Genomic DNA, 225447 nt, shown 5'->3' with positions numbered 1-225447 from the left:
TGCTCAAGAGCCTGCAGAGCGTCGAGGGCGTGGCGGTCGAGGGCATCTGGACCACGCGCGAGGCGCCGGGCACCTACCCCGAGCTCGAGATACTCAAGTACATCACCACCGCCGGCGACCGGGCGCTGACCACGCTCATCGACTCGCTGCCCGTCCTGTTCAGCGCCGACTGGGCCGCCACCGCGGCCGAGCGCCGCGTCGTCTACGCGAGCTGGCGCGCCCCGCAGGACCTGGTCGTCCCGGAGGAAGTGCCGTCCCGCCCCACGGCGCTCTCCCAGGACGGCCTGCACCTCATCCACGCCCCGCTCCCGCCGCTGGCGCTGTCGCTCCTGCTGGCCCGCTCGGAGGGCCCCGCCTTCCACCGCATCGAGGTCCACCGCCTCACGAGGATCCTGGAGATCTTCCTCAGCCTTCCCGCGACCGAGCGCAGCGTGGCCCGCCAGCTGCGCAAGGAGGGCCGCCAGGCGCCGGGCGGGGCGCACGAGTAAGCATCCGGTCGAGAAACGCGCTATTGTTAACCACGCAGCAACTGAAACGCAGCGCGGAAGTGGCTCAGTGGTAGAGCATCACCTTGCCAAGGTGAGGGTCGCGGGTTCGAATCCCGTCTTCCGCTCGGAGATGGTTTGACTCGGTGGCGTGGCCGAGAGGCGAGGCAGCGGCCTGCAAAGCCGTCCACACGGGTTCAAATCCCGTCGCCACCTCCAAGGACGATTAGCTCAGCGGGAGAGCGCTTCCCTGACACGGAAGAGGTCACTGGTTCAATCCCAGTATCGTCCACCATCCGGTGCGAAGCCCCAGCCCAGGCTGGGGCTTTCCGCTGTTCGCCACCTCCCCGGCCCAGGCGGCCACCTCCTCCTCCCGCGGCGCCGGCTTCCGGGCTCCCGAGCCGAACCAGTACAACGGCCGGCGCGGCCGGCGCACCCACGTGCTGGAGAGCGCGGGCGGCGACCCGCGCGTTATGATCGCGCGCTCGCCCCTTCCGCCTGTTAGCGTTACCGCTGAGGGGGTGAGCCGCGGTGAAATCCAAACCGGGCAGGCCTGCGGTGCTGATGGACGTCGCCGTGCTCGCCGGAGTCTCCACCATGACCGTCTCACGGGTGCTGAACACGCCCGATCTCGTCCGCGCCGAGACCAGGGCCCGCGTCCTGGCCGCCGTGCGGGAGCTTGACTACCGGCCCAACCAGGCCGCCCGCCAGCTCGTCACCGGCCGCTCCGGCGTGCTCGGCGTGGTCAGCATCGACACCACCCTGTACGGCCCGGCCTCCACGCTCTACTGCATCGAGCAGGCCGCCAGGCACGCCGGCTACAACGTCAGCATCGCCAGCCTCAGCTCGCTCAACCGCCGGTCGATGGAGGAGGGCGTGCAGCGGCTGCGCACCCAGGCCGTGGACGGCGTGATCATCGTCGCGCCGCACGAGTCGGCCGCCGACGGGCTGCGGCACCTGCCGCCGGAGATGCCGGTGGTCGCGGTGGACGCGGGCGACGACATCCCCGTACCGGTGACCAAGGTGGACCAGCAGGCGGGCGCCGCCCGCGTCACCCGCCACCTGCTCAGCCTCGGCCACCACAGCGTGTGGCACGTCGCAGGGCCCGCCGACTGGCTCGACGCCAACGGCCGCATCGTGGGCTGGCGCGGCGTGCTGGAGTCCGCGGACCGGCCGGTGCCCGAGGTGCTGCGCGGCGACTGGAGCGCCCGCTCCGGCTACCAGCTCGGCCGCCTCCTCGCCGCCGATCCCGAGGTCACCGCCGTGTTCGTGGCCAACGACCAGATGGCGCTCGGCGTGCTGCGCGCGCTGCGCGAGGCGGGGCGGCGGGTGCCCGAGGACGTGAGCGTGGCGGGGTTCGACGACATCCCGGAGTCCGCGTACTTCTGGCCGCCGCTGACGACCGTACGGCAGGACTTCGGCGAGGTCGGGCGGCACGCGTTCCACATGCTGCTGGACCGGATGGCGGGGGCCGAGCCGGAGGCGCGGCGGCTGGTCGAGCCCGAGCTCGTCGTCCGCGAGAGCACCGGCCCCGCGCCCGCGCCCTAGGCCAGGCGGATCACGTTCCACGAGACCGGGGGCACCAGGACCCGCAGCGGCCCGGCCTCGACGTCCGGGTTCGCGCGCGGCGTGATCCGGGTGGGGTCGTCGGCCGTGTTACGGGCGTAGACGTCCGGGTCGGTCAGCGTGGTGGCCTCGACGATGCGGACGCCGCCGAGCGCCCGGGCGTCGATCTCCAGCGAGAGCGGCTCGTCCGCCGACCGGTTGACGGCGAACAGCGTCGTGCCCTCCGTGGCGGAGTGCGTGGCCACCGCGTGCAGCAGCGGCACCTCGCCGTACGCCTTCGTCTCGTACGCCGGCGAGTCCGGCTCCACGCGCAGCACGTCGCCGGCGGCGTGGCGGGAGGCCTGGGCGAAGGGGTGGAAGGTGGTCTGCCGCCACGCCCGCCCGCCGGGCTCGGTCATGATGGGCGCGATCACGTTCACGAGCTGGGCCAGGGAGGCGGCGGTGACGCGGTCGCTGTTGCGCAGCAGGGTGATCAGCAGGCCGCCGAACGTGACCGCGTCGGCGAGGTTGTAGTGGTCCTCCAGCAGGGGCGGGGCGACCGGCCAGTCCTGCGGGGCGCCGGTGTCGTGGAAGCGCGAGAGGTACCAGACGTTCCACTCGTCGAAGGAGATGTCGATCCTCTTGCGGGACTTGAGCCGGGCTCCGACGTGGTCGGCGGTGGCCACGACGGAGGAGATGAAGTACTCCATGTCGGTCGAGCTGGCCAGGAAGCTGCCGAGGTCGCCGTCCTTCTCCTCGTAGTAGGCGTGGCAGGAGATGTAGTCGACCAGGTCGTAGGTCTCCTCCAGCACCTCGGCCTCCCACGAGCCGAACGTGGGCATGCTGGAGCCGGAGCTGCCGCACGCGACCAGTTCCAGCTTCGGGTCCACCATGCGCATGGCGCGGGCGGTCTCGGCGGCCAGGCGGCCGTACTCGCGGGCGGTCTTGTGGCCGGTCTGCCAGGGGCCGTCCATCTCGTTGCCCAGGCACCACATCCTGATGCCGTGCGGCTCCTTGGCGCCGTTGGCGATGCGCAGGTCGGACAGCGTGGTGCCCGAGGGGTGGTTGGCGTACTCGAGCAGGTCGAGGGCCTCGGCGATGCCTCGGGTGCCGAGGTTGACGGCCATCATGGGCTCCACGCCCGCCTTGCGGCACCAGCGCACGAACTCGTCGACGCCGACCTCGTTCGTCTCGGTGCTGTGCCAGGCCAGGTCGAGCCGGCGGGGGCGCCGGTCGACTGGGCCGATGCCGTCCTCCCAGCGGTAGCCGGAGACGAAGTTGCCGCCGGGGTAGCGGACGGTGGAGACGCCCAGCTCCCTGGTCAGGTCGAGCACGTCGCGGCGGAAGCCGTCCTCGTCGGCCGTGGGGTGGCCGGGCTCGTAGATGCCGGTGTAGACGCAGCGCCCGAGGTGCTCCACGAACGTGCCGAAGGTGCGCCGGCGCACCGGGGCGACCTTGAAGGCGGGGTCCAGGGTGAGTCTGGCCTGATGCACGGAGGAGGCTCCCTGTTTCTCGGGCGTTACGTGATCCCGATTGTTAGCGTTATCACTGGACCCGGTCAAGGGGGTACGGATCACCGCAACCGGTTGCGAGGTGCCCCTTGACATGCTGCTTGTTACCGCTAACACTCGGGTAACCCCGCAGAAACAACGGGGTCCACGCGGCAGCCTCCGCGACCCGGACGGCTCGCCCCACCGCCTTCGCGCCCCGCGCGAGAGGCCGAATCACGGCTGCCCTGAACCTCCCGGATGTTAGCGAGAACATGGCCAAGCGATAGCTCGGTGAAGGAAGAGGCCCCCCAGTGCACGGTCCCCCCGATATCACCCGCCGGCACCTTCTCGGCGGCAGCCTCGCACTGCTCGGCGCCGCCGCCACGGGATGCGCGATCCCCGTGGGGCTCGGCTCGTCCCAGACCCGCGTGCAGTACTGGCACTTCCTCGGCGCCAGCGACGGCATCATCATGAACCAGATGGTCCAGGCGTTCGCCAAGGACACCCCCGACATCTTCGTCGAGGAGAACGTGCTCGCCTGGGGCGAGCCGTACTACACCAAGATCGCGATGGCCGGCTCGGGCGGGCGCTCGCCCGACCTGGCCACGTTCCACCTGGCCAGGCTGGCGGGCATCGGGGCGGGCGCCATCCTCGACCCGATCGACGTCAAGCTGCTGGAGGAGGCCGGTCTGCGGGCCGCCGATTTCAGCCCGCCGATCTGGGAGCGCGCCCACCTCGACGGCGTGCTATACGCGATCCCGTTCGACGCCCACCCGATGGTGCAGTACTACAACACCGACATCTGCGGCAAGGCCGGGCTGCTCGGCCCCGACGGCAAGCTGCTGCCCACCAAGGGGGTGGACGAGCTCGTCGCCCAGCTCACCAAGGCCAAGGAGGTGATGGGCGGCAAGCCGCCGCTGGCCTTCGACGCGCTCGGGCTCGGCACCGTCGGCCCGTGGCGCGTGTGGTGGTCGCTCTACCCGCAGAGCGGCGGCACCCTGCTGTCGGAGGACGGCACGAAGATCACCATCGACGACGCCAAGGCGCTGGAGGCGCTGCGGCTCATGCAGCGGCTCGGCCAGGAGGGGCTGTGCGACTGGCGTACGGACTACGGCGCCTCCGTCGCCAAGTTCACCAACGGCGAGGCCGCGTTCCTGTGGAACGGCGACTGGGAGACCACCGGGCTCAAGGAGCGCAAGACGCCGTTCAGCATGACGCGCTTCCCCGCCGTCTTCGGCACCGGCTCCGCGCAGGCCGACTGCCACGCGTTCGTGCTGCCGCACCAGCGCAACCGGGATCCCGAGGTGGAGCGGGCGACGTACCGGTTCATCGCCTACCTCGTCAAGAACAGCGCCGACTGGGCGGTGGCCGGGCACGTGCCCGCGTACCTGCCCGCGCTGGAGCAGCCCGAATACCTCGCGTTGCAGCCGCAGTCGGAGTACCGCTCGGTCATCACCGAGGTCGCCCTCGACCCGCAGGTCTGGTACACCGGCTCGGCCTCGCGGCTGTGGATCGAGTTCGGTGAGGCATTCTCCCCCGTCATCGGCGGCACGCGCACGCCGGAGGAGGGCCTGGCCGCCGCCAAGGCCGCGCTGGCCCGCCTGATGGCCGCCCCGAACCCGTTCCCCGCGGAGGAGCGCTCATGACTACGACCGTCGCGGCTCCGCCGACCGCCGCCCCCGTCGCCACGCCCAAGGTCCGGCGCGGCTGGACCCAGCACGGGATGGTGTTCGTGGCGCCGTTCCTGCTGATCTACGTGGCCTTCCTCGTCTGGCCGACCCTGCTCGGCTTCCAGATGAGCCTGTCGAGCGTGAACATCGCCGGCCGCAACAACAACTTCGTCGGCTTCGACAACTACCTGGAGGCGTTCGGCGACCCGCGCATGTGGCGCTCGCTGTGGAACACGGTGGTCTTCACCGTGCTCAGCACGATCCCGCTGGTGTTCCTCGGGCTGGTGTTCGCGCTGCTGGTGCACAACCTGCGCTTCATGCAGTGGTTGTGGCGGCTGTCGTTCTTCGGGCCGTTCCTGCTGCCGTCGGCGGTCGTGTCGATCCTGTGGCTGCAGATGATCTACCCGCCCGACTACGGCCTGATCAACGGCACGCTCGGCACCGACGTGCTGTGGCTGGGCGACCCGTCCGTGGCGATGTGGTCGATGGTGCTGACCACCGTCTGGTGGACGGTCGGCTTCAACTTCCTGCTCTACCTGGCCGCCCTGCAGTCGATCCCGCATCACCTGTACGAGGCGGCCGCCATCGACGGCGCCTCCGCCTGGGACAAGCTCCGCTCCATCACCCTGCCGCTGCTCGGCCGTACCACGATGCTGATCGTGGTGCTGCAGCTGGTGGCCTCGCTGAAGGTGTTCGACCAGATCTACCTGATGACCGGCGGCGGGCCGCAGGACTCCACCAGGCCGATCATCGAGTACGCCTACGACGTCGGCTTCACCGGCTACCGCACCGGCTACGCCTCGGCCGTGTCGTACATCCTGTTCGCCCTGATCGTCATCGTCTCCCTGGCGCAGCTCCGGCTGTTCCGCAAGCGCGAGGAGGTCGCGTCGTGACCAAGCGGTTCAGCTGGAGCCAGCTCATCCTGCTCGTCGTCGCCCTGGTCCTGGCGGCCATCTGGCTCGCCCCCGTCCTGTGGGCGGTGGCCACCTCGCTCAAGCCCGAGGAGGAGACCACCCAGCTGCCGCTGCAGTGGTTCGGCAGCGAGATCACCTTCGACTCGTACGCGCTGGTCCTGGGGACCGGCGGCATCGTCAAGTGGGCGATCAACTCGACCGTCACCGCGGTGATCGTCACGTTCCTGACCGTGCTGTTCTCGGCGATGGCGGCGTACGGGTTCGCCCGCACCCAGTTCAGGGGCCAGCGGGTGCTGCTGGCGCTGATCCTGGCCGGGATCATGGTGCCGCCGCAGGTGCTGATCGCGCCGCTGTTCGCGGAGATGGTCACGCTGGGGCTGGTGGACACCTGGTGGGCCATCATCCTGCCGCAGGTGGCGGCCCCGCTGATCGTCTACATCTTGGTCAAGTTCTTCCAGGACGTGCCGCCGGAGCTGGAGCAGGCCGCGTTCGTGGACGGGGCCGGGCGGTGGCGGGTCTTCTTCACCATCGTGCTGCCGCTGTCGAGGCCGGTGCTCGCCGCCGTGTCGATCTTCACGTTCATCAACACCTGGAACAACTTCCTGTGGCCCTTCCTGGTCTCCACCGACCCGAACACGATGACGCTGCCGGTCGGGCTGGCGAACGTGGTGCAGGGGACGTTCGGGCTGCGGTACGCGCAGATCATGGCCTCGGTGGTGCTGGCCGGGCTGCCGCTGCTGGTCGTGTTCGTGATGTTCCAGCGGCAGATCGTACGGGGGGTGGCGCACACCGGCCTGGCCGGTCAGTGAGAGGCGGTCAGGCGCTCGTAGCAGTCGTAGTTGCGCTGGGCCACGATGCGGCCGTCGCGGAACTCCAGGAAGACCCCGACGTGGGCGCGGAGCACGTGGCCCACCGGGAGGTCGCGCAGGGGGACGGCGAGGGTGCCGGTCCACAGGACCTCCAGGGCGACCTGGTCGCCTGACGCGACCGCGTTTCGCACCTCGAAGTGCTGCTCGCTGACCACCTCGGCGCCGCGTTCCGCCGCCGCGCGCAGGCCGTCGAGGTCGCGGACCACGCCGTCGGGGAAGAGCAGGTTGGGCAGCTCGTGGTGGACGACGTCGGGGTGGAGGTAGGGCTCGGGGCTCGCGCCGTCGGAGACCGCCTGGTGGTAGCGGAGGGCGAGGTCGAGGTTGGGATGCATGTATACAACCGTAGTTGTGCAACCGTGGTTGTCAAGGGCAGGATGTCTCCATGCCAGTGGAACCGCGCGACCTCGACCTCGGCACCCTCGCCCTCTTCGTCGGCTCCGCCGCCGCCTCGGCCGTGCAGGAGGAGCTGGCGGCCCAGGGGTTCACCGGGCTGCGGGTCTCGCACGGGTACGTCTTCCAGCACCTCGTCGAGGAGCCCAGGACGATCGGGGAGCTGGCCGTGCGGATGGAGGTCACGCAGCAGGCCGCGTCCAAGGTGGTGGCCGAGCTGGAAGGGCTCGAGTACGTCGAGCGGGTGCCGGATCCGCGTGACGCCCGGATCAGGAGGGTACGGCTGACCGGGCGCGGGCGCGAGGCCGTGGCGGCGGCGCGGCGGGCCCGGGCCGCACAGGAGGATCGGCTGGCGGAGCGGGGCGGGCGGGAGCGGGTCGAGGCATGCCGGGCACTGCTCGCCGAGCTGCTCGCCGAGCTGGGCGGAGCCGGGGCCGTCAGGCGGCGCGAGGTCCGGCCACCCCGCTAAGGGGTCACTCTTGGTGCACGAGCAGCACGAACGTGCGGGCGTACGAGACGCCGCCGGCCGGGCGCGGCCAGCCGAGCTCCGCCAGCGCCCGCGAGCCCGCCTCGTGCCGGGCGCCGTTCACCCTGATCTCGGCGGTCTCCGTGCCGTCACCGCCGCCGAAGAACGCCTTGACCCCCACCAGGTGCCCCCGTTCGAGCGTGCCCTTGAGCGCCGGCGCCAGGTGCGGCAGCAGGACGTGCTGGACCGCCCACCGCTGGACGGCGTCGTGCTCGTCGCCCGTGCCCCAGCCGACGATGCCGCCGTGGATGGCGTGCCAGCCGGGGAGACCGTCGGGGTCGTCGGGGGCGAAGTGGGCGGCGTGGGAGCCGTCCTGGACGAGGAGCTCCAGCAGGGCGCCGCCGGTCGTGCCGAGCCACATCCGGATCGCGCGGTCCACGGACTCCTCGACGGTGGCGCCGTACCCGGTCACGCAGTCGGAGACCGTGGTGTCCTCCGGGCGGCCGACGTTGAGCACGAAGTCGAGGTCGAGGTGGGCGGGGCTGCCGGTGTGGTCGGCGCCGAGCCGGACGGCGAGCGTGCCCGGCCCCCTGGCCATGCCGTCGCGGACCTCCCATGGCTGCTGCGTGGCCGCGCTCAGCCGCTCGGCGACCATGCCCAGAACCGCCTCGTCCGCCGGCCGTACGCCGTCCATGCCCAACCCCTCGCCTCGCGCCCGCCTCGTCACCAGCCAGGCTAGTTGATCATCGCCCGTCGCCTCCCAGGGAACTGCCAGGAACGCCGGGTAGTCTGCCTGCGCATGAACCGGCGGGAGTACCTCACGTGAAGATCCGCTACCTCATGCTGCACGCCTTCGGCATGGGCGGCACCATCCGCACGGTGGTCAACCAGGCGAACGCGATGGCCGCCGCCGGCCACGACGTCGAGCTGGTCAGCCTGGTACGGCGGCGCGACACCCCGCAGTTCGCTCTCGACCCCCGGATCACCGTCAGCACCCTGGTGGACCAGCGCGGCGGCCGGCAGCCGGACTCGATGGCGCGCAAGGCGTGGCGCAGGATGCGCGGGAAGATCGTGCCGCGCGGCGAGTTCGCGGCCGACTACTTCACCGAGCGCGTGGAGTGGGCCGCCATGGAGTACGTCTCCGGGCTGCGTGACGGCGTCCTGGTCACCACGCGTCCGGCGCTGAACCTGATCTCCGCCCGGCGTACCCCGAAGACCGTCATCCGCGTCGCCCAGGAGCACATGAACCTGTCGGCCTACCCCGACACCATCCGCCGGGAGATCGCCCGCCACTACGGCCGCTTCGACGCGATCGCCGTGCTGACCCGCACGAACCGGCTGGAGTACCAGCGGCTGCTGCCGGGCACCCCGATCGTCCAGATCCCGAACGCGGTGCACAAGGTCGAGCAGGAGCGTTCCCGGCAGGTCAGCCCGGTCGTCGTCGCGGCCGGGCGGCTGGTGCCGCAGAAGGGGTTCGACCTGCTGGTCAAGGCGTTCGCGCAGGTGGTGCCCGAGCATCCGGAGTGGCGGCTGCGCATCTTCGGCACCGGGCCGCGCAAGGGGCAGCTCACCGGGCTGGTCGAGCAGTTCGGGCTGGGCGATCACGTGGCGCTGCCCGGGCGTACCGACCGGCTGGAGCGGGAGCTGACCGACGCCTCCGTGTACGCGCTGAGCTCCCGGTTCGAGGGGCTGCCCATGGTGATGATCGAGGCGATGACGCACGCGCTGCCCGTGGTCGCCTTCGACTGCCCGACCGGACCGAAGGACGTGCTGACCGACGGGGTGGACGGCCTGCTGGTGCCGCCGAGGGACGTGGACGCGCTGGCCGCCGCCCTCAACCGGGTCATCGCCGACCGGGACCTGCGGCTGCGCATGGGGCGGGCGGCCCTGAGGACGTCGCGGGCGTACGGGCCCGAGCAGGTGATGCCGTTGTGGGAGGACCTGTTCGCGGAGCTGGCGGCGGGCGAGCGGGTCACCGACAACTTCTGGCACGGCCGCTGAGCCATCTCCGGAAAAGATTTACCTTTTCCAGGGTTGCCCGCTGTTTCAGGGATTTCCGGAAGGGCGGGTCACGCTCTTTCCCTCTTTTCGTCAAGAGCACCTCAAGACGGGCGGCATTCTGTGCCATATGCGTAATCGGAAGGCTTTTCTGGCCGCCATGGCAGGCGCACTTGCCCTGGTCACAGGGCTGACCGCGCCCGCGCAGGCCGGCGTGACCCCCGCCCCGGCCGTCGTTTCCACGGAGAACGGCGCGCACGTTTCCGCCGCGAACGGCGCACCCGTTTCGGTGGCGACCGACGCGCCCGCCGTGTACGGCCGTGCCGCCTACTTGATGGACGCCGCGTCCGGTGAGGTCCTGTTCGACAAGGACGGCACCGAACGGATGCCGGTCGCCAGCCTGACCAAGACCATGACCGCGTACCTCGTGCTGCGGACCGCCAAGCCCACCGACGTGGTGCGGATCCGGCCGGAGGACGTCGCGTACGCGGAGGACGGCGGCGGCACCACCGCCGACCTGCGCCCCGGCGACCGTCTCACGGTCGGCGAGCTGCTGTACGGCCTCATGCTGCCCTCCGGCGCCGACGCCGCCCACGCGCTGGCCCGCACGTACGGGCCCGGCGTCGAGGGCTTCGTGACCAAGATGAACGCCACGGCGCGCTCGCTCGGCATGAACGACACCCACTACGTCAACGCCGACGGCCTGCCCACCCCGGGCGGCGACGGCTACTCCACCGCCAGGGACCAGGCCGTACTCGCGGCCAAGGCCATGCAGGTGCCGCTCATCAAGGAGGTGGCCGGCACTCGCCGGCACGACCTCGACGCCACCGACGAGCACCGCTCCTACGGCTGGCGCAACACCAACCGCCTGCTCGGCACGCCGGGGGCGATCGGGCTGAAGACGGGGTTCACGCGGGCCGCGGGGTACTGCCTGGCGTTCGCGGGCGAGTCGGACGGGCGGGTGCTGGTCGGCGTCCTGCTGGACGAGTCGGTCTCCAGCCGCCGCTTCAGCACGGCCGAGGCGCTGCTCTCGTGGGGCTCCGCCCGCCAGTCCGCCTGACCACCCGGAGGCCCGCCTGACTGCGGGAAGCCCGCCCTGACCACCGGGAGATCGGCGGGCCATGGACCGGGTTGATCCTTTGGGCTAGTTTGCCCGACATGAAGCTTCGAATCGCGTTAGGTGCGCTGTCAGCGGCCCTCGTGCTCGCCGCCCCGCTCCCCGCCCAGGCCGCCGGCACGCCCCGGCTCGGGTGGGAGCTCAAGGAGACGGGAGTGACCGCGCGCCTGCGCGGCCTGTCCCCCGTCAGCCGGAACGTGGTGTGGGCCTCCGGCTCGGGCGGCACCGTGCTGCGAACCGTCGACGGCGGACGTACCTGGCAGAACGTCTCACCGCCCGACACGGCAGCGCTCCAGTTCCGCGACATCGAGGCGTTCGACGCGAACCGGGCCGTGGCCCTGTCCATCGGCGCGGGCACCGACTCCCGCGTCTACCGTACGGAGGACGGCGGCCGCACCTGGGCGGAGACGTTCAGGAACGACGAGCCGCAGGCGTTCTACGACTGCATGGCCTTCTTCGACCGCCGCCACGGGCTGGCCATGAGCGACCCCGTGGACGGCCGGTTCCGGATCCTGGCCACGGAGGACGGCGGGCGCAGCTGGCAGGTGCTGCCGCCGGACGGGATGCCCGAGGCGCTGCCGGGCGAGGCGGGGTTCGCAGCGAGCGGGCAGTGCCTGGTCGCGTCGGGCGGCCGGGACGTCTGGCTGGCCAGCGGCGGGGCAGAGCGGGCCCGCGTGTTCCACTCCCGCGACCGCGGCCGCACCTGGACGGTCGCCGACGCGCCGATCCCCGCCGGCGACCCGGCGCGCGGCGTCTTCGGCCTCGCCTTCCGCGACCGTCACCGCGGGATCGCGGTCGGCGGCGACTACCGTCCGGAACAGCAGTCGCCCAGCGCCGGCGCGACCACGCGTGACGGCGGCACCTCCTGGCACCCCTCCTCCGCTCCCCCGCCCGCCTACCGGTCGGGCGTCACCTGGCTTCCCCACCTTCCGTTCGCCGCCGTCGCGGTGGGGCCGTCGGGGAGCGATGTGACGTACTCGGGCGGGCGGACGTGGCAGACCTTCGACAGCGGCTCCTTCGACACGGTCGCCTGCACCCGGGACCTCTCGTGCTGGTCGGCGGGCGAACAGGGCCGCATCGCCCGCCTCACCCTCCAGTAACCACCCACCACCCCGCTCCCCGGCCCCACCCGGCCCTGGCGCGGTGACGTGGGGGGCGGGGTGCGTCATGTGGGCCGACAGTCACGGCGCCGACGCCCGGTGTGGCGTCGCGGTGATGTGGCCCGCTCCTGGCATGGCGTGGCGTGTCACGTGGGCATGGGTGCGAGCAGCGGGGCACGAACGCCGGCGGGGAAGCGTCACAGACGCGCAAGCGGCGCACGCGGCAACGACCCGGCGCGGGCGAGTGGCTGAGCGGCGCGGCGACATGGGCGATGCCCTGGGACGCCAGACGCGGTGCCGACACGCAGTGCGGTGGCCCTGTGATGCGGTGATGCGCCAGTGGTGACGCCGGGGCGATGGGCGGTGCGGCGATGGGGCGGTGCGGCGATGGGGCGGTGCGGCGATGGGGCGGTGGGCGGGATTAGCGGACGCCCGCCGGGCGGAACTGGATGCTGATGCGCGGGCCTGACGGGCGGGTGGTCTTCGGGATGGCGTGTTCCCAGGTGCGCTGGCAGCTTCCGCCCATCACGATCAGATCCCCGTGACCCAGGTCGTGGCGGAGCGAGGGGCCGCCGCCGCGGGGACGGAGCAGGAGTGAGCGCGGGCTGCCGACCGAGATGATGGCGACCATGGTGTCCTCCGTGCTGCCGCGCCCGATCGTGTCGCCGTGCCAGGCCACGCTGTCGCGGCCGTCGCGGTAGAAGCACAGGCCGGCTGTACGGAACGGCTCGCCCAGCTCCTGGCCGTAGTGGTCGTCGAGGGCGCGCCGGGCGTCGTCGAGGAGCGGGTCGGGCAGGGGTTCGTCCTCGTCGTAGAACTTCAGCAGCCGCGGCACGTCCACGACCCTGTCGTACATGCGCCGCCGCTCGGCCCGCCACGGCACGTGCTCCGCGAGGCGCTCGAAGAGCGTGTCGGCGCCCGTCAGCCAGCCGGGGCGCAGGTCGATCCAGGCGCCGCGGTCGAGGTGCGTGCGGTGGACGGTGTCGCCGAGAGGCCCGATGCCGAGCTCCTCGTCGAGGGAGAGCAGAGATGCTTGGAACGCGGCTGTCATAGTGCCGAGTGTATGCCATACTTCAAACACGTATTCGATTTCGGGGAAGAGACTTATTCGATCGACGGGTCGTGCCAGGCTGGTGGGCACCGGATATGAGTGGCGTCGCCCCTCGGCCCGCACCGGAGGTGCAGAGGCCACCCATCGCTTCGTCACGCGAAGGAGCAGGCCATGCTCACCACGCACTACCTCCCCGGCTCCCCCTGCTGGGTCGACGTCAGCAGCCCCGACCCGGAGACGTCGGTCTCGTTCTACACCGGGCTGTTCGGCTGGGATGCCGTCTCGCTGGGGGCCGAGCACAGGAACTATCGCTTCTGCCAGGTCGGCGGCCGGACTGTCGCCGGCATCAGCCCGGAGGCCCAGGCGAGAGAGGGCTCCGCTTGGCTGATCTACTTCCAGGCGCCCGACGCCGACACCATCACGAAGACGATCGAGCAGGCAGGCGGCACGGTCCTGGCCGCGCCGTTCGACATCGAGGGGCAGGGCCGGATGGCGGCGTTCGCCGATCCGGCCGGGGCGTCGTTCGCCGTCTGGCAGCCCGGCGCGACCAAGGGGCTCGGGCTGGTGACGGACGCGGGCTCACTCGGGTGGGTCGAGCTGTACACGCCCGATCCTGCCGGGATCCGCGGTTTCTACCAGTCGGTGTTCGGCTGGCGGATCGAGGACCTGCCGATGGGCGACGCGTCGTACCCGGTCATCTCGCCCGCGGAGGGTGACGAGTCGTCGTCGGCGGCCGGCATCGCCCAGCTCGAGGCCGGTGATCGGCCGCACTGGCTGCCGTACTTCGAGGTGCCCGACTGCGATGCCACGGTGGCGCTGGGGCAGCGGCTCGGGGCGACGGTGCAGGCTCCGGCCATGACCGTTGAGGGGGTCGGGCGGATGGCGTTCCTGGCCGATCCCTTCGGCGCACGGTTCGCGGTGATCACCAGCTCTGTCTGAGCGGTGCTGCCGAGCCTGTCCGAGAGCGGATGGGCGGTTCCGGCTGGGGCCGCTCGACAGGTGATGGGCAGTCCGGCTGAGGCCTGGGGCAGCCGGCTCGGTCTCAGGGCCGTTGCCGCGGTCCGGACCGCGCTCCAGGCCGAGGTCGTGGGCGGAGTCGTGGGCGGAGTCGTGGGCGGAGTCGGGGGCGGAGTCGGGGGCGGAGTCGGGGGCGGAGTCGGAAGCGGGGTCGCGGCCGGCCTGCGCGCACGCAGTTCGCGCAGGCCGGCCGACCCTCCCCAGCGTGGGCAAATTCGCAGCTCAGGGGGCTGGTTCCGGATACTCATTCCCTCCGGGACGCCGGGCTAACGTACGGGGCGGAGCATGGACGTGTAACGTCTTGCGTGTGTTGACCCGTTACATGGCAGGTGCCGTGCTGGCCCGCACCGGTGATGAGATGTCCGGGCCCGCCCTGCTCGTCACCGGCCTGGCCGTCACCGGCTCGCCCCTGCTGGCCTCCTCGGTACTGGCGGGGCTGACCATCTCGGCCGCCGTCGGAGGGCCGCTGCTGGGGGTGCTGCTCGATCGTGCCCGCCGGCCGGGCAAGGTGCTGGGGTGGTGCCTCGCCGGGTACGCGGGCGGGCTCCTGATGGTGGTCGGCGGGATGGCGGGGCGGGTGCCCGGGGCTGTTCTGGCCGGGGTCGCGGTGGTGACCGGGCTGCTGGGGCCCGCGCTCACGGGCGGCTGGACGGCGCAGCTTCCCCTGGTGGCGGGGGCCGGGAGGCTGGGGAGGGCGACGGCGTTCGACTCGATGAGTTACAACGTGGCGGGACTGGCAGGGCCCGCGCTCGTCGGGGTGATCGCGTCGGCAGGCGGTGGGGTCATGGCGGCTCTGGTGAGCGTCGGGATGCTGGTCGCCGCGCTGCCCGCCGCCCACGGGCTGCCCTCGCCCGACCCGCGCCCGGCGGACGGTGACGGAGGCGCGCGCCCGGCAGGCGGTGAGGGCGGCTCCCGTCCGGCGGGTGGTGACGGCGGGGTGGCCGGGTGGAGGGTTGTTCGGGAGGAGGTGCGGGCCGGGTTCAGGGCGATCGTGTCGAACGGGACGTTGCGGCGGGCGACCGTGGCGTCCATGGTGTCGTGTTGCGGGCTGGCCATGGTGGTCGTGTCGGCCCCGGTGCTCGGTGCCCGGCTGAGCGGGGAGAGCGGGCCCGGAGCGTTGCTGCTGGCCGTCATCGCCGCCGGTGGGCTGGTGGCCAACGCGGTCCTGAGCCGTACCTCGCGATGGGCGGCCGGGGTGCAGGCGGCGGGGACGGCGGTGCTGGGGGCCGGGGTGGTGGTGATGGCCTGCGCGGAGACGTACTGGATGGCCGTGGTGGGGGCGGCCGTGGCGGGGGCGGGCGAGGGGCCGCAGCTCACCGCGCTCTTCGCGGTACGCCATCGCGAGGCGCCCGCCCGGCTGCGTGGCCAGGTGTTCACCACGGGCGCCAGCTTGAAGATCACCTCGTTCGCGATCGGGTCGGCGGCGGCAGGGCCGCTGGCCGCGTACGACGTGAGCCTCGCCCTGCTGGCCGGTGCGGCGCTGCAGGCGGCGGCCGTCGCGGTCCTCGTCGCCAGGCGGCGGGCCGCCCGGGACGGATGAGTGCCCCCAACGCGGCAGGGACGCCGGCGGCGAATGAGCGTCGCGACGGCAGGGACGCCGGCGGTCAGGTGCGGGAGCGGTGGGCGGCGACGCGTTCCCGGGTGGCGCAGCGGCTGCTGCAGTAGCGGCGCGGGCTGCCGCCCCCCACGTCCAGGTACGGGCGCCCGCAACTCCCCGAAGCGCACAACCCCCCGGGAACCCGCTGATGATCGGCGAGCAGCACCGCCAGGGCCATCGCCGACGACGTCAGGAACCACTCCCCCCAAGGCGCGTCATCCCCGCTGTCCACGTGCACGTGCCAGCTGGTCGTCCCTTCATGGCTGGTCAGCCGCGGCGCCCGGGCCGACTCGGCGAGGATCCGGTTGAGCAGCGCCGCCGCCTCCCCGGCGGTGGCCGCCCCCAGCACCTCCCGCAGGCGCGAGGCCGCGGCGCGCATCGCGGCGAGGTCGTCCTCGCCCAGGTCGAGCTCCCCGATCTCGCCGTGCGCACGCAGGACGCCGGCCACCGACGCGACCGACGCCCGCTCGTACAGCAACTCCACGCACAGCTCCACGGCCCGCACGGCCATCGCCTTCGTCGAGTGCACCTTCACCCATGCAGGGTATGCCGAAGCCCGCCGGTCACCGGAGCAGGGCGGCGAGCCGGTCCATCGACTCCCGGCCGCCGCGGGGCCCGTCGGCGCGGATGATCGCGTCGCGGGCCTCCACGGTCGGGTGCACGGACCGGGCGGTGTAGCGGGTGCGGCCGTCCACCTGCGTCAGGGTGACCGTCTCCAGCGCCACCTCCTCGGGCGTGCCTTCGAACTCCCACGTCCGTACGAACCGCTCCGGCGGGACGACGGCGTGGTAGAAGCCGCTGAAGCCCCATTCTCTGCCCCGCGCGTCGACGTTGACGAACCGCCACCGCCCGCCCGGCGCGACCTCCATCCGATCGACGCGGGTGGTCAGGAAACCGGGCCCCCACCAGCGCGGGATCAGCTCCGGGTCCGTGACCACCCGGAACACCAGGTCGGGCGGCGCGTCGAAGTGCCGGATCATGACGATGTCCTGCCGTCCCGGCTCGATGACGAACTCAGTCATGCTCGGATCCTTTCTGGATGCGCCGGATCTCCCGCTCCAGGCGGTCGAACCGGCCGCTCCAGCGCTCGCGGTAGCGGTCGATCCATTCGGAGGCCGTCTCCAGCGGCGCGGTCTCCAGGCGGCACGGCCGCCACTGCGCGTCGCGGCCCCTGCTGATCAGGCCGGCCCGTTCCAGCACCTTGAGGTGCTTGGAGACCGCCTGGAGGCTCATGTCGAACGGCTCGGCCAGCTCGTTCACCGTCGCCTCCCCCTCGGCCAGCCGCGCCAGGATCGCCCGCCGGGTCGGGTCGGCGAGCGCGGCGAAGGTGAGGCTGAGCTGGTCGTCGGGCATGCTGGGCGGGCTTCCTGTCAGGGAGACGGTGCGATCACCCTAGTGGTCGACGATCGCGCCGCAGGAGATGTTCAGCGTCGCCGAGGTCATGCTCGCGGCCAGGTCGGAGGCGGCGAACGCGGCCACGTTGCCCACGTCGGCCAGCGTGGCGGCGCGCTTGAGCAGGCTGCCCCCGGCGATGGCCGCGGCGATCCGGTCCTTCGCGCCGACGCTGTCGGGCAGGCTCTCCGGGATGCCGCCGGTGACCAGGGTGAGGACGCGGATGCCGTACGGGCCGTACTCGGCGGCCCACTGCCGACGCATGCTCTCCATCGCGTCGAGCGCCACCTTGAGCCCGCCGAGCCCGGGCTGCGTCTGCGGCCCGCCGCCGCCGAACATGAGGATGACCCCGCCGCCGCGCGGCGCCATGTGCCGTACGGCGGCCCTGGTCGTGAGGAACTGCGTGCGCGTGGCCACCTCGATCGGCCGCAGGAACTCCGCGGCCGAGATCTCCCCGAGCGGGCGCTGCACGTCCTGGATCCCGATGGCGTTGAAGCAGACGTCGATGCGGCCGGCACGCTCGGCCACGGAGCCGGTGAAGGCGTCGACCGCGGCCTCGTCGAGCGCGTCGACCACGGCGGTCTCGGCTGCGGGGAGGCCGGCGGCGAGTTCGTCGAGCTTGTCGCGGGTGCGTCCGGCGAGGAAGACGCGGGCGCCCTCGCGGGCGAACGCCCTGGCCGCCGCCCCGCCGATGGATCCGCCGGCGCCGTGCACGACGGCGACCTTGTTCTCTAGGAGCATCGTAATCAACCTCCTGGTTTATCAACCTATAAGTTGAATACAGGCCGTGACAGGGCCGCGTCAAGGGCGCACGACGGCGGATCAGAGCGGGCGGCGGCCCGCGAAGCCCAGCTCCGTACGGTGGTACCAGCCCAGCTCCGGCTCCCCCTCGATCCAGCACAGCCGCACCGAGGCCCCGTCGATCAGCGAGGGGAAGTCGACGAGCACCGGCGCGATGCCCTTGACCTCGATGCCCTGCTCGGTCCACCCGCTCAGGATCTCCTCGATCCTGGCCTGCAGCCCCTTCAGCTCGGGCAGGCCGCCCAGCTCGGACCGGCCGCCGGCGCGCCGCTGGAAGTCGATCTCCGCCAGGTCGGCGCGGGCCGCGATCAGCTCCGCGGCCTCCACGATGACGGCGGGAAGCAGCGCGCGGGCCTCGTCGAGGGTGAAGATCCGCTCCATGGGGCCACGTTAGCGGTTCGGCTCGTAGGCGTGGATGAGCAGCCGCTCGGCATGGTCGAGGTAGTCGTCGAGATAGGCGGCCGCCTCCTCGGGCCGCCCCGACTCGATCAGCCCGATCAGCGTGAGGTTGCGCTCGATGAACGGCTCGTGGAAGGCCCGCGGGTTCTCCATGACGTGGAAGACCAGGCGCAGCTCCGCCAGGAGCTGGCGCATGGCCTCGTCGATGCGCGGGCTCTCGTTCAGCGAGACGAGCGTCTGGTGGAAGCGGATGTTGGCGGTGCCGACGCGCTGCCAGTCGTCCTGGGCGGCGGCCCGCCGGGCCTCGGCCACCGCCTCCTTGATCACGGTCAGCGCCTCCTCGGACGGCTTGCGCCGCACGGCCGCGCCCTCCAGCACGCGGCGTACGCGGTAGAGGTCGAGCACGTCCTCCACCGACGGCAGCCGGACGAACACCCCCCTGTTGAGCCGGTGGTCGAGCAGCCGCTCGTGGCCGAGCAGCCGGAACGCCTCCCGCAGCGTGTTGCGCGAGACGCCGAGCGCCTCCGAGATGGACTCCTCCGACAGCCGCTGCCCCGGCTGGAAGAAGCCCTCGCTGATGCGGTCGCGCAGGATGTCGGCCACCCGCTCCGCCGTGCTGCTGCGTCCCAGCCGGGGGCGGTCCTGGGAGAGATCGGCGACCACGTTATCCACAATTAGCAGCGAATCATGGAGCAAACCTCTTGTCGAATTGTTCAACGATCCTTACGTTGATGAGTATCCCCCCTCAACTACAAGGAGCGATCGGATGTCAGGCTCCACCCAACAGACCCGGCGGGTGATCCTCGCCAGCCTGATAGGCACCTCGCTGGAGTGGTACGACTTCTTCCTCTACACCACTGCGGCGACCCTGGTCTTCCCCGCGCTGTTCTTCCCGTCGCTCGACCCGTTCACCGCGACCCTGGCGTCGCTGACCACCAACGCCGTGGCGTTCGTGGCCAGGCCGCTCGGCGGCGTGGTGTTCGGGCACTTCGGCGACCGGGTGGGCCGCAAGACCGTGCTGGTGGTGACCCTGCTGGTGATGGGCATCTCGACGTTCCTCATCGGGGTGCTGCCCGGCTACGCCGCCGTGGGCGTGATGGCCCCGATCCTGCTCGCGGTGCTGCGGTTCGTGCAGGGCCTGGGGCTCGGCGGCGAGTGGGGCGGCGCGGTGATCATGTCGCTGGAGCACGGCGACGGCCGCCGGCGCGGCTTCAACGCGAGCTGGCCGCAGGTCGGCGTGCCCGCCGGGTACGTGCTGGCCACCGGCCTGCTGACGATCCTGTCCTTCACGCTGTCGGACGCGGCGTTCCTGTCCTGGGGCTGGCGGGTGCCGTTCCTGCTGTCCGGGGCGCTGGTGTTCGTGGGCCTGTGGGTGCGGCTGCGGATCACCGAGTCGCCGCTGTTCGCCGAGGTCGAGCAGCGTGGCGCCAAGGCGAAAATGCCGCTGGTCGAGGTGCTGCGCACGCATCCGCGCGCGCTGCTGTCGGCCTTCACCGCGCGCATCGGGGTGGACGTGGCCTTCTACACCTTCACCGCGTACATCATCGTCTACATCACCGGCGAGCTGGACCTGCCGCGCTCGTACGCGCTGAACGCCGTGCTCATCGGCTCGGCGCTGCAGCTCGCGCTGATCCCGCTGGCCGGCGCGCTGTCCGACCGGTACGGCCGCCGCCCGGTCTACTTCGCCGGCGTGGTCGCGGCGGCGGTGTGGGTGTTCGCGTTCTTCCCGCTGCTGGACACGAAGTCGTTCCCGCTCATCGCGCTGGCCGCCGTGGTGGCGCTGATCACCCATGCCGCCATGTACGGCCCGCAGGCCGCGTTCATCGCCGAGCTGTTCAGCACGCGGCTGCGCTACAGCGGCGCGTCCATGGGCTACCAGGTCGCCGGCATCGTCGGCGGCGCGGTCGCCCCGATCATCGCGCTGCAGCTCTTCCAGACGTACCAGTCCACGATCGCGGTCTCGATCTACGTGGTCATCGCCCTGGCCGTCACCGCCCTGGGCCTGGCCATCGCACCCGAGACCCGCGACCTCGACCTGGCCGAGCCGCCCAGGGCCAGGACTCCTCAGGTGGGACCGTTCGCCTGAGCCTGATCGCCGCGAAAGGCGCGCGGGCGGCGGCTGCCAACGCCGCCCGCGGACAGAACCGCGGCGCCGGAGCCGGGAGCATCACGGCGTACGCGCCCGGCGACCCTCAGTCGGTCGTCATCCCTTCCAGGTAGGGGTTGTGACGGAATCGCCATCGATTCACAGAACAAGCAGCCGCGAAACGGCATAAACTGCGCGCCTGTGAGCCTGCCTGTACGAGAACGTTCCCCTCGGCCGGGCGGCGGTCGCCACCGTCGTCCCGTGCCCACGTCCTTGCCGCCCGACGCCCCCGTGCTCGTGCTCGCCACCCCCGGCGGCACCGCCGGCGTGGCCGAGGAGATCGCATCCGTGGTCCGCGTCGACAACCCCCAGATCGAGGTGCGGCTGACGAGCATCGCCGACCTGGCGGACTCGCTGCCGGCAGGCCGCGACGCCGTCGTCGTGCCCCTGCTCACCTGGGACGACCCCGTCGTCATGGCGGAGATCGGCAAGGCCGTGGCGGCCAGCGGCTCCGGCGCCGTCGTGACCGAGGCGCTCGGGCCGCACCCGCTGCTGGCCGAGGCGCTGCACATCCGGCTGGCCGAGCGCGGCCTGGCCAGGGCCGACCGCGTCCGCCTGCTGAACGTCTCCAGCCCCGTCGACGCCGTCATCCTCGCCACCGTGGGCGGAAGCCGCGCGCTGCACGCCGTGCAGGCCACCGCGGTACTCCTGGCCTCGCGGCTCACGCTGCCGGTGGTCGCCGCCTCGCTGGACAGCGAGCCCGGCGTGGACGTCGCGGCCCAGCGGCTGCGCGCCGCGGGCGCCGGGCGGCTGGCCATCGCGCCCTGCCTGATCGGCCACGAGGCTCCCGACGGGATCGTCGAGCAGGCCGCCGCGTCGATCGACGCCGGCCACGCCGCGCCGCTCGGCGCGCACAGCGCCGTCGCCGAACTTGTCGCCCGGGCTTACGGGAGTCAACTCGCCACTTGACCAGGGCTTGTAAAGATCACAGGACTGGGGTTACCTTCTCCGCATGCGCCGTGTGGTCTGCAATGGCGAGCGACTCGGCCTCCGTGACGTCACGGAGGCCGACGTGTCCGCGTTGCACACCCTCTACAGCCATCCGGCCGCCGTCCAGCACGCCCCCTTCGCCCCGCGCAGCCCGCGGGAGGTCGCCGCTCTCGTCGAGGAGGCCGTGGAGGCCGCCGCCGCCGAGCCGCGCCACCTGTACGTCCTGGCCGTCGTGGACGCCGACCGCCGCGACGTGATCGGCGTGGCCAGGCTGCGGATCGAGGCCGAGCTGCCGCACAGCGCGGAGATCGGGTTCGGGCTGCATCCCGACCAGTGGGGCCGGGGCATCGGCACGGACCTCGTACGGCTGCTGCTGGCCTTCGGGTTCAAGCAGCTCGGGCTGCACCGCATCTGGGGCGCCCGCTCACCCGCCAACCTGCCCGCCCAGCTCGCGATGCTGACGGCGGGCATGGTCGAGGAGGGCCGCATCCGGCACCACCTGCACACGCCGAACGGCTGGCGGGACTCGATCGTGCACTCCGCGATCGAGGACGAATGGACCGAACGCTAGCCCCGTGCGACTCTCCCGCGCGTGATCTCAGCGGCGTCACGGGAGTTTGTCGGTGCCGCACCCTACGATGAGGCTCCTCACGGAGGGATAGTCACCATGCTCGACTCGCTGATCGTGCCCTTGTTCGTCACCACGGACCTGCCGCCCGAGGCGGAGCTGGCCGAGTTCGGGGAGTTGCTCACCGAGACGGCCCGCGTGCTGGGCCGCGAGGGCGCCGGCTACGAGGCGTTCCTGGCGGGCAAGGTGTTCTGGCTGGACCGGCCCGTGCTGCCCGAGCAGCGTCCCGCGGCGGAGGGCGAGCTGCGCTTCGCCGGGATGCTCGGCCACCTCGCCGCCTCCGGCTCCGGGCACACCACGCGCGAGGTGGTCGGCGACGTGCGCCGCGCGATCGGGGCCGCCCTGACCGGCCGCTACGGCGACGTGGGGGCGGCGCCCGCCGTGTTCGCCATCCGCGACCAGGACGTGCGCGAGCGCACCCCCGAGACCGCCCTCTACGTGGACACGCGGGACGCGGCGGCCGAGCTGGTGAGCGCGGCCAAGTCCTACCTCTAGCCCCTCTGGCCCCGGATCCTAGCCAGCGGGGGCTCTCGCGTGCGATCGTGAACGACGATCCTTCCGGCGGCCGACGAGCGGGTGGCCCGATGGACTTGGAGGTTCTGGCGATGGCGGTGATCGGGGCGATCTGCTTCGGGCTGGTGATCGGCTGGATCACGTACGGGACGCTGCGCCACCGGGGGCCGGGCGCCGGGCTGGCGGAGCTGGCGGCCGTGCTGGCCGCGGTGGGCGGCGGGCTGGTGACGGCGATGCTGGGGCTGCCCGAGGTGTTCGGGGGGTATGCCGTGGGGCTGGCCGTGGGGTTCTTCGGCTATCTGGTGCTGGTGACGCTGGTGCCCGGCTCTCCGTGGGCGGGCGGCGAGCCGGTCAAGAGGCCGACCGGTGCGTACGACGCCCAGAGGTCCGGCTCGGCGGAGCCGTAGAGGTCGCGCAGGGCCAGCACGGCGGCGCGGAAGGCGGTCGCCGAGGTGGAGCCGGAGCTGAGGCGGGTGTGGATGTCCCTGGCCAGGGCGGCGGTGATCTCGGGTGAGACCGGCCAGAGGGTGAGCAGCGCGGAGCGGACTCCCGCGTGCAGCAGCGCGGCGGAGAGCGCGGCCACGCCGTCCCCGGCGGGCGCGCCGGGCTGAGCGGGTGCCCCTGGTTCGGCGGGTGCGCCCGGCTGGGCGGGCATGCAGGGAGCGGGCGAGGCGGGGGAGGAGGACGCGGCGGGCTCGGCCGGGGGCTCGTGGCCGGTCAGGAGGGCCACGTCCGCGGTGACGTTCATGGACATGAGGCGGCGGGCCGTGAGGAGGCCGTCCGCGAGGCGGAGGCCCGAGCCGAACGGGTCGGCGTGGTCGTACACGGCCGGGCAGGCGAGGTGGAGCACGTTCCAGGAGCCGGGGAGGAGGGCCGAGGTGGCCTCGCGGGCCAGGTGGGGCCGGGTGCCGAGCCGGGCGGCCGCCTCCCGCGCCTCCGCCTCGGCGGCCGGGCCTGAACCGAAGCCGAGCACCAGCGAGCCGTCGGCCGGGGTGCGGGGGCGGCGCGTCAGGCGGGTCAGGGCGGTGGCGGACGGGGCGTAGGCCACGGGGAAACGCTCGATGAGCAGGCGGCCCGACGGGGACAGGGCGTGCAGCGGGATCTGGCGCAGCGCGGGGTGCGGGATCAGGTGGAGCAGGCCGATGCCGTTGCCGAGGGCGTCCAGCGCGTCGGAGAGCAGCAGGTCGGCCAGGCGGCGCCAGAGGTCCGCGCGGTGGCGGCGGGCCTCGATGTCGAGCAGGCCGGGTCTGCCGCCGTCCACGGTGCGGCGGAACTCGGTCAGCAGGTCGTGGCCGACCGAGGTGGGGAACGCGCGGGGCTCGGGCCAGCCGGTGCGGTGGGCCAGGACCGTCACCGTGCCCTCGCCCAGGTGGAACCCGAGCAGCCCCCTCGCCCCCTCCGCGTGTTCCGGGACGCTGACGAGGGTGTCGAGCTGGGCTCTCGTGGGTGGCTTGCCCCTGTGCAGGGCCAGGTGGCCGGGGGTCGTCGGCCGCCACGAGGCCTCCAGCTCCGTCTGGGCGGCCCGGGCTCGGCGGAGGATGGAGGCGGCTCGCTCGGGATCGCGGGTGTTGCGGGCGATCGTCGTGAGGGTCCGGACGGCTTCCAGGTGGGCGGAGGGTTCGGGGGTGAGGGTGTTGAGTTTGGCCTGTTCGGCATGGGTCCAGGCCGTCATGCCGAGGTTCAGGCGGGCCGCCAGCCGGATGGCGCGGTCGCGGGAGGGCTCGTGGCCCAGGGCGCAGGCGCGTTCGGCGTCGGCGAGGGCGGCGGGGAGGTCCTCAAGCCCTTCCTCGGCGATCGAGCGGTGGTGGTAGGCGGTGGCGAGCGCCTGGTCGTGGCCGAGGTCGGTCAGGAGGTCGATGGCCGTGGAGAGGTGGTGGTGGGCGCGGTCGTGGGAGGCGGTGGCGAGGTTCGGGCCCACGAGGCCCGTGGCGGGGCCGGTGGCGGAGTCGGTGGCGGAGCCGGTGGCGGGGCCGGTGGTGGTGAGGGTGAAGGCGCCCAGGTGGAGGTGGGCGATGGCCTCTCCCGGGAGGTAACCCAGGTCCTGGGCGAGAGCGAGCGCCTCCGCGAGCCGCTCCGGTGCTCCCAGGCGGGCGAGGGCGAGCAGGGCCAGGACCGTTCCCCGGCCGGGGGCGGGTTCGAGGTCGAGGGCGCGTTCGAGGAGCGGCACGGCCTCGGTGGGCTCGCCGCGAAGCTCGTGGACCAGGGCGAGGTCGGCGTAGGCGGTGGCGAGGCCGGCGCGGCGGCCCAGCTCCTCGCCGATCGCGATGGCCTCGCGGAAGCGGGTTGCGGCCTCGTCCAGGTGGCCGAGCCTGAGGTGGAGGTCGGCCAGGCCGGACAGGAGCGGCGCCCGGAGCGCCCGCCAGATCGGGGCCTCTATGTGGGCCAGCCCTTCCGCGTACACCCGTTCGGCCTCCTGGGCGCGGCCCAGGTCCGTGAGCGCGGCTCCCAGCAGGACCAGCGACTGGACGAGCTGGGCGGGCAGCGCGGAGTCCGCGTCCCTGGCCAGCTCCACCGCCTTGGTCAGGTGGCCGGCCGCCTCCTCCGCACGTCCCATGGCCGTGGCCGCCGCGCCGAGGTTGCACAGGTGCTCGATCACCCGCTCGTCGCGCAGCTCGTACCCGCGTGCCGCGTACTCGTGGGCGGCGGCCAGGTCGCCCAGCTCGCGGCAGCAGCCTGAGAGCTTGGCCAGGAGGTAGGACCGGTCACGGGCCTCCACGCCGACGTCCTCCACGCCAACGTGCTCCGCGCCGACGTCCTCCACGCCGACGTCCTCCACGCCGACGTCCTCCACGCCGACGTCCTCCACGCCGACGTCCTCCACGCCGACGTCCTCCGCGCCGGAGCCCTTCGCGCCGAGGTCCCCCACGCCGGGTGCCTCCACGCCGAGGGCCTCCTCGGCGAGGGTGCGGGCCGTTGTGAGGTCACCGGCCGCCTCGGCCTCCTCCAGGCGTAGCCGGAGCTCCAGGTGTGCCAGGAACTCTCCCCCGCGTCCCTCGGCATCGAGGGTGGCGACCGCCTGGGCGAGGGTGGCGCGGCCGCGGGTGAGGTCGCCGAGGGTGAGCTGGAGTGCGGCCAGGCGGGACAGGAGCTCGGCGTCCAGGCCGCCCGCCATGGCCGCGACGACCTCGAACGGCGCCTCGGAAGGGCGGAGGTCGAGGGCCGCGGCGAGCCCCGCCAGCCCCTCCTCCAGGCGCGCCCGCGCCCGGCGGAACTCCCCGCGCGCCTCCAGGACGAGGCCGAGCTTGAGCGAGGCGAGGGCCGTCAGCCGGTCCCGGCCGCTCGCGCGGAAGCCGTCGAGCGCCGCCTCCAGCGCCTCCGCCTGCGCCCGCAGGTCCCCGTCACGGGCGGCGAGCGCGGCGAGGCGGTCGCGTACGACGGCCTCCTTGAGCGCGTCGCCGGCGGCCAGGCCGAGCGCCGAGTACAGGCGCTCCTCCGCCTCCCGCGGCTCCCCCAGCCGGACGTCCGCCGCGGCCCGGCCCAGGGTGGCGGTGAACAGGGCGTCCAGGTCACCCTCGGCGGCGGCCAGGTCCGACGCCCGGTCGAGGTCGGCCAGCGCGTCCTCGACGCGGTCCAGCGCGGTCAGGCAGGAGGCGCGCATCACCAGCGCGACCGCCTCCTTGGCCGGCGCCCGCAGCCTCTCGAACGCCTTCGCCGCCGCCCCGAACGCCTCCAGCGCCGCTTCCTGCTCGCCCTCCGCGTACGCCAGCACGCCCAGGTTGTAGCGCACCGACGCGGCCCCGTCGTGGTGGCCGATCGCCTCGTACTCGCGGCCGGCCAGCTCGAACGCCATCCCGGCGCCGCCGGTGTCACCGCGGGACCGGCGGCGGCGGCCGATGCGGTACCACTCGTCGGCGGGCTCGCGCCGCTGCCCCCTGCGGCGGACGATCTCCACCAGCCGGGTCTCGCAGGCGGCGGCGTGGCCGCGGTGGCCGCGTTCCGCCAGGGTCACGGCGTGTGCGTCGAGCGCCCCGCACGCCTGCTCCCACTCCCCCGCCGCCTCCAGCTCGATGGCGCACGCGGCCATGCGCTCGTTCGCGGCGGTGAGGTCGTCCTGGTCGACGGCTGCCCTGGCGGCCGGTACGAGGGCGAGCGCCGCGGCCCGCCGGTCACCGGCCTGCTGGTGCAGCTCGCGGGCGCGGGCCGCGCAGGCGACGGCCGAGTCCGGGTCGCGCAGTGCCAGGTACGCCTCCGCCGAGTGCCCCTGCTGCGCCGCCTCCTCGGCCGGCAGCCCCGCGGCCTCGCACAGCGCCGCCGCGCGCAGGTGGTGCTCGGCGGCGCGGGCCGGGTCGCCGGCGCGCAGGTGGACGCGGCCCAGGTTGCCGAGCTGGAGCGCCTCCGATCGGGGGTCGGGCAGCGAGCGGTAGAGGGCGGCCGAGCGGCCGTACGCCGCGAGCGCCTGCGCATATCCCTCCGCGGCCGGACGCCCGGACCCGGGGGCGGTGTGATCTGCGGCGAGGTCCTCGTGGACCGCTCCCAGGGCGGACAGCGCGTGTGCGGCCCGGGCCGGCGACCCGGCCGATTCGAAGGCCCGTACCGCTCGCTCCAGCACGCGTGCGGCGGTGCGGTGACGGCCGGAGCCGGTCAGCCGCTGCGCCACCTCCAGCAGGAACTCGCCGGGCTCCGCCGCGCCCCGTTCGGCCACCACGAGCAGCCTGAGCGCCACCTCCTCGTCCGGCAGCCGCAGCGCCAGCTCGGTCGCGGCCCGCGCGAGCTGCTCGTCCACGCCGTGCGGGACCTCCGGCCGGAGTGGCGGGGCGGGCTCGTCGCCGCCGGCCACGGCCGGCGCCTCCGAGAACAGGGCGGCGTCGCCTACGCCGGCCAGTGTCAGCGCCTCCGAGAGCAGGGCGGCGTCCCCTTCGCCGGCCAGCGTCAGTGCCTCGGTCAGGTCGCGGGCGTCGCGGTGTGCCGTGTAGCGGGCCAGCAGTGCCTTGCAGAGCGTCCGCTGCGCCCCCGCCTGCCCGTGCGCGGCCTTCTGCGCCAGCTCGACCCCCTGCCGCGCGGACAGCACGGCCTCGCGCAGGTCCTCGGCCCGCCGATCGCCCTCCACGCGGGTGGCGCGCCAGCACAGCACCTCCGACACCAGCCCGTACGCCTCGGCCCGGAACCCCGCCGCCTCCCCCACCGACAGGGCCTCGCGTAACGCGGCGACGGCCTCGTCGGCGGTCTCCTGGGTGAGGCCCAGCCTGAGGGCCCGGCCGAGCAGGAGCAGCGTGCCCGCCCTGGCCGGGTCCTGGGCGCCGAGTGCGGCCAGGGCGGCGCGGGCGGCCGCGACCGGCTCGGCGGGGTCGCCGCCGGTGGCGACGGCCCGTCGGAGCAGGGCGTTGGCCAGGGTGGTCAGGTGCCTGGCCCGGTCCGGATGGCCGGCGGGGGCGTGCCGGGCCGCCTGGCGCAGGACGCTCACGGCGTCGTCCAGGTCGGCGAGGTCGCCGGTGACGAGGTAGCGGCGCCAGCGGCGCTTGCCGAGCAGCGCGAGCCGGGCGAGCGGGTCGGCGCCGAGCCCGCGGGCGCTCTCGTCGGGCGCCACGCGCAGGGCTTCGAGCATCTCGGTGGCGGCTTCGAGCGAGCGTTCGTCGCCGGTGACGACGTACCACTCGATGAGCCCGGACGCGTACGGCGCCACCACCCCGGGATGCGCCCACTGCTCGTGCCAGAAGTCCAGCGCGCACTGCCCCGCCCTGATGAACGCCAGCAGGTCGCCGTCCGCGTACGAGGCCGCCGCCCGCGCGTGGGTGACATCGACGAGCGCCAGCAGCGCCTGCGACCTGCTCCGGCTCCTCGGCGGGGCCTCCGCCGCGGCCACGTAGGCCCTGACCAGCTCCTCGTCGTCGGGCGCCGCCGAGCCGAGCGCCGCCGCCAGGTCCGGTACGTGGGCCGCGTCGCCGAGCGCCGCCCGCAGCAGCACGTGAACGGCGTCGCCGATGACGCCCTTCTCGCCGGTCATCGCGTACAGGCGCACCAGCCCGGCCCCGACCAGCCCGAGCGCGCCGGGCGCCCAGGAGGGGTCGGCGGAGCGCATGGACTCCTGGAGCAGCAGCCGCATCAGCCGCTCGCTCACCTCGAGGCCGGGGTGTGCCATGGCGCGGCGGACCAGCGCGTGGATGAGCAGCCCGACGTGCGGGTACGTGGCCGGGTCGACGTGGCCGAGCATCTCCTCCACCAGCCCGGCCCAGGTGCCGGCCGACTCGCCGGGCGGGACGTTGGAGCCGCGCAGCTTCTCCGGCAGCCGGCCGGGGTCCGCCACGGCCACGGCGGCGAAGAAGGCGCCCGCCACCGCGGCGTCCTGGGTGGTCTGCTGGTCGAGCCGGTAGCGGGCCAGGTGCAGCATCCCGATGAGCCGCCAGGTCGCCGCGTCGGACCGGTCGCCGGTGCACGCCCGCATCGCCTGCTCGGCCTCGGACAGCGCCGCGGGTTCCCAGATCAGCGCGGGATCCGCGGCCTGTTCGAACCGCTCGATGCGGGCGGCCAGCGCTCCGGCCGGTTCGGTCATGGGCACAGGCTCTCACCGGCGTGCGCCCGCGTACAGGACCGTCAATCAGGGTGTCAGCTCCAGGAACGACACCCCCGGCATGGGCAGGTCGAACGCCAGGCTGAGCGACGGTCCCGTGACGGTGGCGGGCGGGGCGAGCTCGTCGAGGCCGTCGGCCCGCCGGAGCGCCTCCCACTGCTCGCCGGCCGGCCAGTCGCCGCCGCCCATCGCCTGCCAGGCCGCCTCCACGTTGGTGTGGCGGGCGTCGATGCGGTGGTGGGTCAGCCTGTACGCGCCGCCCTCCAGCCCCTCGACGGCCAGGGTGACCGTGCGGGCCAGCTCGGGCGCCCCGGTGGACTGGGCGCTGTTGAGCGTGCCGTTCCAGACGAGCACGCCGACCCGGCCGTCGGGGTGCCTGGCCGCCCACGCCTCGACGCCCGCCACGTCGCCGTCCACCTCGGCGGCCAGCTCCGCGTCGCCCAGCCGGTCGGCGAGCGCGAGGGCGTGGAAGCGGGGTTTGCGCAGGTTGCCGACGGTCAGCAGGCCGAACCCGCCGTGGAACAGCCGGGGCGGCCTGCCCAGCTCCTCGAAGTGGTCGGAGGCCACCCAGTGCGACAGCGCGGCGACCCGGCCGGCCGCGGACTTCATGCCGTGCAGCACGAACGCCGCCCCGAAGGGCCCGTCACCGATCCCGTGGAAGTGGGTGGGCGTGGGCCCCCATTCGGTCCACCAGATCGGCACGTCCCGCCCGTACGCCTCCAGGACGGGACGCCAGTCGAGCGGGGCGTTGCCGTAGGTGTGGGTGGAGACGAAGTCGAGCGCCGCGCCCGACTCGGCGACGTGCGCGAGCAGCTCCGCCACCCAGCCGTTCGCGGCCGAGGCGGGGCCGCCGACGCGCAGGTCCGGGTGCACGGCGCGGACGGCGGCCGCGGTGACGTCGTAGAGCAGGAAGTACTCCTCGCGGGTGCCGGACCAGAAGACGTCCAGGTTGGGCTCGTTCCAGACCTCGAACGCCCAGCGGTCGACCAGGTCGCGCAGGCCGTACCGGCCGGCCAGGTGCTCGACCAGCGCTCGGACCAGGTCGCCCCACGCCTCGAAGTCCTTCGGCGGCGAGATGACGGCCTCGTACTGGAAGACGGTCTTCGACGGGTCGGCGGCCAGGTCGCGAGGCATGAAGCCGAGCTCCACGACGGGCCGCAGGCCGAGCGCGACGACCCGGTCGTAGACGGCGTCCACGCGGGAGAAGTCGTAAGGCTCGCCCTGCCGGTAGGCGCCGAGGTCGTCGCCGAGGATCGCGTGCGCGCGGACGGCCGCCACGCCGAGCTGCTCGTGCACGAGGCGCAGCGCCGCCGCCAGCTCCTCGCCGATGGGCCTGCCGCCGGTCTCGTCGGTGCTGAGCAGGTGGGACAGGTGCTCGGAGCCCACCATGGCCGCCCACGGCCGCGGCAGCTCGCGGGTCACCCGGCGGGCGTCCACCCGGACCGTGACCGCGGCCCCGTCCCCGGCGGGCAGCGGCGCGGCCTCGACGGGGGCGCAGAACGGGCCCTGGGCGGGCGAGACGGCGGCCACCGTGTACGCGGCGGGCCCGTGACCGGTGTCGACGAACCGGCAGGCGGGCACGGCGGGCACGTCCACCTCGGACGGGACGGCCGGCACGCCGTCCCGGTACACGAGGTAGCCGATGGCGCCGGGAACGGGGTCCCAGGTCAGCGTGACGTGCCCGGCCCCGGGAAGGGCGCGCAGGCCCGTGGGCGCCTCGGTCATCCGACCTCCCAGTTCTCGAGCCGCATCACCGGCCGCAGCCGTTCTTCCACGCCGGAGCCGGCGAAGTAGCGGTGCAGGTTGCCGCCCGTGAGCAGGTTGCCCAGCGCGGCCATGGCCATGCCCTGGTCGAGCGCCAGGTACCACCGGGACACGACGCCGGAGCGGACGGCGATCGCGTCGTAGAAGCCGCCGGGGCCGTAGGCGTCGAAGTCGCGGCGCAGCCTGGCCAGGTTGTCCAGCGCGGCCTGCCTGGCGTACGGCAGGGCCAGGAAGCTGGCGTGCGGGGTGACGACGCCGTCCCCGTACGCCTCGGGCAGCGGCTTGGCGGGGCGGCAGCCCTCGTAGCCGGGGTCGACGCTGGTGCGCTCGCGGTCGGAGGAGTAACCGGGCTCGTCCATGCCGAGCTGGTCCACGCCGTAGACGTTGTAGCCGCCGTGAGGGTCGTTGGACGGGGAGAAGCCCCAGTAGCCGTACTCCGCCTCGTTCAGGCCGTGCTCGATCTGGCCGCGGACGAACACGGGGTGGTTGCGGCCCCAGCTCCTGGGCGCCCACCTGGACTCGGGGACGACCAGGTCGGGCATGAGGGCCTCGAACATGGAGCCGCCCCAGTTGGGGACGTACCGCATGCCGCGGTACTCGTAGGTGCCCTCCCAGACGTTGATCCCGAGGTACTGCTTCCAGGAGCCGACCGGCTTCTGCTCCTGCCAGCCGTAGTCGCAGGCGTTGTCGGGGAAGGTGCGGTAAGGGCCGAAGTAGCTCTGGGGCGGGAGCTGGCCGAGCGCGATGCCGACGTACTGGCCGATGCGGGTCTCGGCGGGGGCGCCGTAGTGGTGGCAGGTGGAGTAGACGGTCACGCCGGTGCCCGCGTAGTCGGTCGGGGTGTTGCAGTCCCTGGGCGGCGGCTCGGGCCAGAAGCCGCCGCGCAGCAGGCCGGTGCCGGCGTCGGGGCGGGCGGCCGGGTCGTAGTAGGCGGTGAAGTCCATCGAGTTCGCCAGGGCGTCGGCCGCCTTGGCGTGGGCGGGGACGGCGTTGCGGACCATCATGAGCGCGGCGGCCAGCCAGCCGTTGTCCACGCTGGAGGCGAAGGGGTGGATGGGGTCGCCCGAGTCGGGGAAGCTGCGGGCGAGCTGGAGGGTGGCGGGGTCGTACCAGTTGTAGTACTGGCCGGTGGGCGCGTTGCGCTCCATGCGGGCCAGGGCGTCCAGCACCCTGCCGATCCTGGCCGAGGCGTCGCGGGCGGTGATCAGGCGCAGGTCGCGGGCGACGAGGGTGCTCCACACGTACGTGGCGATGTTGGTGGGCGAGGTGATCCGGGCCCTCGTCTTGAGGTCGCCGGTCACCTTGTCGGCGGGCAGGCCGGTGGCGGGTTCGACCATGGCGGCCATCGACCGCCACGTGTCCCTGGCGTAGCGGTGCAGGGTGTTGTCGGAGGCCTCGGCGGGGATGGCGGGCGCCGAGAGGGACAGCACGAGTAAGCAGGACAGGACCGTCTTGCGCATGGGGTGCTCCTCTACTTGAGGCCGGTGGTGGCGATGCCCTGGATGAAGAAGCGCTGCAGGAAGACGAACAGGAACAGGATCGGCGCGATCACCACGACCGATCCGGCCACCAGCAGGTTGTAGTGGGTGCCCTCGTAGCCGTTGAGGATGTTGAGGGCGACGGGCAGGGTGTACAGGTCCTCGCTCTGGGCGACCACGGCGGGCCAGAGGAAGTTGTTCCACGAGCCGAGGAACGTGATGAGGCCGAGCGTGGCCAGCGCGGGCCCGCACAGCGGCAGGATGATCGTGAAGAAGACCCGGAACTCCCTGGCGCCGTCCACGCGGGCCGCGTCGATCAGCTCGTCGGGCAGGTCGGAGATGAACTGCCGCATCATGAACACGCCGAGCGGCGTCACCACGGTGGGCAGGATGATCCCGAGGAACGTGTTGACCATGCCGAACCTGGCGATCAGCACGAACTGCGGCATCATCACGACGATGGCGGGGATCGCGAGCTGCACGAGCACCAGGCCGAAGGCGAGGTTCTTGCCGCGGAAGGAGAGCTTGGCGAAGGCGTAGCCGACCATGGAGCAGAACAGCAGGTTCGTGGCGACCAGGACGAGCGCGATGATCAGGCTGTTGGCGAACGCGGTGCCGAGGTCCACCCGCCCGAACAGTTCGGCGAAGTTGTCCAGCGTCCACGTCTCGGGCCAGAAGGTCGGCGGGTCGCGCCTGATCTCCCTCTCGGGCTTGAACGAGCTGAGCGCGGTCCACAGGAACGGCCCGGCGACCAGCGCCAGCCCGACGGTGAGCCCGAGGTAGACGATCGCCCGCTGGCGGCGGGTGGTCCTGGTCATCGGTTCCTCCCCAGCCTGAGCTGCAGCACGGCCAGCGCCACGATCACGGTGAACAGCACGGTCGAGGCGGCGCCCGCGTAGCCGTAGTTGCCGACGCCGAACTGGTTGAAGATGGCCAGCGAGGCCGACAGCGTGGCGTCCAGCGGCCCGCCCCTGGTCATGACCAGCGGCTCCTCCAGGAACTGCATGAAGCCGACCGAGCTGTAGACCGTGCAGAACAGCAGCACGGGCCGCAGCGAGGGCAGGGTGACCGCGTGGAAGCGGGCCCAGCGGCCGGCGCCGTCGACCGCCGCGGCCTCGTACAGCTCCCTGGGGATGGTCTGCAGCGCGGCCAGCAGCACGACCATGTTGAAGCCGAAGCTGCGCCAGGCCGTCATGACGACGATCGAGGGCAACGCGGTGGCCTCGTTCTCCAGCCAGTTGGGGCCCTCGGCGCCGGCCAGGCCGAGCAGCCGGTTGACCAGCCCGGCCTCGGGCTCCAGCAGGAACTTCCAGGCCACCGCGATGCCGATGATGCTGGTGATGTTGGGCAGGTAGTAGCCGAGCCGGAAGAACGCGGCGGGCAGGCGGGCGATGCCCGTGTTGAGCAGCACGGCCGAGGCCAGCCCGAGCCCGATGGTCAGCGGCAGCGCGGTGACCACGAAGACCACGGTGTTGAGTGCCGCCCTGCGCATGGCGCCGTCGTTCATCAGCCGCAGGTAGTTGTCGAGGCCGACCAGGTCGACGCCGAGCGGGTCGGCCACGTCGGTGCTGCGGATGTCGGTGAAGCTCATCCCGATGCCGACCAGCAGCGGCCCCAGGTAGAACACCGCGAACAGCACCACGAACGGCAGGATGAAGATCCAGCCGATGCCCGACCGGCGTAACGCGCCCCTGACCTTGACCGGTGCGGGGGCGGGCGGCGCCTGTCTCGTGACGACGGCCATGGCTACAGGCCGGTGCCGATCGCGTCGGCTCGCGACTGGATCGCCTTGGCCGTCTGCTCAGGGGTGGACCGGCCGCGGGCCAGCTTCTCCAGCTCCGCCTCCAGCACCCTGGCCACCTGCTCCCAGGTGGGGAACGGCGGCGGTGTCCTGGCGTCCTTGAGCTGCTCGCCGAAGACGGCGAGCTGCTCGTCGGCCTTCAGCTCGGGCTCCTGCCAGGCAGCCTGTACGGCGGGCAGCGCCTTGACCGTGGTGTACCACTTGGCCTGCACCTTCGGCTCGCTCAGCCACTGGATGAACTTCCAGGCGGCGTCGCGGTTCTTCGCCTGCTTGAACACCGCCATGTCCGCCCCGCCGACGAAGCTCGTCGCCGAGACCGGGCCCTTGGGGTAGGGCGCGACGTCGAACTTCTCCGCGAAGCCGGGGCCGCCGTCGTTGTTGAGCACGCCGATCATCCACGGCCCCGAGTAGAACGCGCCGACCTCGCCCTTGATGAAGGTCTGCGGGAAGGCGTTCGCGGGGGTGTCGGTCGGGGCGAGCTTCTGCTCGAACAGCGACGCGTACTGCTTGAGCGCGGTGACGGCCTCGGGGGTGTCGAAGGTGTACTTGCCGTCCTTGACGATCTCGCCGCCCGCCTGCCAGATCAGCGGCAGCACCTCCTGCCAGGAGGCGCCCAGCGTGTAGCTCTGGTTGAAGCCGCGGGCGGCGCCGCCCTTGTCCTTGAGCGCGCGGACGAACGCGGTGAACTCCTGCCAGGTCTCCGGAGGCCGCACGCCGGCCTTCTCGGCCTGGTCGGTGCGGTAGTACAGGACGCGGGTCTCGACGTACCAGGGCACGCCGTACGCGGTGCCGTTGATGTCCACGGTCTGCCAGGCGCCGGGGAAGAACGCCGACTTGTCGACCAGGTTGCCGGGCGTCGGCTCCAGCGCGCCGGTCTTGGCCAGCTCGCCGGACCAGGTGGAGCCGATCATGCTCACGTCGGGGGTGGCGCCGCCCGCGATGGCCGAGGTGATCTTGTCGTGGGCCACGTCCCAGCCGATGGCCGTCACGTTGATCTTGACGCCGGGGTTGGCGCTCTCGAAGTCCTTGACGAACGTGCCGAGCGCCTTGCCCTCCTCGCCCATCGCCCAGACGGTGACCTCCCCGGCGACCTTGCCGCTCGTGACGTCCCGCGCCTGCTCGGGCGCCGTGTCCGTGCCGCGGCCGCAGCCCGCGGCCACGATCGTGATGGCCAGCACGCCCGCGGCGCGCCGGGTGGCGGTGTTCACGTCGGTACCTCCTGGGGGTGGTGACCGCAGCTGGAGCGGATGACCAGCTCGGTGGTCAGGACGATGTGGCTCGGGGTGTCGCGGGCCCCCGTGATGAGCTCGTCGAGAGCGCGGGCCGCCCGGGCGCCGAGCTCGCGCATCGGCTGCCGTACGGTGGTCAGCGCCGGGCGGGCGTGGCGGGCGGCCATGATGTCGTCCCAGCCGGTCACGGCCACGTCGCCGGGCACGCGGAGGCCTAGCTCCTCGGCGGCGAGCAGCGCCCCCAGCGCCACCTCGTCGTCGGAGCAGATGATCGCCTGCGGCCTGTCCCTGCCCTTGAGCAGCTTCGTGGCGGCCTCGTGGCCGCAGTCCACGGTGTAGTGGCCGGTGCCGACGGCCTCGATCGCCCCGCCGAGCACGCCGCGGACGCCCTGCCAGCGCTCGTCCACGTCGTCGCGGCTGGTGAGCGGGGCGCCGAGGAAGGCGAAGCGTTCGTAGCCGTGGCCGCGCAGGTGCCCGGCCAGTGCCCGGGCCGAGGCGGTGTTCTCGCTGCGCAGGGTGTCGGCGCCGGGCAGCGGGTCGCGGGAGACGAACACCAGCCGCACGCCGAGCCGTACGAGCTCGGCGACGAGCGGCTCGGGCACGGTGTGGCCGAAGATCAGCATGCCGTCCACCCGGCCGGCCAGGTCCTTGATCAGGTCGCCGACCCTGGTGCGGCCCTTGGTCGACAGGATCATCACCGAGCGGCCCAGCTCGGAGGCCACCTCCTCGTAGCCGAGCAGGACCTCGGCGTAGTACGGGCCCGCCAGGTCGGGGAAGACGACGCCGTTGGCGGCGTGGCGGCCCTCGGCGAGACTCACGCCCAGGCGGCTGGGCGTGAAGTTGAGCTCCTCGACGGCCTTGAGCACCTTCTCCCGCGTCTTCGCGGCGACGGGGCCGGTGCCGCGAAGCGCCCTGGACACGGTGGCGATCGACACGCCCGCCCGCCTGGCCACTTCGTAGATGGTCACGTCCATGGTGGTTCTCTTCCTGTGTAAGCGCTTTCACCCGCCGGATGGGTGGAAGCGCTTACAGAAAGGGTGTGCCAACCACGTTAACTTCTCGCCCAGACCGCGTCGAGTAACGGTGAGGTCACGGCCGGCGTGGGTAGGTCCGCCTGCATGCTCTACGGCGAAGAACATGTCCGGCGCTATCAGGAGACCGACGGCGCGGAGGGACACGACTGGAACGACACCACCGTCCTGCTGCTGACCACCAAGGGGCGCAAGTCCGGCCGCCCCTACACCACTCCCCTCATCTACCAGCCGTTCGGCGACTACTACCTCGTGGTGGCGTCCAAGGGCGGGGACCCCGACCATCCGGGCTGGTACAAGAACCTGCAGGCCAGCCCGGACGTCGAGGTGCAGGTGAAGGGCGACAGGTTCAAGGCGCGCGCCCGCACCGCCACTCCCGGGGAGAAGCCCGAGATGTGGAAGGTGATGACGCGCACCTGGCCGGACTACGACGAGTACCAGAAGAAGACCGACCGGGAGATCCCGGTCGTCGTGCTGGAACGCGCCGCCTGACAGGAGGTCCCGCCGGAGCGGGACCTCCCCGGCTCACTTGATCCCGTACGCCCTGACGACGGTCTGGCTGAAGGCGTTGCCGCCGGTGTCCACGGCCTTGACCCGCAGGGAGACGAACTTCCCGCGCGCCCAGGCCGGGTGCCAGGTCTGGGCCGACCAGCCGTCCTTGCCCGACGGGTGCACCAGGGCGGGCAGCCACGTGCGGCCGTCGTCGTAGGAGACCTCGGCGGTCAGCGTGCGCAGCTTCAGGCCGGGCGAGCCGTCCTGGCGCTGGACGCGGAGCGGGATGCGCATGGGGCCCACACCGGCCCGGTTCTGCTCGTCCAGCTCAGGGTCGATCTTGACGGCCAGCAGCGGCAGGATCTGCCGCTCGCCCGCCGCGGGGGTCTTCGACCGGAACCGCCACTCGGCGCTGACCCGGGTGGACAGCTTGGTCATGGACGCGTCGCGGTCGGCGCTCATGGTGAGGCGGTACTCGCTCTCCTTCCGCTCGGCGGGCACGTCGATCCAGCCGGGCAGGTAGTCGCTCGTGCCGTAGATCTCCTTGCCGTCACGGTAGAGCTTGGCCTGCGGGGCCTTGTAGTTGCCGATGGAGTAGCGGTCGGCCTTGCCGTCGTCGAACAGCGAGACGGCGAACTGCATCATGTTCTCCTCGCGCCAGGTGAGGTCGCCGCCGGGGTCGAGCGCGGCCCCGAAGACGGCGCCGTTCCAGCGTTGCGTGCTCTTCTGACCGGCGCGGTAGACGGTGGTCCGGCCGAAGAAGAACTGGTCGAGGTCGTCGATGCCCTCCGGCGGCAGCTTGTACTGGGCGAACGACGGGTACCAGCCGGTGTCGCCGGGCGTGTAGTACTCGGTCCTGCTGAACGGCAGCGGCACGTGGGCCACGTGCACGTACGGCATCCAGGCCAGCTCGGTCCCGTACAGCACGGGCAGCGCCATGTGCTCGCCCGTCTTGCCGTCCTGCTGGGCGGCGTAGGTGGAGGTGACCTCGGCGAGGTCGCGGCGGCGCGGGCGGTAGCCGGGGTCGGCGGGGATGCGCGGCTCGGCCTTCATCAGGTGGTAGAAGTACGGGCTGGCGTCGTAGGTGCCCTCGGCCGTGGGCTTGGCCCACTGCGTCCACCGGTAGTAGGCGAACTTCTTGCTGGCGGTGCCGGCCGTCGGGATGGCCTTGACGCCCTCGACGCGCTCGGCGCCCCACAGGCCGGCCAGGTCCACGTCCACGCCCAGGGGCTGCTTGCCGTCGACGAGCTGGAGCATGCCCAGCATGCCGATGGCCAGCCGCGCGGTCGGCTCCTCCGTGCGCACGTCCACCGGCTTGGCGTGGCGGGCGTCGGCGGTGACGGTGCGGTCGCCGTCCAGGGTGAACTCCGGCTCGGCCGCCATCACGATGGTGCCGTCGTGGTCGGCCATCAGCGTGACCACCGTGTAGCGGCGGTCCTTGAGCAACCGCAGGTCCAGGCTGCCGCCCGAGACGTCGTAGTTGGTCTGCTCGCCTGCCTCGACGTCGATCACGCCGGCGAAGGCGACCTGGGCGGGCTGCCCGTCGCTGCCGGTGAAGCGCAGGCCGAGCCCCTGCTTCTCCGGCTCGACCCGCATGCCGATGCCCGTGCGCACGGAGACGTCCGCGCCCCTGGCGATGACCGTCCCGCTGAACGTGCCGGTCTCGCCGGGCCTGGCCGTCACGGTGACCTGGGCGGTGCCGCGCGCGGGCACCTCCACCGCGTCGGCGCCGAGGGTGAACGGGGCCGCGCTCTCGCCGTGGCCGTCCTTGGCGACCACGCTCAGCTCCAGCCGGACGGGCGCGTCGCCGTCGTTGCGGTAGGTGAGCGTGCGCTCCTTGGGAGCGGTGTCGGGCAGCTCGATGTCGCCCATGCTCAGCGAGGCGGGCTCGGCCGTGACCTGCTGGGCGACGGCGCGGGCGACGTCCACGCGGCCGGAGCCCTGGATGTAGGCGCCCAGCTCGCCGCCCGGCACGGTGGAGGCCATCAGCGACGCCTTGATGCGCTCGGCCGTCCAGCCGGGGTGCAGGCCCGCCACGATCGCCGCCGCGCCCGCCACGTGCGGCGTGGCCATGGACGTGCCGCTCATCTCCGCGTACAGGTCGTCGCCCGAGCTTCCCTCGGGGGCGCCCGCCCTGGCGGCGACGATGCCGACGCCGGGGGCGATCAGGTCGGGCTTGACCGCGGCGTCGCCGGGACGCGGGCCGGTGCTGCTGAACTGGACGACCGAGTCGGCGTCGCGGAAGGAGGCGCCGACCGACAGGGCGTGGTCGGCGGAGCCCGGCGAGCCGAGCCGCTGCGGGCCGTCGTTGCCCGCGGCGATCACGAAGAGCGTGCCGTGCTTGGCGGACAGGCTGTTGACGGCCTGCTCCAGAGGGTCGACGCCGGGGCTGTCGGGGCTGCCGAGGCTGAGGTTGGCGACGCGGGCGCCGTTCTCCGCGGCCCAGGTCATGGCCTCGATGATGCCCGAGTCGGGGCAGTTCCCGTCCTGCCCGCAGACCTTGGCGATCATGAGCCGGGCGCCGGGGGCGACGCCCTTGCGCCTGCCGTCGGAGGCGGCGCCGGTGCCGGCGATCGTGGACGCGACGTGCGTGCCATGGCCGTTCAGGTCGCGCACGTCCGGCTCGGCGGTGAAGTTCTGGGTCTTGACGACCTGGCCCCGCAGGTCGGGGTGGTCGGGGTCGTAGCCGGTGTCGAGCACCGCGACGGGGACGTCCTGGCCGGTGTGGCCGGCCGCCCAGGCGGCGGGCGCGCCGATGTGCGGCACGCTGACGTCGAGGGAGACCTTGGCCTTGCCGTCGAGCCAGATCTTCGCGGGGGCGGCGGCGGTCCGCGCCTGGCCCGTCAGGGTCTGCCAGAGGGCGCCGGTGCGGGGCTCCTTCCTGGCGACGCCGTTGATGGCGGGCAGCGGTCGCCCGCCGGCGGCGCGCAGCGTGGCGGCGTCGGTGCCGCCGGCGTACGTCATGATCAGCGGGAGCTGCGGGCTGGTGGCGTCGTCGTAGCCGAGCGCGGCCAGCCGGGTGACGTTGAAGAGCCGTGGGTCGAGGGTGCCCGCGGCCAGGAGGGGCATCGCGTCCACGGGCACGATGCTGAGCCCGTCCGCGGACCTGCGGTGCACGAAGTTGATCTTCTCTCGGCCGGGGCCGGCGGCCACGTCGAGCTGGGTCTGCTTGTTGGGGAGCTCGCGGAAGGTGACCTTGTCCCCGGTGATGAGCGTGATCGTCTTCGCGGGTTGCGGCTTGGTGGCGGGCTGGGCGGGCTGGGTGGGTGCCGCGTGGGCCGGTGCGGCGATCGCCGTGGCGGCCAGTAACACGACGCCCAGAAGGGCCGTTCTCTGTTGCACATCCCGCTTTCTAATTGTCAGTGAAATTTGGTGACAAGGTGGTGTCTGTGGCCTATTGCGGCAACTGCCGGAAACGGCCAAGATCTAGCGCGTGCAGGAAGACGGCCGGGCGCTGGAGATCGTCGGCATCAGCGCGTTCGACGAGCGGATCTACCGCAGTGTGCTGGCGTGCCCGGGTATCACGGTGCAGGAGCTGGTCATGCGCAGCGGCGAGAGCGCCGGGCGCATCCAGTCGTCGCTGAGCAGGCTCCGCGTCAAGGGCCTGGTGAGCCGCCTGTGGGGGCGCTCCCCCCGCTGGACGGCGACGAACCCGGGCACCGCGATCCGCTCGCTCGTCCGCGACATGCAGAGCGAGCTGGACCGGCTCACCGACACGGCCGACGAGCTGGAGGCGGCCTTCCGCGACGTCGGCACCGACCCCGCGGGAGGCGACCAGTTCGAGGTGCTGGCCGGGCCCGAGGAGCAGGCCCGCTGGTACGTCAGGCTGCAGCAGGAGGCCAAGGAGGAGGTGCTGACCTTCGACCGGCCCCCGTACGTGCTGGACTACCACAACCCGCTGCAGACCGAGCTGCTGCGCAACGGCGTGCGTTACCGCACGCTCTACGTGCCCGAGGCGTTCGAGCACGCGGGAGCGCTCGACGAGGTGGGCAGCCTGATCAGGGCCGGCGAGGAGGCGCGGATCCTGCCGTGGCTGCCGTTCAAGATGGCGCTGGTCGACCGGTCGCGGGCGGTCATGCCGCTGCACATGGACCCGCCGCTGACGCGGGGCGTGCTCATCAGGGGCTCCACCATGGTCGTGGCCCTGGTGGAGCTGTTCGAGCGGCTGTGGCGGGAGGCGCTGCCGGTGCTGCCCGAGCTGTGGTCGCAGGGGTCGCCCGAGCTGGCCCCCGAGGGCGATCCGGAGGCGGGGCTGGGGCTGGAGGACCGCAGGGTGCTGGCGCTGCTGGCGGCCGGGCTCAAGGACGACGCCATCGCCCGGCAGCTCGGCACCAGCCCGCGCAGCCTGCGCCGCCGCCTGCGGCACCTGCTCGACGAGCTCAACGCCGAGACCCGCTTCCAGGCGGGCGCCCAGGCCAGCCGCCGGGGCCTCGTCTAGGCCCCGTCCGAACCCGCCCAGCCCGTCCGGACCCGTCCGAACCGTCCAGGACCCGCTTTCAGGGCTCCGTCACGTGCCCAGGGAGGCGTAGAGCTCCATCGTGCGCTCGGCGATGCGGGTCCAGGAGAAGTGCTCGATCGCGCGGGCCCGGCCCGCCTCGCCCATGGCGCGCGCCCGCGCCGGGTCCGCCAGCAGGGCGTTGACCCGCTCGGCGAAGTCCGCGGCGAAGCGCCCGGGGTCGTGCGGCGTGCCGTCGGGAGCCTGCGAGATGGGCACCAGCAGCCCCGTCGCCCCGTCGGCGACCACCTCGGGGATGCCGCCGGTCGCCGTCGCCACCACCGCGGTCTCGCAGGCCATCGCCTCCAGGTTGACGATGCCCATCGGCTCGTAGACCGACGGGCACACGAACACCGTGGCGTGCGTGAGCAGCTGGATCACCTCGGGCTTGGGCAGCATCTCCTGGATCCAGACGACCCCGTCGCGGTCGAGCCCGCGCACCAGCCCGGTCACCTCGGCGGCGATCTCCGGCGTGTCGGGGGCGCCCGCGCACAGCACGAGCTGCGCCGCCGGGTCGAAGGAGCGCGCCGCGTGCAGGAGGTGCACCAGGCCCTTCTGGCGGGTGATGCGGCCGACGAAGACGACGTACGGCCTGGCCGGGTCGACGCCGTGCTTCTCCAGCACGTCGGTGCCCCGGTCGGGGACGTACTGGGCGGTGTCGATGCCGTTGTGGATGACGGTGACCTTCTCCGGCGGGATCTCCGGGTAGGCGGCCAGCACGTCGCGGCGCATGCCCGCCGAGACCGCGACGACCGCGTCGGCGGAGGCCAGGGCCGTGCGCTCGGCCCACGACGAGATCGTGTAGCCGCCGCCCAGCTGCTCGGCCTTCCACGGGCGCAGCGGCTCCAGGCTGTGCGTGGTGATCACGTGGGGCATGCCGTGCAGCAGCTTCGCGACGTGGCCGGCGAAGTTGGCGTACCACGTGTGGGAGTGCACGACGTCGGCGCCCTCGCAGGCGGCGGCCATCTCCAGGTCCACGCCGAGCACCTGCAGCGCGGCGTTGGCGCCCGCCAGCCCGCCCGGCACCCGGTAGGCCGAGACGCCCGGCTCGCCGCGGTCGGCCCCGAAGCAGCGCACGCGTACGTCGGCGAGCTTCCTCAGCTCCCTGGCCAGGTACTCCAGGTGCACCCCGGCCCCGCCGTACACCTCGGGTGGATACTCCCGGCTGAGCAGATCAACACGCATGAGACGACCTTAGGGGGGTCCAGGCAAGAAAAACACATCGACAAGCCCAAGGTCGGCAAGCCCGGTTCGTACATCCAACCCCAAAACCGGACAAGAAAGGAGCTCACGGTGCGGGGTTTCGTCGATAGATCGGCCATTTGAGGGTAGCGTCCTGGGCATGAGGTCCCGGAGGGTGCTTGCGGTCGTGCTGGCAGGTGGAGAGGGCAAGAGGCTCATGCCGCTCACGGCGGATCGGGCGAAACCGGCGGTGCCGTTCGGCGGGATGTACCGGCTCATCGATTTCGTGCTGTCCAACCTCGCCAACGGCGGCTTCCTGAAGATCGTCGTGCTGACGCAGTACAAGAACCACAGCCTCGACCGGCATGTCTCGCGGACCTGGCGGCTGTCGGCGATGCTGGGCAACTACGTCACGCCGGTGCCCGCGCAGCAGCGGCTCGGGCCGCGCTGGTTCTCCGGCTCCGCGGACGCGCTGTTCCAGAACCTGAACCTGATCTACGACGAGATGCCCGAGCACGTGATCGTGTTCGGCGCCGACCACATCTACCGCATGGATCCGCGGCAGATGGTCGAGCAGCACGAGGACTCCGGCGCCGACGTGACGGTGGCGGCCATCAGGCAGCCGCTGTCGCTGGCCGACCAGTTCGGCGTGATCGAGACCGACCCCGAGGGCCGCAGGATCGTGGCGTTCAGGGAGAAGCCCAAGGACGCGGTGGGGCTGGCCGACTCGCCCGACGAGGTGTTCGCCTCGATGGGCAACTACGTGTTCAAGACCCAGTCGATGATCGACGCGCTGCGGGAGGACGCGCTCGACCCGACCAGCAAGCACGACCTGGGCGGCAACATCATCCCCATGCTGGTCAAGTCCGGCGGAGCCGACGTGTACGACTTCGCCAACAACATCGTGCCCGGCTCCAGCGAGCGCGACCGCGGCTACTGGCGTGACGTGGGAACCCTGGACGCGTACTACGAGGCCCACATGGACCTCATCTCGGCGCACCCGATCTTCAACCTCTACAACGACAAGTGGCCGATCTTCACGGGGCACGACCCGCTGCCTCCGGCCAAGTTCGTGCACAACGACGGCGACCGGGTGGGGCGGGCGATCGACTCGCTGGTGTCGCCCGGCGTGATCGTCTCCGGCGGCACGGCGATCAGGTCGATCCTGTCGCCCAAGGTGGTGCTCCACTCGCACTCGCTGGTGGAGGACTCCGTGCTGATGGAGAACGTCAAGGTCGGGCGGGGCGCGATCGTGCGCAAGGCGATCATCGACAAGAACGTGGTGATCCCCGACGGGGCGCGGATCGGGTTCGACCTCGACTACGACCGCACGCGGTTCGCGCTGACCAGGGGCGGGGTCGTGGTGATCGGGAAGAACGAGATCGTCGATCGGTGAGCGGGCGGCCCGCCGTCCGGGCCCGCCGTCCGGGCCCGCCGTCCGGGCCCGCCGTCCGGGCCCGCCGTCCGGGGGAATGACAAGGTCCCGGGCCACGCGAAGTGCCCCGGGACCACGCCGGATCAAGTCCGGGGAGCCGGCTTGGCCGGCCTCCGCTCAGAAGCGGTAAGGCGACGCGGGCAAGCCGTAGCCGCGCGAGCCCCAGCCTCCGCGCATGCCCCAGCCTCGGTTGCCCCAGGTGTTCGGCGAGGCCCAGTTGGTGGTGTAGCCATGGCCCGGGTTGCCCCAGCTGCCGTTGTTCCAGTTGTTGCCGTTGCCCCAGTTGTTGCCGTTGTTCCAGGTGTTTCCGTTGTCCCACTGGTTGTAGTCGTCGTACTTGTTGTGGTCGTCGTACTTGTTGTGGTCGTCCGTCTCCCACGTGTGGTGGGTCGGAGCGTGGTCGCTCTCGCACGCGTCGGCGTCGCGCTTGCCCGCCCAGACGCCCCAGGCGTCGATGCCCAGCGTGCGCGTGGCGTCGGCCAGGGTCAGGTTGCAGTAGGCCGGAACGGCGTTGGCCGGCGTGGCCAGCACGACGAGTGCGGCGGCGGTGGCAAGCGCGCCACCTGCCGCTATGAGCGTATGTTTCATGATCTCCCCCTGTAGTCACGGTCGTGACATCGATTCCGACTGTACGTAGCGCTCCCCGTTAGATCGTGTAACGCCACGCCCGGAACATCTCGTCGCTTTGTCACGACCCGCGCGCCATAGCCATCGGTTATGACGGCAGGTCTTGGACATGCCAGGCACTGCGGCCGGATGATCGGAGCCATGCGGAAGCACTCACCTCGGCCGGCTCTGGCCGCGCTCCTCCCGTTCCTGGCGGCCGCCTGTGGTACACCTCCCCCGCCGGGCTCGTCCTCCCCGTCACCGCCGCCCGCGACGACCTCCTCACCGGCCGCGACGGCCTCCGGTCCGGTCGCCGGCGTGGACCGGGCGGCGCAGGGGTACGTGGACGCGGTCAACGCCGGCGACCTGGACGCCCTGGTCGCCTCCTTCGCCCCGGACGCCGAGATCATCGACGTCAGCAGGAGCATCCAGGGACACGACGCCATCAGGCAGTGGGCAGGCAACGAGGTGATCGGCGGGACGTTGCGGGTCCTGTCCATCGCCGAGCGGCGGGCGGACGGGCAGAAGCTGCTCGTCCACTGGGCGCCCGGCGGATCCGGCGGCTGGCGGGCGCACTACGACTTCACGGTCGGCGGCGGGCGCATCGTCAAGGCCGATCTCCAGTACGCCTGACGCTTTTGGGTCTTGATGCCTTCGCCCTTCGGGATCACCCTGGGGGCCACAGGAGGCAGTGACATGTCGCATCCACTCGGAGTCAGCCGTCCCGATCTCGAAGTCACCGACCTGCCCACCCCTGAAGAGGTCTTCAAGGTCTCCAGGATCGGCCCCAAGGAACTGTTCAAGTACGCCGTCGGTCCGAGCCTGATCGCCCTGGGCATCTCGATCGGCAGCGGCGAGTGGCTGCTGGGCCCCCTCAGCGTGGGGCAGTACGGATTCGTCGGCGTCGGCTGGGTCATCCTGGTGTCGGCGCTGCTGCAGACGTTCTACAACGTCGAATGCTCCCGCTACGTGCTCGCGACCGGCGAGACGCCCGTCGTCGGCTGGGGGCGGGTGCCGCCCGGCTGGATGTTGTGGGTGCCGCTGTCGGTCCTCATCGTGATCTTCGCGTTCATCGCGGGCGGCTGGGCCGCGTCCGCCGGGCAGGGCGTGTACGCGCTGGTGCACGGCGCGCCCCCGGCCGCCGACGCCGCCGAGCCGCGCTTCTGGGCCATCGGCCTGCTCGTGCTGGTGTTCCTCATCACCGCCGCCGCCCGCCGCGTCAGCCGCGCGCTGGAGCTGGCCAACTGGGTGATGGTCGGCACGATCCTGCTCGCCCTGCTGGCCGTGGACCTGCTCGTGGTGCCGTTCAGCCAGTGGTGGGAGGGCATCCGCGGCTTCGTCACCCCGGCCGCACCGCCCGCCGGGATCACCGCCACCCAGCTCGGCGGCCTGGCCGGGTTCACCGCGCTGGCCTCCGGCCTGAACTGGTACGTCATGGGGCACTACCGCGACAAGGGCTACGGCATGGGGCACCGCGTCGGCTACATCTCCGGGCTGCGCGGCGAGCGGCGCGCGATCCTGGCCAGCGGCGTCACGTTCCCCGACGACGAGCGCAACCGCGGCCTGTGGCGGCGCTGGTACCGGCTGCTCATGGTGGACATGTGGGGCGTGTTCTTCGTCGGCGCCATCCTCGGCATGCTGCTGCCCACCCTCCTCATGTCGCAGGCCGTCGCGATGTCGGGCGAGCGGCCCACGCGCGCGAACGTGCCCACGTTCGTGGCCGGCGCGCTCGGCGACGAGTACGGGCAGGTGGCCTTCTACGTGGCGCTCGTGGTGGGAGTGCTGATCCTGTTCTCGACGCAGCTCGGCATCTTCGAGGCCATGGTGCGGGTGACGACCGACGCCGCCAACGCCACCAGCCCCCGGCTGCGCAGGCTGATCGAGGGCGACCCGCGGCGCTTCTACTACCCGTTCATGCTGCTCCTGCTCGTGATCATCTCGATCGTCATCTTCCAGTCGCTGCCGGTGGGGCTCGTCGAGTGGTCGGCGAACATGTCGAACCTGGGGGCGCTGATCTATCCGTTCCTGCTGATGTACCTCAACAGCAAGCTGCCGCGGCCGGCCCGGCCGCGTCCCTGGCACTACGTCATCCTGGTGCTCAACTTCCTGTTCTTCGGGTTCTTCTTCGTCAACTTCATCGCCGACTTCGTGGGGGACCCGCTCGTCACGTTCTAGCCGGTGGGCCAGATGGTGACCGCGGCCTTCACCGCTCCGCCGGCGGGCTCGGCGAGGACGACGTACGCGAGGTGGGAGGCGTGGGTCAGGATGCACAGGCGCTGGTGCGGCCTGACCCGCCTCTCGCCCTCGGGACCGTCCTCGGTGGGCGGGGTGCGGCGGCACTGCTCGCGTGAGGTGACGACGCGGGTGCGGTTCTCGTCCACGTAGATCGCGTCGCGGGTGAGCACGAGGTCCGCGTCGCCGGGGCCCGCGGTGGTGGCGCCCTGTGGGGTGAGCCGCCATCGGCTCGGCTCGCCCGCCGTCGCGGGGAGGGGCAGGGTGACCACCTCGTCGAAGAGGGCGGGCGTCGTCGAGCCCGGGTCTTCTGTACGTGGGTCGCCTGAAACCTGCGTGGCCGAGCCGCTGGGGCTTCCGGCGATGGGGCCCGGGGTGGTGAACGGCCGGATCACGACCAGGCCGAAGGCGATCGCCATCCCTGTCGCTGCCAGGGGGAGCAGCATCCGGGCCAGCGGCATCCGCCGTGTCCGGCGCTCTCGGGGGTGCGCGGCGGGGTGCTCGGCGACGGGTGGGCTTTCGGTGGCGAGCGGCTCGGGCGCGGCGGACCGTTCGGTGAGCGGCTGCTCGGGTGCGGTGGACGGTTCGGTGGCGAGAGGCTGTTCGGGCGCGGACTGTTCCGAGGCGGGGGACGGTTCGGGCGTGGGGGCGGGGGGCAGGCCGAGGAGCGCGGTCCAGTAGCGCTGCCACAGGCTGAGGTCCCGGCGGACGCGCACGTCGCCCAGCTCGTACGGGCGGCTGTCGATGAGGGCGTGCCAGTAGCGTCGCGCCAGCGTGCGGTCCCTGTGCCCGGCGGCGTTCACGGCGTCGTTTCCCGTGCCTGCTCGGCGGGCGCGTCCGGGACCCCGCGTAGCGAGCGCAGGGTGCCGACCTGGCGCAGCAGCGCGGGAGCCGAGGCGCCGACCGCGATGGCGGCCATGGTGCCGGTGATCTGGTCCCTGAACAGCAGGCATGCCGCCGCGCCCAGGGCCAGCCGGGTCGCGGCCACGAGCGAGTCCGCGACCGGGTCCAGGTACTCGTCCAGGCGTGGCAGCCTGCCGCCCTTCCGCTTCGCCCTGGCCTTCCTGCGAGCCTGCTGCCAGGCCGTCAGCGAGCTCCACACGTAGAGGATCTCGATGACCGCTCCTCCGACGGCCCCCAGACCCGCGGCCGTCATCGCCTCCATGACTCCGCCCCCCGGTACTGGCTATGGGTGCCAGCATGCGCGGGCGGGTCGCGGGCGGGCGAGCACCCGATGGTCAGGTAGTGCTCACCCGCGAGGTGGACGATTGTGTCCGTGCCGTCGCCCCCGCCACGGTGAACGTCGCCTCGAACCGGGCCGTGGTGGCGCGGCCTCGGACGAGGAGCAGGCCGAGGGGGCGGCCGTTGGGGTTGCCGGGGGCGGTGGCGGTGCGGGCGGTGAAGCCGTCCGGGATGGTGAGGGTGAGGTGGGGTGCGCCGGGGGCGGTCCAGGTTCCGTGGAGGTGGCGGTCGGCGGGGACGGTGAGGGTCTGTACGGCGCTGAGCCAGGCATGCCCCGAGGCGACGGCCGCATCGCCGGTCGCGTCGCCGGTGACCGGCTCGGCGGCACCGCCGGTGGACGGCCCGCCGGCACCGCCCGTGACCGGCTCGGTGGCGCTTGCCCGGGTGAACGTGCCGTCGCCGTGGAAGGTCCACTCGATCTCGTCGGGGTGGGCGAGGGTGACCGTGAGGACGTCCGTCCAGCCGTGGTCGTGGACGGTGATCGTGCGGTGCAGGACGTGGCCGTCCCACGCCGACTCGGCCGTGACGTGTCCGGGCGACCAGTCCAGGATGCGGCCGGTATGGGCGGGTTGCGGGCGGGAGCCGACGGTGACGACGTTGTGGGCCGCCGGTGAGCGCATCCAGGCCGTGAAGTCCGAGCCGTAGCCGCTCGTGCCGAGGTCGAGGCTGGACCAGCCGGTGGCGGTCTGCACGTCCACGGCCAGCTTGTCGCGGTGGTCGTGCCAGCCGGCGTCGGGGCCCGCGCGCAGGGCCAGCCGCACGGCCGGCGATCGCAGCAGGGCGATGCCCGGCCCGCGCCAGAGGAAGGAGCCCGAGGGGGCGGCCGTGCCGGAGGGGAGGTCGTCCGGGCCGAAGACCAGGGCCGCCACCGAGGGGCGGTGCGGCAGTGGGGTGGTGTGCTCGGGGAGCTGGGCGCCGTACCAGAGCCGCAGCGGCGCCGGGCGGGGGTCGCGGTAGTACGGGGCCAGGTCGGGGCGGGCGTTGGGCAGGAGGGTCCAGGCGGCCTCGGCCTGCGGGGCGAAGTCGCCGGTGAAGCAGTCGGGCCAGCCGTCCCCGTACGCGGGGAGCCGGCCGTCCGCGTACGCCAGGAGCGGGGGCGCGGCGATGGCCCTGGACAGGTGGGCGGCCGACTCCTCCGACAGGCCGGCCGGGCCCGTGGCCTCCACGTAGGACAGGAGGGCGGCCAGCGCGTAGTAGTGGTAGTGGGGGTTGATCTCGTACCAGAGGCCCTCGGGGTGGAAGCCCTGGCGGACCTGGGCCTCCGCGCCGTACTCGCCGTCGCGGCACCAGGCCAGCAGGTCCGCGTCGCCGAGCCGTGCCGCGCACTCGGCCAGGGCGGCCAGGAGCCAGCAGTGGATGTTGTGGACAGCGCCGACCTGCGGCCTGAGCAGGTCCGCGACGGCGCCCGCCAGCCCGTCCACGGCCCGTGCCGTCTCCGGGGCGAGCGCGTCGCCGGCCCAGCGGGCGGCGCGCAGCAGGCCGACGGCCCAGACGGCCTCGTCGAGCGACTGCGGCTGGACCCGGCCGGTGCCCGCCGCCTGCCCGTGCGGGGCGTAGGCGAGGTAGTCGCGGGCGTAGGCGGACAGGATCCGGTCGAGCTCGGCAGCGGCTACCTCAGGCAGCGAAGCCCCCGAACCGCCCCCGAACGCACCACTCCCAGACGAGCCGGGGCCGGGCGCGCCGCTCCCGGACGAGCCAGGATCGGACAGGCCGCTCCCCGACGGGCCAGGATCGGACAGGCCGCTCCCCGACGGGGCGGGGCCGGACGGGCCGCTGCCGGACAAGGCGGGGTTGACGTGCAGGAGGAGGGCGGCGCGCTGGGCCTGGGCGGCGAGGGCGTCGTGGGTCCTGGCGCGCCAGGCACCGTCCCACGGCTCCCCCGCGTACACCTTCCCGCACCCCGTGCACACGTGCCGCCCAGCCTCCCCCCGCTCGTACCGGAGCGCGGCTCCGTCGGCGTCGCAGAAGTAGTGGTGCGTCCACGCCGACTCTCGCTCAGGCCCCGGGACGGGCGTCCCGTGCCACGTCGCGAAGCCGTCGCGGAGCGCCGCCACGATCGCGGCGGCCCAGGGCCGGGTCGCGGCGCGGCGGCGTACGGAAGGCCAGTCGGGATCGTGGCTCACAGCATCAGCCCTCAGCACACGTCGCGGGGAGGTCGAGCCGGCACCCGACCCACACTACGGCCGCGGAACCCCGCTTGTGGGATGCGGCCCCGGCATGTTTCCGTGGCGGAATGATCTCTCCCTACACGGGCTGGACCAGGGAGCACTGGGCCGACCTGGCCGACCGCCTGCTCCTGTCGGCCCGCCGCCACGCCTCCCCCTCCCACGCGCGCGTCAGCTTCCCCGGCGAGCCCGGCGGCTACGGCCCCGACGTGGACGCGCTGGAGGGCTTCGCGCGCACGTTCCTCGCGGCCGGGTTCCGGGTCGCGGGCGAGGGCGGGCGCGACCCGCTGGGACTGATGGAGTGGTACGCGGACGGCCTGGCCGCCGGCACCGACCCGCACCACCCCGACCGCTGGGTACGCCTGGACGAGCACGGCCAGGCCAAGGTGGAGGCCGCCTCCATCGCGCTGGTCCTGCACCTGACCAGGCCGTGGCTGTGGGACCGGCTGCCGCCGCGCGTGCGGGAGCAGGTGGTCGACTACCTCGCCCCGGCCGTCGGCTCCGGCTACCCGCCGATCAACTGGGTGTGGTTCCAGATCGTCGTGGAGCAGTTCCTGGCCTCGGTCGGCGGCCCGTACGCGCAGGAGGACATCGACGCCGGGCTGGCCCTGGCGGAGAGCTTCGAACGCGAGGACGGCTGGTACGCCGACGGCGCCGAGCGCGCCTACGACCACTACGCCGGCTGGGCGCTGCACTTCTACCCGGTGTTGTGGAGGGAGATGGCGGGCCTCCCGCCGGACCCGCGGCACCTGGCGCGGCTCGAACGGTTCCTGGACGACGCCGTGCACCTGGTCGGCGCCGACGGTTCGCCGCTGGTCCAGGGCCGTAGCCTGGCCTACCGGTTCGCCGCAGCGGCGCCGTTCTGGGTGGGGGCGAGGGCCGGGGCAGGCTCGCCCGGGCTGCTGCGCAGGGCCGCCTCGGGCATCGTGCGGCACTTCGCCGAGCGCGGCGCGCCGGACGAGAACGGGATACTCAGCCTCGGGTGGCACGGGCCCTACCGGGCGATCGCGCAGGACTACTCGGGGCCCGGCTCGCCGTACTGGGCCGCGAAGGGCCTGTTCGGGCTGGCACTGCCGGCCGATCACCCGGTGTGGACGGCCGTGGAGGAGCCGCTGCCGGTGGAGCGGGGCGACTTCGCGCGCGTCGTGCGGGCCCCCGGCTGGCTGGTGAGCGGCACCCGGGCGGACGGCGTGGTCCGCGTGGTCAACCACGGCACCGACCACTCGCACCCGGGCTCAGGGCTGGCCGACGCGCCGCTGTACGCGCGGCTGGGCTACTCGACGGCCACGTTCCCGCTCCTGGCGGGTGACCCGCTGGACCAGTCCGTGGTGGTGCTGGACGAGGAGGGGCGGGCCAGTCACAGGACCGGGTTCGACGCCGGTCCCGTGCGGGTGCTGCCGTCCGGCACGCTGGTCGGGTCGTCGCGCTGGCGGGCGCGCTGGGGCGAGCAGGGCCCCGGCCCCGACCACGGTTATTCCAGGGCGGGCGCGCCGATGCGGGACGGGCCCGAGGTGGAGGTCGTGTCGGTCGTACGCGGGGCGTGGGAGGTGCGGCTGGCCCGGCTGACCGGGCAGGCGCGCAGGCTGCGGATGGGCGGCTGGCCCGCGCCCGAGGGCGGCCCCGCCACGCGGGTGGCCGGAGGCCCCGGGCTGGGCGAGTCGGGCACGGAGGTGGCGGCCACCCCGCTGGGCGAGCGCACGCTGGTCCCGTGGTGCGCGACGCCGGGCGAGGCGGAGCCCGGCCGCTGGTACGCCGCCGCGCTCCTGCTCGGCGACGGCGGGCGGCCTCCGGTGATCGGCGAGGGGAAGATCACCTGGCCGGACGGGACGATCGACGACGTCCCCGAACCGGAGACGGCGACGTTTCCAGGTCTGTCGAAGTGATCTCCCGGCCCGATCGGGCGTTGCTAGCTTGACGGCGTCCTGATCGGCACATCGGAGGGAAACGAACTCATGGCCTTGTCGTTCGGCCGCATGACCCGCCCCGTCGGACTCGGGCTGGCGGTGGCCCTGGGCGCCACCCTGTCCCTCGGCGTCGCCACGGCACAGGGCGCCTCCGCGGAGGCGTCGGCCACGGCCGTCGCCGCCCAGCGGGTGAAGGTCTACGAGCTGGTGACGAAGGACGGCGGGTTCTTCTACACCGCCAGCGAGTCGGAGAAGCAGAGCGCGATCACCAAGCACGGCTGGTCGACCACGAAGACGCCGCTGTACTACGTCTCGCGGGCCCCGTTCTCCGGCGGCAAGCCGCTCTTCCGGCTGCGCTGGGCCAAGAAGGCCTCCTACCTCGTCACCGCGTCGGTGGCCGAGCGGGAGCGCCTGGTGACCTCGGGCGACTTCCGCTACGACGGCATCCTCGGCTACGCGCCCAGCACGGCCGGCGCCGGTGGTGACGTGAAGGTGTTCCGCCTGTCGAACAACAACAAGTGGCGGCTGGCGATCGAGTCGCACACCGAGAAGATCCTCGCGAACGAGCCCGGCTGGAAGCTCGACGGCCCCCTCCTGCGGCAGTTCAGCACGGGGAGCTGAGGAAGGGGGCTTCCACCGCGCCTGTGGAAGCCCCCCTCCCGTCAGCGCCGGTGGAACAGCTCCAGCAGCTCCTCCGCGCGGTGGGTGCGGCCCACCCACACCTCCCTGCCGCGGCGTTCCCTGGTGATGAGCCGCGCGGCCCGCAGCCGGTCGCAGTGGTAGGTGATGCTGCTCGGCGCGATCTTCATGTCGGCCGCCAGCATGCTCATGGTCTTGGGCCTGGCCACCGCGCAGAGCAGGTCGGCGCGTACCGGGCCCACCAGCGCCGACAGCTCGTCGTACGCCGGAGCGGCGGGCCGGCGCCACAGCGTCGCCGCACCCGGCACCGGGTAGGCGATCCAGACGGCGTCCCCGCCGTCCAGGCCGAGGATGAGCGCGTCCTGGCCGGCCAGCATCGGGACCAGGACGATCCGGCGCTCCCCCAGCTCCTGCGTGCCGGCCTCGGGGCCGGGGACGAGCAGGCCGCCTCCGCCGTACGAGAGGTGCGGGCTGAGCGCCCCGAGCAGCAGCTCGGGGCCGCCGCGGACGGTGGCCACGCCGACCCTCCTGACCTCCCTGTCCAGCAGGGCGCGGGCACGCTGCCACAGCGGCTCGGCGATGCTCCACACCTCGGACAGCGCGCTCGCGTAGCCGTGCAGCCAGGCGGCGGGGCGCTCGGCGGCCGAGCGCCAGTGCACGGGCAGCGGCCCGGGGCCGAACGCCTGCTCCAGGTCCGCGACCAGCCGGTCGGGCGGCAGCTCGCGCAGCGCGGCGAGCTGCTCCTGTACGGAGACGTCGCCGCCGTCGGGGACGCGGGGAACCAGGCAGTCGGGGGCCAGTGAGCAGCTAGGGACGGACAGCGGGCGGACCGCCTGGTGTCCCGCCCTGCCCACGCGCGCGGCGATGGCGTCGCGCCACAGGCCGGGCAGGCCGCGGCGGCGGCCGCCCACGGCGTCGGCGAGCAGGGCCAGGGCCGTCAGGTGCGGGGAGATCGAGAGGGACAACCGAGGAGTGGAGGTCACGCGCAGTTCGCTCCACACAGTCGTGCTGGTTACGTCGGCTCCTTGAGGTCGGCTCGCTCGGGCAGTGAGTCAACCTATTCCTGACGCTTTCTCCTGACTTAACGGCTGATTGCAGGGTTGCGGCAGGCCTTGACGTCCAGCTCTGGCCGGAACGGCACGAAGGGGGTGCGGCGTTCCGAGTGCGGCTGCCACGCTCCTCCTGACCCGATCTTCGCCGGTTGTAAGCGTGCTCGGCGCGAGCTTCGCGATCGCCCCGCTGCTGCTGGCGCTGCCCGCCGGGCACGCCGCCGACCGGTACGGCGAGCGGCGCGCCCCACCGCAGGCGGCTTGGCGCCGGTGTGTGCGGCGCAAGGGCGTGGCGCAGGGGCGTGCCGACGCAAGTGCGCGGCGCAGGGGCGTACCGGGGCGCGGGAGCGTGCCGACGTGCAGGGGCGGGCCGACGCAGCGGCGTGCGGCGCAGGGGTGGGACGGCGCTGGGGGCGTGCCCGGCCACGGGCTGGCCGTGGCCGGGGTGCCGGGTCGGGGTGGGTGTTACCAGTCGCCGCCCTCGTCGCCCTCGAAGAACTCCTCCACGACCTCCTCGACCACTTCACCGGCCACGAGGCCGCCCACCACACCGGCCGCGCCGGCGGCGACGACCATGCCCATCCCGGCTCCGCCGTGATGCCCGTGGTGCTCGTCGTGGTGCCCGTAGTGGCCGTGGTCACCGTGGTGGTGGCCGCCGTACGGGGAGCCGTGCCGGGAGAGGCTGTCGAGCCACCGCCCCAGCTCCCCCGCCCAGTCCGTACGCAGCGCGTCCTCATGGCTGACCTGGAAGCGGCCGATGGCGTCGCCGGAGGAGTAGCGGCCGGTGCGCTTGTCGGCCTCCAGCACCACCTCCAGCCCCGCCGGGTCGGCGACGAAGGTGACCTCCACCTCGCCCACCCGCCCCGCGTACTGACCGGTCGGGTAAAACTCGATCTCCTGGTAGAACGGCAGCTCCTGCCGCACCCCGCGCAGGTACCCGGCCTCCAGGTCGGCCGACTTGAAGGCGAAGCCGAGCTGCAGGAACGACTCCAGGATCCGCAGCTGCGAGGGCAGCGGCTCCACGGACACCATGTCGAGGTCGCCCTTGTCGACGGCCTTGGCGATGGCCAGCTCGGTGCGCACGCCGACGGCCATGCCCCGGAGCGGCTGGCCGGCGATCTCGCTGATCGGGGCCTCCCACGGGACGGGGATGCGGAAGCCGATGGTGCGCTCCTCGCCCTTGCGCAGGGTGAAGGGGCCGGAGACGCGCGTGCTGCCGAACTCGCTGAGCCCGCCGCTCTCGCCGTCGCCGTGCTCGATCTCGACCCGCGCCACGAGGCCGAGGGTGACGTGCTCGATCTCGGCGTCGAAGTCGCCGCCCTTGAGCCGCACCTCCCCCTCCAGCGTGCCGCCCGGCCGGGTACGCGGTGTGGACAGGACGGTGTCCACCGATGGCGCGCCGACCCCGAACGCACCCAGCATCCTCTTGAAGACCACGGCTCTTGTTCTCCTGTCGAGCGAAGATCGAAACGTGTGACGCCCGCGTCAACGATCGGCCGCGGGGCGGAGTTCCTCCTGGCGCTCACGCATGAGGAGCTGGTCCAGTTTGGCGTTCACGGCGGCGAGCTCCTGTTGGACGGCCTCGAGCTCCGGCGGGGTGTCGCTCTCCTCGTTCATGGCGTTGACGACGACCGCGATGAACAGGTTCAGCGCCACGAACGTGGACATGAGGATGTAGACGATGAAGAAGATCCACGCCCACGGCTTCTGCTCCATGACCTCCTGTGCGACGTTCCCCCAGTCGTCGCCGGTCATGATCTGGAACAGCGTGAACAGCGAGCGCGGCAGCTCGTCGAAGCGTTCGGGGACGATGTCGCCGAAGAGCTTGGTGGCGATGACCGCCGCGATGTAGATCATCAGGACCAGCAGCCCGATGATGGAGGCCATGCCGGGCACGGCGGCCAGCAGCGCGCCGACCACGCGGCGCATGCTGGGCACGGCCGAGACCAGCCGCAGCGCCCGCAGGATGCGCAGGGCGCGCAGCACGGACGTGGGGCCGGAGGCGGGGATGAGCGCGACGGCGACGATGATCGCGTCGAACCAGTTCCAGGGGTCCTTGAAGAACGCCCTGCGGTAGGCGTACAGGCGGGCGGCCAGTTCCACGGTGAAGACGGCCAGCGCGACGCGGTCGATGGCGTGCAGCAGGCCGCCGGCCCGCTGCATCAGATACGCGCTGGTCTCGCAGCCGATGGTGATCGCGTTGACGACGATGACCAGGACGACCGCCCGCTGCACGAGGCGGCTCTCCAGGATGGCCCGAACGCGTTCTTGCCCAGACAAGGGACTCCCTCCGAATGATCGTTGATCATCGTAGGGACGCGCGGTGCCGCGGCTCCCGGCAAAGATCAGGCTGAGAGATGGATCACAGGCCGCCGCTCCGCCTGACCCGCTCGACGAACCCGCACACGTGCGCGCGCAGCAGCCGCGCGGCCTCGGCGGCGGAGCCGGACTCGGCGGCCCGCAGGATCTCGCGGTGCTCGCCGGCCTCCGCCTCCCAGGTCGGGACGCGCTCCCAGGCCGCGGCGGAGATCAGCGCGGTCTGGTCGCGCAGCGAGTCGAGGGTGCTGACGAGCAGCGGGTTGCCGCAGCCCGCGTAGAGGGCGCGGTGGAAGTCGCGGTTGGCGAGGCTGCGGTCGGCGCGGTCGGCGGCGGTGTCGGCGCGGCGCAGGGCCTCGGCCGCCGCGGTCAGGTCGGCCCCGCGCTCGACCGTACGGGTGACGGCCTCGGGCTCCAGCAGCAGGCGCAGGTCGTAGACCCACTCCATGAGCGCGTCGTCCACCGTGCGCACGGTGGCGCCCTTGTACTCGCTCATCGTCACCAGGCCCGCGCCCGCCAGTGTCTTGAGCGCCTCGCGTACGGGCGTCTTGGACACGCCGAGCTGCTGGGCGAGCTCGGTCTCGACGAGCTGGCGGCCGGGCGGGAGCGCGCCGGTCAGGATCGCGTGCTTGATCGCCTCCAGGACGGCCGTGCCCCGTGACGACAGCGAGCCGGGCCGGCCGGAGAAGACGGGGGACGCCATGACCTCACTCATGGGATGAAAGATATCGTACATCGCATCTCGTATATGACCGCTCTCTTGCGTTACAGTCGCGTGAATTAGGACTTGAAGAAATCTGACCCGAGGAGGCCCGTAACCCGAGCCGTCCGGTGTGGCCCGCGGCCACGGACCACACCGGCGAAGACGGCTCCGTTCATCGCACACCCGGACCGGACGGATCCCCGTCAGGACGCCGTTGGCGCGGCGACCGGCGGGCTCGCGAGCCGGCGGTCCGGCGTGGCCACTGCACTGACCTGCAGCCTGGAGCTCGAATGCAGTCTAACTCCGCAACACCCGCCCCGGCGGTGCCCGCGACGGCGCGACGCGCCCGGTCCCGGCTCCGCTGGACGATCATCACCCTGTCGGGCCTCGGCCTGGCCATCGCCTACCTCGACCGCTCCGCCCTCAGCGTCGCCAGCACCTACATGCAGGACGACCTGGGCTTCGACCAGACCACGAAAGGGATCCTGCTCAGCTCGTTCTTCTGGACGTACGCGATCTTCCAGCTGCCCTCCGGGTGGCTGCTCGACCGCTTCGGCCCGCGCCTCATCTACCCGATCGCCGTCGTGTGGTGGTCGTTGTGGACGGCCGCGACGGCCCTGGCCCACGGCGTCGGCACGCTGCTGCTGACCCGGCTCGGCCTCGGCATCGGCGAGGCCCCCGTGCAGCCGGCCAACATCAAGGTGGTCGCCACCTGGTTCCCGCGCAGGGAGCGGGCACTGGCCTCCAGCCTGTTCGACACCGGGCAGCAGGTCGGCGTGGCCCTGTCCGTGCCGGTCGTCACCGCGCTGATCGCCGCCTTCGGGTGGCGCGCGGCGTTCGTGGTGATCGGCCTGGCCGGCATGGTGTGGGTCATCGGCTGGTGGATGATCTATCGCTCGCCGCGGGAGCATCCGCGCATCTCCCAGGCCGAGCTCGACTACATCGAGGGCGGCGACGCCGCCGTGCCCGAGACCGGGCCGCGGGTGCGCTGGGTGGAGCTGCTGCGCTACCCCACCGTCTGGGGGCTGGTGCTCGGCTACATCTGCCGCTCGGCGACCGGCGCGTTCTTCCTCACGTGGTACCCGAGCTACCTGGTCGAGGACCGCGGCTTCACGATCCTGGAGCTGGGCGTGTTCGGCTCGATCCCGTCGCTGCTCGCGGTGGGCGCCACGATCGCGGGCGGCGCGTTCTCCGACTGGCTGGTACGCCGCGGCGTCCCCATCTCCCGCGCCCGCAAGCTGCCCATCATCACCGGCATGCTGCTGGCCTCGACGATCGCGCTGACCACGTTCGTGGACGGGAACGTGGCCGTGCTGGTGCTGCTGTCCATCAGCAACTGCGCCCACTCCTTCGCCGGCGCCGCCATCCTCAGCCTGCCCGCCGAGGTCGCCCCCGCCCCCTCGGTGGTCGGTTCGGTCGCCGGCTTCCAGAACTTCGGCTCGCAGATCGGCAACATCATCAGCCCGATCCTCATCGGGTTCTTCCTGACGATGAGCGGCAACTCGTACACGGGCCCGATGCTGTTCGCCGGGGTGATGGCCATCCTGGGAACGCTGATCTACGGCTTCGTGGTGAAGGTCCGGCCGCTGAACGAGCACATCCCCGCAGAGAGCAGAGGTTGAGCGCAGGTGCAGTCCCTGATCGAGATGCTGAACGACGTCGCGGCCGTCACCGTGACGCCCTTCGACGCGGGCGGCGCCGTCGACCTCGGCGCGAACGCCGAGCTGGTCCGCCGGCTGGTCGGCGCGGGCGTGAAGGTGATCACGCCCAACGGCAACACCGGTGAGTTCTACGCGCTGACGCCGGACGAGCGGCGCCGCGTGCTGGAGTCCACGGCCGCGGCGGCCGGTGACGGCGCGATCGTGCTGGCCGGGGTCGGGCTGGACGCGCTCTCGGCCGCCGAGGCAGCCCGGCACGCCCGCGACCACGGCGCCCGCGCGGTGATGGTGCACCAGCCGGTGCACCCGTACGTGGCGGCCGAGGGCTGGGTGGACTACCACCGGCAGATCGCCGAGGCCGTGCCCGAGCTGGGCGTGGTGCCGTACGTCCGCAGCCCGCGGATCACCGGCGAGGAGGTGGCGCGGCTGGGCGAGGCGTGCCCGAACGTGGTCGGCGTGAAGTACGCGGTGCCCGATCCGGTGAGGTTCGCGTCGGTGGCGCGGGATGCCGGGCTGGAGCGGTTCGCGTGGTTGTGCGGGCTGGCGGAGCCGTACACGCCGGCGTACTGGGCGGTCGGCGCCCGCGGCTTCACCTCCGGGCTGGTCACCGCGGCGCCGGAGCTGACGCTGCGCATGCGCGACGCGCTGCGGGCCGGCGACTTCGCCGCCGCGATGCGGGTGTGGGAGCTGATCAGGAGGTTCGAGGAGCTGCGCGGCGCGGACTCCTCGGCCGACAACGTGGCGGTGGTCAAGGAGGCCCTGGCGCAGCTCGGGCTCTGCCGCCGCGACGTGCGCCCGCCGAGCCGGGCGCTGCCGGCCGCCGTACGGGAGGAGGTGGCCGCGATCCTGGCCACCTGGCAGGAGGGAGCAGCATGAAGATCACCGCGTTGCGGACGTACATGCAGCGGGTGGACGTCCGCCCGCGCCTGCTGGTGAAGGTGGAGACCGACGAGGGGGTGTCCGGCTGGGGCGAGGCGTACAACCACGGGCCCGACCACGCGCTGATCCCCGTCCTGGAGTACATGTTCCAGCAGATCGAGGGCGTGGACCCGCGGCGGGTGGAGTACGTCGTGCGGCGGCTGCTGCAGGAGGCGCGCTTCCCGCCGGGCGCGATCGGGCTGGCCGCCATCGCGGCCATCGACCAGGCGCTGTGGGACATCTCGGGCAAGGCGGCGGGGCTGCCGGTCTACATGCTGCTCGGCGGCAACGTACGCGACCGGGTGCCCGTCTACTGCGGCGTCTACACCGCGCCGGACCCGCCCGCCTGCCGCGACCTCACCCAGGAGCTGAACGAACGGTACGGCTTCACCGCCTTCAAGCTCAGCCCGTACCGCCGCGACCTGTACGCGGGCCGCTGGGGCAACGTGGTGAAGGAGGCGGCCGAGTACTTCGCCGAGATCCGCTCGATCCACCCGGTGGAGTGGGAGTTCGCCTTCGAGGCGCACGCCCGCATCTTCGAGCCGCGCCAGGCGATCCAGCTCGGCAACGCGCTGGCCCCGTACGACCCGCTGTGGTTCGAGGAGCCGATCAGGCCCGAGTACCTCCCCGCCTGGGGGCACCTGCGCTCGCGGCTCGACGTGCCGCTGGCCACCGGCGAGTCGCTGTTCCTGCCGCAGGACTTCCTGGCCCTGCTGACGGCCGGCGGCGCCGACATCGTGCAGCCGGACGTGTGCGTGGTCGGCGGGCTTGCGCAGATGCGCAGGATCGCCACGATCGCCGAGACGCACTACGCGAGCGTGGCCCCGCACAACCCGATGGGGCCGCTGGCGACGGCCGTGAACGTGCACTTCGCCGCCGCGCACCACGGGCTCAAGCTGGTCGAGTACAAGCCGTGCGAGACCACCTGGTGCCCCGACCCGTACCTGCCCGTGGACGGATACCTGGAGCTACGGCCAGACCGGCCCGGCTGGGGAGTGGAGATCGACGAGTCGGTGCTGGGCAGCGACGACTACGTGCGCTGGGAGCGCGTGCTGCCGATCCGGCCGGACGGCTCGACCGGTTACGTCTGACCTCACCACTCGAAGCGCTCGCTGAACAGGCGGTCCGCGGGCACCCCATGCGCCCGCAGCTCAGCGACCATGCCCGCGACGAAGCCGGGGCCGCCGCAGACGAAGTACGCGGCGTCCCCGGGGGCGTCGCGGGTGATGCGGGCGGCGGTGAGCCGTTCGCCGCCGGGGTGCGCGGGCCGGTAGCGGGGACCCAGGTGCCGGTGAAGGTCCATCGGGTGGCGGGTGGCGTGGAAGAGCACGGCGTCCTGGCGGCGTACGGCCAGCTCCACGAACGGGGTGACCCCGATCCCGCCCGCCACCAGCACCGGCGGCCGCCCGCCGAGCTGGGCCTCGCGGGTGAACGTGCCGTACGGGCCGTCCACCAGCACCGTCGCCCCCACGGGCAGGGCGCGCAGGCGGGCGGTGAACGGGCCCGCGTCCTTCACCGCGAACACCAGCTCGCCGTCCCGCGCCCGCACCACGCTGAAGGGGTGCGAGCGCTCCATGGCGGCGGTGCGCAGGTGGCAGAACTGGCCGGGCAGCGGCCGGACCCCGCTCCCCCGCAGGCTGTACACGGTCACGCCGCCGGCGACCCGCTCGGCGCCCGCCAGCCGGTACCGCCTGGCCCGCAGCGGGGCGGCCAGCCGCCACCCGGCCACCCCGGCGAAGGCCGCCGCCAGCGCCAGCCAGTACGCCCGCAGCCACGGCAGCTCCGCCAGGAACGTGCCGATCCCGTACGCGTGCAGGAACACCAGGCCGACGAGGGGATACGACAGGTAGTGGACGCGCTGCCAGAGCCGGTGGCGGGTGACGGCGCGCAGCAGCGTGCTGCTCAGCCAGAGCAGCACGAACATCAGCAGCGCCAGGCGGCCCAGCGAGGTGTAGGTGGACTCGACCCAGGTGAAGTCGAGCAGCACGAGGTAGGCGGGGCCGTGCCGGTCGGCGATCAGCTCCAGGAGCGGGTGGAGCAGGACGAGGAAGGCACCGCTCGCGCCCAGCCATGCGTGGGCCGTCACGATCCTGCCCCGGTCGGCGCTGAACCATCCGGACACCTGGCGGGCGCCGAGCAGCACCTGCCACCACATGGCGAGCGCGCCCAGCAGGCCGACCACGCCCGCCGTGCCGGGCAGCGGGCCGCCGACCAGGTCGAGGTGGAAGAGCGGGTAGGCGAACGGCAGCGCGCTGAGCACGATCGCCGCCACCAGCCTGCGCAGCCGCAACGGCCGCGCCCCGCGCGAGCGCCGTCGGCCATCCCGCCTCGCCCCGCGCAGGAGCCGCCCGCCCGCCCTCTGTGAGGGCCGCCCGCCCGGCGGGTGCATCACGAGCCCCGGGTGTAGGTCGTCACCGCCGACGGGTCCAGCGGCTCGCCGGGCAGGAACGCGGCCCGCACGTCCGCGACCATCTCGCCTTCCGCCCTGGCCGCCTCGGGCAGGTACTCGGCGCGGGCCACCGAGGAGTCGGCCGCCTCCCCCAGCGTGATCGTGCCGGTGAACAGCACGCGGTTCTCCCACAGGAGGTTGCCCTCGACCCGGTAGACGTAGGTCCCGGCGGGCACGGGACGGCCGTTCCTGTCGGTGCCGTCCCAGTAGAGGGAGTGCGGGCCGCTCTCCTGCGCGGGCCGGCTCGCGCTCTGGACCTCCGCCTCCGTGGCGGTCTCCCAGCTCGCCTTCTCGCGCCACAGCGGCAGCGACATCGGCCGCCGCACGTAGCCGCCGTTGGCGGTGTAGCTGGTGGCGAAGAGCGTGCGGACGTACCCGCCGTCCTCGTCCTCGATCCAGACCGCGAGCTGGTTGCTGGCGTGCTGCGGCAGCCGGGTCAGGCGGTAGTCGACGCGGACGAGACCGAGCGTCCGCGCCGCCCGCTCCTCAGCGGCGGCGGGCTCGCCGGGCGCCGGCGCGGCCGCCGCCGGGGGCGTGGCCGGCCGGCCGTACAGGAGCTCGGCCCCTGTCGCGGCGGCCGCCACGCCGCTGATCACGACGATCGGCACCACGAGCCGGATGGACCTGTCGGGCATGACCGCATGCTTCCTTCCCCCGAAGCCGGACTTCCGGGGACGAGCCTAGGAAGATCACCCGAAAAATCGTGTGAAGGAGCGCGGTTCCGATCAGGCGACGGTCAGCGGGCACTCCACTTGATCTCGTACGCCTTGAGCGTGTACTCCTTGCCGTCCACGGTCGTGGTGACGTTCCCGTCGGTGGTGTTGACCAGCAGGAGCTGCTCCGGCTGGGCCAGCACCTTCACCGAGGGCTCGGAGGAGGAGACGTCCTCGATCGGCGCGCCGGCGGGGAACCACTTCACGAAGTTGTCCAGGAGCTGCGCCGTCTTCGTCTCCGACCCGCTCTTGGGATCCCACAGGCAGCCCCGGCAGGCGCCCTCCTTGGCCTGCGGGTTCCAGTAGAGCGCGGTGGCGGCGCCGCTGGACGCGAAGGCGATCATGGAGGCGGCCTGCACGGCCAGGCGCTTGGGCTCCGCCCAGTTCGTGCTGCCGTCCTCGGGCTCGTAGTACCACTCCGACCACCAGATCGGCATGTCGCCGGTCTTCTCCCGCAGCCACTTGGTGACGTCGGCGAACTTGGCCACCGCGCCGAACTCGTCCGGCAGCAGCTCGTGCGCGTCGGTGACCGAGGCGCCGTCCACGACGATGAAGTCGGCGCCCTTCTTGTTCTCGAACCAGTAGTTGAAGGCGTCGAGCACGTTCTGGTTGACGACCCCCCAGTCACCGCGCAGCTCCGTGTCGCCGCCGGCGTTGCTGTCGAAGCCGAGGTACGGGCCGCCGATCTGGGCGTCGGGCCGGACCGCCTTCACCGCGTCGTAGACCTTGTTGTACATCTCGGTGTAGCCCTTGTAGTCCGCGGGCTTGGAGTGGTCCTTCCAGAAGCCCTTGAACTCGTTCCACACCATGAAGTACTTGACGTCCTTGTACCGCTGGGCGACCGTCGCCGACAGCTTGGCGAACTCGTCGAAGAACTCGGGGTACGGCGCGTCCTCCAGGTGCTCGGCCCAGGCGGAGTCCGCCGTGGGGCCCTCGGGGCCGCCCTTCATCCAGTCGGGCGCGCAGCAGAGCGTGATCACCGGGGTGGCCTTGGACTGCCGCATGACGTTCATCCGGCTGTCGAGGTCCTCCCAGAAGTACTGCCCCGGGTACGGCTCGGGGTTCAGCGCGCCGAAGCCCATGATGTGCTGGTTCTGCAGCATCGGCGTGCGGGCGAGCCGGCCGGCCACGACCTGCTCGAACTCGCGGGTGACGTTGTTGGCGCTGACGCCCGTGTGCGTGAAGCCCCAGCGCGGCCAGCCCTCGTCCACCTTCGGCGGGGCCGCCGCCGGGCTCGCGGCCTGGGTCTGAGGCGCGGCGCTGGACTGCTGCGGCGCCGGCGGTGCCTGCTGTGTCCCCCCGCCCATGGTGCCGCAACCGGCCATGATCACGGCCGTCGCGGTGACCCCCATCACCCGGCCGAGCCTGTGCCAGAACGATCCCCCGCTAGTCGTCGCCACCCGATTCTCACCCGATCCCAACTCTGTGCATGCCGCTCGTAGCGTTCCATGCGTTGGCGAAGAGGGGCATATCGGGGAACGACTTTCACAGGTAATCGTTATCGTTCGGTGTTCAGGGGTGGATCAGAGGCCAGCGCCGTGGCGGTGTTGACGACGGCCAGGTGGCTGTAGGCCTGGGGGAAGTTGCCGACCTGGCGGCCGCGCTCGGTGTCGTACTCCTCCGACAGCAGCCCGACGTCGTTGCGCAGGCCCAGCAGCCGGTCGAACAGCTCGCACGCCTCCTCCCTCCTGCCGAGCAGCGCCAGCGCGTCGGCCAGCCAGAACGAGCAGGCCAGGAACGTGCCCTCGCCACCGGTGAGCTCGTCGAGGTTGTCCAGGTCGTGGCGGTGGCGCAGCACCAGCCCGTCCCTGCCCAGCTCGCGCCGCACGGCCTCGACGGTGCCCGCCACGCGCCGGTCGGACGGCGGCAGGAACCCGAGCCTGGGGATGAGCAGCAGCGCCGCGTCCACCCCGCGCGAGCCGTAGAACTGGGTGAACGTGTTGCGCTCCGCGTCGTAGCCCTGCTCGCACACCTCGCGGTGGATCTCCTCGCGCAGCGCCTTCCACCGGCCGGCGGGGCCCGCGTGGTCGCCGGACTCGGCGGTGCGGACCATGCGGTCGGCGGCGACCCAGGCGAGCACCTTGGAGTGGGTGAAGTGGCGGCGCGGGCCGCGGATCTCCCACAGGCCGTGGTCGGGGTCGCGCCAGTGGCCCTCCAGGTAGTCCATGAGGGAGCACTGCAGGTCCCACGCGGCGGCGTCGTGGTGGAGGCCGGCCTGCCTGCCCTGGTAGAGGCAGTCCAGCACCTCGCCGTAGACGTCGAGCTGGACCTGGGCGTACGCGGCGTTGCCGATGCGTACGGGACGGGAGCCCTCGTACCCGCGCAACCACTCCGCCCGCCACTCGGGGATGCGGCGGGTGCCGTCGAGCGTGTACATGATCTGCAGGTCGGCCGGGTCCCCCGCGACCGCGCGCAGCAGCCAGTCGCGCCAGGCCCTGGCCTCGTCCTCGAACCCGGCCCGCAGCAGGGCGCGCAGCGTGAACGACGCGTCGCGCAGCCAGCTGTAGCGGTAGTCCCAGTTGCGGGTGCCGCCGATCTCCTCGGGCAGCGACGTGGTGGGCGCGGCGACCAGGCCGCCGGTGGGGGCGTAGGTGAGCGCCTTGAGGGTGAGCAGGCTGCGCCGCACGGCCTCGCCGTACCTGGTGTCCGGCCGGTACGGGCAGTCGCGCAGCCAGCCGGTCCACGTACGGACGGTGTCGTCCAGCGCGGTGAAGGCGTCCACCCTGGCGGGGCGGGGCAGCCACGACTGCTGCCAGGTCAGCACGAACGGCAGCCGCTCGCCGGCCGAGACGGCGAAGCTCGCCGTGGTGGTGCCCGCGTTCTCGTCGAGAGGCACGGGCGCGTCCAGCCAGGCCGAGTCGGGGCCCGCCACGGCCGCCAGCTCCCCGCCGTCCTGGTGGGTCCAGGGCACGATGCTGCCGTAGTCGAAGCGCAGCGCCAGCTCCGTACGCATCTCGACGCGGCCGCGCACGCCCTCGACGATGCGGACGACGTCGGGCGCCTCGACGCGCGGCGGCATGAAGTCGAGCACCCGCACGCACCCGCCGTCCGCCTCCCACGTGGTCTCCAGGACGAGCGTGTCCTCCCGGTAGCGGCGCGCGGCCGTGGCGCGCTCGTCGGCGGGGGCCAGCAGCCAGCGGCCCGCGCCCGGCTCGTCGAGCAGCGCCGCGAAGCAGGCCGCCGAGTCGAACCGGGGCAGGCACAACCAGTCGATGGAGCCGTTCCTGCCCACGAGGGCGGCGGTCTGCATGTCGCCGATCAGCGCGTAGTCCTCGATCCGCATCGGTCCACCCCCTGGTCCGTCTAGTGCCCCGGGTCCACGCGATGGAACGCAGGGGTTGAGCCGGAGTCGCTCCCGCCGCCCTGCCCGGGCAAGGTCACGCCCACGTCTGGGCGGGCGGGGAGGTGGACTCCTCGCTCGCCCAGGCGACGTGGCCGTCCGGGCGTACGAGCGCCGCCCGCACCCCCGCCCACGCGCCGGCCGGATCGGCGAGCCGGACGCGGTGCCGGTCGGCGTGCGGCAGCCCGGGGTCCCGGTCGGCGTACGGCAGCCCGGGGTCCCGGTCGGCGTACGGCAGCCCGGGGCCTTCCGCACCCGAGGCGTCCTCGGCGGTCAGGTCCAGCAGGACGTGCCGGCCGGCGTGCATGAGCCCGTACAGCGTGCCGCCGCCGGCGAGGGGGAGGTCGGGTGCGCGGGTCCCGGCCAGCGAGTGAGCGGGGCCGGCCGGGGCGTAGCGCACGTCGAGCGCGGCCAGCCGCTCGGCCAGCGTGCGCGACAGCTCGGGCACCTCGTCGAGGAGCGAGCCGAGCAGCGAGCGCAACGCCTGCCCGTCATCGGAGATCGCCGTCATCAGCGCGGTCTGGGCCCTGGTGTGGCGCAGCAGCTCGGCGCCGACGGGGTGCCGCTCGGCGTGGTAGGTGCCGAGCAACCCGTCAGGCGCGGCGCCGCGTACGGTGGCCGCGAGCTTCCAGCCGAGGTTGGCCGCGTCCTGCACGCCGACGTTCAGCCCGACGCCGCCGGCGGGGAAGTGCATGTGCGCCGCGTCCCCCGCGAGCACGATCCGGCCCCGCCGGTACTGCTCCGCCTGCCGGGCGGCGTTCCCGAAGCGGGAGAGCCAGCGCGGGTCGTGCATGCCGAAGTCCGTGCCGAGCACGCGGGCGACCTTGGCCCGCAGCTCCTCCATCGTCAGCTCCCCGGGACGGCCGGGACGCAGGTCGTCGGCGGTCACGCCGACGAACCGGTGCACCCCGCCCGGCAGCGGCACCACCATGACGCCGCCGTCCCCGCCCGACACGCTGAGCGGCCCGGCGGGCGGGTCGTCCAGGACGACGTCGCCCAGCCAGCCCCAGACGGTGGGATCGGTCCCGGGGAAGCCGATTCCGGCCGCCTGCCTGACCGTGCTGCGGGTGCCGTCGCAGCCGGCGACGTAGCAGGCACGCAGCCGGTACGGCCCGTCCGGCCCGGCCACGAGCACGGACACCGCGTCCGCGTGCTCCTCCAGCCCGGTGACGCGGTGGCCGCGCAGCACGGTCGCGCCCAGCTCCCTGGCGTGCTCCTCCAGCAGCCTCTCCGTGTCGGCCTGCGGCAGGAACAGCGTGAACGGGTACGCCGTCTCCAGCACGCCGAAGTCCAGGCGGCGGGGCAACGAGCCGAAGTGCCCGGTCGGGATCGGCATGCCCGCCGCGAGGAAGCGGCCCGCCACCCCGCGCATGGCCAGCACCTCGAGCGTCCTGGGGTGGACGGTGACCGCCTTGGAGTGCGGGTCCCGCTCCTCGCGGGTCTCCAGCACGATCACCGGCACGTCGTGCAGCCGCAGCTCGGCGGCCAGCCACAGTCCCGTCGGCCCGGCGCCGACGACGATGACGGGGTCCATCACACCACCTTCTTGGTCGCTGACCAATTACGGAGCCCGAGTAAACTAGGTCAGTGACCAAAAGGCAACCCCGGGCCGACCGCCTGGACCCCGGCACCGTCGTGGCGGCGGCCCTGCGACTGCTGGACGGCCAGGGGCTGGAGGCCGTCTCCACGCGGGCCGTGGCGAGCCTGCTCGACGTGCGGATGAACACCGTGCTCTGGCACGTCAAGACCAAGTCCAGGCTGCTGGAGCTGATGGCCGACGCGATCGTCGGCGAGATCTCCCTGGACGGCCTGCCGGAGGCCGCGCCGGAGCGGGCCAGGGAGCTGATGCGGCGCTATCGCGGCGCGCTGCTGCGGCACCGCGACGGCGCCGCGCTGGTGGCGGGCACCTACGCCGCCGAGCCGGCCACCCTGCGCTTCTCGGACGCGGTCCTCGCGGCCCTGATGTCCGGCGGCGCGTCCGCGCGGGAGGCGGCCTGGACGCTGACCGCGATGGTGTACTTCACGCTCGGCCTCACGCAGGAGGAGCAGGGCATGGCGGAGGCGGACGAGGCCCGGCTGCGCGCCGCCGTGGCCGCCGGCTCCTATCCCGCCCTCAGCGAGGCCGCCGGCCACCTCACGGAGGGCACGTTCGACGAACGGTTCGAGGACGGGCTCGACCGCGTCCTCGCCTGACGCGACCGCGAGAGGCGCGGCTCACCTGACGCGGCCGCGTCGGGCGCGGCTCAGCGGAACAGCGTCAGCGGAACAGCGTGAGCGGGACGGCCTCGGCCAGCGCGCGGTAACCCGCCGGGCTCAGGTGGAGGTGGTCGCCCTCGTCGTACGCCGCCGCCAGCCGGCGGGGCTCGGCCGGATCGCGCACCGCCCGATCGAAGTCGATCACCGCGTCGTACGGCCCCCCGCCGCGGATCCACGCGTTGACCGCCTGCCTGGCCTCCTCCCGGTGCCCCTCGGGGTCGTCGTACGGGTCGCTGCCCCCGAACGGCGTCAGCGTGGCCCCGTACACGAGCAGGTCGCGAGCGTGGGCGCGGACGGCGATCTGCTCGTAGGCGGCGAGCAGGTCCGCCACCACCTCCCGCTGGGCCGCCCGGGTGGCCGGCGCGGTGCCGAGGTCGTTGACGCCCTCGAAGACGACGAGCCAGCGGGCGGCGCTCTGGGCGAGGACGTCCCGGTCCAGCCGGGCCAGGGCACTGGGCCCGAGGCCGTCGTTCAGCACCCGGTTGCCCCCGGCGCCCTGGTTGGCGACGGCGACGCCGGGCGGGAGCCGGTCGAAGAGCAGGTCGGGCCAGCGGTCGTTGCCGTTGGTGGTGGAGCCGCGGCCGTCGGTCAGCGAGTCGCCCAGCAGGACGAGCGTCGCCGCGCCCGGCTCGGACCAGACCTCGGCGCCGCTGAGCAGGTACCAGTGGTCGACGGGGGTGGCGGCGGGCAGGTCGGCGGCGTCCACGTGGTCGCCGGTGGCCAGGTGGGAGGTGGTCCTGGAGCCGGGGTGCGAGGTGAGGGCGGAGGAGGCCAGGCCGCGGTCGAGGTGGACGGTCACGGTCAGCACCGCGCCGGGGCGCACGTCGAGCTCCACCGGATCGGACACGACGTGCGCCCCGGCCGGGACGGTGGTGGAGGCACGGCCGGAGAACGTGACAGGCCGGGACGTCTCCGCCCGGATGCCGCTCACCCCCGCCGAACCGTTCAGCGGCAGCGCCACGGCCACGCGGGTGATCGGGAGCGGCGCGCCCCCGAACGTGTTGGACAGCCGCAGCCGCACCCGTCGCCCGCCCAGGGACACGCGCAGCGTCTGCCGCAGCGTGGTGTCCGCCAGGGTCAGCCCCTCCTTGGCGTACGGCGGGGGCGGCATGTTGTCCGGCTCGGTGAGCTGGGGCATCGCCGTCCACGTGGTGACCCAGCGGCCGGTCGGCGGGCTGAACGGGGGCGACAGGGACATGAGGGGCGGCTCCACTCGGTAGGCGAAACTTTCGGCACGATAGCGAACGTTTCGCCGCCTCCTCTCCCCGGGTCACGGTTTTTACCGGCACTTGTCGATCAAGTCATAGGTACGGCGGCCCTTCACGCCTAGGGTCGCCACCATGGACTCTGCAGACGGCGACGGGCGGGAGCTGATTCTGCGGACCGCCACCAGGCTGTTCTCCGCGCTCGGCTACGACAGCTCCTCCGTCGCGCAGGTCGCCGAGGCGGCCGGGGTGAGCCAGGAGGAGCTCGGCGCCCACTTCACCGGCAAGCGCGAGCTCTACCTGGCGGTCATGGAGCAGGTTCGCAACCTGTTCGCGGAGGCCGTCACGCCGCATGTCGACGCGCTGATGGCGGCCCCGCCCGAGCGCTGGGCGCCGGCGCTGCACGACTTCATCGACGGCTACATCGACTTCTGCGTGGCCCATCCCGAGCTGCCCGCGCTGTGGATGCACCGCTGGCTGTCCGACGCCAGCGACATCATCGACCTGGAGGCGGAGAACGCCCAGCCGCTGACGCAGTACATCGTGGAGGGCGTCGACACGCTGGCCGAGGCGGCGGGCGCGGACCCGCTGCACACCACGTACACGCTGGTCTGGTGCATCCACGGCTTCGTGCTCAGCGGGGTGCTGAACGGCAGCGGCTACCGGCGCGGCAGCGAGGACGAGCACCAGCTGCGGCGCTTCCGCGACCACATGCACCTGATGCTCGGCCGCGCGCTGGGCCTGCCCGACCACCGGGCCGGCGAGCGCGCGCCCAGCCCATAGGCTGAGGTTCATGGGGGTTCTGGGCCGGTTACGCGGCATCCGGGTGCCTGACTCGCCGGGCACCGGGCGGCCGGTCGCGCGGCGCGGGACGTTCGTCGCGGCGGCCGGCGCGGTCCTCGTCGTGGACGCGCTGATGCTGGTGACGGGCCCGGACTTCGGCGCGCTGGCCGTGGTGGCCGCCGTCCTGCTCGCCGGGCCGGTGTTGCTGGCGTGGTACCGGCCGATGGCCGGCTGGGCCGCGATGGTGGTGGTGCAGGTGCTGCTCGGCGGCATGGGGATCGTGCTGGGGAGCCCCCTGATGGTCCAGCCGTGGCTGATCCACCAGCTGCTGGCGCAGTTCGCGGTGATGTACGTGGTGGCGCTGTCGTCGCCCCTGTGGGTGACCGCGGGCGCGTTCGCCGTGACCACGGCGGCGGTGGGCGCCGTGGCGGCGCTGCTCGGCGTGGACGGCCAGCGGCTGGCCATGGGCATGCTGAGCTGGGTGCTGGCCCTCCTGGTCGCCGTCGTCCTGGGGCACGCCAGGCGGGCCATGCGGCTGAGCACCCTGCGGGTGGCCGAGGAGCTGGGGCGGCGGCGGCTGCTGGAGGAGCGCTCGCGCATCGCCAGGGAGCTGCACGACGTGGTGGCCCACCACATGTCGGTGATCGCGGTGCAGGCGGCCAGCGCGCCGTACCGGATCGAGGGCGGGGTGGGCGAGGCGGCCGCGCGGGAGTTCGCGGCCATCAACGCCGCCGCCCGCGAGTCGCTGCGCGACATGCGGCACCTGCTCGGCGCGCTGCGCGGCTCCGGCGAGGCGGCCCGCACCGAGCCGCAGCCGAGCCTGGCCGACCTCGGCAGGCTCGTGGAGTCGGTACGGCGGGCCGGTGTGCCCGTCGAGACCGCGATCGGCGACCCGGTGCCGTCGCCGTCGCCGGTGGCGTCGCTGACGGCGTACCGGATCGTGCAGGAGGCGCTGAGCAACGTCGTACGGCACGCGCCCGGCGCCAGGACCACCGTCACCGTCGGCGACGGCGCCGGCGGCCTGACCGTGATCGTCGAGAACGAGCCGCCCGCGCGGCCAGGCACGGCGGCGGACGGCTCCGGGCTCGGGCTGATCGGCATGCGGGAGCGGGTGGCGGCGCTGGGCGGCGGCTTCACCGCGGGAGCGACGGAAGGGGGCGGCTTCGCCGTGCGCGCGGAGCTGCCGTGGGAGTCGGTGGCGGCGCCGCCGGGAGGAGACGCTTGATGATCACGGTGCTCGTCGCCGACGACCAGGCGATGATCAGGGCCGGGTTCGCCTCGCTGCTGGCCGCGCAGCCGGACGTGCGGGTGGTCGGGCAGGCCGCGGACGGCCTGGAGGCGGTGGCGGCGGCCCGCGACCTGCGGCCCGACGTCGTGCTCATGGACGTCCGCATGCCGAACCTCGACGGCCTGGAGGCCACCCGGCGCATCACGGACGCGGGCCGGGAGACGAAGGTGCTGATCCTGACCACGTTCGACATCGACGACTACGTCTACGCGGCCCTGCGCGGCGGGGCCAGCGGCTTCCTGCTGAAGGACGCGCCCCCGGAAGACCTGATCACCGCCGTCCGCGTCGTCGCCGGCGGCGAGGCGCTGCTCGCCCCTTCGGTCACGCGCAGGCTCATCGAGGAGTTCGCGGCCAGGCGGCCCATCGACGAGCGGGAGGCGCTGCGGCTGAACGCGCTGACCGCCCGGGAGCGGGAGGTGCTCAGGCTGGTGGCGTCCGGGCTGGCCAACGCGGAGATCGCGGCGGAGCTGACCATCGCGGCGGAGACGGTGAAGTCGCACGTGGGCCGCATCTTCACCAAGCTGGGGCTGCGGGACCGGGCGCAGGCGGTGGTGCTCGCCTACGAGAGTGGCCTCGTGGTGCCGGGCGCTCCCCCCGCGGAGGCACGGCGAGGCCGGCGGCTGCGCTCCTGAGGGGGATCCGGCCCGCCCCTTCCCGTTCCTAGTCTCGGCGCATGATCAGATTGGGTGCCGCGGCAGGGCTGCTGCGGGCAGGGGCGCGGGTCTCGCTGAGCGAGCCGGAGTTGCTGGGGCTGGCCGGGTTCGTCCGGCCGGGCGCGGTCTGCTTCGACATCGGGGCCGCGTACGGGATGTACACCTATCCGCTGGCCAGGCTGGCGGGCCCGGCGGGGCAGGTGCACAGCTTCGAGCCGCTGCCGGTGCCGTACCGGCTGCTGGAGATGGGGGTGCGGGCCTCGGGGGCGCGCAACGTGCGGGTCACCAACGCGGCGATGGGCGCGTCCACCGGGTGGACCCGGCTGCGGCTGCCGTACCGCTTCGGCCTGCCCATCCACGGCTGGGCCCACCTCGACGAGGGGCTCAAGACCCCCTTCCGGCTCGCCGCCGGCAGGACGCTGGAGGTGGCCGTGCACACCGTGGACCGGGTGTGCGAGCTGCGGGAGCTCTCCCGGGTGGACTTCATGAAGGTGGACGTCGAGGGGTTCGAGCCGGTCGTGCTGGAGGGGGCGGCGTGGACCATCGAGCAGCACCGCCCTGCCCTGCTGCTGGAGATCGAGGAGCGGCACCTGGGCAAGTACGGCGGGACGGCCGCCGAGGTGGCGGCGTCGCTGACCGGGCGCGGCTACCGGATGCGCGTCTGGAGCGGCGGACGGTGGAGCCGCACGGACACGGTGAGCAGGCGGTGGCGCAACTACCTCTTCACCACCTGATCACGAATATGGGCGGAACGTAACCAAACCACTACACATTCACGTGTAACCTGCCCGTATGGGTGATTTCGTGCGGATAGCGCACTCACGGTACGTGAGCAGGGCTAGCTGAGGCGGTGCGGGAGGAGGACGTCCCGGCTCCTGGCGCGGCGAACGGTTCGTCCCGCCTGGACGAGCTGCTGATCGAGGCCGTCGTCAGCTGCGGCGCGCACATCGGCGCCGCCTACCTGCTGGACGACACCGGCCAGATCCTGCAGATGGCCTCCGAGGTCGGCCTGCCCGCGCCGATCGCCAGGGCGTGGTCCAGGGTCAGGACGAGGGACCCGGTGCCGATCGCCGTGGCGGTCCACGAGCTGCGGCTGATCTGGATCAGCGGGCGCGAGCACCTGGCCCGCGAGTTCCCCGCGGCGGCGCTGGCGCTGCCGTATCCGTTCGCCGCCGTCCTGTCGCCCATCTGCGCCGGGGGTGAGGTGCAGGGCGGGTTCATGCTGCTGTGGCCGGCCGGCCAGTCGTCGGAGCTCGGCCGCCGCCAGCGCGACATCGTCGACAGGGCCTGCGCCACGATCGGCGAGCTGGTGCGGGAGGCGGGCCTGCGAGGACGGCCGATCAAGGCCGGGTCCCAGCCGCGGCTCCTCGGCCCGCGGCCCGTGCGCCCGACGGACCCGCGCGCCGACCTCGTCGCCCTGGAGTGCCTCAACCGGCTGCCCGAGGGCTACTGCATGCTCGACGTGGAGGGCCGCGCGACGCTGGTCAGCGCCCCGGCCGCCGACCTGCTCGGGGTTACCCCGTCCGCGCTGCTCGGCAGGCGCCTGTGGGAGGTGCTGCCGTGGCTGGCCGACCCCGCGTACGAGGACCGTTACCGCGCCGCGATCATCGCCCGGCAGACCACCCGGTTCGCCACCCGCGGCCCCGCCGGCAGGCAGCTGTCGTTCTGCCTGTTCCCCGGCCTGACCGGCATCACCCTGCGCATCACCCCGGGCGCGGTGTCCCCCGGCTCCTCGCCCGACCCCGTCACGGGCGGCGACCCCACGCTGCAGGTCATCGCGGTGCACGACGTCCTGCTGCTCGCCACCGCGCTGGCCAGGGCGGTGACCGCCCAGGAGGTGCTCGACCTGGTCGCCGACCACGTCATGCCCGTCTACAACGTGCAGGCGCTGGCCATCCTCACCTCCAAGGGCGGGCGGCTGCGGGTGGCCGCCTCTCGCGGCTACAGCCGGCGGGCGATCGACGAGTTCGACGGCCGGCCGGTCATCCCCGTCGCGCCCACCGGCCGGCCGTTCAACCCGGGCAAGCCGGCGTTCTTCTCCAACTGGGACCAGTTGCGCGCCGCCTACCCGGACGCCATCCGCTCCGACGACATGTGCGCCTGGGCGTTCCTGCCGCTGGTCACCTCCGGCCGGCCGATCGGCACGTGCATCCTCGCCTACGACCGGCCGCACCGGTTCAGCACCCAGGAGCGGGCCACGCTCACCGCGCTCACCGGGCTGATCGCCCAGGCCTTCGAGCGCGCCCGGCTCTACGACGTCAAGCACCAGGTCGCCCAGTGCCTGCAGTCGAGCCTGCTGCCCCATGAGCTGCCGCGGATCCCCGGCCTCGACGTGGCCGCCAGGTACGTGCCCGCCACCCCCGGCATGGACATCGGCGGCGACTTCTACGACCTGATCCGCCTCAGCGACACCATGGCCGCGGCCGTCATCGGCGACGTGCAGGGGCACGACGTGACCGCCGCCGCGCTCATGGGCCAGGTACGCACCGCCATCCGCGCCCACGCCACGGCCGGCGGCAGCGCCGGCGACGTGCTCGCGCACACCAACCGGCTGCTGGTCGAGCTGGCGCCCGACCGCTTCACCAGTTGCCTGTACGTCTGCTTCGACCTGCGCAGGCACACCGCGTGCCTGTCCAGCGCCGGCCACCTGCCGCCGGTGCTGGGCCGGCCCGGCGCCCCGGCCCGGGTCATCGACACCGCCCCCGGCCTGCTGCTCGGCATCGACCCCGAGGCCGAGTACGCGACCACGACCCTGCCCATGGAGCCCGGCGCGGTCTTGACCCTCTACACCGACGGCCTCATCGAGGAGCCGGGGCTCGACCTGGGCGACGCCATCGCCGCCCTGGCCGGCCGCTTCGCTCCCGCGCCCGGCCAGCCCCTGCACGACCTGGCGGAGACGCTCATCGAGCCGGCCACGATCGAGCGGCGCACGGACGACATCGCCGTCCTGCTCCTGCGCGACACGTTCACCGAGCCGTGACCCGTTCCTGGAGCGGCGAGTCGTGACCCGCTCCGGGATCGGCCGGCCGTGACCTCGCGGCCGGCCGATCCCGGGGCCGCGATCAGCGCCGGGCGGTGAGTCGCAGCACCGCCTTTCCTGACGACAGCGAGACCACGCGCACGCCGATGTGGTTGACCGACCCCGTCGAGCCCTCGCCGAGGAACGCCTGCGACATCACGCCCGGCCCGGTGCCCTTCACCCGGACGGTGGTGGAGTTGAAGGTGATGGCCAGCCTGGACAGGCCGAAGCGGGAGCTGACCCGGAACGAGACGCCCTTGGTGAGGGTGAGCTTGCACGTGCCGTCGTAGCAGGCCCGCAGGTTGGGCTTGGCGGCGGCGGACGCCGTGGGGGCGGCGAGCGGGACGAGGGCGACGGACGCCGCCGCCGCCAGGGCGGCGAACCTGATCGTGGGGGGCATGATCCTCCTTTGGTTCTCGACGCGCCCAGTATGTGGCGTTCGCACCGGGACCGGTCCCGGTGAAACGCTGCGTGTTCGCGATCTCACTCGATAGATTCTGGACGTGCGCTTCCTGCAACGGTCTCCCCGGCCAGAGGGAGTACGCCCGGGTACGACCGTGGACGGCCGGTACCGGCTGGTACGCGGCCTCTCCCGGGGGCCGGCCGGCGAGGTCTGGCTCGCCCGCGACCTGGAGCTGGGCCGGGACGTCGTACTCAAACGGCTTTCCGTGGACGGAGCTGCGGGCTCCGACCGGCCGCTGGCCGAGGCGCGGGCCCTGGCCAGGTTCAGCCACCCGCACGTCGTCACCCTCTACCACGCGGTGCGGGGCCGGACGGCCTCGTGGCTGGTGATGGAGCACGTGCCCGGCGGGAGCCTGGAGGGGCGGCCGGGGCTGGCGCCGGGGGTGGCGGCGCGGATCGGGGCCCAGATCGCCGACGCCCTGGCGGCCCTGCACGCCGAGGGCATCGTGCACTGCGACATCAAGCCCGGGAACGTGGTCGTCACCGGCGACGGGACGGCCAAGCTGGCCGACTTCGGGGCGGCGTACCGGGTGGGCGGGGCCGAGACCGTCACCCCGAACAGCGCGGTCAGCTACACGCCCGACTACGCGGCGCCGGAGGTGGTGCGCGGGCAGCCGCAACCCGAGTCGGACGTGTTCTCGCTCGCGGCCACGGTGTACGCGCTGGTGACCGGCGACCCACCCCGCCGGGGCTCGCGCAGACCCCGCCGCGCCGACGAGCGCGCGGCTGGGCACTCGGATCGGCGGGGATCAGAGCACGAACCCGGACGCTCAGACGGGAGCCATCCGAAGCGCGAGCCCCGCCGCTCAGACGGAAGCGAAGCGGAGCACGCCCCACAGCGGGCGGACGAGGGCGACCCGGAGCGCGACCTCTGGCGTTCGGAGGAACGCGATTCGGAGCGCGGGCCCCGGCACGCAGGCGAGCGCCCGGTGGATCCCGTGGAGGCGTTCATCTCCGCGCGGGAGGCGGCCCGGGGGGTCGTGACGATGGACGTCGACGTGGGGCCGCTGGCCGACGTCCTGGCGGCGATGATGCGGCGCGATCCCGGGGAGCGGCCGGACGCGGCCGAGGCGCGGCGGCGGCTGGAGGAGGTCGCGGACCCGGCGGGCGCCGTACCCGCGCTCGCCCAGGCCCCCGGCGACGAGCCGGAGCCCGGCGGGTTACCGGCGCGAGGAAGGTTCGCGGCGGGTGCGCTCCCGGCCGTGCTGGCGGCCGTGCTGGCAGCCGTGCTGGCGGCCGTGCTGGCGGCCGTGCTCGCCATCGCGCTGTGGGCCTGGAGCGGCGGCCTGAGCTCGCAACCGGCGGGCACGGGAACCGAGAGCGGCGGCCTGACCTCGCCGCCCGCCCGCGACGTGATCGGCGACCGGCGCACCGCCGACCCCTGCGCGCTGCTGCGCCCCGCCACCCTCGGCCGGTTCGGCCGTACCGAGCTGGACCCCGACTACGGCAACTTCGACCGCTGCGACGTCCTCGTCACTCCCCCGTCCGACACGGTCGTGGACGTCAGGGTGGACCTCAACCTCGACCCGCCGCCGGAGCAGGCGCAAGCGGCCAGGACCACGGGCCTCGTCACGGTCGTCGCGGACCCGGGCGAGAGCCACGCGTGCAACCGCACGCTGGTGCTGGACGGCGTCACCGACATGACGATCACGGTCACGGCCAAGCGCGACGACGACGGCGAGGCCGCGCTGTGCGACATCGCCGACGCGGCCACGGACGACGCCGTGCGCACGCTCAACCAGGGCCCGCTCGCCCGCCGCTCCCCCGGCTTCCCCACCGGGTCCCTGGCCCGGCAGGACGCCTGCACACTCCTCCACGCGCGGGCCCTGGAGATCGTCCCCGGGATCGACGCCGCCGACCCGGATCGCGGCTACGGCGGCTGGGACTGCGAGTGGGAGAGCACCACCAGCGACATCTGGCTCGACCTGACGTTCGACCGGGGCCGCCCGCCGGACGCGGCGGGCGGCACCTCCACGCGGCTCAACGGGCTGCCCGCCTACATCCGCCCGGCGGCCGAGGGTGAGGAGACCTGCCTGGTACAGGTCGTCTACCGGACCTACGCCGACGTACGCGGCCAGACCGCCGCCGAGACCCTGCTCCTCCTGGTCGGCGGGTCCCGCCCGACGGAGCGGCTGTGCCGGATGGCCACCCACCTGGCCGGCGCGGCGACCGCCCGCCTGCCACGCGCATGAAGCCGTACGGGGGCGGGCGGGCACCCAGCGCGCCCGCAGGGCTCCGGACGCGGAGCGAGCCCGCAAGGAGCCTGGAGCGAGACGAGCGCGTCGCGTCCGGGAAGGGTCCCGGAGGGGGCCGGGCACGCTGGGGTGGGAAGCGCCGGAGCCCCGGGCTCCGGGCAGCCAGGAGAGGGAGGAGTGCGATGGACGTCCCTGACAGCCTCGCCCGAGGGGTCGCGCCCGCCCCGCCGGGCACGCTGCACGCCCGCAGCGTCAACGGCGGCGTCGAGATGCCGCCCAGGCCGGGCCTGACCGTGCGGTTCGGCCGGGGGGAGCGGCCCGACGTGGATCTGTGCGTCGGGGAGGACGACCTGTGGGTGAGCCGCCGCCACGGCGAGCTGACCTTCAGCAAGCAGCGCTGGTGGCTGCGGAACACCGGCCAGCAGCTCCTGCGCCTCCCCCGGGGCCGCCTGATGCACGCGGCGACCAAGGCGTTCCCGCTGGCGCCCGGCTACACGCCGGTGTTCGTGCGCGGCTCCGGCTTCCGCGAGCACCTGGTGGAGCTGTACGTCACGGGTCACGACGAGGAGCGGGCCCCGCGCCGCCGGGCGGCGACGCTGCCGCCCCGGAGGTGGCCGCTGGACGACGACGAGCGGCTGCTGCTGGTGGTGCTGGGCCAGCGTTACCTGCTGTACGAGGAGGGCCCCCGCCCCCTCTCGTACCGGCAGGCGGCCGAGCAGCTCGCCTACCTGCGCCCCGGCGGCGACTGGCGGGAGCGCAGGATCGAGAACCGGATCGAGACCGTGCGCCGCCGCCTGGACGCGGGCGGATTCCCGTACCCGCTGACGCACGACAAGGCGGCGGGCGGCCCGTCGGACAACCTGCTGCACAACCTGCTGCGCGGGCTGGTGGAGTCGACGACGCTGGTGCCGCCGGACCTCGACCTGCTGGAGGACGACCTCGAATCGCTGCCGGGCGAGGAAGGCCCTGCGGGCTGACGTCCCGCTCGAACAGCTAGGGCTCGCGCAGCATGAAGCCCGACCCGCGTACGGTGTGCAGCATGCGCGGGGCGCCGCCCGACTCCAGCTTGCGGCGCAGGTGGGCGGCGAGGGTGTTCAGCGGGCTGTCGCCGACCTCGAAGTCGTACCCCCAGACGCGCTCCAGGAGCAGGGCGCGGGACATGGGGATGCCGGCGTTGCGGGCCAGCACCTCCAGCAGGTCGAACTCGCGCCGCGTCAGCTCGATCTCGCGGCCGTCGAGGGTGACCCGGCGGGCGGCCGGGTCGAGGAGCAGGGGGCCGGCCCTGACCGTGGTGCGGGAGGCGGGGGCGGTGTGGCGCAGGAGGGCGCGCAGGCGCAGGGCCAGCTCGTACAGGTCGAACGGTTTGAGCACGCAGTCGTCCGCGCCCGCCGCGAGCCCGGCCGCGCGGTCGTCCACCTCGTCCCGCTCCGACAGCATCAGTACGGGCATCCGGGTGCCCGTCGCGCGCAGCCGGGTGCAGACCTCGACGCCGGACATGCCGGGCATGGAGACGTCCAGCACGATCGCGTCCGGTGGGGACTTGTCGACGCGGTCGAGCGCGAGCGGCCCGGAGTCGACGATGTCCACGGCGAAGCCCTCCATGCGCAGGCCGCGCCAGAGGGCGCGCAGGATCGCCCAGTCGTCGTCCACGGCGAGGATGCGGTATGCGCTCATGGGCGGGCTCCGGTCAGCGGGGATCGCGGCGCAGGGGGTGGTCGGCCGGGACCTGGACCAGGACGATATGGTGGCCGTCGGGGTCGGCGATCCACGCCTCGATCAGCCCCCACGGCTCCTGGCGGGCCTCCCGCAGCACGGCGACGCCCGCCTCGCGCAGCCGCTCCTGCTCCCGCGCCACGTCGCGCACCTGCAGCCAGAGCTGGATCCCCGGCCCGGCCGGGGCCTGCGCGGACCCGGACAGCTCCAGGAGCCCCTGGCCCAGGAAGAAGACCACGCCCGGGTGGTCCGGCGGGCCGAACTCGCGGTAGACGGCCAGGCCGAGCGTCTCCGCGTAGAAACGGCGGCTGCGCGTGGGGTCGCGGGGACGCAACAGCACGCGACTGCTCAGCACCTCCATGCCGAACCTGTTCCCCGCGCCGGATCACGGAAGCCCTCGGATCGGGAAAGCCCGGGATCCGAAAGATCGCCCGACCGGATCGGCACCTCCGGCCGGGGCGCAGGCGCCCGGCCTCCCGAGGGGGCGTCCCCGGGCCGAGCGGAGCGTGCCCGGCCTCCCTGGAACGGGTCCCGGGAGGCCGGGGTGCCGTCAGACCACCGCTCCCGAGCCCCGCGGTTCCCGGGCGGGGCGGGGCTTGGCGGGCTCGGGGGCCGGGCGGCGGTCGAAGCGGCCCAGCATGATCGCCGTGGGCCCGGCCACGAACGCGGACGACAGCGTGCCCGCCACGATCCCGGTCACCAGCGCGATCGCGAAGTCCCGCAGCGAGTCGCCGCCGAAGGCCATGAGCGCGAGCAGGATGAACAGCGCGCCGAGGCCGGTGTTCACGGTCCGCGGCATGGTCTGCAGGATCGCGCCGTTCACCGCCGCCGACAGCGGTTCGCGGCGGCGGGCCGCCCACAGCTCCCTGACGCGGTCGAACACCACCACCTTGTCGTTGACCGAGTACCCGACGACGGTCAGCATCGCGGCCAGGAACACGCCGTCGATCGGCTTGCCCAGCCAGGCGAACAGGCCCGCCACCACGGCCACGTCCACCAGCAGGGCCAGCACGGCCGCGGCGCCGAACGTCCACCTGAACCTGACGGCCAGGTAGGTGAGCTGCAGGGCCACGGCCACTCCGAGCGCGACGAGCGCGTTGCGGCGCAGCTCCTTGCCCAGGCTGGGGCCGATGAACTCCTCGCTGCGCTTGGTCACCTCGCCCGCCTGGGCCTCGAGCGCCTGCTCGATGCGGGCGACCTCGTCGAGGCCGAGCCGCGCGGCGCGTACGGACACGCCGTCGTCGCCCGCCTGCACCACCGCCGCCGGGAACCCGGCCCGCGCGACCGCCTCCCCCGCCGCGTCGGCCGAGATCGGCCTGGACGTGGCGAACTCGACGAGCCGGCCGCCGGTGAACTCGACGCCGAAGTTCAGCCCGCGCGCCACGAGCCCGGCGACGGCCACCGCCGCCAGCGCGCCCGCGAGGCCCAGCCAGAGCTTCGCGCGCCGCATGAGCTGCGGGTTCCTGCGGGTCAGCCAGGTCCTGACGGAGCCGGCGGAGCCGAGCCCGGACAGGCGCGGCCCGACGCGGCCGATGACGGCCTGGGTGAGCACGCGGGTGATCAGCATGGCCGAGACGAGCGAGGCCAGCACGCCGACGGCCAGCGTCACGCCGAACCCCTTGACGGGGCCCGACGCCAGCCAGAACAGCAGCCCGGCGGCGATCAGGGTGGTGACGTTGGAGTCGGCGATCGCGCTCCAGGCGTTCTTGAACCCCCGGTCGAGCGCTCCCCGCAGGCCGCGGCGGGGAGCCTGCTGGTACTCCTCCCTGGCCCGTTCGAAGACCAGCACGTTCGCGTCGATGGCCATGCCGATGGCCAGCACGAACCCGGCCAGCCCCGGCAGCGTGAACGTCGCGCCCATCGCCACCAGCGCCGCGTACGAGATCAGGCCGTAGCAGAGCAGGGCCACCACGGACAGCAGCCCGGCCAGCCGGTAGACGGCCACGATGAACACGGCGGTCAGGACGAGCCCGGCGATCGCCGCCTTGGCGCTGGCGTCGATGGCCGCGGTGCCGAGCGTCGGGCCGACCGTACGCTGCTCGACCAGGTCGAGCGGGACCGGCAGCGCGCCGCCCTTGATCAGCACGGCCAGGTCGCGCGCCTCCTCGTGGGTGAAGGAGCCGGTGATCTGGGCGCTGCCGCCGGGGATGCCGGCGCCGCACGGGATGGAGGCGTCGAGCGGCGGCGAGGAGATGATCTCCTTGTCGAGCACGATGGCGATGCGGCGCCGGGGGTCGTCCTGGGGCCGGCAGGCCGCGTCGCCCGTGAGCTTGCGCCAGGGGGCCTCCTCGCGGAAGTCGAGGCTCACCCACCAGCCGGGGCCGCGCTGGGGGTCGCTCTGCTCGGCGGCGTCGCGTACCCCGTCGCCGGTGATGGCGGCGGGGCCGAGCTTGAGCAGGCCGCCGTTCTCGTCGCGTACCGCCTCCTTGTCGCCGGGCTCGGCGGCGCCGAGCACGGGGTGGAACGCGAGCTGCGCGGTGCGGCCGATGACCTCGGCGGCCTGGCGCGGGTCGAGCACGCCCGGCAGCTCGACGATGATCCGCCGCTCGCCGGAGCGGACCAGGGTGGGATCGACGACGCCGAGCGCGTCGGCCCGCTGGCGCAGCACGTTGAGCGCGCGGTCGGTGGCGGCGGCGTCGGCCTGGACGGTGGGGGAGTTCTTCGTCTCGAAGACGAGCTGGGTGCCGCCGCGCAGGTCCAGGCCCAGGCGGGGGGCGGCGGCGAGGGCGGCCATTAACGAGATCGCGATGACGGCACACGCCGTCACCGCACGCCAGAACGGCGCACGGAACATGGAAGCCTCCACAGGCTTGAAAAGTCAGGAAAAGGGGTCTTCAGAGCCCTGTGGAGGGAGGGGCCCGCGCCGCCGACGCCAGCGGGCGGCGTGCCGCCGGGACGTCGAGGGGCGGCTCGGGGACGACGGTGGCCCAGACCGGGCGTGCGCCGGGAAGGTCGGCCGCGAGCGCGGCGGCCGCGCCCGTCGTGCCGCCCTGGCCCGGCCAGGCACGCAGCTCCGGAGCCGGGTGCGGGAGCTGCCGCACCCCGGAGTGTTGCTGCTCGGCCCGCCAGACCGCGGCGTGGACGGCGGTCGCCTGCTGGGCGGCCTGCGCGTGCGCGGTGGCGGGCAGGAACCACGACAGGAGGAGGAGCAGCACCGCGGGCAGCCGGGCGGGCAACCCTGCGGACGGCGCGGCGAGCGGCCCCGCGGGCTGCCTCGTGCGCATGTCGCTCCCCTTCCCGGAGCCTCCCACCCTAGCGCGGGTCGGGCCGGCCCCGGCCGCCGCCGAACGGGGCCCCGATGCCCGAGGCGCTTCATTGATCGTCGAGAAAGATCTCTTCGATCTTCAGGCTGAACACCCTGGCGAGACGGAAGGCGACGGGAAGGCTCGGGTCGAACTTCCCTGTTTCGATCGCGTTGATCGTCTGCCTTGACACGCTGACGCGCTGAGCCAGGTCGGCCTGCGTCCAGGCGCGTTCGGCCCGAAGCTCCGTGATGCGGTTCTTCATCGGTATCTGATCTTGCCGACGACGAAGGCGATCATGTAGGCGACTCCCAGGAGCGCGGAGAAGACCGCGATGTCGACGTCGAAGGCGACGAGGCCGGCGGCGTCCGCGACGACGTAGGCGAACCCGCCGACGAACCCCACTCCGAGGGTGATCGCCAGCGCATCCTGCACGATCTTCCGCTGCAACTCATCGATTCCCCGGAGAAAGCGCGTGAAGGCGACGATCCATCCGATGCCGACGACCAGATTGGCGGCGACCGCGGCCCCGCTCGCCACCGGTTGCCGCGAGTCCCACAGGGCTCCGGGGCCGAATTTGGCCAGGGCCAAGGTCGCCGCCCAGGCGAGTGTCCAGAGTACGAGCCGAATGGATGCCTTGATCGAGTCCCGATAGTCCCCGGTCGTGTTGTGTGCCTGCACGGGTTGCCCTCCCTGCGGCGAGAAGTCAAGTTCACTTGACACAGTAGGAGGCGGCCGTCGCGATGTCAAGTGTACTTGACACCGGCCACGATCCGGGGGTGCTCTCCGATCCGTTCACGCACGACATCGTGCCAGCGCACAAGCAGGCGAACGAGATTCTGGTTCGGTGGCCGTTGCCCCGTACGAGTGTCAGGCCCGACTCTGGATCAAGATGGAGCCATCCCCCAGTTGTGCGCACGCACGGCGGGCCCACCGAAGCCGGAGATGACATGAACCTTGACCCCATCCCCACCGACCAGCTGCAATTCCGCCTGCCGCCGACGTTCGACGACGTCGAGCAGGAGCGGCGGCACCGCCAGGAGCGCCTGGTCGCCGCGCTGCGGCTGTTCGGCAGGTTCGGCTTCGAGGAGGGCGTGGCCGGGCACATCACCGCCCGCGACCCCGAGCACCCCGACCACTTCTGGGTCAACCCGTTCGGCATGAGCTTCAAGCACATCAAGGTCAGCGACCTCATCCTGGTCAACCACGAGGGCCAGGTCGTGCACGGCAGGTACCACGTCAACCAGGCGGCCTTCGCCATCCACTCGATGATCCACCAGGCCCGCCCGGACGCGGTCGCCGCCGCCCACTCCCACTCGGTGTACGGCAAGGCCCTGTCCTCGCTCGGCGTCCCGCTGGAGCCGCTGACCCAGGACGCCTGCGCCTTCTACGAGGACCACGGCCTGTTCGACGACTACACCGGCGTGGTCCTGGAGACCGAGGAGGGCCGCCGCATCGCCCGGGCGCTGGGCTCGCACAAGGCCGTCATCCTGCGCAACCACGGCCTGCTGACCGTGGGCGACTCCGTCGATGCCGCCGCCTGGTGGTTCATCACGATGGAGCGCTCCTGCCAGGCCCAGCTGCTGGCCAAGGCGGCGGGCCCGACGGTGCTCATCGAGCACGAGCAGGCCAAGCTCACCCACGGGCAGATCGGCAACGACCTGGTCGGCTGGATCAACTTCCAGCCGCTGTACGACCAGATCGTCCGCTCCGACACCGACCTGTTCGACTAGAACGGCCCCGCCACAGGTCATGTGTGCAGTGCATGCATGCAGGGGCGTGTTCCGTGTCGCAAGCCCGCGCCTCGTACCACCGCGGCGATCTGCCCGCCGCCCGCCTTCCTGGCCGGGGCCCGGTGCGGGCACGCGGACGCTGTCACGGCTCCCCCGGGAGCCGCGGTGACGTCCACGGCGCCCTGGGGGCGAGCCCGCGCGGCGGCGGTTCGGCTTCGAGGATCCTGGAACGGTCGTCAGGTGACGAGTGCGGACAGCCGGGCGATCGCGTCGCGTTCGGCCTCGTACACGGCGGAGATCCGGATGCCGAGCCCGGCGAAGAGCGGGCCCCGGTCGGCGGTCACGGCCTCGTTCGCGGCGGCTCTGGCCGCCCACAGCTCCTGAGCCGCCAGGGCGGCCTCGTGGTCGCCGGCGCTGCCGTCCGCCATGACGCTCTCCTTGACGGCGGCGGTCAGCTCACGGATCCTGCCCAGCTCCGGCACGTCGGCGGGCAGCGCCGCCTCGGCCAGGTCGTGCCACAGGCCGTGGATCTCCCTGAACCGGCCGGCCAGCTCCGCCAGCGCGGGCCGGTCGAGGAGGGCGGCGGCCTCGTCGAGCGCGTCGGCGAACAGGTCGCGCAGGTTCCCGCCGTCCATGCCGACCGGCTCGGCGCCCTCCCAGATCGACAGGAGGGCGTCCGCCAGCCCGCGCCCGTCGGCGAACACCTTCGGCCACGCCTTGGCGTTGCGCGTGTCGGTCAGCAGCCGCGCCCACTTGCGCCAGGCCGGCAGCGAGAACGAGTCGGAGGCGGCCGAGAGGTGCGCCGCGCAGTCACGCAGCCCGTCGAGGGCCGCGGCGGCCAGCGTCGCCTCGTCCGGCTTGGACTCGCCGAGCACGTGCAGCACGTTGCGGTACGAGCCCACCCTGGCCCGCGCGGCGTCGAACCGCTCCCGGGGAACGCTGATCGGCGCCCGGCCGCGGTCGTCCACGACCACCGCGTCCCCGTCGCGCCGGTAGGCGACCACCGGATGGCCGCCGCGCCCGTCCAGCGAGGCGGGCAGGTGCCAGTAGCCCACGTGGTAGCGGTCGGGCAGGACCACGCACGGCCGCCCCGCGTCCAGCTCGGCGGCCAGCCGGTCGCTCGCCGCCCGCGTCCCGGACGTGCGGTGCTCGTCGTACGGCACCCCCAGCCTGCCGAGCGTCTTGGCCATCCACCGGTCGTGGTACTGCCACTGGTTGCGGAACCCGAGCACCACGACGCGGGAGCCGTCGTGCTGGAACTCCCACAGGATGTACCCGGCGCCGATCCCGCCGCCCGCCAGGAACACCAGCGGCTCGCTCACGTCCAGCCCCTGGTTGGCGAGCACCGCGGCGATGGCGGCGCTGGACGGGTTCCGCCCGCCGGTGAAGCGCCAGCCGCCGTCCGCGGCCCGCTCCGGCCGGCCGATGAGGTGCCGCCGCGCGGTGGTGTAGCTCTCGCCGGTCTTGGCCATGCGCGCCCTGATGCGCGCCTTGAGCTGCTTCTTGCTGGTCATGTACGGCTCTTCCCGCGGCCATCGCCACCGGCCCGGCCCACGCCCGCGGCCCGTGGCGGCCGCGAAAGGGATCGCCGGCCGGTCGAGTGCGGGCTCCCGAGGCGCGAGCTGTCCCCTTTGCCTCCGCGTACGGCGGGCCGCGTGGGGACCCGCTCTGGAGGTGCGGCGGGAGAGTGCCGCCGGTGCAGCGGATGCTAGTACACGGCGGCCCCGGAGCGGAACCCTACGCCTTGGGCCCGTAGGTGAGGACGATGATGCCCGACTTGAAGCGGGTCGTCTCCAGCAGCTCGAAGTGGGTCAGGTCGAGGCCGTCGAGCAGCCGGTCGCCGCCGCCCGCGACGACGGGGAACACCCACAGGTGCAGCTCGTCGATCAGCTTGTTCGCGATGAGCGTGCGGTCGAGCTTGCCGCTGCCGTACTTGAGGATGCTCTGCCCCGGCTGCTGCTTGAGCTCGGCGACGGCGGTGGCCACGTCGCCCTCGATCAGGTTGCCGTTCCACGCCGTGGCCTCCTTGAGCGTGGTGGAGGCGACGTACTTGGGCAGGCTGTTGATCCGGTCGGTGTACTCGTCGCCGGAGCGGGAGCCCCACGCCTCGGCGAAGCCCTCGTACGTCTCGCGGCCCAGCAGCAGCGCGTCGGCGCCGAACAGCAGCTTCGCGGAGTAGGCGTTGTGCTCCTCGTCCCAGTAGGCCGGGCCCCAGATGTGCGGGTCGCCGATGACGCCGTCCAGCGTGACGAAGGTGGATTCGACAAGCTTCCTCATCATGTGCTCCTCAGGTCTCGTTCCTCGTTGCCGATGAGTAAAGCCTGGCCGGAACCGCTTACCAAATCCTGCCGATATTCTTACGGCCGATTCCTCACGGCCGCGCGGCGAGGAACACGAACTCCTTGCCCGGCCGGTCGGGCGCGTCCCTGACCTCGCGCACCACGTACCCGCAGGCGGCCAGGTCCGCCTCGACCTCCGCGCGCTCGCGGAAGCGCAGCGTGGAGTGCGAGGTCAGCACCTCTCCGTCGGAGGCGAAGACCAGGGTCGACCGGAAGGTCACCAGCGGCCCGCTGACGTCGAGCACGTCATGCCACTGCTCCACCGTGCCCACGCCCGGGATGTCGACGGACTGGTGGGTCTGCTCCCTGTTCCAGCCGAGCCAGGCCTTCCTGGCCGGGTCGCGGGTCTCGAACACCAGGTGCCCGCCGGGGCGCAGCGCCGCGTGCACGGCGGCCAGCGTGGCCTGCCAGTCGTCCGGCTCGACGATCGCCTGGGCCGCGTTGCCCGTGATCGTGGCGAGGTCGGCCGCCAGCGGCGGGACGTCCGTCGCGTAGCCGTGGATCCACCGCACGCGCTCGCTGCCCGGCTTGGCCCTTGCCACGTCGAGCGACGCCTCCGCCGGGTCCACGCCTGTCACGTCGAGGCCGCGTCCGGCCAGCAGCAGCGCGAACGTGCCGGTGCCGCAGCCGACGTCCAGCACGCTGCGCGCGCCGAGTTCCTCGGCGATGGCGGCGTAGGCGTCGAGGTCGCTCCTGTCGGGGTCCAGCGGGTCGTAGACGGCGGCCAGCCGGGGATGCTCGAAGATCGCGTCAGCCATACGGCCACGATAGGCATCGCGGGACGGGCGGCGCGACGGGGTTTCCGTGCCGGGTGCAAGGCGGGCTGCCGGGTGCGTGCAGGGCGTCCCGGGCCCGGCCGGTGGCGCTGCCGTTGGGTCGGTCCCCCGGTGGCGGTGCCGTTGGGTCGGTCCCGGCCGGCGGCGGTGCCGTTGGGCTCGTCGGTGTGGTGGGCGGTTATTCTCGTTCCGTCATGAGCTTCACGATCACCGACGGCCGGATCGCCGTACTCGACCAGTTCACCGCCCCGCGCCGGGCCACCACGCCGGGAGCGGCCCCGTGAGCGCGGAGGTGCACGCCTACCTCAGGTCGGCGGCCGGGCCCGGCGCGCGGCGGGCCGGGCCGTTCCTGATCCGGTTCGACGAGCACGACGACGCGGGCCCGTTCAACTACGCGGTGCCCGACGACGGCGCCTCGCCCACGGCGGACGAGGTCGCGGCGCTGGTGGCGGCGTTCAAGGAGCGGTCCAGGACGCCGAGGCTGGAGTACGTGCCGCAGACCTCGCCCGGGGTGGAGGCCGCCCTGCTGGCCGCCGGATTCGTGGCCGAGGGGCGTTATCCGCTGCTGGTGTGCGCGCCGGGGGCGGTGGTGGACGTGCCGGTGTCCCCGGACGTGCGGGTGCGGCTCGTGGCCGACGATGCGGCGCTGTGGGCGGTGGCCCGGGTGATGAACGAGGCGTTCGGCGCGCCGGAGGCCAGCGAGCACGACGTGGCGCGGCTGCGGCGCGTTCTCGACGGCGGAGGCTTGGTGGCCGCCGCCGTCCTGGACGGGCAGGTGGTGGGCGGCGGGCAGCTCGGCCGGCCGCACGAGGGGGTCGCCGAGGTGGCGGGCATCGCGGTGTCGGCGGCGTACCGGCGGCGGGGCATCGCGGGGGCGATCACCGCGCTGCTCACCCGGGAGGCGGCCGGGGCCGGGGTCACCACGCCGTTCCTCACCCCGGCCGACGACGCGGCGGCCCGCGTGTACGCCCGCACGGGGTACCACCGGGTGGGCGAGGCCCTGCACATCTCACTCCCCTAGCGGGCGCCGTCCAGGGGACGCGCCTGGACGGCGGGTTCTCTAGCGGGTGCCGTCCGGGGGTACGTGCCTGGACACCCAGACCGCGAGCTGGGTGCGGTCGCGCAGGCCGAGCTTGCGCAGGCAGCTGGAGATGTGGTTCTTGGCCGTGCCCTCCGTGATGTGCAGGCGGCGCGCGATCTCGCGGTTGGCCGCCCCGGCGCCGATGAGCAGCGCGATCTCGTACTCGCGGTCCGACAGCCCGCCGGGCGGCTCCTGCGGCGTCCTGGCCGCCGGGGCGGGCGCGGCGCGCAGCAGGCCGACGAGCCGCTCGCTGGCCGCGCCGCCCAGGACGGTCTCCCCGCGCGCCGCCCGCCGGATCGCGGCCACCAGCTCGTCCGGCGGGGTGTCCTTCAGCAGGTAGCCCTTCGCCCCGGCGCGCAGCCCGCCGAAGATGTAGTCGTCGTCGTCGAACGTGGTCAGGATGACCGGCGCGACCGCGGGGAACCGCTCGCACATCCGGGCCACCAGCTCCACGCCGTCCATGCCGGGCATGCGGGCGTCCACGAGCGCGACCTGCGGCCGCTCGCCGTCCATGGCGCCCGCCAGCCACGCCAGCGCCTCCTCGCCGCCGCCGGCGGTGGTGGCGATCTCGATGCCGGGCTCGATCTCCAGCAGCTTGCGCAGGCCCTCCCGCATGAGGATCTGGTCGTCCACCAGCATGACCCGGATCGGCCCCGCGCCTCCGCTCGCGCCCCCGCTCATACCGCCCGCGCCCCCGCTCATTCCGCCCGCGCCTCCGCTCATACCGCCCGTACCCCCGCCCTCACCCGCCCGCATCACACCGGCACCGTCGCGCGCAGGGTGAAGCCGCCGCCGGAGCCGGCGGTCACGTCCAGCTCGCCGCCCACCCCCCGCAGGCGCTCGCGCAGGCCGCGCAGGCCGAAGCCGTTCGCCGTCGCCCCCGGCTCGGCGCCGGTGCCGTCGTCGGAGACGGTCACCTCGACCCGTTCGTCCGTGCAGTCGAGGGCGACCTCGACGTGCCGCGCGCCCGAGTGGCGCAGGGCGTTGGTGAGCCCTTCCTGGACGATCCGGTAGCAGACCAGCTCGCGGCTCTCGTCCACGTCGGGCCAGGTGCCGTTGAGCGTGAAGGCGACGCCGGTGCCGGCCGAGCCGAACGACTCGGCCAGGGCCCGCAGGGCGTCGGGTCCCGTGCGGCCGTCCATGCGCAGGGGTTTGAGCGCGCGCACCCAGCGGCGGGTGTCGGTCAGCGCCTCCAGGGTGAGCGCCTGGGCCTGGCTGACCTCGTCCCAGGCGGCCTCGGGGCGGGCGGTGCGGTAGCGCTGGGCGTTCTGCAGGCCCACGTTGATGACGGTCAGGTAGTGGCCGACGGAGTCGTGCATGTCGCGGGCGATGCGCGCGCGTTCCTCGGCGATGGCCAGCTCGCGGGAGCGGGCCGCGTATCCGGCCAGTTCGGCGTGGGCCTGTTCGAGGTCGGCGAGCAGGCGGCGGGTCTCCTCCGCTCGCGTGCTGAAGGCGAAGAGCGCGGTCACGAGGACGAGCAGCACCAGGCACAGGATCGCGATGAGCAGGCCGTTGACGACCGCCCCGAGCAGGCTCTGGTCCGGGTTGATCACGCTGATCCCGAAGCTGAGCAGGCCGGCGACGCCGGAGAAGGCGATCGCGCCCCGCGGCCCGAGCACGACCAGCGCGTTCCCCACCGCGATGCCCACCACCAGCAGGCCCGCGAGCCCCCCGCTTGAGGCGACCACCAGAGACAGGGCCAGGAACGCCACGGTCACCGCCTTGCGCCACGCGGACGTGCCGCGCCGCCAGGACAGCAGCGGCCACAGGACGACCAGCGGCGGCAGGGCGGCGCCTCCCGCGTAGAAGATCGTCTCCAGCAGCGGCCACCGCTCCGTCACGGCGCCGAGCGAGGAGAGCGCGCTGACGAAGTTGAGCGCGAGCAGGAGGACGTCGCCCCAGAAGAAGACGCTGAACACGAGGGGCGGGCGGTCGTCGGTGAACCGCACCCAGTCGTCCAGGTCCCGGATCGATCGCGGCTGCCGCATGTTCCGGAGCATAACCACCTCCATCCCGGCGGAGCAGCGTGCCGATGGTCATGTGCCGCCCGTCATGGCGGGACATGACGGGTACGTGTCCCGCGCCGGATGCCCGCGCCGGCCGCACGATCCTACGATCGCAGCAGGCCGGTGGGGAGAGGGGGCAGGCATGCGGGTGACGGAGCGGCGACGGGGCGGCGTGCCGTGGGCGGGCGCGGTGGTGTCCGTGCTCAGCCTGATCGCCATGGTCGTGATCTCCCGGGCCGTGTACGACTCCCTGCCGGAGCTGGTGACGACCCGCCAGGCCAGGCCGGGGACGGCCGAGGTCAGGGTGACGAGGACGGTCCTGGCGACGGCGGCTCCGGTGGCCCTGGTCGTGCTCGTCGCGCTCATGGCGGGCAGTGGCCTGGTCGCCGAGCGCCTGCGCGGCCTGGTGCCGCCGGCGCTCATCGGCTCCCCGGCCGCGCAGGCCCGGTCGACGAACGTGCTCCTCGCGCTCCTGCCGCCGTTCCTCCTGGTCCTCCACGGCGGCATGCTGCTCAGGACCGCCGGTCACGACTTCCCGTTGGAGGTGACCGTGGCCGTCGCCTTCGGGCTCCTGATCGCGGGTCTCGGGCATGCCCTGCCGCGGATCCACCCGCTGCGGTTCGTCCCGGGAGCGGAGCGGGCTCAGCGGTTCGGCGGGCACCTGATGATGGCGGTGGGCGGCTGCTGCGCCGTGGCGGCCTTCTTCCTGCCGCCGATGTTCGTGTCGATCGCGGCCGCGCTCGCCGCCGGGGCCATCTCCCTGCTCATGGTGCTCGTGCCGCTGGCCAGGCCGCACTCCTGACTCCGCCCCACGGGACAACTGGGCCCTCTCGGCGCGCAATCTTCCGTTTACTCTTACGACAGCATTCGTTCATCTGAAGCTTCACCCTTGTCCCGAGGGGAGCACCATGACCGAACTCGACCGTCGTTCCTTCCTCGGCCGCGGCCTGGCCACCACCGGCGGGGTGCTGGCCAGCGGCATCGCCATCGAGACCCTCACCGCCCACGCCTCCTGGGCGGGCGCGGGCCGCCCGGCCGGCGACCCGGGCGAGACCGGCTACGGCCCGCTGCGCCGCGTGCCCGCCAGGAACACCGGCGAGGAGTTCCTCGCGCTGCCCGCGGGCTTCTCGTACGTCGTGCTGGGCAAGAGCGGCACCCCCATGACCGACGGCGTCGCCACCCCCATCGCCCTCGACGGCATGGCCGCCTTCGCCGGGACCCGCCGCCACACCGTCCGCCTCATCCGCAACCACGAGGTACGCACCACCCCCGGCTCCCCCGTCGGCCGCGTGCACGTCGAGGGCTCGCGCCGCTACGACGAGCTGGGCGTGGGCGGCACCACCACGCTGGAGGTGGACCTGCGCAGCGGCGAGGTGCTGCGCGACTTCGTCAGCCTGAACGGCACGATCGTCAACTGCGCGGGCGGCCGCATGCTGCACGAGCGCGGCTGGCTGACCTGCGAGGAGACCACCGCCGGCCCGGCCCAGGGCTGGCAGCGCAAGCACGGCTACGTCTTCGAGGTGCCGCTCAGCGGCCCCCGGCCCGGCACGCCCGCGCCCTCTCAGCCGCTGACGGCGATGGGCCGCTTCTCGCACGAGGCCGTCGCGGTGGACCCGCGCACCGGGTACGTCTACGAGACCGAGGACGAGTCGGGCAGGGCCGACGGCTTCTACCGCTTCCGCCCCAGGGACCCGCGCGACCTGGCGGCCGGCGGCGTACTGGAGATGCTCAAGATCAGGGGCGTGGACGGCTACGACTGCCGCGAGGGCCAGACGATGGGCGCCCGGCTGCCCGTGGAGTGGGTGCGCATCGACGACCCCGACCCGGACCTGGAGAACGGCGCCACCCCCTGCACCTTGCAGGGCCTGGCCAAGGGCGGCGCGAAGTTCAACCGCCTCGAAGGCTGCTGGTACGGCGACGGCAGCGTCTTCTTCAACTCCACCAGCGGCGGCGACGCCAAGAACGGCGACCCGCCGAACGCGGACGGCTACCTGGAGGGTTACGGCCAGGTCTGGCAGTACGTCCCCGGCCGCCGCGACGGCGGCACCCTGGTGCTGGTGTACGAGTCGCCCGGCCGCAGGGAGCTCGACTCGCCCGACAACCTGACGTTCACCCCCAGGGGCGGCATCGTGCTCTGCGAGGACGACGCGGGCTCGGCCGACGCGGACCCGCACCCGCTGGCTCCCGGCCTGGTCAACGTGAACCGGCTGATCGGGCTGGATCCGCGCAGGGGGCAGCCGTTCGAGTTCGCGGTCAACGTGGCCGACGACTGCGAGTTCGCGGGGGCGTGCTTCAGCCCGGACGGTTCGGTCCTGTTCGTCAACAACTTCGGTGACGCGGTCTCGCTGGACCCGCCGGGCCGCACCTACGCGATCCGCGGCCCCTGGCACCGCGGGCCGCTCTGACGGGCGAGGGAGCCGGAAGGCCGCCGGCAGGAGCGCTCCGGCCGCCGTCCGCTCGTCACTGCGGTTGCGGAACCTCGATCGGCGGCCCCACCGGGGGGTCGGTGGCGAGGTTCAGCGACGTGGCCAGGATGGTGAGCACGGGGATCACGGCCACGCCCGCGAGCTCGTACTCGCCCCGCTTGCGCTGCACGATCAGCCCGGCGGCCTGCAGCTCGCGCAGGTGGTGATAGAGCTGGCCGCTGGTCGGCTCCCCCTGCGACGGCGTGAGGGCCTCCAGGAGGTCGGCGCTGGTGCACCGCCCCTTGCGGATGAGCAGGCCCAGCAACGCCAGCCGCGGCACGCTGGCGAGGGCTTCCAGGACCCCGATGGCCGGGCTCCAGTCGGACTCCAGCAGCTCGGCGAGCTTGTGCTCCCTCGCCCAGAGGTAGACGTTGTCCTCGTTCAGGTAGGCGGCGCCGACATAGCCGACCGTGCCGGGGTGGAAGTGCTCCTCGGCATCGGTGCGGTAGCCGTGCAGGACTCCCATCAGGGAGGGCGCCGGGGCGCTCCTGGGGGCCTCGCCGTCCTGGACCCGGCTCTCCAGCAGCGCGAGCCGGCGCTCCAACGCGTCGATCCTTTCGTCGTTCATAGCGATCTCCTTCGCTACTCCGTAAATACGAAACAGCGTAGGAAGCGGCGACTGGCGGCGGCAAAGCGTTTTCGAGTCGAATCTCGCCGGTTAAACCTCACACCGAGCGAGCCGTTTGTGGCGGCGAGTGTCACAACTGCCCTCTTGCATGGCGGTACGGGCAGGGGCGGACACTCGAAGGGAAGACATCCATACCCGGCCAGGGGGTGATTCCCTGTGCACGACGGGTTCGAATCCCGCGAGTCATGGCCCTTCGAGTGCCTGCGGTGCCTCTACGTCTGGGAGGAGGACTACGTCGTCCGCCACCTCACCGACGAGCACGGCAACGAGGCGGAGATCTGGCTCACCTCCGGCATGCCCGTGCAGCCGCCCTGGTCGGGGACGAGCTGCCCGGCGTGCGGCGCCTTCCACCTCACGTCGTTCCCCGCCGGCTACCTGGCGCGGCACCCCGAGCTGACGGCGGCGCCCGACCCGGTGCCGCTGGCCCAGGTGCCGGTCGTCCCCGTCAAGGACATCGTGCCGCCCGTCGCCCGGGCGCCGCTGCCGCGCCGCCTGCTGATCGCGGTCGGCCTGCCGGTGGTCGCGTTCGTGGGGTACGAGCTGTACCAGTACGTGCTGTCGCCGATCGGGCACCACCACTGACAGGCTCAGGGCGACAGGGCCAGGGCGTCGATGTCGACGTGGAGGTCGGCGGAGGCGCGGGTGGCGCGGATGGCTGCGGCGTTGGGCTCGTCCACCTCGGCGACCCACCGGACCGCCTGCTCGGGGGTCTTGCCGAAGCGCACGTGCCGCTTGGTGAGGCGTTCCAGGCGGACGCGGTCGTCGAGGTCGGCGTACCAGACCTCGGTCATGGCGGCCCGCACCTCCGGCCACGGCTCCTCGCCGGAGAGCAGGTAGTTGCCCTCGCTGACGACGACCCGGGCCTCCGGCGGCACCGCGATGGCGCCGGCGATCGGCTGCTCCAGGTCGCGGTCGAAGGACGGCGCGTACACGATGGTGCCGGTCTCGTGGCGGAGCCGGCGCAGCAGGGCGAGGTAGCCGTGCCCGTCGAAGGTGTCGATGGCGCCCTTGCGGCGGAGCCGGCCGAGGCGTTCGAGGGCGACGTCGGCCAGGTGGAAGCCGTCCATCGGCACCCAGACGGCGGGCAGGCCCGCGGCGGTGAGCTCCGTGGCCAGCCGGCCCGCCAGCGTCGACTTGCCCGCGCCCGGGCAGCCCGCGATGCCGATCAGCACCCGCTCTCCCCCGGCGGCCAGCCCGCGCACGCGCTCGACCAGCCGCGGCCCGCCGCTCTGCCGCACGTGAGCACCTTAGCGGCGCTCGCGTGCGGAGGTCACCAGGTGACGGGCAGCTCGTAGACGCCGTACACCTGGCCGTCGTGCTTGAACGGGACCCGGTCCAGCTCCGTCGCCAGGGCCAGGGTGGGGATGCGCCGGTAGAGGGTGCCGTACACGACCTGCAGCTCCAGCCGGGCCAGCGGCTGGCCGAGGCGCTGGTGCACGCCGAAGCCGAACGCCACGTGGCGGCGGGCGTCGCGCGTGAGGTCCAGCTCGTCGGGGCGGGGGAAGACGCCGGGGTCGCGGTTGGCGATGTCGTTGGCCAGGATGAGTCCTTCGCCCGCGCGGATGACCTGGCCGGCGATCTCGATGTCGGTCAGCGCCACGCGGCGGCGCCCGCTGTGGGTGATGTTGAGGTAGCGCAGCAGCTCCTCGACCGCTCCCGCGACCACCTTGGGGTCGTCGCCGCCCTGCAGCAGGGCGAGCTGCTCGGGGTGCTGGAGCAGGGCGAGGGTGCCGAGCGCGATCATGTTCGCGGTGGTCTCGTGGCCGGCGATGAGCAGCAGCACGCCCATCTGGGCCGCCTCGGCGCGGGCCAGCTCGCCCGCCCGGACCCGCCCGGCCACCTGCGACAGCAGGTCGTCTCCCGGGTGGTCGAGCTTGTCGCCGACGAGCGCGTCCAGGTACTCGAACAGCCGGCCGCCGGCGGCGGCCCGCTCCTCGGCCGTCACGTCCCGCTTGATGATGGTCTTGCTGTTGTCCTGGAAGAAGTCGTGGTCGGCGTACGGGACGCCGAGCAGCTCGCAGATCACCAGCGAGGGCACCGGCAGGGCGAACGCCTCCACCAGGTCGGCGGGCTTCGGCCCGGCCAGCAGGTCGTCGATCAGCCCGTCCACGATGCGCTGCACGGCCGGGCGCATGCCCTCCACGCGCCTGACCGTGAACGCGCCCTGCACCATGCGGCGCTGCCGGTGGTGCTCGGGGTCGTCCATGAGGATGAAGCTCAGCGAGCTGCGCTCCATCCTGGGCGCGGACAGCGGGTAGCCGGGCCGCGTGACGTCGGCGCTGACCTGCGGGTGGCCGAGCAGGGCCTTCTGCTCGGCGTGCGTGGTGACCAGCCACGGCGTGCTGCCGTCCCACAGCCGGACCCTGGCCAGCGGCCCGTCCTGCTGGAGGGCCTGGATGCGCGGCGGCGGGTCGAACGGGCACCGTTCCGCCCTGACGCCCGGGAACTCGGGCAACGTGTCGGTCATTCCCTCACCTCGCCGGCGCTCGCTGACAGCTGATCTGACGCCTCGTCAGCCAACCAGCCGGTACCACCCGAGTCAAGCAACTGATTTAAATTTTGCCCGCACCCCCGGACGATGATCGGCGACGCGCCGGTGGAGGGCCTGGATTGAATGGTCATGCATTCATGTGTATATACTTCTACTCGTGTCCAAGATGCTCACCTCTCTCCCTGTAGGCGAACGGGTCGGGATCGCCTTCTCCGGCGGCCTCGACACCTCCGTGGCGGTCGCGTGGATGCGCGAGAAGGGCGCGGTGCCCTGCACCTACACCGCCGACATCGGCCAGTACGACGAGCCCGACATCGCCTCGGTGCCGGGCCGCGCGACGGCGTACGGCGCGGAGATCGCCCGCCTGGTCGACTGCCGGGAGGCCCTCGTGGAGGAGGGTCTGGCGGCGCTGGCCTGCGGGGCGTTCCACATCCGCTCCGGCGGCCGCACCTACTTCAACACCACGCCGCTCGGCCGCGCCGTCACCGGCACCCTGCTGGTGCGCGCGATGCTCGACGACGGCGTGCTGATCTGGGGAGACGGCTCCACCTTCAAGGGCAACGACATCGAGCGGTTCTACCGGTACGGCCTGCTCGCCAACCCGTCCCTGCGCATCTACAAGCCGTGGCTGGACGCCGACTTCGTCAGCGAGCTCGGCGGGCGCACGGAGATGTCGGAGTGGCTGCTCGCCCGCGACCTGCCCTACCGGGCCAGCACGGAGAAGGCGTACTCCACCGACGCGAACATCTGGGGCGCCACCCACGAGGCCAAGCGGCTCGAGCACCTGGACGCCGGCATCGAGCTCGTCGAGCCGATCATGGGAGTGCGGTTCTGGGACCCCGAGGTCGAGATCCCGGCCGAGGACGTCACGATCGGGTTCGAGCGGGGCCGGCCGGTGACGATCAACGGCAAGGAGTTCGCCTCGGCCGTCGATCTGGTGCTGGAGGCCAACGCCATCGGCGGCCGCCACGGGCTCGGCATGTCCGACCAGATCGAGAACCGCGTCATCGAGGCCAAGAGCCGGGGCATCTACGAGGCGCCCGGCATGGCGCTGCTGCACGCCGCCTACGAGCGGCTGGTCAACGCCATCCACAACGAGGACACCCTGGCGAGCTACCACACCGAGGGCAGGAAGCTCGGCCGGCTGCTCTACGAGGGCCGCTGGCTGGACCCGCAGTCGCTGATGTTGCGCGAGTCGCTGCAGCGCTGGGTCGGCATGGCGGTCACCGGCGAGGTGACGCTGCGGCTGCGGCGCGGCGAGGACTACTCGGTCCTCGACACGACGGGCCCGGCGTTCAGCTACCACCCCGACAAGCTGTCGATGGAGCGCACCGAGGACTCCGCGTTCGGCCCGCTCGACCGCATCGGCCAGCTCACCATGCGCAACCTCGACATCGCCGACTCGCGCGCCAAGCTGGAGCAGTACGCCGGGCTCGGCATGGTCGGGCACCAGACGCTGCTGGGCACCGCGCAGGTCGCGGCGACCGGCCTGATCGGCGCGATGCCGCAGGGCGGCGCCGAGGCGATCGCCTCGCGCGGCGAGACCGTCGAGGTGCCGGAGGACGACCAGCTGCTCGACCAGGCGGCGATCGAGACCGGTACCGACTGACGCAGGAGTCACATCACCCTCTGCCGGGTATGTCCCGCCCGGCAGAGGTGCCTTGCCACAACGATGCAGCGGCCAAACATATCCAAGACAACCGGTCTAGCGTGTTGTCATTGACTGGAATTGTTGGAACATATGGTTCGAGTCATCGAGTGAGGTCCGAAGATCGCTTACCGGAATGACGGTGGCGGCGAGGGAAAGGGGCAACGCTCATGCACCAGCGCGCCGTCCGCAACTTGGCCAACCTCGAAACGACGCAGGCCAGGATCACGCGCATCTTCGACGCGGCGGCAGGCGGGAAGAACCATTTCCTGGCCGACAGGGACACGGTTCGCCATTTCGATCAAGCTGCCCCCGCTCTGACCACGGCGGCCCGCGCGGTGCTGGAATTCCTCACCCGGATGATCCGCTATTTGTCCGCGGAAGGCGTGGATCAATACCTGATCGTGGGCAGCGGCATTCCCAGCGGCCCCGCCGCCGGCAACGCCCTGCACGACGCGGCCCGCGCGGCCTGCGGCGTGGCCCGGCGCGTGCTGTACGTCGAGAACAACCCGATGGTGGTCACCATGGCGCAGGCCACCATCGAGCCGTTCACCGACCTGGTGCGCGTGGTGGAGGGCGACGTCCGCGAGATCGACGAGGTGCTCAGGGACCACGTGGTCAGGACGTTCATCGACTGGGACCGGCCCGTGGCCGCGCTGCTGCTGTCGACCTACAGCCTGCACGACGACGAGTACGCCCACTACGTCATCAAGCGGCTGCGGCACACCGCGCCTGCGGGCAGCTTCCTCGGCCTGCTGCACACCACGTTCGACGGCATCCCGCCCGAGCTGCTGCCGGCCATCCGCGACCTGCTCGCGATGACCCTGCCGCACCTGGCGATCCGGTCGCGGGACGAGGTCGCGGCCCTCCTGGAGGGGCTCGACCTGGTGCCGCCGGGGCTGGTCTGGGTGCCGGAGTGGCGCCCCGGCGACGACGACCAGGCCTGCCAGGAGGAGCCCGGCTCGTCGGGCAACTACGGCGCCGTCGCTCGCATCCCTTGAGGAAACTTCTCCACGATGCATTCACAAAAGTGAAGACAAGCGCTTATCGTGGGTGTGGGAGCGCTCCCAAAACCCGAGAGACGTGATGCGTATGGCCCCCCACCTGGCCCCGTCCGGCGGATCCCTCGCCGCCCCGCAGGCCCGCGCGGTGGAGTACCTGCTGCCGTCCGCTCCCGCCGGTGTCGCCGAGACCCGTTCCCTGGTCAGGGCCGAGCTCGACCGCTGGGGCCTGGCCCACGTCGCCGACGACTGCCTGCTCATCGTCAGCGAGCTCGTCACCAACGTCGTACGGCACGGCGGCTCCGCCTACACCCTGCGGCTGGAGGAGCGCGCGGGCCGGTTGTACGGCGAGGTCTTCGACCCGGGCGACGGCGTGCCCTTCCAGCGCTCCCCCGGCGTGGACGCCCTCTCGGGCAGGGGCCTGCAGATCGTCGGGGCCATCGCCGAGGAGTGGGGCGTGGCCACGGCGGACAACGGCAAGCTCGTCTGGTTCGCGGTCAGCTGCGGCGGCTGACCCCCAGCGCCGGGCGTTCCCGCAGGATGCGGGTGAGCAGCCCGGTCAGCCGCGCCCGCTCGGCCTCGTCCAGCGGCGCGAACCACTCCCCCTCCCGCCGCGCCTGCTCGGCGAACGCCTCCCGCACGGCCCGCTCCCCCGCCTCGGTCAGCGCGATCACCACCGCCCGCCCGTCGCCCGGCACCGGCCTGCGCTCGACCAGGCTCCCGCGCTCCAGCGTGTTGACCGCGTTCGTGACGGCCGAGCGGGACATCGCCGAGATCTCGGCCAGCCGGACCGGCTGGGTGGGGCCCAGCAGCCACAGCTTGAACATCAGCCGGAAGCCCGGCAGCGTCCAGCCGCGCGGCCGGTGGATGCGCGTCTCCAGGTCCGTCACCAGCAGGTAGGCGAGCTGCAGCAGGTGGTAGGCCAGCGCGAACGCCTCGGGATCGGCCGGGGGCGGCATCGTGGCCAGCCGTTCCCGCGCGTAGGCGGCGTACTCGAGGTCGGGCGGCCCGGCGTGGCTGTCGTTCACCGGTCAAGTCTTGCGTAACCGGACACGTACCGGAGATATTGTTTCGGCCATAACAATCTGGAGGGTCTGTGCGCATCGTCATCGCCGGAGCCGGCATCGGCGGGCTCACCGCGGCACTCAGCCTGCACGCGGCGGGTTTCACCGACGTGACCGTGCACGAGGCGGCCCGCGAGCTCAAGCCGCTCGGCGTCGGCATCAACCTCCTGCCCCACGCCGTGCGCGAGCTGACCGAGCTGGGCCTGGCCGACCGGCTCGCCGGGATCGGCGTCGCCACGGCCGAGCTGGCCTACTTCAACCGCTACGGCACGCCCATCTGGTCCGAGCCGCGCGGGCTCGGCGCCGGGTACGCCTGGCCGCAGTACTCCGTGCACCGGGGCCGGCTGCAGCTGCTCCTGCTGGAGGCGGTGATCGAGCGGCTGGGCCCCGGCAGCGTACGGACCGGCAGCCGGATCACCGGGCCGGGCGGCGAGGACCTGCTGATCGGCGCCGACGGCATCAACTCGGCCGTGCGCGCGCACCTGTACCCGGGCGAGGGCCCGCCGCCGTGGAACGGCCTGGTGTTGTGGCGCGGCACCACCTACGGGGAGCCGTTCCTGACCGGCAGGTCCATGATCATGGCCGGGGACGGAACGCAGAAGTTCGTCGCCTACCCGATCGAGACCGGCGAGCGCACCCTGATCAACTGGATCGCCGAACGCCCGCTCGACGGCGAGCCCCCCGAGCGCGGCAACTGGAACCGCCCGTGCGACCTCGCCGAGGTCGGCAGGCACTTCGCGGGCTGGCGCTTCGACTGGCTGGACGTGCCGGGGATCATCGCGGGGGCCGAGACGGCGTACGAGTACCCGATGGTGGACCGCGACCCGCTGCCCCGCTGGACGATCGGGAAGGTCACGCTGCTCGGCGACGCGGCCCACGCGATGTACCCGATCGGCTCGAACGGCGCCTCCCAGGCCATCATCGACGCCCGGGTGCTGGCGTACGCGCTGGCCACCGGCGACCTGGACGCGTACGAGCGGCTGCGGCGGCCCGCCACGACGGCGCTGCAGCTGTCGAACAGGGAGATGGGGCCCGAGGTGGTGATGAAGCTGGCGCACGAGCGGGCGCCCGGCGGGTTCGACGACGTCGAGCAGGTCATCCCGCTCGCGGAGCGGGCCGAGATCGCCGCCTCCTACAAGCGCACGGCGGGCTTCGACCCGGCCTCGCTGAGCGAGCGCCCGTCCTGGAGCGTCACCCGGAGCACGGCGTGATGGACCTCGAACCGCTCGCCACGTTCCACGTCGAGCTCGACCCCATCCTCGACCTCGGCGACTCCCCGTGGGGCCGCCGCCGGGTGATCAACATCGTGGGCGGCTCGTTCGAGGGGCCGCGGCTGTCGGGGGTGGTGCTGCCCGGCGGCGCCGACTGGCAGGTCGTCCACGCCGACGGCGCGATCAGCATCGACACCCGCTACACGCTGCGCACCCACGACGGCGCGCTGCTCTACATCTCCACCAGCGGCGTGCGGCACGGCCCGCCCGAGGTGCTCGACCGGCTGGCGCGGGGCGAGCAGGTGGACCCGTCGGAGTACTACTTCCGGCTGTTCTGCCGGTTCGAGACCGGCGACGGGCGTTACGGCTGGCTGAACCGTACGCTGGCCGTGGCCTCGGCGTCCCGCGCCGCCTCGGCCGTGCGCTACGACGCCTACACCCTGACCTGACCGACGCCGGAGGCTCCGATGCCGAAGCTCGACCGCCCGCCGATGCCCGTCACCGCCGAGTACGACATCCCGATGCCGATGCGCGACGGCACCGTGCTGCGCGGCATGGTGCACCGGCGGGCGTCGGGTGGCCCGTTCCCGGCGCTGCTGGCGCGCAGCCCGTACGGCGAGGGGCCGTTCCGGGGGATCCCGGTGACGGCGGCGCTGGAGGCGGGCTTCGCGGTGGTGCTGCAGCACTGCCGGGGGCGCGGGAGCAGCGACGGCGAGTTCCGCCCGTGGCTGGACGAGGGCGACGACGGGTACGACACCATCGCCTGGATCACCTCCCAGCCCTGGTCGAACGGCGAGGTCGTGATGACCGGGATGTCGTACCTGGCCGGCTGCGCCCTCCAGGCCGCGGCCACCCGCCCGCCGGGGCTGAAGGCCGTGTACGCCGCCATGACGCCGCACGACTTCCACGACGGCCTGAAGTACCACGGCGGGGCGCTGGCCCTGGGCTCGGCGCTCAACTGGGGCGCGATGCAGGCGGCGCTCGGGCTGATGCACGCCGCCGAGGCCGGCGAGGACGTCGGCGCGGCGTTCGGCGAGCTGCTGCCGGCCATGACCGGCCAGGCCACGGCGGTGCGGACGCTGCCGCTGGACGCGGTCCGGGGCATCCCGTGGTGGCACGAGTGGATCTCCCACCCCGAGCGCGACGCGTTCTGGCAGGACCTGGGCGAGACGCTGCGGCACGACCGCGTCGAGGTGCCGGTCATGCACGTGGCCGGCTGGTTCGACCTGTTCCTGTCCGGCACGCTGGAGAACCACCGCCGGCTGGGCGGCCCGCTGATCATCGGCCCCTGGTCCCACCTGACCTCGGCCTCGTCCGGCACCGGGCGGCTGGACTTCGGGTTCGCCGCCTCGGCGCAGGCGATCCAGCTGGAGCAGCGGCAGCTCGCGTTCCTGCGCGGGCACGACACCGGGCCGGCCGTGAAGCTCTTCGTGATGGGCGACGACGTGTGGCGGGACGAGGAGTCCTGGCCGCTCGCCCGCGCCGTGGACACCCGCTACCACCTGCACGCCGACGGCCTGCTCTCCCCCGAGCCGCCCGCCTCCCCCGAGCCGCGCACCTTCACCTTCGACCCGCGCGACCCGGTGCCCACCACCGGCGGCCCGACCCTGCTGGCCGACCCCACGAACGTGGGCCCGCAGGACCAGCGCGACGTGGAGCGCCGCGCCGACGTGCTCTGCTACACCACCGGGGTGCTCGGCTCCGACGTGGAGGTGACGGGGCCCGTGTCGGTGACGCTGCGGGCCGAGACCTCGGCCGCCACCACCGACTGGACGGCCAAGCTGGTGAACGTGTACCCGGACGGGCGGGCGATGAGCGTGATCGACGGCATCGTGCGCACCGCCACGCCGTCCGGGACGTACACCATCGATCTGGTCGCCACCAGCCAGGTCTTCAAGGCGGGCCACCGCATCCGGGTGGAGATCTCCAGCTCCAACTTCCCGCGCTTCGACCGCAATCCCGGCACCGGCCGTCCCGCGGCCCTGGCCACGGAGGCCGAGCTGGTCGTTCAGAATCAGCGCGTTTTCCCGGACTCCTTCATCACCCTGCCCGTGGTTCCGCGTTAAGGCGGCGTTCTTCTTCAGGCAATTTCCAGGTAGGCCGGGTACTCTCCGGGGCATGAAGTGGCAGCGCACTATCAACGGGGCGCTGGCGAGGTACACAGGGTTCCAGTTCAACCGAGTAGGTAAAGCAGGGCAAGCGGCTACGACGACGGCCACGGAAAAGGCTCCGGTCAAACGACCGGAATCGCCTTTCAGGCCGCCGGCGGATCCGAAGACCGACCGCCTCGTGCAGGCGCCGGTGTTCATCATCTCGCCGGTCCGATCGGGCTCTACGCTGCTGCGGGCGATGCTCAACGCTCACCCGGACCTGCATGCTCCGCACGAGCTGCACGTACGCCGGTTGAGAGTGGAATTCGACACCTCGCTGGCGGAAAAGGCCATGGAGGCACTCGGCCACAACAAGGCCGACCTCGAGCACCTGCTGTGGGACCGGGTGCTCCACCGCGAGCTGGTACGCAGCGGCAAGCGGTACATCGTCGAGAAGACGCCGGCGAACGCGTTCGCCTACGAGCGGCTGTCCACGTGCTGGCCGGACGCGCGGTTCGTGTTCCTGCTGCGCCATCCCGCCTCGATCGCCAGCTCCTGGCACGAGGCGAGCCCCGGCAAGCGCACCCCCGACGAGGCCGCCGCGGACGCGCTGCGGTACATGAAGGCCGTGCAGCGCGCGCGCAAGGCCCTGCCCGGGCTGACCGTGCGCTACGAGGAGCTGACCGCCGACCCCGAGGGGATCGGCCGCGGCATCTGCGAGTTCCTGGAGGTGCCCTGGGCGCCGGAGCTGCTCTCCTACGGCACTCCCGACGTGGTGACCAAGGGCCTGGGTGACTGGAAGGACAAGATCCGCTCAGGAACGGTACAACGCGGTCGCGACCTGCCCCGTCCCGACCAGATCCCTGATGTGCTGAAGGACATGTGCAGGACCTGGGAGTACCTGACGTGAAGATCCGCTACATGCTGCTGCACGCCTACGGCATGGGCGGCACCATCCGCACCGTGGTCAACCAGGCCAACGCCATGGTCGCCGCCGGTCACGACGTCGAGATCGTCAGCGTCGTCCGGCGCAGGAACGAGCCGCAGTTCGCGATCGACCCGCTGGTCAGGCTCTCGACGCTGGTCGACCAGCGCGACGGCGTCGCCGCCGACTCCCTGGCGCGCAAGGTGTGGCGCCGGGCCCGCGGCAAGATCGTCCCGTACGGGGAGTTCGCGGCCGAGTACTTCACCGAGCGCGTCGAGGCGGCGGTCATCGACTACGTCTCCGGCCTGCGTGACGGCATCCTGGTCACCACCCGCCCCGCACTCAACCTGATCTCGGCCCGCCGCGGCTCCTCCAGCGTGATCCGCGTCGCCCAGGAGCACATGAACCTGGCCTCCTACCACGAGCGGGTCCGCGAGCAGATCGTCCGCCACTACGGCAGCTTCGACGCGATCGCCGTGCTCACCGAGACCAGCCGCCGCGAGTACCGCAAGGTGCTCAAGAGCACGCCGGTGGTGCGCATCCCCAACGCGGTGCACATGGAGGAGCGCAAGCACTCCGACCAGAGCAGCCCGACCGTGATCGCCGTGGGCAGGCTGGTGCCGCAGAAGGGCTTCGACATGCTCATCCCGGCCTTCGCCGCCACCGCGGAGGAGCACCCGGAGTGGAAGCTGCGCATCTTCGGCACCGGGCCGTCGAAGGAGAAGCTGCAGAAGCGCATCGACGAGGCCGGCGCGGGCGACAGGATCCGGCTGATGGGCCGCAGCAACCGCATCCACGAGGAGCTGGCCAAGGCGTCGATCTACGCGCTCAGCTCCCGGATCGAGGGGCTGCCGATGGCCATGATCGAGGCCATGGGCCACGCCCTGCCGATCGTCGCCTTCGACTGCCCGACCGGGCCCGCCGACGTGCTGACGCCCGGCAAGGACGGCCTGCTGGTGCCGCCGCGCAACGTGCCCGCGCTGACCGAGGCGCTCGGCCGGGCGATGGGCGACCGCGAGCTGCGGCTGCGCCTGGGCGCCGCCGCGGCCGAGACGGCCTACGACTACACGCCGCACGTCGTGATGCCGCTGTGGGACAGGCTGTTCACCGCGCTGGCCAACGGCCAGCCGATCGACACCAACGTGCGGGCGGCCCGCTAGCCGGTCACCACCGCTCCGCCTCTGTGTCCTGGGCTCCCTGATCGGGGGCCAGGACGATGTCGAAGCGCACGCGCGTCCACGGCCCGGACACCTCCCGGCCGCCGGGGGCGGGCGTGCCGGCCTCCTGCCTGGCGAAGTCCCTGATCAGCGACTCCTTGACGCCGAAGACGCTGTCGCGCTCCAGGTAGGCGCAGCCGCGGACGAAGATGTGCGTCACCAGCGTGCGCAGCCCACCGGCGGAGACCATGAAGTGCAGGTGGGAGGCGCGCATCGGCGAACGGCCGGCGGCCCTCAGCAGGTCGCCGACCGGCCCGTCCGACGGGATCGGGTACGGCGTCGGCGTGACGCCCCAGAAGGCGAAGCGGCCCTGGTCGTCGCTGTGGAGGTGGGCGCGGCCCGCGGTCCTGCCGTCGCCGTACTGGACGTCGTAGTGGCCGTCGGCGTCCGCCTCCCACACCTCGATCCTGGCGCGGGGGACGGGCTCGCCCGCCGTGTCCCTGACGACGCCCTCCACCCAGCACGGCTCGCCGGCGGCGCCGCCGGACATGTCGCCGCCGATCGGGATCTCCGGCGAGCCCTCCACGAAGAACGGCCCGAGCACGGTCGCCTCGGTCGCGTCGCCGCGCGCCTCGTTGTTGACCGCGATCGTCTGCATCGACAGGCCGAGCACGTCGGACAGCAGGATGAACTCCTGCCGCCGGTCGTCGCTGATCTGCCCGCACGCGGTGAGGAAGCCGATCGCCGCCTCCCACTCCCGCGTGGTCGGCCGGGTCTCGCGGACGAAGGCGTGCAGGTGCCGGGCCAGGGCCTGGACGAGCTGCTTGAGCCGGGGCGACGGCGTGCCGTCGAAGGCCGCCAGCACCTGGCGCACCAGGGCCTCCTCACGGGCGTCCTGCTCGGCGGCGATCCCCTTCGCGGGCGGCACGTCCTGGCTCATGACTCACTATGGCACGCGCGCGGGGAACATGGGCGGCTCCTGCTCGGGCGTGAGCGCGGTCGGCCCGAACAGCCAGTCGACGTAGGTGTAGTCGTGGACGTCGCGCTCGCGCAGCACGCCGTTGCGCCATAACCGCTCGTCACCGTCGTGGTGCCACAGCTCGCCCCAGGCGCGCGCGGTGGTCAGCACGCGGCGGCAGTGCTCGGTGCGGACCTCGTTGTACGCCGCCAGCGCGGCGTCCCAGTCGCCCCCCGCGCTGCCCACGTGCTCGGACAGCACCCAGGCGTCCTCGATGGCCATGACCGCGCCCTGCGCGAGGTACTGCAGCGGCGGGTGCGCCGCGTCCCCGGTCAGGACGATCCTGCCGCTGACCCAGTTCATGATCGGGTCGCGGTCGAACATCCGCCACCAGCGGTCGCGCCACATCAGCGGCAGCCCGGCCCGCACCTGCCCGCAGGCCCGCTCGAAGGCCGCGTCGAGCTCGTCGGGCGTGCCCCAGTCGGCCTCTCCGGCCAGCGCCCTGGCCGACTCGAACACCGCCACCTGGTTGAACAGCTCCCCCTGGCGCAGCGGGTACTGCACGAAGTGGCAGCGGGGGCCGACGTAGACGACCACGTCCTTGGGGTGCACGTCGAGGCCGGCGACCCGGTCGAACGGCACGGCGCCCCGGTAGGCGACGTACGCGGAGTTGACCGGCTCGTCGTCGCTCAGGATCCGGCGGGCCACCGAGTGCAGGCCGTCGGCCGCGACGACCACCCCGCCGAACTCCCCGCCCCCGCCGTGCACGGCGACCGCGCCGCCGGCGGCCTGCTCGTACCCTGTCACCGCCACGTCGGTGACCAGGTCCACCCCCGCCTCGCGGCAGGCGCGCAGCAGCGTGCCGTGCAGGTCGCTGCGGTGGATCACCATGTACGGGAAGCCGTAGCGCCGCTCCACGTCGTGCAGGTCGAGCCTGGTCAGGACGCTGCCGTCGACGGCGTCCTTCATGACGATGTTCTCCGGGAGCACGCCGAGCGAGGTGATCTCGCCGAGCAGGCCCCAGCGGTCGAGGATGCGCGTGCAGTTGGGCGCGATCTGCAGGCCGGCGCCGACCTCGCCGAACTCCTGCGCCCGCTCCAGCACCCGCACCCGCAGGCCCTTGCGGCTGAGCGCGAGGGCGTTGGACAGGCCGCCGATGCCGCCGCCCACGACGACCACGTCGACGTCGTTACCGGTCACCTGAGGGGTTCCTTCCATCGTTGCGCTCGCGCCGCCTACAGCCAGCGCGGCAGGACGGGGGCGGGCCGGCCGCCCGGGCCGGCCGCGCGGCCGGAGAGGTAGGCCGCCAGCTCGGCGAGGGTGCCGGTGACGGCCACGGGGTCACCGGTGCCCGCGACGGTCCACGTGCGGGTGGCGGCGTTCGGGCCGCCGGTGCGCGTGCCGGTCACGGCCGCGGGGCCGCCGGCGCCCGGGAGGGTCCGCGTGCCGTCGTGGGCGGTCGCCGTCAGGGCGAGGGCCGGGCCGTCGCCCGCGCCCGAGCGCTTGGTGGTGATGTCGTCGATCAGGGAGGCCAGGAAGTCCGCGGGCAGGTCGCCGAAGCCCACCCCGGCGCCGAGATCGACGGCGTGCACCATGACCTCCCTGGCCCGCATCCAGGGCACCTCGGCCGCCGGGACGGTACGGCCCTGGGCGGTGCGGACCGGGCGGCTCCACTGGTGCTCGTCCAGCTCCGACAGCCGCCGGTCGAGCAGCTCCGCGGAGCTCGCGGCCCAGGACCGCAGCTCGGCCGCCGAACGCAGGGCGCCGGCCTGGATCTCGGCGTCGCGCCGCTCGAACGAGGCGTACATCGGGCGCTCCTCGCCGGTGCGCGCCCAGTGCGCCAGGTTGAGCAGCGCGTCGGCGTTGGCGGCCACGTGGGCGAGCAGGTGCCTGCCCGTCCAGCCGGTCAGCGCCGTCGGCACGTCCAGCCGGTCGTCCGGCAGGCCGGCCAGCACCCCGAAGAACGTCTTCGTGCCCTCGGCCATCCAGCGCAGGCTGTCGGCCAGGCTCCTTTGGGCGGCCATCAGAGCGCTCCCGCGACGGGCTCCGCCACGGCCTTCGACTCCGAGCGCCCCAGGCCGGTGATCTCGGTGGCCAGGACGCTGCCGCCGGCGAGGTAGCGGGCCGGCTTGCGGGCGTGCCCCACCCCGCCCGGCGTGCCCGTCGCGATGACGTCGCCCGGCTCCAGGGTGAGGATCGTGGAGACGTACCGGACCAGCGCGACGGGGTCGAAGACCAGGTCCGCGGTGTCGGCCCGCTGCACCACCTCTCCGTCCACCGACCCGGTCAGGGTGAGCGACGGGCGGGTGCCGCCGGGCAGGTCGCCGGGCGTGACCAGGTACGGGCCGAACGGCGTGCTGGCCTCCCAGGTCTTGCCCTGCAGCCAGACCGGGGAGCGGTACTGCCAGTCGCGCATGGTGACGTCGTTGAGCACGGCGAACCCGGCGATGGCCGCGTCCGCCTGGGCCTCGGTGGCCCGGCGTACCCGCCGGCCGATGACGACGGCCAGCTCGGCCTCCCAGTCCACCTGATCGGACTCGGGCGGCAGCTGGATCTCGTCGTACGCGCCGATGAGCGCCTCGGGGTACTTGGCGAACAGCGTCGGGTGCTCGGGCAGCTCCCGGCCCATCTCCAGGATGTGCTTGCGGTAGTTCAGCCCGATGCAGATGACCTTGCCGGGCCGGGGTACGACGGGCGCGAACCCGGCGCTCTCGACCGCGCCGCCGTCCGCCCGCGCGGCGTGCTCGGCCCAGTCCGGCCGGGCCAGCAGCTCGCCGACGTCGGCGAGACCGAGGTCGACGAGGGTGTCCCCGTCCACGCGCACGGCCCTGGTACGGCCGCCGGTGGTACGGATGGTGGCGAGCTTCATGCGCGTTGTCCTTCCACTGCGACGCGGTCGAGGTGCAGCGCCTCGAAGACCGGCCCGTCGCTGAACCTGAAGAGATCGAGCGCGCCCGAGTCGGAGTCGGACGCCGAGGCCTCGGACCTGGCCGAGAACGGCAGCCAGGACGGGACGACGAACAGGTCGCCGCGGGTCACCGACCACGAGGTGTCGCCGACCGCGACACGGCCGCTGCCGTCGAAGACCTGGTAGACCGAGGAACCGGCCTCGCGGCGGGGCGCGGTCTCGGCGCCGGCGCGGATCCGGTGCATCTCCGCCCGGATGGTCGGCAGCACGTCGCCGCCGGTGGTGGGGTTGGTGTAGCGGACGGCGGCGTGGCCGGGATCGACCGTGCCCGCGTACCCCTCCGCCTCCAGGTCGAGCTGGTCGGCCAGCGCGCGGTCCGTGTCGGCCCAGCGGTAGGCCAGCAGCGGGGTGCCGGGCTGCGGGCCGGGCGCGGAGACGGGGCGCAGGCCCGGGTGCCCCCACAGCCGCTCGGAGCGGGAACGGTCAGGGGTGACGCGCTCGGCCTCGGAGATCCGGTCCCGGCCGAACTCGAAGAACTGTGCGTCCACGGCGTACTGGAACGGGATGTCCAGGCCGTCGATCCAGGCCATCGGCTCGGCGGCGCCGTTGTGGTGGGCGTGCCAGTTCCAGCCCACCTGGGGCAGGAAGTCGCCGCGCCGCATCGGCACCGGGTCGCGTCCGACGACGGTCCACACGCCCTCGCCCTCGACGACGAACCTGAACGCGTGCTGGGTGTGCCGGTGCTCGGGGGCGTCCTCGCCCGGCATCAGGTACTGGATCGCCGCCCACAACGTCGGCGTGGCGAACGGCCGGCCGCCGAGCGACGGGTTCGCCAGCGCGATCGCCCGCCGCTCCCCGCCGCGGCCGACCGGCACCAGGTGGCCGGCCTGGTCCGCCAGGGCCAGCAGGCTCTGCCAGCGCCACAGGTGCGGAACCGCCTTGGCGCGCGGGTGCGGCGGCATCAGGTCGCCGATCTCGGTCCAGAGCGGGATCAGCAGCTCCTGCTCGAAGCCGCGGTACAGCTCTTCCAGCGCGGGTGACGGCGGTGGCTGGTCCGGGGCGTCGACCACGGCGAGGCGCACGGGCTGGTTCGTGGTCCGGTTCATGCTCGCTCCTTCAACGGGTGACACGGCGTCGGCGTGCGGCTCGATGCTGTGATGCCAGCTTGTAGCCTGGGCCTACCAGGAGAACAGGACATTCTGCTGTGAAGAATCCCCCCAACTACTCCATCCGCAGCGTCGACCACGCCCTCCAGCTCGCGGTGATGCTCCAGGTGGAGGGCCCGCTCGGCGTCGGCGAGGCCGCCGAACGCCTCGGCGTCGCGCCGTCCACCGCGCACCGGCTGCTGGCCATGCTGGTGTACCGGGATTTCGCGGTGCAGTTCGAGGACCGCCGGTACGCGGCGGGGCCCGTGCTCTCGCTGGGCGCCGGCTCCCTGTCCCACACCTCGCGGCTGCGCGCGGTCGCCATGCCGCACCTGTCGGCGCTGGTGGAGCGGGTTCGCGAGAGCGCCAACCTGGTGATCCTCTCCGGCGATCACGTACGGTTCATCGGCACCGTGGAGTGCGACCGGGCGCTGCGGGTGGGCAACCGCGAAGGCATGGTCTTCCCCGCCCACCTCGCCTCCGGAGGCAAGATCCTGCTCGCCGGCCTTCCTCCCGAACGGCTCGACCTGCTCTACAGCGAGGACAAGTGGGCCGACCGGCCCGGCCAGCGGCCCAACCTGGTGACGCTGCGCCGCGAGCTGCGCACGACGCGGGAACGCGGCTTCGCCATCAACGCGGGCAGGACCGAGGAGGGCGTCACCGCCGTCGGCCGGGCCGTACGCGGCCAGGACGGCACGGCGCAGGCGGCCGTGTCGGTGTCGATGCCCACCACGCGGTTCTCGCGCGACCGGCTGCCTGGCCTGGTCGGCGCGCTGGCCGTGACGGCGCGCGACATCGAGGAGGAGATGCGCGGCGCCGCCGGGTGAGCCCTGGGTCCGCTCAGCACATGGTCCAGCTGGTCGACTTGCTCTTACGTACCGGGGAGGTGAGCTGGAAGACGACCGTGTGGGTGGAGCCCAGCTCGGGGGTGATCTGCTTCCTGGAGCCGAAGTAGTCGCTCCTGCCGTAGGACGGGATCTTCCTGGAGCCGCTCTCGATCACCTCGCCGTCCACGATCCACTGGTAGGAGAAGGGGGCGCCCTCCCGGCTCGCGTCCAGGCCGACGCCGAAGCCGAGCGTGCCCGAGTAGCAGGTGACGCCCTCGGTGTTGATCTTCGAGCTGCCGGCTACCCGTACGTAGGCGAGGCTGAAGGAGGCGGCCGCCGGGGCTCTGGTCCTGCTCGGGGTGGGTGACGGGCGGGCGGTCGTGCGGGTCCGGGACGGGGTGGGGCTGGGGCGGGTGGTCGGGACGGTGCGCGACGGGGTGCTCCTGGGCGTGCTCGTCGGCGTGGACGCCGGGGTCTTCTTGGGGGTGGGCGTCGGGGTGCGGGTCCGCTTCCTGCTCCTGGTGGGTGGGGGGGACGCCTGCTCGCGGTCGTCCTCGGCCGCGCCCTCGCCCGTGCTCTCGCCCGAGTCGGCGGCCAGCGCGGGCGTGACAGGTTGCCTGGCCGCGAGCGTGTTCCACACGGCGACCCCGGCCACCAGGCACGCGACCAGCGCTCCCGAGAGGGCCGCGATCACGGGCAGGTGCCGCTTCCGGCGGCCCGGCGGCAACGTGCCCGCCGCCGGGTGCCAGGGGCCCGGGGGCGGCTGGACGGCGTGGTGGCCGCCTGGACCGGGCATGGCCGGGTGACCGGACGCGGCCGGATCCCCAGGCGCGGCCGGATGGCCAACCGGGTGGCCAGGCGTGGATGGGTGGCTGCCGCCGAGGAGGCGGAGCAGCACGTCCTGCATGGCCGGCCGGGCCGCCGGGTCCTTGGCGAGGCAGGCGTGCACGATCGGGCGCAGCGACTCCGGCAGGTCGCCCAGGAACGGTTCGTGGTTGAGGATGCGATTGATGACCGCGGGCAGCGAGTCGTCGCCGAACGGCGGCCTGCCCGTACCGGCGAACACCATGGCCGAGGCCCAGGCGAAGACGTCCGCCGCCGGGCCGACGTACGCGCCCGCGAGCTGCTCGGGCGCCATGTACGCGGGCGTGCCGACGATGCCGCTGGTGACGGTGAGCGCGGAGTCGGCGGCGCGGGCGATGCCGAAGTCGATGACGCGCGGCCCGTCCCGCCCGAGCAGCACGTTGGCGGGCTTGAAGTCACGGTGCACGATGCCCGCCTGGTGGATGGCGGCCAGCGCCGTGGCGGTGCTGACGGCCAGCCGCTGCAGGTCGGCGCCATGGTGTCGGCCGGCCTGCTGGAGCGAGGGGCCTTCGACGTACTCGCTGACGATGTACGGCCGCCCGCCCAGCGACGCGTCGAGCACCTGCGCGACGCAGAACGGCTCCACCCGCCGCGCCGCCGCGATCTCCCTGGCGAACCGGTCGTCCCCGCGCGCCGGCTCCCGCAGCACCTTGACGGCCACCGGCCGCCCGTCCGGCGCCTTGGCGAGGTAGACGACACCCTGGCCGCCCTCGCCCAGCCGCCCGGCGATCCGGTAGGCGGCGATCGCCTCGGGGTCGCCTGGGCGCAGCGGTTCGGCACGGGGCATGAGCGGCGTGACTCCTGTGACAGCCGGGACGGACCCATGCACCTTAGCGGGATAAATCCCGGTTTGTAGGCCATTCCGCCCCACCCGCGAAGCGCGTCAGCGCGGCGTGGCCGCCTGCTTCTTGCGGGCCCGGTACGCCGCCGCCTTGATCTTGTTGCCGCACGACTCCATGCCGCACCACTCCCGCCGCCCGCCACGCGACCGGTCGATGAAGACCTTGGTGCACTCGGGGTTGGCGCACTCCTTCATCAGCGGCGCCTCCGGCCCGCTGAGCAGCTCGATGGCGTGCCGCGCCACCGTGGACAGCGCCTGCTCGGGGGTCGCCTCCGTCCACCGGCCGCCGGCGGTGAGCTGGGGTGTCGCGGGCGGCGTGCGGGCCGCCTCGTTCACCAGCGCCAGCGCCTGCTCGTCGTAGCCGTCGCCCGCGAGCCGCGCCGTGACCAGCGTGTAGATGGCCTCCCGCACCGCCACGGCCCGCGCGAGGTCCCCGTCCCCGCAGGCGGGCGCCGCGTTGACGAGACCGCACTCCACGTACCAGGAGCCGAGGCTGGCAGGGGCGTCCAGCATCTCGAAGCGCGACGTACGGCGGGCGCGCAGCGTGCCGGCGAAGTCGAGCGCGGGGTCGCCGCACAGGAAGACATGGTTCACATCACCAGTTTGACAGGTGACGTACGTGTCATGCAATCGCGGGCCGATGAGTGCGAAATGAAACAGCTCCGGGTTTGACTGGAGCCGGTACCCGATCAACCCACACATCCCGGGAATCTCATGAAAAGACTCCTGCTGGCACTCCTCCTGACCCTGGCCGTCATCCCCGCGACCGCCGCCCACGCCCGTCCCCCGGCCGTCGTCTTCGACACCGACATGGACTTCGACGACGCCGCGACCCTGGCCTACCTCGCCCAGGAGCACCGCGCGGGCCGCATCGAGCTGCGCGCCATCACCGTGACGAACAGCGGCGCCGGTTTACCCGGCCGCGCGATCCGGCACGCCAGGTGCCTGGCCGAGCGGCTCGGCCTGAGCGGCGTACGCATCGCCGACGGCTCCGGCACCGGCCCGAACTCCTTCCCCGCCGACCTCCGGCAGCTCTTCGACCGGGTGCTGACGGCCGCCACCCCCGGCTGCGCGGGCGACGAGACACCGTCGGCGGTCCGCGCGCCCGACCTGATCAGGAAGCTGCTGCGGGCCGACCCCTCGACCCAGATCATCGCCACCGGCCCCCTCACGAACCTGGCCGCCGCCCTCCCCCACTCCGCCTCGCGGCTGACCTCCATGGGCGGCGCCGTACACGTCCCGGGGAACCTGTGCTGCGGCACGCCACCCGAGTTCGACGGCACGCAGGAGTTCAACTACTGGCTCGACCCCGCCGCCGCGCGGGCCGTGCTCACCGGCAGCAGGGGCACCGTGCGCATGGTGTCGCTGGACGCCGCCAACGAGGTGCCGATCACCGGCGCGTTCCTGGACCGGCTCGCCGCCGACCACCGCACCCCGGCCGCCGACACCGTCCTGGAGATCGTCACCCATCCCGAGGTGCGGCCCCTCATCGAGCAGGCCCTGCTCTACTGGTGGGACCCGCTCGCCGCGATGAGCGCCGTCCGTCCCGGGCACGTGGAGTTCACGTTCGGGCGCGTGGACGTGGTGCCGAGCGGCCCGTCGGCCGGGCGCACGTACCTCTCGCCGTCGGGAGGCCCGCTCTGGTACGGCACCGCGGCCGGCACGGCCGCGTTCGAGCGACGATTCCTCGACACCCTGAACGGGCGCCCGTAGCCGGGGCTCGCGGGCACGTACCCGTTCGCCCGAGGTCAGGGCCGGAAGCGGTCGGTGGCCTGGATCAGCAGCCTGCGGATGCCCGGCTCGGAGCCGCCGTGGCCGGCGTCCTCGACGATCCGCAGCTCGGCCTCCGGCCAGGCCTGGTGCAGGGCCCAGGCCTGGCCGGGGGGCGTCTTGATGTCGTAGCGGCCGTTGACGATGACCGCGGGGATGTGGCGGATGCGGTCGATACCCGCCAGCAGGCCCTTCTCCGGCAGGAAGGCCCCGTTGGCGATGTAGTGGTGCGTGATGCGGGCGAAGGCCAGCAGCGCGGCCTCGTCGAGGTCGGGCGGGGTCACCGGCAGCAGCGTGTTCGCGGACAGCTCCCAGCCCATCCAGGCCCGGGCCGCGGGCACGTGCACGGCCGGATCGGGGTCGCCGATGCGGCGGCCGTAGGCGGCGACGAGATCATGCCGCTCGTCGACAGGAATCGGGGCGACGAAGGCCGCCCACTCGGCCGGGAACAGGTGCGCCGCCCCCGACGGCGTGAAGGACCACGCCTCGTCCCCTGGACGGACGAGCCAGACGCCGCGCAGCACGAGCTCGGTGACCCGCTCCGGGTGCGCCTGCGCGTACGCCAGCCCGAGGGTCGTGCCCCAGCTCCCGCCGAAGACCAGCCAGCGCTCGACGCCGAGCCTCCGGCGCAGCCGTTCGATGTCGGCGATCAGGTGGGGCGTGGTGTTGTGCCGCAGCGAGACCGCCGGATCGCCGGCGTAGGGCCTGCTGCGGCCGCAGTTGCGCTGGTCGAACAGCACGATGCGGTACGCGTCCGGGTCGAAGAAGCGCCGGTGGCCGGGAAGCAGGCCGCCGCCCGGGCCGCCGTGCAGGAACAGCGCGGGCTTGCCCGCCGGATTGCCGCAGGTCTCCCAGTAGATCTCGGCGCCGTCGCCGACGGGGAGCATGCCACTGTCGTACGGCTCTGCCGTCGGATACCAGTCGATCACGCTATCCGAAGATAGATCCCGCCAGGGCCGCCTCCGCATCGGGGGGCAGAGCCGCCGCGCGCGGCGGGCCGCATCCCGGGCACCGGTGACCGGCTCGCGATCGGTCTCGCGCGAAGCCGGGCTCCCGGCGCCCGGGATGGCCGTGCCGGTTCCCGCGGCGGCCGACCCGGAATCTCCCGCGTACGCATGCTCGGCCCGGACTATCGCCGGCGTCCGGGCCCGCGTACCGGGGCTGGGGGATCAGGAGTTGCAGCCGCAGCTACAGCTGCTGGAGCAGGAGCAGGAGGATCCGTGTCCGCATGAGCAGGATTTCTTCGTCATTGCCGTCATACCCGGATACGTTGCACGGAACGAGGTCGCGCGAACTCGCCGCGAAGCAACAAACCCCCTGCCCTCACGGCAGGAAGATGGGGTCTCAGCGCCTGGTCCGCCTCGGGCGCTGGGCGTTGCCCACCGGCCGTGACCAGAGGGCCAGGTGGCCCCGGGATGCCGGGAAGCGGGGATGGCGGCTGCAGGATGGTGTTGTGATGTCGATCCACTCGCTGCCCGGGGAGCCGCGCCCCGGGCCGTACCGGTCCGTCGCCGTCGCGCCGGGGCCGCACCTGCGTCCGTACGTGCTGGGGTGGGCGGGCTTCCGGGCCGGGCCAGGGGGGACGGAGCCGCGCACCAGGATGTTGCCGCTCAACGCGGCCACCCTGATCGTCGACTTCGCCGGCGGCGACCCGATCGTCACCGGCCCCCGGAGCGCGGTGACGCTCTCGTCCCGTGCGCTCTGGCGGCACGGGGTGGCGGTCGGGCTCACCCCTGCCGGGATGTCGGCGCTGCTCGGGACGCCCATGCGCGAGGTGGCCGGCACGACCGTGCCCCTGGCGGACCTGCTCGGGGCCGCCCGCGCCGAGGAGCTGACCGGCCGGCTGATGGAGCCGGCGGGCTGGCAGGCCCGCTTCGGCGTGCTGGAGCGGTGGCTGGCGGCGGCACAGCGCCCCGCCCCCGCGGCGGGTTCCGACGGCCTGGTCATGCACGCCTGGCACCGGCTGCAGCAGCCGCCCGCGTGGCCGCGGGAGCCGGACGGGCGGCCGCGAGGGCCGGGCGGGCGGCTCACGGTCGAGGCGCTGGCCGGGGAGCTGGGTGTCAGCCGCCGCTACCTGGAGCTGGGGTTCCGCCGGCTGGTGGGCCTGACGCCCAAGACGGTGGCCAGGGTCGCCCGCTTCCAGCGGGCGGTGCACGCGCTGAGCCACCCCTCGGCGACGCTGGCCGGGGCGGTCGCGTGCGGGTACGCCGACCAGCCGCACCTCACACGGGAGGTCCGCACGATGGCCGGGATGACGCCGAAGCAGCTGTTCGCATTCGTTCAAGACACCGCCCGGCTCGCGCACTAGCGTGCCCGTTCATGACGCTCACCGGGACGACGGCGCTCGCGCCGGCGGCCGCTCCCACCCTCGCCGACTTCGGCCACGATCCGCTCTGGATCACCATCATCAAGGCCGTGATGCTCTTCGCCTTCCTGGGGCTCGGGGTCGTCTTCGGGGTCTGGTTCGAGCGCAAGCTGATCTCGCGGATGCAGCACCGCTACGGCCCCAACCGGGCCGGCAAGTTCGGCCTGCTGCAGTCGGTCGCCGACGCGATCAAGATGGGTCTGAAGGAGGACCTCTTCCCGCGGACCGTGGACAAGGTGCTGTACCTGCTGGCGCCGGTGATCATGGTGGTGCCGGCGTTCCTGGCCTTCTCCATCGTGCCGTTCGGGCCGGTGGTGAACCTGTTCGGCGTGGAGACGCCGCTGCAGCTGGTGGACCTGCCGGTGGCGGTGCTGTTCATGCTGGCCATGGGTGCGGTGTCGGTGTACGGGGTGGTGCTGGCCGGGTGGTCGTCGCGCTCGCCGTACGCGCTGCTGGGCGGGCTGCGGTCGGCGGCCCAGGTGGTCTCTTATGAGATCGCGATGGGGTTGTCGTTCGTGGCGATCTTCCTGTTCGCCGGGACGCTGTCCACCTCCGAGATCGTCAAGGCGCAGGAGCAGACCTGGTTCGCGGTGCTGCTGATCCCGTCGTTCCTGGTGTACGTGGTGTGCATGTTCGGTGAGGCCGCGCGCATCCCGTTCGACCTGCCGGAGGGCGAGGGCGAGCTGGTCGGCGGGTTCCAGACGGAGTACTCCTCGTCGCTGAAGTTCGCGCTCATCATGATGGGCGAGTACCTGCACACCTTCACCGCCTCGGGCATCGCGGTCACCCTGTTCCTGGGCGGCTGGCGGGCGCCGGCGCCGATCTCCACGTTCTGGGAGGGCGCCAACCAGGGCTGGTGGCCGGTGTTGTGGTTCTTCATCAAGTTCGTGCTGACGTTCTGCTTCATCGTGTGGGTGCGCGCGTCGCTGCCGCGGGTGCGCTACGACCAGCTGATGTCGCTGGGCTGGAAGGTGCTGATCCCGGTCAACCTGGCCTGGATCCTGCTGGTGGCCGCCGTGCGCAACGTGGTGGTCAACGACCAGAACCGGACGCTCGGCATCGGGCTCGGCGTGGTCATCGTGATCGCCGCGCTGGCCATCTGGATGCGCTTCGACACCGTCAACCAGCGGCGCAAGGAAGCCAGGAAGGCACAGGTGGAGGCCGAGTTCGAGGAACTGTCCGAGGAGCCGACGGCCGGTGGCTTCCCTGTGCCGCCGCTCGACCTGCCGCACTACCACGGGGTGCCCCGCCCTTCGCAAGATCACCGGTGATTGCGCGGGCGTCTGCTGCCCGTTCATCTGGGCGACATATCCCCCTTAAAGGGTTTATGTCCATGATTCGGAAGTTCCGCTGCGGCCTGACCGCCATGGGCCTGGCCACCGTGGCGACCGCCGTGACCCTCACCTCGCTCCCCGCGTCCACCGCGGCCGCCGCCACCCCTAGCAGGTTCGGCCGCATTCACGCGAACCTCCTCGAACACGGCCCCAAGGCTCCGCTCATGATCGCCGCCCACCGCGGGCAGTGGCGCGACGCCCCCGAGAACTCCCTGGCCGCGATCGGCGCCGCCGTCGAGGACGGCGCCGAGATCGTCGAGATCGACGTGCGGCCCACCAGGGACGGCCACCTCGTGCTCATGCACGACGAGACCGTCGACCGGACCACCGACGGCACCGGCCGGGTCGCCGACCTGACCCTCGCCCAGATCAAGGCGCTCCACCTCAGGCAGGGCCTGGGCGGCAGGCAGTCCGCGGTCACCGAGCACACCGTGCCGACGTTCGAGGAGGCGATGCGGGCCGTCAAGGGCCGCGCGCTGGTGAACCTGGACAAGGGCTGGCCCGTCAGGGAGCGGATGTACGAGGTGCTGAAGAGCACCGGCACCGTGGACCACGGCCTGTTCAAGGGCGCGCCCACGGTCGAGGAGGCCGCCGCCTTCATGGCGAAGGACCCTGAGATCCTCTACATGCACATCATCGACGACGCCACCGCCGGCACCCCCGGCACGTTCCCCGGCCGCCAGCCCGTGGCGTACGAGATCGTCTTCGACCAGCCCGAGGACCCGCAGGTCGCGCCGGCGACGCTGGAGAAGATCGCGCGGCACAGCCGGGTCTGGATCAACAGCATGTGGTACGGCCTGGCAGCCAGGTACACCGACGAGGCGTCCCTGCGCGACGAGAACCTCGGCTGGCAGACGCTCGCCGGGACGTACGGCGCGAACATGATCCAGACCGACAACGTCGAGGCGCTCGACCACTGGCGCGACGGCGGCGACCTGTCCCGCTACGGCCGGCAGCCCGGCCACCGCACGGTCCGGGTCGAGGGCGAGGACTACGCGCCGGGCGGCGAGGGCGTCGGCTACCACGACCTCGACCCGAACCGCTGCACCGTGGCCCGCCCCGAGGAGGGCGTGGACATCTGCGACCTAGAGGGCGCGATCGCGGTGAACTGGATCCGCGGCGGCGAGTGGCTCAAGTACCGCTTCGAGGTGAAGAAGGCGGGCCTCTACCAGGTGTCGGCCCGCGTCTCCTCGCCGTACTCGCCGGCCGGCACCGTCGTGCTCGACTGGGGCACGGGCACCGGCACGACCGCGCCGATCGCGAACACCACCAGCCACGACGCCCTGACGCTCCAGCCCCTGGAGCGCCGCCGCCTCGCCCGAGGCACGCACGAGCTGGTTCTGCGCATGCCGCAGGACGCCTACCAGAACTTCAACCTCGACTACCTGCAGCTCGACCTGATCGGCCGCTGAGCGCAGGCCCCCTGGCGCCGGTTCAGCGCAGGGAGAGCAGGCCGGGGATGCTCGCCACGCCCGGCAGGAGGTGGGTGTGGCGGACGGCGCCGAGGGTGGCGGCGTCCTGGCTGCCCGTGAGCACCCCGGCCACGATGCGGGCGCCGGCGTTGGTGCCGGCCTCCAGGTCGCGCACGGTGTCGCCGGCGGTCAGGACGCGGCCGACGTCGCTCACGCCGGTCGCCTCCATCGCCCGGAAGATCATGTACGGCGCCGGGCGGCCGGCCGGGACGTCGTCCACGCACACCACCGCGTCCAGGACGCCGTGCTCCCAGCCGATCGCCGACAGCAGCGACGTGGTCACCTCGCGGTCGAACCCGGTGGTGAGCGCCACCTTGACGCCCGCGGCCCGCAGCTCGGCGATCGCCTCGGGGACCCCGGGCAGCGGCGCGGGCGGCCGGGCGGCGTAGGCCGCGCTCAGCCGGGCGCGGAAGTCCGCGAACGCGGCGTCCACCCTCTCGTCGGACGGCGGCCCGCCCCCCGGCCCGTCCAGCAGCGCGGTGATGGCCTCGCGCTTGCCGGAGCCCATCCAGCGCCCGATGTCGGCGGCCGACGGGGTGCCGCCCGCGGCCCGTACGGCCTCCTCCAGGGCGACGTAGACGGCGCCGTGCTCTTCCACGGTGGTGCCGGCGATGTCCAGGACCGCCAGTTCGATCACGGGGTCTCTCCTTGCGGGGTCAGGGCGGGAAGCAGGCCGTTGGGGCCGCGCAGCAGCGCCGGGTGGGCCTGCTGCGAGTTGTCGATGGTGAACGAGACGAGGTCGGGGCGGTAGCGGTCGTCGGAGAACTCGACGGGCTCGCCGGAGGCGGAGGAGGTCTGGCGGCGCTCGCGCAGCAGGGGCGCGCCGCGCGGGACGCCCAGCAGCCCGGCGTCGGCGTCGTCGGCGGCCACCGCGTCGATGACGTGACGGGCCCGGCTCAGGTCCACGCCGCAGCGGCTCAGGTGGGCGAAGACCGACCCGGAGTCGCAGTCGAAGTCGAACAGCAACCGCCCGGCGGACCAGACGAACGTGGTGCGCTCCACCATGGCGGGCAGGCCGTCCATCAGCCGCAGCCGCAACATCTGCACGACGGGCTCGCCCTCCTCCAGCCCGAGCGCGTCGCACGCCTCCGGGGTGGCGGGGCGGCGGGCGATCTCCAGCGTGCGCTGCCCGGGCGTGCGGCCCATCAGCTCCACCCAGCGCGAGAAGGACAGGAAGGTCTCGAACGGCTGGGGCATGCTCTGGCTGCGGACCACCGGCGGCTTGCCGCGGCCGCCGCCGATGAGGCCCTCGGCGCGCAGCGTGGCCAGCGCCTGGCGGATCGGGCCCCGCGAGATGCCCCACTGCTCGCACAGGTGCGACTCCGAGGGGATGGCGGAGCCCACCGGCAGCTCGCCCGAGCTGATGCGGCGGCGCAGATCCGACGCGACGCGTTCGTGGAGAGGTGCGTCCATGGCACTTGACCATACAGGAGCCCGGACATTCATCGGAAGCCTCTCGAACTCCCCACTATCCCTCCCACCTGCGTAAATGACATGCAGGCAAACGCAAGATGACATGTCCGATCCGGGATTGACGTCACCGCGCTGCGGGCGGCAGCGTACTTATCATGACAAGTCACCTGCCATGGGACACGTCGCTCGACGCGGCCGATCTCGTGGTCGTCGGCGCGGGCATCGTGGGGCTGGCCCACGCCGCGGACGCCGTGGCCCGCGGGCTGTCCGTCGTGGTCGTCGAGCGGGACGAGCGCGCCGTCGGCGCCTCCGTACGCAACTTCGGGCACGGCTGCTTCACCGCCCAGGACGGCCGGGCCCTGCGGTACGCGATGGCCGCCAGGACCGCCTGGCTGCGCCTGGCCGGGGAGGCCGGGTTCCGGCTCGACGAGAGCGGGACCGTGGTGGTCGCCCGCGCCGGCGACGAGTACGCGGTGCTGCGCGAGTTCGCCGCCGCCCGCGACGGCCAGGCCGTGCTGCTCGACGCCCGCCAGGTGGCCGAACGGGTGCCGGTGGGCCCCGGCGTGGTCGGCGGCGCCTGGCTGCCGATGGACGTACGGGTGGATCCGCGCCAGGCCGTGCACGCCATCGCCGCCTGGCTGGCCGGCCAGGGCGTGCGCTTCCACTGGGCCACCTCGGCGCATCTGGTCGAGCCCGGACTGGTGACCACCAGCCGGGGCCGGATCAGGGCCGGGCACGTGGTCATGGCCGTCGGGCACGACGTGGACCGGCACTTCCCCGGCCTGGCCGAGCGCGCCGGGCTGCGCCGCTGCGTGCTGCGCATGCTGCGCGTGGCCGACCCGCACGGCCGCCGCGTCGAGCCTGCCGTGCTGTCCGGCTTCTCGCTCCTGCGCTACGGCGGCTTCGCGGCCTGCCCGACCAGGCCCGCCCTGCGCGCCCGGCTGGAGAGCGAGCACCCGGAGCTGACCGGCATCGGGCTGAACCTCATGTTCACCCAGCGCCCCGGCGGCGACCTCACCATCGGCGACACCCACGCCTACGCCGTCACGCCCGAGCCGTTCGGCGCCGACGAGCTCGACCGGCACATCCTGGCCGAGACCGCCCGCCTGCTCGGCGCCGAGCGGCTGGCGGTGCGCGAGCGGTGGCGCGGCGTCTACGCCTCGGCGCCCGACCCGTTCCTGATCGCCACCCCGATGCCCGGCGTGCGCGTCGTGTCGGTCACCTCCGGCATCGGCATGACCACCGCCCTGGGCCTGGCCCCCGAGGTCCTCGACGACCTGCTGGCCTGACCACCCCTGCGAAACCCCTTTTCCGAGGAGAAGACCCATGCGTGCACGACCTGCCCTGGCCGCCCTGGCCGTGCTCCCGGCCCTGCTGCTGACCGGCTGCGGCGGCGGCGAACCCGCCGCGACCGGCTCCGCCACCTGCCCGAACGGGAAGATCCGCTTCGGCGTCGAGCCGTACGAGGACCCGGCCAAGCTCAAGCCGGCCTACGAGACCCTGGCCGCCGCGCTGCAGAAGAGCCTGAACTGCCCGGTCGAGCTGAAGATCGTCGAGGACTACTCGGCCGAGGTGCTGGCGATGCGCAACGGCCAGCTGGAAATGGCCCAGTTCGGCCCGCTCGGCTACGTCTTCGCCAGCACCAAGGCCGACGCCCGGCCCGTCGCCTCCTTCGCCGACGCCAAGGGCGCCCTGACCACCTACACCGCCGGCATCTGGGTGCCCGCGAACTCGCCGATCACCTCCATCAAGGATCTGAAGGGCAAGTCGCTGGCCCTGTCCAGCCCCGGCTCGACGTCGGGCGACGCCCTGCCCCGCTACGCGCTCAAGACGCAGGGCCTGGCCGAGTCCGACGTGAAGATCGACTACGCGGGCGGTCACCCCGAGGCACTGCTCGCCCTGGCCAACGGCAAGGTGGACGCCGCCGAGATCAACAGCCAGCAGCTCGCCACCGCCAAGGCCGAGGGCAGCTTCGACGCTGCCGAGTACCGCCAGGTGTGGACCTCCGACGCCATCCCGAACGACCCGATCACCGTGCACGGCAAGCTCGACCCGGCCCTGCGCGACGCGATCGCCTCGGCGCTGCTGAAGCTGGGGCCGTCCGACGTCGCCAAGGTCGGCGCGTTCCTCGACGTGAACCCGCCCGGGCCGCTCGTGGCCGTCACCAAGGACACCTACAAGCCGCTGTTCGACCTGGCCACCGCGCTCGGCCTGACCGAGAAGGACGTATGACGATGGCCTCGCCCCGCGTGGCGGGCATTCCCTCGGCCGGCACCGCGACGCCCGCGCTGGCCGTGCGCGGGCTGCGCAAGTCGTTCTCCGGCAGGACCGTCCTGGACGGTCTCGACCTGAGCCTGGCGCCCGGCGAGTTCCTCGCCCTGCTCGGCGCGAACGGCAGCGGCAAGTCCACCGCGCTGCGCTGCGTCGTCGGCCTGGAGAGCCCCGACGCGGGCGAGATCCTGGTCCACGGCCGGCCCGCCGACACGGCGCCGCTGCGCCGCCGCATGGCGATGATCTTCCAGCAGATCCACCTCGTCCACCGCCGCACCGCGCTGGACAACGTCTGCGCCGGAGCCCTGGGACGGCTGCCGCTGCGCCGCTCGCTCGCCCCGGTCCTGTTCCCCCGCGAGCTGCGCGAGGAGGCCATGGTCTGCCTGGACCGGGTCGGGATGGCGGACCGGGCCGCCGAGCCGGCCGGTCGGCTGTCGGGCGGGCAGCGCCAGCGGGTCGCCATCGCCCGCGCGCTGTGCCAGCGGGCGGAGATCATCCTGGCCGACGAGCCGGTCTCCGCCCTCGACCCGGCCGCGGCCGAGCAGGTGGTCGCCCTCCTCGCCGGCCTCGCCCACGACCAGGGCCTGGCCGTCGCCGCCGTCCTCCACCAGCCCGACCTGGCCAGGCGGCACGCCGACCGCGTGACCGGCCTACTGCACGGCCGCGCCACGCTCGACACCCCGGCCGCCACCCTCACGGCCGCCGACCTCGCCACCCTGTACGCCCCGGACCGCGACGCCCACGCCCCCGCCACCCTGTACGCCCCCGACCGCGATCACGACCACGCCGACCAGGAGCCCCGATGAGCACCACCGCGGGCACGATCCCTCCGGACTCCCGCCTCACCCCGCCCCGCCGGCGCCCCGTCACCACGGCCACCGCCGCCATCACCGTGGCCATCGTGATCGCCCACGTGCTGGCCTGGAACGGCACCGAGTTCTCCCCCGCCGCCCTGGTGCAGGGCTGGCGCGGCATGGCGGACTTCGTCGGCCAGGCCCTGCCGCCGGACCTGTCGTGGGACGGGGTGCTGCTGCCGGGCCTCCAGGCGGCGCTGGTCACGCTGGGCATCGGCCTGCTGGGCACCACGTTCTCGGTGCCGTTCGCGCTCGTGCTCGCGCTGCTGGCGGCGCGGACGACGGCGCCGAACCGCTGGGCCTACCAGGCGGCCCGCTCGCTGCTGTCGTTCCTGCGCGCCGTGCCCGACGTGGTCTTCGCGCTGGTCTTCGTCACCGCCGTGGGCCTCGGCCCGTTCGCCGGCGTGCTGGCGCTGATCTTCCACAACACGGGGGTGATGGGCAAGCTGTGGGCCGAGGCGATGGAGGAGACCGACCTCGGCCCGCGTGACGCGCTGCGCGTCGGCGGCGCGTCGGGCGTCCAGGCCGCCGCGCACGCCGTGCTGCCCGCGGTGGTGCCGCAGTTCGTCGGGCTGCTGCTCTACCGCTTCGACGTGAACGTGCGCTCGTCCCTGGTGCTCGGCCTCGTCGGCGCGGGCGGCATCGGCTTCCTGGTCAACCAGTCGATCAAGCTGTTCCGGTTCGACGAGATGGTCACGCACCTGGCCATCGTCATGGTGCTCGTGGTCGCCGTCGACCAGCTCTCGGCGTACGTGCGGCGCCGCATCGGCGGCTAGAGTCCGCCACGTGAGCCGTGAGGAGATCCTCCAGGATGACGAGCACCGCAGGGTGGTACGCGTCGGCGACACCGTCCGCAGGCCCGTCCATCCGTGGACACCCGCCGTCCACGCGCTGCTGCGGCACCTGGAGGAGGCGAGCTACCCGTACTCGCCGCGCGTCCTGGGCCTCGACGAGCAGGGCCGGGAGGTCCTGACCTACCTGGAGGGCGAGTCCGGCCCGCGGGGGTGGGCCAAGGTGGTGGGCGACGCCGGCCTGGTGTCCTTCGCCCGCCTGCTGCGCGGCTATCACGACGCGGTCGCCGGCTTCCGGCCGCCTCCGGGGCTGAGCTGGTTCACCGGCGAGGCGGAGCCGCGCGACGGCGAGGTGATCTGCCACGGCGACTTCGGCCCGTGGAACGTCGTCTGGCGCGGTGACCGCCCCGCCGGGATCCTCGACTGGGACTACGCCCTGCCCAGGCCCCGGCTGCACGACGTCGCGTACGCGCTGGAGTACGTGGCGCCGTTCCGCGACGACGCCGAATGCCTGCGCTGGCTGCGCTACCCCGCGCCTCCCGACCGGCGTCGCCGCCTGGAGCTGTTCGCCGGAGCCTACGGCCTGCCGTCGGCCGAGGGCCTGGTGGACGCGGTCATCGGGGTGCAGCGGGACGGCATCGAGCGGGTGCGCGAGCTGGCGGCCGCCGGGCGGCAGCCGCAGGCCCGCTGGGTCGCCGAGGGGCACCTCGACGACCTCGGCGGGAGGCTGGCCTGGAGCCTGGCCCACCGCCACCTGTTCGAGTAGCTCAGGCGGGGAGGGTGCCGCCGTGCGCGTGGCCCTCCACGGCCTCCACGTAGACGCGGGCCACGTCGGCCGCGGGGGTGCCGCCGGCGGGGTCCAGGCCGAGGGTGAGGAGGGTCTCCCTGACCCAGCCGGGGCTGACCGCGTTCAGGCGCAGGTCGCGGGGCATCTCGATCGCGGCGGCCCGTACGAACGCCTCCAGGCCCGCGTTGACCAGGTGGCCGAGCGAGCTGCCCGGGACCGGCGCGGCGAAGCGCCCGCTGGTGATGGTGACGGAGCCGCCGTCGCGGACGTGGGCGAGCGCGCTGCGGACCACGTTCACCTGGCCGATGAGCTTGGCCTGGAGCCCGCGCCAGTAGTCCTCGCCCGCGGGGGTGCCCAGCGGGCTCAGGGCGCCGCTCGCCGCGCAGCACACCACGGCGTCCACCGGCCCCGTCCGGGCGAAGAGGGCGTCGATGGAGGCGGCGTCGTCCAGGTCCACGGTCGCCGGGCCGCGGCGGGAGGCGCGTACCACGTCGTGGCGGGGCCCCAGCGCCCGCGTCACCGCTCCGCCGATGGTTCCTGTCGCGCCGATCACGATGATCTTCACTTCTCGTCTTCCGTTCCGTGTCGAAGGGCTCGCAGGACAGGCTGCGGCCGGGCGGCGGGCCTTTGCCAGCCATCCGCGGTGACCACCCCTGACAGGTGCAGGCTGGGCGGCGGCGGACGGGCGATACTGGCCCGTATGGACGCACACGGCGAGCTGGGCGAGTTCCTGCGGTCGAGGCGGGCGCGGCTGCGGCCCGAGGACGCCGGGCTGCCCGCGTACGGCGGCCGGCGCCGGGTGCCCGGGCTGCGGCGGGAGGAGCTGGCCCAGCTCGCCGGCGTGAGCGCCGGCTACTACACCCGCCTGGAGCAGGGTCAGAGCCCGAACGCCTCCGACGCGGTGCTCGACGCCGTCGCCCGCGTCCTGCGCCTGGACGAGGCCGAGCGGGTCCACCTGTACGCGCTGGCCCGGCCGAAGGCGGCGCGGACCCGCCGCCGGGTGGCCAGGCCCGAGCGGGTACGCCCCGGCGTCCGGCTCATGATCGACTCGTTCGGGGACGTGCCCGCGCTGGTCATGGGCTGCTTCCTGGACATCCTGGCCTGGAACCCGATGGGGCACGCGCTGCTGGCCGGGCACCTCGATCACGGCGCGCCGGACCGGCCCGCCGACCGGCCCAACGTCGCCCGGATGTTGTTTCTCGACCCGCACCTGCGCGAGCTGTACGGCGACTGGCCGCGCAAGGCCCGCTCCACGGTCGCGGACCTGCGGCTCATCGCGGACCGCCATCCCGGCGCGCCCGCCCTGACCGCGCTGGTGGGCGAGCTGACGCTGCGCTGCCCGGAGTTCGCGAAGCTGTGGGCGGCGCACACCGTCGGCGACTGCGGCAGCGATCCCCGCGTCTACCACCACCCGGTGGTGGGGACGATGGAGCTCCTCACCGAGTTCATGACCCTGCCGAACGACGAGGGGCAGCGCGTGGCCGTGTTCAACGCCGAGCCGGGCTCGCCGTCGGAGGCCGCGCTGCGGCTCCTCGCGGGCCTCACCTCCGGGGCCACCGGTCGGTGAGCGGCGCCGCTCGACGCGGGGGACGCCGGGCGATGGCCGCTCCTGACCTGCTGGACCAGCTCGTAGACCTGCCCTCTGAGCTGGGCGAACCGCGGCAGCGAGCGGCTGCCCCAGGTACACGGACTCGTCCCCGTGCCGAGCCGCGGCACGCGACCGGCGTCAGGCGGCCTCCCGCGCGCGCCGGACCTCGCGACGCGCCCGATCCGTACGACGAACCTGGCGGCTCAGGACAAGTGGGCGAGCCCCATCCAGTGGACCGAGGCCCTCCTACGCGAGGCCGCCGAGCCCGGCGCGCGGGAGAGCGCGTCGCGTGAATGGCTGCCCGAGCAGCAGTTGCCCGGGTGGCGGCTGCCCGAGCAGGGGCGGGTCGCGCCGCCGCACTGGGCCATGCTCCTGCGCTGCGCCGAGATCCTGAGCGCGCTCAAGCGAGGGACGCTGCCGCCGTACCTCCTGGCCACGCCCACCTTCACCTCCGGCCACGTCGATCCCGCCGAGCTGGTCGCCAGGATCGAGGGGTACGAGCGCGCGGGCGTCCGCCACCTGCCCGCCGACCTGGAGCAGGCGCTGCTGCGGCTGCCCCGCGAGGTGGACCCCGAAGTGACGGCCCGTGCCGGCCGGCTGGCCCGTACCAGCGAGGCCGGCGCCGCGCTGGAGCGCTGGCTGAGGCGTCGGCCCGAGCCCGAGACGCGCGTGGAGTAGCCCCAGACCGGCGCCCGCCCCGGCAGCCCGGCGGCATCTCCAGGCGGCCGCCCCGCCGGCGTGGCGGCGTTTCCGGGCGGCCGATCCGGTAGGGCGGCGGCGTTCCCGCGCGGCCGGGTCCGGCTGGAGCCGACGGGGATGCCGCTGGTGGACGCGCTGATGTCCGACCCGCCGCCCCCCTCGGTCCTGGGCGCCGCCCCCGGCTGCAACTCGAACCTGTGGCGGATGGCGCTGCCCTCCGATCGGGAGGTGGTGGCCATGCAGCTCCTCCCGCAGGTGTTCGGCTACTGGCAGAGCCCGGGACACCTGCACGGGTTCGTGACGCCGCTGTGCCACGAGGACGGGCCCGTGGGTGAGGGGACGGCGCTGGTCCTGGGCATGTTGCTGGCGGAGCGCAACTGGCACGCCGAGCACTGCCGGGAGCTGCTGCTGTGTGCGGCCGCCACCGGGTACCTGAACGCCGAGCTGTGCGGCCGGCAGCTCGGCCCGTGCATGCGTACCGTCGGGATCGGCATGAGCCAGGTGAGCTCGGCGCTGGAAGACGTGGCGCGCAGGGGTGCGCACCGCGAGGTGTGGGAGATCATGCGTGGCTTGCTGCCCGTGTTCCTGCCGGCTGCGGACGAACGTGCCCACAGCGGGCACACGCGCGCCCTGGAGTTCGCCGCCGACGCCTCCCGGTGGGCGGGCGCGCGTGGCGCGATCCCCGAGGTCGGCGCGATCGCCGCACGCAACGGGTCGAGCGGCCTCGTCCGCGCGGCGCGCCGCCTCCACGACCACCTCGTCCGTACGTGACCAGGCCGGGGCACGGGCGGGCACGGCGTCGGCGGCACCGCTGACGGCCACGTCATCGCGGACGCCGTGCGCTTCCCATGCCGCGGCCCGATCACGCCCGCGCGATGTGGTCGATCTCGGGGACCCAGTAGCGCGAACCGGCCGGATCGGGCAGGCGCGCGGGCCGCAGCTGGGCGAGCAGTGAGCGCAGGAGCGGGCGCGGGTTGCGCCGGTGCCAGACCACCGACCACGGCAGCAGAGGCACCGGCTCGACGATCGGTATCCGGCGCAGCCCGCTCCCTTCGGCGTCGATGCTGATCTCGCCCAGTCCCACGGCGTGCCTCTCGCCCAGGAACTGCTCCACCAGGTGCCGCACGCCGATCGCGGGCGCGTTGAAGCACAGCGGCACGCCGAGCCTGGCGGCGAGGCGTTCCAGGTAGCCGCGCCACTCCTCGGCGCCCGCAGGGTCCGGCATGGCGATGCCTCCCGCCCGCAGATCCGCCGGGCGCAGCTCGCTCCGCCCGGCGAGCGCGTGGTCCTCCGGTACGAACGCGGCCAGCGGCTCCAGGTGGACGAGCCGGTACGCCAGCTCCCGCGGCCACGGCCCCGGCAGGTCGTGCACCCGCCCGAAGGCCGCGTCGATCTCCTGCCTGCGCAGCGCGGGCAGCGCGACCGCCAGCCCCTGCCGCATGCTGAGCTCCACCCGCAGCCGGGGGTCGCGTTCGCTGGCCTCGCGCACCAGGCGCAGCGGCGTGAACCGTTCGTCGTAGACGTCCACCCGGACCGGGTCGTCGGCCGCGCGGACCGCCTCGACGGCCCGGTCGAAGGCCGCCACCGCCTCGGCCGCCGCGGGCAGGAGGCGCCGGCCCGCGGCCGTCAGCCGGATGGACCGGGTGGTCCGCTCGAACAGCGCGGCACCCAGCGCCTCCTCCAGCCTGCGGATGCGCTTCGACAGCGCCTGCTGGGTGACGAACAGCCGCGCACCGGCCCTGCCGAAGTGCAGCTCCTCCGCGGTCACCACGAAGGCGCGCATGCCCGATATGTCCGCATCCACGCCAGGAGGATGGACTGACAACGACCGGTTGTCAATCCGGCGCGGATCGCTGTTGGACGCGGACGGCTCCGACCGGGTTACCTGGTCGTCGCGACGAAGGAAGTCCGTCGCGGTGAAGGAACGGCGTCGCGACGGAGGAAGGCGGAACAGTGGAGATCGTGGAGATCCGTCAGGAGCTGCACCTGCTGCGGCTCGCGTTCGGGCAGGCGTACCTGTGGAACGACGCGGGCGCGCTCACGCTGGTCGACACGGGCATCGCCACCAGCGGTGACGAGATCGCCGAGGCGATCGGACGGCTCGGCCTGCGTACGGACGACGTACGCCGGGTCGTGCTCACCCACTACCACGAGGACCACTGCGGTGGCGCGGCGGCGGTCGCGGCGTGGGGCGAGGTGGAGGTGCTGGCCCACAGGGCGGAGGCGCCGGTGATCAGGGGCGAGGTGCCGGCGCCGCCTCCGAACTTCACCGACGAGGAGCGGGCACTGCACCGCAGCCTCGGCGCCCACCTGCTGCCTCCCGCCCCGCCGTGCCGGGTGGACCGGGAGCTGGAGGACGGCGACCTGATCGCCTTCGGCGGCGGCGCCCGCGTGATCGCCACTCCCGGGCACACCGCCGGCAGCATCGCCGTGCACCTGCCCCGGGCCGGGGTGTTGTTCACCGGTGACACGGTGGCGCACGTCAACGGGCAGGTCATGCCGGGAGTGTTCAACATGGACCGCGACGAGATGCTCCGCTCGTTCCGCCGGCTCGCGGGCCTCGATGCGGAGGTCGCCTGCGTGGGGCACGGCGACCCCGTCATGAACGCGCGCGCCGCCCTCGAAAGGGCGGCGGCCCTGTCCACGCCGTAGCACGGCGGCAGCCCTGTCCACGCCGCAGGGCGACGGCCCTGTACGCACCGTAGGACGGCCTGCACCCCTTGCCGGCGTCGATCGTGGCCGGCGTCGATCGTGGTGGCCGTCAGGCCCAGCTCGCGCAGGAGGAGTCCGCCCTATCCGCCGTGGCGGTTGCCCCTTCTGGCGAGCAGGGCGGCGAGGTAGCAGCCGCCGATCACCGTCGTCACCACACCCACGGGCAGGGCGACCGGAGCCAGCAGGAGCTGCGCGGCCAGGTCGGCGGCCAGCAGCAGCAGCCGCAGCCGGCTCAGCCGCACGCCCGACGCCAGCGCCTGGTCGTCGCCGAGCGCCGTCTGGTGCATGGCGGGCGCGAGCGCGGCCAGCAGCAGGGTGAGGGCGGCGATGACCGCGAACGGCAGCAGCACCTCGTGCCAGTCCAGCCCGTTCAGCGAGCCCGCGCTCCAGCCGGTGGCGGCCAGGGCCGCCTCCATGTCGGCGCGCAGCACGATCCACGAGTTGAGCGCCGTCAGCATGGCGTTCACGGCGATGCCGACGACGACCAGGCGCAGGCCGCCCAGCCCCGAGCCGAGCGACAGGGCGTAGACGGCCGCCGCCGCCAGCAGGCCGCCCGCGATGGAGCCGGTCGCCAGGTAGGCGGGGCCGCCGCCGAGCACGGAGCTGAGCGCGACGCCGGTCAGCACCAGGCGCAGCGGCGCGGCCGAGCCGAGCGCGTAGACCAGGACGGCCGCCAGCGCGGCCCCGGGCGAGGCCAGCACGAGCTGCGCCGCCTGGCCGCTCGCCAGCCCCAGCACGCCGCCGAGGTTGATCGCGAAGCCGGCGCCGGCGGTCACGCCCAGGACCCCGGGCTCGGCGAGTATTTCGAGCGGGAGTTCGGCATGCCGTACTCGAAGGTGCGCGCCAAGCTGCGCCTCAGCACGTCGCGGGTGCTGCTGGAGACCCGCCCGGTGGCCGAGGTGGCGCACCGGGTCGGCTACTCCAGCCCGTCGGCGTTCATCACGGCCTTCACCAGGGAGTACGGCTGCACGCCCGGCCGCTACGCCGAGCGCGAGTACGACAGGGGCTGAGCCGACTGCGCCAGCTTGGCGCTGATCTGCTTGCGGGAGACGATGCCGAGCTTGGTGAAGACCTTGCGCAGGTGCCACTCGACGGTGTGCGGGCTGATGAAGAGCTGGGCGCCGATCTCGGGGTTGGTCAGGCCGTCGCCTGCCAGGCGGGCGATGTGCGCCTCCTGTGCGGTGAGCGTGGCGGGCTCGTCCACGGTGCGCTTGCGTACCGTCTCGCCGGTGGCCTGCAGCTCGCGCCTGGCGCGCTCCGCGAACGCCTCCGCCCCCATCTGGCTGAGGGCCTCGTAGGCGAAGCCCAGGTGCTCGCGGGCGTCGACGCGGCGGTTCTCCCTGCGCAGCCACTCGCCGTAGAGCAGCCGGGCCCGGGCCAGCGAGGTGCGCACCTCGGTGCGGCCGAGCCGCTCGATCGCCTCCCGGTACAGGGCCTCGGCCTCCGCCCCGCCGCTCACCTGGGCGCGCGTCAGCGCCGAGGTGCCGCGTGCCCAGTCGGTGCCGGCGGCCCGCGCCATCTCGTCGATCCGCTGGGCCGCCTCGGCCGCCCTGGCCCGCCTGCCGCTCCGCGCGGCGGACTCCACCAGCTCGATCAACGACCTCATGTACGTGCCGCCGAGCTCCTGGGGGTGGGCGGCGGAGCGCTCGGCCGCGGCGTACGCGTCCTCGTAGCGGCCGAGCCCGTTGCAGAGCACCGCGGTGGCCCACTGGGTGGCGGTGTCCACCTTGCCCTCCCCCTGGATGGCCGGGTCGCGCAGGACCGCCTCGCGCGCCTGGCGCGTCTCGGCCTCCCGGCCGCGCCACGCCTCCAGCACCAGGGCCGAGTACTGGGCCAGCGAGCGGCTGCCCGTCACCTCGCCGATCGTCGCCGCCTCGTCGGCCAGCACGCGGGCGAAGTCCAGCTCGCCGGCCAGGACCCGGTTCGCCACCAGCATGTGCAGGGCCGACGGCAGCACGGACAGCGCGCCCGTCTCGCGGGCCAGGTCGGCGAGCCTCACCGAGAGCACCGACCAGGTCTCGAAGTCCCAGACGTTGTGGGCCATTCGGCACGCGAACGGCAGCCAGCCGAGGCCCTCCTCCCTGGACACGCCGTCGGCGCGGAAGTCGTCGAGGGCCTGGCGCACCAGCGGCACGCCCGCCGCGTACCCCTCGGTCACCGCCAGGGCCACGCCGTTCAGCAGCAGGTCGTTGCGCCTGGGCGGCGGGCCGGGCGGCGCGGCGAGCGTCGCCCCGGCGATGTCCGACGCCTTGGCGCCGCTCGGCAGGCGGCCGGCGGCCATGGCCGCGTTCAGCGCGTCGCGGTAGGTCTCGCGGGCCAGCCCGGCGTCCAGCGGCTCCAGCCGCCTGGCGGCCTTGAGCAGCAGCGGCAGGGCGGCGCCCGCGCTGGTGGAGGCGAAGGTGATCTGGCCGCGCAGCAGGTCGGCCTGGGCGTGGTCGCGTTCGTCCATGGGGCTGAGCTCCGCCGCGTCGAGGAGCCCGCGTGCGGCGTCGTACCCGCCGGCGCGGTACTTGGCCCGCGCCGCCGCCAGCCCTCTGACCCCGCGCTGTACGGGGTCGGGCGTCAGCTCGGCCGCCCGTTGCAGGAACGCGGCCGCCGCCGCCACGCCGCCGCGCGCCCGCGCCCGCTCGGCCGAGCGCTCCAGCTCGGCCGCGACCTCCTCGTCGGCGCAGGCCGTCGCGTTGGCCAGGTGCCAGGCCCGGCGGTCGGGATCCACCCCCGGGTCGGTCGCCTCGGCCAGCACGCGGTGCGCGCGCTGCCGGTCCTCCAGGCTCGCCGCCCGGTACGTCATGGAACGCACGAGCGGATGGCGGAACCGCACCCGGGTCCCCAGTGTCACCAGCCCCGCCGCCTCGGCCGGCCCCGCGGCGCCACTCTCGATGCCCAGCAGCTCCACCGCCCGCATCAGCAGGGTCACGTCGCCCAGCGGCTCGGCCGCCGCGACGAGCAGCAGCTGCCGCGTCTCCGGCGGCAGCGGCCGGTAGCGCCGCATGAAGCTCTGCTCGATCTGGGCGGCCAGCGGCCCCGCGTCGGGCAGCCCGAACCCGCCCGCCAGCTCCGCGGGCGTCAGCCCCAGCGGCAGCTCCAGCAGGGCCAGCGGGTTGCCCTGCGCCTCGGCCACGATGCGGTCCCTGACCCGGTCGTCCATGCGGCCGGGGATCACGGAGTCCAGCAGGGCGCGGGCGTCGCCGTCGCTCAGCCGCCCCACCGCGAGCTCCGGCAGCCCTGCCAGCTCGGTCTCCAGGCACGGCTCGCGTACCGCCAGCACCAGGCCGACCCGCTCGGCGAGCAGGCGCCGCGCGACGAAGGCGAGGGTCTGCGCGGAGACGTGGTCCAGCCACTGCGCGTCGTCGATCAGGCAGATCAGCGGCTCCCGCTCGGAGACGTCGGCGAGCAGGCTGAGCACCGCGAGACCGACCATGAACCGGTCCGGCGGCGTGCCCGCGCTCAGGCCGAACGCGGTGCCCAGCGCGTCGCGCTGCGGCTCGGGCAGCCGGTCGAGCCTGTCGAGGAACGGGGCGCAGAGCTGGTGCAGCCCGCCGTAGGCCAGCTCCATCTCCGACTCCACGCCCGCCGCCCTGGCGATCCGGCAACCGGCCGCGGCGGCACGCGCGTGCTCCAGCAGCGCCGTCTTGCCGATGCCGGCCTCGCCCCGCAGGACCAGCACCGAGCTGCGGCCGTCCTGCACGGTCGCCACGAGCCGGTCCAGCGCCTCGCACTCGACCCGCCGGCCCCGCAGCCGCGACTTGGCATCCGTGCTCACCATGGGCTCTCCACCTGTCGATCGTGGACGCCGGAGAAAGGGCGATCCACCTCTGATTTTATGGCGGCAGGGCACCCGCCCCGATCGCCCGCCGCCCTGGCGAATCGCCGGCGCGGCGGTCGACCTGCCCGTGTTGTACGGTTCGTTGCATCTGATGATTGATTCGCGCGTCAGACGGAAGGGGAGCGCGTGGCCGGAGGCGCGGGGGACCCGGCGGCACGCGCAGGGGGGCCGATGCTCGTCGGGCGGGAGGCGCAGCTCCAGGTGCTGGCCGCCCTGCTGGACGAGGCCACGCGGCACCGCGGTGGCGCCCTCGTGGTGCGGGGAGAGGCCGGGATCGGCAAGTCCGCGCTGTGGGGCGAGACCTGCGCGCTGGCCGCCGGGCGCGGCATGCGGGTGCTGACCACCACGGGCGTGCAGGCCGAGGTGGAGCTGCCGTACGCCGGGATCGGGCACCTGTTCCGCCGGCTGCCGGAGGCCGGCGGGAAGCCGGGCGCGGTCGAGGGCGAGTCGCCGTTCAGGGTCGGGGTCGAGGTGCTCGACCTGCTCTCCGGCCTGGACGAGCCGGTCCTGCTGGCCGTGGAGGACGCCCACTGGCTGGACCGGGCGAGCTGGGAGGTGCTCACCTTCGTCGCCCGCCGGCTGGAGTCCGACCCCGTGGCGCTCCTCCTGACGGCCCGCGACGGCGAGGACGTCGACCGGCTGCTCGCCGCCGCCTCGCTGCCCGAGCTGGCGCTGGAGCCGCTCGACCCGGCGTCCGCCGGGGACCTGCTCGACCAGGTCGCGCCCGGGCTCACGCCCGCCCTGCGCGAGCGGGTGCTCGCCGTGTCGGAGGGCAACCCGCTCGGGCTGGTCGAGCTCGGCGGGCTGGCCGCCCGCTCCGGCGGCGCCGCGCTGCTGCCGTCGCGACTGCCGCTGAGCACCCGGGTCGAGCGTACGTTCGCCGGCCTGGTCGGCGAGCTGCCCGCGGCCACGCGCGCGCTGCTGCTCGTGGCGGCGCTGGACGACGGCGACGACCTCGACGAGGTGCTCGCGGCGGCGTCCCGGCTCGAGGAGCGGCCGGTCACGGCAGACGACCTGGAGCCGGCCGTGGTCAGCCGGCTGGTCGGCGTGGACGAGCAGTACCGGCTGCGGTTCCGGCACCCGCTGCTGCGCTCGGCCCTGCGGCAGTCGGCGAGCCCGGCGCTGCGCAGGCGGGCGCACGCCTGCCTCGCGGCGGTCGTGGCCGGCGACGACCGGCGCGTGTGGCACCGCGCCGCCGCCGCGTCCGGCCCGGACGAGGCGCTGGCCGTGGACCTGGCGGCCATGGCGACCCGCGACCGCCACCTGCGGGCCGCCTCGGCCGCGCTGGCCGCCATGGAACGGGCCGCGCAGCTCAGCGAGGACCCGCAGAAGCGCGGCAGCCGGCTGCTGTGGGCCGCCACGATGGCCGACGAGCAGGGCGACGTGGAGTCCATCCGTCGCCTGCTGGCGCTGGTGGACGAGTCGCGGCTGCAACCGGCCGAGCGGGCGAGGCTGGCCTGGTTCCGCGAGGTGTATCTCGGCACCGGCTGGAGCGGCAACACGCGACTGCGCGTCTACAACGAGCTCATCGACACCATGCGGACCGCCGGTGACATCGAGCTCACCCTGGAGTCGCTGATCAACATCAGCCTGCGGTTCTACTGGTCCAACCCCGACGACGACACCCGGCTGGAGTTCGTGCGCGTCGCGGAGCTGATCGACGCGCCCGAGGACAACGTCCTGGTGATGTGCGCGCTGGCCCAGGTCGCGCCGGTCGAGCGCGGGGCGGCCTGCCTGGAGAGGCTGGCGGCGCTGCGGTACCACGTGGACCTCACCCCCGGCCAGCGCTACCAGCTCGGCCTGGCGGCGTCGGCGCTGGGGGCGTACGAGCTGTCGAACGCGTTCCTGACGCCCGGCGTCACCGAGGCGCGGACGCACGGCAGGGTCGGCACGCTGACGCAGGCTCTGGTGAGCCTGGCCTACAACGCGGCCGCCGCCGGCGACACCCGGGCGACCGTGGCCACCGCCACCGAGGCCCTGGCGCTGGCCACGGAGACCCGCCATACGACGTGGGCGCTGCAGGCCCGGCTGCAGCTCGGCCAGGCGGAGGCGCTGCGCGGCAACGCCGAGGCCGCCGACGAGATCGCGGACGCCGCCGAGAAGATCATCTTCTCGGCGGGCATGCATCCGATGCTGGCGCTGACGCAGCGCGTCCGCGGCGTCAACGCGCTGGCCGCGGGCCGGTTCGAGGAGGCGTTCTGGCACCTGCACCGGGCGTTCGACCCGGGCGACGTCGCCTACCACCCGTACGTGCGGTTCACCCTAGCCGGGCATCTGGCCGAGGCGGCGGCGCACTGCGGCGCGCTCGACGAGCTCCGCGCCGTGGTGGCCGGGCTGGCCCCGGTCGCGGAGCTGAGCCGCTCGCCCGTCCTTCTCACGGGCCTGCGTTACGCCGGGGCCGTGCTGGCCGACGACGCGGCGGCGTACGAGGCGGCGCTGGCGGCGGACCTGCGTGACTGGCCTTTCGAGCGGGCGCGGCTGCAGCTCACGTACGGCGGCTGGCTGCGCAGGCGGCGGCAGGCGGCGGAGTCGCGGCCGCTGCTGCGTGCCGCGGCGGCCGCGTTCGACGCGCTCGGGGCGGCGCCGTGGGCCGAACGGGCCAGGACCGAGCTGCGCGCCACGGGCGAGTCCCGCCGCAAGCCGATCGACGCCATCGACGCGCTGACGCCGCAGGAGCAGCAGATCGCGCGGCTGGCGGCCGACGGGCTGAGCAACCGGGAGATCGCCGAGCGGCTGTTCCTGTCGCCGCGCACGGTCACCACCCATCTCTACCGGATCTATCCGAAGGTGGGGGTGAAGTCGCGCGGCGAGCTCGCCGCGATGATGGCCGAACGGTCGTTCTGAGCTTGCCGTCCGGCGGGATTACGTACTCCTACGTACGCAGTCCTCCCGTCATCACTCGTACGGTTTTCAACCATCAGGGGTTGGAGACGTGGTGGGAGGCGATGACGGGGTGCTGGGCCACGACACCGCACTGTTGAGACCTGAGCCTGGGCTGCTGGGGCGGCGGGTCGAGTGCGAGGCGCTCGATCGGCTGCTGGGCGAGGTGCGTGCCGGTCGGAGCCGGGTGCTGGTGGTGCGCGGCGAGGCGGGCGTGGGCAAGTCGGCGCTGCTGGAGCACCTGACCGCGAGGGCGTCCGGTTGCCGGGTGGTGCGCGCGGCGGGGGTGCAGCCGGAGATGGAGGTGGCGTTCGCGGCGCTTTACTCGCTCTGCGCGCCGCTGCTCGACCTGCTGGACGGTCTGCCGGAACCGCAGCGTGCCGCGCTCGGCACGGCGTTCGGCTGGCGGGAGGGGCCGGCGCCGGATCGCCTGCTCCTCAGCCTGGCCGTGCTCAGCCTGCTGGCCGCGGCGGCGGAGGCGCGCCCGCTGGTGTGCGTGGTCGACGACGCCCAGTGGCTGGATCACGCCTCGGCGCAGGTGCTCGCCTTCGTCGCGCGCCGGTTGTCCGCCGAATCGGTGGCCTGCGTGTTCGCGCTCCGCGACACCGACGAGACGGCCCTGCTGTCCGGGCTGCCGGTGATGGACGTCGCTGGCCTGGCCTCCGACGACGCCCACGCGCTGCTGCGCTCGGTGGTGCCCGGCCCGCTGGACGAGCAGGTCAGGGACCGACTGGTCGCCGAGGCCCGCGGCATCCCGCTGGCGCTGCTGGAGCTGGTGCACACGTTCACCCACCCCGAGCCGTCCACCGGCTACGCTCCCCCGGCCCCCTGGTCGCCGACCGGCGAGTTCGACCTTCCGGCCACCTGGACCAGCGGATACGACCTCGCGACCGCCCAGACCGGCGAATACGGGCTCCTGGCCACGCAGGCAGGCGGCTTCGAGCTCGCGACCGCACAGACACCGGCCACCGGGTACGAGCAGCCGGCCACCCGGACGCCGGCCGGCGGATTCACGCTTCCGGCCATCCGGGGACTGACCGGCGGATTCGGGCTGCCGGCCGAACAGCCGCCGGCCGGCGGATTCACGCTCCCGGCCATCCGGGGGCTGACCGGCGGGTTCGGGCGGCCGGTGGCGTGGACGCTGGCGGGCGGGTTCGGGCTGCCGGCCGCGCGGATGCTGACCGGCCGCGTGGAGGACCGCTTCCGGCGGCAGCTCGGGCGCCTGCCCGCGGCCACCCGGCGGCTGCTGTTGCTGGCCGCCGCGGAGCCGGTCGGCGATCCGGCGCTGCTGTGGCGGGCGGCCGCCCGGCTGGGGCTGGGCATGGCGGCGCTCGCGGAGGCCGGCGACCTGATCGCCCTCGGGGTACGGGTGCGCTTCCGGCACCCGGCGGTGCGCTCGGCGATCTACCGGGCGGCCCTGCCCGAGGAGCGGCGCCAGGCGCACCAGGCGCTGGCCGAGGCGACCGACGCCGGCGCCGACCCGGACCGGCGCGCCTGGCACCGCGCGCACGCCACCGCGCAACCGGACGAAGACGTCGCCGCCGAACTCGAACGTGCCACCTCCCGCGCCCAGGCACGCGGCGGCCTGGCAGCCGTCGCGGCCTTCCTGGAGCGCGCGGTCGCCCTCACCCCCGACCCCCGCCGCCGGGCCGAGCGTGCCCTGGCCGCCGCCCGCGCCCAGCACCTGGCCGGCGCCTCGGAACCGGCCCTGACGCTGCTGGCCTCGGCCGAGGCGGGGCCGCCGGACGAGCTGCGGCTCGCCCACGCCGAACTCCTGCGCGCCGAGATCGCGATCACCTCCCACGACGGCAGCTCGGCCGCGCCGCTGCTGCTGGCCGCCGCCAAGCGGTTCGAGCCCCTGGACGCCGGGCTGTCCCGCGACGCCTACCTGCACGCCCTGTCCTCGGCGATCCGTACCCTCCCGGACGAGGGCCGCGGCCTGGCCGAGGTCGCGGCGGCCACCCGTACGGCCCCGCCCGCGCCCGCCACCCCGCGAGCCGCGGACCTCCTGCTGGACGCCCTGACCCGCCACCTCACCCAGGACGCCCACAGCGCGGCGCCGGAGATGCGCCGGGCCCTGGCCGCCTTCCTGAGCGAGGACGTCCCCGGCGCGGAGCGGCTGGGCTGGGCGTGGGCCGCCCACACGGTCGCCGTGGCCCTGTGGGACGACAGGTCGGGCCGCGAGCTGGCGGATCGCCACGCCCGGCTCGTCCGCGACACCGGCGCGCTCGCCCTGCTGCCCCCGGCGTTGAGCACGCGGCTGGTCCAGCTCGCCTTCGAGGGCAGGCTGGACGAGGCGGCCTCGGTTCAGGAGGAGATCCACACTCTCACCGCCGCGACCGGCGTCCGCCCCGGCTTCGAGGGGCCGGCGGGCGGCGCGCTCGTCCTGGCCGCGTGGCAGGGACGGCAGTCCGAGGCGGAAGGCCTGGCCGACGCCCTGATGAGCGAGGCGGCGGCGTACGAGGAGGGAGCCACCGTGGCGGCCGTCCAGTGGCTGAGAGCCGTACTGCACAACGGTCTCGGCCAGTACGAGCAGGCCCGGGCGGCCGCCGCGCGCGCCTGCGTCCACCACCCCGCGCCGGGCCCCGCCGCGCACTGGGCGCCGGCCGAGCTCGTCGAGGCCGCCGCGCTCAGCGGCGAGCGCGACCTCGCGGCCCGGGTGCTGGACCGGCTGGCCGCCACCACGCGGGCGAGCGGCACCGACTGGGCGCTCGGGATCGAGGCCAGGTCGCGGGCGCTGCTCAGCGAGGGCGCCGAGGCCGACGGCCGCTTCCGCGAGGCGATCGACCGGCTCGGCCGCACCCGCATGCGCGCCGACCTGGCCCGCGCCCACCTGCTCCACGGCGAGTGGCTGCGCCGCGAGGGCCGCCCGGACGACGCGCGGCAGCCGTTGCGCACCGCCCACGGCCTGTTCACGGAGATGGGCATGGCGGGGTTCGCCGGCCGGGCGGAGCGCGGGCTGCCGCTCGAAGGGGAACCGGGGCACGGGCGAACGGCCGGGGCCGCCGGCCGGCTCACCCCGCACGAGACGCAGATCGTGCGCCTGGTCCGCGACGGCCTGACGAACAGGGAGATCGCCGGCCGCCTGCTCGTCAGCCCCAAGACCGTCGAGTACCACCTCGGCAAGGTCTTCACCAAGCTGGGCATCACCTCCCGCCGCCAGCTCGGGCGGGTGTCGTGACCGGCGCGCTGGACTACCGGTGGCGGCTGCGCGAGGTCATGGCCGCCCGCGGCATGTACTCCACCACCGGCCTGCGCCCGCTGCTGGCCGAGCGCGGCATCGACCTGTCGGCGAGCCAGGTGTACCGGCTGGTGGCGGAGAAGCCGGAGCGGCTCAGCCTCCGCACGCTGATGGCGCTGCTCGACATCCTGGACTGCACCATGGACGACCTGATCGAACCCCTGCCGGCCAGACGGCGGCGCACCGGCCGGCGGTGACGGGCCCACGTGGCGAGCCCGGGTGACCGGCCCGAGTGGCCGGGTCAGGCGCGGCGGCCCGTCCTGGGGAGCAGTGCCAGCAGCACCACCAGGACGGCGGCGGCCGGGGCGCCCCAGAACAGCACGTCGGGGATGGCCGCCGCGGTCGCCCGCGGCCCCGGGTCTCGGCCCTGGAGCTCGCGGGCGAGCAGGCTGGCGAAGAGCGCCACCCCGAGCGAGAGTCCGAGACCGCGGACGGACACCACGGCGGAGGTGGTGGCCGCCAGATCCGCCGGGGAGGCCGCGTTCTGCGCGACGACCACCAGGTTCTGCATCAGCAGCCCGAACCCGGCACCCAGCACCGCGATCCCGGCCGCGAACAGGAGATAGGGGGTCTCCGGGGTGATCCAGGCGAGCAGGGCGAACCCCGCCACCACGATCACGGCCCCCGCGATCAGGTACGGCCTGAACCGGCCGCTCGCGCCGATGCGGGCCCCGGCCAGCGAGGAGACCGCCATGAACGTCAGCACGTACGGGTTGAGCGCCAGCCCCGCCTGGGTGGCGCCCATGCCGTACGCACCTTGCAGGAACGTCGGCAGGTAGACGATCGACCCGCCGAGCAGCGCGCCGAGCAGCGCGGCGGCGGGCAGCACCACCCGCAGCGTACGGCCGGCGAACAGCCGAGGCGGCAGCAGCGGGTTGCCGGCCCGCCGTTCCCACCACCCGAACAGGCCCGCCAGCACCACCAGCGCCCCGGCCAGGGCAAGGATCACGCCGGAGTTCCACGCGTACGCGCGCCCGCCCCACTCGGCCACCAGCAGCAGGCTCACCGTGGCCCCCGCGATCAGCACGGCGCCGGGCAGGTCCACCTTGCCGTCCCCGCCCGGCCTGGGTAGCCGCAGCGCGAACGTGGCCAGGGCCAGGGCGAGCAGGCCCAGAGGCAGGTTGACGTAGAAGATCCAGCGCCAGCCCCAGGCGTCGGTGATGGCGCCGCCGGCCAGCGGGCCGCCCAGGCTGGCCAGGGCGAACACGCCGCCGGTGAGGCCCTGCACCCGGCTGCGCAGGTGCTGCGGGTACAGCTCCGACAGGGCGATCGTGGGCAGCACGAACAGCGCGCCCGCGCCGATGCCCTGCAGCGTTCTGGCCGCGATGAGCTGGGATGTCGTCTGGGCCAGGCCGCACAGCGCGGAGCCGGCGACGAATCCGGCCACCGCGACGAGGAACACCGGGCGCCGCCCGAACCGGTCGCTGATGCGGCCGTACAGGGCGCCGGTCGCGGTGGAGGCCAGCAGGTACGAGGTGACGATCCAGCCGATCGAGCCCATACCGCCCAGGTCGGCGGCGATGTCGGGCAGCGCGATGGCCACCACCGTCTGGTCCAGGACGGACAGCAGCATGCCGATCAGCAGGCCGGCCGTGGCGAGCGGCACGTTGGCCGGCTTCGAGGGGGCCTGCGCGAGGGTCGTGGACATCGTGCTCAGCCCTTCGGGAACGGGGCGGGCAGGCCGAAGTCGGCGCTGAGCAGGTCCTGGTCGATGGCTCCCGCGGCGAGCGTGCCGGCCGCCGCCGCAGCGACGACCGCCGCCAACGGCATCGGAACGGTGGCCCGCCGCGCCAGGTCACCGGCCGCGTACACGCCGGGGACGCTGGTCCGGCAGAACTCGTCCACCTCCACGCAGCCGTCGGCGAAGCACGCGCAGCCAAGCCCTGCGGCCAGGCCGGAGCGCTGGCGCGGCACGTTGACGACGAACACGGCGTCCCTGGCCAGCGGCGAGGCGCCGTCGAACACGATCCGCTCCAGCCTGCCTTCCGTGCCCTCCAGGCGGATGACGGGCTCGCAGCGCACGTCCACGCCGTTCGAGGCGAGCGTGGCCTGGAGTGCGGGGTCGAGCGGCCGGCCGCCGGTGCAGAGCACGACGCCGGCGGCGAAGCGGCTCAGCTGCAGGGCCAGCCGTACCCGGGCCGGCTCGGCGCCGAGCACGGCGACCCGCTTGCCGGTGCACTCGTAGCCGTGGCAGTAGGGGCAGTGGAAGGCCGAGCGGCCCCACAGCGCCTCCACTCCGCGCGGGCCCGGCAGGTCGTCGGCCAGCCCGGTGGCCAGCAGCAGGCGGCGCGCCTGCGCCGTGCCGCCACCGGACAGTCCCAGGCGGAAGCCGCCTTCCGGCAGGGCGAGGGTGTCCGTGACCGTCGCCGTCCTGATCTGGACCGACGGGTAGGCGGCCAGTTCCTCGCGGCCGAGCTTGCGCAGCTCGGCGGGCGGGGTGCCGTCGCGGGTCAGGAAGTTGTGCACGTGCTCGGCGGGGGCGTTGCGGCCCTCTCCCGCGTCGATCAGCAGCACCGTGCGGTGGACCCGTCCCAGGGTGAGGGCGGCGGCCATCCCGGCCGGGCCGCCGCCGACGATGACGGCGTCGTACATGTCTGCCTCCATGAGCGTTGGTCGCTGGACGTGGAGGCAAGTCTGCAAGTTAAGGTCAACATGAAGTCAAGAGGCCCGCCCGCCGGGCCGGACCAGGCCGCTCTCGTAGGCCAGGATGACGAGCTGCACCCGGTCCCGCACGTCCAGCTTGGCGATGGCCCTGGTGATGTGGGTCTTGGCGGTGAGCGGGCTGATGACCAGGCGCTCGGCGATCTCGTGGTTGGACAGGCCGAGCGCCACGAGCTTGACCGCCTCCAGCTCCCTGGAGGTCAGCGCGGCCAGCCGCTCCCCGGACCCGGGCGAGAGGTCCTGCCGGTGGGCGAACTGCTCGACGACGCGGCGGGTCACGCCCGGCGACAGCAGCGCGTCCCCGGCGGCCACGGCGGCGACCGCCCGGCGCAGCTCGGCCGGCTCGACCTCCTTGGTGAGGAAGCCGCTGGCCCCGGCGCGCAGGGCGGCGAAGACGTGCTCGTCGCTGTCGAACGTGGTCAGGATGATGACCCGGCAGCCGGGAACGGCCCGGCCCGCGACGATGCGGCGGGTGGCGGTGATCCCGTCGGTGCCCGGCATGCGGATGTCCATGAGGACGACGTCGGGACGGGTGCTCGCGGCCACCCGTACGGCCTCGTCGCCGTCCTGGGCCTCGCCGACGACCGTGATGTCCCTGGACCGGGCCAGCAGGCTGCGGAAGCCGGCCCGTACGAGTGCCTGGTCGTCGGCGAGAAGCACCTTGATCGTCATGCCCCCGAGCCTGCCACAGGGAGGTCGGCCCGGACGGCGAAGCCGCCGGGGACCGGCCCCGCGGTGAGCACGCCCCCGAGTGCGCTCACCCGCTCGCGCATGCCGGCCAGCCCGTGACCCCCGCCGGCCGCCGGAGCGCCCCGGCCGTCGTCGGTGACCTCGACGGTGACCGAGCCTGGCCGGTAGTCGATCGTCACCTCGGCCCTGCTCGCGTGCGCGTGCTTGAGCGTGTTGGCGAGGGACTCCTGGACGACGCGGTAGATCGCGATGGCGGGCATGGCGGGGACGGCGGCGGGGTCGCCGCGCTCGTCCAGCGTCACCTTCAGCCCGGCGGCGCGGGCGTCGGCGACGAGCGTGTGCAGGCCGGCCAGGTCGGGCTGCGGCGCGGTGTCGGCCGAGTCGTCGCGCAGGGTGGCGATGAGAGAGCGGAGGTCGGCCATCGCCCGGTTCCGCACGTCCTTGGCCAGGCGCAGCGCGGTGGCCGCCGCGGCCGGGTCCCCCTCGTCGAGGGCGTCGGCGGCGACGTTGAGCTGGACGCCGACGATGGCCAGCGTGTGGGCGATGGCGTCGTGGACCTCGTGCGAGACGCGCAGGCGTTCCTCCGCGGCACGCGCCCGGCCGTCGGTCTCGCGCACGCGCTCGCGCCTGCGCACCGCGGCCGCGTACGTGAGGCCCGCGGCGATGAGTGCCGCCAGGAGCAGCCCCTCCCCCGCGACGTGGATCACGTAGCGGGGCACGTTCCTGTCCAGGAGGATGCCGGCGTCGATCGCGGAGTAGCCGAGCTGGGCCACGCCGACGGCGGCCACCCAGCGCACGCGGGACGTGGTGGCGGCGGTGAAGTAGGCGACCGCGACCGGCCAGATCCAGCCGGCGGGAGAGAAGATGCCCGCGAGGAGGTGGTAGGCGAACATCCCGCCGACCGACAGCAGCAGCACGGCCATCGGCCAGCGGCGCCTGACCAGCAGGAGCGCTCCCAGGTACAGGCCGAGCTGGATCGGGCCGTGCCAGGGGGTGAGGTTCGTCAGGCCCTGCGAGCGGCTGTGGATGCCGGTGGCGAGGGCGACGGCGACGAAGAAGACGAGGGTGACGACGGCCAAGGTGACGTCGGTGATCCAGGCCAGGTGCCGGACGGGTCCTGGTTCGCGTCGCGGGAGGGCTTCGGTCATGCGCGGAGGCCTTTGCTCGGAGTGGATGCCGCCGGGCCGGCGCGGCTCGCCGGCCCGGTGACCGTTCGGATCGCTGTCAGACGTGCGTGACCAGCAGGGTCACGCCCGCCTCGCCGCCGCAGTCCACGAAGACGGGGCCGACGCCGTTGCCGATCCTGGACGAGAGCGTGCCCTTGGCCACGAAGGCCTTGGGGTCGTCCTTGATGATGCGGATGTTCTCCAGCACCGGGCGTTCCCTGTCGACACCGGCGATGACCGCCTTGAGTCCCCTGCCGCCGCCGCAGTGGCCGGTGATCGTCACCTCCTGGCCGCGCTTGGCGGTGGGGTTGGGGCTGACCCGGACCACCGCCCTGGCGCCCTTCGGCGGCTTCGGCGCAGCCACCTGCACCGCGCCGGCAGTGGTGCCGGCAGTGGTGCCGGCAGTGGTGCCGGCAGTGGTGCCGGCAGTGGTGCCGGCAGTGGTGCGGGTCTGGGCGCCGGCCGGGACGCCGGCCGATCCGACCAGGCCCGCGCTCAGGCACAGCCCGGCGATCGCGGTGACGGCTTTCTTGATCATGATGATCCCTCCCGGGTGCTCGTCTGTCGGCTCGGCGGGAAACGCTAGGCCCGGCCGCCTCGGGAGCGCGTCGTCCATCGACCGTCATTCGATCTTGCACCGATCGCCGTACGGACTGCACCGAAAGGAGCAGGCGCCTACGGCGCGGCGAGGCGGGTGAAGGCCGCCGGCCCGTGCCCGGCGTCGATCGCCCGCTGCACGGCTGCCCGCGCCGAGCTGAGCACCCCGTCGTCGAGGTCGTTCGCGCGGACGGCATCCAGGACGTGGTCCATGCTCGCCGCCGCTGACAACATCGTGGACTCGTCACCCGGGTAGTGGCCCGCGGTGACGTGCTCGGCGACCACGTCGATCAGGTCGGGGAGCAGCCCGGTCGCCACCTTCACGTACCCGGCGATGTCGGCGGCGGCGATGTTCTCGGCTGCGGCGAGCCGGAACGCGTGCACGACCCCGCTCAGCGACGTCCAGAACGCGTCCAGCATCGCCGCGTCGAACCCGGCCGCCCGGCCCGGGTCGGCGCCGAGGTACGCCGCGTTCCCGCCCAGCGCGGCGAGCGTGGGCCGGTGCGCCAGGTAGGCGTCTTCCTGGCCGCTGAACAGCAGGGTCGCGTCCGGGCCGCCGATGGCCGCGGGCGCGCCCATGATGAGGCCGTCGAGGTAGCCGATGCCGTGGGCGGCGGCCCACTCGGCCGTCTCGCGCGCCTGCCGGGGCGAGCCTCCGGTGAGGTTGACCAGGGTGCGGCCCTTCAGGGTGCCGGCGTCGAGCACCGACCGTACGGCCCGGTAGTCGAGGACGGACACGACGGTGAGCGGGCTCGCGGCGATCGCGCCGGCGGCGCTCTCCGCGACGGTGACGTCCAGGTCGTACGCCTTGCCCGGCGTGCGGTTCCACACGGTGGTGGGGTGACCGGCGGCGGCGAAGGCGGCGGCCAGCGCGCGCCCCATGGGGCCGAGGCCCAGGACGGTGACGGGAATCATGGCGGTTAAGCTAAACCTTCACGTTGATGTCAGAGTCAACTCGGGGGCCGGGATGCGGATCGGGGAACTCGCGCGCCGGACGGGCGTCAGCGAGCGCGCGCTGCGGTACTACGAGGAGCAGGGCCTGCTGCGCCCGCAGCGGCGGGAGAGCGGCTACCGCGTCTACAGCGACGCCGACGTGGCCGCGGTGCGGCGGATCAGGATCCTGCTCGCGGCCGGGCTGAGCACCGTGCAGATCGTCGAGGTGCTGCCCTGCATCGTGGACGACGACGGCCTGCTGGTGCCCGACTGCCCGGAGCTGGTCGGCGAGCTGGAGAAGCAGCGGGAGCGGATCGGCTCGGCCATCGACGAGCTGGAGGCCACCCGCGCCAACCTGGACGCCATCATCGCCAACCGGCGCGGCCCGCTACCCTTCAGCCATGTTGACGCATGAGCGGCAGATCACGGCGCCCGTCGACCTGTGCCTGCCCGACGGGCGGCTCAACCCCGACGCGGTCGGCTGGACCCGCCGCCCGCTGCACCGGGCGAACCTGCGGGGCTGGGGCCGGACCAAGCGCTGGGAGTACTGGGGCGTGGTCACCCCCGCTCATGTGATCGGCCTGGTGGCGTCCTCGCTCGACTACGCCGGCGTGCACGGGCTGTACGTGCTGGACCGCGCGACAGGCGAGGAGACGTCCAAGGACGCGGTGGTGCCGCTGGCACGCGGGACGGCGATGCCGGAACGCAGCGGCGAGGGCACGGCGTCGGCCCGCGCGAACGGGCTGGCCATCGACCTCGTCCAGCACCCCGGCGGCAGCACGGTGCGGGCGGTGGCGCCCGGCGTCGAGGTGGAGCTGGAGATCCCGCTGCCCGACGGGCACGAGTCGCTCGGCGTCGTGGTGCCGTGGGGGCCCAGGCGCTTCCAGTACACGGTCAAGGACGTCGGGCGCCCGGTGCGCGGCCGGCTGCGGCTGGGGGCTGCGGAGCACGAGATCAGCGAGCGGGACTCGTTCGCCGTGCTGGACCACGGGCGCGGGCGGTGGCCCTACTCGGTCGTGTGGAACTGGGCGGCGGGCAGCGCGCCGGGGCGGGCCATCCAGCTCGGCGGCAAGTGGACCGACGGCACCGGGATGACCGAGAACGCGCTGTTCGTGGACGGGCGGCTGCACAAGATCGGTGAGGAGCTGGCGTGGCACTACGACCGCGGCGACTGGCTGAAGCCGTGGCGGATCGCGGGCGGGCGGGTGGAGGCCGTGTTCACGCCGTTCCACGAGAAGGTCGCGCGGACGGAGCTGGGGGTGGTGGGGTCCGAGACGCATCAGTGCTTCGGGCATTTCAGCGGGCGGGCGCAGGCCGACGACGGGACCTGGATCGACCTGGACGGGCTGACCGGCTGGGCGGAGGAGGCCCGGCAGCGGTGGTGAACGAGCGGCGGTGGTGAGCGAGCGGCGGTGGTGAGCGAGGCGCGGAAGGCGGGCTGATCCGGAGGCCCGGGCTGATCCCAGGACGCGGACTGATCCGGGGACGCGGACTGATCCGGGGACGCGGACTGATCCGGGGACGCGGACTGATCCGGGGACGCGGGGCTACTGTTCGAAGCGTGAGCGATGTGATCGATGGCCACTGCGAGCGCGTGCGAGCCGCGGACCCCCTCGTCGCCGTCACGGACCTCGGTGGCGGCGCAGACCTGATCGAGACTCGCGGTGCCGTGGGCGTGCCCTCGGTGACCGCTCCCCGCCCCGGCGCCCCATCGGTGCACTGGAGCCCGCTGACCACCTGCGCCCTGGACGCCAGGGTCGCCGGTGACGACCCTGCTGATTCCCTCGGCCGCCTCCTCGATCGCTGGATCTCGGGTCTGGACGCCGAACCTGGCGCCGGGCTCGTGGTGAGCTGGCCGAGCCGGGACACCGCGCCCGTCGCGGCGCTGGTCAGGCGCGGGTTCGCACCGCGCTCCGTGCTCGCCGTACGTGTCTCGCGAACCGCGGAACGGCCGGCGCCGCGGTCCGGCCTCGCCATCCGCGTCTCGCGAACCGCCGGTCGGCCGGCGGCCGGTGCTCAGCGGGCAGTGGGGCGGCCGGCGGCCGATGCTCAGCGGGCCGAGGGGCGGCCGGCGGCCGATGCTCGGCAGGCCGAGGGGCGACCGGCGGCCGGTGCTCGGCAGGCCGCCGGAAGGCCGGGGGCAGGTGTTCGGCGGGCTGTTGCGGCCGATCTGGACGCCATGTGCGCGCTGTACCTGGAGCTGATCGACTACGAGGCCCGGTTCGGCTGGGTCCCGGTGCCGTCCTGGACTGCCGACGCGGCCCGGGCCGAGCTGGCGGGGAAGCTCGCCCGTGGCGACGGCTGGTGCTGGGTCGCCGAGACGGACGGCGAGGTCACCGGCATGCTCTCAATCCACCATCCCGACCACGCCGGCCGGGTCGCCTCCGCCGTGGCGGCGGCCCCGCCCGTGGCGTACGTGGGCTCCCTGTACGCGCGCCCGGGCAGCAGGGGCCGCGGGCTCGGCGCCGCGCTGGCCGGGCACGCCCACGCCGAGGTGGCCGCGGCGGGCGTCGAGACCGTGCTGGTGCACTACGCGGCCCCGAACCCGCTGTCCGTCCCCTTCTGGTCCCGCCAGGGTTACCGGCCGCTCGTCACGACCTGGGGACGGTGGCTCTGACGCCCGGCGACGTACCGGCGGCCCCTCCGGCGGCCTCTGCGGCGGAAGTTTCACAAGGCTCGGATTGGCACTGGTGAAACGCAGTGTGATGTACGACACTCTTCCTAGAACTTCGTTTTAGAACGGAGTTCGGGGGGTTCCCACGTCCGCTGCATCACCGGGAGCACCGACCCGCGGAGGAGAAATTCATGGTGAAGGCCGTCGCCCGCGAACGCCGCAGACTTGGATCACCACCGCAAGGCGGCATCACCGCGACCGATCCCAACCCCTTCGGGTGGGGGCCGTTCGTCGTGCTGTTCATCGTGGGCATGGTCGATCGCATCGAGGCCAACCTGATGTCGGGCGTCCTGCCCCTGGTGCAGGCCGAATGGGGGTTCAGCGACACGGCGGCCGGGTCCATCCCGACCGCCGCCGCGCTGGCCGCCGCCGCGGTCGCGCTGCCCGCCGGTTACCTCGCCGACCGCTACAGCCGGACCAAGATCATCGCGATCGTGGTCCTCTGCTGGGCGCTGGCCACCCTCGGCTCGGGGCTGGCGGCCGGGTTCGCCGTCTTCTACCTCTTCCGGGTCCTGCTCGCCGCCGCCGAGAACATCGACAACCCCGCCGTGGGCAGCCTGCTCGCCGACTTCTACCCCGCCGCGACCCGCATGCAGGTGTACGGCTGGACCAGGATGACCACCTACCTCGGCGGCGTCGGCACCCTGCTGGGCGGCGTCATCGGCCAGGCCTTCGGCTGGCGGGCCGCCTTCCTGCTGATGGCGATCCCCGGAGCGCTGACCGCCATCCTCGTCTGGCGGCTGCGCGAGCCACAGCGCGGCCAGATCGACAGGATCATGGCCGCGGCCGGGCCTCCCCAGGCACCGCCATCCGGCGCGGACGCCGCCGTACCCCCCCAGGCACCGCCGCCCGGCGCGGAGGCCGCCGCATCCCGCCAGGCCCCGCCTCCCGTCGGCATGGAGGCGTCGAGGGGAGACGGGGCCGCGAAGCCGCCGTTCTGGCCGCAGGTCCGCCAGGTGCTGGCCACCCGCACCCTGGTCCGCGTCGCCCTCGGCGTGATGATCCTCACGCTGGGCCTCGGTGGCGTCTACTTCTGGCTGCCGTCCCTCATGGTCCGCGGCTTCGGCATGGAGACCGGCGTCGCCAGCAGCATCAGCGGCGGCGTCACCATCGTGGGCGTGCTCGGCGGCACCGTGCTCGGCTCCCACCTCGGCAAGCGGCTGCACGGCCGGGTCAGGGGCGGCCGGCTGCTCGTCGGCGGCGCCGGCATCACCGTCGGATCGTCCCTGCTCGGCGTCGCCCTGCTGATGAGCTCCCCCGTGGCGCTGGTGATCCTCCTGCTGCTCGCCGTCACGATCTCCGCCACCGCGATCCCCACCTGCACGGCCTGCATCGCCGACGTCGTGGGGGCCAGGTCGAGGGGCGTCGGCTTCGCCGTCCTGCAGTTCCTGCTGACGGTGGGTGCCGCGTTCGGCCCGCTCATCGTCGGCCTGACCTCCGACGCCACCGGCTCGCTCCTCGTCGCCATGTACGCGCTGATCGTGCCCATGGTGCTCGGCGGCCTGGTGGTGCTGACGTCGCGCGGCTCGTACGAGCGGGAGGCGGCCCGGGTGCTCGACGACGCCCGCGGCACCCTCTAGCGGCTCACGCCTCCGGCGGGAACCAGGCCTGCAGGTTCTCCGGGTTGAACGGCACCGAGATGTGCTCATGCGTGATCGACCACGTGCCGCCGCCCGAGCGCCGGCAGCACACGGTCGATCGGACCCAGATGGAGATCGGGAGGCCGTTCTTGCGGGTGCCGCTGTCCAGGTGAAGCATGTTCACGAACGCCACGTCCTCGTCCGTCGCGATCGTGAGGTCGTGGGTCTCCAGGCTGATGGGTCCGTCGTACTCGTCGAACCACCGCACGAAGTTGCGGCGGACCTCCTCCGTCCCCACGAACTGCAGAGGGGGGACGACGTCGTAGTAGACGATGCCGGGAGAGTAGAGGGACATGAGCCGGTCGATGTCCTTGTCCTGACATGCCTCGACCCGGGTGTCCAGGAGCGCCCTGATGTCGGAATCACTGGAAGTCATCGCATCCTCCGTTAGGGATCCGGGCGCGACCGGCTCACCTGGCCGCGCCGTCTGCGGTCTCGGTCATCCGACGGCGCAGCACGCGGAAATGTGAGGTCGCCCGGGATCCGCCCGGAGGCTCAGCCGGTCAGGGTGCTTCGTTGGTGTCGCGCGGGTGGCTCTGCTGCGGCGTCTCGGGCTCGGACGGCCGGGGCGCCTCGCTGGCGATCCGGTGTACCGGGTCGCGCCGGTTCTTGAGGTGCTCGGTGTCGTCCTGCCATTGGATGCTGCGGCGCCGGGGTGTGTCAGACATGGCTGCCACCGTAGCGGCGCGATCTTCAAGGCCCGGTCACGTACGCCCCCGCCTTCGGCCTCGCGGGACCGGAGGCGGGGAAGCGGCCGGAGCGGACGGGTCAGACCGAGTACCGGCAGATCAGGGCCTGGCTCGCGCCCTGCGCGTGGCCGAGGTAGGTGGCGGCGGGGTCGAAGTACGCGCAGGCGGCGGCGGGGCTGCCGGTGCCGGTGGAGGCCAGGCCCGACCCGCCCGTGCTCCAGCGGTAGCAGCCCAGGCTGCCGTTGTAGAAGCCGATCGTGGAGGAGGAGTTGACCTTGGCGGAGCAGTAGTCACCGAGCGAGACCGGGCCGTAGGTCACCTCCACGACCGCCGCCTGCGCGGTCGTGGAAGTGACGGCGAACGCGCCGAGGCAGGCGAGCACGGCGGCGAGCAGGGTGAGGACACGACGAACCACGGGGACCTCCGGACAGTGAGATGCCGAGTCGGCGAGGGGGCAGAGAGGGTCACGCGTGAGGGCTGCGCACCGCGGCACGCTGCGCTGATCGCAGTATTAAATAGGAAAGCTTCCTATGCAATAGCTTCCGGTGAGGGCCGGGCGCGGCGCTGCCATACCCGGAACATACTCGCCACGATCACAATGCCGATCGGAGGTGAACGATGTTCCGACTGTTGGGACACTTGGCGGTGGTCGACGGCGGGGGCCGCGCGATCAACGTCCGGGCCGCGAAGCAGCAGGCGATCCTCGCCGTGCTCATGCTGCGCCCGGGCGGAGTGGTCAGCGTGGATCGGCTGATGACGGAGCTCTGGCCGGACGAGCCGCCGGCCACGGCCAGAGCGAGTCTGCAGACCTACGTTTACCGCCTGCGGCGTACGCTGGCGCCGCTCTCCGTCCACGGTGTCGACCTGATCACCCTCGGGAACGGCTACACCCTGACCGTCCCGGATCGAGCGGTGGACATCAGGACGTTCGAGCGGCGCTTCACCCAGGGATCGCAGGCGCTGACCGCGGGCAGCCCGGCGGAGGCGGCCCGGCTGCTGCGGGAGGCGCTGGACCTGTGGCGCGGCCCGCTGGCGCCGGAGATCGACGTCGAGACCGTCCGCCGCGAGCGGCGGCGCCTGGACGTGCTGCACCTCACTGCGTCCGAACTCTGGGTGGCGGCCGGGCTGCAGCTCGGCCTGCACGACGGCGTCATCCCTGAGCTGGAGCGCCTCGTCGAGGCCCATCCGCTGCGCGAGTCCCTGTGGGAGCTGCTGCTGCGGGCCCTGGCCGCGCGGGGCCGCCGGGCCGAGGCGCTCGCCGCCTACCGGCGCATGCGGGACATCCTCAGCACGGAACTCGGCGTCGAGCCCGCCGACTACCTGCGCAGACGGCACCAGGACCTGCTCCGCGGCGCGTCGTTCTGACGCCGCCCGTCCACGAGGTACCCCCTGGCCGGCGCCTGGCCAGGGGGGCTCCCTTCACCTGTCTACGCGCACCGCTCCCGCCGGTAAGGCGTGCGGCACGTCATTCGCACAGGGTGATCGTCCGATGGGTGCAGTCGGAGTACGTGCACTTCATCTTGTAGCAGCCGGTGGCCGGGTCGTAGCTGATCTGCACGCACCTCGGGGTGCACGCGGCGTCGGCCTTGACCGTGGGGATCAACCGGTCGATGAGCTTGTCCAGCATTCTGTCTTCACCTCCCCTCTCTCCTCGGGTTCGGATGGCGCGGCCGTCCCGTGGTAGCCGCGGGCTTGGAGGCGGAAGAGGCGGGCATAGGCGCCGTCCACCGCCATGAGGTCGTCGTGGCCGCCCCGCTCGGCGACGACCCCGTCCTTCAGTACGACGATCAGGTCGGCGTCCCGCACCGTGTTCAGCCGGTGGGAGATGAGCAGGCTGGTCTGGCCCGCGCGGTGCTCGCGCATGCGGGCGTGCACGTCGGCCTCTGCTTCCGGGTCGAGCCCGGCGCTCGGCTCGTCGAGGATCATCAGGTCCCGGCCGTCGCGCAGGAACGCTCTGGCCAGGGCGGTTCGCTGCCACTGGCCGCCGGAGAGCACGACGCCCGTCGAGGGGTCCTCGCGGTCCTGCTCGCCGGCGAACATCCGGGTGAGCAGCGTGTCGTAGCCGCGGGGCAGGCCCGACAGCAGCTCGTCCACGCCCGCCCGCCGCGCGGCGGCGCGGATCCGGCCCAGGTCGCCGAGGGCGGCGGGGTCTCCCACGCCGATGTTGTCGCGGGCGGAGAAGTCGTAGGCCATGTGGTCCTGGAAGACGCCGCTGATCCGCTCCCGCAGCGCCTCCGGCCGGACGTCGCGCAGGTCGGTGCCGTCCCAGAGGATCTCTCCCCTGCTGGGGTCGTAGAACCGGCAGAGCAGCTTGACGAGCGTGCTCTTGCCCGCGCCGTTGAGGCCGACCAGCGCGACGGCGGCGCCGTACGGGATGAACAGGTCGACGCCGCGCAGGACCCAGGGGTGGTCGTCGCTGTAGCGGAACCACACGTCGCGCAGCTCGATCCCCCGGCGCAGCGGCGGCAGCGGCGCCGCGTCGGCCGGGACGGCGAGGTCGGGCTCGGCCCTGACCACCGCCACGTAGTGGCCGAAGAGCCGCAGGTTGTGGTGGGTCATCGCGATGCCGTTGACCAGGGTGTCGAGCGCGCCCTGGACCGCGACGACGGCGACGGTGAACATCGACACGTCCCCGACGGTGAGCGTGCCGGTCCGGGCGGCGGCGATGGCCCAGACGAGCCCGCCCCCGGCCACCACGGCGGACAGCAGGGCGAGCACGCCCTCCGCCGACAGCTCCCTGCGATCCATCCGCCGCTTGCTCGCCTGGGTCGCCGCCAGCTCGGTCATGAGGCGGCGGCGCAGGAACCCGCCGAGGTCGAAGAGCCTGATCTCCTTGGCCGCCTCGATCGTGCTGAGCAGGGTGCCGTAGAAGAGCTGCCGCCGCTCCGCGGGGCCTATCTCCCACATCATGGTCGTACGCCGGCGCGACAGCTTGAGCTGCGCGACGAGCGCCGGAACGGCGGCGCCCAGCACGATCAGCGCCATCGCCGGGCTGATCACCAGCACGGACCCGAGGAAGCCGATCGCGCTGACGGCGGAGCGGACCAGGCCGAACGCCTCGGTGACGAGGCCGTCGGCCCTGGACGTGCCCTCCTGGGCCAGGCGCAGCCGGTCCAGGAACCGCGGATCCTCGAACGGCCGCAGCCCGGGGAACCGGGCGGTGGCCGCGAAGAGCCGGTCCGTCGTGACGGCCACCATGGCGCGGCCGATCTGGCTGCCGAGGTAGCGCGAGCAGTGCGGCAGGATCGCGGCGGCGACGCCGGTGCCGGCCAGCCCGGCCGCGAGACCCAGCAGCCCGGCCAGGGACGCCGACCCGGTGAGGCCGTCGATGACCAGCTTGGTCAGCCAGGCCACCGCGACCGGCGCCGTGGCCGTGCCCAGCAGCGTGACCGCGTACCCGATCACGGGAACGGCGGCGCCGCTCCAGCCGATCGCCGCCGCCTCGCGCGCGGAGGCGGTCAGGCGCACCCCGTCAACGGTCATGCCACGACTCCGGCTTCCCGGCGGCGACGGCCATGCTGCGGCTCCAGCTTCCTGATGGTGACGGCGCGCAGGTCGCCGGCGTCGAAGAAGCCGTGCTCGCGGGAGTCGAAGCTGACCTCGGCGTTGTCGCCGATCAGCACGAACCTGCCGGCCGGGACGACGTCGTCGGCGACGACCTCCCGCACCACCGCCGGAACCGGATCGCCCGGCAGGGCGGCGACCCGCTTGACCAGGAACCTGCTCCCGTCCGGGCGGGGGCTCAGGACGACGGCGATCTGACCGTTCCGCAGCGCCGCCAGGTGCGTGCGCCGGGACAGCAGCCGGTCCCCGTGCGCCAGCGCCGGTGCCATGCTGTCGCCGCGGACCCGGACCACCAGGTACGTCGCGCGCAGCCGTACGGCCAGCAGCGCCAGCCCGGCGAGCCCGAACGCCGCCGCGAGGAACGCCCGCCTCACGGCGCCTCGACCTCGGCGGGCATGGCGTGGTCGGTGCCCGCGACCGTCCCACCTGCGTCGATCGTGATGATCGTGGGGAACGCGCCGACCTTGAACGCCCTCTGGACGGGCCCCTGGGGCGGCTCCGTGACGACCCGTGCCACCTGCGCGAGAGGTTCGAGGTAGGCGGTGGCGTCCTGGCCGGGGACGGCGGCGACCACGGCGAGCACGCCGTCCGACGTGCCGCGTGCCCGTTCCACGAAGAGCGGGAGCAGTTCCTTGCACGGCTGGCAGCCCGGGGAGAAGAAGCCGACCAGCGCGGGTGCGCCCAGGAGCTCCTCGGAGACCGGCTCCCCGTTCGTCGTCATGGCGGCGAACCGCGGGACACCCGCACCGGGCGCCAGCCCTTCCGCCAGCATCGGCCGCGGCCCGCTCTCCCTGCGCAGGCGGCGGATCAGCCCGATGGTCAGCAGCAGGTTCACCATGCCCAGCAGAGCGACCAGCACGACCGCGGTGACCAGGTACGCCATCACACCCTCCCCGTTCTGTCCAGGAACAAGCCGGCGATGTCGTCGAAGGCGATGAGGACGACCGCTCCCGCCAGCCCGGCCGGGATCGCCACCGCCAGCGCCCCCGCGCCCGGCGGGCCCCCGGGGAAGGCCAGCGCCGTCCCGCCCAGCGCCACGACCAGTAACAGCAGGGCGTTCCGCACCAGGTGCACCCCGCCGAGCGGGGCCGCGGACGGGCCGAAGCAGCGGCACGACACCCGCACCCCCTTCCGGACGGCGACGGCGATCACCAGGCTGAACGCGCCGAGCGTGATCCCGCCCAGGACCAGCCCGATCCGAGGGACCACCATGAGCGCCGCCGTCGCCGCCTCGCCGGCCGCGACCCCGGCGGCCGCCGGAAGGCGCAGCCGTTCCGGGACCACCACCAGGCTGGACGCGAACGCGCGCAGGTCGGCGCGGCTGCGCAGCTTGGTGAAGGCGGCGACGGCGAACACTGTCCCGAGCAGGACCTGGGAGGCGACGAGCAGGAGATCCACAATCCGGATATTTCATGACGCCGCTCGCCCGCCCGTCGCGCGCCACTAGCCCGCCCCTCGCGCGCCGCCAGCCCAGCCCGCCAACCCACGCCCGCCGACCCGGCCCGCCGACCAGCGGCGCCGGCGGGTCTGGTGGGCCGGTGGGGCGGGAACCGTCAGCCGAGCTTCTTCAGCCTGACGGCCCGGTCGAGGAAGACGATGCCGTCGATCAGGCCGAGGTGGGCAGCGTCCAGTGGGAAGTAGGCGAAATCACGGGAGACACGGGGTGCGGGCGCCGTGACGGCCCCGGCCAGGCCGCGGGGGTCGACGAGGGAACGGTCCCACGGAAGCTCGGACAGGGCGCCTTCGAGGGTGTCCGGAGAGGGGACGTCATCGCCGACCGTGCCGAACGCGGAGGCCAGGAAGGCGTACCCGTCGCCGAGGTGCGCCGCGGCGATCGCCCCCGCGCCCCACCATTCCAGCCGCTGGTCACCGAACGCCATGAGGCTCTTGTTCCGCTGCAGGTGGAGGTTGCTGCCGAAGACGAGGGCCGGGCCGTGACCGGCGACGGCACGCAGGTTGGCGGCCATCATCGCGTCCCGCAGGGCCGACAGCCTGGCCCACCGCGCCGGGGACGAGTCGGCCATCCAGTAGTGGTAGCGGAGCAGGCCGGTGGCGGTGCGCGCGTACAGTGCCGCCCGTTCCGCGTCCCGCGCGCCGAGCTGTGGCGCCTGCGTGTCGAGCAGCGCCGCCAGGTCGTCGGCGATCAGCCGCAGCCGCTGGGCCTCCTCGGACCGGCCGATCGACTGGGACGGATCCATGGCCGTGGCCTCGTTGGCCCACTGCTCGTCCTCGCCCAGCAGCGCATCGAGGGTTTCCCTGGTGACGACGGCGCCGGGGAGTGGGCCGTCGAGGAGGTCGTACAGGCCGGTGAGCGCCTGGCGCGGGCTCGCCGCCCAGTACTCCAGCGGGCCGTCGAACCCGAAGAACCGGAGCTGCTCGTCGTGCTCCTCGTTGTACGCCCGCATCCAGCGGACGAGCTCGCGGTTGGCGGGGAACGCGCCGAAGCCGTGGCTGAAGCCGCGTTCCATGACGTCGTCGAGGGTGCCCTCACCCGTCGTGACGTACTCGTCCACCACGAGGCCCAGGAGGCAGTCGCTCTCGATGGCGAACGCCCGGTAACCCTCGTGCTCGGCCAGGTGCCGGAAGAGCTCGTTGCGTGCCTCGCCCAGCTCGTCCACGAAGTGCCTGGCCTCGCCCAGGCCGAGCAGCAGCGGCTGCGCGGGCAGCGAGCGCAGGAAGGCCGAGACCCCTGCGCCGTCGAGCGGCCGGGCCGTGTCCTTGATGTCCATGCCTTCAACGGTATCGTTGAACTTTCGATGTAAACTTTGCCGCCGATCTCCTCGCTTTCGTCCCGATGGACCTTCAATCGCCGGGCCAACCGGCCCGCATCGTGGCAGCATCGGCCACGCTCAGTCCGCCGCTACGACGAGGACCTCCACACCCGGCCAGCCGTGCACCTATTTATCGCTCTATGGGCGAAATGTCCGTCTTCATGGCAAGATGCGGGAGGTCCAGCGTGTTCCATCCTGGAGGACTTCCATGCGTAAACCCCTTGGGCTGCTCGCCGCCGTGATCGGCCTCGCCGCCTGCGCCCCGTCCACCGGCGGCGCGCTGGGCGGCCCCTCCGCGACGTCGCCCGAGGTGACCGCGCCGCCGGCGGACACGACGCCGACCGGCGAGCCGACGCCCGAGCCGTCCCCCGAGTCGGACGACTGCCACGTCAGCGTGGGCAAGCCCGCCATCACCGCGCTGACCATCCAGGCCTCGGCCGCCCGCCGCGACTGCGAGCAGCCCGCACTGCTGCGCATCCGGCTCAAGCGCGCCGTGCCCGGCGAAGATCGGGTGGTCAAGAGCGGTTCGGCCAAGAAGGACCGCCTCACCCTGAAGATGGCCTGCGTGCCGGGCACCTACTACGCGGTCGCCACCGACTACCGGAACGGCACCGCCACCTCCAAGGCCGTCCGCCTGACCTGCGCCACCCCCACCCCCACGCCGACCCGCACCCCCGCCCCCGCTCCGTCGACGCGCGAGACGAAGGCGCCGGTGACGTCCGTCGGCACCTCACTGGAGAACCAGGTCGTCCGCCTGACCAACGCCGAACGCGCCAAGGGCGGCTGCGACCCGCTCAGCCACGACGCGAGGCTGCGCAGGGCGGCGGTCGGGCACTCGGCCGACATGGCCAAGAACGACTACTTCGACCACGACTCGCAGGACGGCCGCGACATGACCGACCGCATCCGCGCGACCGGCTTCTCCGGCTCGGCGTGGGCCGAGAACATCGCGATGGGGCAGCGGTCGGCGGCCCAGGTGGTCCGCGACTGGATGAACAGCGCGGGTCACCGGGAGAACATCATGAACTGCACCTACACCCACATCGGCGTGGGCGCGGTCAAGGACTCCAAGGGGCAGATCTACTGGACGCAGGACTTCGGCGCCCGCTGATCCCCGTTCCAGCGCGGCCTTCGGGTTGACAGGCCGAGCCGGCGTCAACCAACATTGACGCCGTGACCGGCCAGACCGCGCCCCTGGACGAGCTCGTCCGCCGTACCGCCGAGGAGCTGGCCGCCCGGCGGCGGGGTGCCGTCGCGGTCGGCGCGATCCGCGGCGAGGAGAGCGCGACGCACGGGGCGGACCCGCGCGCCCTGTTCGAGATCGGCTCGATCAGCAAGACGTTCACCGCGCTGACGCTGGCCAGGCTGGCCGGGCGCGGCGAGGTCGCCCTGGGCCAGCCCATGAGCGAACTGCTGCCGTCCGGCGCCGCCGTGCCGCAGCTCGACGGCAGGCAGATCGAGCTCGAACACCTCGCCTGCCACACCTCGGGCCTGCCGAGGCTGCCCAAGGGGCTGATGCCGCGGGGCCTGTTCTCCGCCGACCCCTACGCCGGCTGCACCGAGGAGATCCTGCTGAACGGGCTGGCACGCACGCGGCTGCGTTCCGTTCCGGGAAGCCGGTTCCGCTACTCCAACCTCGGCGCGGGACTCCTCGGCCTGGCCCTGGCGCGGCACGCCGGGCTGGACTACGACGAGCTGGTGCAGCGGGAGATCTGCCGCCCGCTCGGGCTGGAGGACACGCGGGTGGTGCTCGACGGCGAGCGCGCCGGGCGGCTGGCGCCCGGGCACTCCCGCTTCGGCCGGCCCCGCCCGGGCTGGCGGCTGGCCGCCCTGGCCGGGGCGGGCGGGCTGCACTCCACGGTGTCCGATCTGCTGCGGCTGGCCAAGGCCACGTTCGGGGACGGCCCGCGAGAGGTCACCGACGCCATCGCGCTGACCCGGGCCACCGGGCACCCCATCAGCAAGATCTCCACCGCCCATCCAGGGTGGCTGTCGATGGAGAGAGCGCAGGACAAGGGAGGGCCGCGGCTGTTGTTCCACAACGGCGGCACCGGCGGCTACCGCTCGCTGCTGGCCGTGATCCCCGAGCGGCGGGCCGCCGTCGTCGCCCTCAGCGCCGACGCCCGCTCGGTCGACGCGCCGGGGATGCGGCTGCTGTCCGACCTCGCCGGCCGCAGCGGGTAGCGGGAGAAGGCACCGGTCCGGGCGATCAGGTAGCGGGAGAAGGCACCGGTCCGGGCGATCAGGTAGCGGGAGAAGGTACTGGTCCGGGCGAGCGGGAGCCCGGAGGGCCGAGCCGCCTCAGCCACGCCCGTCCCGCGCCGGACGGCGCAGCACCATGCCCGGGCCGCCGCGCGGCGCGCCGCCCTCGAGGCGGAACCCGTCGCCGCCCGCCCGGCGGTCGACCACGACCACCCCGTTGACGAGCACGAAGTCGATGCCGGACGGCGCCGCGGGCGTGCCGAACGTCGCCCGCTCCCCCACGGTAGCCTCGTCGAACAGCACGACGTCGGCGCGCAGGCCGGCCCGCAGCACGCCCCGGTCCGCCAGCCCCATCAGCGAGGCGGGCAGGGAGGTCATCTTCATGAGCGCGGTCTCCAGCGGCAGCGCCCGCTTGTCGCGCACGTACTCGCCCAGCACCTTGGGGAAGGCGCCGTAGCTGCGGGGATGGCACGGAGCCAGCCACGGCTGGTTGAACCCGTCGGTGCAGACGGCCAGGTAGGGCAGGGAGAGGTAGCGGCGGACGGCGTCGTCGCTGGTGCTGAGGTCGCTGCCCATGACGGCGTCGGCCCGCTCGTCGGGCAGCATCTCCAGGATGAGCTCCGCGAGCGCCTCCGGCGTGAGGGTGAGGCCGCGCGCGGTCAGGATCGCCGCCAGCGTCGCCCCCTGCCACCGCTGCCCGGCCTCGTCGGTCCAGTCGAAGACCACGACCAGCTCGCCGTCCCCGCCGTGGTAGCGGGTGATGCGATCGACGATGCCGTCCTTGATCAGGCGGCGGCGGGCGGGGTCGCGCAGGTAGGTGCCGACCAGGGTCGGCCTGCCGGCCGCCAGGTGCTCGCCGGGGATGAAGATGGAGGGGTTCCAGCCGAAGAACCGGTACGGGTACTGGTCCCCGGCCACGTCGATGCCGTCCGCGCGGGCCGCCTCGATGGCGCCGATCACCGCGTCGGTCTTCCACCAGTTGCAGGCGCCGTCCGTCTTGAGGTGGGAGAGCTGGACGCGCGCGCCCGAGTCGCGGCCGATCCTGATGCCCTCCTCGACGGCGGCGAGCAGGTGGTCGCCCTCGCTGCGCATGTGGCTGGCGTAGAAGCCGCCGTGCTCGGCCACGACCCTGGCGCAGGCGATCAGCTCCGCCGTGCGGGAGGACAGTCCGGGGATGTACTCGAGCCCGGTCGACATGCCGAACGCGCCGTCCGCCATCGCCTTGGCGAGCACGGCCCGCATGGCCTCGATCTGCGCGTCGGAGAGCTCTTCGAGGCCGGCCGGGATCCCGCAGGCGTCGCGTACGTATCCGTGCCCGGCGAGGGTGCCGAAATTGACCGCGGGAGGCCGCGCGTCGAGCCGGGCGAGGAGCTCGCCGGGCGCCATCTCCGCCATTCCGCAGTTGCCGGCCAGAACCGTGGTTATCCCCTGCATGAGGTAATTCTTGAAAAGCAGGTGTGCCGGGTCGCGGAAAAGGTCGAGATCGGTGTGCGTGTGAATGTCGACGAATCCGGGGCACGCGACGCGCCCGCCCGCCTCGATCACGTCGGTGCCGGGGCCGATCAGCCCGGCCACCTCGTTCCTGGCTCCGACGTGGCTGATCCTGCCGCCGGTGATCGCCAGCGCCGCCGCGTGCGGCAGCTCCGGGTCCATGGTGAGCACCGAGGCGTCGAGCACGACGACGTCCGCCGCGCCGCGGCGTGAATCAGGCATGCGAGTTCCGTTCCGTGTCCTCCGGGTAATTGCAGGATTGTCGGCACGGCGGCGTGGCGGTGTCAAGGAAAGTAATGCGCCGCGCGTGAAGTCGTATTCGTCGGCGGGAAAATGACGGCTGGGCCAAGTACGGCGATTCAGCGCGGGCCGGGTTCGAGCAGCGCGGCCGGCACCCCGAGCTGCTCGGCCGTGAAGCGGGCGAGCAGCCGCCGTGCCGTCTCCCCGGACATGTCGCTGTAGCCGAGGGTGTTGCGCACGGCCAGGCTCTCGGCGATGGCGACGTAGCGCTCGCACACCTCGGTGAGCGGCGCGACGGGCGTGAACGTGCCGTCCCGCACGCCCGCGGTGAACACGCCGAGCACCGCGTCGGCCCACCTGCGCGACATGCGGACGCACTCGTCGAGGAAGGCCGAGTGGCGCCTGACCCGCGCCCACACCTCCAGCCACAGCAGGTACTCCTCGAAGGTTCCCTGATCACCGGGGATGCTGAGCTCCAGCAGGTGGCGAAGCTGGCCGACGGCGCTCACGTTCTCGCCGAGCAGGCGCTGCAGGGTCACGTGCAGCTGGTCGCCCGCCCAGCGGAAGGCCGACAGCAGCGCCTCGTCCTTGCTCCTGAAGTAATAGTGGATGCTGGCGTTCGACACCCCGGCCTCGCGGGCGATGTCGGCGATGCGGGTCGCCTCGATGCCACGCTCGGCCATGAGCCGGCACGCGGCGATCCGGATGCGGTCCTCCGGGCTGCCCGGGTCCGGGGCCCGTTCCGGCCGGGTGTGGCCCTGCTCCTGCCACAGGCCCGCCAGCCGGCGCAGCAGCCCGGCGTCGTCGCCGCCCGCCTGGAGCACCTCGTCGATGCGCCGCGTCATCCGCCAGGCGCGCCGGTAGTCGACGCCCAGCGCCCCCGCCACCCGGTTCGGGCGGGCCCTGCCCGGGGAGTCCAGCACGATCACGACGGCGTCGAGCCAGGCCGCGATCGGCACGGGAGAGCCGGCGAACGGCGTGGTCGAGGCGGGGTAGACGTGCGCGCCGCAGCTGTCGCACGCGTACGCGCGCCGCCGCGAGACCCGGTGGAACGAGCGGTGCGCCGCGCACCGGCGGCAGAACGGCGCCCGGCCGCCGGGGGCGTGCACGGCGTTCCAGAGCAGGGCCAGCGCCGCGTCCTCCCTCGCGGCGTCCGGGGACGGTGGGACGGTACTTGCTTCTACAGGTATTTTCACTCTTCCGGCTCTCCGCAAATACAAGGTATTACGTTTCTTGACAAGCCATTATGGTGAATGAAATTGTTTGCCGCATCAAAGATATACCTTCAGAAACATTGGAGTAACAAATGTCGGCGCCGTTTCGTGATGATCTCCGGAGCGCGGGCCCGGCCTGGATGCGCGGCGACTCCCCCGCCGCGGACTTCATCACCGAGCTCACGTGGGAGCAGGTGCCCCGCGAGGTGATCGACCGGGCCGTGATGTGCCTGATCGACACGCTCGCCGCCATGCTGGCCGGCCGGGCGTCCGCGTCCGCGCGCGCCGCCGACGACCTGGCACGTGCCTGGTGGCCCGCCGGCCCGGCGACGTCGATCGTCAGCGGGAGCACTCTGGGCACCGGCGGCGCCGCCTTCGCCAACGCGGTCGCGGCCAACGCCGTGGACATCGACGACTGCGGCATCTACACCTGGGGCCATCCCGGCGCCCAGGTCGTCCCCACCGCGCTGGCCCTGGCCGAGGAGCTGCGCCTCAGCGGGCGCGAGCTGATCACCGCGATCGTCGTCGGGTACGAGATCGCCTTCCGCGCCGGCCGCTGCGTCAACCACGAGCAGAGCGCGGTCCACTCGGCGGAGCGCACCTACCGGGCCTGCGGGTCGTGGGGCGCGGTGGCCTGCGCCGCGATCGCGTGCCACGTCCACGGGCTCGACGAGGCCACCACGCGCCACGCGCTGGGCATCGCCGAGTACGACTCCCCCGACCTGCCGATGATGCGCGCCATCGACACCCCCGGCATGGTCAAGCACGGCGTCGGCTTCGGGGCGCTCACCGGCCTGCTGTCGGCGGACCTCGCCCGGCGCGGGTTCACCGGGATCGAGCCCAGCCTCGACCAGGAGCGCTTCGCCCCGTACGCGGAGGACCTGGGCAGCGACTACTACCTGCCCCGCGGCATCACCTGGAAGCGGTACTCCAGCTGCGCCTGGACCCACCCCGCGCTGCTCGCGGTGGAGAAGCTGCGGACGGAGCACCCGCTGCCGCACGCGTCCGTCGCCCGTGTGGTCGTCGAGACCTACCCCGACGCCGCGCGGCTGGGCACGCGGCTGCCGCGGACCACCGAGGAGGCCCAGTTCAACCTGGCCTGGCCGGTGGCGGCCATGCTGGTGGACGGCCGGGTCGGGCCCGAGCAGGTGGCGGACGCGCGCCTGGGCTCGCCGGAGATCATCGAGCTGTGCCGGCGCATCGACGTGGTGGTGACGGACGACCTCACCCGCCGCTACTACCTGTCGGAGGTCAACGACCCGGAGGGCAGCGACTCCGCCGTGGTCACCGTCACGCTGACCGACGGCACCGTGCTGTCGTCGGGCCGGGTCGACCACGTCCTCTACCCCGAGCCCGGCTGGACCCTGGACGAGATGCGGGACAAGTTCACCTGGCTGGCCACCGGCCGGCTGGAGCCCGCGTCGGTCCCCCGGCTGCTGGCAGCCCTGGCGGACCTGGAGTCCGCCGACGACAGCTCCGTCCTCGTGCGGGACCTGGCGTCGTCCCTGATACCGGTTGGAGCACTGTGATGACAGCACGACGCAAGACGTTCCTGAGCGTGGTGGCGATGGTGATGGCGCTCGGCGGCTGCGCCCTGGCCTCCGACCCGCCCGCCCCCGAGGTGGCCGCCGCCCCCGCCTCCTCCCCGGCCTCCTCCCCGGCCTCCTCCTCGGGCGCCGCCGCGACGCCGGCGGCCGACTCCGCCCTGCACGACCTGCTGCCCGAACGGATCAAGTCGGCCGGCGTCATCCGGGTGGCCAGCAACATCCCCTATCCGCCGTGGGAGATGTACACCACGGCCGGCGGTCAGCAGCCCACGGGCATCGACTACGACCTCTCCCAGGCGCTGGCCGCCAAGCTCGGCGTCAAGGCCTCCTTCGACCAGACGGCCTTCGACAGCATGATCCCCGCCGTCCTGGCGGGCAAGGCCGACGTCGTCATGGCGGGCATCTTCGACACCCCCAAGCGGCGCGAGTCGCTGAGCTTCGTCGACTACGCCAGGGACGGCTACTCGCTGCTGGTCGCCAAGGGCAACCCGCTGGGCATGAAGGACGTCACCGACCTGTCCGGCAAGACCGTCGCGGTGCAGAGCTCCACCTCGGAGGAGGCCGCGATCGGCAAGCTGAGCAAGCGGTTCGAGTCGCAGGGCAAGGCGGGCGTCACGACCCTGGCCTTCCCCGGTGACAGCGAGGCCTTCCTGGCCATCAAGAGCGGCAAGGCGGTGGCCCGCGTGCAGGCCACCTCCGCCGCCGCGTACGCCGCCAAGACCTTCGAGAACGGCAACGCGTTCGAGCTGGTCGACGCCCCCTCGATCACCGAGGAGTTCGGCGGCGGCATGGAAGGCATCGGTGTCCCCAAGTCGGACACCGCGCTGCTGACGGCGCTGCAGAAGGCGCTGCAGGCGCTGATGGACGACGGGACCTACCTGAAGATCCTCTCCAAGTACGGTGTGCAGAACATCGCGCTGACCAAGGCGGAGATCAACCAGGGGACCGACTAGGGCGCCCGTCCCGCGAGAAAGAGAAAGTGTTGTGACCTCCTTGGCAGCTGACACCGCCCGCGCCCCCGCCGGGGAGCGGCCGCCTCCCGTCGCCGTGGTTCCGGTCCGCCGGTACGGCCGCTGGGCCGCGGCGGCACTCGTCGCGTACCTCCTGTTCGCCCTCGGCTGGTCGTTGTGGCACAACCCCAACCTCGACGTCGCCTCGATCCGCCAGTACCTGTTCGCGCCCTCGATCCTGCACGGGCTCGCCGTCACCGTCGAGCTGACCCTCGTGGCCATGGGCATCGGCATCGCCGGCGGCGTGCTGCTCGCGGTGATGCGCCTGTCGGACAACCGGGTGCTCTCCGCCGTCGCCTGGGGCTACATCTGGTTCTTCCGTGGCACGCCCCTGCTGGTCCAGATCATCTTCTGGGGATTCCTGGGCGCGCTCTACCCGAACCTCTTCCTCGGGATCCCGCTCACCGGCGTCGTCTTCGGCTCGGTGCCCACGAGCTCGCTCATCGGCGCGGCGACCGCGGCCGTGCTGGCGCTGGCCACGAACGAGGCGGCCTACTGCGCCGAGCTCGTCCGCGCGGCGATCATCTCGGTCGACGGCGGGCAGCGCGAGGCGGCCATGTCGCTCGGCATGTCCTCGGGCCGCAGGATGCGGTTCGTCATCCTGCCGCAGGCCATGCGGGTGCTGATCCCGACGCTCGGCAACGAGGCCATCTCGATGCTCAAGATGACCGCGCTGGTCTCGGTCATCTCCGGGCGGGACCTGATGACCAGCGTCCAGCAGATCTACCAGCAGAACTTCAAGATCATGCCGCTGCTGGTCGTGGCGTCGCTGTGGTACCTGCTGCTGACCTCGGTCCTGAGCATCGGCCAGCACTACGTGGAGCGGTACTTCGGCCGGGGGTTCGGCGTCAAGCCGTCCGCCGCGCACGAGCGCCGGGCGCGCCGCCGCGCGGCCGCCCGGGACAGGGCCCGGGCCACGGCCCCGGCGGACTACGGGACGGCGCCCGGCCACGTGGACGGCGAGCCGATGGTCCGCGCGGAGCAGGTGTGGAAGTGGTTCGGCTCCGCCGACGTGCTGCGGGGCGTCGATCTCACGGTTCACCCGAGGCAGACGCTCGTCCTGCTCGGCCCCTCGGGCAGCGGCAAGTCCACCCTGCTGCGCTGCGTGAACGCGCTGGAGCGGGTGGACTCGGGCCTGCTGGAGGTGGAGGGCCGGCGGGTAGGGCTGCGCGAGGCCGGCGGCCGGTTGCACGAGATGACGGAGAAGGAGCTGTGCGGGCAGCGGGCCCGCATCGGCATGGTGTTCCAGCGCTTCAACCTGTTCCCGCACATGACCGCGCTGGAGAACGTGGCGCTGGGCCCCCGGCGGGTGCTCGGCCTGTCCCGCGGGCAGGCCGAGGCCGAGGCCGAGCGGCTGCTGACCAGGGTCGGCCTGCGCGACAAGCTCGACGCCTACCCGGCGCAGCTCTCCGGCGGGCAGCAGCAGCGGGTGGCCATCGCGCGCGCCCTGGCGATGAGGCCGCACGTCATGCTGTTCGACGAGCCGACCTCGGCCCTCGATCCCGAGCTGGTCGGCGAGGTGCTCGACGTCATGAAGGACCTCGCCGGGCAGGGCATGACCATGATCGTGGCCACGCACGAGATCGGCTTCGCCAAGGAGGTCGCCGACACCGTCGCCATGCTGGACGGGGGCGTCATCATCGAGTCGGGCCCGCCGGGGGAATGCCTGGTGGCCCCGAAGGAGGAGCGCACGAAGGCGTTCCTGTCCAAGGTCCTCGCCTGATTTCTGGAGGTTTGAGCAGTGCCCGAGGTCATCGTCGTCGGTGCCGGCGTCATGGGTGCGTCGACCGCGTTCCACCTTGCCGAACGCGGGGTGCGTTCCGTCACCGTCGTCGACGCGCGACACGCCGGCGAGGGCATGAGCAGCCGCTCGTCGGCCCTCGTCCGGATGCACTACACGTTCGAGCCGGAAGTGCGCCTGGCGGTGGACAGCCTCGCCTTCTTCCGGGAGTGGCCGGAGCGGGTCGGCCGGCCACCGGTCTTCCGCGAGTGCGGGTTCGTCCGCGTCGTCCCGCCCGGCGAGGCCGATCTGCTGCGCAAGAACGTCGAGATGCAGCGGGCGTGCGGCGCCGAGGCGGAGGTGATCACTGCCGGCGACCTGCTGGAGCTGGAGCCGCGCTGGCAGGTGGACGACGTGGTCGCCGCCGCGTACGAGCCCCGGGCCGGTTACGGCGACGGCGCGATCGTGGCGGGCGACTTCCTGTCCCGGGCGCGGGAGCTGGGCGTCGCCTACCGGCCCGGCACTCCCGTGCGCTCGCTCCTCACCGACGGCGGCGGCCGGGTCAGGGGGGTGCGTACCGGCGAGGGTGACCTCACGGCCGACCTCGTCGTCCTCGCCACCGGGGTCTGGACGCGTCCGCTGCTCGCGACGGTGGGTGCGGACCTGCCCATCGAGGCCGAGTACCACGAGGTGGCGGTCCTGCGGGACGGTGCGGACGTGCCGGCTTCCCGGGTGGCGTGCATCGATTCGGGCACCCGTACGTACTTCCGGCCGGAGCCGGGCGGGAACCTGCTGCTCGGCGACTTCATCGGCCCGCGTGCCGGGATCGATCCCGACGACTTCCCCCAGTCGCCTCGTGAGGAGAACGTGGTGGAGATGGTCGGGCGGGCCGCCCGCCGCGTCCCCGCCCTCGCCGAGTCCGGCATCACCCGCGGCGTGACCGGCATCTACGACATGTCGCCCGACGCCCGGCCGATGCTGGGCCCGGTGGCCGGGATCGAGGGCCTGATCGTCGCGGCGGGCTTCTCCGGGATGGGCTTCAAGATCTGCCCTGCGGTCGGCCGGGCGCTGTCCGAGCTGGCCCTGGGCGAGCCGCAGACGGTGGACGTGTCCGCCTTCTCCCCCGACCGGTTCGCCGAGGGCAGGCCGATCACGCCCCCGTACGGCTACACCGACGACTGACCCTGCCCGGGAGCGGGGAGCGGCCCGGCGGGCCTGCCGGTAAATTACCGGCCGTGACCCGATACCGGGAAATCTGCACCGACCTCGCTCACCGGATCATCGCCGGGACCCTCCAGCCCGGTGACGAGCTGCCGGGCATCCGCGATCTCGCCCGGGAGTGGCAGACCACGGCCTCCACGGTCAGCCGGGCGCAGCGGCGGCTGGCCGACGCCGGAGTGCTGGAGCTGGCCGACCGCCGCCGCGCCCGCGTGAGCCCCGGCGCCGCGCTGGCCGCCCGGCGGTTCCTGCACGTGGACTCGGTCCTCACCGTCGCCGGCAGCGACGATCCCGCGCTCGACCTGCTCACCGGCGCGCTGGACGGGCGGCTGAGCGTCATCACGCGCGAGGGCAGCGTCGCCGGGCTCAGCGCGGTACGCCAGGGCCACGCCGACGGCGCCGCGATCCACCTGCTGCACCACACCGGCGTCTACAACGCGCCCTTCGCGCTCGGCATGCTGCGCGGCCTGGAGCCGCACCTGATCCACCTGTGGCGCCGCGAGCAGGGCCTGATCGTGCCGCCGGGCAACCCCCGCGGCATCACCGGCATCGCCGACCTCGCGGCACACCGCGTCGCCTCCCGGCGGCCGGGCACCGGGACCCGCATCCTCCTGGACCGGCTGCTCCTGGCCGCCGGCCACGACCCCGACGAGCTGCGGGGGCCGCAGGTGGGCTCCCATCTGGAGGTGGCCCTGGCCGTCGCCACCGGCACCGTCCACGCCGGCCTCGGCGTCCGCTCGGCGGCGGCCGACCTGGACCTCGAGTTCATCCCCCTGACCTGGGAGGACTTCGACCTCGGGCTGGCCGGGCACGCCCTCGACTCGGCCGCTCACCTCATCGCCGCCCTGCGCACCCCGGCCCTGCGCGGCAGGATCTCCGCCCTGGGCGGCTACGACACCTCCCGCTCGGGCGACGTCACGAAGCTCTCCGGCCCGGGGCAGGGCAGGACCCGCCGGACGGCAGGCGGTCCATGACGGCGGGCGGTCAGGCCAGGCCGGGAAGCGGCTTGTCGTACAGCCAGGCCGACAGCAGCGCGCCGACCGGCCGCGGGGTGTGCCGCTGGACGTGCGCGGCGAACTCCCGGGTGGTGACGTTCCCGTGCCGGTGCCCGGCGGTCCAGGCGCGCAGGGCGGTGAAGAACGCCTCGTCGCCCATGGCCGCGCGCAGCGCGTGCAGGGTCAGCGCGCCCCGCTTGTAGACGCGGTCGTCGAACAGCGCCCGCTCGCCGGGATCGGCCAGGACGAAGTTCTGCGGCTGCACGGCGAGGCGATGCCACCACCGGCGGGCGTGGTCGCCGGCGGGCGGGCCGCCCGACGCCTCCGACCAGAGCCATTCGGCGTAGGCGGCGAAGCCCTCCTGCAACCAGATGTCGCTCCAGCAGGCCACGGTGAGGCTGTTGCCGAACCACTGGTGCGCCAGCTCGTGCGCGACCAGCCGCTCGCAGCCGCGTACGCCGTCGACATGGTTCCTGCCGAAGATCGACATGCCCTGGGCCTCGACCGGGATCTCCAGGTCGTCGTCGACCACCACGACGGTGTAACCGGCGAACGGATACGGCCCGAACAGCTCGCCGAACAGCGTCATCATCCGGTCCTGCCGGCCGAAGTCGTGGCGCGCGCGGGTGGCCAGCCGCGGCGGGCAGGCCAGCAGGGAGCCGCCGTGCCCGGAGACCTGGTAGCGGCCGATCTGCACGCTCGCCAGGTAGCTCGCCATGGGCTCGGCCTGCTCGTAGACCCAGGTGGTGTTCCCTGCGCCGCGCCGCCTGTCCGCGAGCACCCCGTTCGCGATCACCTGGTACGGCGACGCCGTCGTCACGGAGATGCGGTACGACGCCTTGTCCCCCGGCCGGTCGTTGCAGGGGAACCAGGACGGCGCGCCGATCGGCTGGCCGGCGACGAGCGCGCCGTCGCTCAGCTCCTCCCAGCCCAGCCCGCCCCAGGGGCTCGTGACCGGCACGGGCTTGCCGGAGTACCGCACCTCCACGACGGCCTCCCGCAGCGGCGCGGGCGGCGTGACGCGCAGCTTGTCCCGGGTGTGCGCGTACCGGGCGGGCACGCCGTCCACCGTGACGCCCGAGACGCGGAGCCTGCCGAAGTCCAGGTCCAGCGTGCTGAGCGGCTCGGCGGCCGACACCGTCAGCCGGGCGGTGCCGTCGAGCCGGTTGGCCGCGACCCGGTAGGCGAGCCTCAGGTCGTAGTGCGAGACGCCGTAACGGTCGTCGCCGTGCGCGGGGAAGTACGGCGTCATCGCCACGCCGAGATCGGGTTGCCGAACCAGCGGGTCCGGCCGGGCACGTTCTCGCCGCGCATGACCAGGGAGGCCGGGCCGATGGTGGTGTCGGTGCCCACGAGCGAGGCGGGCAGCACCACGCCGTGCGGGCCGAGCGTCGCGCCGGCCTCCAGCGTCACCGTGTCCATGCTCATGACCCGGTCGTGGAAGAGATGTGTCTGCAGGACGCAGCCCCGGTTGACGCACGCGCCGTCGCCCAGGGTCACCAGGTCCGCCTCGGGCAGCCAGTACGTGTCACACGTGACCCCATGTCCAATGCGTGCCCCGAGCGAGCGCAGCCACACGTTGAGCGGCGCGGTTCCCAGCCACGGGCGGGCGAACCAGGGCGCCGCCAGCACCTCGACGAAGTTGTCCGCCAGCTCGTTGCGCCACACGAACGAGCTCCACAGCGGCCGGTTGCCGGCCCTGATCCGGCCGACCAGCAGCCACTTGGCGGCCGTCGCGACCGCCGCCGCGACCACCCCGGCGGCCGCCATGACCAGGCCGCTCAGCCCGATCGCCGCGGCCGGGCCGTACCGGGAGGCGAGGGCGGCGAACGCGGCGGTGGCCAGGACGGCGAGCGCGAGCGCGCCCATGGCGGGCACCACGCGGAACGCCTCGACGACGGCCCGGGCCACCTTGTACCGGGCGGGCGGGTCGTAGGTGCGGTTCCTGTCGCCCTCCTCCGCGGTGCGGCGCAGCTTCATGGGCGGCATGCCGACGTACGACGAGCCGGACTTGGCCTTCTTCGGCGTCGCCGACAGCACGCCGACCAGGCCGTCCTTGGGCACCTTGCGCCCGGGGGCGGTCATGCCCGAGTTGCCGAGGAAGGCCCGCTTGCCGATCCGCGCCGTCGCGATGCGCATCCAGCCGCCGTCGAGCTCGTACGGGGCCACCATCGTGTCGTCGGCCAGGAAGGCGCCGTCGCCGACCGACGTCATCGTGGGCAGCGCGAGCACGGTGGACAGCTCGACGCCCCGGCCCACCTTCATGCCGAGCGCCCGCAGCCACGCCGGGGTCAGGACGCTCGCGTACAGGGGGAAGAGCCAGACGCGGGCGGAGGCCATCAGCCGCCCGGTGGCCCACGCCTGCCAGGCCTGGCGGCTGTGCACCGGGTGCTGCCCGGCGTGCAGGCCGAGGCCGAGCAGCCGGACGCTGACCAGCGTGAGCAGGGCGAAGACGGCCATGCCCGCGACCGTCGCGAGCGGCACGCCGGCCAGGGCGGCGGTGAGCGCCTCGCCGAGCGTGCGCGTCCCGCGGGCGAACCAGGTCAGGACCGCGAGTGCGGCTCCGGCCGCGGCGACCGGGAGCAGGCTGAGCGCGAAGGCGGTCACGCCGTACAGCGCCGTCCACAGGGCGGAGCGGGCGGCCCGCTCGCCCGGCTTGCGTGACTTGCCCTGGCGGAACGCCGGCACGCCGGCCCACAGCTCGCCTGACGGCACCGTGCCGGTGACCGCCGATCCGGGGGCCACCTGCGCGTTCTTCCCGATCTTGGCGCCGGGCAGCAGCGTCGAGCGGGAGCCGACGGTGGCGCCGGCGCCGATCCTGATCTCGCCGAGGTGCAGGACGTCGCCGTCGTACCAGTGGCCGCTGAGGTCCACCTCCTGCTCGACCGAGGCGCCCCTGCCCACCTTGAGCAGGCCGGTGACGGGCGGGGGCGAGTGCAGGTCGGCGTCGGCGCCCACCTGGGCGCCGAGCAGCCGGGCGTACCAGGTCATCCAGGGCGCGCTGGCCAGGTCGGGAACGCCGAGCCTGGCCGCGAACTGCTCGGCGAACCACAGCTTGAGATGCACGGCCCCGCCGCGCGGATGGCTGCCCGGCCGCACGCCGCGCAGCAGCAGCCGGGCCACGGCCGCCGACAGGCCGATCCGGCCCATCGGGGTGAGGAACGCCAGCGCGCCCAGCGTCACCCACCACCAGGACAGCGCGGGGGCCCACGGCGGCGCCAGCACGTTGCCGAGCGCGGCCAGCGGCACGATCCAGCGCATGGCGCCGGCGGTGAGCAGCGGCACCATGAGCAGCGCCTGGAGCAGCGCGGCCCGCCGCGGCATGGGCGTCACGGGTGGCCGGACGGGCTCGGGCTCGCTCCTGGTGGCCAGGAGGCCGGCCAGCCCGGCCAGGGTCGGCTGCGCGTACACGTCGCCCACCGCCACGTCCGGGTAGTCGGGGCGCAGCACGGACACCAGCCTGGCCGCCGCGAGGCTGGTGCCTCCGTTGGCGAAGAAGTCGTCGCCGGGCCCGTCCGGCGCGACGCCCAGGATGGCGGTCCACTTCTCGGCCAGCATCGCCTCGGCCGGGCTCAGCTCGGCCAAGTCGGAGGATCCGGCCAGCGGCCACGGCAGCGCGTCGCGGTCGATCTTGCCCGAGGTCCTGGTCGGCAGCGAGCCGACCGGTGCCAGGCGCGGCACCAGGGCGGCGGGCAGCGAGTCGGCGAGCAGGTCGCGCGCCTCGGCGGCGTCGAAGCCGGGGCCGGTGACGACGTACCCGACGAGGATCTGGTGCCCGCCGCCCGCCGTGCGCACGGCGGCGGCCGCGCCGGTGACGCCGGGCAGCGCCTGTAACGCGGCGTCCACCTCGCCCAGCTCGATCCGGCGCCCGCCGAGCTTCACCTGGTCGTCGGCCCGGCCGACGAACACCAGGCCCTCGGGCTCGGCCCGCACCAGGTCACCGCTGCGGTACGCGCGGGCCCAGCCCAGCGACGGCAGCGGCGCGTACTTCTCGGCGTCCTTCGCCGGGTCGAGGTAGCGGGCCAGGCCGACGCCGCCGATGACCAGCTCGCCGGTCTCCCCCATGGCCACCGGCTCGCCGGAGTCCCCGACCACGGCCAGGTCCCACCCGTCGAGGGGCAGCCCGATGCGTACGGGCTGGTCACCGGTGAGCGGCGCCGCCGACGCCACCACCGTCGCCTCGGTGGGCCCGTAGGTGTTCCACACCTCCCGACCCGGTACGGCCAGCCGCTCGGCCAGCTCGGGCGGGCACGCCTCCCCGCCGAAGATCAGCAGCCGGATCCCGGCGAGGTGCTCCACCGGCCAGAGCGCGGCCAGCGTCGGCACGGTCGAGACGACCGTGATGCCCCTGCCGGCCAGCCACGGGCCGAGGTCCATGCCCGTACGCACCAGGGCCCTGGGCGCGGGCACCAGGCAGGCGCCGTGCCGCCACGCCAGCCACATCTCCTCGCACGAGGCGTCGAAGGCCACGGACAGCCCGGCGAGCACCCGGTCGCCGGGGCCGAGGGGCCGTTCGCGCAGGAACAGCCCCGCCTCGGCGTCGACGAACGCCGCCGCCGACCGGTGCGTCACCGCGACGCCCTTCGGCTTGCCGGTGGACCCGGAGGTGAAGATGATCCACGCGTCGTCGCCGGGCGCGGGCGGGCCGCCGCCGTTCCCCGTGCTCTCGTGCACGGTGATCTTGTCGGTGATGACCGCGTCCACGGCGGCTTCGGTGAAGACCAGCTCGGCGCGCTCGTCCGGGTCGTCGGCGTCGACCGGCACGTACGCGGCGCCGGCGGCGAGCACGGCGAGGATGGACAGGTACAACTCGGCCGTCCCCGACCCGACGCGGACGCCCACCCTGGCGCCGCGGCCGATCCCCGCCTCCGCGAGCTCCGCGGCCATCCGGTCCACCTCGGCGCGCAGCTCGCGGTAGCTCAGGCACACGGTGCCGTCGTCCAGCGCGGGCGCGTCGGGGTGCAGGCGCACGGTCTCGTCGAGGACGTCGACCAGCGTGCGGGGCGGCGGCGCGAGCACACCGGCGGGATAGACCGCGCCGGCGGCCATGGAACGTATGTCGACCGAGTCGCTACGCAAACGCTGCTCCTTGGGTCAGGCGGTCGATGCGCTTGAAGGCACATGCCGCATCATCCGCCACCATCGTGGCGTTCGCGCCACCCATGGCCCAACGGCTGCCGCGGTCGCGGCTATTCCTGGCGCTTCGGCGTCCCGTACGGGTCGTGCGGGGTGTCGGCGTAGGCCCACTGGTGGTCCCGGGCGTGGCGGCAGGCCGTCTCGACGTCCCCGGCGCGCATGACGTCCAGCAGCTCGCGGTGCTCCCCGGCGACCCGCTCCAGCTCCGGCCGGGTGACCATCAGGGCGATGGCGGTGCGGGCCTCGATCTGCAGCGCCTCCCAGGCGCGGGTGAGCAGCCCGTTGCCGCCGGCCTTGACGACGTGCCGGTGGAAGCGGGCGCTGGCCAGGCCGATGGCGGGCACGTCCCGGTCGCGGGCGCAGCGGTACATCTCCTCGACGGCCTCCTCCAGGCGGTCGAAGGGCAGGGCGCCGGCCAGCATCGCGAGCCGCGTCGCGGTCTCCTCCAGTGCCGCCCGCAGGATGTACGCCTCGCGGATCGTCTGCTCGGCGAAGGGCAGCACCCGGCTGCCGTGCCGGGGCTGGCTCTCGATGAGGCCGAGGCCCTCGAGTTGCCGCAGCGCCTCCCGGACCGGGGCCTGGCTGGTGCCGAACTCCAGGGCGATCTTCGTCTCGATCAGGCGGTCGCCCTCGCCGAGCTCGCCGGAGACGATCCGTTGCAGCAGGCCGTCACGGATCTGCCGGCTCAGGGTCGGCCGCGCGGAACGCGGGACTCCCGTGGATTCGGACAACAAGCCTCCCGTGCTCTTGACTCTTGGATCATGCCATCTACTCTCAAATTATCGATATCGATAATTGGAGCGTAAATGCTGATATCGGTTGAGATTCCGGAGAGTGCCGAGGCGGCCCGCGCGGGCCTCCAGTCGGGGGCCCTCCCCCTGGGCGGCGGCACCCACCTGATGGCCCGGCTGAACGACGAGGCCGCCGGCGACCTGAGGCTCGTCAGCCTGCGCAAGGCGGGACTGCGCGGGATCCACGTCGAGGGAGCCACCGTCGTCATGGGGGCGGCCACCACGCTGGCCGACCTGGAGGACGACGCCCGGCTGGGCTACCTGTCCCGCTGCGTGCGCTCGATCGCCTCCCCTCCCGTCCGCAGCCTCGCCACCGTGGCCGGCAACCTGTTCGTGCCGCAGCCGTACGGCGACCTGGCCGCGGCCCTGCTCGCCCTGGACGCGGAGCTGGACGTGCTCGGCGCGGGCGGGGCCCGCCGCGAACCGCTGGAACGGATCGTCACCGGCGGCCTGCCCGCGGGCGAGCTGGTGACCGGTGTCCGGTTCACCGCCCCGGCGCCGGGCACGTTCCGCTTCCACAAGGCGAGCCGGCGGCGGCTCAACTCGGGCTCCATCGTCACGGTCGCTGCCCGGATCACCGTCGAGGACGGCCTGGTCGGCGACGTCCGGCTCGTGCTCGGCGGCCTCGGGCGCCGCCTGATCCGGGCGACCGGCGCCGAGCGGGTCCTGCTGGGCGCGCCGCTCACCGCCGAGACCGTCGCCCGGGCGGCGGAGGCGGACGTCATCGAGCCGGTCGGCGACGCCTACGCCTCCGCCTGGTACCGCGCCCGGGTCTACCCCGTCCACCTGCGTCGTGCCCTGCTCGGGGCCTGAAGGGGGCCCGCTGTGGGCTTGAAAGCTGTGGGATCGAAAGGGGAACGCATGCCCTCGACCATCGTCACGCTCACGCTGAACGGCACCGAGCGGGAGCTGATCGCCCGCCCGTCCACGACCTTGCTCAACGCCCTGCGCGAGACGTTCGGGCTGATGGGAGCCAAGCGCGGGTGCGCGCAGGGCGGCTGCGGCAGCTGCACGGTGCTCCTCGACGGCCGGCCCGCGGTCTCGTGCCTGATCCCCGTCGTGACGGTCGGCGGCTCCACCGTGGACACGATCGAGGGCCTGGCCGACGGCGACCGGCTCACCGACGTGCAGCAGGCGTTCGTCGACCACTTCGCGACGCAGTGCGGCTTCTGCACCCCCGGGATGATCATGTCCGCCACGGCGCTGCTCGACAGGAACCCGGACCCGACCCGCCAGGACGTCACCGAGGCGATCTGCGGGAACGTCTGCCGCTGCACCGGCTACGAGCCGATCATCACCGCCGTCCTGTCCGCCGCCGAACGGCGCCGCGACGCCCCGCAGTCTCCCGCGACGGCCGGCCTCTGATGGGCCGCGTCACGCCGGTCGACACCGCCTACTTCGCGGGCGAGCGGGCGGGCGACTTCACCGTCATCGGCTCCCCGGTCCAGCGCTCGGACGCCCGCGGCCACGTCACCGGCCGCACGGTCTTCTTCGAGGACCTGACACCACCGGGCCTGACCCACGTCAAGATCCACCGGTCCACCCGGCACCACGCCCGCATCGACCGGGTCGACGTCTCCGGCGCGTACGAGGTGCCGGGCGTGCTCCGGGTCATCACCCACGAGGACGTGCCGAACAACTGGTACGTCGTGCTGCGCCTGATCGGCGTCGGACCCGACGACGAGCCGGTGCTGGCCGAGGACCGGGTCCTGTACCGCGGGGAGCCGATCGTCGCCGTGGTCGCCGAGACCGAGGAGGCCGCCCGCGACGGCGCCGCCAGGGTCGTGGTCGACTACACCGACCTGCCCGCCGTGCTCGACGTCGAGGAGGCGCTGGCCGACGGCGCGCCGATCATCAAGCAGGCGGGCACCAACCACTTCGTCTACGAGGGCCACCACTGCCGCCGGGTCCGCCTCGGCGACGTCGAGCGGGGCTTCGCCCAGGCGGACCACATCATCGAGGGCCGCTACAGCTCCTCCCCGATCGAGCACGCCCCGGTCGAGCCGACCGGCTGCGTCGTCGTCCCCCAGGGCGACGGCCGGCTGCGGATCCACAGCAACACCCAGGCCGCCTTCTTCACCCTCGACAACACCGCGCTCATCCTCGGCGTCCCGCCCACCAGCCTGCGCGTGGTCGGCGGCACCGTCGGGGGCGGGTTCGGCGGCAAGGTGGACGTCATCGTCGAGCCCCTCGCCTGCATCGCCGCCATGCTGACCGGCCGCCCCGCCAAGTACGTCTACAGCCGCGCCGAGGAGATGCAGGTCTCGTCCACCCGCGCGGCCGAGCGCATCGTCATCAAGGACGGCGTCATGGACGACGGCCGGATCGTCGCCCGCCAGGTCACCCTCTACGTGGACGCGGGCGCGTACTCCCGGCACAGCCCGTACGGGGCCACCAAGGCGGCGGCGCACATGCCGGGCCCGTACACGATCCCGAACGTGCACATCGACTGCTACTGCGTCTACACGAACCGGACGCCGTCCAGCGCCATGCGCGGGTTCGGCGTCACGATCGGCGACTTCGCGCTGGAGTCGCACATGGACCACGTCGCCAGGGAGCTGGGCCTGGACCCGTTGCGGCTCCGGCTCAAGAACGCCTACCGCGACGGCGACATGAAGGCGCACCGCAAGATCGCGTCCGGCACGGCGCTGGTCGAGGTGATCCAGCGCGCCGCCGACCTGGTGGGGCACGACCTCCCGCCGGAGTACCGGGCGATGTCGTCGGCCGAGCGACCGGAGGGCTGAGCGATGGCGTTACGGCAGGGCCGCGGATACGCGGCGGTCAACTACCCGACAGGGATGAACCTCGGCGGCGACCCGTCGCAGGCGCTCGTGCACGCCACCACCATGGGCGGGTTCGTGGTCACGCTCTCCTCGGTGGACCTCGGGCAGGGGCTGCGGACGGTCGTCGCCCAGTGCGCGGCGGAGACGCTCGGCGTCCCGATGGAGAACGTCATCGTCGACACCGCCGACACCGACACCGGCCCCCACTGCATGGGCACCTTCGCCAGCCGCGGCACCCACCGGGTGGGCAATGCCGTGATCATGGCGGCGCGCGAGGCGAGGGAGGTCCTGCTCCAGGTCGCCGCCGACGAGCTGGAGGTGGACGCCGAGGATCTGGAGACGGACGGCACGGGCTTCGTCCGGCTCAAGGGCTCCTCGGAGAAGAAGATCCACGTCAGCGAGGTCGCGCTCGCCGCGCACTTCCGGCAGGGCCGGACGATCTCCGGCCGGGGCATCTTCCTCAAGGAGCCGAGCACCCCGGTGCCGGAGACCGGCGAGATGGACCCCGACTCCTGCCAGGCGCACGCGTGCACGGTGGCCGAGGTCGAGGTGGACGACGAGACCGGCGTCATCGAGGTGCTCCGGCTCTACAACACCTACGAGGTCGGCAGGGCGCTCAATCCGGCCATCGCGACGCAGCAGGTCGAGGGCGGTGCCTGGATGGGGCTGTCGCACGCGCTGTTCGAGTCGGCGGAGCCGTACTATCCGGACTCGCGCGAGCACGGCCCCGTCGACTTCGTGCAGTACCTGATGCCCGGGCCGGCCGACCTGCCCGCGCAGACGAGCGTGTTCCTCGAACGGCCCGCCGGAAACGGCCCGTTCGGCGCCAAGGGGATCGGCGAGATGACGGCGAACGCGCCGATCCCGGCGATCGCCAACGCGGTGTACGACGCGGTCGGCGTGCGGCTGACCAGCATGCCGTTCACGCCGGAGAAGGTGCTGCGCGGGCTCGACGAGCTGCGGGGCGGCCGTGCCGGCTGATCAGGAGACGCTGGGCCGGCGGCTGGGCGAGGAGGGCTACCTGGCCGACGAGGGCCTGCTGACCGCCGTCCACCTGGCCGGCGTGCTGGGGCTCCCGCTGCTGCTGGAGGGCGAGCCGGGGGTCGGCAAGACGGAGGTCGCCAACGTCCTGGCCCGGGTCCTCGGCCGCGAGCTGATCAGGCTGCAGTGCTACGAGGGGCTGGACGCCTCCCAGGCCCTGTACGAGTGGGACTACCCGAAGCAGCTACTGTCCCTGCGGGCCGCAGAGGTGGAGGGGCGCGCCGCCGGCGGCCTGTACCGGGAGGAGTTCCTGCTGCAACGCCCGCTGCTGAGGGCGCTGCGGGCGGCGTCCGGCGCGGTGCTGCTGATCGACGAGATCGACCGGGCGGACAGCGAGTTCGAGGCGTTCCTGCTGGAGTTCCTGAGCGACTTCCAGATCACGATCCCGGAGCTCGGCACCATCAGGGCGGCGAGCGCCCCGTTCGTCGTCCTCACCTCGAACCGGACCCGCGAGCTGCACGACGCGCTCAAGCGCCGGTGCCTGTACCACTGGATCCCCTTCCCCGACGCCGAACGGGAGCAGGCGATCATCCAGGCGCAGGCGCCCGGCCTGGACGAGCGGAGCGCGGCCCGCCTCGTGGCCGCCGTGCACCGGATCCGCGGCCTGGCCCTGCTGAAGCGCCCGGGCATCGCGGAGTCGGCGTCCTGGGCCCGCGGCGTGCAGGCGCTGGCCGGCGAGGGTTCGAGCTGGCCGGAGGCGATGCGCAGGTCCGCGGGGCTGCTCGTCAAGCACGAGGAGGACCTGGCCCTCGTCAGCCGCCATGCAGCGGAGGTGTTCGGTGACTGACCTCGTCGTACGCCTCCGCGACCACGTGCAAGGGTTCCTGCGGGACCTGCGCGACCAGGGCCTGCGCGTGCCGGTGGCCAGGCAGCGGACCTTCCTCCGGGCGATCGAGGCCACCGGCCCGCGCGACGCCGCGCACCTCTACTGGATCGGCGCGGCCACGCTCACCACCTGCCGCGACGACCTGGAGGTCTACTCCCCCACGTTCGAGCGCTGGTTCGGCCAGGCCGGGGCCCTTCCCGCCCGCGAAGAGGACTCCCCCGCCGAGGACGACGTTCCCGCGCCGGGCGGGGACGGGGCCCCGTTCGCGGCGGCGTCCGTCGGCGGGCAGGCGGGCCTCGCGGCCAGCCACTCGGAGCGCGAGAGCCGCCCGGTGTTCGGCCCGGCGAGCCAGGACGACCGCGCCGTGCTCGCGCTGCTGCGGCGGGAGCTGCGCGGCGCGGTGCCGATGGTACGGTCACGCCGCCGCCGGCCCGGCCGGCGAGGCCCGTGGATCGACGTCGCCAGGGTCTGCCGCGAGTCCTGGCGCAACCACGGCGAGATCGTGACGGTGCGGCGGCGGAACCGCCCCCGGCGGCAACGACGGGTGCTGCTGCTCATCGACGTGTCCGGGTCGATGAAGGAGCACAGCGCCGCCTACCTCCGCTTCGCCCACGCCGCGGTCGGCTGCCTCGACCGCGTCGAGGTGTTCACCTTCGGCACCCGGCTCACCCGCGTCACCGAGCCGCTGCGGGCGCGGGAGGTGGACCTGGCCGTCGGCTCGCTGAGCGAGATCGTCCTGGACGCCGAGGGCGGGACCCGGATCGGCCCCTCCCTCCAGGAGTTCCTGGCCAACGCCCGGTACGTCACCATGGCCCGCGGCGCCCTGGTGATCGTGCTCTCCGACGGCCTGGAACGCGGCGACTGCGGGCCCATGCGGGCGGCCGTGCGGCGGCTGTCCCTGCTGGGCCACCGGCTGCTGTGGTGGACGCCGCTCGCCTGCGACCCGGCGTACCGGCCGGTCACCCGCGGCATGTCGGCCGTGCTCGGCAGCGTGGACACCCTCGCGGGCGTACGGGACCTGCGGACGGCGTACGAGCAGGTGCAGAACCTGGCCAGGGAGTGATCGTCATGTCCGAGACGCATGCGGGCGACATCGTGGACGCGCACCACCACATCTGGCGGGCCGCGGACCTGCCGTGGCTGTCGGGCCCGATGGTGCCGCGCATCTTCGGCCCCTACGAGCCGATCAGGCGGGACTACCCGATCGAGGAGTACCTCGCCGACGCCACGGCCTCGGGCATCGGCGCGTCGGTCTACGTCCAGACGAACTGGCCGCTCGACCGGGTCGTGGACGAGGTGCGCTGGCTGGCCGAGGTGCACCAGGAGACGGGCTGGCCGATGGCCGTCGTCGGGGCGGCCGACCTGTTCGACGACTCCGCCCCCGAGACCATGCGGCGGCAGGCCGCGCTGACCCCGCTGGTCAGGGGGACCAGGCAGCAGCTGCACTGGCACGAGCGCCCGGAGTTCCGGTACGCCGCCGCGCCCGACAGCATGAAGGACCCGGTCTTCCGCAAGAACCTCGGCATGCTCGCCGACCTCGGCTGGCTGTTCGAGCTGCAGGTCTTCCCCGAGCAGCTGCCGGACGCGATCGACCTGGTGGCGGCCTTCCCCGGCGTCACCTTCGTGCTCGTGCACGCCGGCATGCTCATCGGCCCCGAGTACGCCGATCTGTGGCGGGCCGGGATGGCCGCACTGGCCGAGCGGCCGAACGTCGTCGTCAAGCTCACCGGGCAGGGTACGTTCGTGCACCGCGTGGACGCCGGGCTCATCTCGTCCGTCGCCCGCGAGGTGATCGGCTGGTTCGGCCCGGACCGGGCCATGTTCGGCACCAACTTCCCGGTCGAGAAGCTCTGGACCACCATGCCGCACCTGGTCGCCACGTGGAAGGACGCGCTGGCCCACCTCCCGCCCGCCGCCCAGGACGCCGTCTTCTCCGGCACCGCGCGGCGGGTGTACGGGCTGGGCAGCTCATCGAAGTGAAGGGATCGATCTCGCCATGGCACTGTTCGTTCTGACCTACGGCTACCACGACACGCCCCTGCGGGCGAAACGCCGCGAGGACCATCTCGCGCATCTGAACAAGCTCCTGGAGCAGGGCAGCCTCGTCGCTGCCGGCCCGTTCACCGACCTGACAGCAGGCATGATCGTCCTGCGGGCGGAGGACGAGGCGGCGGCGCAGGCGCTCGTCGACCAGGACCCCTACACCCAGCTCCAGGTCACCAAGGACCGCACGCTGCGCGAATGGCGGGTGACGGTCGGCTCGCTCGGCTGAGGTCCGGCCCCCCGGTTGGGCCGGCGGCAGCATGCCGCCGGCCCGCCGCTCACTTCGGTTCGAGCACGAAGACGGGGATCTGCCTGTCGGTCTTCTCCTGGTATTCGGCGTAGGACGGGTAGGCGGCGACCGCCCGCTCCCACCACTCCGCCCGCTCGGCGCCCTCGACCTCACGCGCGGCGTAGTCCCTCGTGACGGTCCCGTCCTGCAGCGGGAACTCGGGGTGCGCCTTGATGTTGTAGTACCAGGTGGGGTGCTCCGGGGCGCCGCCCTTGGAGGCCACCACCGCGTACCTGCCCTCGTGCTCCACCCGCATCACGGGGGTGTAGCGCAGCTTGCCGCTCCTCGCGCCGCGCAAGGTCAGCAGCACGACCGGCGATCCGAGGACCAGGATGCCCTCGGTGGTCCCGGTCTCAAGGATCTTCCTCGTCTGGTCCCGCACCCAGTCGGTGGGGCTGAGCTCTACGTTGTCGTCCGACATGCCTGCGATCAACAACCCTCGCGCCGTCCCCATTCCTGCCGGAACGGGTCAGCCGGCGCTCTCGTGCCCGGCGACGTGGGTGTCGAAGAAGGCGAAGGTGCGCCGGCACAGGCGCGATCACCGGAGTGGGAGCCACCGAGAGGGAAACAATCTGTTCGTGGCCGACTGCTCGTGGCCGATGGCGGTCACGTGGCCCGCGCAACCATCAGGAGCCCGCCCATGAACCTCGATCACGTACTGGTCACCCGCGACGCCGACTTCGTGACGATCACGATGAACCGCCCCCAGCGGCGCAACGCCCTGTCACTGGCCCACCTGCGCGATCTGATCGACGCGTTCAGCGGCGCCGGCGACAGCGACGCCTCCGGCATCATCCTGGCGGGGGCAGGCCCGGTCTTCAGCGCCGGCCACGACTTCGCCGACGTCGCCGAGGCCGACGAGAGCGCGGTACGCACCCTCCTGGACACCTGCCTCCAGCTCATGGAGCTGATCGAGACGGTGCCGCAGCCGGTCATCGCCCGCGTCCACGGCCTGGCCACCGCGGCGGGCTGCCAGCTCGTCGCCACCTGCGACCTGGCCGTCGCCGCCGACTCCGCCGGCTTCGCCGCGCCCGGCGGGAAGGGCGGCTGGTTCTGCCACACCCCGATGGTCGCCATCGCCCGCAACATCGGCCGCAAGCGCGCCGCCGAGCTGGCCTACACCGGTGACACCATCACCGCCGCGCAGGCTCTCGACTGGGGGCTGGTCAACCAGGTCGTACCCACCGCCGGCCTCGACGCCGCCGTCGCCGACCTGCTCGGCCGCGCCACCCGCGGCAGCCGCGCCTCGAAGGCGCTCGGCAAGCGCACCCTGTACCAGCAGCTGTCCCTGCCCGAGGCCGACGCGTACGAGCTCGCCACCAGGGTCATGGCGGAGTCCTCGCAGTCGGCCGCGGCCCGCGAGGGCATGTCGGCGTTCCTGAGCAAACGCCAGCCGAAGTGGAGCGACTGACCTGAGCCGGAAATATTGACGTTTTCTTGACGCCTTGATCATGCAACCACCGCTCAACGCCTCACTAGTGTGCATTCGTCTCAATGTCTGCTTGGTGGAGGGTTTGCGTGAGCGTCGGGGACCGGCCTGCGGCAATGCCGGGTACGCCGCTGCGGCGCTGGCTGCTCAAGGGTCTGCAGAGCCCCGAGGGCCTGGCGAACCAGGCTCCGCAGGAGGAGGCCCCCGGCCACCAGCACAAGTGGTGGCAGGTGATGTGCCTGACCGGCGTCGACTACTTCTCCACCCTCGGCTACCAGCCGGGCATCGCCGCGCTGGCCGCCGGCGCGCTCAGCCCCGTGGCGACGTTGCTGCTGGTGGCGCTGACGCTGTTCGGCGCGTTGCCGACGTACCGGGCGGTGGCGGAGCAGAGCCCGAACGGGCTGGGCTCGCTGTCGATGCTGGAGCGGCTGCTGCCCGGCTGGGGCGGCAAGCTGCTGGTGCTGTTCCTGCTCGGGTTCGTGGCCACCGCGTTCATCGTCACCATCACCCTGTCGGCGGCGGACGCCACCGCGCACATCCTGCACAACCCGTTCGTCCCGCACTCCTGGGCGGGCGCCCAGGTGCCCGTCACCCTGGTGCTGATCGCCGCGCTCGGCGGGGTGTTCCTGGCCGGCTTCAGCGAGGCCATCTCCATCGCGGTCGTCCTGGTCGCCACCTACCTCCTGCTCAACCTGGTCGTCGTGGGCACCGCCGTCCAGCGGGTGCTCGCGCACCCCGAGCAGGTGACGAGCTGGCAGAACGTGCTCGCCGCCGACTACTCCAGCCCGGTCGCGATGGTGGCGGTCGCCCTGTACGTGATGCCGAAGCTGGCCCTGGGCCTGTCCGGGTTCGAGACGGGTGTGGCCGTCATGCCCCTGGTGAAGGGGAAACTGGCGGAGCGGATCAGGGGCGCGCGCAAGTTGCTGACCACCGCGGCGCTCATCATGAGCGTCTTCCTCATCACCTCCAGCTTCACCACCACCGTGCTGATCCCCGCCGGGGAGTTCGCCGAGGGCGGCTCGGCCAACGGCCGCGCGCTGGCGTACCTGGCCCACCTCTACCTGGGCGACTGGTTCGGCACCGCGTACGACCTGTCGACGATCGCCATCCTGTGGTTCGCCGGCGCCTCCGCCCTGGCGGGGCTGCTCAACATCGTTCCGCGGTACCTGCCCCGTTACGGCATGGCGCCGGACTGGACCCGCGCCAACCGGCCCATGGTGCTGGTCTTCACCGCGATCGCCTTCCTCATCACGTTCGTCTTCGACGCCGAGGTCGAGGCCCAGGGCGGCGCGTACGCCACCGGCGTCCTGGCCCTGATCCTGTCGGCCGCCGTCGCGGTCACCCTGTCCGCCTGGACCATGCGCCGGCTCCAGGCCGCCGCCTTCTTCGGGTTCGTCACGCTCATCTTCGGCTACGCCACCGTCGCCAACATCATCGAACGGCCCGACGGCCTCGTGATCGCCCTGCTGTTCGTGCTGGCCATCGTGGTCATCTCGCTCATCTCCCGCGCCACCCGCTCCACCGAGCTCCGCGTCACCCACATCAGCCTGGACGACTGCGCCGGCCGATTCATCAACGAAGCCGGCGAGCTCTACCTCATCGCCAACGAACCCCACACCCGCGACGCCAAGGAGTACGTCGACAAGGCCCGCGAAGCGTGGGAACTGCACCGCCTGCGCACCAGCGAGGGTCTGCTCTTCCTGGAGGTCACCATCCCGGACGCCTCCGAGTTCGCCGGCGAGCTCCGCGTCACCGGCGAGGAACGCCACGGCTTCCGCATCCTGCGCATGCAGAGCACCACCGTCGCCAACTCCATCGCCGCCCTGCTGCTGCACCTGCGCGACCGGACGGGCAAGACTCCGAACGTGTACTTCCACTGGGCCGCCGAGGGCAACCCGATCGGCGCCCTGCTGCGCTACCTCGTCTTCGGCGGCGGCGACGTCCCGCCCCTGACCAGGGAGGTCCTCCGCCAGGCCGAACCCGACCCGGCCCGCCGTCCCGTCGTCCACGTGGGCTGACAGGGGACTGAGATCACGTCTCCGGGGCATCCGGCGCGGCTGATCGGCCGCTGTTTACTGTCCGAGGAGGGGCCTATCCGCTGCCCGTCATCGTCATCGCCGAGCTGCTCGGCGTCCCCGCCAGCGACCGCGCCCTGTTCAAGCAGTGGGCCGACGCGCTGTTCCAGCACGACGCCAAGATCTCGCTCCCCGAGCCCGCCGAAGGGCAGAACGCCGACGTTCAGGCCACGATGCTGCTCGGCAACACGGTGCTCTGCCTGGACGCCCACCCCGAGCAGCAGGCCAGGCTACGCGCCGACCGGGCCTCGATCCCGGCCGCGATCGAGGAGTCGCTGCGGCTGTTCACGCCGTTCGCCGCGCTGGGCCGGGCCACCACCCGCGAGGTCGAGCTCGGCGGCGTCACGATCCCCGGCCGACCAGCTGGTGATGTGCCGGCTCGCCGCGGCCGACCGGGGTCCCCGCCAGTTCACCGCCCCGGAGGCGTTCGACCCGGGCCGCGACCCCGACCTCCATCTGGGCTTCGGCCGCGGCGCCCTAGATCCTGCGCGCTCTGCGGATCAACCTGGCCGCCCGCCACTACGAGGTGGCGGTCGCCGCCGACGGCTCCGCCGCGCTGCGCCAGGCCGCCGAATGGCACCCCCGACCTGGTCAGCAAGACGGTCTCCGGCGGCGTGCGGCTCGCCCCCACCGAGTGGCGCATCCTGGAGATCCTGCGGCGCAACCCCGGCAAGCTCAGCCCCCAGCGCTACCTGCTCACCGAGGTGTGGGGCAGGAGACACGTCAAGGAGACCCACCACCTGCGCCAGTAATTGGCCCAGCTCCGCAAGAAGTTCGAACGCGGCCCCCGCCACCCTCGGCACCTGATCACCGACCCGGGCATGGGCTACCGCTTCATCCCGTGACGGGCTCGCCCAGGCTCCCTCGATTGCGGACTCGATACGGCCCCCGGCATGGCCGATGCGTCGCCGTGGCGGCTCACTACCATTCCGTCATGTTTTCCGATCTTGCCCTTGCCGTCCTCATGGCACTGCTCATCGCCGTGCTGGTAGGCCTCCCCCTCATGGCCGCGGCGGGGGCCGTCCCTGCCGCCTTGCTCTCCGCCCCGGCCAACCGCCACGAGATGATGAGCCGGAGATTCGTCGTTCTTGGGTTGTTCGCGTCATTCGCTGGCGTCTGGTTGATGGGGCTCGGCGCGTGGCTGGCCCGTGAGGATTCCCGCTACGGCTCCATCGACTTCTTCGGCCTGCTACTGATCTCCCTCGTCGGTGCGGGCCTGCTGACCGCCGGTCTCGGCCCGCTGCCTTCGTGGCTGCTGGAGACCATCGGCCCGTACGCCGAAAGGCTGCCGCCGCCCTTCCGCCTGGCGGTCCGCGACCTGGCCCAGCGCCGGGCCCGCGCGGTGCTCGCGATCACGCTGGCGATGATGGCGACGGCCTTCGGCCTCGCGCTGACGGTCGTCGCGGTCGGCGAAACGGCGCAGAGCAGGGCCGAATACCTTCCCCGCGGCAGGCCGGGCAGCTTATTGATCCAGCCGAGCTCCACGCACCTGGGGGTTTTCGCCACGGCGGACGCGGCCGCCGTGCGAGCGATGATGGAGCGGGAACTGCCGGGCGTGCCCATCGCCCAGCGCGAGGCCGTGCCGGACGGGTCCTGGTTCTTCCGCGCCACGGCGGAAGGCGTCGAGACACCGGAGGAGGCCGTCTACTGGGATCAGGCCATCGGGGACGAGAAGCTGCTGCGGTACCTCACAGGCGATCAGTCGACGCCGTACGACGAGAACACGGCCGTAGTGATCACGTCCGCCGGCGTGAAGACCGACTCGGTGGCACTCGGCTACGAGCGCAACGCGACCGACGAGGCCACACGGACCAAGACCGTCCGGGCGATTGTCGCCAGGACCTCCGACCCGCACCTGGAGACGATCTTCGTCCCCTCGAAACTCGTCCGGGATCTCGGCTACCGGCTCCGGCCGAGCGAGCTGATCGTCGACCCGGCCGTCCACCGGGTCACGCCCCAGGAGCAGCAGCGCCTCGACGACCGGCTGGACGACGCGGTCGCCGAGGTCCACGTCGAGCGGGGCTTCCAGGCTTCGACCGGGTGGCTGCCCTTCGCCGCGGTGGCCTTCCTCGCCGCCCTGGCGTGCGCGCTGGCGTCCGGCTTCGGCAAGGCCGCCAACGCGCGCCAGGCCCGGGTCATGAGGCGGGCCGGCAACGGGTCGGCCGCGGCATTCCGGTGGTTCCGCGCCTCCCGCGCGGGCCTGAGCGCCCTGTTCGGAACGGTGCTCGGCGCGATCGCCGGAGTTCCCGCCGGGATGTTGCTGCTGTGGCCCCTGACGATGCGCACCACGTGGGAGGAACCGGAACGGGTGCCGTTCGAGACCCCCTGGCCGGCGATCACAGCCGTCGTCGCCGGTCTTCCCCTCCTGGCCGCGGCCCTCGCCGCGCTCTTCGCCCGCGACCGGCCGCACGCATCGCGCCGCCGCACCGGACCACCTCGGGCCAGCCGCCTGTGACGCCACATCGGAAGAGTACGGGAGAGGACGATGGTGCGGAATCTGACTCCGCTGGGCGAGATCCACCGGTCGGTCGGCCACCGGAAGATCGCCAGAGGTGAGGGCCGCAGCGCCGTGCTGCGACGGCAGTACACCGTGCCGATCGAGGACGTCTGGCGGGCCTGCACCGAGGCGGACCGGGTCAGCCGCTGGCTCATCGAGCCCGAGGGCGACCTGCGGGAGGGCGGCACGTACGTCCTGCCGGAGCACGCGCACGGGCGGATCCTGCGCTGCGACGCCCCGCACACCCTCACGCTGAGCTGGATCTACGAGGACTACCCGGCCGATGAGGTGGAACTGCGGCTCAGCCCCGCCGACGGCGGCGGCACGAGCCCAGCGAGGACGAGACGCGCCGGATCGCCGAAAGCGACCTGCTCTGGCGGAGAACCATCGCGGCCGCCCTGGGCACCGGCGAGGTGGCGGCAGAGGAGCCCTAGAAGTAGAGACCGCCTGTGCAGTAGCCGGCGTGTCGTTCACGTCAGCCCTCGCGTGGCCAGCCGATGATCGATGGCGGCGACCACGCCGAGCACGACCATGACGGCAGCCATGGCGGCCCATCCGGCGAACGACGTCACCAGCCCCAGGGGCACCACGCACACCGCTGCGACGAGGCGATCAGCGACCCGTCCGCTTCTCAGCATGGCGCGGTAGAACGCGTGCCCGATGAGGAAGATCGCCGTGCCGCTGCCCAGCCACCAGGGGTTCACATGGCCAGTGGATGGCCACCACCGCGAGGTACGCCGCGGGAAAGGCCCAGCCCTCCGGCTCGAAGGCGTACGGCACGTCGAGACCCATGACGAAGAAGGCCGTCATCGCGAGGACCAGCAGCAGCCGGACCCGCGCCCGGTCGGGCCGCACCGCGTTGGCCAGCCAGCCGAACGCGCTGAACATCCACCACATCACGACGAGCGGCAGCAGCCCCTTGACCAGCCCCTATGAGGCTGGGGTGACGGTTTCCCAGAGTTCGTTGAACGCGATGCTGTCGTAGAACGCCGTACCGTCGACGACCTTGCCGTCCCGGAGCGTCATGAACCAGGCATAGGTGTTGCGATAGGACGTCCCCGCGATGGTGGTGCCTTCGCCGTCCCACACGACCACCACGGTGCTCCGCTCGTCGTCGGCGTAGACGGAGCGGATCTCGACCGGGCGGAACGGCTTGTCCGCGCTGAACCTCGCCCCGAAGGGCCGCAGCACCTGATCGACGAACTGCTGCGTGCTGTCGTAGGTGCCGGAGGCGGCGGACCTGCCGACGATCTCCCAGCGCATGTCCGGGGCGAAGATCTCGGAAACGTGCGCGGTCCCCGCCGCCCACGCGGCGAAGGCCTCGGCGACGATCTCACGGTTGGAACTCATGTCTCTGGCAACCTCCGGCTCGGGTAAGTGATCGCCACCAGTGTTACGTGCGGTACCTGTCGTTCGCATCCGTGAGAACCCGACCGGCGCCGGCCGGGCTCGACGGCCTTGTCAGGCCTCCCAGGGGCCTCGGAAGATCCCGTCCGGGTCGTACCGGTTCCAGAGGCGGCGAACCCGGTCGCCGGTCGCGCCCGGGTAGATGCGTTCGAAGGCGGCCTTGTCCGGGCGGCTCTCGAAGTTGACGTACGCCCCGTCGACCCGCTCGGCGAGCGGACGCCAGGCCGCGTCGAGCGCTCTGCCGCCCTGCGGCGGGAACGTCGTGGCGACCACCATCGTGCCGTGGCGGCGGTGCGCGAACGCGGTCGCGTCCGCCGGCACGTCGTCGACCGCCCCGCCCAGGGAGCGCAGCTGGATCAGCGGCTGGTGCGGGCCGGCCGCGGCCGCCGTGATCGCCGCCGCGTCGTCGCCGGTCATCGCGGTGAGCAGCCCGTTGGTGGTGGTGCTGGGCTGCTGGCCGACGTTGGCGTGCAGGTGCGCGGTGGAGACCAGGGCCGGGTACGGGGCGAGCTGCGCCTGCCGGCCGAGCGTGGTGCCGATCCGCAGCAGCGGCTCGATCGCCGCGACGACCTGCCGCTCGTCGTCGGTGGCGACCACGGCGGTGATGGACGCGACCAGCGAGCGCCCCTGCGGGAGCAGGGTGACCGCGGTGGACAGCTCGCGCGGGGCCTCGGCCAGGTAGTCCGCCCACTGCCGCAGCGCCCGGCCGCGGCGGTCCACCTGGACGGCGATCTGGGCGTAGCCCACCTCCCGCAGCTCGATCGCCTCGATCTCGAACGCGGTCACGATGCCGGCCCCGCCGCCGGCGCCGCGCACGACCCACAGCAGGTCCGGTTCGTGCTCGGCGTCGGCGCGCACGACGGTGCCGTCGGCCAGGACGACCTCGGCCGCCCTGATGTGGTCGATGGTCAGCCCGTACCGGCGGACCAGCCAGCCGATGCCGCCGCCGGTGGCCAGGCCGCCGGCGCCGACGTTGCCGTGGTCACCGGAGCTGATCGCCAGCCCGTACGGCGCCAGCGCCTGCGCCACCTGCGCCCACCGCGCGCCCGCCTCGACCCGGACGATTCGCGCCGCCCGGTCGATCACTTCGACGCGGTTCATCTCCGACAGGTCGATGACCACGCCGCCGTCGTTCGTGGACCGCCCTGACAGCCCGTGCCCTCCGCTCCGCACGGACAGGGGCAGGCCCTGCTCGCGGGCGAACCGCAGAGCCGCGGCCACCTCCGCCGTGTCCTCGGGCAGCAGCACGGCGGCGGGACTGGCCACGGTCGTGTACGTGGAGCGCAGCAGCCGGTACCGCTGATCTCCCGGAAGAACGATCTTCCCTTCCAAAGCGGCCGGGATCGTCGTCATCGCCGCCCCCGGACCTGACCAACCCGCTGGCGGACGGCGGGGACGACCTCGGCGGCGAACACGTCGAACTGGACCCGGTGGTCGGCCACCGGCCAGAAGATGAACGTGTCGAAGCCCAGCTCGACCGCCCACCCGGTGAGCGTGTCCGTCCACAGCCGCACGTTCCCGGCCAGGCCGGGCCCGCCGCGGACGTCGCCGATCGTGCCGATCACGTTGTAGATCCTGCGGATGTCGAGCGGGTCGCGCCCGGCCGCCCGCGCCGCCTCATCGATGATCTTCTGCTTGGCGGGCACCTCACCGGGCGGCACGTAGATGTTAAGCGGCGAGATCCAGCCGTCGGCGGCCCGGCCGGTGACGCCGAGCATCTTGGGGCCCTGGCCGCCGAGCCACAGCGGGACGGGAGCGGGCGGCACCGGGCCCGCCGCGTACCCCTCGATGGCGTGCTGCTCGCTGAGCAGCCGCACGCCGCCCCCGCCCAGCGCGGCCCGCATCACGTGCAACGACTCCTCGGTGTAGACGACCATCTCGCCGCCGCTGCGCCGCTTGCCCCCCATGCCCGCGATGGCATCCGCGAACGCCCCGCCACCGACGCCGAGCACGGTGCGGCCCCCGGCCAGCACGCCGAGCGTGGCGGCGGCCTTGGCCAGCATGGCGGGTGGCCTTAACTGCAGGTCCGCCACATCGGTGAGGAACGAGACGTGCCTGGTCCGCGTGGCCAGGTTGGTGATCAAGGTCCAGGCGTCCAGGTGCCCCGGCTGGTAGGCGTGGTCCTGAACGGCCAGGTAGTCCAGCTCGTACTCGTCGGCGGCCGCGGCCAGCCGCATGGTCTCGCCGAGCTGGTCCACCTCGGGGTCGAGGCTCAGCCCGAAGGACAGGGTTTGTCCGTAATCAGTCATGACTTCATACTCCGGACGCCGGCGCCATGAGGCAAAGGCGAGGTAAGTGACTAATATTTAGTAAGTGAGCACGCAGACACCGCAGACCGCCCGTCCCGGCCACCTGACCATCCACGAGCCGAGCTGCCGCAGCTTCCAGAACATCGTCGAGCTCGTCGGCCGCCGCTGGACCAGCGCGATCCTGCTCGCCGGCCAGCGGGGTGCCCGCCGCTTCGGCGAGTACCGGCTGTCGGTGCCCGGCATCTCCGACCGGCTCCTCACCCAGCGGCTCAAGGAGCTCGAATCCGAGGGCCTGATCACGCGTACCGTGATCCCCACCACCCCGGTGCAGATCCGCTACGCCCTCTCCCCCGACGGCGAGGAGCTGATGCGGATCCTGCAGCCGCTGGTGGACTGGGGCTACCGGCGCAGCGAGGCCGCAGCGGATCGATCCACCGACACGGTGTGACCGACGGCGCCGGGCGCCGGGCGGCGGGTGGGCGGGTGAGGGACACCGCACCGTGAGAGAGTGCAGCAATGGACCAAGGCACCCGCGGCGAGCTCATCAGCCGGCTGGCCGAGGCGATCAGGTCCGTCACGACCGCGCACCCGCTGCGGGTCGCCATCGACGGGCCGCCCGCCGCCGGCAAGACCACGCTGGCCGACGAGGTCGCCGTCGTCCTGCGCGCGCAGGGTCGCGACGTCATCCGCGCGACCATCGACGACTTCCTCGTCCCCCGTGCACAGCGCTACCGACGCGGCCGGTACTCCGCCGAAGGCTGCTACTTCGACGCCCACGACCACGCCGCGCTGCGCCGGGTCCTGCTCGATCCGCTGGGCCCAGGCGGAGACCGAAGGTTCCGGCACACGGCCTACGACAGAGCCACCGACACCCCGTCGTCCCCGCCGCCCACGACCGCCCCCGCGGATGCCGTACTGCTCTTCGACGGCGTCTTCCTCCTGCGCCCGGAACTCGTCGACCGGTGGGACCTGCGCATCTTCGTGTCCGTCCCCTTCGAGCAGACGGTGGCCCGCGCCCGGGACCGAGGCGCAACGCTGGCCGAATCCCCCGCCGACATCGAACGGTCCTGGCGCAACCGCTACATCCCCTCCCAGCAGCTCTACTTCGCCACAGCCCGCCCTACCGACCACGCCAACATCATCGTGTACAACGATCAGCTCCAACGGCCGGCGTGGGAAGTCCGACCACACTCATCGACACCCAGGATTTGACGATTTGCCCCGATTCCGAAGGCGCCACCTCCGGGGACGACGATTGGGCGGCCCGGTGACGTCGACGCCGATGAGAGGCTTATGTTCAACATGGACCCTTCATTCCTAAGGTTTACGGTCCTGTCATTCATCAGCAACCGAGCTTTCGCGAGCATGGCGATGGCATCGGCCAGCGGCAACCCCCTGGGTCTGTTCCCGGCGGCCTGACCACCACAACGATCGCCGCATCATGTCATGCTCACCAGGTGACGGGGAGTTCGTGGGCGCCGTAGATGACGGCGTCGTTCTTGAACGGAACGTCCTCCATCGGTACGGCGAGCCGCAGGGTGGGAATGCGGCGGAACAACGTGTCGAAGACGATCTGCAGTTCCATTCGAGCCAGGTTCTGGCCGAGGCACTGGTGGGGGCCGAAGCCGAAGGCGAGGTGGTGGCGGGCTCCGCGCTCCACGTCCAAGGCGGCCGGGTCCTTGAACACCGCCGGGTCCCAGTTGGCCGACAGGCCGGAGACGACGACACCCTCACCGGCCCTGATGCTCGCGCCGCCGATCTTCACGTCCTCGGTGGCGATGCGGGAGGTGACCCCGTCGGCGATGGTGAAGTAGCGCAGGAGTTCCTCCACCGCCAGGGGCGTTTTGCCCGGGTCGGCCGTTATCAGGGCCAGTTGCTCCGGATGGGTGAGCAGTCCGACCACGCCGAGCGAGATCATGTTCGCCGTGGTCTCGTGTCCGGCGGTCAGCAACAGAAAGGCGAGGCTCACCAGGCCCGCGTGGTCGAGGGTGCCCTTCTGGCGTTGGCCGGCGATCTGCCGGCTGAACAGGTCGTCGCCGGGTTCTGATTCCTTGCGGGTGAGCAGGTCGCCGATGTAGGCGCGCAGTTCGGCGAAGGCTCGCCGGCGGTCTTCGACCGAGGTCCGGCTCACCATCATGGTGGTGCGGCTCTGGAAGAAGTCGTGGTCGGTGTAGGGGACGCCGAGCAGTTCGCAGATCACCAGGGAGGGCACCGGCAGGGAGAATGCCTGCACCAGGTCTACCGGGTGCCGGTCGGTGGCGAGCAGGTCGTCGATGAAGTGGTCGACGATGTCCTGGACGCGCGGGCGCAGCGCGGCCAGCCGCTTGACGGTGAACTCGCTGATCACCGGACGGCGGGTCGCGGAGTGTTCGGCGCCGTCCATGCCGAGCATCAGCGGCGGCTGGCTGCGGAGCTGCTGCAGGGTCGCCGCATCGAGGGTGAAGAGCGGGAAGCCGTCCTTGCGCTTGTCGGAGGAGAAGCGGGGGTCGGCGAGGACGGTACGGGCCGCCTCATGCCCGGACACCCACCAGGCCTCGCCGCCGCTCTTCAACCGGATCTTGACGATCGGCGCTTGCTCGCGCAACTGCTCGTAGGCGGCGGGTGGGGCGAACGGGCAGCTCCGCTCGACCGGCAGCTGCAGGTCGGCGAGTTCGCTGGCGACGCTCTTCGTCATGAAGGACCTCCCAGTAAGAGATGTGGTGGAGTTTGTGCGGCTTGTGGTGGACTCGGGCCGGCTCATCGCAGGTGAGTGGGGCCGCGGTGTCGATGCGGTCAGTTGCTGCGGGTTGCGTAGGCGAGGCCGGTGATACGGCCGTCTTCAGGAAGTCCTGCCGTGGCAGTGGCGGTACGGCGTGCGCGCAGGCGGCCGGCCAGGCAGAGCATCACACCGAGCGTGAGCCAGGTGACCAGGACGATGATGGAGTGAGTGGCGCCGTGGCCGTCGAAGAACGCGGTGGAGCGCAGCAGCTGGCCTCCCGCCCCCGGCGGCAGCAGCTGGCCGAGCGCGCCGGACCAGCCGGGCAGCATCTCGGGTGCCGTCGCGGCACCTGACAGGGGATTGCCGATGAGCATCATGACGGCGGCGCCGAGACCGAGGCCGGCGTACCCGAGCAGGGACTCCAGCCCGAGGATGCTCAGGGAGGTGGCCGCGATGGCCAGGGAGATGGCGCCGCTGTTGGCCCAGTAGGCGCCGTCGAGCGAGCCGAACCAGAACTGCAGGATCGCTGCCACGGCCAGGCCCCCGGTGATCGCGAAGACGAGCGCTCCGGTGACGCGGCGGGCGGTGCCGCGGACGAGCCTGCTCAGCAGCAGCGCGGCGAGCAGGCCGCCCATGACCAGAGGCAGGGCTCCGGCGGCCAGGCCGGCGCCGCGCGGGTCGCCGGCCGGCAAGGCGACGAGGTCGCGGACGACGACCTTCGTGCCGGTGCCCTGTGCCTGCGCCTGGCCGAGCGCGGTCGCGATGCCCTGCAGGGTCTGGGCGACCGCCGCACTGGCGGCTGAGGCCATGATGACCTGCGGAGCGCCGGAGCTGACGTCGATCGCCCCGTACACCTCCCGGTCGCGGATCAACCGTTCGGCGGCCGCGGTGCCGGCGACCTCGGTGATCTCGAAGCCGTCCGGCAGGCGTTGGGCGAGAGCGGTGCTGACCTGCTCGACCGCGGTGGCCGGCCCGGCGACGGCGATCGGCACGTCGTGTACCGACGAGCGCACCGACGGCCAGGCGAAGGCGGTGAGCAGCACGGAGATGATCGCCGTGAGCAGGACGGCTGTCCCGGCCACGGCCGGCCAGGGAGACGGTGGTGCGGCGGCGGCAAGCGGGGCCTGAGCGGCCATGTCTACTCCTTGAAGAAAACGACGTGGTAATGGCCGGGCCGGTGCGAACGCGTGACGATGAGCTCAGGGTGCTCCGTACCGTCGCGTTGCCGTGATCACGGCGCGGCGGCCGGAGGACTACTTCAGCGTGAGCGGGTTCTCGATCGCGATGCGGGTCAGCTTCCGCGGATTGCGGACGTAGTAGAGGCCGGTGATGCGGGCGTCCTCGACCCTGACCGCGATGACGCCGTCGATCTCGCCGTCCACGCGGAGGAGGAGTGCGGGGTTGCCGTTGACCACGGTGGCCTCACCGGTGAGCGCGATGCCGGCCTTGCCGAGGCCGTCGACGATCATGCGGGCCACCTTGCCGGCGCCGATGACCGGCCGCGGCGCGGCCTGCTTGATGCCGCCGCCGTCGCTGATCAGGACAACGTCGGGGGCGAGCACGTCGAGGAGGCCTTGCAGGTTCCTGGTGTCGAGGGCGCGCTGGAAGGACTCCAGCGCGGCCCGGGCCTCGCTGGGGGAGACCGCCTCGCGCGGGCGGCGGGCATCGACGTGCCGGCGGGCGCGGTGCGCGATCTGGCGAACCGTGACCGGGCTCTTGCCGACGGCGGCCGCGATCTCTTCGTAGCCGACGTCGAAGACCTCACGCAGCACGAACACGGCCCGCTCGGTCGGCGACAGCGTCTCCAGGACGAGCATCAGCGCCATCGACACGCTCTCTGCCAGCTCGACGTCCTCGGCCACGTCCGGCGTGGTGAGCAGCGGCTCGGGCAGCCAGGGACCGACGTACACCTCCTTGCGGCGCCTCATGGTCCGCAGCCGGTCCAGCGACCGCCGGGTCGTGATCCGGACCAGGTAGGCGCGCCGGTCGCGTACCTGCCCCAGGTCTATCTTCATCCATCGCAACCAGGTTTCCTGAAGGACGTCCTCGGCGTCGGCGGCCGAGCCGAGCATCTCGTAGGCGACGGTGAACAGCAGGTTGCGGTGGGCGACGAACGTCTCGGTGGCCGAGTCCGTGCGGTCGCCTTGAGCGGGCGGCTCAACCGGGCCCGTCGTCGGCTCGCTGCGCTCGTTCATGGGCGGCTCCTGCCTTGTCGCTCTCAAGTCCTGCTCCACGCATTAGGCGCCGGCCCCTACAGCCGTGTGACACCCGTGATCGGTGACGCACGTCACATGACCGCACTGTCACGCAGTTCGGGGCGCCGGCGCCTCATGGGCGTCAGGGCGCCGCGGCACACCTCTGCACGAGTGATCGCCTTGCAACGGCAACCGGCACCGCAGAACGGAAGGCCGTCATGAGCATGGTCTGGTTCGTCACCGGTTCGTCCCGCGGCCTGGGCCGCGAGTCTTGACGAATCGGCCAGAAGAGCGGTGACCCGGGCCGAGCCGACTCATCCAGAGCAAACAACCGACAGGAGCAACGCATGAAGCACCGCATCGTCGTCCTCGGCGCCGGCTACGCCGGGGCCTACGTGGCCGGGAACCTGGCCCGCCGGCTGTCCCCGAAGGACACCGAGATCACCGTGGTCAACGCCGCGCCGGACTTCGTCCAGCGCATGCGGCTGCACCAGCTCGCCGCCGGACGGGACATCGAGGCTCCGCGGCTCGCCGAGGTCTTCGCCGGGACGGAGGTACGGCTGCGCCTGGCCCGTGTCACCGCCGTCGACCCCGAGCGTCAGGTCGTCGCCATGGCCGACACCGGCGGCGTCCCCGGCGGCGTCCCCGGCGGCGGAGGCGAGCTCGGCTACGACACGCTGGTCTACGCGCTCGGCAGCCGCGGCAACGTCGAGGGCCTCCCCGGCGCGGCCGAGCACGCCTTCGACGTCGCCGCCCGGCCCTCGGCGCTGCGCCTGCGCGAGCGCCTGGACAGCCTGGACAGGTCAGGCCGGGGCGGGAACGTGGTGGTCGTCGGTGACGGGCTGACCGGGATCGAGGCCGCCACCGAGATCGCCGAGTCCCGGCCCGGCCTGTCGGTGGCGCTCATCGCGCGCGGCGAGCTGGGCGCCCGGCTCTCCGCCGGTGCCCGCGACCACCTGCGCCGGGCCTGCGACCGGCTGGGCGTCACCGTCCTGGAGCACACCAGCGTCGGAGCCGTCGAAGCGACGCGGGTGCTCTGCGCCGACGGCACCGCTCTGGCGTCCGACGCGACCGTGTGGACGGCCGGGTTCGCGATCAGCCCCATCGCCGCCGCCGGCGGGCTGGCGGTCACCGGGACAGGTCAGATCGTCGTCGATCGCACCATGCGGTCGGTCTCGCACCCGAACGTCTACGCCGTCGGCGACAGCGTCCACGCCATCGGCGACAACGGCCGGCCGCTGCCGATGTCCTGCGCGTCGGCCGGCTACACCGGCCGGCAGGCCATCGAGGCGATCGTGGGACGCCTGACAGGACGCACGATCCCGAACACCAAGCTGGTCTACACCTACAACCACATCAGCCTCGGGCGCCGGGACGGGATCCTGCAGCTGGTCGACGGCGAAGGGCGGGCAAAGCCGAAGTACCAGGGCGGATGGCAGCCCTCACGGGTCAAGGCAGGCATCCTCAGGATGGCGCTGTGGGCCACCTCGCACCCCACCTACGGCCTGCCCAAGCGCAGGCACCGCCTGGCCGCCGCACCGGAAATGACAGCCGCGAAGGCTCTCGCGTAGCCGGCCCCAGTTGGCCTACCGGCTGCCGGGGGCTCCGCCACCGAGGCCGTAGACACCGTGCAGGCTGCGTTACCGCACTGGCAGGCCGCTGACCGTCAGCGGATCAACGTGCCGGAAGGCCAGTACATCCGTGAAGGTTCAGGGTCTTCTGTGTACCGCTCCGGGGCACACGGAAGACCCCGACCAAATGGCGTCGTGGTCATCCGGCAGTCGGGCGCGAGTCGCTCCACACCCCCGTAACGACACCGTCCGGCAGCTCGATCCTCAACTGCCGACACCACGATCGCGTCGGCGCCCATCCCTCAGCCGGCCTGAAACTCACCCGTAGCCAGGTCGCCGAGCTGGGAACCGGCCCACCCAGCTGACGAGTTCCGTGGGCGGCCGCCTCTCCGCCCGGATCGAAGGCACCCACGTTGTCGTCGCAGTAGGGCGTGCCTTGATCATCCTCGGTGGACAGCATCCAATACCAGAAGAACGGCCCGTTGATTTCCGTCTCGTCTGGCCGGACCCCGGGGACGAACTCGTAGTGCAGCACGGCACCGCTGTCCAGCATTTCCATTCCACGCGCGACCGCGCGGTGGCCTTCCACCAGATCTCCCAGATCGATGTCGAAGACAAGGTCGAGACGCCTCGATCCGCCCATCTTGGCGAAATAGGCGTCAGTAGCCGTACGCGGCGGAATCCTGAACACGACTACAGCATCGGACATGATCGAGAAGCCCGCCACCAATATCCACAACCGAGGACGGCCCGGGGACGGCGTCCCGCATGGCCACCTCCCGGTCTCCCACATCCGCACCCGGGCGTTCCGTCGCGATCTTCCGGTGACCTTCGACTGGGACGATCTGCCGCATGCTGTCGCGCATATCAGCGATCTCAGGTGTGATCTTTCGGGGCGGCGTTCCTCGCGGCGTGCACCGCGGCGAAACCCGCCCCTGCCTCCGTGCCCACCGCGGCCGGCCTTCCCTCCGGCGCGCACCAGTACGACCCGACCGAACTCAGGCCGGGCGACTGTATCGACCCCTTGCCCGACGGCGCTCTGGTGACAGTCGTTCCATGCGATCGGCCGCACGTGGCGGAGTTCGCAACCACCTATGTCCTCCCCGACGGCCCCTATCCAGGAATGGATGACATGCAGCGTCTGGCCGAGGTCGGGTGCACGCCGAGAATGCGGCTGGTCGAGGCGAAAAAGTACGAGGTCATCGTGAGCGGCCTTGTGCCGCCGGAGGAGGACTGGCCTCGATACCGGACCATCTACTGTCTCGCGATCGCCGTCGATCAAGGACCCTCCCTGGTAGGACGAGTCATCATGTGAGACTCCTGCTGGACACGCGGCGGCAGCGGCACCGAGCCCGGCTGCCATTTAGATCGGCCGCGAGGTCATGAACCGTACAGGCAGAAACGGATGTCCGCAGGCTTGGCCGCCGCGAGCAGGCCACCTCAGTGGGGCCGTCGCGACGCCGGGGTGACGATGACGGCCGCGTTCGGCCTGCTGGTCGGGCTGGCGACAGCACCTGTGCTCGCCACGTACGCCGGCGCGGATCCGCGGGCGCTGCTGCTGCCGAGGCCGCCTATGAGGTCATCGCCGCAGACACGGCATGCGAGACTGCTGCAACCCCTGACCGCGAGGTGAGCAAATCAGGCCGACAGGATCACCGGCTCGTGCCCGGCTGACGCGATGCCGAGCAAAGGCATTCGCGAAAGTTCAGGGGTTGCCCCGTTAGGTGCCGCTCCAGGGATTCGAACCCTGAACCTCCGCCTCCTGAAGACGGCGCCTCTGCCAGTTGGGCCAGAGCGGCTTGGGCCCCGGGCTTGGCTGGCGTGGGCCGGCCCGGGGCGGGGGCGGGGTCCGGCCGGGGGGCGCCATTCCCGACGGCCAGGCCGTAGCCCGCGGCCCTATTCTTTCAGGGCCGTTGTCCGAGTGGCAGGATTCGAACCTGCGGTGCTCCTGCTCCCAAGGCAGGCGGGCTGACCAAGCTGCCCCACACTCGGTGACGAAAAGAAAAATGAGGAAGCCGCCTCGGAGGTGATCCGAGACGGCTTTCCGGGAACCCGTGCGAAGGGTTTATCCGGAAAGCCTTCGCCGCAGCTCGGGCAGGGTGGCGGCGGAGGGGCTCGGCAGGGTTGGGATGAGCACTTCGCCACCTTTCTGCTTGTTGCTGGACGATGTCCACGGTAAACCGGTGATCGGGTCCCGTGCCACTTATTTATGGCCGCCGGCGCCGATTCGGCTCTCCGGGGTTTCGACGCGGAAGCGGGGCAGGGATTCCGGGTAGTTGTCGCGGACGAAATTGACCAGGAATTCGCGTACGTCGCACTTGAGGTCCCAGGAGGACGGCGAGTCGGCGGCGCTCATCAGGGCGCGCAGCTCGACCAGGCCGTTCGGCAGCACGTCCGTGACCTGGAGGGTCCAGTCCTTCTGGTCCCACAGCGGGTTGCCCTGCAGGAACTCGTAGAGCGCGTCACGCAGTTTCGGGACGGGGACCGACCAGTCCACGCGCAGCAGGCACACGGCCAGGACGCGGCTGCCGTGGCGGGTCCAGTTCTCGAACGGGTTCTGGGTGAAGTACGAGACCGGGAGCACGAGGCGGCGTTCGTCCCACAGGCGCAGCACCACGTACGTGAGGGTGAGCTCCTCGATGCGTCCCCATTCGTCCTCGACGACGACCACGTCGTCCAGGCGGAGCGCGTCGCTGAAGGCGAGCTGGAGACCGGCGAGCATGTTGCCGATGGTGGGCTGGGCGGCGATGCCGACGATGGCGCCGGCGATGCCGGCCGAGGCGAGCAGACCGGCGCCGAGCGCGCGGACCTGAGGGAAGGAGAAGAGCATCGCGCCGACCGCGATCACGATGATGATCGCGGCGGCGACGCGGCGGACCAGCGCGATCTGCGTCATGATCCGCCGCGCCCGCCGGTTGCGCTCCCCCTCGACCAGCACCAGCCGGTCGAGGATGACGTCCGTCAGCGCGTACGCCGCCTGCACGATCAGCCACGTGACCGCGGCGATCGTGAACAGGCCCAGCACCCGTTCGACGGTGCCCGCCGTGCCCCGCTCGCTCGCCGAGTCGCCGAACATGCCCGGCCCGAACACGAGGTTGAACGCCACCACGGCGGCCACCGAGAAGGCCGGCCACGTGCAGTGCTCCACCAGATGACGGGCCAGCGCCCATTTCCGGCCCACCTTGGTGAGGACCCTCCTGGACACCTCCACCACCAGGATGGCGCCCACCACCGAGATGACGAGGATCGGCCAGTCAGCCGGAGACTGCACGCTCATGCCCCCAATGTCTTAGAACGTCTCGTCAAAGGTCACATTTCCCTCAACTGCCACTTGATACGCGGAGACACGCCGTTCGAAGAAATTGGCCAGCTCCTGCACGTCCTGCAACTCCATGAACGCGAACGGGTTCGCCGAGCCGTAACGCCTGGGCAGCCCCAGCCTGGCCAGGCGCTGGTCGGCCACGTACTCCAGGTACTGGCGCATCTGCTCGGCGCTCATCCCGGGCATGCCGTCACCGCACAGGTCCTCGGCGAAGGCCAGCTCGGCGGCCACCGCCTCCTCCAGCATCAGCGTCACCTGCTTGCCCAGCTCGTCGTCGAACAGCGACGGCTCCTCGGCCCGTACGGTGTCCACCACGCTGAACGCGAACTCCATGTGCATGGACTCGTCGCGGAACACCCAGTTCGTCCCCGTGGCCAGGCCGTCGAGCAGCCCGCGGGAGCGGAACCAGTAGACGTAGGCGAACGCGCCGTAGAAGAACAGGCCCTCGATGCAGGCGGCGAAGCAGATCAGGTTGAGCAGGAACCGGCGGCGCTCGGCGGCGGTCTCCAGCCGCTGCAGGCTCTCGATGGAGTCGATCCACTTGAAGCAGAACTCCGCCTTGTCGCGGATCGACGGGATGTGCTCGATCGCGGCGAACGCCTTGACCCGCTCGTCCGGGTCCGGCAGGTACGTGTCGAGCAGCGTGAGGTAGAACTGCACGTGCACGGCCTCCTCGTAGAGCTGCCTGCTGAGGTAGAGGCGCGCTTCGGGGGCGTTGACGTGCTGGTAGAGGTTGAGCACGAGGTTGTTGGCCACGATGGAGTCGCCGGTGGCGAAGAACGCGACCAGCCGGTTGATCAGGTGCCGCTCCTGCGGCGTCATCCTGGCCAGGTCGGCGAGGTCGTTGTGCAGGTCCACCTCCTCGACGGTCCACGTGTTGCGGATCGCGGCGCGGAACCGCTCGTAGAAGTCCGGGTACCGCATGGGCCGGAGGGTGAGGTCCATTCCGGGGTCGAGCAGCATGAGAAGAGGGCTCCTTACTGGCAGGCTTCGCAGGTCTCGGGGTTCTCGAGTGAGCAGGCCACCGCTTCGGCGACCGGCGTCGCGACCGTGGTCTGGGCGATGCGGGTGGCGGGGCGGGAGCGCAGGTAGTACGTGGTCTTCAGGCCCTGCTTCCAGGCGTAGGCGTACATCGAGGAGAGCTTGCCGATGGTGGGGCTGGCCATGAAGAGGTTGAGCGACTGCGACTGGTCGATGTACGGCTGGCGCGCGGCGGCCAGGTCGATGAGCGCCTTCTGCGGCAGCTCCCAGGCCGTGCGGTAGAGCACCTTGAGGTCGTCGGGGACGCCGGGCAGCGCCTGCACCGAGCCGTCGGCCCGCTTGAGGTCGTCGCGGAGCTGCTGCGTCCACAGCCCCCGGGCCTGCAGGTCGGCCACCAGGTACCGGTTGACCTGGAGGAACTCGCCGGACAGGGTCTCGCGCTTGAACACGTTGGACACCTGCGGCTCGATGCACTCGTAGCAGCCGGCGATGGAGGCGATCGTGGCCGTGGGCGCGATGGCGATCATGAGCGAGTTGCGCAGGCCGGTGCGGGCGATCTTCTCGCGCAGCGCCTCCCACTGAGGGGACGAGGTGGTGTAGTGGTCGGGGTGCAGGACGCCGCCGGACGCGCGGGTGTCGGCGTACGACGGGTGCCGGCCGCGCTCGGTGGCGAGGTCGGCCGAGGTGTCGTACGCGGCCAGCGCGATCTCCTCGGAGATCCTGGTGGACAGCTCCAGCGCCCGCGGCGAGTCGAACGGCAGCCGCAGCGCGAAGAACACGTCGGCCAGCCCCATCAGCCCGAGCCCGATGGGCCGCCAGCGCTTGTTGGCCGCCTCGGCCTCGGGCGTCGGGTAGAAGCCGAGGTCGATGGTGCGGTCGAGGAAGCGTACGGCGGTGCGCACGGTGCGGCGCAGCCGCTCCCAGTCCACCTCGCCCGCCACCAGGTGGGCGGCCAGGTTGATCGAGCCGAGGTTGCAGACCGCGGTCTCGCCGTCGCTGGTGACCTCCAGGATCTCGGTGCACAGGTTCGACAGGTGGATGACGTTCTCGGGGCGGGCGGTCTGGTTGGAGGTGCGGTTGGCGGCGTCCTTGAACGTCATCCAGCCGTTGCCGGTCTGGGCGAGGGTGCGCATCATGCGGCCGTACAGGGTGCGCGCCGGGATCTGCCTGACATATCGTCCCTCGGCCTCGTAGGCGCGGTATCTCGCCTCGAACGCCTCCCCGTACAGGTCCGTGAGGTCGGGCGTCTCCTTCGGGTCGAACAGCGACCACATCTCGTCGGCCTCGACCCGGCGCATGAACTCGTCGGGCACCCAGTTGGCCAGGTTCAGGTTGTGCGTACGGCGGGCGTCCTCGCCGGTGTTGTCCCGCAGCTCCAGGAACTCCTCGATGTCGGCGTGCCAGGTCTCCAGGTAGACGCAGGCCGCGCCCTTGCGCCGCCCGCCCTGGTTGACCGCGGCCACGGACGAGTCGAGCGTGCGCAGCCAGGGCACGATGCCGTTGGAGTGGCCGTTCGTGCCCCTGATGAGGGAGCCGCGCGAGCGCACCCGGGTCCAGGAGATGCCGATGCCCCCGGCGTACTTGGACAGCCGCGCCACCTGGCCGTACCTGTCGTAGATGCCCTCCAGCTCGTCGCGCGGCGAGTCGAGCAGGAAGCAGGACGACAGCTGCGGGCGGCGCGCGCCGGAGTTGAACAGGGTGGGCGAGCTGGGCAGGTACGACAGCGTGGACATGAGCCCGTACAGCTCGGCCGCCTCGGCGACGGTCTCCGACAGCCCGCAGGCCACGCGGAGGAAGAAGTGCTGCGGCCGTTCGAGCACGTCGCGGGTCTCGGGGTGGCGCAGCAGGTAGCGGTCGTAGACCGTACGCAGCCCGAAGTACTCGAACCGGTCGTCGGCCTCGTCCGAGATCAGCGCGTCCAGCTCGGCGGCGTGCGCGGCGACGAACGCGGCGAGCGCGTCCTGGATCAGCCCGGCCGCGTGGGTGGCCGCGATCGACTCGGAGAACGAGCGCACGCCGTGCCCGGCGGCCTCCTCGGCGATCTCCTCGGCCAGCAGCCGGGCGGCGACCCGCGAGTTGGCCGGGTCGGCGATCACCCGCGCGGCGGCCTCCTCGATGGCCAGGCGGCGGTCAACCTCGACGATCTGAGTCACGTTCGCTCTCCTCATCCCCGTGAGGGCACGCGAGAGCACGGCGGCACGCCATCGGCATGCCGCGTCGCGCTCCGGCCCACCCTCGAGACCCTGAACACTTCACGCCGGGCAGCACCCGGCATGCCGCTGGCAGGTCTTCGGGCTCGCGGGCACGCTCGATGGCACCTACTGGCCGCCGCTTCCCGGATCTCTCCAGTGCGAATGACGGCGGTCGTTCCCGCTCACCGCTGCGGGGCAGCCCCGGAATCGCACCGGGTTCCCTTTTGCTCCGCCTCCTGTGAGGCGAACCAGCGACGAGCAGGATCCTACATCTAGTGGCCGTTCCCGCAACTACCCCAGCATGTTGTGGCTTTGGTGGAGTCGAGGAGGCCGAGGTCCCGCAGCACGGCGCGGGTGCGGGCGATCTCGGTGCCGAGCCAGCGGGCGAAGTCGTCGCCGGCGAGCGGGATCGGGATCCAGCCGGCGGCCAGGCAGGCCGCCTCCCACGCGCTGGATCCGATCACCTCCTCGCACATGCGCACGGCCTGCTCGCGGCTCTCCGCCGGCATGTCCTCGGGCCCGAACGCGGCCGTCCAGTCAGCGAAGTCCACCCGGACGCCGCACTCCAGCAGCGTCGGCACGTCGAGGTCGGGCACGGGGCGGGCCGAGGAGACCGCGAGCGCCCTGACGCGGCCGCGGCCGATGGCGGTGCGCCAGTCGGCCAGCGGGCCCGCCGCGGCGACCGCCTTGCCGGAGAGCAACGCGGAGGCGGCCTCGCCCAGCCGGGGGTAGCCGGAGTAGTCGACCCGCCTGCCGTCCGCGCCGATGGCCCTGGCGATCAGGCCGAACAGCAGGTGGTCGGGCTCGCCCTGCGGCCCGCCCACCAGCAGGGTCTGCTGGGGGCTGGCCAGGAGCCGGGCGGCGAAGTCGCCGAAGTCCCGCAGGGGCGAGCGCTCGGGGACGACCACGACCTCGATCTGGCCGCTGAGTCTGGCCAGCGGGGTGGCGGTGTCGAGCAGGCTCTGGGTGTTGTTCAGCTCGGCGGCGGCCAGCGCGGGCAGGCCGCTCACCGTGATCGCGAAACCGGTGCCCGCCACCGGCCCTCCACCGACCGTGGGACCACCCTCTGCCGGACCGCCACCCGTCGGCCCGCCACCCGACGGACCGCCACCCGACGGACCGCTGCCTGCCGGGCCGCCGCTGGTCGGGCCGCCGGTCGGGCCGGTGCCGGTCGCCGGGGTGCCGCTGATCGCGTGGCTGACGGCCGCCGCGAAGCCCGCCGAGCGGGCCGCGCCGGCGAACGCCTTCCCCACGGGGGCCCAGCGGCGCCCCGCCGTGGTGATCGAGAATCCGGTACGCAGCACGTTCCCCGCCCGCTCCGTGCCGCAACCGGCCACGCAGGCGACGGCGCCGAGCCCGCAGGCGAGGAACCGCCGCCGGCGCATGTACTTCTCCCTCGAATCCCCCATTACTCTAGGTTATTAACCCATTACCCGACGCTCTACACGGGGATCATGGTCAACGCTCAAAACCGCCATTTTTGGCGATTTTTCGTGATTTTCAGGCTTAAGTGGTTTTCTTTCCCACCCCGGCCATCAGCGACGACGGCAGCGACCAGTCCCCCACCAGCTTGGGCCGGTCCGGCCGCCAGTCCGTGGCCTGGACGAGCCCCGGCGGCTCCAGCGGCCACCCCCCGAAGAACGCGCGGATCTGCCCCGGCGACCGGTCGGTCCCGCCACCGGCCGTCGAGCCCCGGTAGACCCCCCTGGCCCGCTCCTCGTCCTCCAGACCCCCCAGGGTCGTGGCGTGCGTGATCACCAGGAAGCCGCCCGGCGCCAGGCGCTCGCGCAGCACGGCCACCGCCCGCTGCGGCCCCGCCGAGTCCGGCAGGAAGTGCAGGATCGAGACCAGCAGCACCGCGATCGGCCGGTCGAGATCGAGGAACTCCCCTGCCCTGGCCAGCACGTCCTCGGGATCGAGCAGGTCGGCCTGGACGAAACGGGCCCTGCCCGGCGAGTGCCGGAGCAGGGCCGTGGCGTGTGCGGCGACAACGGGGTCGTGATCGACGTAGACGACCCTGGCCTCGGGCGCCACCTCGTGCGCGCTGCCCTGGGTGGGCAGCCCGCTGCCGAGGTCGAGGAACTGGTCGACCCCGGCGCGGGCGACATAACGTACGGCACGCTGGAGGAAGGCCCGGTTCGCGCGGGCCAGCGGGACCGCCTCCGGGATCAGCTCGGCGAGCTGGTCGATGGCCTGGCGGTCGACCGCGAAGTTGTCCTTCCCGCCCAGCATGTAGTCGTACATGCGTGCGGGATGAGGCTTCTGGTGGTCGAACTGCCGCACAGTATCGAAGCTATGTCGTATCCAGCCGGATAACACTACCTTGGGAAGATTGTGGCTGAATTCAAGTCGGCTATTCGACCGTAACGCTCTTGGCGAGATTGCGCGGCTTGTCCACATCGCGGCCCAGCGCCACCGCGGCGTGGTACGCCAGGAGCTGCAGCGGGATCGTGAGCAGGATCGGGTCGAGCTCGATCTCGTTCCTGGGAATCACGATCACGTCGTCGGCCAGCTTGGCGTCGGGCTCGCGGTGCCCCACCATGAGCACCTGGCCGCCGCGGGCCCGGATCTCGCCGAGGGTGGTGAGGTTCTTGTCGAGCAGCTCGTCGTCGGGCACGATCGCGACCGTCGGCATGTCGGGGCCGATCAGCGCGAGCGGGCCGTGCTTGAGCTCGCTGGCCGGGTACGCCTCGGCGTGCACGTAGGAGATCTCCTTGAGCTTCTGCGCGCCCTCGCGGGCCACCGGGTAACCGCGCACCCGGCCGACGAACATCATGCTCGGGTGCGGCGCGTACTTCTTGGCCAGCTCGGCGATCTTGTCACCCTGCTGCAGGATCTGCTCGATCTGGCCGGGCAGCCTGCGCAGGCCCTCCACGATGCGCCGCCCGTCGGCGGGCGACAGGTCGCGCACGCGGCCCAGGTGCAGCGCGAGCAGCGCGAACGCCAGCGACGTCGAGGTGAACGCCTTGGTCGAGGCGACCGAGACCTCGGGCCCCGCGTGCAGGTAGATGCCGCCGTCGACCTCGCGGGCGATGGCGCTGCCCACGGCGTTGACGATGCCGATGACCCGGCCGCCCTTGCGCTTGAGCTCCTGCACGGCGGCGAGCGTGTCGTAGGTCTCGCCCGACTGGCTGATCGCGACGTAGAGGGTGTCGGGGTCGACGACGGGGTTGCGGTAGCGGAACTCGCTGGCCGGCTCGGCGTCGGACGGGATGCGCGCCAGCTCCTCGATGAGCTGGGCGCCGATCTGGCCCGAGTAGTACGCCGACCCGCAGCCGATGATCTTCACCCGGCGGAAGCTCCGGGTCTCGCGGGCGTCCATGTTCAGGCCGCCGAGGTGGGCCACGTGGAAGCGCTCGTCGAGACGCCCGCTCATGGTGCGGGTGATCGTCTCGGGCTGCTCGGAGATCTCCTTGAGCAGGTAGTGCTCGTAGCCGCCGGTGTCGTAGTGGCCGGCGTCCCAGTCGACGGTCAGCGGCTCCTTGGCCGTCTCGCGGGCGTCGCTGGCGAAGGTGTGGAAGCCGTCGGCCTTGAGCACGGCCAGCTCGCCGTCCTCCAGGTGCACGACCTGGCGGGTGTAGCGGACCAGCGCCGCCACGTCGGAGGCGGCGAACATCTCCTTCTCGCCGATGCCCAGCACGATCGGGCTGCCGTTGCGCGCCACGACCACCTCGCCGGGCCGCTCGGAGTCGATCACGGCGATGCCGTACGTGCCGACGACGCTCTTGAGCGTCTTCCTGACGGCCTCCTCCAGCGAGTCGTTCTCGTCGACGGCGGCGGCGATCAGGTGCGCGAGCACCTCGGTGTCCGTCTCGGAGGCGAACACCACACCATCGGCCTCCAGCTTGGCGCGCAGCTCCCCGGCGTTCTCGATGATGCCGTTGTGCACGACCGCGATGCGCTCGTCGGTGGACAGGTGCGGGTGCGCGTTGACGTCGCTCGGCACGCCGTGCGTGGCCCATCGGGTGTGCCCGATGCCCAGGCCGCCCTTGAACCTGACCGGCACGACCTTGGCCAGGTCCGCCACCCGGCCCTTGACCTTGCGTACCTTCAACCCCTTGTTGGACACCACGACCCCGGCCGAGTCATAGCCCCGGTACTCCAGCCGCTGCAGGCCCTCCAGCAGGATGGGCGCAGCGTCCTTGGGGCCGACATAGGCCACGATTCCGCACATCGAGGTCTCCTCTATCCGTAGACGATCCTGCGTAGCTGCCTCAGGGACAGCTCTGGAGCCGTTACCCGCCGGCTCCGTAATTCGGCGGCGATCCGCGGAAAGGTCTCGTCGTTGGTGAAGCCCTTGGACTTCAGCTCGCCGTGGCGGCGGCGGACGAACTCCTCGGTGGACTCCGAGAAGTACGACAGCACGTCGGCCACCACGCGGGCCGCCTCGCCCGGACCGAGCGGGCTCGTCCTCGTGAGGTGCGCGATGAGATCTTCGTACGGATGCCGTGCCGTGGACACAGACGAGGACACTACGGCTCTGGAACGAGACACGCCAACATCCTGCCCGATATCGGGCAGGGAATGCTTCTAGGCGACGGCCGCGCGGCCCCAGCCCTTGCTCAGCCGCCGGCAGGCGAACGCTCCGGCGGCCAGGCCGAGGCCCGCGAGCACCGCCGCCGGGCCCGCCGTACCGGCGAGGTCGCCCCTGACCGCCGCCTGCAGCATGGCCGTCGCCCAGTACCCGGGCGAGATCGGCGCGACCGCCTGCGCCCAGGCGGGCATCAGCGCGTACGGGACCAGTGCCCCGCCCAGCGCGCTGACCGACAGGGCGGCGATGTTGCACAGCGTGCTGAGCTCGCCCTGGCTGCGCACGACGCCGGCGATGGCGGTGCCCACGCAGAGCAGGGCGAAGCTCCACGCCGTCACGGCCAGCGCGAGCGGCCAGACCGGGCCCGACAGGCGCATGCCGACGGCGAGCACGCCGTAGACCAGCAGCACCGCCTGCTGGACGACCAGCACGGCGAAGACGGGCACGGCCTTGCCGATCATGATCTCGGGCACCGTCGCCCTGGTGGCGCGCAGGCGGTCCCAGGTGTGCCAGGTGCGTTCCGTGAGGGTGGCGGTGGCGACGTCGGCCATCGACAGCACCGAGAACATCACCAGCAGGCCGGTGACCGCCTGCGTGGGTTCGCCGAGCATGCCCTTGAAGATCAGCATGAGCACCATGGGCATGACGAGGTAGCTGACGAAGTGGGCGGGGTCGCGCCGGCGCAGCAGCACGTTGTGCCCGGTCAGCACGGCGATCCTGTGCAGGCGTCCGTCACGCGGCACGGTCATGGGACAGCTCCCGGTACAGGTCGTCGAGCGAGGGGTGGCGGATGTCGATGCCGCGTACCGGGCGGTCGAGGTCGCGCAGCAGGGCGGTCAGGGTCGCGGTCGGGTCGGTGGTGCTGACGGTGATGTCCTGGCCGCCCTCCACGCTCACCCGCACCTCCCCCGGCAGGTCCTTCAGCAGGTCGGCGCCCGCGCCGCGGGCGATCACGCGGCCGTCGCGCGCGACGGCGACCGTGGCGCCCAGCTCGGACAGCTCCGGCAGGTAGTGGGTGCAGTAGACGACGGCCGCGCCGCGAGCGGCCCGCCGCCGCACGGCCGTCAGCAGCGCGGCGCGCGTCTCGGGGTCGGCGCCCGCCGTGGGCTCGTCGAGCAGCAGCACGCCGGGATCGGCCAGGAGGGCGGTGGCGGCCTGCACCCTGCGCTGCTGGCCGCCGGAGAGCACGCCCGCCCGCCGGTCGAGCACGCCGGTGAGCAGCAGTTCCTCCGCCGTGCTCTCGACCGCCCCGGCCAGGGCCCGTCCGCGCAGCCCCGCCAGGCCGCCGAAGAGCCGCAGCGTCTCCCGTACGGTGATCGCGGGGTAGAGCGCGAGCTGCTGCGGCGCCACGTCCACCCGGCCCTCGACCCGCACGGACCCGGCGTCCGGCGCGGTCAGCCCCGCGGCGATCTCGAAGAACGTCGTCTTGCCCGCCCCGTTGTGCCCCACCAGCCCCGCGATCTCCCCCGGCGCCACCCGCAGGTCGAACCCGTCGAGCGCGGTGACGTCGCCGTACCGCTTGACCAGCCCTTCGGCCCTCAGCATGACCATCACACCCTCCTCAGTCTACGTTGTAGACTGCTCTACACTGTAGACTCGGCCTGTGCGGAAGCTCAAGACCTCCCGGCAGCCGGAAATCCTCGACGCGGCACTCGCGATCGCCGACGAGCGCGGGCTCGACGCCCTGTCCATGCGCGCCGTGGCGGAGCGCGTCGGGGTGACGCCCATGGCCCTGTACGGCTACTTCCGCAACAAGGACGAGCTGCTCGACGGCCTGGTGGGGCGGCTGCTCGCCGAGCTGGCCCCCGCCGGGCCCGGCGGCTCGTGGCAGGAGCGGCTGACCGCGGTCGCGCAGGCGACGCGGCGGGTGGCCAGGGAGCATCCTTCGGTCTTCCCGCTGCTGCTCTTCCGCTCCTCGGTGACGCCGGACGGGGTGCGGGTGGTGGACGCGATCTACCAGGCGCTGCTGGAGGCGGGGGTACCGGAGGCGGAGGTGCCGCGGGTGGAGCGGCTGGTGAGCACGTTCGTGCTCGGATTCGCGGTCTCGGAGGTGAACGGGCGCTTCTCCGGCACCTCGAACGCGTCGCGAGCGCGGCGCGGCGGCGAGGACGCCCCCGCGCACCGGCGGCTGGCGGAGCATCTGACGGTCGATGACTGGGATGCCGAATTCGCCGCTGATCTGGCTGATCTCATGCGTATCATCCGACCCGTCTGACACATCCCTTTCTGGGAACAGTTACGGTGAGTAGTCGTATCGTGACGTTCCTGGGGAGATGTTCATGCAGCTCTGGCTCGCCGTCGTCCTGGCCGCCGGCGTTCTCACCGCACCCGCCGACGTCCCGCCGGTCACCGCGCCCGACGTGGGCAGGCAGGCCGAGTTCGCCGCCGCCGCGCGCGAGTACGGGGTGCCGGAGAGCGTGCTGCTCGCGGTGGGGTACCTGGAGTCCCGGTGGGACACGAACGGCGGGCGGCCCAGCACGGCGGGCGGTTACGGCCCGATGCACCTGGTGGACGCCTTTCCCGATGACGTACGCGCCCACGGAGAGGCGATCATCGGCGACGCCCTCGGCGACCCCCGCGGGGACGAGTCCCGGCCCATGTCCGCCACGGTCACCCAGGCCCTGTCCCGCTCGGCGCTGCGCGAGTCGGCGGCGGCGCCGCCCCGCACGACCCTGCCCGAGGCCGGGCGGCTGATCGGCGTGGAGCCCGCGCGGCTGCGGACGGACCCGGCGGCGAACATCCGCGCCGGCGCCGCCCTCCTGGCCTCCTACCAGCAGCGGCCCAGCGCCGAGCCCGCCGACTGGCACGGGGCCGTCGCCCGGTACGCGGGGACGGACGACCCGGTGGCGTCCCGGGCGTTCGCGGACGAGGTGTTCTCGGTGATGCGGGAGGGGGCGGAGCGCCGTACGGACGACGGCCACCTGGTGCGGCTCGCTCCCGTCTCGGACCTGCCCCCGGCGGGCGGGGACCCGGCGCCGCCGGCCGGCACGCAGCCCGGCGCCACCGCCCCACCGGCGGCCGACGCCCGGCCCAAGACCACCGCTCCACCGGCGGACGACGCACAGCCCGGCACCACCACTCCACCGGCGAGCCCGCAGCCCAGCCCGTCCGCCTCACCCGCAGACCCGCAGGACGAGCAGGCCGAGCAGGCCGAGGCCGGTCTCGACGGGTGGCCCGACGGGGAGGCGGGGCTGCTGGCCGGAGCCGACGCCGACGCCCTGTGGGAGACCACGCCCAAGGGCCAGTCGTCACAGGCGGAGTGCCCGTCCTCCCTCACCTGCGAATGGATGCCCGCCGCCTACAAACGCTTCGGCAAGAAGAAGAACCGCGACTACGGCAACCACGACCACCTGGCCCGCAAGCGCTCGGTCGACTACATCGTCATCCACGACACGGAGGGCACCTACCAGGGCATCCCCAGCCTGGTCCGCAACCCGAAGTACGTGAGCTGGCACTACACGATCCGCTCCAGGGACGGACATGTCGCCCAGCACGTGCCGACGAACGACATCGCCTGGCACGCGGGCAACTGGGACGTCAACACCCGCTCGATCGGCATCGAGCACGAGGGCTACCTGGCCAAGGGCGGCGCCTGGTACACGGAGGCGATGTACCGCTCGTCGGCCAGGCTGGTCAAGTACCTGGCCGCCAAGCATGACATCCCGCTCAACCGGGCCCACATCCTCGGCCACGACAACGTCCCCGGCACGACCCCGCAGACGGTCGCCGGCATGCACGAGGACCCGGGCCCGTACTGGGACTGGGAGCACTACTTCGAGCTCATGGACAAGCCGTTCAAGGCCGCCAAGGACGGCGATTCGGTCATCATCCGCCCGTCGTACGCGTCCCACCGGCCGCGCTTCACCGGCTGCGTGGCCGCCAAGCCCGCGCAGGCGTGCCCCGCGCACGGCGCGTCCACCGTCTGGCTGCACAAGTCGCCGAGCCACACCGCTCCCCTGGTGACCGACCTGGGCAAGCACCCGGGCAAGCCGAGCACGTACAGCGTGTACGACCACAGCGCCCGCGCCTCCACCGGCCAGCGGTACGCCGTCGCGGCCCGGCAGGGGGACTGGACGGCGATCTGGTACCTGGGGCAGAAGGCGTGGTTCCACAACCCGGCCTCGAACCCGACCGCCATCCCGGCCAAGGGGCCGATGGTGACGCCGCTGTCGGGCGAGGTGAAGGTGTACGGGCGGGCGTACCCGGAGAAGTCCGCCTACGAGTCCGCCGCGTACCAGCCGCTGACGCCGCTCAAGTACAAGATCGCGCCGGGGCAGACGTACACGGTGGGTGACACCGTCACCGGCTCGTACTACGCCGCCAACGCGTACTCGCCGTCCAAGCACGTGACCACCACCGGCAAGACCCGTTACCACCAGATCCAGCTCGGGCACCGGGTGATGTTCGTGATGGCCAAGGACGTGCGTTTGATCGATTGATTTTCGCTCCACGGGCCGCGCAGTGCGCACGGGCACTCTCCGGAGACGATATGGTTTTCCCGTGGCCCGGCACAGGTAGCCGGAGATACACGCGGAAGTGGCTCAGTGGTAGAGCATCACCTTGCCAAGGTGAGGGTCGCGGGTTCGAATCCCGTCTTCCGCTCGGAGCTGGACTCCTGGTGGAGTGGCCGAGAGGCGAGGCAGCGGCCTGCAAAGCCGTCTACACGGGTTCAAATCCCGTCTCCACCTCGGTGATCTGCGGACCCTCCGGGATCCGCTAAAGTAAGTGCGGCACCATGCGGAAGTGGCTCAGTGGTAGAGCATCACCTTGCCAAGGTGAGGGTCGCGGGTTCGAATCCCGTCTTCCGCTCTGAGTTTCCAACTCAATAAAGGACGATTAGCTCAGCGGGAGAGCGCTTCCCTGACACGGAAGAGGTCACTGGTTCAATCCCAGTATCGTCCACACTTCTCTCATGAGAGTTCGGCCCCAGCTCGTGGCTTTCCCGCCCGGGTCTGGGGCTGCTGCTTTCTGCGGCGGGTGAGGAAGCGCCGCAGGCCGTACGAGACGCCGGGCCGGCGCGGACGCCGGAGTCAGCCGCCGACCGGCTCACCCCTGCCGGGGAGGAACACACCCGGCTTGGGGGGAGCACCCGGCACCTCGGCGCCACCCCGTGCTTCCAGCAGCCGGACCAGCCGCGCCCGGCACTGCGGCCACTCCTCGGCGATGACCGAGAACATCGCGGAGTCGCGCAGCAGGCCGTCCTCCCCGGGCGCCCACGACGGCGACCAACTGCGCAGCACGCCCTCGAACCGGGCGCCCACCTTCTCCAGGGCGGCCCGCGAGCGCTCGTTGCGGGCGTCGGTCTTGAGATCGACCCTGGCCACGCCCCAGCTCTCGAAGGCGTGGCCGAACAGCAGCAGCTTCGACTCCGTGTTCACCCCGGTGCCCCGCGCGGATCCGCCCAGCCAGGTGAACCCGATCTCGACCGCGCACAGCCGGTCGCCTCCCGGCCACAGCCGCGGGTCCCAGTAGGCGGTGACCCCGACCGCGCGGCCCGACGCCCTGTCCACCTGCGCGTACGGCGCGAGCCGCCCCGCCGCCTGGCGCTCGAGCTGCGCGTCGATGTAGCCGCCGACCTCGCCGGCCCTCGGCACCCAGGTGAACGTGAACGCGCTGCGGTCCTCCTCGGCCGCCACGGCCAGGTCGCCGGCGTGGTGCTGACCGAGAGGTTCGAGGCGGACGAGCGTGCCTTCGAGCACGGGACCCTTGAGCGTGAAAGTCATCGATGCACCCCCCAGAGTGATCATCCTTGCCGGGCCCGGAGCCGGGCGTCAACGGGTTACGCTGGTGGCGGTGTAATTCCAGGTGCGGCGGTGACAGCCCGCCGGTTCCGCCCCGCGGGCGGAACGACCCGGTGCGATTCCGGGGCCACGCGGTGAGACCCCGCCATCTCTCGGGCCCCGTCCCCGCGGGCCCCTGACGTCACGTGGCCGAGTGCTCGTTTCGGGAAAGGGATGGCCGATGTTCAGCGGGTCTGTTCAGGAGATCGGGCGGATCGAGTCCGCCGAGGGCGAGCGGCTCGTGCTCCGCGCGCGCAAGAGCGTGGCGGCGCTCCGCGCGGGCGGGTCGCTGGCCGTGGCGGGAGTACGCGTCACCGTCGAGGAGCTCGGCGACGGCGCGGTGGTGGCGACGGTGACCGGAGAGACGCGGCGGCGGACGACGTTCGACGAGCTGACCGCCGGGCGGGAGGTCAACGTCGAGGTGCCGCTGGCCGTGGGCGACCGGCTCGACGGGCACCTGGTGCAGGGGTACGTCGACGCGGTCGGCAAGGTCGTCGGCGTGGAGGAGCAGGGCGCGGGGCTGCGGGTGTGGATCAGGCCGCCCGCCCGGTTCGTCCCTCGGGTGGCCGCCAAGGGGTCGATCGCCGTCGACGGGGTGAGCCTGACGGTGGCGGAGGTCGTACGCGACCGGTTCTCCGTGGTGCTGATCCCGGCCACGATGGCGGGCACGACGCTGGGGTCGGTGGCGGTCGGCCAGCGGGTCAACCTGGAGTCCGACCTGGTCGGGCGGCTGGCGGCGGCGCGGCCCGCGGCGGCGGCCGACGTGGCGCGGGCGGTGTCGGCGCTGGGCTGGGCGGGGCACATCTCGGGGCGTACCGGGGTGGACAAGGCCGTCGCCCAGATCGCCGCGGGCGGGGCGGTGCTGGTGTGGGATCCGGACCGGGAGACGGAAGGCGACGTGATCTTCGGCGGGGCGGCGCTGCGGCCCTCGGCGTTCACGTTCATGCTGACGCAGTGCTGCGGGCACCCCACCGTGCCGTGCGCGGCCGAGGTGCTGGAACGGCTGGAGATCGGGCCGATGCCGGGTGAGGGCGACCGGCACGGCACCCGCCCGCACGTGCCCGTGGACCTGGCGGAGGGCACCGGCACCGGGGTGTCGGCCGCCGAGCGGGCCGCCACCGTGCGGCGGCTGGCCCACCCCGAGGCCCGGCCGGGCGACTTCCTGCGACCCGGTCACGTGTTCCCGCTGCGGGCCAGGCCGGGGCTGCTGGGCGAGCGGGCCGGGCACACCGAGGCGACCGTGGCGCTGTGCCTGGCGGCCGGGCTGCCTGCCGTGGGCGTCTGCTGCGAGATCATGCGGCCCGACGGCACGATGGCCGGGGCCGCCGATCTGGAGGCGTCCGCGTTGCGGTGGGGCCTGCCGCTGATCGACGTCCGCGACCTGCGTACGTGGTTGTGACCCCCTCTTGGAAGGCGGGCCTCTGTGAGCGGTGACCCCTACCTGCGGCTCGGTGTCGGCTATGCCGGTCAGCGGGTGCCCGACCCGCGGGTCGCGGCGATGATCGACGCGGCGCTCGGGGCGGCCGGGAGCGTGGTGAACGTGGGAGCGGGGACGGGCTCGTACGAGCCCGCCGGCCGCGACGTGCTGGCCGTCGAGCCGTCGGCCGTGATGATCGCCCAGCGCCGCGCGGGGTCGGCGCCGGTGGTGCGGGCGCGGGCCGAACGGCTGCCGCTCGCCGACGGCTCGTTCGACGCGGCGCTGGCCGTGCTCACCGTGCATCACTGGAGCGATGCCGCCGCCGGGCTCGCCGAGCTGCGCCGGGTCTCGGCGCGGCAGGTGGTGCTGACCTGGGATCCGGCGGTGACCGGGCGGTTCTGGCTGGTACGCGACTACGTGCCTGAGCTGTCCCGGCTGGAGGCGGGGCTGGCGACGGTGGCGACGGTCGTGGCCGAGCTCGGGCGGGGTGGCGGGCGGACGACCGTGACGCCCGTTCCGGTGCCGGCCGACTGCACGGACGGGTTCATGGGGGCGTACTGGCGGCGGCCTGAACGCTACCTCGACCCGAGGGTGCGGGCGTCCATCTCGGCGTTCGCCACGGTCGGCGAGGACGTCGCGGGCGAGGCGATGCAGCGGCTCGGCGCCGACCTGGAGTCGGGGCGGTGGGTGGAGCGGCACGGCGAGCTGCTCGGGCTCGCCGCGCTCGACCTCGGGTACCGGCTGGTGGTCTGCGAAAGGCCGGTGATCTGAGAAAGGCCTGCGGGTCCCCGGCGGGCGGTGGGTCCCCGGTAGGCCGGTGGGCCGCGACGGTCGACGACCGGGGCGGCTCGTGGGGTGCTGATCAGGGCCAGGTCCTGGCCTCGGCCTCGAACACGGCGGGATCGCTCTCGACGGGCAGCACGCACATCAGGTGACCACCCGGGGCACGCAGGATGCGGCACTCCTGCCACCGCGACACCTCGACGGCCCCGAGGCCGATCAGCCGCCGGGTCTCCGCCTCGACGTCGTCGCTCTCGATGTCGATGTGGAAGCGGGACTCGCCGTCCTCGATCGCCTGCACGGCCACGGCCAGGCCGGGAACGGCCCCGTGCAGGGAGATGAACTGCTCTTCCGAGGGCAGCGGACGGGCCGTCGCTCCGAGCGCGGCGGCCCAGAAGGCCGTCGCCGCCTCGGCCTCGGGCGCCGGGGTGTCGATCAGGAGGGCGAAGAGCCGGCTGCGATGCATGGTGATCACCCTAGCGAGGCCGTCAACGGGCGTGGCGCCTCCAGCGCAGCGGGAGGTATGTCGCCTTGTGCGAAGTTTTGAGGACAGAGTGTGTATAGAGCGATCGAGGGCGGGTAGCGCCGATGCATTGGCTCCTCGGAGGAGGAAACCGTGGATATCAACATCGGCCAGGGCATCTCTGACGCCTGGCGGCAAATAGCGACGTTCGTGCCGAAACTGGTCGCGTTCCTGGTGATTCTGATCATCGGGTGGATCGTGGCCAAGGCGCTGGAGAAGATCGTCGACAAGGTGCTCGAACGGGTCGGCTTCGACCGCGCGGTGGAGCGCAGCGGCGTGCGCCGCTGGCTGGAGCGGAGCAAGTACGACGCCAGCAGCCTGCTCGCGAAGATCGTTTTCTATGCGATCCTGCTGGTCACCCTGCAGATAGCCTTCAACGTCTTCGGCCCCAACCCGGTCTCGGCGCTGCTGGCGAGCGTGGTCGGCTGGCTGCCCATGGCCCTCGTGGCCATCGTGATCATCGTGGTGGCCGGGGCCGTGGCCAAGGCCGTCAAGGACATCGTGAGCGGCATGCTCGGCGGCCTGTCGTACGGCCGCTGGGTGGCGACCGCGGCGGCGGTGTTCATCTGGGCGCTGGGCATCATCGCCGCGCTCAACCAGATCGGGGTGGCCACGACCGTGACGACGCCGGTGCTGATCACGGTGCTCGCCACGATCGGGGCGATCGCGGCGATCGGCATCGGGGGCGGGCTCATCCGGCCCATGCAGCAGCGGTGGGAGCGCTGGCTGGGGCGGATCGAGCAGGAGGCTCCGCAGGCCAGGGCGCACGCCGAGGCGTACCAGCGGGGGCGTGAGGACGCCCGGGCCATGACGGAGGAGACGGCGCCGATCCGGACGTCGCCCGGCGGAGCACACCGCTCCGACATGCCTCCCGGCTGAGGCTCCGAGTGCCCTGGGCGAACCGCCCGGGGCACTCTCACGCCTGGCGGAGTAGCCGATCCCGAGCAGCAGGTCTCAGGCTGGGTGACCGTCCTCCAGCAGGTCTCAGGCGGAGTGGCCGTCTCTCAGCAGGTCTCAGGCTGGGTGGCCGTCTTCCAGCAGGTCGAGCTCGCGGGTCAGCCAGCACACCGCCGTCAGCCGCAGCGACGGCGCGTCCGGCTCGCCGGTGAAGGCCCAGTCGCGGTGCCGCAGCTCGTCGAGGAAGCCCAGCAGGTAGTCGCCGAGCGTCTCCCGGTCGAGCGGGATGGCGTCACGCAGCACCGCCGCGTGCTGGTCGACCGCGGCCAGCAGCCCCGGATCACCGTCCATCCTGGCGAGCTGGGCGTCGCCCAGGGCGTGCATGAGCCAGCGCAGGGGCGAAGCCGCCCATCCCTCCTCGAAGACCACGCGCCAAGGGTAAGGCATCTTTCGAGGTCAGCGGTCGAACGGCAGGCCCACGTAGTTCTCCGCCAGCGTCGTGGCCGCCGCCTCCGACGAGGTCACGTAGTCGAGGTAGGACAGCTGCAGCTTCCGCGCGTACGGATCGTCGTCCTCGAACGTGTGCAGCAGCGTCGTCATCCACCACGAGAAGTGCTGCGCCCGCCACACCCGCTTCAGGCACGCCTCCGAGTACCCGTCCAGCAGCTCGGCCGAACCGCTCCCGAAGTACGCCACCAGCGCCTCCGTCAGCACCCGCACGTCGGCCACGGCCAGGTTGAGCCCCTTGGCCCCGGTGGGCGGGACGATGTGGGCGGCGTCCCCCGCCAGGTAGAGCCGCCCGTACTGCATGGGCTCGGCCACGAACCCGCGCATCGGCGTGATGCCCCGCTCCATGATCTCACCGGTGGCCAGCGTGAAACCGGGCACGGTCTCCAGCCGGGTCCGCAGCTCCGCCCAGATCCGCTCGTCCGGCCAGTCCTCCAGCCGGGCGTCGGCGGGGACCTGGAGGTAGAAGCGGCTGACGGTGGGCGAGCGCATGCTGTGCAGGGCGAAGCCGCGTTCCGTCCTGGTGTAGATCAGCTCCTCCGACGAGGGCGCCACGCGCGCCAGGATGCCGAGCCAGGCGAAGGGATAATCCCGCTCGAAGACGCTCAGCACGCCCTCGGGGATGGCCGGCCGGGACACCCCGTGGAAGCCGTCGCAGCCCGCGATGACGTCGCAGTCGAGCCGTTCGCCGCCGAACGTGAGGTACGGCTGCGACTCCAGCGAGTGCAGCTCCACGTCCTCGACCTCGAACCGTACGTCCCCGCCCGCGGCCAGCCTGGCCGCGATCAGGTCCTTGACCACTTCCTGCTGCCCGTACACGGTGATGGACCGGCCCGGCACGAGCTTCTCGAACGGGATGCGGTGCCCCGCGCCGCCGTACCTGAGCTCGATGCCGTGGTGGGGCAGCCCCTCGCGCAGCATCCGCTCGCCGACGCCGGCCTCCACCAGCGTGTCCACCGTGCCCTGCTCCAGCACGCCGGCGCGTACGCGGCGCTCGACGTAGTCGCGGCTGCGCTTCTCCAGCACCACGGAGGAGATGCCGCGCAGGTGGAGCAGGTGTGACAGAAGCAGACCAGCGGGGCCCGCCCCGATGATCCCGACCTGAGTTCGCATGAAGGAAGCATCCAGCCTCGGGGGCGGTTCAGCCGAGGGCCGCCTTCCGCTGAGTGGAAGATTGGTGCAGGATTGCGGCATGTCAGGGGGAGCGCGCGAGCCGGGGCGGTCGGTGACGTCCAAGGTGCTGGCCATCCTCGGGGCGTTCGACGCGGCGCGCCCGCAGCTCACGCTGACCGAGCTGGCCGCGCGCAGCGGGGTGCCGCTGAGCACGGCGCACCGGCTGGTCGGCGAGCTGGAGGAGTGGCAGGCGCTCAGCCGCTCGCCTGACGGGCGGCTGCGGGTCGGGCCCCGGCTGTGGGAGCTGGGGCAGCTCGCGCCGAACCGGCTGCGGGAGCTGGCGCATCCGTGGTTGCAGGAGCTGTTCGGCTCCACGGGCGAGAACGTGCACCTGGCCGTCAGGGACGGCCTCGAGGTCCTGTACGTGGACAAGGTGTACGGCAGGCGGGCCGTGCCCATCGTGTCCAGGATCGGCGGCCGGCTGCCGATGCACCCCACAGGGGTCGGCAAGGCGCTGCTGGCGTACGAGCCGGACTGGTTCGTCCAGTCCTACCTGGCACGCAAGCTCGAACGCCCCACCCCGCACACGATCACCGAGCCGGGGCGGCTGGCCAGGGAGCTGGCGGCGGTGCGGGCGCAGGGGTACGCGCTCACCTACGAGGAGATGACGCCCGGCTCCTGCTCGGCGGCCGCTCCGGTCCTGGTGGACGGGCGGCCGGTGGCGGCGCTCGGCATCGTGCTCTCCTCGCGCCGCGCCCGCGAGCTGCCCCGCCTCGTGGAGCCGCTGCGCGCCGCCGCCACCGGCATCGCGGCCGCGTACGGCAGCTGAGCGCTCAGCCACCGCGTGCGGCGGTCAGCCGCTCAGCCGCCGCGTCCGGCGGTCGATCGCTCAGGCCCCGCGTGCGGCGGTCAGCCGCTCGGCCACACCGTGTACGGCGGTCAGTCGCTCAGCTTCTGGATGCGGTCCTTGAAGAGCGTGGTCGCGATGGCGGCCTTGTGCGGCTGGCCCTTGAGGAAGGCCTGGGCGAAGCTCTTGGCCTGGTCGTAGGAGACCTTGCCGGGCATGGGCGGCTCGTTCGGGTTGACGTCCACGTCCACCAGCGCGGGCCCGTCGTGGGAGAGCGCCTGCCCGATCGCGTGCGCCACGTCCTCCGACTTGGTCACCTTGGCCCCGAACCCGCCGCACGACCGTGCCCAGGCCGAGAAGTCGGCCTCGGGCTGGGCGTACCGGACGCCGTGCTCCGGGTAGCCGAGCACCATCTGCTCCCACAGGATCTGCCCGAGCGAGTTGTTGTTGTTGATGACCACCTTGATCGGCAGCCGGTGCTGCACCGCGGTGAGGAACTCGGCCATCAGCATCGAGAAGCCGCCGTCCCCGACGTAGGCGATGACCTGGCGGCCGGGGAAGGCGTGCTGCATGGCGATGGCGTACGGCAGGCCGGGGGCCATCGTGGCCAGCGTGCCCGACAGGTAGAACTCGCGCCCGCCGCGGATCGTCCAGTGGCGGGCCGCCCAGGTGGCGATGGTGCCGCTGTCGCACGTCATGATGGCGTCCTCGGCGGCGAGCTCGTCGATGATGGACATGACGTACTGCGGGGCGATGGGGTGGCGGTCGGGGTTCTCCAGGGCCTCCATGTCGGAGCGCCACTTGGCCATCATCTTCTGGTACTTCGCCAGATGGCCGTTGCCGTCCCGGCGGGCCAGCAGCGGCAGCAGCGCGCGCAGGCCCTCCTTGGCGTCGCACACCACCGGCACGTCCGTCGCGATCCGCGCCCCCGCCCGCGTCGGGTCCGCCTCGAACTGCACCACCCGCGTGTCGCGCACCTCCGGCAGGAACTTGGAGTAGGGGAAGTTCGTGCCCACCATGAAGAGCACGTCCGCCTCGTCCATCAGCTCCTCGCTCGGCCGGGTGCCGAGCAGGCCGAGCCCGCCCGTCGTGTACGGCGAGTCGTCCGGGACGACCGCCTTGCCCGGCAGCGTCTTGACCACCGGCGCCCCGAGCGCCTCGGCCACGGCCAGCACCTCTTCCCTGGCGTGCAGCGCGCCCTGCCCGACGAGCATGGCGGGCCGCTCGGCCCGGTTGAGCACCTCGGCCGCCCACTCCACGTCCTCCTGCCTGGGGAGGCCGGGCGACTGCAGGTAGACGGGCGCCGTCTGGGGCGCCCGCACCGGGGCGACGCTCTTGTACGGGTCCGCCCCCGCCTCGGCCACCTGGATGTCGTTGGGCAGGGTGAGGTGGGAGACCCCGCGCCGCGCGTAGGCCGTACGGACGGCCAGGTCCACCAGCGAGGGGAGCTGGGCCGGGTTGGTGACCATCATGTTGTACTCGGCCACGTCGGCGAAGAGCTTGTCCAGGTGGACCTCCTGCTGGTAGCCGGTGCCCAGCACGGACGTCTCCTGCATGCCGGTGATGGCCAGCACGGGCACGTGGTCGAGCTTGGCGTCGTACAGGCCGTTCAGCAGGTGGATGCCGCCGGGGCCGGAGGTGGCCAGGCACACGCCGATGCGGCCGGTGGCCTTGGCGTAGCCGGTGGCCATGAACGCGGCCGCCTCCTCATGGTGGACCAGGACGAAGCGCACCCGGTCGCGGTGGCGCCGCAGCCCTTCCATGATGCCGTTGATGCCGTCGCCCGGCAGGCCGAAGACGGTGTCGACGCCCCATGCCACGAGCCGTTCGATCAGAGATTCGGATGCGATTCGAGCCATGTGTGCGGCCCTACCCCGCTCTGCCGCGCGCAGACGCGGAACCGGAATTCATTGACATTTCTCGAATTTGGCGGGTAGGGGACCCGCATGCGCATTCTGGTCACAGGAGCCACCGGCACGCTGGGCGGGGCACTGGTGCCCGCGCTGCTCAAGGCGGGTCACGAGGTGCGGGCGCTGAGCCGTACCAAGCGGGACGACCGCGGCAACGTGGAGTGGGTGTGGGGCGACCTCATCTCCGGCAACGGCGTCAGGGAGGCCGTGGACGGCGTGGAGGCGATCGCCCACCTGGCCACCAGCGGCCGCAGGGGGCGCGGCGCGGTGGACGTGCCCGGCACCAGGACGCTGATGATCCTCGCGCATGCGGCCGGGGTGCCGCACGTGCTGTTCACCTCGATGGTCGGCGCCGACCGCGCCGCCTACGGCCACCTGTGGCACAAGCTGGAGGCCGAGCTGCTGGTCCAGGAGAGCGGGCTGGGCTGGACGATCCTCCGCGCCACCCCGTTCCACCAGTGGCTGCACCGCCGGCTGCGCGACTACGCGTCGCTGCCCGTGCTGCCCGTGGACCGGTCGCTGCCCTGGCAGCCGGTGCACACGGGCGAGGTGGCCACGCGCGCCGCCGCCCTGCTCAGCGCGGGGCCCGCGCACCGGGAGATCGAGTACGGCGGCCCCCAGGTCCTGAACACCGAGGAACTGGTCAGGACCTGGCTGCGCGCCTCGGGGCTGCGCCGGGCCTGCCTGCCCGTACGCTATCCGGGCCGCCTGTACGCGGCGCAGCGCGCGGGCGACCTCACCACCGACGCGGCACCCAAGGGCGAGATCACCTGGCACGACTACCTCATGCCGCCGCCCCCGGTCCTGTCGGACGACTTCGCCTCCGAGCACACCGCCTCCCCCACCAGCCCGGCCACCCAGCCGGAGCAGGACCCTGACCTGCACGTATACGGGGGCGATGAGGGGTACGAACGCCCGACACGAAGCTAGCCGGACGTCCAGTTTTATTACACTTCGCCGCCTTGTTGCTTTCTGTCTGTTATTAGAAGATGTGTCCGGTGATGAGAGGTATTCCGCTGTCCGAGGACTTCGCCAACGGCGGGGTCTCCTACTGGTACCGGCAGATCGGCCTGCCCCGGCGGCGGCCGGCGCTGCCGGGGCCCCGCGAGTACGACGTCGCCATCGTCGGCGGCGGCTACACCGGGCTGTGGACCGCGTACTACCTCAAGCAGGCCGACCCCGGGCTGCGGATCGCCATCCTGGAGAAGGAGTTCGCCGGGTTCGGCGCGTCGGGGCGCAACGGCGGGTGGCTCTCCGCCGAGTTCGCCGGGTCGCGCAAGCGGCACGCCAAGGCACGCGGCCGGCAGGCCATGATCGACCTGCAGCGGGCCATGTTCCGGTCCGTGGACGAGGTCATCGAGGTGACCCGCGCCGAGGGCATCGACGCCGACGTGCACAAGGGCGGGCTCATCCACGTCGCCACCAACCCGGCCCAGCGCCGCCGCCTGCGCGCCGGGGTCGCCGACCTGCGGGCCTGGGGGTACGGCGAGGACGACGTACGGCTGCTCGGCCGCGACGAGCAGCGCGAGCGCGTGCAGGTGGCGGGGGCGCTGGAGGCGTCGTACTCGCCCCACTGCGCCCGCATCCAGCCCGCCAAGCTGGCCGTCGGGCTGGCCGCCGTGGTGGAACGGCTGGGCGTTGACCTCTTCGAGGACACCACGGTGACCGAGATCCGGCCCAGGGAGCAGGGCAGGGCGTCGGCGGTCACCACGCGCGGCGTCGTCTCGGCCGAGTACGTCATCCGCGCCACCGAG

At 72.9% G+C, this 225447-nt stretch carries 210 protein-coding genes, 9 tRNA genes and 1 riboswitch (2 of these 220 cut by a window edge); of the genes, 110 read left to right on the top strand and 109 right to left on the bottom strand.

All coding sequences use genetic code 11. The features are described from left to right. The 5 genes from HD593_RS17160 to HD593_RS17140 all read left to right on the top strand — a co-directional run. Positions 1-488, top strand: partial view of an ACT domain-containing protein gene (locus HD593_RS17160; RefSeq protein WP_185103109.1) — the 3' portion only. It extends 178 nt beyond the left edge of the window; 488 of the gene's 666 nt are visible here — the last part of the coding sequence; its start codon lies beyond the left edge, outside the window; it ends in the stop codon at positions 486-488. 53 nt (positions 489-541) lie between these two features. Then, positions 542-613: transfer RNA gene (locus tag HD593_RS17155), tRNA-Gly, on the top strand. A gap of 17 nt (positions 614-630) precedes the next feature. Further along, a tRNA-Cys gene (locus HD593_RS17150) sits at positions 631-704 on the top strand. Position 705: 1 nt separating this feature from the next. Further along, positions 706-780: transfer RNA gene (locus HD593_RS17145), tRNA-Val, on the top strand. Between the two features lie 236 nt (positions 781-1016). Beyond that, positions 1017-2033: a LacI family DNA-binding transcriptional regulator gene (locus HD593_RS17140; RefSeq protein WP_425568244.1), complete on the top strand. Its 1017-nt coding sequence runs from the start codon at positions 1017-1019 to the stop codon at positions 2031-2033. Here HD593_RS17140 and arfA read toward each other — a convergent pair. Further along, positions 2030-3523, bottom strand: coding sequence for an arabinosylfuranosidase ArfA (arfA, locus tag HD593_RS17135; protein WP_185103108.1), 1494 nt, complete (start codon positions 3521-3523; stop codon positions 2030-2032). The genes HD593_RS17140 and arfA overlap by 4 nt on opposite strands. 308 nt (positions 3524-3831) lie before the next feature. Here arfA and HD593_RS17130 point away from each other — a divergent pair, with 308 nt between their 5' ends. Genes HD593_RS17130 through HD593_RS17120 form a run of 3 tightly spaced genes read left to right on the top strand, consistent with a single transcriptional unit; the run spans position 3832 to position 6913 of the window. Continuing rightward, complete coding sequence (locus HD593_RS17130) at positions 3832-5166, top strand: extracellular solute-binding protein (RefSeq protein ID WP_185103107.1); 1335 nt, start codon at positions 3832-3834, stop codon at positions 5164-5166. Further along, entirely contained in the window at positions 5163-6083 is a 921-nt protein-coding gene (locus tag HD593_RS17125; RefSeq protein WP_185103106.1) for a carbohydrate ABC transporter permease, read from the top strand. Before HD593_RS17130 ends, HD593_RS17125 begins: the two co-directional genes overlap by 4 nt. Further along, on the top strand, positions 6080-6913 hold the full coding sequence (locus HD593_RS17120) for a carbohydrate ABC transporter permease (protein WP_185103105.1): 834 nt from the start codon (positions 6080-6082) through the stop codon (positions 6911-6913). Before HD593_RS17125 ends, HD593_RS17120 begins: the two co-directional genes overlap by 4 nt. Here HD593_RS17120 and HD593_RS17115 read toward each other — a convergent pair. After that, positions 6907-7305 carry a nuclear transport factor 2 family protein gene (locus tag HD593_RS17115; protein WP_185103104.1) on the bottom strand — a complete coding sequence of 133 codons (399 nt, stop codon included), beginning with the start codon at positions 7303-7305 and terminating at the stop codon, positions 6907-6909. The two genes, HD593_RS17120 and HD593_RS17115, sit on opposite strands and share 7 nt — an antisense overlap. Before the next feature lie 50 nt (positions 7306-7355). Here HD593_RS17115 and HD593_RS17110 point away from each other — a divergent pair, with 50 nt between their 5' ends. Then, positions 7356-7832: a MarR family winged helix-turn-helix transcriptional regulator gene (locus HD593_RS17110; RefSeq protein WP_185103103.1), complete on the top strand. Its 477-nt coding sequence runs from the start codon at positions 7356-7358 to the stop codon at positions 7830-7832. A 4-nt stretch (positions 7833-7836) separates the two neighbouring features. On the opposite strand, the gene HD593_RS17105 is transcribed toward HD593_RS17110, so the two are convergent. After that, positions 7837-8523: a DUF6348 family protein gene (locus tag HD593_RS17105; protein WP_185103102.1), complete on the bottom strand. Its 687-nt coding sequence runs from the start codon at positions 8521-8523 to the stop codon at positions 7837-7839. Between the two features lie 128 nt (positions 8524-8651). Between HD593_RS17105 and HD593_RS17100 the strand changes: the two genes are divergently transcribed. The 3 genes from HD593_RS17100 (at position 8652) to HD593_RS17090 (ending at position 12044) form a co-directional block, all read left to right on the top strand. Beyond that, positions 8652-9830 (top strand): glycosyltransferase family 4 protein, encoded by a 1179-nt coding sequence (locus tag HD593_RS17100; protein WP_185103101.1) that lies wholly within the window; start codon positions 8652-8654, stop codon positions 9828-9830. A gap of 157 nt (positions 9831-9987) precedes the next feature. Further along, complete coding sequence (locus HD593_RS17095; RefSeq protein WP_246546581.1) at positions 9988-10887, top strand: D-alanyl-D-alanine carboxypeptidase family protein; 900 nt, start codon at positions 9988-9990, stop codon at positions 10885-10887. Positions 10888-10985: 98 nt separating this feature from the next. Beyond that, positions 10986-12044, top strand: a complete 1059-nt coding sequence (locus tag HD593_RS17090; RefSeq protein ID WP_185103099.1) for a WD40/YVTN/BNR-like repeat-containing protein — start codon at positions 10986-10988, stop codon at positions 12042-12044. A 421-nt stretch (positions 12045-12465) separates the two neighbouring features. Here HD593_RS17090 and HD593_RS17085 read toward each other — a convergent pair whose 3' ends face one another. Then, positions 12466-13095 (bottom strand): alpha-ketoglutarate-dependent dioxygenase AlkB, encoded by a 630-nt coding sequence (locus HD593_RS17085; protein WP_185103098.1) that lies wholly within the window; start codon positions 13093-13095, stop codon positions 12466-12468. A gap of 171 nt (positions 13096-13266) precedes the next feature. On the opposite strand from HD593_RS17085, the gene HD593_RS17080 reads away from it, so the two are divergent. Next, entirely contained in the window at positions 13267-14034 is a 768-nt protein-coding gene (locus HD593_RS17080; RefSeq protein ID WP_185103097.1) for a VOC family protein, read from the top strand. Positions 14035-14419: 385 nt separating this feature from the next. Next, the gene (locus HD593_RS17075; protein ID WP_312903509.1) at positions 14420-15652 is read left to right on the top strand and encodes an MFS transporter; all 1233 of its coding nucleotides are present in this window, start codon (positions 14420-14422) and stop codon (positions 15650-15652) included. 64 nt (positions 15653-15716) lie between these two features. Here HD593_RS17075 and HD593_RS17070 read toward each other — a convergent pair whose 3' ends face one another. The 6 genes from HD593_RS17070 to HD593_RS17045 all read right to left on the bottom strand — a co-directional run bounded on the left by HD593_RS17070 (position 15717) and on the right by HD593_RS17045 (position 18964). Then, complete coding sequence (locus tag HD593_RS17070; RefSeq protein ID WP_312903508.1) at positions 15717-16244, bottom strand: CGNR zinc finger domain-containing protein; 528 nt, start codon at positions 16242-16244, stop codon at positions 15717-15719. Between the two features lie 28 nt (positions 16245-16272). Next, positions 16273-16731, bottom strand: coding sequence for an SRPBCC family protein (locus HD593_RS17065; protein ID WP_185103096.1), 459 nt, complete (start codon positions 16729-16731; stop codon positions 16273-16275). After that, a complete protein-coding gene (locus HD593_RS17060) occupies positions 16724-17062 on the bottom strand; it encodes an ArsR/SmtB family transcription factor (RefSeq protein WP_185103095.1) in 339 nt (112 codons plus the stop codon). Before HD593_RS17060 ends, HD593_RS17065 begins: the two co-directional genes overlap by 8 nt. 39 nt (positions 17063-17101) lie before the next feature. Beyond that, a complete protein-coding gene (locus HD593_RS17055; protein WP_185103094.1) occupies positions 17102-17842 on the bottom strand; it encodes an SDR family NAD(P)-dependent oxidoreductase in 741 nt (246 codons plus the stop codon). Positions 17843-17923: 81 nt separating this feature from the next. Then, a complete protein-coding gene (locus HD593_RS17050; RefSeq protein WP_185103093.1) occupies positions 17924-18283 on the bottom strand; it encodes a DUF2203 domain-containing protein in 360 nt (119 codons plus the stop codon). Positions 18284-18292: 9 nt separating this feature from the next. Next, the gene (locus HD593_RS17045; RefSeq protein WP_312903507.1) at positions 18293-18964 is read right to left on the bottom strand and encodes a GntR family transcriptional regulator; all 672 of its coding nucleotides are present in this window, start codon (positions 18962-18964) and stop codon (positions 18293-18295) included. A gap of 103 nt (positions 18965-19067) precedes the next feature. Between HD593_RS17045 and HD593_RS17040 the strand changes: the two genes are divergently transcribed. From HD593_RS17040 to HD593_RS17020, 5 genes are all read left to right on the top strand, one after another. Beyond that, entirely contained in the window at positions 19068-20387 is a 1320-nt protein-coding gene (locus tag HD593_RS17040; RefSeq protein ID WP_221524797.1) for an MFS transporter, read from the top strand. Between the two features lie 261 nt (positions 20388-20648). Beyond that, positions 20649-21356, top strand: a complete 708-nt coding sequence (locus HD593_RS17035; protein ID WP_312903506.1) for a sirohydrochlorin chelatase — start codon at positions 20649-20651, stop codon at positions 21354-21356. A 43-nt stretch (positions 21357-21399) separates the two neighbouring features. Next, positions 21400-21948: a GNAT family N-acetyltransferase gene (locus tag HD593_RS17030; protein ID WP_185103092.1), complete on the top strand. Its 549-nt coding sequence runs from the start codon at positions 21400-21402 to the stop codon at positions 21946-21948. A gap of 96 nt (positions 21949-22044) precedes the next feature. After that, positions 22045-22500: a hypothetical protein gene (locus HD593_RS17025; RefSeq protein WP_185103091.1), complete on the top strand. Its 456-nt coding sequence runs from the start codon at positions 22045-22047 to the stop codon at positions 22498-22500. Positions 22501-22589: 89 nt separating this feature from the next. After that, a complete protein-coding gene (locus HD593_RS17020; RefSeq protein WP_185103090.1) occupies positions 22590-22925 on the top strand; it encodes a hypothetical protein in 336 nt (111 codons plus the stop codon). On the opposite strand, the gene HD593_RS17015 is transcribed toward HD593_RS17020, so the two are convergent. From HD593_RS17015 to HD593_RS16985, 7 genes are read right to left on the bottom strand one after another with little or no spacing between them, the layout of a single operon-like run. Then, positions 22814-29005, bottom strand: coding sequence for a CHAT domain-containing protein (locus HD593_RS17015; protein ID WP_185103089.1), 6192 nt, complete (start codon positions 29003-29005; stop codon positions 22814-22816). The genes HD593_RS17020 and HD593_RS17015 overlap by 112 nt on opposite strands. 45 nt (positions 29006-29050) lie before the next feature. Then, the gene (locus tag HD593_RS17010) at positions 29051-30748 is read right to left on the bottom strand and encodes a GH39 family glycosyl hydrolase (RefSeq protein ID WP_185103088.1); all 1698 of its coding nucleotides are present in this window, start codon (positions 30746-30748) and stop codon (positions 29051-29053) included. Then, complete coding sequence (locus HD593_RS17005) at positions 30745-32247, bottom strand: glucoamylase family protein (RefSeq protein ID WP_185103087.1); 1503 nt, start codon at positions 32245-32247, stop codon at positions 30745-30747. The genes HD593_RS17010 and HD593_RS17005 overlap by 4 nt, the downstream gene beginning before the upstream one ends. 11 nt (positions 32248-32258) lie before the next feature. Further along, a complete protein-coding gene (locus tag HD593_RS17000; RefSeq protein ID WP_185103086.1) occupies positions 32259-33083 on the bottom strand; it encodes a carbohydrate ABC transporter permease in 825 nt (274 codons plus the stop codon). Beyond that, positions 33080-34009 (bottom strand): carbohydrate ABC transporter permease, encoded by a 930-nt coding sequence (locus HD593_RS16995; protein WP_185103085.1) that lies wholly within the window; start codon positions 34007-34009, stop codon positions 33080-33082. The genes HD593_RS17000 and HD593_RS16995 overlap by 4 nt, the downstream gene beginning before the upstream one ends. Before the next feature lie 2 nt (positions 34010-34011). Continuing rightward, on the bottom strand, positions 34012-35274 hold the full coding sequence (locus HD593_RS16990; protein ID WP_185103084.1) for a sugar ABC transporter substrate-binding protein: 1263 nt from the start codon (positions 35272-35274) through the stop codon (positions 34012-34014). Then, complete coding sequence (locus tag HD593_RS16985) at positions 35271-36269, bottom strand: LacI family DNA-binding transcriptional regulator (protein ID WP_185103083.1); 999 nt, start codon at positions 36267-36269, stop codon at positions 35271-35273. The genes HD593_RS16990 and HD593_RS16985 overlap by 4 nt, the downstream gene beginning before the upstream one ends. Positions 36270-36413: 144 nt before the next feature. Between HD593_RS16985 and HD593_RS16980 the strand changes: the two genes are divergently transcribed. Next, positions 36414-36818: a nitroreductase family deazaflavin-dependent oxidoreductase gene (locus HD593_RS16980; RefSeq protein ID WP_185103082.1), complete on the top strand. Its 405-nt coding sequence runs from the start codon at positions 36414-36416 to the stop codon at positions 36816-36818. Positions 36819-36851: 33 nt separating this feature from the next. Here HD593_RS16980 and HD593_RS16975 read toward each other — a convergent pair whose 3' ends face one another. Further along, complete coding sequence (locus tag HD593_RS16975; protein ID WP_185103081.1) at positions 36852-40160, bottom strand: S8 family serine peptidase; 3309 nt, start codon at positions 40158-40160, stop codon at positions 36852-36854. A 91-nt stretch (positions 40161-40251) separates the two neighbouring features. On the opposite strand from HD593_RS16975, the gene HD593_RS16970 reads away from it, so the two are divergent. Then, positions 40252-41256 (top strand): TrmB family transcriptional regulator, encoded by a 1005-nt coding sequence (locus HD593_RS16970; protein ID WP_185103080.1) that lies wholly within the window; start codon positions 40252-40254, stop codon positions 41254-41256. 69 nt (positions 41257-41325) lie between these two features. On the opposite strand, the gene glgA is transcribed toward HD593_RS16970, so the two are convergent. After that, positions 41326-42498 (bottom strand): glycogen synthase, encoded by a 1173-nt coding sequence (glgA, locus tag HD593_RS16965; protein WP_185103079.1) that lies wholly within the window; start codon positions 42496-42498, stop codon positions 41326-41328. 157 nt (positions 42499-42655) lie between these two features. On the opposite strand from glgA, the gene glgC reads away from it, so the two are divergent. Further along, a complete protein-coding gene (gene glgC, locus HD593_RS16960; protein WP_185103078.1) occupies positions 42656-43891 on the top strand; it encodes a glucose-1-phosphate adenylyltransferase in 1236 nt (411 codons plus the stop codon). Between the two features lie 156 nt (positions 43892-44047). On the opposite strand, the gene HD593_RS16955 is transcribed toward glgC, so the two are convergent. After that, the gene (locus HD593_RS16955) at positions 44048-44518 is read right to left on the bottom strand and encodes a hypothetical protein (protein WP_185103077.1); all 471 of its coding nucleotides are present in this window, start codon (positions 44516-44518) and stop codon (positions 44048-44050) included. Positions 44519-44698: 180 nt separating this feature from the next. On the opposite strand from HD593_RS16955, the gene HD593_RS16950 reads away from it, so the two are divergent. Then, a complete protein-coding gene (locus HD593_RS16950) occupies positions 44699-45169 on the top strand; it encodes a nuclear transport factor 2 family protein (protein ID WP_185103076.1) in 471 nt (156 codons plus the stop codon). 63 nt (positions 45170-45232) lie between these two features. Further along, positions 45233-46711 carry an Nramp family divalent metal transporter gene (locus HD593_RS16945; RefSeq protein ID WP_185103075.1) on the top strand — a complete coding sequence of 493 codons (1479 nt, stop codon included), beginning with the start codon at positions 45233-45235 and terminating at the stop codon, positions 46709-46711. On the opposite strand, the gene HD593_RS16940 is transcribed toward HD593_RS16945, so the two are convergent. The 3 genes from HD593_RS16940 to HD593_RS16930 form a co-directional block, all read right to left on the bottom strand. Further along, on the bottom strand, positions 46708-47571 hold the full coding sequence (locus HD593_RS16940; RefSeq protein WP_185103074.1) for a hypothetical protein: 864 nt from the start codon (positions 47569-47571) through the stop codon (positions 46708-46710). The genes HD593_RS16945 and HD593_RS16940 overlap by 4 nt on opposite strands. Further along, positions 47568-47933 (bottom strand): hypothetical protein, encoded by a 366-nt coding sequence (locus tag HD593_RS16935; protein ID WP_185103073.1) that lies wholly within the window; start codon positions 47931-47933, stop codon positions 47568-47570. The genes HD593_RS16940 and HD593_RS16935 overlap by 4 nt, the downstream gene beginning before the upstream one ends. Positions 47934-48006: 73 nt before the next feature. After that, on the bottom strand, positions 48007-50133 hold the full coding sequence (locus tag HD593_RS16930) for a heparinase II/III domain-containing protein (RefSeq protein ID WP_185103072.1): 2127 nt from the start codon (positions 50131-50133) through the stop codon (positions 48007-48009). A 110-nt stretch (positions 50134-50243) separates the two neighbouring features. Between HD593_RS16930 and HD593_RS16925 the strand changes: the two genes are divergently transcribed. Together HD593_RS16925 and HD593_RS16920 are read left to right on the top strand one after the other, a co-directional pair. After that, positions 50244-52058: a DUF2264 domain-containing protein gene (locus tag HD593_RS16925; RefSeq protein WP_185103071.1), complete on the top strand. Its 1815-nt coding sequence runs from the start codon at positions 50244-50246 to the stop codon at positions 52056-52058. Between the two features lie 69 nt (positions 52059-52127). Then, positions 52128-52700, top strand: coding sequence for a hypothetical protein (locus HD593_RS16920; RefSeq protein WP_185103070.1), 573 nt, complete (start codon positions 52128-52130; stop codon positions 52698-52700). Positions 52701-52741: 41 nt separating this feature from the next. On the opposite strand, the gene HD593_RS16915 is transcribed toward HD593_RS16920, so the two are convergent. From HD593_RS16915 to HD593_RS16900, 4 genes are all read right to left on the bottom strand, one after another. After that, the gene (locus tag HD593_RS16915; RefSeq protein WP_185103069.1) at positions 52742-53701 is read right to left on the bottom strand and encodes an ArsR/SmtB family transcription factor; all 960 of its coding nucleotides are present in this window, start codon (positions 53699-53701) and stop codon (positions 52742-52744) included. 531 nt (positions 53702-54232) lie between these two features. Further along, positions 54233-55204 (bottom strand): sporulation protein, encoded by a 972-nt coding sequence (locus HD593_RS16910; protein ID WP_185103068.1) that lies wholly within the window; start codon positions 55202-55204, stop codon positions 54233-54235. 48 nt (positions 55205-55252) lie between these two features. Continuing rightward, positions 55253-56047: an ion transporter gene (locus HD593_RS16905; protein ID WP_185103067.1), complete on the bottom strand. Its 795-nt coding sequence runs from the start codon at positions 56045-56047 to the stop codon at positions 55253-55255. Positions 56048-56129: 82 nt separating this feature from the next. After that, on the bottom strand, positions 56130-56798 hold the full coding sequence (locus HD593_RS16900; RefSeq protein WP_221524796.1) for a GntR family transcriptional regulator: 669 nt from the start codon (positions 56796-56798) through the stop codon (positions 56130-56132). A gap of 278 nt (positions 56799-57076) precedes the next feature. On the opposite strand from HD593_RS16900, the gene HD593_RS16895 reads away from it, so the two are divergent. The 3 genes from HD593_RS16895 to HD593_RS16885 are packed head-to-tail and all read left to right on the top strand — an operon-like array spanning position 57077 to position 60453. Beyond that, positions 57077-58408: an MFS transporter gene (locus tag HD593_RS16895; RefSeq protein ID WP_185103066.1), complete on the top strand. Its 1332-nt coding sequence runs from the start codon at positions 57077-57079 to the stop codon at positions 58406-58408. Positions 58409-58414: 6 nt separating this feature from the next. Next, complete coding sequence (locus HD593_RS16890) at positions 58415-59320, top strand: dihydrodipicolinate synthase family protein (protein WP_221524795.1); 906 nt, start codon at positions 58415-58417, stop codon at positions 59318-59320. Next, positions 59317-60453: a mandelate racemase/muconate lactonizing enzyme family protein gene (locus HD593_RS16885; protein ID WP_185103065.1), complete on the top strand. Its 1137-nt coding sequence runs from the start codon at positions 59317-59319 to the stop codon at positions 60451-60453. Before HD593_RS16890 ends, HD593_RS16885 begins: the two co-directional genes overlap by 4 nt. Before the next feature lie 2 nt (positions 60454-60455). On the opposite strand, the gene HD593_RS16880 is transcribed toward HD593_RS16885, so the two are convergent. The 5 genes from HD593_RS16880 to HD593_RS16860 form a co-directional block, all read right to left on the bottom strand. After that, the gene (locus tag HD593_RS16880) at positions 60456-61652 is read right to left on the bottom strand and encodes a ferric reductase-like transmembrane domain-containing protein (protein WP_185103064.1); all 1197 of its coding nucleotides are present in this window, start codon (positions 61650-61652) and stop codon (positions 60456-60458) included. 98 nt (positions 61653-61750) lie between these two features. Next, on the bottom strand, positions 61751-62446 hold the full coding sequence (locus tag HD593_RS16875) for a DUF2271 domain-containing protein (protein ID WP_185103063.1): 696 nt from the start codon (positions 62444-62446) through the stop codon (positions 61751-61753). 101 nt (positions 62447-62547) lie between these two features. After that, complete coding sequence (locus HD593_RS16870) at positions 62548-63924, bottom strand: glycoside hydrolase family protein (protein ID WP_185103062.1); 1377 nt, start codon at positions 63922-63924, stop codon at positions 62548-62550. A 98-nt stretch (positions 63925-64022) separates the two neighbouring features. After that, positions 64023-65807 (bottom strand): glycoside hydrolase family 15 protein, encoded by a 1785-nt coding sequence (locus HD593_RS16865; protein WP_185103061.1) that lies wholly within the window; start codon positions 65805-65807, stop codon positions 64023-64025. A 94-nt stretch (positions 65808-65901) separates the two neighbouring features. Beyond that, on the bottom strand, positions 65902-67398 hold the full coding sequence (locus HD593_RS16860; RefSeq protein WP_185103060.1) for an FAD-dependent monooxygenase: 1497 nt from the start codon (positions 67396-67398) through the stop codon (positions 65902-65904). Positions 67399-67451: 53 nt separating this feature from the next. Here HD593_RS16860 and HD593_RS16855 point away from each other — a divergent pair, with 53 nt between their 5' ends. Beyond that, positions 67452-68057, top strand: a complete 606-nt coding sequence (locus tag HD593_RS16855; protein ID WP_185103059.1) for a TetR/AcrR family transcriptional regulator C-terminal domain-containing protein — start codon at positions 67452-67454, stop codon at positions 68055-68057. Between the two features lie 64 nt (positions 68058-68121). On the opposite strand, the gene HD593_RS16850 is transcribed toward HD593_RS16855, so the two are convergent. Further along, positions 68122-69318 (bottom strand): SGNH/GDSL hydrolase family protein, encoded by a 1197-nt coding sequence (locus tag HD593_RS16850; RefSeq protein WP_185103058.1) that lies wholly within the window; start codon positions 69316-69318, stop codon positions 68122-68124. 142 nt (positions 69319-69460) lie between these two features. Between HD593_RS16850 and HD593_RS16845 the strand changes: the two genes are divergently transcribed. The 5 genes from HD593_RS16845 (at position 69461) to HD593_RS16825 (ending at position 75029) form a co-directional block, all read left to right on the top strand. After that, positions 69461-70108 (top strand): TetR/AcrR family transcriptional regulator, encoded by a 648-nt coding sequence (locus HD593_RS16845; RefSeq protein ID WP_185103057.1) that lies wholly within the window; start codon positions 69461-69463, stop codon positions 70106-70108. A 10-nt stretch (positions 70109-70118) separates the two neighbouring features. Beyond that, positions 70119-71333, top strand: coding sequence for a sensor histidine kinase (locus HD593_RS16840; RefSeq protein ID WP_185103056.1), 1215 nt, complete (start codon positions 70119-70121; stop codon positions 71331-71333). Further along, positions 71333-72028 (top strand): response regulator, encoded by a 696-nt coding sequence (locus HD593_RS16835; protein WP_185103055.1) that lies wholly within the window; start codon positions 71333-71335, stop codon positions 72026-72028. Before HD593_RS16840 ends, HD593_RS16835 begins: the two co-directional genes overlap by 1 nt. Positions 72029-72069: 41 nt before the next feature. Next, positions 72070-72783, top strand: a complete 714-nt coding sequence (locus tag HD593_RS16830; protein ID WP_221524794.1) for an FkbM family methyltransferase — start codon at positions 72070-72072, stop codon at positions 72781-72783. Positions 72784-72899: 116 nt separating this feature from the next. Beyond that, a complete protein-coding gene (locus tag HD593_RS16825; RefSeq protein ID WP_312903505.1) occupies positions 72900-75029 on the top strand; it encodes a SpoIIE family protein phosphatase in 2130 nt (709 codons plus the stop codon). A gap of 82 nt (positions 75030-75111) precedes the next feature. Here the strand turns inward: HD593_RS16825 and HD593_RS16820 are convergent, their stop codons facing one another. Beyond that, complete coding sequence (locus tag HD593_RS16820; protein ID WP_185103054.1) at positions 75112-75468, bottom strand: hypothetical protein; 357 nt, start codon at positions 75466-75468, stop codon at positions 75112-75114. Positions 75469-75625: 157 nt separating this feature from the next. On the opposite strand from HD593_RS16820, the gene HD593_RS16815 reads away from it, so the two are divergent. Then, positions 75626-77722, top strand: a complete 2097-nt coding sequence (locus HD593_RS16815; protein WP_185103053.1) for a protein kinase domain-containing protein — start codon at positions 75626-75628, stop codon at positions 77720-77722. A gap of 185 nt (positions 77723-77907) precedes the next feature. Further along, positions 77908-78702 (top strand): FHA domain-containing protein, encoded by a 795-nt coding sequence (locus tag HD593_RS16810; protein ID WP_185103052.1) that lies wholly within the window; start codon positions 77908-77910, stop codon positions 78700-78702. A 16-nt stretch (positions 78703-78718) separates the two neighbouring features. Here the strand turns inward: HD593_RS16810 and HD593_RS16805 are convergent, their stop codons facing one another. The 6 genes from HD593_RS16805 to HD593_RS16780 all read right to left on the bottom strand — a co-directional run bounded on the left by HD593_RS16805 (position 78719) and on the right by HD593_RS16780 (position 83361). Next, on the bottom strand, positions 78719-79399 hold the full coding sequence (locus tag HD593_RS16805) for a response regulator transcription factor (RefSeq protein ID WP_185103051.1): 681 nt from the start codon (positions 79397-79399) through the stop codon (positions 78719-78721). Between the two features lie 13 nt (positions 79400-79412). Then, positions 79413-79799, bottom strand: a complete 387-nt coding sequence (locus tag HD593_RS16800; protein WP_185103050.1) for a VOC family protein — start codon at positions 79797-79799, stop codon at positions 79413-79415. 189 nt (positions 79800-79988) lie between these two features. Next, a complete protein-coding gene (secD, locus tag HD593_RS16795; RefSeq protein WP_185103049.1) occupies positions 79989-82232 on the bottom strand; it encodes a protein translocase subunit SecD in 2244 nt (747 codons plus the stop codon). Between the two features lie 40 nt (positions 82233-82272). Further along, entirely contained in the window at positions 82273-82662 is a 390-nt protein-coding gene (locus tag HD593_RS16790; protein WP_185103048.1) for a hypothetical protein, read from the bottom strand. Between the two features lie 88 nt (positions 82663-82750). After that, a complete protein-coding gene (locus HD593_RS16785) occupies positions 82751-82945 on the bottom strand; it encodes a helix-turn-helix transcriptional regulator (RefSeq protein ID WP_185103047.1) in 195 nt (64 codons plus the stop codon). Then, a complete protein-coding gene (locus HD593_RS16780) occupies positions 82942-83361 on the bottom strand; it encodes a hypothetical protein (protein WP_185103046.1) in 420 nt (139 codons plus the stop codon). Before HD593_RS16780 ends, HD593_RS16785 begins: the two co-directional genes overlap by 4 nt. 269 nt (positions 83362-83630) lie before the next feature. On the opposite strand from HD593_RS16780, the gene HD593_RS16775 reads away from it, so the two are divergent. Further along, positions 83631-84413 carry a class II aldolase/adducin family protein gene (locus HD593_RS16775; RefSeq protein WP_185103045.1) on the top strand — a complete coding sequence of 261 codons (783 nt, stop codon included), beginning with the start codon at positions 83631-83633 and terminating at the stop codon, positions 84411-84413. A 236-nt stretch (positions 84414-84649) separates the two neighbouring features. On the opposite strand, the gene HD593_RS16770 is transcribed toward HD593_RS16775, so the two are convergent. The 3 genes from HD593_RS16770 to HD593_RS16760 form a co-directional block, all read right to left on the bottom strand. Next, the gene (locus HD593_RS16770) at positions 84650-85927 is read right to left on the bottom strand and encodes a BtrH N-terminal domain-containing protein (RefSeq protein WP_221524793.1); all 1278 of its coding nucleotides are present in this window, start codon (positions 85925-85927) and stop codon (positions 84650-84652) included. 223 nt (positions 85928-86150) lie between these two features. Then, complete coding sequence (locus tag HD593_RS16765; RefSeq protein ID WP_185103044.1) at positions 86151-86690, bottom strand: dihydrofolate reductase family protein; 540 nt, start codon at positions 86688-86690, stop codon at positions 86151-86153. A gap of 94 nt (positions 86691-86784) precedes the next feature. Then, the gene (locus HD593_RS16760) at positions 86785-87510 is read right to left on the bottom strand and encodes a class I SAM-dependent methyltransferase (protein WP_185103043.1); all 726 of its coding nucleotides are present in this window, start codon (positions 87508-87510) and stop codon (positions 86785-86787) included. Between the two features lie 298 nt (positions 87511-87808). On the opposite strand from HD593_RS16760, the gene HD593_RS64370 reads away from it, so the two are divergent. After that, a complete protein-coding gene (locus HD593_RS64370; RefSeq protein ID WP_185103042.1) occupies positions 87809-88549 on the top strand; it encodes a GNAT family N-acetyltransferase in 741 nt (246 codons plus the stop codon). Between the two features lie 39 nt (positions 88550-88588). Here the strand turns inward: HD593_RS64370 and HD593_RS16750 are convergent, their stop codons facing one another. Continuing rightward, positions 88589-89290, bottom strand: coding sequence for a response regulator (locus HD593_RS16750; RefSeq protein WP_185103041.1), 702 nt, complete (start codon positions 89288-89290; stop codon positions 88589-88591). Between the two features lie 74 nt (positions 89291-89364). Then, on the bottom strand, positions 89365-90597 hold the full coding sequence (locus HD593_RS16745) for a sensor histidine kinase (RefSeq protein ID WP_185103040.1): 1233 nt from the start codon (positions 90595-90597) through the stop codon (positions 89365-89367). Between the two features lie 160 nt (positions 90598-90757). Between HD593_RS16745 and HD593_RS16740 the strand changes: the two genes are divergently transcribed. Together HD593_RS16740 and HD593_RS16735 are read left to right on the top strand one after the other, a co-directional pair. Beyond that, a complete protein-coding gene (locus HD593_RS16740; protein WP_185103039.1) occupies positions 90758-91417 on the top strand; it encodes a hypothetical protein in 660 nt (219 codons plus the stop codon). 106 nt (positions 91418-91523) lie between these two features. Then, the gene (locus HD593_RS16735; protein ID WP_185103038.1) at positions 91524-93020 is read left to right on the top strand and encodes an alkaline phosphatase PhoX; all 1497 of its coding nucleotides are present in this window, start codon (positions 91524-91526) and stop codon (positions 93018-93020) included. A gap of 55 nt (positions 93021-93075) precedes the next feature. Here HD593_RS16735 and HD593_RS16730 read toward each other — a convergent pair whose 3' ends face one another. After that, the gene (locus HD593_RS16730; protein WP_185103037.1) at positions 93076-93648 is read right to left on the bottom strand and encodes an ArsR/SmtB family transcription factor; all 573 of its coding nucleotides are present in this window, start codon (positions 93646-93648) and stop codon (positions 93076-93078) included. 216 nt (positions 93649-93864) lie between these two features. On the opposite strand from HD593_RS16730, the gene HD593_RS16725 reads away from it, so the two are divergent. Further along, positions 93865-94290, top strand: a complete 426-nt coding sequence (locus HD593_RS16725; protein WP_185103036.1) for a hypothetical protein — start codon at positions 93865-93867, stop codon at positions 94288-94290. A gap of 5 nt (positions 94291-94295) precedes the next feature. Here HD593_RS16725 and HD593_RS16720 read toward each other — a convergent pair whose 3' ends face one another. Both HD593_RS16720 and HD593_RS16715 read right to left on the bottom strand, forming a co-directional pair. Then, positions 94296-94946: a nucleoside/nucleotide kinase family protein gene (locus HD593_RS16720; RefSeq protein WP_312903504.1), complete on the bottom strand. Its 651-nt coding sequence runs from the start codon at positions 94944-94946 to the stop codon at positions 94296-94298. A gap of 32 nt (positions 94947-94978) precedes the next feature. Continuing rightward, a complete protein-coding gene (locus HD593_RS16715) occupies positions 94979-96175 on the bottom strand; it encodes a cytochrome P450 (RefSeq protein WP_185103035.1) in 1197 nt (398 codons plus the stop codon). Positions 96176-96356: 181 nt separating this feature from the next. On the opposite strand from HD593_RS16715, the gene argG reads away from it, so the two are divergent. From argG to HD593_RS16700, 3 genes are all read left to right on the top strand, one after another. Then, positions 96357-97808 carry an argininosuccinate synthase gene (argG, locus tag HD593_RS16710; RefSeq protein WP_185103034.1) on the top strand — a complete coding sequence of 484 codons (1452 nt, stop codon included), beginning with the start codon at positions 96357-96359 and terminating at the stop codon, positions 97806-97808. A 209-nt stretch (positions 97809-98017) separates the two neighbouring features. Next, positions 98018-98848, top strand: coding sequence for an SAM-dependent methyltransferase (locus HD593_RS16705; protein WP_185103033.1), 831 nt, complete (start codon positions 98018-98020; stop codon positions 98846-98848). An 85-nt stretch (positions 98849-98933) separates the two neighbouring features. Next, positions 98934-99362 (top strand): ATP-binding protein, encoded by a 429-nt coding sequence (locus tag HD593_RS16700; RefSeq protein ID WP_185103032.1) that lies wholly within the window; start codon positions 98934-98936, stop codon positions 99360-99362. Here the strand turns inward: HD593_RS16700 and HD593_RS16695 are convergent. Beyond that, positions 99346-99876, bottom strand: a complete 531-nt coding sequence (locus HD593_RS16695; RefSeq protein ID WP_312903503.1) for a MarR family winged helix-turn-helix transcriptional regulator — start codon at positions 99874-99876, stop codon at positions 99346-99348. The genes HD593_RS16700 and HD593_RS16695 overlap by 17 nt on opposite strands. A gap of 68 nt (positions 99877-99944) precedes the next feature. On the opposite strand from HD593_RS16695, the gene HD593_RS16690 reads away from it, so the two are divergent. The 5 genes from HD593_RS16690 to HD593_RS16670 are packed head-to-tail and all read left to right on the top strand — an operon-like array spanning position 99945 to position 105298. Next, on the top strand, positions 99945-101123 hold the full coding sequence (locus tag HD593_RS16690; protein WP_185103031.1) for a flavin-dependent oxidoreductase: 1179 nt from the start codon (positions 99945-99947) through the stop codon (positions 101121-101123). Next, the gene (locus HD593_RS16685) at positions 101123-101572 is read left to right on the top strand and encodes a DUF3237 domain-containing protein (RefSeq protein WP_185111902.1); all 450 of its coding nucleotides are present in this window, start codon (positions 101123-101125) and stop codon (positions 101570-101572) included. The genes HD593_RS16690 and HD593_RS16685 overlap by 1 nt, the downstream gene beginning before the upstream one ends. Positions 101573-101590: 18 nt before the next feature. Beyond that, positions 101591-103189: a CocE/NonD family hydrolase gene (locus HD593_RS16680; protein ID WP_185103030.1), complete on the top strand. Its 1599-nt coding sequence runs from the start codon at positions 101591-101593 to the stop codon at positions 103187-103189. A gap of 52 nt (positions 103190-103241) precedes the next feature. Then, the gene (locus tag HD593_RS16675) at positions 103242-104123 is read left to right on the top strand and encodes a sulfotransferase family protein (protein WP_185103029.1); all 882 of its coding nucleotides are present in this window, start codon (positions 103242-103244) and stop codon (positions 104121-104123) included. After that, complete coding sequence (locus tag HD593_RS16670; protein WP_185103028.1) at positions 104120-105298, top strand: glycosyltransferase family 4 protein; 1179 nt, start codon at positions 104120-104122, stop codon at positions 105296-105298. The genes HD593_RS16675 and HD593_RS16670 overlap by 4 nt, the downstream gene beginning before the upstream one ends. Positions 105299-105302: 4 nt before the next feature. On the opposite strand, the gene HD593_RS16665 is transcribed toward HD593_RS16670, so the two are convergent. The 5 genes from HD593_RS16665 to HD593_RS16645 are packed head-to-tail and all read right to left on the bottom strand — an operon-like array spanning position 105303 to position 110267. Beyond that, the gene (locus HD593_RS16665; RefSeq protein WP_185103027.1) at positions 105303-106235 is read right to left on the bottom strand and encodes an intradiol ring-cleavage dioxygenase; all 933 of its coding nucleotides are present in this window, start codon (positions 106233-106235) and stop codon (positions 105303-105305) included. Between the two features lie 6 nt (positions 106236-106241). Next, entirely contained in the window at positions 106242-107453 is a 1212-nt protein-coding gene (locus HD593_RS16660) for an FAD-dependent oxidoreductase (RefSeq protein WP_312903502.1), read from the bottom strand. Between the two features lie 35 nt (positions 107454-107488). Beyond that, positions 107489-108277, bottom strand: a complete 789-nt coding sequence (locus HD593_RS16655) for a maleylpyruvate isomerase family mycothiol-dependent enzyme (protein ID WP_221524792.1) — start codon at positions 108275-108277, stop codon at positions 107489-107491. Next, entirely contained in the window at positions 108277-109122 is an 846-nt protein-coding gene (locus HD593_RS16650; protein WP_185103025.1) for a fumarylacetoacetate hydrolase family protein, read from the bottom strand. Before HD593_RS16650 ends, HD593_RS16655 begins: the two co-directional genes overlap by 1 nt. After that, positions 109119-110267 carry a cupin domain-containing protein gene (locus tag HD593_RS16645; protein WP_185103024.1) on the bottom strand — a complete coding sequence of 383 codons (1149 nt, stop codon included), beginning with the start codon at positions 110265-110267 and terminating at the stop codon, positions 109119-109121. Before HD593_RS16645 ends, HD593_RS16650 begins: the two co-directional genes overlap by 4 nt. A gap of 98 nt (positions 110268-110365) precedes the next feature. Between HD593_RS16645 and HD593_RS16640 the strand changes: the two genes are divergently transcribed. Further along, a complete protein-coding gene (locus tag HD593_RS16640; protein ID WP_185103023.1) occupies positions 110366-111133 on the top strand; it encodes an IclR family transcriptional regulator in 768 nt (255 codons plus the stop codon). Between the two features lie 13 nt (positions 111134-111146). Here the strand turns inward: HD593_RS16640 and HD593_RS16635 are convergent, their stop codons facing one another. Both HD593_RS16635 and HD593_RS16630 read right to left on the bottom strand, forming a co-directional pair. After that, the gene (locus tag HD593_RS16635; RefSeq protein WP_185103022.1) at positions 111147-112784 is read right to left on the bottom strand and encodes a serine/threonine-protein kinase; all 1638 of its coding nucleotides are present in this window, start codon (positions 112782-112784) and stop codon (positions 111147-111149) included. Between the two features lie 96 nt (positions 112785-112880). Continuing rightward, positions 112881-113432, bottom strand: a complete 552-nt coding sequence (locus HD593_RS16630; protein WP_221524791.1) for a CGNR zinc finger domain-containing protein — start codon at positions 113430-113432, stop codon at positions 112881-112883. A gap of 120 nt (positions 113433-113552) precedes the next feature. Between HD593_RS16630 and HD593_RS16625 the strand changes: the two genes are divergently transcribed. After that, positions 113553-114551 (top strand): nucleoside hydrolase, encoded by a 999-nt coding sequence (locus HD593_RS16625; protein WP_185103020.1) that lies wholly within the window; start codon positions 113553-113555, stop codon positions 114549-114551. A gap of 35 nt (positions 114552-114586) precedes the next feature. Here HD593_RS16625 and pip read toward each other — a convergent pair whose 3' ends face one another. Next, positions 114587-115537 (bottom strand): prolyl aminopeptidase, encoded by a 951-nt coding sequence (pip, locus tag HD593_RS16620; RefSeq protein ID WP_312903501.1) that lies wholly within the window; start codon positions 115535-115537, stop codon positions 114587-114589. 527 nt (positions 115538-116064) lie between these two features. Between pip and HD593_RS16615 the strand changes: the two genes are divergently transcribed. The 3 genes from HD593_RS16615 (at position 116065) to HD593_RS16605 (ending at position 119719) form a co-directional block, all read left to right on the top strand. Further along, complete coding sequence (locus HD593_RS16615) at positions 116065-116916, top strand: helix-turn-helix transcriptional regulator (protein WP_185103018.1); 852 nt, start codon at positions 116065-116067, stop codon at positions 116914-116916. Between the two features lie 11 nt (positions 116917-116927). After that, positions 116928-118244: an NADH-quinone oxidoreductase subunit NuoH gene (gene nuoH / locus HD593_RS16610; RefSeq protein ID WP_185103017.1), complete on the top strand. Its 1317-nt coding sequence runs from the start codon at positions 116928-116930 to the stop codon at positions 118242-118244. Positions 118245-118306: 62 nt separating this feature from the next. Then, positions 118307-119719 carry a glycerophosphodiester phosphodiesterase family protein gene (locus tag HD593_RS16605; protein ID WP_221524790.1) on the top strand — a complete coding sequence of 471 codons (1413 nt, stop codon included), beginning with the start codon at positions 118307-118309 and terminating at the stop codon, positions 119717-119719. Positions 119720-119741: 22 nt separating this feature from the next. Here HD593_RS16605 and HD593_RS16600 read toward each other — a convergent pair whose 3' ends face one another. Together HD593_RS16600 and HD593_RS16595 are read right to left on the bottom strand one after the other, a co-directional pair. Continuing rightward, positions 119742-120416, bottom strand: coding sequence for a phosphonatase-like hydrolase (locus tag HD593_RS16600; RefSeq protein WP_185103016.1), 675 nt, complete (start codon positions 120414-120416; stop codon positions 119742-119744). Then, on the bottom strand, positions 120413-121192 hold the full coding sequence (locus HD593_RS16595) for a GntR family transcriptional regulator (protein ID WP_185103015.1): 780 nt from the start codon (positions 121190-121192) through the stop codon (positions 120413-120415). Before HD593_RS16595 ends, HD593_RS16600 begins: the two co-directional genes overlap by 4 nt. A 155-nt stretch (positions 121193-121347) precedes the next feature. Here HD593_RS16595 and HD593_RS16590 point away from each other — a divergent pair, with 155 nt between their 5' ends. Genes HD593_RS16590 through HD593_RS64365 form a run of 5 tightly spaced genes read left to right on the top strand, consistent with a single transcriptional unit; the run spans position 121348 to position 125874 of the window. Further along, on the top strand, positions 121348-122481 hold the full coding sequence (locus HD593_RS16590; protein WP_185103014.1) for a TIGR03364 family FAD-dependent oxidoreductase: 1134 nt from the start codon (positions 121348-121350) through the stop codon (positions 122479-122481). Between the two features lie 37 nt (positions 122482-122518). Next, positions 122519-123424, top strand: a complete 906-nt coding sequence (locus HD593_RS16585) for a phosphate/phosphite/phosphonate ABC transporter substrate-binding protein (protein WP_185103013.1) — start codon at positions 122519-122521, stop codon at positions 123422-123424. Positions 123425-123426: 2 nt separating this feature from the next. Next, positions 123427-124269: a phosphonate ABC transporter ATP-binding protein gene (locus tag HD593_RS63425; protein WP_185103012.1), complete on the top strand. Its 843-nt coding sequence runs from the start codon at positions 123427-123429 to the stop codon at positions 124267-124269. After that, positions 124266-125093, top strand: a complete 828-nt coding sequence (gene phnE / locus HD593_RS16575; protein WP_185103011.1) for a phosphonate ABC transporter, permease protein PhnE — start codon at positions 124266-124268, stop codon at positions 125091-125093. Before HD593_RS63425 ends, phnE begins: the two co-directional genes overlap by 4 nt. Before the next feature lie 10 nt (positions 125094-125103). After that, the gene (locus HD593_RS64365) at positions 125104-125874 is read left to right on the top strand and encodes an aminoglycoside phosphotransferase family protein (protein WP_221524789.1); all 771 of its coding nucleotides are present in this window, start codon (positions 125104-125106) and stop codon (positions 125872-125874) included. A gap of 1 nt (position 125875) precedes the next feature. On the opposite strand, the gene HD593_RS16565 is transcribed toward HD593_RS64365, so the two are convergent. Beyond that, on the bottom strand, positions 125876-126460 hold the full coding sequence (locus HD593_RS16565; protein ID WP_185103010.1) for a short chain dehydrogenase: 585 nt from the start codon (positions 126458-126460) through the stop codon (positions 125876-125878). A gap of 135 nt (positions 126461-126595) precedes the next feature. Here HD593_RS16565 and HD593_RS16560 point away from each other — a divergent pair, with 135 nt between their 5' ends. The 3 genes from HD593_RS16560 (at position 126596) to HD593_RS16550 (ending at position 128953) form a co-directional block, all read left to right on the top strand. Beyond that, positions 126596-127462, top strand: a complete 867-nt coding sequence (locus HD593_RS16560) for a helix-turn-helix transcriptional regulator (protein WP_185103009.1) — start codon at positions 126596-126598, stop codon at positions 127460-127462. A 132-nt stretch (positions 127463-127594) separates the two neighbouring features. Then, positions 127595-128161 carry a DUF7824 domain-containing protein gene (locus tag HD593_RS64360; RefSeq protein WP_185103008.1) on the top strand — a complete coding sequence of 189 codons (567 nt, stop codon included), beginning with the start codon at positions 127595-127597 and terminating at the stop codon, positions 128159-128161. Positions 128162-128221: 60 nt separating this feature from the next. Then, a complete protein-coding gene (locus HD593_RS16550; protein WP_185103007.1) occupies positions 128222-128953 on the top strand; it encodes a hypothetical protein in 732 nt (243 codons plus the stop codon). A gap of 91 nt (positions 128954-129044) precedes the next feature. Here the strand turns inward: HD593_RS16550 and HD593_RS16545 are convergent, their stop codons facing one another. Beyond that, a complete protein-coding gene (locus HD593_RS16545) occupies positions 129045-129986 on the bottom strand; it encodes a LysR family transcriptional regulator (RefSeq protein ID WP_185103006.1) in 942 nt (313 codons plus the stop codon). 158 nt (positions 129987-130144) lie between these two features. Between HD593_RS16545 and HD593_RS16540 the strand changes: the two genes are divergently transcribed. Beyond that, complete coding sequence (locus HD593_RS16540) at positions 130145-130834, top strand: MBL fold metallo-hydrolase (protein ID WP_312903500.1); 690 nt, start codon at positions 130145-130147, stop codon at positions 130832-130834. A gap of 140 nt (positions 130835-130974) precedes the next feature. On the opposite strand, the gene HD593_RS16535 is transcribed toward HD593_RS16540, so the two are convergent. Further along, positions 130975-131802: an iron chelate uptake ABC transporter family permease subunit gene (locus HD593_RS16535; RefSeq protein ID WP_185103004.1), complete on the bottom strand. Its 828-nt coding sequence runs from the start codon at positions 131800-131802 to the stop codon at positions 130975-130977. Here HD593_RS16535 and HD593_RS16530 point away from each other — a divergent pair. Continuing rightward, a complete protein-coding gene (locus HD593_RS16530; RefSeq protein ID WP_185112767.1) occupies positions 131716-131904 on the top strand; it encodes a helix-turn-helix domain-containing protein in 189 nt (62 codons plus the stop codon). The genes HD593_RS16535 and HD593_RS16530 overlap by 87 nt on opposite strands. Here the strand turns inward: HD593_RS16530 and HD593_RS16525 are convergent. Then, complete coding sequence (locus HD593_RS16525) at positions 131874-134660, bottom strand: helix-turn-helix transcriptional regulator (protein ID WP_185103003.1); 2787 nt, start codon at positions 134658-134660, stop codon at positions 131874-131876. The genes HD593_RS16530 and HD593_RS16525 overlap by 31 nt on opposite strands. A gap of 231 nt (positions 134661-134891) precedes the next feature. Here HD593_RS16525 and HD593_RS16520 point away from each other — a divergent pair, with 231 nt between their 5' ends. The 3 genes from HD593_RS16520 (at position 134892) to HD593_RS16510 (ending at position 141038) form a co-directional block, all read left to right on the top strand. Continuing rightward, positions 134892-137564: an ATP-binding protein gene (locus tag HD593_RS16520; protein ID WP_185103002.1), complete on the top strand. Its 2673-nt coding sequence runs from the start codon at positions 134892-134894 to the stop codon at positions 137562-137564. Between the two features lie 133 nt (positions 137565-137697). Beyond that, positions 137698-140781: an AAA family ATPase gene (locus HD593_RS16515; protein WP_246546576.1), complete on the top strand. Its 3084-nt coding sequence runs from the start codon at positions 137698-137700 to the stop codon at positions 140779-140781. Next, positions 140778-141038: a helix-turn-helix domain-containing protein gene (locus HD593_RS16510; RefSeq protein WP_221524788.1), complete on the top strand. Its 261-nt coding sequence runs from the start codon at positions 140778-140780 to the stop codon at positions 141036-141038. The genes HD593_RS16515 and HD593_RS16510 overlap by 4 nt, the downstream gene beginning before the upstream one ends. 44 nt (positions 141039-141082) lie before the next feature. Here HD593_RS16510 and HD593_RS16505 read toward each other — a convergent pair whose 3' ends face one another. From HD593_RS16505 to HD593_RS16480, 6 genes are all read right to left on the bottom strand, one after another. Continuing rightward, positions 141083-142489 carry an MDR family MFS transporter gene (locus HD593_RS16505; RefSeq protein WP_185103000.1) on the bottom strand — a complete coding sequence of 469 codons (1407 nt, stop codon included), beginning with the start codon at positions 142487-142489 and terminating at the stop codon, positions 141083-141085. A gap of 5 nt (positions 142490-142494) precedes the next feature. Further along, positions 142495-143433, bottom strand: a complete 939-nt coding sequence (locus HD593_RS16500) for an NAD(P)/FAD-dependent oxidoreductase (protein WP_185102999.1) — start codon at positions 143431-143433, stop codon at positions 142495-142497. A 66-nt stretch (positions 143434-143499) separates the two neighbouring features. Continuing rightward, positions 143500-144174 carry a response regulator transcription factor gene (locus HD593_RS16495; protein ID WP_185102998.1) on the bottom strand — a complete coding sequence of 225 codons (675 nt, stop codon included), beginning with the start codon at positions 144172-144174 and terminating at the stop codon, positions 143500-143502. Further along, a complete protein-coding gene (locus tag HD593_RS16490) occupies positions 144171-145340 on the bottom strand; it encodes a sensor histidine kinase (RefSeq protein ID WP_185102997.1) in 1170 nt (389 codons plus the stop codon). Before HD593_RS16490 ends, HD593_RS16495 begins: the two co-directional genes overlap by 4 nt. Positions 145341-145416: 76 nt before the next feature. Continuing rightward, positions 145417-145896, bottom strand: a complete 480-nt coding sequence (locus tag HD593_RS16485) for a hypothetical protein (RefSeq protein ID WP_185102996.1) — start codon at positions 145894-145896, stop codon at positions 145417-145419. 137 nt (positions 145897-146033) lie between these two features. Beyond that, positions 146034-146870, bottom strand: coding sequence for an imine reductase family protein (locus tag HD593_RS16480; protein WP_185102995.1), 837 nt, complete (start codon positions 146868-146870; stop codon positions 146034-146036). Positions 146871-146922: 52 nt separating this feature from the next. Here HD593_RS16480 and HD593_RS16475 point away from each other — a divergent pair, with 52 nt between their 5' ends. The 4 genes from HD593_RS16475 to HD593_RS16460 all read left to right on the top strand — a co-directional run bounded on the left by HD593_RS16475 (position 146923) and on the right by HD593_RS16460 (position 151142). Further along, entirely contained in the window at positions 146923-147303 is a 381-nt protein-coding gene (locus HD593_RS16475) for a MerR family transcriptional regulator (protein WP_185102994.1), read from the top strand. Further along, positions 147290-148273, top strand: a complete 984-nt coding sequence (locus HD593_RS16470; protein ID WP_221524787.1) for a DUF2804 domain-containing protein — start codon at positions 147290-147292, stop codon at positions 148271-148273. The genes HD593_RS16475 and HD593_RS16470 overlap by 14 nt, the downstream gene beginning before the upstream one ends. 176 nt (positions 148274-148449) lie before the next feature. After that, positions 148450-149505, top strand: coding sequence for a GNAT family N-acetyltransferase (locus HD593_RS64355; protein WP_185102993.1), 1056 nt, complete (start codon positions 148450-148452; stop codon positions 149503-149505). Between the two features lie 188 nt (positions 149506-149693). Further along, complete coding sequence (locus HD593_RS16460; RefSeq protein ID WP_185102992.1) at positions 149694-151142, top strand: MFS transporter; 1449 nt, start codon at positions 149694-149696, stop codon at positions 151140-151142. A gap of 4 nt (positions 151143-151146) precedes the next feature. Here the strand turns inward: HD593_RS16460 and HD593_RS16455 are convergent, their stop codons facing one another. The 3 genes from HD593_RS16455 to HD593_RS16445 form a co-directional block, all read right to left on the bottom strand. Beyond that, positions 151147-151578, bottom strand: coding sequence for a YybH family protein (locus HD593_RS16455; protein WP_185102991.1), 432 nt, complete (start codon positions 151576-151578; stop codon positions 151147-151149). 127 nt (positions 151579-151705) lie between these two features. After that, positions 151706-151870, bottom strand: coding sequence for a hypothetical protein (locus HD593_RS16450; protein ID WP_185102990.1), 165 nt, complete (start codon positions 151868-151870; stop codon positions 151706-151708). Between the two features lie 100 nt (positions 151871-151970). After that, positions 151971-152306 (bottom strand): hypothetical protein, encoded by a 336-nt coding sequence (locus HD593_RS16445; protein WP_185102989.1) that lies wholly within the window; start codon positions 152304-152306, stop codon positions 151971-151973. Positions 152307-152521: 215 nt separating this feature from the next. On the opposite strand from HD593_RS16445, the gene HD593_RS16440 reads away from it, so the two are divergent. Further along, positions 152522-153256 (top strand): AfsR/SARP family transcriptional regulator, encoded by a 735-nt coding sequence (locus HD593_RS16440; protein WP_185102988.1) that lies wholly within the window; start codon positions 152522-152524, stop codon positions 153254-153256. A 100-nt stretch (positions 153257-153356) separates the two neighbouring features. Here the strand turns inward: HD593_RS16440 and HD593_RS16435 are convergent, their stop codons facing one another. The 6 genes from HD593_RS16435 to HD593_RS16410 all read right to left on the bottom strand — a co-directional run bounded on the left by HD593_RS16435 (position 153357) and on the right by HD593_RS16410 (position 158184). Next, entirely contained in the window at positions 153357-153518 is a 162-nt protein-coding gene (locus HD593_RS16435) for a hypothetical protein (RefSeq protein WP_185102987.1), read from the bottom strand. Then, positions 153491-155374 carry an ABC transporter ATP-binding protein gene (locus HD593_RS16430; RefSeq protein WP_185102986.1) on the bottom strand — a complete coding sequence of 628 codons (1884 nt, stop codon included), beginning with the start codon at positions 155372-155374 and terminating at the stop codon, positions 153491-153493. Before HD593_RS16430 ends, HD593_RS16435 begins: the two co-directional genes overlap by 28 nt. Continuing rightward, the gene (locus tag HD593_RS16425) at positions 155371-155829 is read right to left on the bottom strand and encodes a S26 family signal peptidase (RefSeq protein WP_185102985.1); all 459 of its coding nucleotides are present in this window, start codon (positions 155827-155829) and stop codon (positions 155371-155373) included. The genes HD593_RS16430 and HD593_RS16425 overlap by 4 nt, the downstream gene beginning before the upstream one ends. After that, entirely contained in the window at positions 155826-156338 is a 513-nt protein-coding gene (locus tag HD593_RS16420) for a TlpA family protein disulfide reductase (RefSeq protein WP_185102984.1), read from the bottom strand. The genes HD593_RS16425 and HD593_RS16420 overlap by 4 nt, the downstream gene beginning before the upstream one ends. Next, on the bottom strand, positions 156338-156853 hold the full coding sequence (locus tag HD593_RS16415) for a MauE/DoxX family redox-associated membrane protein (RefSeq protein WP_185102983.1): 516 nt from the start codon (positions 156851-156853) through the stop codon (positions 156338-156340). The genes HD593_RS16420 and HD593_RS16415 overlap by 1 nt, the downstream gene beginning before the upstream one ends. A 155-nt stretch (positions 156854-157008) precedes the next feature. Beyond that, positions 157009-158184, bottom strand: coding sequence for an erythromycin esterase family protein (locus HD593_RS16410; RefSeq protein WP_185102982.1), 1176 nt, complete (start codon positions 158182-158184; stop codon positions 157009-157011). Positions 158185-158434: 250 nt separating this feature from the next. On the opposite strand from HD593_RS16410, the gene HD593_RS61390 reads away from it, so the two are divergent. Beyond that, complete coding sequence (locus tag HD593_RS61390; protein WP_246546573.1) at positions 158435-159337, top strand: CAP domain-containing protein; 903 nt, start codon at positions 158435-158437, stop codon at positions 159335-159337. 62 nt (positions 159338-159399) lie between these two features. After that, positions 159400-160410 carry a serine hydrolase domain-containing protein gene (locus HD593_RS16400; RefSeq protein WP_185102981.1) on the top strand — a complete coding sequence of 337 codons (1011 nt, stop codon included), beginning with the start codon at positions 159400-159402 and terminating at the stop codon, positions 160408-160410. 117 nt (positions 160411-160527) lie between these two features. On the opposite strand, the gene HD593_RS16395 is transcribed toward HD593_RS16400, so the two are convergent. Next, positions 160528-162141, bottom strand: a complete 1614-nt coding sequence (locus tag HD593_RS16395; RefSeq protein WP_185102980.1) for an N-acyl-D-amino-acid deacylase family protein — start codon at positions 162139-162141, stop codon at positions 160528-160530. Positions 162142-162278: 137 nt separating this feature from the next. Continuing rightward, positions 162279-163355, bottom strand: coding sequence for a TetR family transcriptional regulator (locus HD593_RS61385; protein WP_185102979.1), 1077 nt, complete (start codon positions 163353-163355; stop codon positions 162279-162281). 110 nt (positions 163356-163465) lie between these two features. On the opposite strand from HD593_RS61385, the gene HD593_RS16385 reads away from it, so the two are divergent. From HD593_RS16385 to HD593_RS16365, 5 genes are read left to right on the top strand one after another with little or no spacing between them, the layout of a single operon-like run. Continuing rightward, a complete protein-coding gene (locus HD593_RS16385; protein WP_185102978.1) occupies positions 163466-164902 on the top strand; it encodes an MmgE/PrpD family protein in 1437 nt (478 codons plus the stop codon). Further along, positions 164902-165873, top strand: a complete 972-nt coding sequence (locus tag HD593_RS16380; RefSeq protein WP_185102977.1) for an ABC transporter substrate-binding protein — start codon at positions 164902-164904, stop codon at positions 165871-165873. The genes HD593_RS16385 and HD593_RS16380 overlap by 1 nt, the downstream gene beginning before the upstream one ends. Before the next feature lie 40 nt (positions 165874-165913). Continuing rightward, a complete protein-coding gene (locus HD593_RS65555; RefSeq protein WP_185102976.1) occupies positions 165914-167653 on the top strand; it encodes an amino acid ABC transporter permease/ATP-binding protein in 1740 nt (579 codons plus the stop codon). Between the two features lie 18 nt (positions 167654-167671). Further along, complete coding sequence (locus HD593_RS16370; RefSeq protein WP_185102975.1) at positions 167672-168832, top strand: NAD(P)/FAD-dependent oxidoreductase; 1161 nt, start codon at positions 167672-167674, stop codon at positions 168830-168832. Positions 168833-168885: 53 nt separating this feature from the next. Further along, positions 168886-169842: a substrate-binding domain-containing protein gene (locus tag HD593_RS16365; RefSeq protein ID WP_185102974.1), complete on the top strand. Its 957-nt coding sequence runs from the start codon at positions 168886-168888 to the stop codon at positions 169840-169842. A 10-nt stretch (positions 169843-169852) separates the two neighbouring features. Here the strand turns inward: HD593_RS16365 and HD593_RS16360 are convergent, their stop codons facing one another. The 3 genes from HD593_RS16360 to HD593_RS16350 form a co-directional block, all read right to left on the bottom strand. Further along, on the bottom strand, positions 169853-171115 hold the full coding sequence (locus HD593_RS16360) for a M1 family metallopeptidase (protein WP_185111895.1): 1263 nt from the start codon (positions 171113-171115) through the stop codon (positions 169853-169855). Continuing rightward, positions 171112-174942, bottom strand: a complete 3831-nt coding sequence (locus tag HD593_RS16355) for a Pls/PosA family non-ribosomal peptide synthetase (protein ID WP_246546570.1) — start codon at positions 174940-174942, stop codon at positions 171112-171114. Before HD593_RS16355 ends, HD593_RS16360 begins: the two co-directional genes overlap by 4 nt. Positions 174943-175052: 110 nt before the next feature. After that, positions 175053-175730 carry a GntR family transcriptional regulator gene (locus HD593_RS16350; RefSeq protein ID WP_185102973.1) on the bottom strand — a complete coding sequence of 226 codons (678 nt, stop codon included), beginning with the start codon at positions 175728-175730 and terminating at the stop codon, positions 175053-175055. Positions 175731-175805: 75 nt separating this feature from the next. On the opposite strand from HD593_RS16350, the gene HD593_RS16345 reads away from it, so the two are divergent. Genes HD593_RS16345 through HD593_RS16310 form a run of 8 tightly spaced genes read left to right on the top strand, consistent with a single transcriptional unit; the run spans position 175806 to position 182712 of the window. Beyond that, a complete protein-coding gene (locus HD593_RS16345) occupies positions 175806-176603 on the top strand; it encodes an FAD binding domain-containing protein (protein WP_185102972.1) in 798 nt (265 codons plus the stop codon). A gap of 48 nt (positions 176604-176651) precedes the next feature. Then, the gene (locus HD593_RS16340; RefSeq protein ID WP_185102971.1) at positions 176652-177155 is read left to right on the top strand and encodes a (2Fe-2S)-binding protein; all 504 of its coding nucleotides are present in this window, start codon (positions 176652-176654) and stop codon (positions 177153-177155) included. Further along, positions 177155-178534 (top strand): xanthine dehydrogenase family protein molybdopterin-binding subunit, encoded by a 1380-nt coding sequence (locus HD593_RS64350; protein WP_185102970.1) that lies wholly within the window; start codon positions 177155-177157, stop codon positions 178532-178534. The genes HD593_RS16340 and HD593_RS64350 overlap by 1 nt, the downstream gene beginning before the upstream one ends. Positions 178535-178537: 3 nt before the next feature. Then, complete coding sequence (locus tag HD593_RS64345; RefSeq protein WP_185102969.1) at positions 178538-179554, top strand: xanthine dehydrogenase family protein molybdopterin-binding subunit; 1017 nt, start codon at positions 178538-178540, stop codon at positions 179552-179554. Beyond that, positions 179544-180401, top strand: coding sequence for an AAA family ATPase (locus HD593_RS16325; protein WP_185102968.1), 858 nt, complete (start codon positions 179544-179546; stop codon positions 180399-180401). Before HD593_RS64345 ends, HD593_RS16325 begins: the two co-directional genes overlap by 11 nt. After that, the gene (locus tag HD593_RS63415; RefSeq protein ID WP_185102967.1) at positions 180394-181503 is read left to right on the top strand and encodes a vWA domain-containing protein; all 1110 of its coding nucleotides are present in this window, start codon (positions 180394-180396) and stop codon (positions 181501-181503) included. Before HD593_RS16325 ends, HD593_RS63415 begins: the two co-directional genes overlap by 8 nt. 5 nt (positions 181504-181508) lie before the next feature. Continuing rightward, positions 181509-182420 carry an amidohydrolase family protein gene (locus HD593_RS16315; protein WP_185102966.1) on the top strand — a complete coding sequence of 304 codons (912 nt, stop codon included), beginning with the start codon at positions 181509-181511 and terminating at the stop codon, positions 182418-182420. A 16-nt stretch (positions 182421-182436) separates the two neighbouring features. Further along, positions 182437-182712, top strand: a complete 276-nt coding sequence (locus tag HD593_RS16310; protein WP_185102965.1) for a YciI family protein — start codon at positions 182437-182439, stop codon at positions 182710-182712. 49 nt (positions 182713-182761) lie between these two features. Here HD593_RS16310 and HD593_RS16305 read toward each other — a convergent pair whose 3' ends face one another. Beyond that, positions 182762-183193 carry a nitroreductase family deazaflavin-dependent oxidoreductase gene (locus HD593_RS16305; RefSeq protein ID WP_185102964.1) on the bottom strand — a complete coding sequence of 144 codons (432 nt, stop codon included), beginning with the start codon at positions 183191-183193 and terminating at the stop codon, positions 182762-182764. A gap of 219 nt (positions 183194-183412) precedes the next feature. Here HD593_RS16305 and HD593_RS16300 point away from each other — a divergent pair, with 219 nt between their 5' ends. From HD593_RS16300 to HD593_RS16275, 5 genes are all read left to right on the top strand, one after another. Then, entirely contained in the window at positions 183413-184183 is a 771-nt protein-coding gene (locus tag HD593_RS16300) for an enoyl-CoA hydratase-related protein (RefSeq protein ID WP_185102963.1), read from the top strand. A 107-nt stretch (positions 184184-184290) separates the two neighbouring features. Next, the gene (locus HD593_RS16295) at positions 184291-186219 is read left to right on the top strand and encodes an APC family permease (RefSeq protein WP_312903499.1); all 1929 of its coding nucleotides are present in this window, start codon (positions 184291-184293) and stop codon (positions 186217-186219) included. 230 nt (positions 186220-186449) lie between these two features. Further along, positions 186450-187028 (top strand): winged helix-turn-helix domain-containing protein, encoded by a 579-nt coding sequence (locus HD593_RS64340; RefSeq protein ID WP_312903498.1) that lies wholly within the window; start codon positions 186450-186452, stop codon positions 187026-187028. Between the two features lie 182 nt (positions 187029-187210). Continuing rightward, complete coding sequence (locus tag HD593_RS16280) at positions 187211-188731, top strand: hypothetical protein (RefSeq protein WP_185102961.1); 1521 nt, start codon at positions 187211-187213, stop codon at positions 188729-188731. 30 nt (positions 188732-188761) lie between these two features. Next, positions 188762-189274: an SRPBCC domain-containing protein gene (locus HD593_RS16275; protein ID WP_185102960.1), complete on the top strand. Its 513-nt coding sequence runs from the start codon at positions 188762-188764 to the stop codon at positions 189272-189274. Here HD593_RS16275 and HD593_RS63405 read toward each other — a convergent pair. From HD593_RS63405 to HD593_RS16255, 5 genes are all read right to left on the bottom strand, one after another. Then, a complete protein-coding gene (locus HD593_RS63405) occupies positions 189244-189369 on the bottom strand; it encodes a hypothetical protein (RefSeq protein WP_281402461.1) in 126 nt (41 codons plus the stop codon). The genes HD593_RS16275 and HD593_RS63405 overlap by 31 nt on opposite strands. Before the next feature lie 16 nt (positions 189370-189385). Further along, positions 189386-189700 (bottom strand): low temperature requirement protein A, encoded by a 315-nt coding sequence (locus HD593_RS16270; protein ID WP_312904439.1) that lies wholly within the window; start codon positions 189698-189700, stop codon positions 189386-189388. Between the two features lie 3 nt (positions 189701-189703). Next, complete coding sequence (locus HD593_RS16265; RefSeq protein ID WP_185102958.1) at positions 189704-190123, bottom strand: nuclear transport factor 2 family protein; 420 nt, start codon at positions 190121-190123, stop codon at positions 189704-189706. 111 nt (positions 190124-190234) lie between these two features. Beyond that, positions 190235-191533 carry an FAD-binding oxidoreductase gene (locus HD593_RS16260; protein ID WP_185102957.1) on the bottom strand — a complete coding sequence of 433 codons (1299 nt, stop codon included), beginning with the start codon at positions 191531-191533 and terminating at the stop codon, positions 190235-190237. Next, positions 191530-192429: an LLM class flavin-dependent oxidoreductase gene (locus HD593_RS16255; protein WP_185102956.1), complete on the bottom strand. Its 900-nt coding sequence runs from the start codon at positions 192427-192429 to the stop codon at positions 191530-191532. The genes HD593_RS16260 and HD593_RS16255 overlap by 4 nt, the downstream gene beginning before the upstream one ends. 64 nt (positions 192430-192493) lie before the next feature. Here HD593_RS16255 and HD593_RS16250 point away from each other — a divergent pair, with 64 nt between their 5' ends. Continuing rightward, positions 192494-192877, top strand: coding sequence for a winged helix-turn-helix transcriptional regulator (locus tag HD593_RS16250; RefSeq protein WP_185102955.1), 384 nt, complete (start codon positions 192494-192496; stop codon positions 192875-192877). A 68-nt stretch (positions 192878-192945) separates the two neighbouring features. Further along, a complete protein-coding gene (locus tag HD593_RS16245; protein WP_185102954.1) occupies positions 192946-193641 on the top strand; it encodes a cytidylate kinase family protein in 696 nt (231 codons plus the stop codon). A gap of 238 nt (positions 193642-193879) precedes the next feature. Here HD593_RS16245 and HD593_RS16240 read toward each other — a convergent pair whose 3' ends face one another. The 3 genes from HD593_RS16240 to HD593_RS16230 all read right to left on the bottom strand — a co-directional run bounded on the left by HD593_RS16240 (position 193880) and on the right by HD593_RS16230 (position 197322). Next, the gene (locus tag HD593_RS16240) at positions 193880-195103 is read right to left on the bottom strand and encodes a cytochrome P450 (RefSeq protein WP_185102953.1); all 1224 of its coding nucleotides are present in this window, start codon (positions 195101-195103) and stop codon (positions 193880-193882) included. A 98-nt stretch (positions 195104-195201) separates the two neighbouring features. Then, complete coding sequence (locus HD593_RS16235) at positions 195202-196263, bottom strand: hypothetical protein (RefSeq protein ID WP_185102952.1); 1062 nt, start codon at positions 196261-196263, stop codon at positions 195202-195204. A gap of 117 nt (positions 196264-196380) precedes the next feature. Further along, a complete protein-coding gene (locus tag HD593_RS16230) occupies positions 196381-197322 on the bottom strand; it encodes an RNA polymerase sigma-70 factor (RefSeq protein ID WP_185102951.1) in 942 nt (313 codons plus the stop codon). Between the two features lie 347 nt (positions 197323-197669). Between HD593_RS16230 and HD593_RS16225 the strand changes: the two genes are divergently transcribed. Further along, entirely contained in the window at positions 197670-198893 is a 1224-nt protein-coding gene (locus HD593_RS16225) for an NAD(P)/FAD-dependent oxidoreductase (protein WP_185102950.1), read from the top strand. A gap of 199 nt (positions 198894-199092) precedes the next feature. Here HD593_RS16225 and HD593_RS16220 read toward each other — a convergent pair whose 3' ends face one another. After that, positions 199093-199620, bottom strand: a complete 528-nt coding sequence (locus tag HD593_RS16220) for a hypothetical protein (protein WP_185102949.1) — start codon at positions 199618-199620, stop codon at positions 199093-199095. Positions 199621-199836: 216 nt separating this feature from the next. Between HD593_RS16220 and HD593_RS16215 the strand changes: the two genes are divergently transcribed. Together HD593_RS16215 and HD593_RS16210 are read left to right on the top strand one after the other, a co-directional pair. Then, the gene (locus HD593_RS16215; protein WP_185102948.1) at positions 199837-200208 is read left to right on the top strand and encodes a hypothetical protein; all 372 of its coding nucleotides are present in this window, start codon (positions 199837-199839) and stop codon (positions 200206-200208) included. Between the two features lie 90 nt (positions 200209-200298). Then, a complete protein-coding gene (locus tag HD593_RS16210) occupies positions 200299-200526 on the top strand; it encodes a hypothetical protein (RefSeq protein ID WP_185102947.1) in 228 nt (75 codons plus the stop codon). 92 nt (positions 200527-200618) lie between these two features. Here the strand turns inward: HD593_RS16210 and HD593_RS16205 are convergent. The 11 genes from HD593_RS16205 to HD593_RS16155 form a co-directional block, all read right to left on the bottom strand. Continuing rightward, positions 200619-200692: transfer RNA gene (locus HD593_RS16205), tRNA-Leu, on the bottom strand. Between the two features lie 117 nt (positions 200693-200809). After that, positions 200810-200885: transfer RNA gene (locus HD593_RS16200), tRNA-Pro, on the bottom strand. A 211-nt stretch (positions 200886-201096) separates the two neighbouring features. Continuing rightward, complete coding sequence (locus HD593_RS16195; RefSeq protein WP_185102946.1) at positions 201097-202170, bottom strand: mechanosensitive ion channel family protein; 1074 nt, start codon at positions 202168-202170, stop codon at positions 201097-201099. Positions 202171-202182: 12 nt separating this feature from the next. After that, positions 202183-203178 carry a ribonucleotide-diphosphate reductase subunit beta gene (locus tag HD593_RS16190; protein WP_185102945.1) on the bottom strand — a complete coding sequence of 332 codons (996 nt, stop codon included), beginning with the start codon at positions 203176-203178 and terminating at the stop codon, positions 202183-202185. A 14-nt stretch (positions 203179-203192) separates the two neighbouring features. Next, positions 203193-205349 carry a ribonucleoside-diphosphate reductase subunit alpha gene (locus HD593_RS16185; RefSeq protein ID WP_312903497.1) on the bottom strand — a complete coding sequence of 719 codons (2157 nt, stop codon included), beginning with the start codon at positions 205347-205349 and terminating at the stop codon, positions 203193-203195. A gap of 111 nt (positions 205350-205460) precedes the next feature. Further along, a riboswitch (cobalamin riboswitch) is annotated at positions 205461-205656 on the bottom strand. A gap of 4 nt (positions 205657-205660) precedes the next feature. Next, a complete protein-coding gene (locus tag HD593_RS16180; RefSeq protein ID WP_185102943.1) occupies positions 205661-206797 on the bottom strand; it encodes a Bug family tripartite tricarboxylate transporter substrate binding protein in 1137 nt (378 codons plus the stop codon). A gap of 97 nt (positions 206798-206894) precedes the next feature. Continuing rightward, the gene (locus HD593_RS16175; protein ID WP_312903496.1) at positions 206895-207671 is read right to left on the bottom strand and encodes an SAM-dependent methyltransferase; all 777 of its coding nucleotides are present in this window, start codon (positions 207669-207671) and stop codon (positions 206895-206897) included. Positions 207672-207741: 70 nt separating this feature from the next. Continuing rightward, entirely contained in the window at positions 207742-209562 is a 1821-nt protein-coding gene (glmS, locus tag HD593_RS16170) for a glutamine--fructose-6-phosphate transaminase (isomerizing) (protein ID WP_185102941.1), read from the bottom strand. A gap of 11 nt (positions 209563-209573) precedes the next feature. Next, positions 209574-209849, bottom strand: a complete 276-nt coding sequence (locus tag HD593_RS16165; RefSeq protein WP_185102940.1) for a hypothetical protein — start codon at positions 209847-209849, stop codon at positions 209574-209576. A 69-nt stretch (positions 209850-209918) separates the two neighbouring features. Beyond that, positions 209919-210668, bottom strand: a complete 750-nt coding sequence (locus HD593_RS16160) for an ABC transporter permease (protein ID WP_185102939.1) — start codon at positions 210666-210668, stop codon at positions 209919-209921. Next, positions 210652-211470, bottom strand: coding sequence for an ABC transporter ATP-binding protein (locus tag HD593_RS16155; RefSeq protein WP_246546566.1), 819 nt, complete (start codon positions 211468-211470; stop codon positions 210652-210654). Before HD593_RS16155 ends, HD593_RS16160 begins: the two co-directional genes overlap by 17 nt. A gap of 52 nt (positions 211471-211522) precedes the next feature. On the opposite strand from HD593_RS16155, the gene HD593_RS16150 reads away from it, so the two are divergent. From HD593_RS16150 to HD593_RS16125, 6 genes are all read left to right on the top strand, one after another. Then, complete coding sequence (locus HD593_RS16150; protein ID WP_221524786.1) at positions 211523-212134, top strand: TetR/AcrR family transcriptional regulator; 612 nt, start codon at positions 211523-211525, stop codon at positions 212132-212134. A 64-nt stretch (positions 212135-212198) separates the two neighbouring features. Then, positions 212199-214358: an N-acetylmuramoyl-L-alanine amidase gene (locus HD593_RS16145; protein WP_246546563.1), complete on the top strand. Its 2160-nt coding sequence runs from the start codon at positions 212199-212201 to the stop codon at positions 214356-214358. Between the two features lie 91 nt (positions 214359-214449). Then, positions 214450-214521, top strand: a tRNA-Gly gene (locus tag HD593_RS16140). Between the two features lie 15 nt (positions 214522-214536). Next, positions 214537-214607, top strand: a tRNA-Cys gene (locus tag HD593_RS16135). A 49-nt stretch (positions 214608-214656) separates the two neighbouring features. Further along, a tRNA-Gly gene (locus HD593_RS16130) sits at positions 214657-214728 on the top strand. A gap of 21 nt (positions 214729-214749) precedes the next feature. Further along, a tRNA-Val gene (locus HD593_RS16125) sits at positions 214750-214821 on the top strand. 128 nt (positions 214822-214949) lie between these two features. Here HD593_RS16125 and HD593_RS16120 read toward each other — a convergent pair. Then, positions 214950-215642 (bottom strand): GNAT family N-acetyltransferase, encoded by a 693-nt coding sequence (locus HD593_RS16120; protein WP_185102938.1) that lies wholly within the window; start codon positions 215640-215642, stop codon positions 214950-214952. 238 nt (positions 215643-215880) lie between these two features. Here HD593_RS16120 and HD593_RS16115 point away from each other — a divergent pair, with 238 nt between their 5' ends. Continuing rightward, positions 215881-217098: a riboflavin synthase gene (locus tag HD593_RS16115; RefSeq protein WP_185102937.1), complete on the top strand. Its 1218-nt coding sequence runs from the start codon at positions 215881-215883 to the stop codon at positions 217096-217098. 24 nt (positions 217099-217122) lie between these two features. Beyond that, positions 217123-217887 (top strand): class I SAM-dependent methyltransferase, encoded by a 765-nt coding sequence (locus tag HD593_RS16110; protein ID WP_221524785.1) that lies wholly within the window; start codon positions 217123-217125, stop codon positions 217885-217887. Positions 217888-217978: 91 nt separating this feature from the next. Here the strand turns inward: HD593_RS16110 and HD593_RS16105 are convergent, their stop codons facing one another. Next, the gene (locus tag HD593_RS16105; RefSeq protein ID WP_185102936.1) at positions 217979-218362 is read right to left on the bottom strand and encodes a VOC family protein; all 384 of its coding nucleotides are present in this window, start codon (positions 218360-218362) and stop codon (positions 217979-217981) included. 150 nt (positions 218363-218512) lie between these two features. Here HD593_RS16105 and HD593_RS16100 point away from each other — a divergent pair, with 150 nt between their 5' ends. After that, entirely contained in the window at positions 218513-219298 is a 786-nt protein-coding gene (locus tag HD593_RS16100; RefSeq protein ID WP_312903495.1) for a mechanosensitive ion channel family protein, read from the top strand. A 135-nt stretch (positions 219299-219433) separates the two neighbouring features. Here the strand turns inward: HD593_RS16100 and HD593_RS16095 are convergent, their stop codons facing one another. After that, a complete protein-coding gene (locus HD593_RS16095) occupies positions 219434-219745 on the bottom strand; it encodes a DUF6401 family natural product biosynthesis protein (protein ID WP_185102935.1) in 312 nt (103 codons plus the stop codon). A 27-nt stretch (positions 219746-219772) separates the two neighbouring features. Beyond that, positions 219773-220936: a 4-hydroxybenzoate 3-monooxygenase gene (pobA, locus tag HD593_RS16090; protein WP_185102934.1), complete on the bottom strand. Its 1164-nt coding sequence runs from the start codon at positions 220934-220936 to the stop codon at positions 219773-219775. Positions 220937-221015: 79 nt separating this feature from the next. Here pobA and HD593_RS16085 point away from each other — a divergent pair, with 79 nt between their 5' ends. Then, a complete protein-coding gene (locus tag HD593_RS16085; protein ID WP_185102933.1) occupies positions 221016-221765 on the top strand; it encodes an IclR family transcriptional regulator in 750 nt (249 codons plus the stop codon). Between the two features lie 110 nt (positions 221766-221875). Here the strand turns inward: HD593_RS16085 and HD593_RS16080 are convergent, their stop codons facing one another. Further along, positions 221876-223642, bottom strand: a complete 1767-nt coding sequence (locus HD593_RS16080; protein ID WP_185102932.1) for a thiamine pyrophosphate-dependent enzyme — start codon at positions 223640-223642, stop codon at positions 221876-221878. 87 nt (positions 223643-223729) lie between these two features. Between HD593_RS16080 and HD593_RS16075 the strand changes: the two genes are divergently transcribed. Beyond that, on the top strand, positions 223730-224623 hold the full coding sequence (locus HD593_RS16075; protein WP_185102931.1) for an SDR family oxidoreductase: 894 nt from the start codon (positions 223730-223732) through the stop codon (positions 224621-224623). Between the two features lie 71 nt (positions 224624-224694). Next, positions 224695-225447 carry the 5' portion of an NAD(P)/FAD-dependent oxidoreductase gene (locus HD593_RS16070; RefSeq protein WP_185102930.1) on the top strand. The gene runs 663 nt beyond the window's last position, so 753 of the gene's 1416 nt are visible here — the first part of the coding sequence; the start codon lies at positions 224695-224697; its stop codon lies beyond the right edge, outside the window.

Origin of the sequence: Nonomuraea rubra, from assembly GCF_014207985.1 — a bacterium.
Lineage (GTDB): Bacteria > Actinomycetota > Actinomycetes > Streptosporangiales > Streptosporangiaceae > Nonomuraea > Nonomuraea rubra.
The sequence above is the reverse complement of the archived record's forward strand: the minus strand, read 5'-3'. Positions and strand labels throughout refer to the sequence as shown.

Coding starts and splice junctions, on each gene's coding strand:
- HD593_RS17125 (WP_185103106.1), top strand. CDS start 5,163: ATGACTACGACCGTCGCGGCTCCGCCGACCGCCGCCCCCGTCGCCACG.
- HD593_RS17115 (WP_185103104.1), bottom strand. CDS start 7,305: ATGCATCCCAACCTCGACCTCGCCCTCCGCTACCACCAGGCGGTCTCC.
- HD593_RS17110 (WP_185103103.1), top strand. CDS start 7,356: ATGCCAGTGGAACCGCGCGACCTCGACCTCGGCACCCTCGCCCTCTTC.
- HD593_RS17105 (WP_185103102.1), bottom strand. CDS start 8,523: ATGGACGGCGTACGGCCGGCGGACGAGGCGGTTCTGGGCATGGTCGCC.
- HD593_RS17095 (WP_246546581.1), top strand. CDS start 9,988: ATGGCAGGCGCACTTGCCCTGGTCACAGGGCTGACCGCGCCCGCGCAG.
- HD593_RS17090 (WP_185103099.1), top strand. CDS start 10,986: ATGAAGCTTCGAATCGCGTTAGGTGCGCTGTCAGCGGCCCTCGTGCTC.
- HD593_RS17085 (WP_185103098.1), bottom strand. CDS start 13,095: ATGACAGCCGCGTTCCAAGCATCTCTGCTCTCCCTCGACGAGGAGCTC.
- HD593_RS17080 (WP_185103097.1), top strand. CDS start 13,267: ATGCTCACCACGCACTACCTCCCCGGCTCCCCCTGCTGGGTCGACGTC.
- HD593_RS17065 (WP_185103096.1), bottom strand. CDS start 16,731: ATGACTGAGTTCGTCATCGAGCCGGGACGGCAGGACATCGTCATGATC.
- HD593_RS17060 (WP_185103095.1), bottom strand. CDS start 17,062: ATGCCCGACGACCAGCTCAGCCTCACCTTCGCCGCGCTCGCCGACCCG.
- HD593_RS17055 (WP_185103094.1), bottom strand. CDS start 17,842: ATGCTCCTAGAGAACAAGGTCGCCGTCGTGCACGGCGCCGGCGGATCC.
- HD593_RS17050 (WP_185103093.1), bottom strand. CDS start 18,283: ATGGAGCGGATCTTCACCCTCGACGAGGCCCGCGCGCTGCTTCCCGCC.
- HD593_RS17040 (WP_221524797.1), top strand. CDS start 19,068: ATGTCAGGCTCCACCCAACAGACCCGGCGGGTGATCCTCGCCAGCCTG.
- HD593_RS17030 (WP_185103092.1), top strand. CDS start 21,400: ATGCGCCGTGTGGTCTGCAATGGCGAGCGACTCGGCCTCCGTGACGTC.
- HD593_RS17025 (WP_185103091.1), top strand. CDS start 22,045: ATGCTCGACTCGCTGATCGTGCCCTTGTTCGTCACCACGGACCTGCCG.
- HD593_RS17020 (WP_185103090.1), top strand. CDS start 22,590: ATGGACTTGGAGGTTCTGGCGATGGCGGTGATCGGGGCGATCTGCTTC.
- HD593_RS17015 (WP_185103089.1), bottom strand. CDS start 29,005: ATGACCGAACCGGCCGGAGCGCTGGCCGCCCGCATCGAGCGGTTCGAA.
- HD593_RS17010 (WP_185103088.1), bottom strand. CDS start 30,748: ATGACCGAGGCGCCCACGGGCCTGCGCGCCCTTCCCGGGGCCGGGCAC.
- HD593_RS17005 (WP_185103087.1), bottom strand. CDS start 32,247: ATGCGCAAGACGGTCCTGTCCTGCTTACTCGTGCTGTCCCTCTCGGCG.
- HD593_RS17000 (WP_185103086.1), bottom strand. CDS start 33,083: ATGACCAGGACCACCCGCCGCCAGCGGGCGATCGTCTACCTCGGGCTC.
- HD593_RS16995 (WP_185103085.1), bottom strand. CDS start 34,009: ATGGCCGTCGTCACGAGACAGGCGCCGCCCGCCCCCGCACCGGTCAAG.
- HD593_RS16985 (WP_185103083.1), bottom strand. CDS start 36,269: ATGGACGTGACCATCTACGAAGTGGCCAGGCGGGCGGGCGTGTCGATC.
- HD593_RS16980 (WP_185103082.1), top strand. CDS start 36,414: ATGCTCTACGGCGAAGAACATGTCCGGCGCTATCAGGAGACCGACGGC.
- glgA (WP_185103079.1), bottom strand. CDS start 42,498: ATGCGTGTTGATCTGCTCAGCCGGGAGTATCCACCCGAGGTGTACGGC.
- glgC (WP_185103078.1), top strand. CDS start 42,656: ATGAGGTCCCGGAGGGTGCTTGCGGTCGTGCTGGCAGGTGGAGAGGGC.
- HD593_RS16955 (WP_185103077.1), bottom strand. CDS start 44,518: ATGAAACATACGCTCATAGCGGCAGGTGGCGCGCTTGCCACCGCCGCC.
- HD593_RS16950 (WP_185103076.1), top strand. CDS start 44,699: ATGCGGAAGCACTCACCTCGGCCGGCTCTGGCCGCGCTCCTCCCGTTC.
- HD593_RS16945 (WP_185103075.1), top strand. CDS start 45,233: ATGTCGCATCCACTCGGAGTCAGCCGTCCCGATCTCGAAGTCACCGAC.
- HD593_RS16935 (WP_185103073.1), bottom strand. CDS start 47,933: ATGGAGGCGATGACGGCCGCGGGTCTGGGGGCCGTCGGAGGAGCGGTC.
- HD593_RS16925 (WP_185103071.1), top strand. CDS start 50,244: ATGATCTCTCCCTACACGGGCTGGACCAGGGAGCACTGGGCCGACCTG.
- HD593_RS16920 (WP_185103070.1), top strand. CDS start 52,128: ATGGCCTTGTCGTTCGGCCGCATGACCCGCCCCGTCGGACTCGGGCTG.
- HD593_RS16900 (WP_221524796.1), bottom strand. CDS start 56,798: ATGAGTGAGGTCATGGCGTCCCCCGTCTTCTCCGGCCGGCCCGGCTCG.
- HD593_RS16895 (WP_185103066.1), top strand. CDS start 57,077: ATGCAGTCTAACTCCGCAACACCCGCCCCGGCGGTGCCCGCGACGGCG.
- HD593_RS16885 (WP_185103065.1), top strand. CDS start 59,317: ATGAAGATCACCGCGTTGCGGACGTACATGCAGCGGGTGGACGTCCGC.
- HD593_RS16875 (WP_185103063.1), bottom strand. CDS start 62,446: ATGCCCGACAGGTCCATCCGGCTCGTGGTGCCGATCGTCGTGATCAGC.
- HD593_RS16865 (WP_185103061.1), bottom strand. CDS start 65,807: ATGCGGATCGAGGACTACGCGCTGATCGGCGACATGCAGACCGCCGCC.
- HD593_RS16860 (WP_185103060.1), bottom strand. CDS start 67,398: ATGGACCCCGTCATCGTCGTCGGCGCCGGGCCGACGGGACTGTGGCTG.
- HD593_RS16850 (WP_185103058.1), bottom strand. CDS start 69,318: ATGTCCCTGTCGCCCCCGTTCAGCCCGCCGACCGGCCGCTGGGTCACC.
- HD593_RS16845 (WP_185103057.1), top strand. CDS start 69,461: ATGGACTCTGCAGACGGCGACGGGCGGGAGCTGATTCTGCGGACCGCC.
- HD593_RS16840 (WP_185103056.1), top strand. CDS start 70,119: ATGGGGGTTCTGGGCCGGTTACGCGGCATCCGGGTGCCTGACTCGCCG.
- HD593_RS16835 (WP_185103055.1), top strand. CDS start 71,333: ATGATCACGGTGCTCGTCGCCGACGACCAGGCGATGATCAGGGCCGGG.
- HD593_RS16830 (WP_221524794.1), top strand. CDS start 72,070: ATGATCAGATTGGGTGCCGCGGCAGGGCTGCTGCGGGCAGGGGCGCGG.
- HD593_RS16820 (WP_185103054.1), bottom strand. CDS start 75,468: ATGCCCCCCACGATCAGGTTCGCCGCCCTGGCGGCGGCGGCGTCCGTC.
- HD593_RS16810 (WP_185103052.1), top strand. CDS start 77,908: ATGGACGTCCCTGACAGCCTCGCCCGAGGGGTCGCGCCCGCCCCGCCG.
- HD593_RS16805 (WP_185103051.1), bottom strand. CDS start 79,399: ATGAGCGCATACCGCATCCTCGCCGTGGACGACGACTGGGCGATCCTG.
- HD593_RS16800 (WP_185103050.1), bottom strand. CDS start 79,799: ATGGAGGTGCTGAGCAGTCGCGTGCTGTTGCGTCCCCGCGACCCCACG.
- secD (WP_185103049.1), bottom strand. CDS start 82,232: ATGTTCCGTGCGCCGTTCTGGCGTGCGGTGACGGCGTGTGCCGTCATC.
- HD593_RS16790 (WP_185103048.1), bottom strand. CDS start 82,662: ATGCGCACGAGGCAGCCCGCGGGGCCGCTCGCCGCGCCGTCCGCAGGG.
- HD593_RS16785 (WP_185103047.1), bottom strand. CDS start 82,945: ATGAAGAACCGCATCACGGAGCTTCGGGCCGAACGCGCCTGGACGCAG.
- HD593_RS16775 (WP_185103045.1), top strand. CDS start 83,631: ATGAACCTTGACCCCATCCCCACCGACCAGCTGCAATTCCGCCTGCCG.
- HD593_RS16770 (WP_221524793.1), bottom strand. CDS start 85,927: ATGACCAGCAAGAAGCAGCTCAAGGCGCGCATCAGGGCGCGCATGGCC.
- HD593_RS16765 (WP_185103044.1), bottom strand. CDS start 86,690: ATGAGGAAGCTTGTCGAATCCACCTTCGTCACGCTGGACGGCGTCATC.
- HD593_RS16760 (WP_185103043.1), bottom strand. CDS start 87,510: ATGGCTGACGCGATCTTCGAGCATCCCCGGCTGGCCGCCGTCTACGAC.
- HD593_RS16750 (WP_185103041.1), bottom strand. CDS start 89,290: ATGAGCGGGGGCGCGAGCGGAGGCGCGGGGCCGATCCGGGTCATGCTG.
- HD593_RS16745 (WP_185103040.1), bottom strand. CDS start 90,597: ATGCGGCAGCCGCGATCGATCCGGGACCTGGACGACTGGGTGCGGTTC.
- HD593_RS16740 (WP_185103039.1), top strand. CDS start 90,758: ATGCGGGTGACGGAGCGGCGACGGGGCGGCGTGCCGTGGGCGGGCGCG.
- HD593_RS16735 (WP_185103038.1), top strand. CDS start 91,524: ATGACCGAACTCGACCGTCGTTCCTTCCTCGGCCGCGGCCTGGCCACC.
- HD593_RS16730 (WP_185103037.1), bottom strand. CDS start 93,648: ATGAACGACGAAAGGATCGACGCGTTGGAGCGCCGGCTCGCGCTGCTG.
- HD593_RS16715 (WP_185103035.1), bottom strand. CDS start 96,175: ATGACCGACACGTTGCCCGAGTTCCCGGGCGTCAGGGCGGAACGGTGC.
- HD593_RS16705 (WP_185103033.1), top strand. CDS start 98,018: ATGCACCAGCGCGCCGTCCGCAACTTGGCCAACCTCGAAACGACGCAG.
- HD593_RS16700 (WP_185103032.1), top strand. CDS start 98,934: ATGCGTATGGCCCCCCACCTGGCCCCGTCCGGCGGATCCCTCGCCGCC.
- HD593_RS16685 (WP_185111902.1), top strand. CDS start 101,123: ATGGACCTCGAACCGCTCGCCACGTTCCACGTCGAGCTCGACCCCATC.
- HD593_RS16680 (WP_185103030.1), top strand. CDS start 101,591: ATGCCGAAGCTCGACCGCCCGCCGATGCCCGTCACCGCCGAGTACGAC.
- HD593_RS16675 (WP_185103029.1), top strand. CDS start 103,242: ATGAAGTGGCAGCGCACTATCAACGGGGCGCTGGCGAGGTACACAGGG.
- HD593_RS16665 (WP_185103027.1), bottom strand. CDS start 106,235: ATGAGCCAGGACGTGCCGCCCGCGAAGGGGATCGCCGCCGAGCAGGAC.
- HD593_RS16655 (WP_221524792.1), bottom strand. CDS start 108,277: ATGGCCGCCCAAAGGAGCCTGGCCGACAGCCTGCGCTGGATGGCCGAG.
- HD593_RS16650 (WP_185103025.1), bottom strand. CDS start 109,122: ATGAAGCTCGCCACCATCCGTACCACCGGCGGCCGTACCAGGGCCGTG.
- HD593_RS16645 (WP_185103024.1), bottom strand. CDS start 110,267: ATGAACCGGACCACGAACCAGCCCGTGCGCCTCGCCGTGGTCGACGCC.
- HD593_RS16635 (WP_185103022.1), bottom strand. CDS start 112,784: ATGCCCCGTGCCGAACCGCTGCGCCCAGGCGACCCCGAGGCGATCGCC.
- HD593_RS16625 (WP_185103020.1), top strand. CDS start 113,553: ATGAAAAGACTCCTGCTGGCACTCCTCCTGACCCTGGCCGTCATCCCC.
- HD593_RS16615 (WP_185103018.1), top strand. CDS start 116,065: ATGTCGATCCACTCGCTGCCCGGGGAGCCGCGCCCCGGGCCGTACCGG.
- nuoH (WP_185103017.1), top strand. CDS start 116,928: ATGACGCTCACCGGGACGACGGCGCTCGCGCCGGCGGCCGCTCCCACC.
- HD593_RS16605 (WP_221524790.1), top strand. CDS start 118,307: ATGATTCGGAAGTTCCGCTGCGGCCTGACCGCCATGGGCCTGGCCACC.
- HD593_RS16595 (WP_185103015.1), bottom strand. CDS start 121,192: ATGGACGCACCTCTCCACGAACGCGTCGCGTCGGATCTGCGCCGCCGC.
- HD593_RS16590 (WP_185103014.1), top strand. CDS start 121,348: ATGACAAGTCACCTGCCATGGGACACGTCGCTCGACGCGGCCGATCTC.
- HD593_RS16585 (WP_185103013.1), top strand. CDS start 122,519: ATGCGTGCACGACCTGCCCTGGCCGCCCTGGCCGTGCTCCCGGCCCTG.
- HD593_RS63425 (WP_185103012.1), top strand. CDS start 123,427: ATGGCCTCGCCCCGCGTGGCGGGCATTCCCTCGGCCGGCACCGCGACG.
- phnE (WP_185103011.1), top strand. CDS start 124,266: ATGAGCACCACCGCGGGCACGATCCCTCCGGACTCCCGCCTCACCCCG.
- HD593_RS16560 (WP_185103009.1), top strand. CDS start 126,596: ATGGACGCACACGGCGAGCTGGGCGAGTTCCTGCGGTCGAGGCGGGCG.
- HD593_RS16530 (WP_185112767.1), top strand. CDS start 131,716: ATGCCGTACTCGAAGGTGCGCGCCAAGCTGCGCCTCAGCACGTCGCGG.
- HD593_RS16525 (WP_185103003.1), bottom strand. CDS start 134,660: ATGGTGAGCACGGATGCCAAGTCGCGGCTGCGGGGCCGGCGGGTCGAG.
- HD593_RS16520 (WP_185103002.1), top strand. CDS start 134,892: ATGCTCGTCGGGCGGGAGGCGCAGCTCCAGGTGCTGGCCGCCCTGCTG.
- HD593_RS16505 (WP_185103000.1), bottom strand. CDS start 142,489: ATGTCCACGACCCTCGCGCAGGCCCCCTCGAAGCCGGCCAACGTGCCG.
- HD593_RS16500 (WP_185102999.1), bottom strand. CDS start 143,433: ATGTACGACGCCGTCATCGTCGGCGGCGGCCCGGCCGGGATGGCCGCC.
- HD593_RS16495 (WP_185102998.1), bottom strand. CDS start 144,174: ATGACGATCAAGGTGCTTCTCGCCGACGACCAGGCACTCGTACGGGCC.
- HD593_RS16490 (WP_185102997.1), bottom strand. CDS start 145,340: ATGACCGAAGCCCTCCCGCGACGCGAACCAGGACCCGTCCGGCACCTG.
- HD593_RS16485 (WP_185102996.1), bottom strand. CDS start 145,896: ATGATCAAGAAAGCCGTCACCGCGATCGCCGGGCTGTGCCTGAGCGCG.
- HD593_RS16480 (WP_185102995.1), bottom strand. CDS start 146,870: ATGATTCCCGTCACCGTCCTGGGCCTCGGCCCCATGGGGCGCGCGCTG.
- HD593_RS16475 (WP_185102994.1), top strand. CDS start 146,923: ATGCGGATCGGGGAACTCGCGCGCCGGACGGGCGTCAGCGAGCGCGCG.
- HD593_RS16470 (WP_221524787.1), top strand. CDS start 147,290: ATGTTGACGCATGAGCGGCAGATCACGGCGCCCGTCGACCTGTGCCTG.
- HD593_RS16460 (WP_185102992.1), top strand. CDS start 149,694: ATGGTGAAGGCCGTCGCCCGCGAACGCCGCAGACTTGGATCACCACCG.
- HD593_RS16455 (WP_185102991.1), bottom strand. CDS start 151,578: ATGACTTCCAGTGATTCCGACATCAGGGCGCTCCTGGACACCCGGGTC.
- HD593_RS16450 (WP_185102990.1), bottom strand. CDS start 151,870: ATGTCTGACACACCCCGGCGCCGCAGCATCCAATGGCAGGACGACACC.
- HD593_RS16435 (WP_185102987.1), bottom strand. CDS start 153,518: ATGCTGGACAAGCTCATCGACCGGTTGATCCCCACGGTCAAGGCCGAC.
- HD593_RS16430 (WP_185102986.1), bottom strand. CDS start 155,374: ATGACCGTTGACGGGGTGCGCCTGACCGCCTCCGCGCGCGAGGCGGCG.
- HD593_RS16420 (WP_185102984.1), bottom strand. CDS start 156,338: ATGGCGTACCTGGTCACCGCGGTCGTGCTGGTCGCTCTGCTGGGCATG.
- HD593_RS16410 (WP_185102982.1), bottom strand. CDS start 158,184: ATGGACATCAAGGACACGGCCCGGCCGCTCGACGGCGCAGGGGTCTCG.
- HD593_RS61390 (WP_246546573.1), top strand. CDS start 158,435: ATGCGTAAACCCCTTGGGCTGCTCGCCGCCGTGATCGGCCTCGCCGCC.
- HD593_RS16395 (WP_185102980.1), bottom strand. CDS start 162,141: ATGCCTGATTCACGCCGCGGCGCGGCGGACGTCGTCGTGCTCGACGCC.
- HD593_RS16385 (WP_185102978.1), top strand. CDS start 163,466: ATGTCGGCGCCGTTTCGTGATGATCTCCGGAGCGCGGGCCCGGCCTGG.
- HD593_RS16380 (WP_185102977.1), top strand. CDS start 164,902: ATGACAGCACGACGCAAGACGTTCCTGAGCGTGGTGGCGATGGTGATG.
- HD593_RS16360 (WP_185111895.1), bottom strand. CDS start 171,115: ATGACGCCGTACTTCCCCGCGCACGGCGACGACCGTTACGGCGTCTCG.
- HD593_RS16345 (WP_185102972.1), top strand. CDS start 175,806: ATGCTGATATCGGTTGAGATTCCGGAGAGTGCCGAGGCGGCCCGCGCG.
- HD593_RS16340 (WP_185102971.1), top strand. CDS start 176,652: ATGCCCTCGACCATCGTCACGCTCACGCTGAACGGCACCGAGCGGGAG.
- HD593_RS64350 (WP_185102970.1), top strand. CDS start 177,155: ATGGGCCGCGTCACGCCGGTCGACACCGCCTACTTCGCGGGCGAGCGG.
- HD593_RS64345 (WP_185102969.1), top strand. CDS start 178,538: ATGGCGTTACGGCAGGGCCGCGGATACGCGGCGGTCAACTACCCGACA.
- HD593_RS16315 (WP_185102966.1), top strand. CDS start 181,509: ATGTCCGAGACGCATGCGGGCGACATCGTGGACGCGCACCACCACATC.
- HD593_RS16310 (WP_185102965.1), top strand. CDS start 182,437: ATGGCACTGTTCGTTCTGACCTACGGCTACCACGACACGCCCCTGCGG.
- HD593_RS16305 (WP_185102964.1), bottom strand. CDS start 183,193: ATGTCGGACGACAACGTAGAGCTCAGCCCCACCGACTGGGTGCGGGAC.
- HD593_RS16300 (WP_185102963.1), top strand. CDS start 183,413: ATGAACCTCGATCACGTACTGGTCACCCGCGACGCCGACTTCGTGACG.
- HD593_RS64340 (WP_312903498.1), top strand. CDS start 186,450: ATGCTGCTCGGCAACACGGTGCTCTGCCTGGACGCCCACCCCGAGCAG.
- HD593_RS16280 (WP_185102961.1), top strand. CDS start 187,211: ATGTTTTCCGATCTTGCCCTTGCCGTCCTCATGGCACTGCTCATCGCC.
- HD593_RS16275 (WP_185102960.1), top strand. CDS start 188,762: ATGGTGCGGAATCTGACTCCGCTGGGCGAGATCCACCGGTCGGTCGGC.
- HD593_RS16265 (WP_185102958.1), bottom strand. CDS start 190,123: ATGAGTTCCAACCGTGAGATCGTCGCCGAGGCCTTCGCCGCGTGGGCG.
- HD593_RS16260 (WP_185102957.1), bottom strand. CDS start 191,533: ATGACGACGATCCCGGCCGCTTTGGAAGGGAAGATCGTTCTTCCGGGA.
- HD593_RS16255 (WP_185102956.1), bottom strand. CDS start 192,429: ATGACTGATTACGGACAAACCCTGTCCTTCGGGCTGAGCCTCGACCCC.
- HD593_RS16245 (WP_185102954.1), top strand. CDS start 192,946: ATGGACCAAGGCACCCGCGGCGAGCTCATCAGCCGGCTGGCCGAGGCG.
- HD593_RS16240 (WP_185102953.1), bottom strand. CDS start 195,103: ATGACGAAGAGCGTCGCCAGCGAACTCGCCGACCTGCAGCTGCCGGTC.
- HD593_RS16235 (WP_185102952.1), bottom strand. CDS start 196,263: ATGGCCGCTCAGGCCCCGCTTGCCGCCGCCGCACCACCGTCTCCCTGG.
- HD593_RS16230 (WP_185102951.1), bottom strand. CDS start 197,322: ATGAACGAGCGCAGCGAGCCGACGACGGGCCCGGTTGAGCCGCCCGCT.
- HD593_RS16225 (WP_185102950.1), top strand. CDS start 197,670: ATGAAGCACCGCATCGTCGTCCTCGGCGCCGGCTACGCCGGGGCCTAC.
- HD593_RS16210 (WP_185102947.1), top strand. CDS start 200,299: ATGTCCGCAGGCTTGGCCGCCGCGAGCAGGCCACCTCAGTGGGGCCGT.
- HD593_RS16195 (WP_185102946.1), bottom strand. CDS start 202,170: ATGAGCGTGCAGTCTCCGGCTGACTGGCCGATCCTCGTCATCTCGGTG.
- HD593_RS16190 (WP_185102945.1), bottom strand. CDS start 203,178: ATGCTGCTCGACCCCGGAATGGACCTCACCCTCCGGCCCATGCGGTAC.
- HD593_RS16180 (WP_185102943.1), bottom strand. CDS start 206,797: ATGGGGGATTCGAGGGAGAAGTACATGCGCCGGCGGCGGTTCCTCGCC.
- glmS (WP_185102941.1), bottom strand. CDS start 209,562: ATGTGCGGAATCGTGGCCTATGTCGGCCCCAAGGACGCTGCGCCCATC.
- HD593_RS16160 (WP_185102939.1), bottom strand. CDS start 210,668: ATGACCGTGCCGCGTGACGGACGCCTGCACAGGATCGCCGTGCTGACC.
- HD593_RS16155 (WP_246546566.1), bottom strand. CDS start 211,470: ATGGTCATGCTGAGGGCCGAAGGGCTGGTCAAGCGGTACGGCGACGTC.
- HD593_RS16145 (WP_246546563.1), top strand. CDS start 212,199: ATGCAGCTCTGGCTCGCCGTCGTCCTGGCCGCCGGCGTTCTCACCGCA.
- HD593_RS16120 (WP_185102938.1), bottom strand. CDS start 215,642: ATGACTTTCACGCTCAAGGGTCCCGTGCTCGAAGGCACGCTCGTCCGC.
- HD593_RS16115 (WP_185102937.1), top strand. CDS start 215,881: ATGTTCAGCGGGTCTGTTCAGGAGATCGGGCGGATCGAGTCCGCCGAG.
- HD593_RS16105 (WP_185102936.1), bottom strand. CDS start 218,362: ATGCATCGCAGCCGGCTCTTCGCCCTCCTGATCGACACCCCGGCGCCC.
- pobA (WP_185102934.1), bottom strand. CDS start 220,936: ATGCGAACTCAGGTCGGGATCATCGGGGCGGGCCCCGCTGGTCTGCTT.
- HD593_RS16085 (WP_185102933.1), top strand. CDS start 221,016: ATGTCAGGGGGAGCGCGCGAGCCGGGGCGGTCGGTGACGTCCAAGGTG.
- HD593_RS16080 (WP_185102932.1), bottom strand. CDS start 223,642: ATGGCTCGAATCGCATCCGAATCTCTGATCGAACGGCTCGTGGCATGG.
- HD593_RS16075 (WP_185102931.1), top strand. CDS start 223,730: ATGCGCATTCTGGTCACAGGAGCCACCGGCACGCTGGGCGGGGCACTG.